The organism is Vibrio sp. GLN_1 (assembly GCF_043106015.1).
Taxonomy (GTDB): domain Bacteria; phylum Pseudomonadota; class Gammaproteobacteria; order Enterobacterales; family Vibrionaceae; genus Vibrio; species Vibrio parahaemolyticus.
On the sequence record NZ_JBICMD010000035.1, the window covers coordinates 401,251 to 588,037 of the forward strand.

The 186,787-nt window shown below is 45.3% G+C and carries 161 protein-coding genes, 4 tRNA genes and 1 other annotated feature (1 of these 166 cut by a window edge); of the genes, 99 read left to right on the forward strand and 66 right to left on the reverse strand.

The features are described 5' to 3' along the window. Nucleotides 1-439, forward strand: the 3' portion of a protein-coding gene (locus ACF8OV_RS17005; protein WP_005494578.1) for an ROK family protein. Its footprint begins 779 nt before the window's first position; 439 of the gene's 1,218 nt are visible here — the last part of the coding sequence; the start codon falls outside the window, past its left edge; its stop codon occupies nt 437-439. Nucleotides 440-727: 288 nt separating this feature from the next. Next, nucleotides 728-1,681, forward strand: coding sequence for a chemotaxis protein CheV (locus ACF8OV_RS17010; protein ID WP_005494587.1), 954 nt, complete (start codon nt 728-730; stop codon nt 1,679-1,681). 58 nt (nt 1,682-1,739) lie between these two features. On the opposite strand, the gene ACF8OV_RS17015 is transcribed toward ACF8OV_RS17010, so the two are convergent. The 4 genes from ACF8OV_RS17015 to ACF8OV_RS17030 all read right to left on the reverse strand — a co-directional run bounded on the left by ACF8OV_RS17015 (nt 1,740) and on the right by ACF8OV_RS17030 (nt 7,802). Further along, the gene (locus ACF8OV_RS17015) at nt 1,740-4,817 is read right to left on the reverse strand and encodes an error-prone DNA polymerase (protein WP_203504749.1); all 3,078 of its coding nucleotides are present in this window, start codon (nt 4,815-4,817) and stop codon (nt 1,740-1,742) included. Nucleotides 4,818-4,823: 6 nt separating this feature from the next. Further along, entirely contained in the window at nt 4,824-6,227 is a 1,404-nt protein-coding gene (locus tag ACF8OV_RS17020; RefSeq protein WP_043045305.1) for a DNA polymerase Y family protein, read from the reverse strand. Between the two features lie 4 nt (nt 6,228-6,231). After that, nucleotides 6,232-6,924, reverse strand: coding sequence for a translesion DNA synthesis-associated protein ImuA (gene imuA, locus ACF8OV_RS17025; RefSeq protein WP_015297025.1), 693 nt, complete (start codon nt 6,922-6,924; stop codon nt 6,232-6,234). A gap of 131 nt (nt 6,925-7,055) precedes the next feature. Further along, complete coding sequence (locus ACF8OV_RS17030; RefSeq protein ID WP_005453938.1) at nt 7,056-7,802, reverse strand: YciK family oxidoreductase; 747 nt, start codon at nt 7,800-7,802, stop codon at nt 7,056-7,058. Nucleotides 7,803-8,057: 255 nt separating this feature from the next. Between ACF8OV_RS17030 and sohB the strand changes: the two genes are divergently transcribed. From sohB to ACF8OV_RS17070, 8 genes are all read left to right on the forward strand, one after another. Further along, nucleotides 8,058-9,119 (forward strand): protease SohB, encoded by a 1,062-nt coding sequence (sohB, locus tag ACF8OV_RS17035; protein ID WP_015297023.1) that lies wholly within the window; start codon nt 8,058-8,060, stop codon nt 9,117-9,119. A 247-nt stretch (nt 9,120-9,366) separates the two neighbouring features. Beyond that, complete coding sequence (cmk, locus tag ACF8OV_RS17040; RefSeq protein WP_005494601.1) at nt 9,367-10,047, forward strand: (d)CMP kinase; 681 nt, start codon at nt 9,367-9,369, stop codon at nt 10,045-10,047. A 110-nt stretch (nt 10,048-10,157) separates the two neighbouring features. Next, nucleotides 10,158-11,828, forward strand: coding sequence for a 30S ribosomal protein S1 (rpsA, locus tag ACF8OV_RS17045; protein WP_005494602.1), 1,671 nt, complete (start codon nt 10,158-10,160; stop codon nt 11,826-11,828). Nucleotides 11,829-12,032: 204 nt separating this feature from the next. Beyond that, nucleotides 12,033-12,314, forward strand: a complete 282-nt coding sequence (gene ihfB, locus ACF8OV_RS17050; protein ID WP_005491075.1) for an integration host factor subunit beta — start codon at nt 12,033-12,035, stop codon at nt 12,312-12,314. A gap of 250 nt (nt 12,315-12,564) precedes the next feature. After that, on the forward strand, nt 12,565-12,858 hold the full coding sequence (locus ACF8OV_RS17055; protein WP_025634541.1) for a lipopolysaccharide assembly protein LapA domain-containing protein: 294 nt from the start codon (nt 12,565-12,567) through the stop codon (nt 12,856-12,858). Between the two features lie 18 nt (nt 12,859-12,876). After that, nucleotides 12,877-14,052, forward strand: coding sequence for a lipopolysaccharide assembly protein LapB (lapB, locus tag ACF8OV_RS17060; RefSeq protein ID WP_005481625.1), 1,176 nt, complete (start codon nt 12,877-12,879; stop codon nt 14,050-14,052). Nucleotides 14,053-14,142: 90 nt separating this feature from the next. Continuing rightward, entirely contained in the window at nt 14,143-14,844 is a 702-nt protein-coding gene (gene pyrF, locus ACF8OV_RS17065; RefSeq protein WP_025502055.1) for an orotidine-5'-phosphate decarboxylase, read from the forward strand. A gap of 434 nt (nt 14,845-15,278) precedes the next feature. After that, entirely contained in the window at nt 15,279-17,117 is a 1,839-nt protein-coding gene (locus tag ACF8OV_RS17070) for an extracellular solute-binding protein (protein WP_015297021.1), read from the forward strand. Nucleotides 17,118-17,188: 71 nt separating this feature from the next. Here ACF8OV_RS17070 and ACF8OV_RS17075 read toward each other — a convergent pair whose 3' ends face one another. Further along, nucleotides 17,189-17,428, reverse strand: coding sequence for a hypothetical protein (locus ACF8OV_RS17075; protein ID WP_015297020.1), 240 nt, complete (start codon nt 17,426-17,428; stop codon nt 17,189-17,191). A 490-nt stretch (nt 17,429-17,918) separates the two neighbouring features. Here ACF8OV_RS17075 and ACF8OV_RS17080 point away from each other — a divergent pair, with 490 nt between their 5' ends. The 4 genes from ACF8OV_RS17080 to ACF8OV_RS17095 are packed head-to-tail and all read left to right on the forward strand — an operon-like array spanning nt 17,919 to nt 22,112. Then, complete coding sequence (locus tag ACF8OV_RS17080) at nt 17,919-18,923, forward strand: NAD-dependent epimerase (RefSeq protein ID WP_015297019.1); 1,005 nt, start codon at nt 17,919-17,921, stop codon at nt 18,921-18,923. Between the two features lie 53 nt (nt 18,924-18,976). Beyond that, nucleotides 18,977-19,726 (forward strand): glycosyltransferase family 2 protein, encoded by a 750-nt coding sequence (locus ACF8OV_RS17085; RefSeq protein WP_015297018.1) that lies wholly within the window; start codon nt 18,977-18,979, stop codon nt 19,724-19,726. Then, complete coding sequence (locus ACF8OV_RS17090; protein ID WP_005494615.1) at nt 19,723-20,391, forward strand: TVP38/TMEM64 family protein; 669 nt, start codon at nt 19,723-19,725, stop codon at nt 20,389-20,391. The genes ACF8OV_RS17085 and ACF8OV_RS17090 overlap by 4 nt, the downstream gene beginning before the upstream one ends. Further along, complete coding sequence (locus ACF8OV_RS17095) at nt 20,388-22,112, forward strand: glycosyltransferase family 39 protein (protein ID WP_015297017.1); 1,725 nt, start codon at nt 20,388-20,390, stop codon at nt 22,110-22,112. The genes ACF8OV_RS17090 and ACF8OV_RS17095 overlap by 4 nt, the downstream gene beginning before the upstream one ends. Before the next feature lie 91 nt (nt 22,113-22,203). Here the strand turns inward: ACF8OV_RS17095 and ACF8OV_RS17100 are convergent, their stop codons facing one another. The 8 genes from ACF8OV_RS17100 to dsrO all read right to left on the reverse strand — a co-directional run bounded on the left by ACF8OV_RS17100 (nt 22,204) and on the right by dsrO (nt 32,906). Next, entirely contained in the window at nt 22,204-22,782 is a 579-nt protein-coding gene (locus tag ACF8OV_RS17100) for a membrane integrity-associated transporter subunit PqiC (RefSeq protein ID WP_005494618.1), read from the reverse strand. After that, entirely contained in the window at nt 22,782-24,428 is a 1,647-nt protein-coding gene (pqiB, locus tag ACF8OV_RS17105; RefSeq protein ID WP_005457973.1) for an intermembrane transport protein PqiB, read from the reverse strand. The genes ACF8OV_RS17100 and pqiB overlap by 1 nt, the downstream gene beginning before the upstream one ends. Continuing rightward, nucleotides 24,421-25,752, reverse strand: coding sequence for a paraquat-inducible protein A (locus ACF8OV_RS17110; protein ID WP_015297014.1), 1,332 nt, complete (start codon nt 25,750-25,752; stop codon nt 24,421-24,423). Before ACF8OV_RS17110 ends, pqiB begins: the two co-directional genes overlap by 8 nt. A 304-nt stretch (nt 25,753-26,056) precedes the next feature. Continuing rightward, a complete protein-coding gene (locus tag ACF8OV_RS17115; RefSeq protein WP_203504747.1) occupies nt 26,057-27,118 on the reverse strand; it encodes a c-type cytochrome in 1,062 nt (353 codons plus the stop codon). An 8-nt stretch (nt 27,119-27,126) separates the two neighbouring features. Continuing rightward, entirely contained in the window at nt 27,127-27,690 is a 564-nt protein-coding gene (locus ACF8OV_RS17120) for a cytochrome c (RefSeq protein ID WP_180766580.1), read from the reverse strand. A gap of 212 nt (nt 27,691-27,902) precedes the next feature. Continuing rightward, entirely contained in the window at nt 27,903-30,995 is a 3,093-nt protein-coding gene (locus tag ACF8OV_RS17125; RefSeq protein ID WP_203504745.1) for a tetrathionate reductase subunit A, read from the reverse strand. Nucleotides 30,996-31,011: 16 nt separating this feature from the next. Further along, nucleotides 31,012-32,142 (reverse strand): NrfD/PsrC family molybdoenzyme membrane anchor subunit, encoded by a 1,131-nt coding sequence (gene nrfD / locus ACF8OV_RS17130; RefSeq protein WP_203504737.1) that lies wholly within the window; start codon nt 32,140-32,142, stop codon nt 31,012-31,014. Then, entirely contained in the window at nt 32,139-32,906 is a 768-nt protein-coding gene (gene dsrO / locus ACF8OV_RS17135) for a sulfate reduction electron transfer complex DsrMKJOP subunit DsrO (protein ID WP_025793114.1), read from the reverse strand. Before dsrO ends, nrfD (ACF8OV_RS17130) begins: the two co-directional genes overlap by 4 nt. A gap of 178 nt (nt 32,907-33,084) precedes the next feature. On the opposite strand from dsrO, the gene ACF8OV_RS17140 reads away from it, so the two are divergent. Further along, nucleotides 33,085-34,920, forward strand: coding sequence for a sensor histidine kinase (locus ACF8OV_RS17140; RefSeq protein WP_203504729.1), 1,836 nt, complete (start codon nt 33,085-33,087; stop codon nt 34,918-34,920). 20 nt (nt 34,921-34,940) lie between these two features. Then, nucleotides 34,941-35,552 carry a response regulator transcription factor gene (locus tag ACF8OV_RS17145; protein WP_005457930.1) on the forward strand — a complete coding sequence of 204 codons (612 nt, stop codon included), beginning with the start codon at nt 34,941-34,943 and terminating at the stop codon, nt 35,550-35,552. 19 nt (nt 35,553-35,571) lie between these two features. On the opposite strand, the gene ACF8OV_RS17150 is transcribed toward ACF8OV_RS17145, so the two are convergent. Next, nucleotides 35,572-36,468, reverse strand: coding sequence for a LysR family transcriptional regulator (locus ACF8OV_RS17150; protein ID WP_203504727.1), 897 nt, complete (start codon nt 36,466-36,468; stop codon nt 35,572-35,574). Nucleotides 36,469-36,608: 140 nt separating this feature from the next. Between ACF8OV_RS17150 and ACF8OV_RS17155 the strand changes: the two genes are divergently transcribed. The 3 genes from ACF8OV_RS17155 (at nt 36,609) to ACF8OV_RS17165 (ending at nt 39,692) form a co-directional block, all read left to right on the forward strand. Continuing rightward, complete coding sequence (locus ACF8OV_RS17155; protein ID WP_203504716.1) at nt 36,609-37,007, forward strand: hypothetical protein; 399 nt, start codon at nt 36,609-36,611, stop codon at nt 37,005-37,007. Nucleotides 37,008-37,068: 61 nt separating this feature from the next. Then, a complete protein-coding gene (locus tag ACF8OV_RS17160; protein WP_317675835.1) occupies nt 37,069-39,180 on the forward strand; it encodes a protein-disulfide reductase DsbD in 2,112 nt (703 codons plus the stop codon). After that, on the forward strand, nt 39,177-39,692 hold the full coding sequence (locus ACF8OV_RS17165) for a protein disulfide oxidoreductase (RefSeq protein ID WP_203504712.1): 516 nt from the start codon (nt 39,177-39,179) through the stop codon (nt 39,690-39,692). Before ACF8OV_RS17160 ends, ACF8OV_RS17165 begins: the two co-directional genes overlap by 4 nt. 49 nt (nt 39,693-39,741) lie before the next feature. On the opposite strand, the gene ACF8OV_RS17170 is transcribed toward ACF8OV_RS17165, so the two are convergent. Further along, nucleotides 39,742-40,275, reverse strand: a complete 534-nt coding sequence (locus ACF8OV_RS17170; RefSeq protein WP_317675834.1) for a hypothetical protein — start codon at nt 40,273-40,275, stop codon at nt 39,742-39,744. A gap of 392 nt (nt 40,276-40,667) precedes the next feature. Here ACF8OV_RS17170 and ACF8OV_RS17175 point away from each other — a divergent pair, with 392 nt between their 5' ends. The 9 genes from ACF8OV_RS17175 to ACF8OV_RS17215 all read left to right on the forward strand — a co-directional run bounded on the left by ACF8OV_RS17175 (nt 40,668) and on the right by ACF8OV_RS17215 (nt 48,954). Beyond that, nucleotides 40,668-41,300, forward strand: a complete 633-nt coding sequence (locus ACF8OV_RS17175; RefSeq protein WP_045603725.1) for a class I SAM-dependent methyltransferase — start codon at nt 40,668-40,670, stop codon at nt 41,298-41,300. 25 nt (nt 41,301-41,325) lie between these two features. Next, complete coding sequence (locus ACF8OV_RS17180) at nt 41,326-42,081, forward strand: class I SAM-dependent methyltransferase (RefSeq protein ID WP_017448386.1); 756 nt, start codon at nt 41,326-41,328, stop codon at nt 42,079-42,081. Between the two features lie 19 nt (nt 42,082-42,100). After that, nucleotides 42,101-42,526: a GNAT family N-acetyltransferase gene (locus ACF8OV_RS17185; protein WP_005481688.1), complete on the forward strand. Its 426-nt coding sequence runs from the start codon at nt 42,101-42,103 to the stop codon at nt 42,524-42,526. A 3-nt stretch (nt 42,527-42,529) separates the two neighbouring features. Next, entirely contained in the window at nt 42,530-43,090 is a 561-nt protein-coding gene (locus tag ACF8OV_RS17190) for a GNAT family N-acetyltransferase (RefSeq protein WP_203504710.1), read from the forward strand. 227 nt (nt 43,091-43,317) lie between these two features. Further along, nucleotides 43,318-44,451: an efflux RND transporter periplasmic adaptor subunit gene (locus tag ACF8OV_RS17195; protein WP_203504709.1), complete on the forward strand. Its 1,134-nt coding sequence runs from the start codon at nt 43,318-43,320 to the stop codon at nt 44,449-44,451. Then, nucleotides 44,444-45,715, forward strand: a complete 1,272-nt coding sequence (locus ACF8OV_RS17200) for a TolC family protein (RefSeq protein WP_017448389.1) — start codon at nt 44,444-44,446, stop codon at nt 45,713-45,715. Before ACF8OV_RS17195 ends, ACF8OV_RS17200 begins: the two co-directional genes overlap by 8 nt. After that, the gene (locus tag ACF8OV_RS17205) at nt 45,712-46,926 is read left to right on the forward strand and encodes an ABC transporter permease (RefSeq protein ID WP_203504707.1); all 1,215 of its coding nucleotides are present in this window, start codon (nt 45,712-45,714) and stop codon (nt 46,924-46,926) included. Before ACF8OV_RS17200 ends, ACF8OV_RS17205 begins: the two co-directional genes overlap by 4 nt. A 2-nt stretch (nt 46,927-46,928) precedes the next feature. Continuing rightward, the gene (locus ACF8OV_RS17210) at nt 46,929-48,212 is read left to right on the forward strand and encodes an ABC transporter permease (protein ID WP_017633888.1); all 1,284 of its coding nucleotides are present in this window, start codon (nt 46,929-46,931) and stop codon (nt 48,210-48,212) included. A gap of 22 nt (nt 48,213-48,234) precedes the next feature. Continuing rightward, the gene (locus tag ACF8OV_RS17215) at nt 48,235-48,954 is read left to right on the forward strand and encodes an ABC transporter ATP-binding protein (protein WP_025442069.1); all 720 of its coding nucleotides are present in this window, start codon (nt 48,235-48,237) and stop codon (nt 48,952-48,954) included. Between the two features lie 121 nt (nt 48,955-49,075). On the opposite strand, the gene ACF8OV_RS17220 is transcribed toward ACF8OV_RS17215, so the two are convergent. Next, complete coding sequence (locus tag ACF8OV_RS17220; RefSeq protein WP_025579318.1) at nt 49,076-49,600, reverse strand: cysteine hydrolase family protein; 525 nt, start codon at nt 49,598-49,600, stop codon at nt 49,076-49,078. 110 nt (nt 49,601-49,710) lie between these two features. Here ACF8OV_RS17220 and ACF8OV_RS17225 point away from each other — a divergent pair, with 110 nt between their 5' ends. From ACF8OV_RS17225 to ACF8OV_RS17240, 4 genes are all read left to right on the forward strand, one after another. Then, the gene (locus tag ACF8OV_RS17225) at nt 49,711-50,625 is read left to right on the forward strand and encodes a GlxA family transcriptional regulator (RefSeq protein WP_203504698.1); all 915 of its coding nucleotides are present in this window, start codon (nt 49,711-49,713) and stop codon (nt 50,623-50,625) included. A gap of 152 nt (nt 50,626-50,777) precedes the next feature. After that, entirely contained in the window at nt 50,778-51,701 is a 924-nt protein-coding gene (locus ACF8OV_RS17230) for a hypothetical protein (protein ID WP_049877356.1), read from the forward strand. A 296-nt stretch (nt 51,702-51,997) separates the two neighbouring features. Continuing rightward, a complete protein-coding gene (locus ACF8OV_RS17235; RefSeq protein ID WP_053343163.1) occupies nt 51,998-52,972 on the forward strand; it encodes a DUF1852 domain-containing protein in 975 nt (324 codons plus the stop codon). Nucleotides 52,973-53,002: 30 nt separating this feature from the next. After that, the gene (locus tag ACF8OV_RS17240) at nt 53,003-54,031 is read left to right on the forward strand and encodes a methionine synthase (RefSeq protein ID WP_005481684.1); all 1,029 of its coding nucleotides are present in this window, start codon (nt 53,003-53,005) and stop codon (nt 54,029-54,031) included. Between the two features lie 92 nt (nt 54,032-54,123). Here ACF8OV_RS17240 and ACF8OV_RS17245 read toward each other — a convergent pair whose 3' ends face one another. Beyond that, the gene (locus tag ACF8OV_RS17245) at nt 54,124-55,143 is read right to left on the reverse strand and encodes a DUF2955 domain-containing protein (RefSeq protein WP_029833990.1); all 1,020 of its coding nucleotides are present in this window, start codon (nt 55,141-55,143) and stop codon (nt 54,124-54,126) included. Nucleotides 55,144-55,152: 9 nt separating this feature from the next. Beyond that, nucleotides 55,153-56,217: an HlyD family secretion protein gene (locus ACF8OV_RS17250; protein WP_029795555.1), complete on the reverse strand. Its 1,065-nt coding sequence runs from the start codon at nt 56,215-56,217 to the stop codon at nt 55,153-55,155. A 99-nt stretch (nt 56,218-56,316) separates the two neighbouring features. Here ACF8OV_RS17250 and ACF8OV_RS17255 point away from each other — a divergent pair, with 99 nt between their 5' ends. Further along, complete coding sequence (locus ACF8OV_RS17255; protein WP_025574414.1) at nt 56,317-57,177, forward strand: LysR family transcriptional regulator; 861 nt, start codon at nt 56,317-56,319, stop codon at nt 57,175-57,177. A gap of 150 nt (nt 57,178-57,327) precedes the next feature. Beyond that, nucleotides 57,328-57,870 carry a hydrolase gene (locus ACF8OV_RS17260; protein WP_029808663.1) on the forward strand — a complete coding sequence of 181 codons (543 nt, stop codon included), beginning with the start codon at nt 57,328-57,330 and terminating at the stop codon, nt 57,868-57,870. Nucleotides 57,871-57,909: 39 nt separating this feature from the next. Here the strand turns inward: ACF8OV_RS17260 and ACF8OV_RS17265 are convergent, their stop codons facing one another. After that, on the reverse strand, nt 57,910-58,806 hold the full coding sequence (locus ACF8OV_RS17265; protein ID WP_031791465.1) for a 1-aminocyclopropane-1-carboxylate deaminase/D-cysteine desulfhydrase: 897 nt from the start codon (nt 58,804-58,806) through the stop codon (nt 57,910-57,912). A 280-nt stretch (nt 58,807-59,086) separates the two neighbouring features. On the opposite strand from ACF8OV_RS17265, the gene ACF8OV_RS17270 reads away from it, so the two are divergent. Continuing rightward, nucleotides 59,087-60,325: a leucine-rich repeat-containing protein kinase family protein gene (locus ACF8OV_RS17270; protein WP_317675833.1), complete on the forward strand. Its 1,239-nt coding sequence runs from the start codon at nt 59,087-59,089 to the stop codon at nt 60,323-60,325. 80 nt (nt 60,326-60,405) lie between these two features. Here ACF8OV_RS17270 and ACF8OV_RS17275 read toward each other — a convergent pair whose 3' ends face one another. After that, on the reverse strand, nt 60,406-61,710 hold the full coding sequence (locus ACF8OV_RS17275; protein WP_317675832.1) for a HAMP domain-containing sensor histidine kinase: 1,305 nt from the start codon (nt 61,708-61,710) through the stop codon (nt 60,406-60,408). After that, complete coding sequence (locus tag ACF8OV_RS17280) at nt 61,707-62,384, reverse strand: response regulator transcription factor (protein ID WP_005457963.1); 678 nt, start codon at nt 62,382-62,384, stop codon at nt 61,707-61,709. Before ACF8OV_RS17280 ends, ACF8OV_RS17275 begins: the two co-directional genes overlap by 4 nt. A gap of 561 nt (nt 62,385-62,945) precedes the next feature. On the opposite strand from ACF8OV_RS17280, the gene ACF8OV_RS17285 reads away from it, so the two are divergent. Then, entirely contained in the window at nt 62,946-65,042 is a 2,097-nt protein-coding gene (locus ACF8OV_RS17285; protein WP_023623855.1) for a methyl-accepting chemotaxis protein, read from the forward strand. 134 nt (nt 65,043-65,176) lie between these two features. On the opposite strand, the gene ACF8OV_RS17290 is transcribed toward ACF8OV_RS17285, so the two are convergent. Continuing rightward, complete coding sequence (locus ACF8OV_RS17290) at nt 65,177-67,510, reverse strand: YgiQ family radical SAM protein (protein ID WP_020840987.1); 2,334 nt, start codon at nt 67,508-67,510, stop codon at nt 65,177-65,179. Between the two features lie 432 nt (nt 67,511-67,942). On the opposite strand from ACF8OV_RS17290, the gene ACF8OV_RS17295 reads away from it, so the two are divergent. The 3 genes from ACF8OV_RS17295 (at nt 67,943) to ACF8OV_RS17305 (ending at nt 71,824) form a co-directional block, all read left to right on the forward strand. Then, nucleotides 67,943-70,399, forward strand: a complete 2,457-nt coding sequence (locus ACF8OV_RS17295) for an EAL domain-containing protein (protein ID WP_317675831.1) — start codon at nt 67,943-67,945, stop codon at nt 70,397-70,399. 164 nt (nt 70,400-70,563) lie between these two features. Further along, nucleotides 70,564-71,250 (forward strand): hypothetical protein, encoded by a 687-nt coding sequence (locus ACF8OV_RS17300; RefSeq protein ID WP_021453098.1) that lies wholly within the window; start codon nt 70,564-70,566, stop codon nt 71,248-71,250. Nucleotides 71,251-71,623: 373 nt separating this feature from the next. Then, nucleotides 71,624-71,824, forward strand: a complete 201-nt coding sequence (locus tag ACF8OV_RS17305) for a DUF4250 domain-containing protein (protein WP_005457961.1) — start codon at nt 71,624-71,626, stop codon at nt 71,822-71,824. A 20-nt stretch (nt 71,825-71,844) separates the two neighbouring features. On the opposite strand, the gene metR is transcribed toward ACF8OV_RS17305, so the two are convergent. Beyond that, nucleotides 71,845-72,756, reverse strand: a complete 912-nt coding sequence (gene metR, locus ACF8OV_RS17310; protein ID WP_005481610.1) for an HTH-type transcriptional regulator MetR — start codon at nt 72,754-72,756, stop codon at nt 71,845-71,847. A gap of 445 nt (nt 72,757-73,201) precedes the next feature. Here metR and metE point away from each other — a divergent pair, with 445 nt between their 5' ends. Beyond that, entirely contained in the window at nt 73,202-75,484 is a 2,283-nt protein-coding gene (gene metE / locus ACF8OV_RS17315) for a 5-methyltetrahydropteroyltriglutamate--homocysteine S-methyltransferase (RefSeq protein ID WP_029999961.1), read from the forward strand. Nucleotides 75,485-75,628: 144 nt separating this feature from the next. Here the strand turns inward: metE and ACF8OV_RS17320 are convergent, their stop codons facing one another. The 8 genes from ACF8OV_RS17320 to ACF8OV_RS17355 all read right to left on the reverse strand — a co-directional run bounded on the left by ACF8OV_RS17320 (nt 75,629) and on the right by ACF8OV_RS17355 (nt 83,254). Then, complete coding sequence (locus ACF8OV_RS17320) at nt 75,629-76,021, reverse strand: GspS/AspS pilotin family protein (protein ID WP_015296982.1); 393 nt, start codon at nt 76,019-76,021, stop codon at nt 75,629-75,631. 3 nt (nt 76,022-76,024) lie between these two features. After that, nucleotides 76,025-76,321, reverse strand: a complete 297-nt coding sequence (locus ACF8OV_RS17325; RefSeq protein WP_021453642.1) for a YciI family protein — start codon at nt 76,319-76,321, stop codon at nt 76,025-76,027. Between the two features lie 115 nt (nt 76,322-76,436). Further along, nucleotides 76,437-76,832: an acyl-CoA thioester hydrolase YciA gene (gene yciA, locus ACF8OV_RS17330; RefSeq protein WP_005459205.1), complete on the reverse strand. Its 396-nt coding sequence runs from the start codon at nt 76,830-76,832 to the stop codon at nt 76,437-76,439. A gap of 157 nt (nt 76,833-76,989) precedes the next feature. Further along, nucleotides 76,990-77,553 (reverse strand): septation protein A, encoded by a 564-nt coding sequence (locus ACF8OV_RS17335; RefSeq protein ID WP_005481614.1) that lies wholly within the window; start codon nt 77,551-77,553, stop codon nt 76,990-76,992. A gap of 221 nt (nt 77,554-77,774) precedes the next feature. After that, nucleotides 77,775-78,017, reverse strand: a complete 243-nt coding sequence (locus ACF8OV_RS17340) for a hypothetical protein (RefSeq protein WP_005481662.1) — start codon at nt 78,015-78,017, stop codon at nt 77,775-77,777. A 95-nt stretch (nt 78,018-78,112) separates the two neighbouring features. After that, a complete protein-coding gene (locus ACF8OV_RS17345; RefSeq protein ID WP_203504678.1) occupies nt 78,113-80,665 on the reverse strand; it encodes a hybrid sensor histidine kinase/response regulator in 2,553 nt (850 codons plus the stop codon). Further along, complete coding sequence (gene opaM / locus ACF8OV_RS17350; RefSeq protein WP_203504676.1) at nt 80,658-81,839, reverse strand: acyl-homoserine-lactone synthase; 1,182 nt, start codon at nt 81,837-81,839, stop codon at nt 80,658-80,660. Before opaM ends, ACF8OV_RS17345 begins: the two co-directional genes overlap by 8 nt. A 155-nt stretch (nt 81,840-81,994) precedes the next feature. Further along, nucleotides 81,995-83,254, reverse strand: a complete 1,260-nt coding sequence (locus ACF8OV_RS17355) for a dicarboxylate/amino acid:cation symporter (protein WP_021484952.1) — start codon at nt 83,252-83,254, stop codon at nt 81,995-81,997. A 541-nt stretch (nt 83,255-83,795) separates the two neighbouring features. On the opposite strand from ACF8OV_RS17355, the gene ACF8OV_RS17360 reads away from it, so the two are divergent. Further along, complete coding sequence (locus ACF8OV_RS17360) at nt 83,796-85,337, forward strand: long-chain fatty acid--CoA ligase (protein WP_203504674.1); 1,542 nt, start codon at nt 83,796-83,798, stop codon at nt 85,335-85,337. A 118-nt stretch (nt 85,338-85,455) separates the two neighbouring features. Here the strand turns inward: ACF8OV_RS17360 and ACF8OV_RS17365 are convergent, their stop codons facing one another. The 8 genes from ACF8OV_RS17365 to ACF8OV_RS17400 all read right to left on the reverse strand — a co-directional run bounded on the left by ACF8OV_RS17365 (nt 85,456) and on the right by ACF8OV_RS17400 (nt 93,302). Beyond that, nucleotides 85,456-86,148, reverse strand: a complete 693-nt coding sequence (locus ACF8OV_RS17365; protein ID WP_203504672.1) for a Crp/Fnr family transcriptional regulator — start codon at nt 86,146-86,148, stop codon at nt 85,456-85,458. A gap of 171 nt (nt 86,149-86,319) precedes the next feature. Continuing rightward, nucleotides 86,320-87,126 (reverse strand): tryptophan synthase subunit alpha, encoded by an 807-nt coding sequence (trpA, locus tag ACF8OV_RS17370; protein WP_029833649.1) that lies wholly within the window; start codon nt 87,124-87,126, stop codon nt 86,320-86,322. Then, entirely contained in the window at nt 87,126-88,316 is a 1,191-nt protein-coding gene (trpB, locus tag ACF8OV_RS17375) for a tryptophan synthase subunit beta (protein ID WP_203504670.1), read from the reverse strand. The genes trpA and trpB overlap by 1 nt, the downstream gene beginning before the upstream one ends. Before the next feature lie 40 nt (nt 88,317-88,356). Next, nucleotides 88,357-89,796 (reverse strand): bifunctional indole-3-glycerol-phosphate synthase TrpC/phosphoribosylanthranilate isomerase TrpF, encoded by a 1,440-nt coding sequence (gene trpCF, locus ACF8OV_RS17380; RefSeq protein WP_031852165.1) that lies wholly within the window; start codon nt 89,794-89,796, stop codon nt 88,357-88,359. A 13-nt stretch (nt 89,797-89,809) separates the two neighbouring features. After that, nucleotides 89,810-90,808: an anthranilate phosphoribosyltransferase gene (gene trpD, locus ACF8OV_RS17385; protein WP_021453300.1), complete on the reverse strand. Its 999-nt coding sequence runs from the start codon at nt 90,806-90,808 to the stop codon at nt 89,810-89,812. Between the two features lie 19 nt (nt 90,809-90,827). After that, nucleotides 90,828-91,418 carry an aminodeoxychorismate/anthranilate synthase component II gene (locus ACF8OV_RS17390; protein ID WP_140295270.1) on the reverse strand — a complete coding sequence of 197 codons (591 nt, stop codon included), beginning with the start codon at nt 91,416-91,418 and terminating at the stop codon, nt 90,828-90,830. A 5-nt stretch (nt 91,419-91,423) separates the two neighbouring features. Next, nucleotides 91,424-93,001 (reverse strand): anthranilate synthase component 1, encoded by a 1,578-nt coding sequence (locus ACF8OV_RS17395; protein WP_025501334.1) that lies wholly within the window; start codon nt 92,999-93,001, stop codon nt 91,424-91,426. A 125-nt stretch (nt 93,002-93,126) separates the two neighbouring features. Next, nucleotides 93,127-93,230: a sequence feature (Trp leader region), on the reverse strand. Further along, on the reverse strand, nt 93,177-93,302 hold the full coding sequence (locus tag ACF8OV_RS17400) for a trp operon leader peptide (RefSeq protein ID WP_005465085.1): 126 nt from the start codon (nt 93,300-93,302) through the stop codon (nt 93,177-93,179). It overlaps the preceding feature by 54 nt. Nucleotides 93,303-93,397: 95 nt before the next feature. On the opposite strand from ACF8OV_RS17400, the gene ACF8OV_RS17405 reads away from it, so the two are divergent. Continuing rightward, on the forward strand, nt 93,398-94,255 hold the full coding sequence (locus ACF8OV_RS17405) for a PHP domain-containing protein (protein ID WP_005465084.1): 858 nt from the start codon (nt 93,398-93,400) through the stop codon (nt 94,253-94,255). Between the two features lie 110 nt (nt 94,256-94,365). Continuing rightward, a complete protein-coding gene (locus ACF8OV_RS17410; protein WP_005465083.1) occupies nt 94,366-94,986 on the forward strand; it encodes an L-threonylcarbamoyladenylate synthase in 621 nt (206 codons plus the stop codon). 89 nt (nt 94,987-95,075) lie between these two features. Here ACF8OV_RS17410 and ACF8OV_RS17415 read toward each other — a convergent pair whose 3' ends face one another. Further along, a complete protein-coding gene (locus ACF8OV_RS17415) occupies nt 95,076-95,786 on the reverse strand; it encodes a calcium-binding protein (RefSeq protein WP_023585313.1) in 711 nt (236 codons plus the stop codon). Between the two features lie 343 nt (nt 95,787-96,129). On the opposite strand from ACF8OV_RS17415, the gene rluB reads away from it, so the two are divergent. Beyond that, entirely contained in the window at nt 96,130-97,068 is a 939-nt protein-coding gene (gene rluB, locus ACF8OV_RS17420) for a 23S rRNA pseudouridine(2605) synthase RluB (RefSeq protein ID WP_005465081.1), read from the forward strand. Nucleotides 97,069-97,218: 150 nt separating this feature from the next. On the opposite strand, the gene ACF8OV_RS17425 is transcribed toward rluB, so the two are convergent. Both ACF8OV_RS17425 and yeiP read right to left on the reverse strand, forming a co-directional pair. Beyond that, nucleotides 97,219-97,539: an HI1450 family dsDNA-mimic protein gene (locus ACF8OV_RS17425; protein ID WP_005465080.1), complete on the reverse strand. Its 321-nt coding sequence runs from the start codon at nt 97,537-97,539 to the stop codon at nt 97,219-97,221. A 2-nt stretch (nt 97,540-97,541) separates the two neighbouring features. Beyond that, nucleotides 97,542-98,108 carry an elongation factor P-like protein YeiP gene (gene yeiP, locus ACF8OV_RS17430; protein ID WP_005465079.1) on the reverse strand — a complete coding sequence of 189 codons (567 nt, stop codon included), beginning with the start codon at nt 98,106-98,108 and terminating at the stop codon, nt 97,542-97,544. Between the two features lie 186 nt (nt 98,109-98,294). On the opposite strand from yeiP, the gene ACF8OV_RS17435 reads away from it, so the two are divergent. Continuing rightward, entirely contained in the window at nt 98,295-99,062 is a 768-nt protein-coding gene (locus ACF8OV_RS17435; protein WP_203504668.1) for a nucleotidyltransferase domain-containing protein, read from the forward strand. Here ACF8OV_RS17435 and ACF8OV_RS17440 read toward each other — a convergent pair. Beyond that, nucleotides 99,059-101,422, reverse strand: coding sequence for a DNA polymerase II (locus ACF8OV_RS17440; RefSeq protein WP_317675830.1), 2,364 nt, complete (start codon nt 101,420-101,422; stop codon nt 99,059-99,061). The genes ACF8OV_RS17435 and ACF8OV_RS17440 overlap by 4 nt on opposite strands. 499 nt (nt 101,423-101,921) lie before the next feature. Here ACF8OV_RS17440 and uvrY point away from each other — a divergent pair, with 499 nt between their 5' ends. The 10 genes from uvrY (at nt 101,922) to nspC (ending at nt 112,044) form a co-directional block, all read left to right on the forward strand. After that, nucleotides 101,922-102,566, forward strand: a complete 645-nt coding sequence (gene uvrY, locus ACF8OV_RS17445; protein ID WP_005386783.1) for a UvrY/SirA/GacA family response regulator transcription factor — start codon at nt 101,922-101,924, stop codon at nt 102,564-102,566. 1 nt (nt 102,567) lies between these two features. Next, the gene (uvrC, locus tag ACF8OV_RS17450) at nt 102,568-104,400 is read left to right on the forward strand and encodes an excinuclease ABC subunit UvrC (protein WP_005494715.1); all 1,833 of its coding nucleotides are present in this window, start codon (nt 102,568-102,570) and stop codon (nt 104,398-104,400) included. Nucleotides 104,401-104,446: 46 nt separating this feature from the next. Beyond that, the gene (gene pgsA, locus ACF8OV_RS17455; protein ID WP_005494716.1) at nt 104,447-105,004 is read left to right on the forward strand and encodes a CDP-diacylglycerol--glycerol-3-phosphate 3-phosphatidyltransferase; all 558 of its coding nucleotides are present in this window, start codon (nt 104,447-104,449) and stop codon (nt 105,002-105,004) included. 389 nt (nt 105,005-105,393) lie between these two features. Beyond that, nucleotides 105,394-105,467, forward strand: a tRNA-Cys gene (locus tag ACF8OV_RS17460). A 37-nt stretch (nt 105,468-105,504) separates the two neighbouring features. Further along, a tRNA-Gly gene (locus tag ACF8OV_RS17465) sits at nt 105,505-105,580 on the forward strand. A 76-nt stretch (nt 105,581-105,656) separates the two neighbouring features. Beyond that, nucleotides 105,657-105,743, forward strand: a tRNA-Leu gene (locus ACF8OV_RS17470). A 10-nt stretch (nt 105,744-105,753) separates the two neighbouring features. Further along, a tRNA-Gly gene (locus tag ACF8OV_RS17475) sits at nt 105,754-105,829 on the forward strand. Between the two features lie 736 nt (nt 105,830-106,565). Next, entirely contained in the window at nt 106,566-109,442 is a 2,877-nt protein-coding gene (locus ACF8OV_RS17480; protein WP_203504664.1) for a pyridoxal phosphate-dependent class III aminotransferase, read from the forward strand. 18 nt (nt 109,443-109,460) lie between these two features. Next, a complete protein-coding gene (locus tag ACF8OV_RS17485; RefSeq protein WP_020838767.1) occupies nt 109,461-110,711 on the forward strand; it encodes a carboxynorspermidine synthase in 1,251 nt (416 codons plus the stop codon). Between the two features lie 199 nt (nt 110,712-110,910). Further along, entirely contained in the window at nt 110,911-112,044 is a 1,134-nt protein-coding gene (nspC, locus tag ACF8OV_RS17490) for a carboxynorspermidine decarboxylase (RefSeq protein WP_025536455.1), read from the forward strand. 77 nt (nt 112,045-112,121) lie between these two features. Here nspC and ACF8OV_RS17495 read toward each other — a convergent pair whose 3' ends face one another. Beyond that, a complete protein-coding gene (locus tag ACF8OV_RS17495) occupies nt 112,122-112,634 on the reverse strand; it encodes a glycine cleavage system protein R (RefSeq protein ID WP_203504662.1) in 513 nt (170 codons plus the stop codon). 224 nt (nt 112,635-112,858) lie between these two features. After that, nucleotides 112,859-113,761 (reverse strand): DUF3943 domain-containing protein, encoded by a 903-nt coding sequence (locus tag ACF8OV_RS17500; RefSeq protein ID WP_021448933.1) that lies wholly within the window; start codon nt 113,759-113,761, stop codon nt 112,859-112,861. Nucleotides 113,762-113,958: 197 nt separating this feature from the next. Between ACF8OV_RS17500 and ACF8OV_RS17505 the strand changes: the two genes are divergently transcribed. Then, nucleotides 113,959-115,191 carry a CinA family nicotinamide mononucleotide deamidase-related protein gene (locus ACF8OV_RS17505; protein WP_140282751.1) on the forward strand — a complete coding sequence of 411 codons (1,233 nt, stop codon included), beginning with the start codon at nt 113,959-113,961 and terminating at the stop codon, nt 115,189-115,191. Between the two features lie 72 nt (nt 115,192-115,263). Here ACF8OV_RS17505 and yfaE read toward each other — a convergent pair whose 3' ends face one another. The 4 genes from yfaE to ubiG all read right to left on the reverse strand — a co-directional run bounded on the left by yfaE (nt 115,264) and on the right by ubiG (nt 120,214). Further along, a complete protein-coding gene (gene yfaE, locus ACF8OV_RS17510) occupies nt 115,264-115,542 on the reverse strand; it encodes a class I ribonucleotide reductase maintenance protein YfaE (protein WP_005457859.1) in 279 nt (92 codons plus the stop codon). Continuing rightward, a complete protein-coding gene (gene nrdB, locus ACF8OV_RS17515) occupies nt 115,542-116,675 on the reverse strand; it encodes a class Ia ribonucleoside-diphosphate reductase subunit beta (protein ID WP_005494727.1) in 1,134 nt (377 codons plus the stop codon). The genes yfaE and nrdB overlap by 1 nt, the downstream gene beginning before the upstream one ends. Before the next feature lie 81 nt (nt 116,676-116,756). Next, a complete protein-coding gene (gene nrdA, locus ACF8OV_RS17520; RefSeq protein ID WP_140268206.1) occupies nt 116,757-119,039 on the reverse strand; it encodes a class 1a ribonucleoside-diphosphate reductase subunit alpha in 2,283 nt (760 codons plus the stop codon). Nucleotides 119,040-119,506: 467 nt separating this feature from the next. Then, nucleotides 119,507-120,214 (reverse strand): bifunctional 2-polyprenyl-6-hydroxyphenol methylase/3-demethylubiquinol 3-O-methyltransferase UbiG, encoded by a 708-nt coding sequence (gene ubiG, locus ACF8OV_RS17525; protein ID WP_005483291.1) that lies wholly within the window; start codon nt 120,212-120,214, stop codon nt 119,507-119,509. Between the two features lie 309 nt (nt 120,215-120,523). Between ubiG and gyrA the strand changes: the two genes are divergently transcribed. From gyrA to ACF8OV_RS17540, 3 genes are all read left to right on the forward strand, one after another. Further along, a complete protein-coding gene (gene gyrA / locus ACF8OV_RS17530; protein ID WP_203504660.1) occupies nt 120,524-123,160 on the forward strand; it encodes a DNA topoisomerase (ATP-hydrolyzing) subunit A in 2,637 nt (878 codons plus the stop codon). A gap of 121 nt (nt 123,161-123,281) precedes the next feature. After that, complete coding sequence (locus tag ACF8OV_RS17535; protein WP_203504658.1) at nt 123,282-123,905, forward strand: hypothetical protein; 624 nt, start codon at nt 123,282-123,284, stop codon at nt 123,903-123,905. 32 nt (nt 123,906-123,937) lie between these two features. Then, nucleotides 123,938-124,489 carry a hypothetical protein gene (locus tag ACF8OV_RS17540; RefSeq protein ID WP_203504656.1) on the forward strand — a complete coding sequence of 184 codons (552 nt, stop codon included), beginning with the start codon at nt 123,938-123,940 and terminating at the stop codon, nt 124,487-124,489. A 116-nt stretch (nt 124,490-124,605) separates the two neighbouring features. Here the strand turns inward: ACF8OV_RS17540 and nrfA are convergent, their stop codons facing one another. Beyond that, nucleotides 124,606-126,015, reverse strand: coding sequence for an ammonia-forming nitrite reductase cytochrome c552 subunit (nrfA, locus tag ACF8OV_RS17545; protein WP_202986956.1), 1,410 nt, complete (start codon nt 126,013-126,015; stop codon nt 124,606-124,608). A 468-nt stretch (nt 126,016-126,483) separates the two neighbouring features. Here nrfA and nrfB point away from each other — a divergent pair, with 468 nt between their 5' ends. The 15 genes from nrfB to ACF8OV_RS17620 all read left to right on the forward strand — a co-directional run bounded on the left by nrfB (nt 126,484) and on the right by ACF8OV_RS17620 (nt 140,964). After that, nucleotides 126,484-127,086, forward strand: coding sequence for a cytochrome c nitrite reductase pentaheme subunit (gene nrfB, locus ACF8OV_RS17550; protein WP_017448428.1), 603 nt, complete (start codon nt 126,484-126,486; stop codon nt 127,084-127,086). Between the two features lies 1 nt (nt 127,087). After that, nucleotides 127,088-127,774 carry a cytochrome c nitrite reductase Fe-S protein gene (gene nrfC, locus ACF8OV_RS17555; RefSeq protein WP_017448429.1) on the forward strand — a complete coding sequence of 229 codons (687 nt, stop codon included), beginning with the start codon at nt 127,088-127,090 and terminating at the stop codon, nt 127,772-127,774. Continuing rightward, nucleotides 127,771-128,742, forward strand: a complete 972-nt coding sequence (gene nrfD / locus ACF8OV_RS17560) for a cytochrome c nitrite reductase subunit NrfD (protein WP_025507705.1) — start codon at nt 127,771-127,773, stop codon at nt 128,740-128,742. Before nrfC ends, nrfD (ACF8OV_RS17560) begins: the two co-directional genes overlap by 4 nt. Nucleotides 128,743-128,751: 9 nt before the next feature. Next, the gene (locus tag ACF8OV_RS17565) at nt 128,752-130,659 is read left to right on the forward strand and encodes a heme lyase CcmF/NrfE family subunit (protein ID WP_203504654.1); all 1,908 of its coding nucleotides are present in this window, start codon (nt 128,752-128,754) and stop codon (nt 130,657-130,659) included. Beyond that, a complete protein-coding gene (locus tag ACF8OV_RS17570) occupies nt 130,637-131,170 on the forward strand; it encodes a DsbE family thiol:disulfide interchange protein (RefSeq protein WP_025524427.1) in 534 nt (177 codons plus the stop codon). Before ACF8OV_RS17565 ends, ACF8OV_RS17570 begins: the two co-directional genes overlap by 23 nt. Continuing rightward, on the forward strand, nt 131,157-131,567 hold the full coding sequence (nrfF, locus tag ACF8OV_RS17575) for a heme lyase NrfEFG subunit NrfF (protein WP_005483203.1): 411 nt from the start codon (nt 131,157-131,159) through the stop codon (nt 131,565-131,567). Before ACF8OV_RS17570 ends, nrfF begins: the two co-directional genes overlap by 14 nt. A 148-nt stretch (nt 131,568-131,715) precedes the next feature. Further along, nucleotides 131,716-131,892, forward strand: a complete 177-nt coding sequence (locus ACF8OV_RS17580; protein ID WP_005483239.1) for a hypothetical protein — start codon at nt 131,716-131,718, stop codon at nt 131,890-131,892. Nucleotides 131,893-132,113: 221 nt separating this feature from the next. Next, nucleotides 132,114-132,770, forward strand: a complete 657-nt coding sequence (gene ribA / locus ACF8OV_RS17585; RefSeq protein WP_005457833.1) for a GTP cyclohydrolase II — start codon at nt 132,114-132,116, stop codon at nt 132,768-132,770. 176 nt (nt 132,771-132,946) lie between these two features. Continuing rightward, nucleotides 132,947-134,209 carry an imelysin family protein gene (locus ACF8OV_RS17590; protein ID WP_025636141.1) on the forward strand — a complete coding sequence of 421 codons (1,263 nt, stop codon included), beginning with the start codon at nt 132,947-132,949 and terminating at the stop codon, nt 134,207-134,209. Between the two features lie 84 nt (nt 134,210-134,293). Further along, on the forward strand, nt 134,294-135,676 hold the full coding sequence (locus ACF8OV_RS17595) for a di-heme oxidoredictase family protein (protein ID WP_203504652.1): 1,383 nt from the start codon (nt 134,294-134,296) through the stop codon (nt 135,674-135,676). 10 nt (nt 135,677-135,686) lie between these two features. Next, nucleotides 135,687-136,724 carry an imelysin family protein gene (locus tag ACF8OV_RS17600; RefSeq protein ID WP_140262672.1) on the forward strand — a complete coding sequence of 346 codons (1,038 nt, stop codon included), beginning with the start codon at nt 135,687-135,689 and terminating at the stop codon, nt 136,722-136,724. After that, on the forward strand, nt 136,705-137,787 hold the full coding sequence (locus ACF8OV_RS17605; RefSeq protein ID WP_025541046.1) for a DUF1513 domain-containing protein: 1,083 nt from the start codon (nt 136,705-136,707) through the stop codon (nt 137,785-137,787). Before ACF8OV_RS17600 ends, ACF8OV_RS17605 begins: the two co-directional genes overlap by 20 nt. A 152-nt stretch (nt 137,788-137,939) precedes the next feature. Beyond that, entirely contained in the window at nt 137,940-139,481 is a 1,542-nt protein-coding gene (locus ACF8OV_RS17610) for a murein L,D-transpeptidase (protein WP_023585332.1), read from the forward strand. A gap of 181 nt (nt 139,482-139,662) precedes the next feature. After that, complete coding sequence (locus ACF8OV_RS17615) at nt 139,663-140,211, forward strand: DUF882 domain-containing protein (RefSeq protein ID WP_005457820.1); 549 nt, start codon at nt 139,663-139,665, stop codon at nt 140,209-140,211. A 96-nt stretch (nt 140,212-140,307) separates the two neighbouring features. After that, on the forward strand, nt 140,308-140,964 hold the full coding sequence (locus tag ACF8OV_RS17620) for an MBL fold metallo-hydrolase (protein WP_005457830.1): 657 nt from the start codon (nt 140,308-140,310) through the stop codon (nt 140,962-140,964). Nucleotides 140,965-140,984: 20 nt separating this feature from the next. On the opposite strand, the gene ACF8OV_RS17625 is transcribed toward ACF8OV_RS17620, so the two are convergent. Beyond that, nucleotides 140,985-141,650, reverse strand: coding sequence for a DUF2982 domain-containing protein (locus ACF8OV_RS17625; RefSeq protein WP_005457834.1), 666 nt, complete (start codon nt 141,648-141,650; stop codon nt 140,985-140,987). 270 nt (nt 141,651-141,920) lie between these two features. On the opposite strand from ACF8OV_RS17625, the gene ACF8OV_RS17630 reads away from it, so the two are divergent. The 6 genes from ACF8OV_RS17630 to ACF8OV_RS17655 all read left to right on the forward strand — a co-directional run bounded on the left by ACF8OV_RS17630 (nt 141,921) and on the right by ACF8OV_RS17655 (nt 147,951). Beyond that, nucleotides 141,921-142,310 (forward strand): hypothetical protein, encoded by a 390-nt coding sequence (locus ACF8OV_RS17630; RefSeq protein WP_005490722.1) that lies wholly within the window; start codon nt 141,921-141,923, stop codon nt 142,308-142,310. 487 nt (nt 142,311-142,797) lie between these two features. Then, on the forward strand, nt 142,798-143,886 hold the full coding sequence (locus ACF8OV_RS17635; RefSeq protein WP_005483136.1) for a TRAP transporter substrate-binding protein: 1,089 nt from the start codon (nt 142,798-142,800) through the stop codon (nt 143,884-143,886). Between the two features lie 125 nt (nt 143,887-144,011). Beyond that, nucleotides 144,012-144,551, forward strand: coding sequence for a TRAP transporter small permease subunit (locus ACF8OV_RS17640; protein ID WP_020838784.1), 540 nt, complete (start codon nt 144,012-144,014; stop codon nt 144,549-144,551). Between the two features lie 12 nt (nt 144,552-144,563). Further along, nucleotides 144,564-145,850 (forward strand): TRAP transporter large permease subunit, encoded by a 1,287-nt coding sequence (locus ACF8OV_RS17645; protein ID WP_005483284.1) that lies wholly within the window; start codon nt 144,564-144,566, stop codon nt 145,848-145,850. A gap of 114 nt (nt 145,851-145,964) precedes the next feature. Beyond that, nucleotides 145,965-147,329, forward strand: coding sequence for a cache domain-containing protein (locus ACF8OV_RS17650; RefSeq protein WP_005458065.1), 1,365 nt, complete (start codon nt 145,965-145,967; stop codon nt 147,327-147,329). After that, nucleotides 147,313-147,951, forward strand: a complete 639-nt coding sequence (locus ACF8OV_RS17655; RefSeq protein WP_005458063.1) for a response regulator transcription factor — start codon at nt 147,313-147,315, stop codon at nt 147,949-147,951. The genes ACF8OV_RS17650 and ACF8OV_RS17655 overlap by 17 nt, the downstream gene beginning before the upstream one ends. A 37-nt stretch (nt 147,952-147,988) precedes the next feature. Here the strand turns inward: ACF8OV_RS17655 and cosR are convergent, their stop codons facing one another. Continuing rightward, nucleotides 147,989-148,465 carry a MarR family transcriptional regulator CosR gene (gene cosR / locus ACF8OV_RS17660; protein ID WP_005494763.1) on the reverse strand — a complete coding sequence of 159 codons (477 nt, stop codon included), beginning with the start codon at nt 148,463-148,465 and terminating at the stop codon, nt 147,989-147,991. Between the two features lie 395 nt (nt 148,466-148,860). Here cosR and ACF8OV_RS17665 point away from each other — a divergent pair, with 395 nt between their 5' ends. Both ACF8OV_RS17665 and ACF8OV_RS17670 read left to right on the forward strand, forming a co-directional pair. Then, a complete protein-coding gene (locus ACF8OV_RS17665; protein ID WP_005458059.1) occupies nt 148,861-150,432 on the forward strand; it encodes a BCCT family transporter in 1,572 nt (523 codons plus the stop codon). A gap of 226 nt (nt 150,433-150,658) precedes the next feature. After that, nucleotides 150,659-152,542, forward strand: coding sequence for a methyl-accepting chemotaxis protein (locus ACF8OV_RS17670; protein WP_258496266.1), 1,884 nt, complete (start codon nt 150,659-150,661; stop codon nt 152,540-152,542). Nucleotides 152,543-152,643: 101 nt separating this feature from the next. On the opposite strand, the gene ACF8OV_RS17675 is transcribed toward ACF8OV_RS17670, so the two are convergent. Together ACF8OV_RS17675 and ACF8OV_RS17680 are read right to left on the reverse strand one after the other, a co-directional pair. Then, nucleotides 152,644-153,363, reverse strand: a complete 720-nt coding sequence (locus ACF8OV_RS17675; RefSeq protein ID WP_005494764.1) for a 3'-5' exonuclease — start codon at nt 153,361-153,363, stop codon at nt 152,644-152,646. Nucleotides 153,364-153,371: 8 nt separating this feature from the next. Continuing rightward, nucleotides 153,372-155,261, reverse strand: a complete 1,890-nt coding sequence (locus ACF8OV_RS17680) for a putative nucleotidyltransferase substrate binding domain-containing protein (protein ID WP_140090479.1) — start codon at nt 155,259-155,261, stop codon at nt 153,372-153,374. 194 nt (nt 155,262-155,455) lie between these two features. On the opposite strand from ACF8OV_RS17680, the gene ACF8OV_RS17685 reads away from it, so the two are divergent. Further along, nucleotides 155,456-156,097 (forward strand): outer membrane beta-barrel protein, encoded by a 642-nt coding sequence (locus tag ACF8OV_RS17685; protein ID WP_005494765.1) that lies wholly within the window; start codon nt 155,456-155,458, stop codon nt 156,095-156,097. Between the two features lie 99 nt (nt 156,098-156,196). Here ACF8OV_RS17685 and ACF8OV_RS17690 read toward each other — a convergent pair whose 3' ends face one another. The 3 genes from ACF8OV_RS17690 to ACF8OV_RS17700 all read right to left on the reverse strand — a co-directional run bounded on the left by ACF8OV_RS17690 (nt 156,197) and on the right by ACF8OV_RS17700 (nt 158,489). Continuing rightward, nucleotides 156,197-157,387 carry an amino acid aminotransferase gene (locus tag ACF8OV_RS17690; RefSeq protein ID WP_025525741.1) on the reverse strand — a complete coding sequence of 397 codons (1,191 nt, stop codon included), beginning with the start codon at nt 157,385-157,387 and terminating at the stop codon, nt 156,197-156,199. Nucleotides 157,388-157,760: 373 nt separating this feature from the next. Then, on the reverse strand, nt 157,761-158,060 hold the full coding sequence (locus tag ACF8OV_RS17695; RefSeq protein WP_005458048.1) for a hypothetical protein: 300 nt from the start codon (nt 158,058-158,060) through the stop codon (nt 157,761-157,763). Nucleotides 158,061-158,258: 198 nt separating this feature from the next. Next, entirely contained in the window at nt 158,259-158,489 is a 231-nt protein-coding gene (locus tag ACF8OV_RS17700; RefSeq protein WP_005483298.1) for a hypothetical protein, read from the reverse strand. 178 nt (nt 158,490-158,667) lie between these two features. Between ACF8OV_RS17700 and ACF8OV_RS17705 the strand changes: the two genes are divergently transcribed. After that, nucleotides 158,668-160,059 (forward strand): PLP-dependent aminotransferase family protein, encoded by a 1,392-nt coding sequence (locus tag ACF8OV_RS17705; protein ID WP_203504646.1) that lies wholly within the window; start codon nt 158,668-158,670, stop codon nt 160,057-160,059. A 99-nt stretch (nt 160,060-160,158) separates the two neighbouring features. Beyond that, on the forward strand, nt 160,159-160,383 hold the full coding sequence (locus ACF8OV_RS17710) for a hypothetical protein (RefSeq protein ID WP_020838788.1): 225 nt from the start codon (nt 160,159-160,161) through the stop codon (nt 160,381-160,383). 91 nt (nt 160,384-160,474) lie between these two features. Here the strand turns inward: ACF8OV_RS17710 and asnS are convergent, their stop codons facing one another. Continuing rightward, nucleotides 160,475-161,875, reverse strand: a complete 1,401-nt coding sequence (asnS, locus tag ACF8OV_RS17715) for an asparagine--tRNA ligase (protein WP_005458036.1) — start codon at nt 161,873-161,875, stop codon at nt 160,475-160,477. A gap of 188 nt (nt 161,876-162,063) precedes the next feature. Next, a complete protein-coding gene (locus ACF8OV_RS17720; protein ID WP_063517632.1) occupies nt 162,064-163,689 on the reverse strand; it encodes a methyl-accepting chemotaxis protein in 1,626 nt (541 codons plus the stop codon). Between the two features lie 294 nt (nt 163,690-163,983). Here ACF8OV_RS17720 and queD point away from each other — a divergent pair, with 294 nt between their 5' ends. After that, nucleotides 163,984-164,346, forward strand: a complete 363-nt coding sequence (gene queD, locus ACF8OV_RS17725) for a 6-carboxytetrahydropterin synthase QueD (RefSeq protein ID WP_005494779.1) — start codon at nt 163,984-163,986, stop codon at nt 164,344-164,346. 82 nt (nt 164,347-164,428) lie between these two features. On the opposite strand, the gene ACF8OV_RS17730 is transcribed toward queD, so the two are convergent. From ACF8OV_RS17730 to ACF8OV_RS17750, 5 genes are all read right to left on the reverse strand, one after another. Beyond that, the gene (locus ACF8OV_RS17730; RefSeq protein WP_021447722.1) at nt 164,429-164,896 is read right to left on the reverse strand and encodes an N-acetyltransferase; all 468 of its coding nucleotides are present in this window, start codon (nt 164,894-164,896) and stop codon (nt 164,429-164,431) included. Nucleotides 164,897-165,078: 182 nt separating this feature from the next. Then, on the reverse strand, nt 165,079-166,794 hold the full coding sequence (locus tag ACF8OV_RS17735; RefSeq protein ID WP_123767662.1) for an EAL domain-containing protein: 1,716 nt from the start codon (nt 166,792-166,794) through the stop codon (nt 165,079-165,081). A 303-nt stretch (nt 166,795-167,097) separates the two neighbouring features. Further along, nucleotides 167,098-168,459: an L-serine ammonia-lyase gene (locus tag ACF8OV_RS17740; RefSeq protein WP_005483216.1), complete on the reverse strand. Its 1,362-nt coding sequence runs from the start codon at nt 168,457-168,459 to the stop codon at nt 167,098-167,100. Nucleotides 168,460-168,557: 98 nt separating this feature from the next. After that, nucleotides 168,558-169,811 carry a serine transporter gene (locus ACF8OV_RS17745; RefSeq protein ID WP_005458812.1) on the reverse strand — a complete coding sequence of 418 codons (1,254 nt, stop codon included), beginning with the start codon at nt 169,809-169,811 and terminating at the stop codon, nt 168,558-168,560. A gap of 354 nt (nt 169,812-170,165) precedes the next feature. Beyond that, on the reverse strand, nt 170,166-170,765 hold the full coding sequence (locus ACF8OV_RS17750; RefSeq protein WP_203504643.1) for a CoA pyrophosphatase: 600 nt from the start codon (nt 170,763-170,765) through the stop codon (nt 170,166-170,168). Between the two features lie 284 nt (nt 170,766-171,049). On the opposite strand from ACF8OV_RS17750, the gene ACF8OV_RS17755 reads away from it, so the two are divergent. After that, nucleotides 171,050-171,589, forward strand: coding sequence for a heme NO-binding domain-containing protein (locus tag ACF8OV_RS17755; RefSeq protein ID WP_258496268.1), 540 nt, complete (start codon nt 171,050-171,052; stop codon nt 171,587-171,589). A 7-nt stretch (nt 171,590-171,596) separates the two neighbouring features. Beyond that, nucleotides 171,597-173,297: an ATP-binding protein gene (locus ACF8OV_RS17760; protein ID WP_258496269.1), complete on the forward strand. Its 1,701-nt coding sequence runs from the start codon at nt 171,597-171,599 to the stop codon at nt 173,295-173,297. A 134-nt stretch (nt 173,298-173,431) separates the two neighbouring features. Here the strand turns inward: ACF8OV_RS17760 and pabB are convergent, their stop codons facing one another. Beyond that, nucleotides 173,432-174,796, reverse strand: a complete 1,365-nt coding sequence (gene pabB, locus ACF8OV_RS17765; RefSeq protein ID WP_258496271.1) for an aminodeoxychorismate synthase component I — start codon at nt 174,794-174,796, stop codon at nt 173,432-173,434. A 271-nt stretch (nt 174,797-175,067) separates the two neighbouring features. Between pabB and ACF8OV_RS17770 the strand changes: the two genes are divergently transcribed. The 8 genes from ACF8OV_RS17770 (at nt 175,068) to ACF8OV_RS17805 (ending at nt 182,911) form a co-directional block, all read left to right on the forward strand. After that, on the forward strand, nt 175,068-176,585 hold the full coding sequence (locus tag ACF8OV_RS17770) for a fumarate hydratase (RefSeq protein ID WP_005376905.1): 1,518 nt from the start codon (nt 175,068-175,070) through the stop codon (nt 176,583-176,585). Between the two features lie 173 nt (nt 176,586-176,758). Beyond that, complete coding sequence (locus tag ACF8OV_RS17775; RefSeq protein WP_005458825.1) at nt 176,759-176,944, forward strand: hypothetical protein; 186 nt, start codon at nt 176,759-176,761, stop codon at nt 176,942-176,944. A gap of 211 nt (nt 176,945-177,155) precedes the next feature. Then, nucleotides 177,156-178,532 (forward strand): YcjX family protein, encoded by a 1,377-nt coding sequence (locus tag ACF8OV_RS17780; protein WP_025636846.1) that lies wholly within the window; start codon nt 177,156-177,158, stop codon nt 178,530-178,532. Then, complete coding sequence (locus tag ACF8OV_RS17785) at nt 178,529-179,569, forward strand: YcjF family protein (protein ID WP_025795033.1); 1,041 nt, start codon at nt 178,529-178,531, stop codon at nt 179,567-179,569. The genes ACF8OV_RS17780 and ACF8OV_RS17785 overlap by 4 nt, the downstream gene beginning before the upstream one ends. A 100-nt stretch (nt 179,570-179,669) precedes the next feature. Next, on the forward strand, nt 179,670-181,214 hold the full coding sequence (gene tyrR / locus ACF8OV_RS17790; protein ID WP_025626649.1) for a transcriptional regulator TyrR: 1,545 nt from the start codon (nt 179,670-179,672) through the stop codon (nt 181,212-181,214). Nucleotides 181,215-181,250: 36 nt separating this feature from the next. Then, nucleotides 181,251-181,835 carry a ribosomal protein S5-alanine N-acetyltransferase gene (rimJ, locus tag ACF8OV_RS17795; protein WP_005458831.1) on the forward strand — a complete coding sequence of 195 codons (585 nt, stop codon included), beginning with the start codon at nt 181,251-181,253 and terminating at the stop codon, nt 181,833-181,835. A 1-nt stretch (nt 181,836) separates the two neighbouring features. Further along, on the forward strand, nt 181,837-182,424 hold the full coding sequence (locus ACF8OV_RS17800; protein ID WP_015296938.1) for an HD domain-containing protein: 588 nt from the start codon (nt 181,837-181,839) through the stop codon (nt 182,422-182,424). Nucleotides 182,425-182,437: 13 nt separating this feature from the next. Further along, entirely contained in the window at nt 182,438-182,911 is a 474-nt protein-coding gene (locus ACF8OV_RS17805; protein ID WP_005458833.1) for a DUF2947 domain-containing protein, read from the forward strand. Between the two features lie 50 nt (nt 182,912-182,961). Here the strand turns inward: ACF8OV_RS17805 and ACF8OV_RS17810 are convergent, their stop codons facing one another. Then, the gene (locus ACF8OV_RS17810; RefSeq protein ID WP_203504633.1) at nt 182,962-183,924 is read right to left on the reverse strand and encodes an integron integrase; all 963 of its coding nucleotides are present in this window, start codon (nt 183,922-183,924) and stop codon (nt 182,962-182,964) included. A gap of 234 nt (nt 183,925-184,158) precedes the next feature. Here ACF8OV_RS17810 and ACF8OV_RS17815 point away from each other — a divergent pair, with 234 nt between their 5' ends. From ACF8OV_RS17815 to ACF8OV_RS17825, 3 genes are all read left to right on the forward strand, one after another. Continuing rightward, nucleotides 184,159-184,566, forward strand: coding sequence for a hypothetical protein (locus ACF8OV_RS17815; RefSeq protein WP_050937337.1), 408 nt, complete (start codon nt 184,159-184,161; stop codon nt 184,564-184,566). 146 nt (nt 184,567-184,712) lie between these two features. After that, nucleotides 184,713-185,699 (forward strand): DUF4238 domain-containing protein, encoded by a 987-nt coding sequence (locus ACF8OV_RS17820; protein WP_317675828.1) that lies wholly within the window; start codon nt 184,713-184,715, stop codon nt 185,697-185,699. A gap of 624 nt (nt 185,700-186,323) precedes the next feature. Next, nucleotides 186,324-186,653, forward strand: a complete 330-nt coding sequence (locus tag ACF8OV_RS17825; RefSeq protein ID WP_317675827.1) for a hypothetical protein — start codon at nt 186,324-186,326, stop codon at nt 186,651-186,653. Nucleotides 186,654-186,787: the final 134 nt, after the last annotated feature.

Genomic DNA, 186,787 nt, shown 5'->3' on the forward strand with positions numbered 1-186,787 from the left:
TGGTTGCTTAGAAACGGTTGCCAGCTCGCAAGCGATTCGTGAAGAAGTGGTAAGACGCATCTCTGAAGGTGAAGCTTCTATTCTCGCGGCTCAAGAAGAGATGAGTATCGAAAGTATCTGTGAAGCCGCGGCAAATGGCGATCCTCTCGCGGTTGATGTGATTGAAAAATTGGGACGCTATTTAGGTTCTGCAATTGCTATCGTGATCAACTTGTTTAACCCAGAAAAGATTTTGATTGGTGGGGTAATTAACCAAGCGAAAGAGGTGCTTTATCCAGCCGTTCGCCGTTGTATTGAAGAACAAAGCTTGCCTGTTTATCACCAAGATCTTGAGCTGGTGGAATCTCGCTTTTATAAACAAGCGACGATGCCGGGCGCTGCGCTGATAAAACAAGCTCTGTATGATGGGCAGTTGTTAATGAAGGTGGTGGAAGGTTAATCACTTCTTTCTATCTTTAATTTGATTTAGGGTGTGGCTCAAGAGCGCACCCTTTTTTGATCTTAAAAAGCCATCAAATGACGAATCTGAGCAGCAGTGCATTGCTATGTGCACGTCATTGATGTAATTTGCACTTATATCTAATTTGGCTCATGATGTTAAACGTATCAAGCTAACGTATTGAGTTTACTTAGATATCTATACACTCATTAAAAAACGTCGCCTTGTATTCTCAGCAAGGTTTCCAATAAAGAGTGAAAAATAATCGTTCAGAATTTAGGTAGTAGTATGTCCGGAGTTTTAAATACGGTTGATCAGCGTACGAACTTAGTGGGTGAAAACCGACTGGAACTTTTGCTGTTCACGTTAAACAGTCGTCAGTTATTTGCGATTAATGTGTTCAAAGTGAAAGAGGTGATAAAGCTTCCGCCGTTGACTAAGCTGCCTGGCTCACACTACAACATCCGTGGTGTTGCTTCTCTTCGAGGTGAAGCTGTACCTGTGATTGATTTACGTTGTTCGATTGGTTTTCCTCCTCTTCGTGGAGAAGCGGAAGAAGAAAACTTGATCGTGACGGAATATAACCGTTCGGTGCAGGGTTTCCTTGTTGGTCCGGTACGTAACATCATCAATACCGCATGGACTGAAATTCAGCCGCCGCCATCGACTTCTGGACGCTCTAACTACCTCACAGCTATCACCCAAGTGAAAGATGGTGATACTTCTCAAATCGTTGAGATTATTGACGTTGAGAAAGTGTTGGCGGAAATCGTTCATTATGATGTCACTATCTCAGAAGATATCTTAGATCACGACTTATCACAGTCGATGGTTGGACGTAACGTTCTTATCGTAGACGACTCTTCGACAGCAAGAAACCAAGTACGTGACACCCTTTCTCAATTGGGTATGAACATCATCGAGTGCCGAGATGGTTTAGAGGCATTAACGGTGCTCAAACGTTGGTGTGATGAAGGTCGTGATGTTGAAAAAGAGCTGTTAATGATGATCACGGACGCTGAAATGCCAGAGATGGATGGTTACAAATTGACTCACGAAGTCCGTAGCGATCCTCGTATGTCGAAGTTGTTCATCACATTGAACACGTCACTCAGCGGTAGCTTTAACGAGGCGATGGTGCAAAAGGTAGGCTGTGATCGTTTTATCTCAAAATTCCAGCCAGATTTGTTAGTTGAAGTAGCACAAGATCGTTTGCGTCAGGTGCTTTCTACAAACGCCTAACTCATCAATGAATGTAAACAAAGGGAGGGTAACCTCCCTTTGTTGTATCTACTCATTCTTAATGGAAGTCACGAGACTTACTCTGCAAGTTGGATAAGTAATGAGTACAGTCAATCAATTTACCCGCAATGACGTGGATGACTTCTCCCTCTCGTTCCAAAATACCTTTTACCATCAATATTTTTGAGGTGAGGTAAGCTTGCTTTTGCGCTCTTGCCGTCGCACTCCATACCACAACGTTAATGTTGCCAGTGTCATCTTCTAAGGTGAAAAATGTAACGCCTGCTGCAGTGCCTGGGGACTGCCTTCCGGTGACGACACCTGCCACAGTCACAAGCGATTTATGCTCTTTATCAACCAATTGCTTCATACGCGTAAAGCGAGGAAGTATTCCCGCTTCTTCTAGCAGAGTAATTGGGTGTCGATTCAGCGAAAGACCTGTACTGGCATAGTCTTCAATAAGGCTTTCATATTCAGATGGCTGTGCTTGATAGCCAACGCTTGGCTCTTCGATATGATGAAACAAAGGCAAATCAGACAGTGAATCCATTGCTGCCCAACGTGCGTTATAACGGTTACCCGATAAGATCTGAAAGGCATTTGCAGAAGCTAATAATTCGATATCACGACGACTTCTCAAGATTTGTTTGACCTCTTGTATTGAGTGATAGCCCGTTTTTGGTCGTCGTTCGACTAAGCGAGTCGCGCCTTCCTCATTAAAGCCCTTAACCAATCGAAAGCCCAGTTGCACACCAAGTCGGCCATTGGGGCGTTGAATCAAATGATGTTGGTAATAGGAATGATTGACACAGATAGGCAGAACTTCGACGCCGTGACGACGAGCGTCTTGCACCAATTGAGAAGGGCTGTAAAACCCCATTGGTTGGCTGTTTAACAGTGCCGTATAAAACTCTGCGGGATAGTAGTATTTTAGCCATGCCGAGCAATACGCCAAAACGGCGAAAGACGCTGAATGACTTTCTGGAAATCCGTATTCACCAAAGCCACAAATTTGTTCAAAAATGCGCTCCGCAAATGCTAAGTCGTAACCTCGCTCTTGCATGCCATTGAGCAGCTTAGGCTTAAACTTGGCTAAATCACCATTCTTTTTCCATGACGCCATGGCTCGACGAAGTTGATCAGCCTCGCCACCACTAAACCCCGCAGCGACCATGGCAAGTTTGATGACTTGTTCTTGGAATATAGGCACGCCCATGGTTCTTTCTAAAACGCTTTTCACTGCTTCTGATGGATAGCTGACAGGCTCTTCGCCGTTGCGCCTTTTCAAAAACGGGTGAACCATGTCGCCTTGAATCGGCCCTGGGCGTACGATCGCGATTTGAATAACTAAGTCGTAATAACAAGCTGGTTTTAAGCGAGGCAGCATGCTCATTTGCGCGCGAGATTCGATTTGAAAAACGCCAACGGTGTCTGCTTTTTGGAGCATGCGATATACATGAGGATCATCTTGTCGGCGAGTGATCTCAGCAATTGAAAGTGATCGCTGATGGTGTTTCTCAATTAATTGAAAGCATTTACGGATAGCATTGAGCATCCCGAGCGCCAATACATCGACTTTCAGAAGCTCTAAGCTTTCGAGATCGTCCTTATCCCATTGAATGATAGTTCGATCTTCCATTGCTGCATTTTCAACGGGCACCAATTCATATAATGGACCAGATGAAATCACGAAGCCGCCGACATGCTGAGAAAGATGACGAGGAAAACCAATGATCTCATTCACCAGTTGGATAAACTGCTGACCTTTGAGCGATTCTGGTTGCAAACCAAGCTCAATAATTTGTGCTTGCCAACCTTGGCTACGGTCTCGGCGGTTAACATTTTTGATGAAAAAATCCAATTGGGTCTCTTCAATACCTAACGCTTTTCCGACCTCACGTACCGCACTTTTGAAGCGATAACTGATCACTGTTGCGGCAAGAGCGGCACGTTCACGTCCGTATTTTTTATAAATGTATTGAATGACTTCTTCACGGCGCTCGTGTTCGAAGTCAACGTCGATATCTGGTGGCTCTTTGCGTTCCTTACTGATAAATCGTTCGAACAAGACGGAGATTTGTCTTGGATCGACGGCGGTGATTTCTAAGCAGTAACACACGACGGAATTCGCCGCTGATCCTCGGCCTTGATAAAGAATGCCTTGCTGTTTAGCAAACATGACGATGTCATGAATGGTTAAAAAGTAATAATGGTACTTGAGGTCTTCTATCAACCTCAGTTCGTTTTCGATGGTTTGGTTGATGTCCTCCGGCACGCCTTCAGGAAAGCGACGCTCTTTACCTTGTTCCACCAACAGTCGTAAGTAAGAATTTGGTGTATAGCCATTAGGAATCAGTTCTGTAGGGTATTCGTATTTCAGATCAGACAATTTGAATTCGCACAAATCCGCGATGTACTTACTTTCCTCTAGCCACTCTGGTTTGTAGATACGAACCAACTTATTCAGTGGTCGTAATGCGCGTTCAGCATTAGACAGACGTTCAAAGCCCAGCTTATCAACACTGCAACCATGCTTAATGGCGGTGAGTATATGTTGTAAAGGCAGGCGCTCAGCCGTGTGCATGAGTACGCCGCCACAAGCTGTAATAGGCAGTTGCAATTCGTGAGCTAGCTTCTCGCAGTGATTTGTGTAGGCATCATCGTCGCCACCAAGATGACGTTGAATCGCAACCCATAGTCGATTGTTATGGTGTTGATTGAGCCAGCGCCCCCAGTAATGGTCACTCGCTTGATGGGTAGGAAGCCACAATACTAAGCAGTGACGAATCGACATCAGATCCCACTCAGAAAGCTGATAACTGCCTTTTTCGCTGCGTCGTCTCGCGTTAGTGATGATACGGCACATCTCAGCATAAGCTTTACGGCAGGGGCAAAGTAGGACTATTTGGCACTCTTCTTCGTTGAGCCAGAACATACTGCCGACGATCTGTTTGATATCAAGTTTATGCTGTTCAATCGTTGCATGGGCTTTGACCACGCCAGCGACCGAGCACTCGTCAGTAATCGCGATGGCATGGTAGCGATAAAAAGCCGCTTGCAACACAAGCTCTTCTGCATGAGAAGCGCCAGTGAGGAAAGAGAAATTAGACTGACAAAATAATTCTGCGTAACTCATAACGACTTAACAAAAATAGCCATGAAGAAACCAATGTTTATGTTGATCGCGAAATACCCATAACCAGCGACCTTGCTTGGTATGAGCAATGTAGTAATCGCGCATAATTTCGTCGCCATCCCACCATCCGGATACGATTCGTTCTGGTCCATGCACCAGCGATACTTGTTCTTGCAGAGCAATTGGGGCAGGCAGTTGCATTGCTGGTCGCAGCAAATCTGGGATGCTATGAGTGGGTACGTCTGGCTCATCGGCTAGTCGGTATTGGCTGGCTTTCTCCGGTCTTGGGTCGCAGGCAATATCTGGTTTGAGCACTGCACTTTTCCCAAGTTTAGCTTGGAGTAAAGAGAGCAGTTCTAACGCATTCATCTGTCCTTTGGGCCCAGAAAAAAGATCTCGCGCAGCACTTAAAGGCTCACCCTGACGAACAACTTTGAGTGTCAAACCGATCACCGCTCCATTAAGCGTGAGCGACTCTAAGCTCAAACTCGCCAGTTGTTGCCAGCGATGGCATAGATAATCGCCTTGAGCAGAGGTGAGTTGAAGATGCTGCTCGTGTTTATCGCGTTGATGGAGCGTTAAGCGAAGTTCAAAGGCGACTTTGTCTCGCAATTTTAGAAAGGTTTCGAGTTGGCGAAGGAGCTTTGCTAACGGTTTTTCAATCCACTGAACATTTTCGATCTCAAACAGTAACTCCAAATACACTTGGAACGATTCGGTTGGATGGTAAAAGTCGACAGGGTGTTTGAACTGACCAGTAAGGCGTCCGACGTAGTTGACTAAATCAATATCAAAACGGCGAGCGATGTCTTGCAATGGCAATTCCAGTAACCCTTGCAGCGTTGTTACGCCCACTCGTTGGAGTTTTTCAACATTGGAGGGCGATAAATCGGTTAGGGTTAATGGCAACGGAAATAAAGCTTTTTGGGTAGAAGTTTTATCTTCGCTAAGCACATTCGCACCAGATAACGCCATCAATTTAGCGGAAAAAGGTGAGAAGCCACAACCAAACTGAAAGCTCAATTTTAGTTCATCTAAATGAGTTCGGATTTTATTCCAATAGTTTTGTAATCCTTCATAGAGATTAAGCATTGGCGTCGCACGCAGCAAAATACCTTGGTTTGGCATCAATACGACATCAGAAGTGACCAAATACATCCATTGAGCCACCTCTTGCAACTTATTCCACTCCGTTTGTGGGTGGTAAGGATGCACTTGCAAGTCATGGCACAAAGACGCAGCACTGCCTAAGCCCATATTTGGCTTAATGCCTTGCTGCTCGGCCGTCTCGTTGTATTGAATAATCCGGCAGCGTTGACTTTCGACAATGACGACCGGGTGCTCTTGGTTGTTGCCAAACAGCGCATCCAACTGTAGGTGAGGGAAGTGCAAGTAGATCCACAAAACCATGTGATTATCCTTGATTCGCCAATGGGAAGTTCACCACAGTCGATGGGATATGAGTCATCACTGGCATCACCAACTGCGGGTAATCATGTTGAAAGTCGATATTGATACTGCCTTTGTTCCAGCCCCCTTTGCGTTTCAATACTTCCACATTTACGCCCTGTTCATGACCTTGCAGCTTTAAGCTCAATGACACAGGTAGGGACAAGCGATTTGCCATGCTTGGTTTGAGCATAAAAAGCGGACAAGCGCCTTGTTCACTGGCAACCTGTAAGCGTTTTACTTGGTGGATTTCTAGTTCGTCTTGCCATAGCAATACGTTGGCACAAACACCACTTTTCAGACACTGTTCTGCGGCCCACAAAGCATCTCGATGATGTGTAGGACTTACGATCCAAACTTGGTTTATATCTAAGCCAATATTGTGTAGAAAAAGCGAATTCATTAACGCTGGAGGTTGAATGAATGCGGTTACCCCTCTCGAAAGAGACGCTTTTAGATATGGAGCGAGTAAACGCAGTTCACCAATACTGCCTACGGATTCCATCTCTACCACACCGTGAGAAGGAAAGCCGCCACCAAGCAATTCGTCTAGCTCAGCAAAACCGGAGCTGCTTAGGAATTGATGGTCGTCCGCTTTTGTTAAATTGGCCTGCCAAACAAGATGCTGGCTTTTTAAGTGTTGTAAGATGTCTTGCATAAATAAAATACCTGTATATATATACAGTATATTTCTATGGTGAAAACACGCAAGATTTTTGTCAGTGAGAAAATGAAAAAAGGCAGCGTTTGCTGCCTTTTTAATCGATTATGTGAGGTTGTGATAATGTATTACTTACGCTTAGGTTGGGCGTCAATACACTGGCCGTGTATGTCTGTCATCGCAGGATCCATCAAATGCAGATACAGCGGCATAATGTCTAGCGGTGTTTTCAGCGTGTTCGCGTCTTCACCTGGGTACGCTTTCTCACGCATGCGAGTTCGAGTCGCACCAGGGTTAATTGCGTTAACGCGCATTGGCGTGTCACTCAACTCGTCCGCCAATACTTGCATCATACCTTCCACTGCGAACTTAGATATCGCATATGGACCCCAAAAAGCACGGCCAGAATGGCCAACGGTAGAAGAGGTAAAGATAATGCGACCTGCTTCAGATTTACGCATAACAGGCAGTAGCGCTTGAGTCATCAGCACCTCGGCTTTTACGTTAATCTGCATGATGTCATCGAAGTCCTCTTCGTTGATCTGCTCGAACGGACATAACGCGCTAAGAACACCAGCATTGTGTAATAAACCATCTAGTTGACCAAATTGACCTTCAATGGTTTCGGCCATATCAATGTAGTTTTGCTTGGTCGCGCCTTTTAAATCGAGAGGGATGATCGCGGCTTGTGGGTAACCTGCGGCTTCAATTTCGTCGTAGATGGATTCAAGATTCTTAACGTTTCGGCCTAATAGAATCACAGTCGCACCGTGCTTGGCGTAAGAAAGCGCCGCTTGGCGGCCAATGCCATTACCGGCACCAGTAACAAGAATGACTTTACCTTCTAGGGCATCTTTTGAAACGGAGTAGTTCACGGTATTTAATCCTTATTATTGTAAGAGGGTCCATGTAGTGGGTTAGCGCTAAAATACGCCTGTTTCTCAATGGAAAATCTTGGTAATCGTGACAAGTTGGTTACAATACACCAATTCATGTGTTATACCAATTCCAGAACTTTCGTTAGGTATGCTATCAATCAGAACAAGTGGTTACAAACCACGTTGCCTTCTCTCTGATTTATCGGTGTAGCATAGCGACATATTCGCTGGAATGAGATAAAGGAGCTCTCATTGGAATTTTTATTAGATTACGGCTTATTCTTGGCCAAGATTGTGACAGTTGTTGCTGCGATCATTGTCATTCTCATCCTTGTTAAATCGGTTGGTAGCAAATCGGGCGCTGCAAAAGGCGAACTCGAAGTGACGAATCTTTCTGAACAGCACAAGCAATCTATCGAGCAGCTTGAACACTATTTGCATGACGATGCTTTTATCAAAGCTCGTGACAAAGCGGTGAAGAAAGAAGAAAAAGAGAAGAACAAATCTCGCGAGAAAGAAATCAAACAAGCGAGCAAAGAGGGTTCGCTAGACAGCAAACGCGAACCACACCTGTTTGTTCTTGATTTCAACGGTAGCATCGATGCAAAAGAAGTCGCGTCTCTACGTGAAGAAATCACTGCCATTTTGGCTGTTGCTCGTGAAGGCGATGAAGTATTGCTTCGTCTAGAGTCTGGTGGTGGTATGGTTCATGGTTACGGCTTAGCCTCCTCTCAACTTGATCGCATCAAAGCGGCCGGACTTCCTCTGACCATCTCGGTTGATAAAGTAGCAGCAAGTGGCGGTTACATGATGGCTTGTGTAGCAGACAAAATTGTTTCTGCACCATTTGCGATTGTGGGTTCGATTGGTGTCATCGCACAAATTCCAAACTTCAATAAGCTGCTGAAAAAGCACGACATCGAGTACGAGCAGTTAACGGCTGGTGAATACAAACGCACGCTAACCATGTTTGGTGAAAACACCGACAAAGCACGTGATAAATTCAAGCAAGAGCTAGAAGAAACGCACGTATTGTTCAAAGACTTCATCCGTGAGCGTCGTCCAAGTTTAGAATTGGAAAAAGTGGCGACGGGTGAGCACTGGTTTGGTACTCAAGCTAAAGAGTTGGGATTAGTGGATGAAATCAGCACCTCTGACGATCTTGTTGTTGCTGCGTGCAAAGAAAAAACAGTGTTAGCCGTTCATTACGTGCAGAAGAAAAAATTGGCAGACAAGCTTGCTGGTGTAGCAAGTAAAGTCGCTGACAGTGTTGTGCTTAAACTTGCAGAGCGTGGTCAAAAACCAATTGTCTAATCAATGAGATAATTCGGTCATTCAACATGGCGAGAGTGAAAGCTCTCGCCATTTTTATTGGAACTAATTTGTCTACAAACGACTCAATATCCAGAACTTATTTTTATGTGTCCTGATGAACCCAAGTGAGCATTGGGTGTAATGCTTTACACGACATTTTTCCTCGCTCCAGAAGGCGATTACCCGTATAATACGCGCCTCGAAAACCGAGCAAATTGCTAAAAAGAAACTATAGGTGGAGAAGAACATGTCCTCTCAAACTCCGGTTGTAACCGTAGATGGACCTAGTGGTGCAGGTAAAGGCACTTTATGTATGTTGCTGGCGAAAAAGTTGGGTTTCCAACTCTTAGACTCTGGCGCAATTTATCGTGTACTTGCACTCGCTGCTATTCACCACGGTGTTGATACTGAGTCTGAAGATGCTCTTGTCCCGCTAGCGACACACCTAGACGTCCAATTTATCGCCGAAGGTGACCTAGTGAAGGTTATCTTAGAAGGTGAAGATGTCTCAGGTGAGCTTCGTAAAGAAGAAACGGGTATGGCAGCGTCTAAAGTGGCTGCATTACCACGCGTTCGCGAAGCATTATTGCGCCGTCAGCGTGCGTTTGAAGCCGCTCCTGGTCTTGTTGCTGATGGTCGTGATATGGGTACGGTTGTATTCCCAAGTGCTCAAGCAAAAATTTTCCTTGATGCAAGCGCGGAAGAGCGTGCAAATCGACGCCTTAAACAGTTGCAAGATAAAGGGTTAGATGTTAAATTTGCTGACCTTTTAAGCGAGATCCAAGAGCGTGACGACCGAGATCGTAACCGCCCAGTGGCGCCACTGCGCCCTGCAGAGGATGCGCTTGTGCTAGATTCTACGTCGATGACTATCGACGAAGTAGTAGAAAAGGCACTACAATATATCGAATCGAAGCTAGCTGAGTAATGATACTCGGCTAAGCTAAGAGCGTTGGTCGCAAGGATGATGACCGGCGAATTTAATAACCCCATGAGGTAGGATACCCGTGGACGTTTAATTTATTGAAGATTAAATAAATGACTGAATCTTTTGCTCAACTCTTTGAAGAGTTTCTAAACGAAACAGAATTCCAACAAGGCAGCATCGTTAAAGGTACTGTAGTAGCTATCGAGAACGGTTTCGTTCTTGTTGACGCTGGTCTTAAGTCTGAATCTGCTATCCCTGCTGAACAGTTCAAGAACGCTGCTGGCGAACTTGAAGTTGAAGTTGGCGCTGAAGTAGACGTAGCTCTAGACGCTGTTGAAGATGGTTTCGGTGAAACTCAACTTTCTCGTGAGAAAGCTAAGCGTCACGAAGCTTGGATCGTTCTTGAGAAAGCTTACGAAGAAGCTGAAACTGTTGTTGGTATCATCAACGGTAAAGTTAAAGGCGGTTTCACTGTTGAACTAAACGGTATCCGTGCTTTCCTTCCTGGCTCTCTAGTAGACGTACGTCCAATCCGCGACACTGCTCACCTAGAAAACAAAGAGCTAGAGTTCAAAGTTATCAAACTTGACCAAAAACGTAACAACGTAGTTGTTTCACGTCGTGCTGTTATCGAATCTGAAAACAGCGTTGAGCGTGACGAGCTTCTAGAAACTCTACAAGAAGGTTCTGAAGTTAAAGGTATCGTTAAGAACCTTACTGACTACGGTGCGTTCGTTGACCTAGGTGGCGTTGACGGTCTTCTACATATCACAGATATGGCTTGGAAGCGCGTTAAGCACCCATCTGAAATCGTTAACGTTGGTGACGAGATCCAAGTTAAAGTTCTTAAGTTCGATCGTGAGCGTACTCGCGTATCACTAGGTCTTAAGCAACTAGGCGAAGATCCATGGGTAGCAATCGCTAAGCGTTACCCAGAAGGTCACAAACTAACTGGTCGCGTAACTAACCTAACTGACTACGGCTGCTTCGTTGAAATCGAAGAAGGCGTTGAAGGTCTAGTACACGTTTCTGAAATGGATTGGACTAACAAGAACATCCACCCTTCTAAAGTTGTTAATGTTGGCGACGAAGTTGAGGTTATGGTTCTTGAAATCGACGAAGAACGTCGTCGTATCTCTCTAGGTCTGAAACAGTGTAAAGCTAACCCATGGCAGTCATTCGCTGAAGCACAAGCTAAAGGCGACAAAGTTACTGGTAAGATCAAGTCAATCACTGACTTCGGTATCTTCATCGGTCTAGAAGGCGGCATCGATGGTCTAGTTCACCTATCTGACATTTCTTGGAATGTTGCTGGCGAAGAAGCTGTACGTGAGTACAAGAAAGGCGACGAGATCTCTGCAGTTGTTCTAGCAGTAGACGCTGAGCGTGAGCGTATCTCTCTAGGCATCAAGCAAATGGAAAACGACCCATTCAATGCTTACGTTGCTGACAACAAGAAAGGTACTCTAGTTAACGCTACTGTAACTGCAGTTGACGCTAAAGGTGCTACTGTTGAAATCGCAGAAGGCGTTGAAGGTTACATCCGTGCTTCTGAAGTATCTCGCGATCGCGTAGAAGATGCTTCTCTAATCCTAAGCGCTGGTGATGTTGTTGAAGCTAAGTTCACAGGTGTAGACCGTAAGAACCGCGTAATCAACCTATCTATCAAAGCTAAAGACGAAGCTGAAGAGCAAGAAGCAATGGCATCTATCAACAAGCAAGACGAAGCTGCTTTTGGTAATGCAATGGCTGACGCTTTCAAAGCTGCTAAAGGCGAATAATATACTCGCTTAAGCTAAAAAGGAGCCGCAAGGCTCCTTTTTTATGTTCAAAGTAGTAATACTAATGCTGGTAAACTATCTTAATAAAAGGCATTTCATCATTACGCAATTTGCGTAAATTTTGTCTAGAATTGTTAGCAAGTGTTTGTTGGAATTAGTATTACTTACTATAATGAGTGATAAAGATACTCAAAGAGGGCAACTATGACTAAGTCTGAACTGATTGAAAGACTCTGCGCTGAGCAAACACATTTATCAGCGAAAGAGGTAGAGGATGCTGTAAAAGATATTTTAGAGCACATGGCCTCTACACTAGAGAGCGGTGATCGTATCGAGATCCGTGGCTTTGGTAGTTTTTCTCTTCATTACCGTGAGCCTCGCGTCGGTCGTAACCCTAAAACGGGCGACAAAGTGGAATTGGAAGGTAAATACGTTCCACATTTCAAACCTGGTAAAGAGCTTCGTGAGCGTGTGAATCTAGGCTAACGCACTCTTATTGGATTAAAAAAGCGGCATACTTTTGTGTATGCCGCTTTTTTGTAATATCGCTTACGAAAATTCAATTAGGTTATTTCATACGCAAGTTGTGATACCCAAATAACTTTAACTTCTAGGGTGTGTCTACAAACCCAGCATCTTGAGGTTACTTGGGTATAGATTATTGCTAATATACGTAGTCTGAAGAAGCATTTTCCTGCATAATCTTATCTACTTACTCCTCGAAGGGTGATGTAAAATGAAAATTATAAAAATCGTTGCTGTTTTAGTTCTCTTTTTAGTTGCACTGGCTTTAGGCTCACAAAACCAAGAACTTGTGACCTTTAATTACCTTGTAGCGAAAGGAGAATTCCATTTATCAACGCTATTGGGCGTGGTATTTGTGGTTGGTTTTGCTGTAGCTTGGGTTATCTTCGCTAGCATTCAACTAAAAACTCAGCTTCAAGTTCGACGTCTTAAAAAGAAACTGAAAAAGTACGAGCCGGCTGAAGCAGAAAAAACTGCAAAGCCAGCCATTGAAAAACAGGCATAAGGATAAGGCTTAACTTTAATGCTTGAACTACTCTTCTTGTTGTTGCCGATAGCGGCTGCGTATGGCTGGTACATGGGGCATCGCAGCGCTCAGCAAGACAAGCAGAAGCAATCTCATCAAATTTCCCGTCAGTATATGGCGGGTCTGAACTTACTGCTCTCTGATCAATCAGATAAAGCCGTAGACCACTTTATTGAATTGCTCCAAGTTGATAACGAAACGATTGATACTCACTTAGCGCTGGGTAATCTTTTCCGTTCTCGTGGTGAAGTCGACCGTGCTATTCGTATCCACCAAAATCTCATTTCTCGTTCTGGTTTGACTCTAGATCAGAAAAACCTAGCCCTGCAGCAGTTAGCGAAAGACTATATGGTGTCGGGCTTTTTAGACCGAGCTGAAAAAATCTTCGAACAACTAGTTGAAGAGCCTGATTACAAAGAGGCGGCGCTCCAACAGTTAGTCACTATTTACCAGCAAACGCGTGAATGGGAAAAAGCGATTCATTACGCCAATCAGCTAGCTAAAATGGGTAATCAGCGTAGTCGTATGCGTACAAATATTGCGCATTTTTGGTGTGAAATTGCCATGCTAGACCAAGCTGATGGCAATTCGAATAAAGCTATCCAGCATTTCAAAAAAGCACTTTCCGAAGATCCAAAATGTGTTCGAGCAAGTATTTCGCTCGGCCGGATTTACTTGGAGTCAGAAGACTACAAACAAACCATTAAGTATCTAACGGGTGTATTGGAGCAAGACAAAGACTTTGTGAGCGATGTTTTGCCGACAATTGCTGAGTGCTATCACCATCTCGGGCAAGAAGATGAACTGGTCGAGTTTTTACGCGCCTGCATTGATAAAAAGGCAGGGGTGTCAGCGGAGTTGATGCTGGCTCAGTTAGTCGCTCACCATGAAAGCGTCGGCGCTGCCCAAGAATTGCTGACGAAACAGCTACTGAAAAATCCAACCATGAAGGGCTTTTATCGCCTGATTGACTACCACATTGCAGAGGCTGAAGACGGTCGCGCAAAAGACAGTTTATCTACATTACAAGCGATGGTTGGAGAACAATTAAAAGTAAAACCGCACTACCGATGCAGGAAGTGTGGCTTCTCTACTCATTCCCTTTATTGGCATTGCCCTTCCTGTAAAGGGTGGGGGACGATCAAGCCAATCCGCGGATTGGATGGTGAATAGTTTTAATGCAGCTGGCAGAGTTTCTGTCCGCTGCTTTTTTTTAACCTTATGTCTAACAAGTAAAAGAACCAAAAATAATTAGGAGATGAAATGATCGACCAAAAAGTTATTGTCGCACTGGATTATGATAACCAAGCTGATGCGCTAGCGTTTGTAGATAGAATTGATCCTGCGTCATGTCGCCTAAAAGTCGGCAAGGAAATGTTTACGCTATTTGGTCCTGATTTCGTACGTGAACTCCACAAACGTGGTTTTTCTGTATTCCTGGATTTGAAATTTCATGATATCCCGAACACCTGTTCAAAAGCGGTACGCGCTGCTGCTGAGTTAGGTGTATGGATGGTGAACGTTCATGCAAGCGGTGGTGAACGTATGATGACAGCATCACGTGAGATTCTTGAGCCATATGGTAAAGACCGTCCACTTCTGATTGGTGTAACGGTACTGACTAGCATGGAACAAAGTGACTTGGCAGGTATTGGTCTGAATGTCGAACCGCAAGAGCAAGTGATTCGTCTAGCGACATTGACTAAGAACTCAGGTCTCGATGGTGTAGTGTGCTCTGCGCAAGAATCTTCACTACTTAAAAATGAGCTAGGTAAAGAGTTTAAACTTATCACTCCAGGAATTCGTCCTGCTGGTTCTGAGCAAGGCGACCAACGTCGTATTATGACGCCAGTTGATGCTATTCAAGCGGGTTCTGACTACCTTGTTATTGGTCGTCCGATCACTCAGGCGACGGACCCTGCTGCCGTATTGAAATCTATCAACGACAGTTTAGCTAGCAAGTAATAACATTCGAGCATTAAATGGATAAAGGTGAGGCTAGGATGCCTCACCTTTTTTCTTTCTCAGAACAACGAATTACCCGATGAGAACAAAGGTTCTACGGATTATTCTTAGTCCTGCAGGGGAATGCACTATATCGATCACACTTTAATAACATAATTGATAATGATAAGCCGAAAATGCAACCATGTGCTGTAGATGGCTTGCGTTACAAATAGGTAACGAATACTATGTCGAAGATGCATTCACTGCGTTGTAAGGTCTAGGATGATCTGGTGAAACTCTTTGAAATCAATATAGAAGTCGGCAGGATGTCGCTTTCATATTATGCTCCTACTATTTCCTATCTGCGTACTGTCGCGTCCGCAGCCTATCGTGAGCTTCACACTCGTCTTCCTTGTACTGACCTTAGTGCGCAAACACAACAAGGAAGAAATATGACCAAAAAAATGCCATTTTCAGTTTTGGCTGCACTGACTGCTGTCAGTTTTCAACTGCATGCAGCTGAGTTGCCTGCTGATATCGAGTGGGTTTCAAATAATAATGAGCCGTTATTTGCTTCGGAAGAAGCCGTTTATGGTGGAACTTACCGCACTTACATCGAAAGTTTTCCGCAGACATTACGCAGTGTTGGTCCGGATGCTAACTCTGGATTGCGTCAATATTTGATGGATGGCACGCCCAAAATGGCTCAACGTCACCCAAATACGGGTAAGTGGATTCCTCAATTGGCTAAGTCATGGGCATTTGGTGAAGATAATAAAACGGTTTATTTTAAGCTTGATGACACCGCTAAATGGTCTGATGGTGAGAAGATCACGGCCGATGATTATGTCTTCATGATGCAGTACTACACCTCAAAAGACATTATTGACCCTTGGTACAATGACTTTTTTACCAACAGCATTGTTAGCGTGGAAAAAATTGATGATTACACCATCCGTGTTAATTTAGCGGTTGCACAGAGTCATGATTCTCTGATGGTCATGATTAATATGCCAAGCAATGGCTTCCAACCTCGTCCAAAACACTTTTTCAAAGGTGAGAAGGATGAAAACAACGATGGCATGCCGGATAACTTTGTACGTAAATTCAACTTCAAAGCTGAACCAACGGCAGCACCATACTACCTAGATAAGGTTAAAAAAGGGAAAAGTGTTACCTTTAAGCATGTTGGTGAAGATTGGTGGGGCTACAACAATCGTTACTACAAGAACCGTTATAACGTAGAGAAAGTCCGTATCACAGTTATTCGCGATCCTGACATTGCGATGAAGCACTTCGAAAAAGGTAATCTCGATTACTTTGAAATGGTGCTACCAAGCTTTTGGCACGATAAAACGAACACTGATGTTTACAAAAAAGGTTATATCCAAAAGTATTGGGGATTCAACCAATCACCACAAGGCGCTGGTGGCGTATGGATGAATACGGCAATGCCTTTGTTGGATAATCTTGAAGTGCGCAAAGGCATCATGGCTGCAACAGATTTTGATGGCATGATAGAGAACATCATGCGTGGTGACTACTCACGTAAGCCACATGGTTTGGGCTTTGGTCATGGTGAGTATGACGATCCAAACAACACACCGCCAAAGTTTGATGTCGATGCTGCGGTTAAGCATTTCGAAAAAGCAGGTTTTGATACTTTAGGTTCAGATGGTATTCGCGTAAACGACAAAGGCCAACGTTTAAGCTTTGCGATTACGTACGGTTACAACTCATGGACACCTCGTATTGCATACTTAAAAGAGCAAGCGAAGCTGGCAGGTCTAGAGTTCACATTGAACTTGGTCGATGGTTCATCTGCGTTTAAGTACATTCTAGAGAAGAAGCACCAGCTGGCATTCCTGAACATGGGATCTGGTGAGATTCCAGCTTACTGGGAGTACTTGCATTCTGACAATGCGAACAAGCCGCAAACCAATGCTCACACCAACTACAGTAGCCCAGAACTCGATAAGTTGATCGAAGCGTATGATGCTGAGTTTGATCAGAATAAACGTTATGAGCTGTCGCACCAGATTCAAGAATACGTAAAAGAAGCAAATATTATTGTTCCTGGGTACATGGTGCCTTACTCACGTGTAGCACATTGGCGTTGGGTTAAAATTCCAAAAGATGGCATGACTAAAGCAACGGAATGGGTTCTGCACCCAATGGATATCGGTAACTTCTGGATTGATGAATCCGTTAAGAAAGAGACTGAAAAAGCCATGAAGAGCGGTAAAGCCTTCCCAGAAGTCACCGTGATTGATGATCGCTACAAGCTGTAATCGTTACTGACTAAGATAGAAAGAAAGCCCCACCATATGAGTGGGGCTTTTTGTTTGTGGATTATGCTGCGTTAGCTAACTAAGTAAGACGCCTCTAATAGGTAAGTTTTTACATCACCTAGGGGCGAAAACGCTTTGTCGATCGTTTTAAATCGTTCATCAATAGAATCACAGGCGATGATTTGACTGAATGTTTCGATTGATAACGCTTCATTTGTTTTGAAAAACTGATGGACATTTTCCAACTGAACTTTATGAACGTTTTCGACTTTAGTTAGTGCATTCGTTAGATCTGAAATATTAATCGACATTGCTACTTAATGACCTTATCTACAGGCTTTGCTGAGCCATAGGACGTGGGCTTTATATTTGGCGGTAGAGTATCACTAACCTGTGGAGCACAGACTGATGGAGATCAATTTGTGCAGTTCGTACCAGTGTCAAACGCTTTGAGGTAGAGGTGAGCTAGCAGAAAGTCTAAGCATCTAATGCTTGGATGGCGATATTATGCTTAATGTAAAACCGAAGTAAGTATTTTTATTCTTTATCAAATGTAGATTATGAATGGAAATAATTGAGTTTTCATTAAATAAATATGAAATATAAATAACGTAATAAAAATACTCTTTCTAATTAACTTCACTATTAAGATGGATGTTTTTCTTCGTTTTTCATAATAATCTAGATCAAAATCACAGCATCATTAAATTCAATATAACCAAGAAGTGGCGCTAGTTAATTAGCTTTACATATCAATAAATTACTACTATTTTTGTTGTATGCGTCTTATGGTGTTAATTTATGAAGTACTTAGTTACAGGTGCGGCAGGTTTTATTGGTAGTGCAACTATTAGAAAACTAAACTCATTAGGATATGAGGTTATAGGTATTGATAATATCAATGACTATTATGATGTTGAGTTAAAGTATGCAAGATTAAATTTTATAAAAAATCCATTATTTCGATTCTTTAATATGGATGTATCAAATAAAAATGAAATAGAACGTTTATTTGAGAAAGAAAAGTTTGACAGAGTTATCCATCTTGCCGCACAGGCTGGTGTTAGATATTCACTTGTAAACCCACATTGTTACGCTGAATCGAATTTAAGTGGATTTTTAAACGTCTTAGAAGCTTGTCGTAAAAGCCATATCAAGCATTTCATATATGCATCTTCCAGCTCCGTTTACGGCTTAAACAAGAAAGTGCCTTTCTCTACATCGGATAATGTTGATCACCCCGTTTCTTTATATGCAGCGACTAAAAAATCTAATGAATTGATGGCGCATAGTTATTCTCATCTCTATCAACTTCCTACAACAGGCTTGCGTTTTTTTACTGTGTATGGTTCTTGGGGACGTCCAGATATGGCGCCTTTTATCTTTACTGAGAAAATAATTAACGGTCAGTCTATTGATATTAATAATAATGGCGATATGTGGAGGGACTTTACCCATATTAATGACATTGTCGAAGGGATAGTCAGAATTTCTGATGTCATACCAAGAATTAATCAGCGATGGCAGTTTGAAAATAGTACTCCAGCGGATAGTTCTGCTCCTTATTCTATTTACAATATTGGTTATGGTTCACCGATTTGTTTGATGGATTTTATCAAAGCAATAGAAAATGAACTCGGAATAGAAGCAAAGAAAAATTATCGAGAGATGCAGCCAGGAGATGTATACCAAACCTATGCTGATACAACAGCTTTCTATCAAGCCACTGGTTATCGGCCGTCAGTTTCCGTAGAAGAAGGTATTGCCGAGTTTGTCGCTTGGTACCGGAATTTTTATAACAAGTAAAAGATTTGTCATTCAGAACTTTCAAGGTCGAGAGTTCACATAAGGTTAGAGCTATGTTACCGAGTATATCAGTCGTTATTCCTGCAAAAAATGAACAAGGAAATATCGGGAAGTTAGTGAAAGAAATTCATGCCAGTTTAGAAGCATACCCTAACGTCGAAATTGTCATTACGGACGACGGTAGTACCGATGATACGGTGCAAGAGGCACTTGAAGCTGCTAAAGAATGTGGGTGTGACCTGCAAGTGGTTAGCCACGAACAGAGTTGCGGTCAAAGCACAGCAGTGTTAACTGCCGTCAAACATGCAAAAGGCGAGTGGATTGTTACCTCCGATGCTGATGGGCAGAACGATCCGTCGGATATGCCTAAGATGCTTGAGCTTGCTGCTAAAGTCAGCAATCCGAATTTTTGCATCGCGGGTTATCGAGCAAAAAGGTTAGATACAGCTTGGGTTAGGTTTCAATCGAAGGTGGCGAACAAAGTGCGCCATGCATTACTAGGTGATGGTGTTCCAGATTCTGGTTGTGGACTTAAAGTCATCCCTAAATCGACTTATCTGCGCTTGCCGTATTTTGATCATATGCATCGGTTTTTGCCTGCACTCATCAAAGCGATGGGCGGGGAAATCGTCGTTCACCCAGTCGCGCACCGAGACAGAGAAGCAGGTACTTCCAATTACAATGCATGGAACCGTGCTTGGGTAGGGATTGTTGATATGTTTGGTGTGATCTGGTTACAAAAGCGCACGAAAAATCCGATGATCAAAGCTGTCAGCATTGCCAATGAAAATGCTAAACAATGAAATGGTTAAAGCTTGCACTTCTTATACTTGCTGGGGTTTTGTTAGCAAATCAGCTCGATAATCCCGTTTTATCTCACCTCACAGATAAGAACTGGCTGGTTGGCTACATTCAAAAAAACGGGGCTTTAGGGCATGTGGTCATCTTCACATTCAGTGTGGTGTTTTTGTCGTTGAGTGGGCCAAAGCAAGCCATCGCATTGGTATTCGGCTATTTATACCACGTCCAATTAGGCGTGCTTATCACCTTATTTGCTTGTGTTTTTGGGGCGACATTTAACTACGCCTGCGCGCGCTTTCTCATCGGAAATTGGCTATATCGACGGTTCCCGAAAAAAATGACGCGTTTTAATTCATTTGCGAGTCGTAAGCCGTTTTACAAAATCCTTTTGCTACGTTTGTTTCCGATTGGGAATAACGTCGTGACCAACGTTTTATCGGGTAGTGTCCGAGTGCCGTTCTTTGCCTTTATCTCCGCCAGTCTGTTGGGATACTTGCCTCAAATTATCATCTTCGCATTGATGGGCGCTGGTATTCATTCATCGAGTAATACAATGATATATCTCAGTATTTTCTTTGGTATCGTTAGCGCGGTACTCACAGGGTTTCTCTATCGAGATCATATTAAAAGTCGTGTTGAATTATTGAATATGGAAGAGGAAGTATGAGCTTAGTGACGTCCAAGTGTCGACAAGTTTGGCAAAGTGATGACTATTATCAAACCCTATGGTTTTTGTTGTTCCTCGCCTTCATCATTATTTTTTCGGGGATAGGGTTACGCGACCCGTGGCCTGCCGATGAACCACGCTTTGTCGAAGTTGCTCGAGAGATGGTGCAATCGGGAAACTGGTTTTTTCCTACCAGAGGGGGAGAGCTCTATCCCGATAAACCGCCAGTATTTATGTGGTCAATGGCGGCTTTTTATTGGTTGACCGGCAGCCTAAAAGCAACGTTCATGTTACCTAATGCGATTGTCAGCCTAATTGCTTTGGTGTGCTGTTACGATATTTCCGCAAAGCTGTGGAATGTCAAAACTGCTCGAAATGTGGGCTTTCTACTATTGCTTGCTCCACAATTTATTATTCAAGCAAAAGCGGCGCAAATTGATGCGATGGTAGCCGCGTGGATCACCATCTCCATGTATGGGCTGTTGCGACACTTCTATATTAAGACCAACTGGGTTTGGTATTGCTTGGCTTGGGTGTTTATGGGGCTTGGCATTATTACAAAAGGTGTTGGATTTCTTCCCGCGTTGTTTTTGATACCCGTTTTGTTTTTGCATTTTTCTGGCAGACACCGTTTTGAAGATGCGGTTTCGTGGAAGCTATTACTGGGCCCAGTGTTCATGCTTTTGACCATTGCATGTTGGTTTGTGCCTATGGTTTCGATTGTAGAGATCAGTCATAACCCTGATTTTGCTGCTTACAGAGACAACATCTTGTTTAAACAAACGGGTGAGCGTTATGCGAACTCTTGGGGACACATTCAGCCATGGTATTACTTTATTGTCAGTGTGATTCCCGTTATGTGGTTCCCGCTGTACTTGGTGTTTTTCAATAAGAAGTGTTGGCAACAACTACGATTATCACCTGCGTTATTAAGTTTGTTCGCTTGGGTTGTGCTTGTTATCGCTTTCTTTAGTCTGAGCCCGGGTAAGCGAGGTGTTTACATATTGCCAGCGCTTCCAATGCTTGCTGTTATTGCGGGTTATGCGTTAACGAACCAAGCTTGGCCTAAATGGACCGACAAATTACTTAAAGCTATCGTGTTGATTTTGAGCGTAGTTTTGTTTTCTGCCGCTGTTGTTGCAGGTCTAGAGGTTAAATCCGTCACGAAGCATTTAGGTGAGTACGATTCTATATTCCCTTACGTCGTATTCTTTCTTGTTGCCGCAGCGATTTGGGTTGGCGCATTTTTTAAAACGCGCACGGTACAGGCTCGATATACCTTTTGGGTGGCTCTTGCGCTGACTTGGGTCTGGTATAGCGTTGCGGGATATACATTGCTTAACCCAGTTCGCACGCCGGCTAAAGAGATCATGTCAGAAGCACAAAAAGCAATCGGTAAAGATGGTGAGTTAGGACTGACGCTATTTAAAGAGCAACTTTTGCTGTTTTCACCTGTGTCGGTAACACATTTTAGCTATTTATCAGATCACAAAGAGCAAGAGCGCAATGCTTGGTTGTGGCTACAAGAAAAGCCGAATCGGTATATCTTGACCCAAGGTGGGAATGAGATGGAATGTTTCGATGCCAACAAAGCGAAAAAACTAGGGGAAGCCCACCGCCGAGATTGGATTTTATTTGATGCCGAGAGTGCACTTGAATCCTGTCAGCCGCCAAGAAGCATCAAACGATATGAGCTACATATCGATAAGCCATATTCTTAATCTCTTGAGCCGCTAAACATACATAAACAAGAAAGGGGAGCGTGATGCTCCCCTCTATTATCTGATGACTTTCGTATCTGATGTCTATTTACTATAGCTGCGCAGCTATATCGTCGGTTAGTTGGTTCAAACCTGCCGACAGTGCATCAACCAGAGCGTCGTAGCCTTCATCTTGCAATGGCATCAATATTTTTATTTGCGAGCTGCGAACGACGTTGCCGCTTGCATCGATGAGTAACCATTCACCTTCAATCTCTGCATTACCTTGGTAGCTACCATTAAACTTGTTCAAACTAAGTTGAAGCTTGGATTCTCCACTTTGATCCAGAAGATTATTCATTTCAACTGGCCAATAGTCGCTTTGTTTTTGGCGTAGCTCAGCCACAATACGTTGGGTAATTTGCTCAGAAATACTTTGAGCCCACTGGTGGCGTTTGGCTTGAACAATCTGAGTATTTGATGTGCGATACACAATACTATTGTCATTCAGGTAGCTAGCGAGTTGAGCCGGACGAATCACCAGTAAAGGGCGTTCTGCAACGCTCATCTGGTTAGACGTTTTTGTCTCAGCTTTAGGTAGGAGATACAGCGCCCCCGTTGCTTCTGGTGCGCTGCTGCATCCTGTCAATCCGGTTATAAGTGCTGTCGCTAATAAAAATACACGTTTCATTATTGTTGCCCTCTAACAGGAATTGGATCCTTCACTTCATCTTCTCCAAATACTAATGAGTTTGGTTTTTCATTTAGCTGTTTTAAAACAGGTTTGAATTCCGTCATCACCTTCTCTAGCTCTTTCAATGTCGATTCCATCTCACTGTACATTGTCGAGTTAGGGCCGTATCCATCCAGCGTTTTTTGCAGTTGCTGCAAGCTTTGGCGAATATCTGCAGGGATCTCTTGTGTGTCTTTTTGGCTTAAGAGCTTATCAATGCTATTCGCCACTTTTTCTGCGGACGCCAAGGTGCGCTCAGACGTTTTCAACGTTGCATTCAGAGACGTTAATGTATCTTCCATTGGCAAGTTATTGAGTTTGTTTAAGAAGTCATTTACTTGGCGTTGAACCTGTGCAAAGCCACCTCGCATTGTAGGGAAGACGTCTAGCCCTTCATACGTGTTTGCTTCATATGGTGTATCGTCTGGATAAAAATCCGCGTCAATGTACAGTGCACCAGTCAACAAATTCCCGGTTTTTAGTGTGCCGCGAAGCCCTTTTGCAAACTCGTCTTTTAGTTTCTCTTTGAACATTTCCATCGAGTGGGACTCAACATCACCGTATACACGGCCAAGCTCAATACGGACTAACACCGGAATTCTCTTAGCCGAGAAATGCTCTTCTGGAGTTGGAAGACGCATAGGCACTCTCATTACTGTACCAATGCGTAGGCCTCGGTATTCAACCGGAGCTTTGCGTTTTAGGCCACGAACGGACTCTTCGAATAGCATTACGAATTCGATGTATTCGTCGTACATGCCTTCGCGTACTTGTTTAACATCATCGTACAAACGGAAGTTCGTCATGTCTTTGGTAAGAGCTTCGCCTGACTCCATTCCAGGAATGCTATCAAAGGTGACGCCACCAGTAAGAAGGCTTTCAAGCGAGCCAAATTTCACTTCAAATCCTTCCGCATTCAATTGTAGATCGAGGCCTGAATTGAGCCAGAATTTGGTGCGAGTGCGCACTAAACTGTCGTAAGGCTTAAAGATGAAAAGTTGGTAAAGAGCACGGCGTGTATCTACGTCAAAGCTGGTTTTCTCTACTCGCCCAACCGTAAAGCCTTTATAAATAACCGGGTCACCCACACCAAGCTTACCTGCTTCACGGTGAGTCAAGACAATGCGCAGACCTTCTGCGTCAGGCGAAGCGACAGGTGGCACATCCAGAACTGCGAAATGATCTTTTTCGACCTCAGAACTGCCCGGTTGCAATTGAATGTAAGCACCGGAGAGAAGGGTTTCCAAACCAGAGACGCCATCACGGCCAATGCGCGGCTTCACCACCCAAAACATGGTGTCATCTCGCAGCATGCGCTCTGCGTCCTTATTCATCTGCGCTTTGGCGATGATATGATCGTAGTTCTCACTGAGTGTGACTTCAGTGATCAGTCCCACTTTTACATTCAGTGCGCGGATTTCTGTCTTGCCGACTTCAATCCCATCCGCAGTTGGCAGCTGTAAAGTAATTTGTGGGCCAGTACTGTTGATGTATTGGAACAGCATCCACGCTCCCATGGCTAGCGCAAGGATCGGAACAATCCAAATAGCAGAAATCTGCTTTTGCGGTTTTATTTGAGCGGTTGCGTTGTTCTCATCACTCATATTTGGCTTTCTCAGTTAGGTTATTAGTCATCGGCTCTTGCACTTCGCTCTGTGGTAGTTGCCACAACAAACGGGAGTCAAAAATCATCGCAGAGAGCATGGTGAAAATGACCACTGCGGCAAAAGATAATGCAGCAGGGCCGGGGTAAATTGCCATTAAGTTTTGCAACTGAACCAGTGCAACCAAAATGGCGACAACAAAAATATCGATCATTGACCAACGGCCAATGAATTCGGTTAATCGGTATATCTTTAAGCGCGAAATGCTCTCTTCAGGAGGAAGGTATTGAGCCTTTTGCGCATTGTAATACAACCACGCCAACGCCAACATTTTCGCCATCGGGATAAACACACTCGCGAAGAAAATCACCATGGCGATAGGGTAGGAGCCTAAATGCCACAGCAAGATGACGCCTTCCATTATGGTTGAACCTTCTGAGTGCCCAAGACTGACGGTGTACATCATAGGGTAGAGGTTTGCTGGGATATAAAAAATCACCGAGGCAAACAACAATGCCCACGCTTTTTGTAGGTTCTCGCTAGGGTTGTATTCGTGAAGTCGACTGTAACAGCGAATACAGCGCTGATGTTTTTTATCCTCGATGGGATTGAGTTGGTGGCAAGTGTGGCAACCGATGTGATTGTGGTTGTGGTGAGTGTCACCTTCTTTGACGCTTGGTAACTCGATTGCCGGAATAAAGTGCCCCCACAGCCAGCTTTTATCGACCATCGAAATGCATTTCACTACCAATATCGTGTATACACAAAACGCCCAAAACGAGCTGCCCATACCGATGTCGGCCAGAGACGCAATTTTAATTAAGCTCACCAATACGCCAATTAAAAACACATCGACCATTAACCACGGTTCAACTCGAAACAGAATTCGGCAAAGTATTTTGGCCAAACGCTGCTGCTTTTTAGACGGCGGATGGTTGCGAACTTTTAACGCCTCAAGGTGCAGAAAAAGGATCAAACCCACATAGATAGCTGGCAAAACGACGACCGTCGCGAGCAGAAGCGCACCAAGAAGAGCGTTTTGAAATTCAGCCAGCATTTTGGCTGCGTGAAGTAGAGTGATCTCTTGCGACAACCCTTGCACGCTGAATGACATGAATGGGAAAGAGATACTGAGCACCAGCATGATCAAACACGCAGACGATACCGCAATCACGCTTTGATAAGGCTTGGCGTTAATTTTTGTTAGTGAATGCGAACATCGAGGGCATTGAGCTTTTTGCCCTTGATCGATCTCCGGAATGCGGACGACAAGGCCACATTCTTCGCAAGAAATTAACTGACGTGAATTAGGTTGAATACTCATTGGGTAGGTTTTGAATTCATTTGTCCTAAGAATACTCTGTTTTCACTAGACACGCTTGTGTTGATTCAGGAGTTTACGAGTTTCTTACTTTTGCAATCGCCGTCCCCGTGCTGCTAAAACATGCCAAGCGACGCTGAAAAGTATGCAACATTTTACTGCTAGGGTTTGAGATTGGGAAGTCGTTACCGTATAGAAGTGGTTTGAGTGAAGCAAATGAAATGGTGATTTTTGGGATGAGGGAGGGAAAGAACCTGCCCAAGCATAGGGCAGGAATGTATATAAGGATGTAGCTATACGGAAAGCTCTAACGTTGCGACTCAACAGTTCCGCTTGCAAATGCGTTTTCACCTATTTGCTTACCGTTTAGTGTTTTGCCGTAGTAACCTTGGTGCTGGTGGTATTTTTCAGAATTTGCGGTGACGCTGCCTTTAAATCGAGGATCTTGTGGGCGTTCGTGACTATTGATGTACGCAGCAACGTCCCACGCTTCTTGCTCAGTCAGTTGCACACTTTTTCCAAGTGGCATGTTCTCATAAATAAAATAGGCCGCAGTGTTAATGCGGTGCATACCCGCGCCCCAGTTATACGCAAATTCGCCCCAAAGCGGAGGAATGTATGAATGGCCGTCGGTGCCTTTGATACCCGAGCCGTCGGCGCGATGACAAGTCTCGCAGTTCTTTTCATAGACTAAAGCCCCTCGCTCTGGTGATGGTTCTTGCTTCGGTGCGGCGATTTTTGGGTAGCCACGTCCTGCTAGGTTGCCGCGCTCTTTAACCGGTAATGCTTGAGCGATAGCATCTGGCAAAGGGAAGTCTTGCGTTTTACCACCCACTTGGAGAGCTTTAATGTCTAGCTCTGGCACCGCTTCATCGCTCATACCATAACTATCGAGTAATCCACCCATTGCCAACCAATAAGCGTAAGCGCTGAGGGCAACAATTTCGGGTGAGTCGTAAGCGGGGGCTTTGCCGTTCATGGAGTATTCGAAGCAACCTTGAATACGGTCTGCGTAGCTGTTTACGCGATCGTTTTTCTTGCGATAAGCCGGATAGGCCATGTACGCCGCCCACAGCGGTGCTGCATTGGCTTTTCGTCCTGCTTCCATATGGCAGTTCACACAGTTTTGCTCATTGCCAACGTATTTGCCGCGCATCTGTTGCGAGTTAACAAAGAGCGAGTAACCACGTTTTACTTGATCACCAAATGCGGTGTTTGGAATTTTACTCAGATCGCGAGGCTGCAAATATTCACTGTTATTCTCTTTTTTCACAGCTGGCAGTTCAGTTTGACGATCCGGCAGTGGCTCGTTGGCCAAAGTAGCAGCAGAGATGAGAGGTAATGCGAACAAAGAATAGAAACGTTTCATGTCTGCTCCTAGTAACGTAATGAGGCAAAGTAGTAGGAAAGGTTTTCAATCTCTTCGTCAGTGAGATTTTTCGCGATAGTGCCCATCATATTGAGCGGGTCACCACTGCGAGTGCCGTTTTTCCATGCCATCAATTGCGTTTTTAAGTAATCAGCATGTTGGCTTGCGAGGCGAGGGAATTTGTCGACGCCCATTCCGCTGGCTCCATGACAAGTCGCGCAAGCTGGAATGTTTCTATCCCAATCACCTTGGAAGATCAATTTACGATACGGGTTACGAATGTCGGCTTGGTCGCCGCGTTGCTCTGGGTTAGTGAACTCGTAGCTTGGAAGATTAGCAAAGTAATCCATGACTTCTTTACGAACGGCAGGATCGCTAAGCTCTTTCGCCATGCCTTGCATGACTACGTTTTGTCGTTCGCCACTAAGGAAGAGCTCTATTTGGGTGTTGAGATAATTCGCGTTCAGACCAGCAATCATAGGCGCAATGTTTGGTTGACCCATGCCATCTTGGCCGTGACAACCGCTGCACACGCTGGCTTTTTCAGGAATAGACGAGGCGCTTGCGCCCATTGTGGTTGCCAGCAAACAGGCCGTCACCACAGGTAGTATTTTTGACATGCTGACTCACTTTAATTGTTATTAATATCTCCAAGTGTCTACTGTGATAGTGACTTGGATGCTGTATTGTCGGCTTTGTCAATAACTAAAGGTATTGTGGATTTCCACATATTTAGAGGATGTGAAGAGCTGCTAAATGGCAGCTCTTCAGGTTTGGTTGTCTACTAAGCTTTGCGGATTTTGGCTGGTAATGCTTGGCGAGCAGCGGCTCCTACCACCCAATCTAACAACACGCCTTTCCCTTCTCGGGTTGGGTCAATTAATCCGATGTCGTTAATGTTGACTCCATCTTGGCTGCGAGTTTTTACTGGTTGCTGTTTATCGCCGATCCAGTGCGAGCGTTGTCCTAGCTCGGTATGACCAAACCCATGTTCAAATCCGAGTGTGCCAGGGCGAATTCCGCTGACTATCATCGCAAGTGCTTTGGTGCTTGCAGATGGAGTCTCGATAACAAACTCATCACCCGTTTTAATGCCTGCGCGTTCGGCATCGATTGGATGGATGTACACTGGGTTTACGCCTTTTATCGAGTTCAACCTTGGCGATAGGTTGGACACCGCACTGTGAATGTTGGATTTAAAGTTAGTCAGGCTGAAAGGCCATTCTGAGCTTGGGAACTGTTCTTCCATTGGTGTGCCATCGGCCAGCTTTTGTGGATACCATGTTGGGCAACCGGTGTAGAAATCACCGGTCATGGTGTTTCTTGCGCTGCCGACACGTTCATTCCATATCGCAACTGGTCGTGTCCATTTGTGCTTCATTTGCTCACCTTGATACGCTTCGGTTGCATTTTCAAAGCGTCCACCGCGAGCAAAAATAAACGCCACACGTTTCATCTCATCCGCTGTCAGCGTCTTCTGCATGGCTGGCATTAAACGCTCTAGGCCTGACCACGCAATGTCTTCTGCCGAAACTTCAGGCACGCCGCCTTTCACATACGCCAAGTTTGCCGCGGAACGTAAGTAGAAATCTTCAGCGCTGTGGAGAGCGTGCCAATTCCCTTGCGCATCTTGAATCGCGTTGTCACCAAAGCCGCCTAGTTGCATTTTCTTGGCGACATCAATCAAAAAGTTTTCTAAGCAAATCGAACGACCATCGGCGGTTTTCTCTGTTCGCGCTTCCACAATCGGCCAACGAGCGGTGACGGTTTTCACCGGAACATCGTGCCAAGGCGTTGCCATGCCCCAGCTTTCGTAAGTAACGGTGTCCGGCACAATGTAATCCGACAACGCGGTGGTTTCGTTAATGAATGCATCAACAGACACAATCAAACCGAGCTGCTTTGGATCTTTAAGCTTGTCTTCCAGCAGTGTTTTCAAACCGGGTACACCATACATCGGGTTCGCCATGTGGTTGATCCACGCTTTAACGCGATATGGATAACCATCAATAGCCGCAGATAGGTGTTCTGTCAGCAGTGGCGCTGCAAACGGATACCAAGGTGCGCGAGTTGGGTAAGGGGATTTTCCTGCCTCAACGCGACGTTTGTATTCGCTGGTTTTGTGGTATGGGAATTTACTGCGCGATAAAAAGACGCCTTTCGGGCCGACTTTGCCAGCAAATTTGGTGAAGTCGTAACGAGGACCCGCGGCGGAAGTTGGGTAGCCACCCGCTTTGGCCATCGCGCCGCCTTTCATATTGATATTACCAATCAACGCATTGAGCATCATGATGGTAAACGAGTTATAGAACCCATTGGTGTGCATGTTGCCACCGTGGGTATCGACCACCGCTTTTGTGCCGTAGCTGGTGAAGCGTTTCGCTAGTTCTGCGATTTGCTCAACAGGGATCTCACATTGTTGGCTGTAGAACGCAAGGCTGTATTTAAACGCCTCTTCTTTGAGCCTTTGTAGAGACGATTTTACTCGTACTTCGCCTGATGCAAGCGAAACCGTTTTATCGACAAACAGTGCCGCTGCTCCTGTCTGGGTATGCACACCAAATTCGCCGCTTTGATCATCCACGATGACGTACGGGTCGGAATCAGACAACGCTTCGCCCTCGAATGGCAGAGTCAGATCCGATGCGCGTAAAAACGTGCCGTTTCTCGGGTGCTGCTCATCGCTTATCACGAGATGTGTAGCATTACACCAGTGCGCGGTGCCTGCTCGTTTCATCGCGTTTGCCCCCGGCTGCGCCAAGAAGGTTTTGTTGTAGCGTTGATTTTCGATAATCCATTGGATCATGCCAAGCACGAGGGCAGAGTCGGTGCCCGGTTTGATTGGTATCCAGCGGTTATTGTCACCTGCTGCCAAGCTCGATGAACCCGCCGGCAAACTTGGTGTGATGATGGTGTATTCCAAGCTGCCTTCTGTTCGCGCATTGGCGAGTTGGCGCGCCTGACGCTTAAAAGGGTTACCCGCTTGAGCTGGCGACATACCGATGAAGATGATGTATTCCGCATTATCAAAGTCTGGCTTTAAGTGTGCGTTCTTATCTAAATCGTTCATAAATGCGCCGCTGCCAGCACGAAATGCATAGCCGCAGTAAGAGCCATGATGCCCAAAGTTACGCGTACCATAGCTGTTGAACGCGAAGCGTTTGAATATGTCGTCTCGGCCTTCGTTACCTGCGTTGGTCATTAACAATTGGTTGGCTTTCGGTCCATATTCTGGGTTTTCAGGATCAACGGGCGTTGTTAAATCGCGAATATCGCGTAAGCCATCAACATGGCCTTCACCAAATAAATCACCACCTTCAACGACTTCTTTTATCAATTGCTCGTAGCTGATCGGAATCCATTTTCCTTCGCCGCGTTTGCCAACTCGTTTCAGCGGCTGAGTAATGCGGTACGGGCTGTTGCGAATTTCTAGCATCCCGTTTCCTCTTGCACAGGCGGTCGAACGGCCGTCAAGGCCCGCTTCTCCTGCCAAACTCAAATAAGCATCTTTGAGTGGCGTTTCGAAAGGAATGTGTTGCTGATGAGACAGCGGGTGATATGGGTTGCCACTGATACGCAAGATCTCGTCATTGCGGTTATCAATGCGTACACGCAATCCGCACAGTGACCAGCAACCAAAACACATCGATGGTGCAACACGCTGGTTTGGATTTGGGATCAGATTACCTTGGTCATTAACGGCGTATTCTGGTTCGAGGGAATTGCCGTGGTGAATATCGCGGGTCTTTTGCCCAGCAGTGCCTTCCAGCGCACCTTCTACCATGTGCTTGGTTGTGGTGGCGTAACCTGCAGCAAATGCGCCAAGCCCACCGACTGCAAGGCCTGATTTCAAAAACTGACGGCGTTTGTTATCCATAATGAAATCCTCTTGATTAGCGTTCAGTTAAGGTGAGTGATGATGCGTTTGCTTCGATACTTTGTTTTGGCTGAACCAGCTCTGAGCCGAGCAGTGCCAGTGCAAGCCATAATCCGAGCATGCCGATAATGCCTATCCAGCCATTTCCATCCATAGTGAGTTGGTATGGATACAGCCCTGCGTCGAACTTGGCGATGGTTTGCACTTCCATGATGGTGAACCAGCGAATCAGCCACGCGCTTGCCAGTGCGGCAGCAGACACAAAACCGAGCCCTATGACGTGACGAAACCTGGCGGATGCGGACTTTTGGGTATCGCGTAAGAAGATGAAGGCGAGCAAAACACAACCTAAAACGACAAAAGTGAGCAAGGCAATGTTGTGCATCCATTGTTCGCTAGAATAGAGCGAAAATGCGGAATTGTTGGATGCCCAAATGGGTAGGAGAATCAGCGTCAGAACGCCGCTCGTTACCAGTGACTTTTTGAGTAAATTGTTATCACCAGAAGTGAGAGTTTTCGATTGGCTAGGCAGCAGTAACCAAATCAGCAGAGAAAATCCGACAGCGCCCATAAATGCAGTGACAAACCAAAGAATTGGTGACGCGGGTTGGTGCCATAACGAGCGCGATTGAACGACTGCAATTTCAGCTCCAGTATAAAGGGCGATGGTTAAGCCTGATAACACGGTGATTGCAGATATTGTGAGCATCACTTTGCGAGAAATAGCCCATTCACCAAGCGACAACTTAGATAACAGAGGTAGTACTTTTCCCGGTTGATTTCGCAGTGCGATAAGATCCTGACGCAGATACAGCCATGCTGTCGCAACCGCCAGCGCAGAAAAAACAGGCAGGAACAGCGAGCCTAGAGACATCCATGACCACGGCGTGATGTGCGCGTAAAAATGCCAAGCTCGTCCCGGCTGGTGAAGGTCGCCAGTTAACGCCAACGGGCCTACGATAGCGCCGATGGCCATCGTTAGCACCAGCGCGGCGCGTAACCGATGACTGGTGTGTTGCTCAAATAACAGTGCGATTAGGAACAAAATAGCGGCAGCGTAAGCAGAACCGATGTAAAAGAAGTACTGCACCGCCCACGGGAGCCAAGCCATTGCTTGAGGTTGGACTAACACTTCGGTGATGTTCATGCGCGCTCTCCTTGTGGGTCGTAAATAGCTGGCTGCCCGTCGATGTGGCTGGTGAAGCGTTCATCCATGCCGATGTAAAACACGTGAGGCTTGGTACCTTCATTGGGTTTCAGCACTTTGATGTCGTCCTGATGTTCTGTGATTAAGCGGCGAATCTCGCTTGTTGGATCATTCAAATCACCAATCACGCGAGCGCCGCCCACGCAAGTTTCCACACAAGCGGGTAACAAACCTTGTTCTAAGCGGTGTGCACAGAAGGTGCATTTGTCAGCGGTGAGCGTGTCTTCATTGATAAAACGCGCATCGTAAGGGCAGGCTTGTACACAGTACGCACACGCTACGCAGCGACTGTTATCCACCATGACGATGCCATCTTCTCGCTGAAAGGTTGCTTGAACGGGACAAACGGCTACGCACGGCGGGTTATCGCAATGATTACAAAGTCGAGGCAGCATAAAAGCCTTCGCTTCTTGTGTGGTTGTGGAACCGTCATCGAGCGTGACTTCGTATTGTTTCACTGTGGTTCGAAACTGACCGATTGGCGCTTGGTTTTCAATGCTGCAACCTACGGTGCACGCTTGGCAGCCGACGCATTTACGTAAATCGATCACCATGGCGTAACGTTTTCCGACTTGTCCTTTTCGGTCGGCGGATTGGTTATTGCGAATAACATTGCCCGCGGTTGCGGTGCCAATACCTGCAATGGGGATCAACGCGGCACCCGCTGTAATGGCGCTAAGAAAGCGACGTTTGGTGGAATCCATAACTCACCTGCTGTTAGTTGAATTTGAACTGACTGATTCCATTGTGAGAAATGCGCTGCGACGTCGATATAGTGGATTTCCACATACCCAGATCAAAGTTGATCTAAAACAAATGTGGTTTACGGAAGGTAGCTGTTATTCTTGCTTCATTATTTTCGAAGGAACGATTCGACTCATCATGAACAAAACGCCACGGTTGCTTCAGTTTTGGATTCTGTGCTTGGCTGTCTTTGCATCTTTAGCTCAGGGCGCTGTTTCTGAACAAGAATATCTGCAAGGAATGCAACAGCAAAAGACGGTGCAGCCAGAAGCCAAGCAGAAAGTCGAAGTGGGCGTGTTAGCGATACGTGGTCACCTTTATGCCGAGCAGAGATGGCAACCGACCATCGATTGGCTCAACCAGCAAATCTCGGATGTGCACTTTGAACTGCATCCGCTCAATTTGGACGAAATGGGGGAGGCGGTGAAGTTTCAGACCATGGACTTCATCTTAACCAACCCAGGTCAGGCTGTGCGCTTGGGCAGACAATATGCGTTGTCATGGATGGCAACATTGACGGGGCGCGCACCGCAAAACTCGAACTATAGCATTGGTTCTGCGCTGGTGGTTCGGGCAAATTCGCCATACCAAACATTAAAAGATGTTTCTGGATTTCCTGTCGCGGCAGTGTCCGAAAAAGCGTTTGGTGGTTATCTGACCCTGCGCTATCAAATCGTGGAAATGGGACTCGATCCGAATGACTTTTTTGCGGATGTTCGCTATCTCGGTTTCCCAATTGATGCCAATCTCTACCAATTACGTGACGGCAATGTTGAAGCCGCTGTCGTGCCTGCTTGTCTACTAGAACAGATGCAAAATGAAGGTCTGTTACAGCACGGTGATTTTCGAGTCTTAAACCAACAGCCAAATGAACATTCTTCGTGCGCTGTTTCTACGCCGTTATATCCAAACTGGTCGTTTGCCAAAACAGAACGCGGCTCGTCTCTTCTGGCGAAAAAAATCGCGCAAGTCTTGCTTGCTATGCCACCAGAGCACCCCGCCATTATTGCCGCTGGCGCGTCAGGCTGGACATCGCCCGTTAGCTTGTTGAGCATCGATAAACTCTATCAGGCGTTGGATCTACATCCATTGCAGCAACCTTGGTGGAGTGAGGCGCTGCGCTGGTTGCGCAGTCATCAAGAATGGGCATGGGCACTGTTCATGTTTGTGATTGTATTGAACGCGTACCATTTTTGGCTTGAGTATCGTTTTAGCAAAAGCAAACAAGCATTAGAGCTGACATCGCTAAGGCTGAAAGAGAAAAGCGAGCAGTTAGAACATTCACAAAGAGTGGCGATTGTCGGGGAAATTGGCAGCAGTCTGGCTCATGAATTAAATCAACCGCTGGCAGCCATTCGTAATTACAGTGAAGGTGGGTTGCTGCGTCTTGCAAAGAAGCGTCCGCATGAAGATATTGTGCCTGTGCTAGAGAAAATACAGGGGCAAGTGGAACGAGCCGATGCCATCATTCAACGTTTAAGAACGTTGATACGCAAACGCAGTGTTGATAAGACACCATGCGATATTCAAGCCTTGATTGCAGACACCATTGAGCTGCTTCATTTTCGAATGCAAAAGCAGAACGTCGCCATTGTGACCAGCGTTGAAGGAGATATGCGTCCACTATTGGCAGACTCCGTGGGCGTTCAGCAGGTTTTGGTTAATGTGATCAACAACGCCATTGATGCGTGTGCTTTGTTTCAGGAGAAATACCACTCGTCGGGCTACCAAGGTAAAATTGCCCTGCATTGTGACTACCAAGCTAACCAGCTTTCTATTCGCATATTGGATAACGGTACTGGGTTACAGCAAGATAATCCGACCCAAGCTTTTGTGAGCTCTAAAGCCGAAGGACTTGGGCTGGGGCTTGCGATTTGTCGTGACGTAATGGAAATGCACGGCGGCGAGTTTCTCATTGCTTCGACCACGCCGCACGGCTGTTTGGTTGAGCTTGTGTTTCCTTATCAAAACTAATCGGTATTTAGGAGCAGTTAATGATCAGCAGTGAAAAGCAGCTGCCTGTTTATGTGGTTGACGATGACGAATCGGTACGTGATTCGCTGGCTTTTATGCTGGAGGAGCATGACTTTAACGTGACGACTTTTGCTGATGGGCAATCTTTTCTCGACGAAGTGAACATTCATCAGGCCGGATGCGTGATTCTTGATAGCCGAATGCCTAACCTTCGTGGTCAGCAAGTTCATCAATTTTTGAATGAGGCGCACAGCCCATTAGCGGTGATTTATCTGACCGGTCATGGTGATGTACCGATGGCGGTCGATGCGTTGCAAGCTGGGGCGGTCAACTTTTTCCAAAAACCAGTTAAAGGCGATGAACTGGCTCAAGCAATATTACATGGTCAGATGCAGTCCGCGGCGAGCCTCGATATGGTGGCGGCAAGAGCGGCGTATGAATCACTAACGCCGCGCGAAAAAGATATCTTACGTTTGATCATTGCTGGTAAGCGCAATATTCGAATTGCGGATGAGCTGTGCATTGCAATGAGAACAGTGGAAGTTCATCGAGCCAGCTTACTGAAAAAGTTCTCAGCCAAAACCGTCGCAGAATTGGCCTATATTTATGGCAAGTTGGAGAATCCCATCTAGCGAGAGCTGAGCTGTAAGATTAGGAGCCTTCAAACTTCTGTTTGATGAAATCGATAAAAGTTCGCAGTCGTTTCGGTTGATAGCGATCTCGATGGAATATGGCGGAAAAGGGCACCGACGGAATTTCCCAATCTGGCATCACTTTTATCAGTTGGCCTAGCTCCACTTCTTCTGCACAGTAACTCAGTGGAACACGAATAATGCCGTTGCCGTGCAGCGCGCCCATTACTAACGCTCGTCCATTTTTACAGCGCAAGTTGCCTTTTACGACCACATCGGCGTGGTCATTTGGGTTCTCTGCTTTACGATAGCTCCAACGCGTAACCGAACCAGTCAGAGTTCGATGTTCGGCCAGCTCTTTTGGGTGTTTTGGCATGCCATATTGCTGCACATAGCTCGGGCTTGCGATCGTCACCATGTCAACCGTCATCAGCTTGCGCGCGACAAACCCTGCATCATCCAATTCCCCCATACGAAATGCGACATCAAACTGATCTTCAATCAAGTCAATACGAGGCGAAGAAAAGTCCAAATCAATGCTGACGTTCGGGTACTGTTGCATAAACTCACACACGTATTTGGCGATGATGTCTTCGCCGATGTAGCCACCTACACAGTTCACTCGAATCACGCCGCGAATCTCTTGAGTATCATCGACGGCGGCAATTAACGCTTGGTCGATGTCTCGCAAAGCTTTTTCACAGTCGTGATAAAAGCGCTCGCCGGCATTAGTCAAACGCAGCGTGCGTGTGGTTCGGTTGAGTAGTGTTACGCCCATTTGCGCTTCAAGTCCGCTGATCTGGCGAGAAACGTGAGATCGAGAAACGGACAGAGCTTCCGCCGCTTTGGTGAAGTTGCCAAGTTGGGCGATCAAAACAAACGAGCGAATGTCGGCGAGATTAACTTTATTGAGCATAATGAGCGTGTTGCAAAAAGCGATGGGTTTAAGGTTATCACAATTATTTACCAATCATATCGGCAAGCAAGGTCGAACGACTTGAGCTTTACGACAACTTGCGTATTATTTTCTGCGTTTCCATCTTTATCTGACTTTTTATGAGCTTATTGATTTCACGACAAGGCATGCCTCAAAAGCGCGCGAAATGGCTGCTAGCAATGATTGGCTGGGTCATCGTTGTGTGTCTGATGCAAAATTCTGGTTTGGTTTCGGCATGCTCGATGAGTGATGACCAAACCTTGGTTTCTGCTTTATCTAGCGATGATGCTCATGTTGTGAAAGCTGATAAAGTCAAAGAGCCGAGTAAGTGTGAACTGTCTGAAAAGTTGATTCAGTTTACCCAGCATCAGCTCGAAGCCTTCATTGTCGTTTTGTTCATTGGCATTGTTTTAGCCGCAGTTTGGCGATGCAGTGCCTTTGTTAACGCGAGGCAATGGACTGAGCCCATCTACGACAAGCATCGAATTCATCTTACCTTTTGTGTGTTCCGAGAATGACAAGTGATTCTGGCCGAAAACGTCAGCCATTTTCTACACTAGTTATTAATTAGGAATCACTATGAATCACATTACTAAAGCGACTCAACTCGCGTCCATATTCTTTATGGCGTTGGTGTTGGGTTTGTTCTCTCTTAATCTCTCGGCACAAACTACTGACACGGGATGGATGGCCAATCCACAGCATCCGCCTGTGCAAACGCGTTTTGTTTTGACTGGTCAGCAAGATCCGCAAGCAAACACACTCACTGGTTATTTGGATGTTAAGTTGAGCGGAGACTGGAAAACTTATTGGCGATCGCCGGGCGAGGGTGGTGTCGCGCCATCGATAGATTGGCAAAACTCGCAAAACCTGAGCAAGGTTGATTGGCAATGGCCATATCCGCAAAAGTTCGAGTTATTGGGCATTGAGACTCTCGGTTACAAAGGCGACACTTTGTTCCCAATGACACTGCATATCGACAATATGTCGAAACCCGTCACGATTGATGCAGTGCTCACGCTTTCTTCCTGCACCACCATTTGTGTGTTGACGGACTATCAAATTCAACTGACCTTCCTCCCATCTGAGCTGAAAATCGACGAACAGGTGATGTTCAGTTACGCCCAAGCGGTGAGTAATGTGCCCCAGCCATCGCCGTTTATTGATGTCACTCAAGCAAGTTGGGATGCAAACCAATCGAAGTTGCAAATCAAGCTCACGAACACTCAAGGTTGGAACCAACCACAAGTGTTGGTGGACGGTGTCGATGAGGCAACGCGAGACTATAGCTTCAAGCTTGAAGGTATACATCAAGAGGGAAATACCGTTACCGCGAGCTATTTGGTGGATACTTGGTTAGGCGATGTGGAGTTAAGTGATCAGTCGCTGTTTGTGACCATCAAAGACGCCAACTTGTTGGCAGAAGAAACCACTCAAGCAATAGCCGAGGCGATAGTAGACCCACTGCCGAGCACGTCTGTAGTGAGTATTTTTCTGTTCGCTTTGCTCGGTGGTTTGATTCTCAACATCATGCCTTGCGTTCTTCCGGTTTTGGGGATGAAGCTCAGTAGTATTGTTGCCGCTCAAGGTATCGAGCGTCGTCAAATCCGCGCTCAGTTTGTTGCTTCCTCACTTGGCATCTTAACGTCGTTCTGGATTCTCGCTGGCTTTATTTTGGCGCTCAAACTGACAGGTAATGCCATTGGCTGGGGCGTTCAGTTCCAAAGCCCTTGGTTTTTAGGATTGATGGTTCTGGTGACAGGTTTGTTTGGCGCCAACATGCTAGGACTGTTTCAAATCCGTCTTTCGTCTGGCACCAGTACATGGCTCGCGTCGAAAGGCGACAACTCGTTAGCTGGACACTATGTGCAAGGGATGTTTGCAACCTTGCTTGCTACGCCGTGTTCTGCGCCTTTCCTAGGAACAGCCGTGGCGTTTGCTTTGGGTGCCGATGTAGTTACGCTGTTTGCAATTTTCACCGCCTTAGCTTTGGGGATGGCGTTGCCTTGGATTATGGTGGTAATTTTCCCAAGCATTGCGCTTAAATTGCCGAAGCCGGGTCAGTGGATGAATGTGGTCAAAGACGTATTTGGTGTGATGATGTTGGCCACCAGCGTTTGGCTACTGTCTTTGATGGCCAATCACTTACCAGTGTTTTGGGTCATTCTCGTCGGTTTAGTCGCGTTTATTGTTCTGATGATTCGCGTTAAACGCGTTCATGGCGATAAAGCACTCGTGGTATCCGGTTCTGCATCGCTTATCTTAATTGCTGGCGGGCTGCTACTTGGCAGTGTCACCGCAAATCAATGGGCGACACCGCTTCCTAAGGACTTATCATGGCAGAAGCTTTCCAACTCGGCGATCAAACAGCACGTCAATAATGGGCGAGTGGTGTTTGTGGATGTGACTGCGGATTGGTGTGTCACGTGTAAAGCGAACAAGATCGGCGTGATCTGGCAAGATCCTGTCTACTCATTGCTGCAAAGCCCTAATGTGGCGACATTAAAAGGGGATTGGACGCATCCGGACGGCTCGGTAACGGACTTTTTACGAGCTCATGGGCGTTACGGTGTGCCGTTTAACATCGTTTATGGCCCGGCGGCGCCACAAGGTATCCCGTTACCTGTGATTCTGACTGATGATGTTGTTTTAAGCGCGGTGAAACAAGCGAGTGGGGGAGCCATTCAATGAGTTCGACAAAGCAGCGTAGAACAGTCCGATATTGGCTCGTTCAAATCGTACAGATGGTGCTCATTGTCACCGTTATTTCTATCGCGATGGATTGGTATCGCACCAAAGATATTCCCAAACAGGAGGCACCACCATTGAGCTCCATATTGAGCGATGGTGAATACTTCGATGCAATCGCACAAAGTCATGAACAACCTGTCGTTGTTTATTTTTGGGCGACTTGGTGTCCCGCTTGTAAATTTGTAAGCCCAAGCGTGAGCTGGCTGAGTGATGACTATGCCGTAGTTGGTGTTTCTGGCTCATCAGGGCCAAATGAGCGTGTGGCGCAGTTTATGCAGGCAAAAGAATATCGTTTTGAAAACATAAACGATCCTTCAAGCGATATTATGCGTGAATGGAAAATTAGCGTGACTCCAACCATTTATATTTTAAGAAATGGTGAAGTGACCTCTATTACGACAGGCATCACAACGCCGATAGGAATATTGGCGAGAATTTGGTTGGCTCGATAACGAAATAAAAATCCGATATTCAAAATACTGAATATCGGATTTTTTATTTTTATTTTCTCGCTCCAACGGGAATCATAATGTGTGCGTATGGCGTGCCTTTCCACATCACGTATGGGCCACCATAACTTGGATCGGTTGGTTGAGAGTCGAGCAACGCTTGGTCTGGGGTAATAATCATCAAGTGTGGTCCTTCCACAATCCATTGATTATCGTCCGTCATCCCTTCTGCAAATGGGTCGGTGTTACTGGCACCGCCATCACCCGCTAACATGTAAGAAATGCCTAATGCTTTGGCTTGGAAAGGTTTTTTGTTCATCCAGGCGTCTGCCCATTCCATCCAAGGACCATCCATACACATTGGAGCAATGCCTTCCAATTGAGGTGGCGTTGGGAAGCAAGTGTATTGGCTAGAACCTTCTTGAAGAACGTTATTGTTCCAGTCCATCACCGTTACTTTATCGCGAATAGTCGGTGGCGCTGCACTCAGTGCATCTTCTAAAAGTGCTTTTGAATCATCGGCTGCGAACGCGCCAAAAGTGCAACTGACCGAAACAACAGCAGTTAAATAAGGAGTTAGTTTCATAAATTAAACCTCAAGTTAATACAACATGAGAATTTGAGCACTTTAATTATAGAGTGATATTAAAAATAAGAATCATTATTTAAATGAAAAATAATAAGCAATAGGTTTGTTATGTTAATTTAAATATTGTTTTTATATACAGCGAATAGAATGATGGAAATAAGATTAGATGAATAATCTAAGACAGATTATCAGGACATATTTTCTCTTTATGCACTTAAAAATCCCATCGGAATCACAGGCCAATACTTTTCAAAATTTCATCTATTTCTACTGGTTAGCGCTGAATAACCAGTCGGTTACGTTTCATAAAAAATTAGCCATTTAATAAGTGCTTAGGTGCGTATTGCGTGTTACATTCGAGCATCGTTCTGGTTATCAAGGAGGAAACGATGAACGTAGCAAAAATGTATGATGATGTGTCGGAGCGCTATCAAAAGTTGGTGGATGACAGCCATTACGTCGGCCCACGTTGGATTTCTGGGAAGTTAAAAACCTTTCCCATCGAGCAAGGCTCGGCACTCGACCTAGCCTGTGCGACAGGCAGTATCGGCCATGTCGTAAAAAATCACTATCCAGATCTCACCATCCATGGCTTAGACATCTCGTCCCAAATGGTTGATAAAGCGCGCCAAACTAACCTCTATCAAAGCGTCGCGGTTCATAACCTCGATGAGCCATTTTCCCCTTTGTTTGAGCAAACCTTCGACCTTATCACCGCACTTGGTTTTACTGAGTTTCTAGCAGAGCCTCAACAACTGCTGGAGTGCATTTCGCGTAAGCTAAGTGCGAATGGACGATGTTTTATCAGCTTTCAATACTACGATCCGGATGGACAAGATTTGCCTCGAAATACTTATAGTGGATCGGTCGTGCATACGGCATATACCGAAAGTGAAGTTGAACAACTCTGTCAGCAGGCGGGGTTGGAAGTGGTTTCCTTAGAAAATGTGATTGGTTACGTATCTGGTGTTGGTTATGTGTGTCGATACTTGATGCTAGAGCTGAAAAAGTCACACCGCTGAAATAAGTAACAAACAAGGACTGTTTTTGAAAACACAAGATTTAACCGAGTTCGGGTCGGGCATTGAATACGATGCCCAATACGAGCAGCATTACCATTACGACATTGCTTTCATCACAAGGTTAATCGAAGAAACCAATGCTCGAAGTGTACTGGATGTCTGTTGTGGTTCCGGCATTGTCACGATTCCAGTCTCTGAGCAACTCAACGAAGCCATTGGCATTGATATTTCTGAAGGGATGCTCAAACACGCAAAGGACAAAGCCAAAAGTAGGAGTAACTTACGTTTTCTTCATCTCGACGCAACCCAGTTTTCGTTAGGTAAGAAGTTTGACCTAGCCATAATGACAGGGAATGCATTCCAAGCCTTTTTAAGTGACGACATGCTGGCAGGCGCATTGAGCTCAATATCAAAGCACCTAGAAAAAGGTGGGCGATTTGTCTTCGATACGCGGTTACCAACGCCAGAGAATCTAGAATTGGATCATGAGATGGCGCTGTGGCAAACCTATGTTTCTCCAACCTATGGTGAAGTGAATTATTTCGGTATGAAGGCCGAGTATGACTTGCAAACGTCCATCATGTATTTGAACAAAGAGCGCCATTTTGAAAGTGGAACGATTGAGCATTCCAGCATTGATTTAAAATATCGCCCGCTGGAAGACATAGAGGTTTTCCTTGAACAAGCGGGATTCAGAATTATAGAGAAGTACCAATCTTGGTCAGCGCAAGTATTTGAGGCGAATGCCAACTCGCTTGTCTGTGTGGCTGAGAAAATATAAACCAATGTTGAGGGATACAATGCAAGGGTTTCGAATTACTACATTGTTAGATGACATGGATTTAGGCGTTATCTACGAGTTCATTTCAAACAGTTATTGGGGAAAGGGCATTCCAAGAGAACGCCTTGAGAAGTCATTGCGCCATTCGTTCTGTTTCGCGGTTTTGGATGACGAAAATCAACTCGTCGCTTTTGCTCGGTTAATTACCGATCGCACCACGTTTGCGTATCTTGCCGATGTGTTTGTAGTGGAGGCACACCGTGGTAAAGGCATCAGTAAGTGGTTGATCTCAGAAATTGTTGCTCATCCAGAACTACAAGGCTTACGCCGTATGATGCTTGCAACCCGCGATGCTCATGGGTTGTACGAACAGTTTGGGTTCACTCCTATTGCTCCAGTAGAAAACTTCATGCAAATCTGGAAACCGAATGTTTATCAGAGCTAAATCATGATGAGAGTTGAAGCTCAACAAGTGGCAATCAGATACCTCAAAACAACAGACGCTGCTCCCCTGTTTGAAAACTATTTAGGCGATGAGCAAGCATGTCGCTTCCTCAATCGCCAAGCCCACCAAAATTCAAATCAAACCCTTGAAGCTATCGAAAGATGGCGCGCTCAATATGATCAAAAGTCTCCCAATCTATTAGTCTTCACCATTGAAGAACTTACTTCTCAAACTCCTATAGGCTGTCTGGTGCTGATACCTGAGCAAGACAGCAGTGAAATCCATTTTGGTATTTCTGCTCGCTATCAGGGAAAAGGCTATGCAACCCAAGCCTGCAAACTTGGCGTTGTTTACCTGCAAAGCTTGGGTATAACGCGCATTCGCACTACCCCGCATATTGGCAACCACGCGAGTATTCGTGTGTTGGAGAAATGTGGCTTTATCAGCCGAGGCATTTTAAAAGAGCATGCGGTTTTTCCTGCTTTAGGACGTGAGGCGCAAGACTGTATGGATATGCGATTGGAGGATATAGAACAGCACCATTTTGCACATTGTTCAGAATGAAAAGGGTGGCGGTTGAAACGAGCGGTTACAGAGCATGTTAGTCGCCATCGTAGACAGCGTCCTTGCTGAATGATTCGTCGAGATTTTTTAGTCTTTGATTGTCAGAGGCGACTGACAAAGCCTTACCAACTGTGACAACCAAACCGCTATTAAAGCAGGATATTATTCCTTCAACTTTGTGTTTTAGGAGTAGTCATTAGACTACCCAATAATTGTTGGAATAAATAATGACGAAACGTTGGCTTGTCTCCGCTGTGAGCATCGCGCTGCTCGGCGGTGGTACGTATTTCTATCTCCAATCTGCTGCTCAACCAGAATTGCTGCCTACATTGATTGTGGAAAAAGGCACGATTGAAAAACAAGCTGTGGCTGTTGGTAAAATTGTCCCTGCACACTCTGTGTCTATCAAGTCACAAATCGACGGTATCGTCGGTGAAATTTACGCGAAAGTTGGTGAAAAGGTGAGGCAAGGCCAGTCGCTGATCAAAGTGCGTCCAAACCCAACTCCCCAAGCATTAACGGATGCATCGGCAGAACTCATGCGTAGCGAAGCCGATCTGGAATCCGCCAAACAAAAACTGTCCAACTTAGAAAGCTTGGTCAAGCAGGACATTATTCCAAGTAACTACGACGAATACGTAAGTGCGCGCTCGGCAGTCAAATCTGCGCAAGCGGACGTATTGCAAAAGCGCCAGAATCTCGAACTCATCCGCAGTGGTGAGGCGTCTATCGGCGATGCGCGTTTAACGTCGACGATCTACGCGCCAATTGATGGCACAGTACTCAACCAGAAAGTAGAGGTCGGAGAGCCGATCATCTCGACTCAATCAAGCCAAGCCGCGACTGAAATGATGTCATTGGCCGACATGAACAGTCTGATTTTTAAAGGTAGCGTCAGTGAGCATGATGCTGCGCAGTTGTCTCCGGGAATGCCCGTTATGTTGACGGTTGCGCCTTATCCTGATGTGGCGATTTCTGGTGTGCTAACCAAAGTGGCGATTCAATCTGAGAACCTTAACTCACCAGAGGGCAATGCTTCGGCAAAAAGTTTTGATAACGGTTTTGAGGTTGAAGTGGGAGAACTCAAGATCCCACAAGATGTGTTGCTTCGTTCTGGTTTTTCATCGACGGCTCAAATCATTCTGAAGAAGTCTGAAAACGTGCTCACTCTACCGGAGCGCGCTCTGCAATTTGATGGTGACGCACCGAATGTTCTGATCCCCGACAGCTCAGAACAAGGGTTTCATAAACAACCTGTGAAACTCGGTCTGTCAGATGGCATCAATGTCGAAGTGCTTGACGGCGTGGAGCTTGATGAAGAGGTTATCGACAACAGCATGATGGGAGCGGCGCATGGTTAAGCTGCAACGATCAACAATCGCCTTTGCATTGTTGGCTGCCACGCTCAGTTTGCCGACCTACGCAATTTCTATTGAACAAGCTTGGCAACAAGCAAAGCAGAACGATCCAAATTACGAAAAAGCGAAAATCGGCGTCCAGCTTGGCGAGGTTGGCGTACAGAGTAGCCGCAGTGCGTTACTGCCGGGTTTAAGCGCCAGTGCGTCAGCGGATTGGAATGAGTCCTCAAGCCATTCCAACAGTTACGGCGCTACCTTATCTCAAACTATTTGGGATAGCAGTTTGTGGTCGGAACTGGATCAAGCGAATGCCAATTATCTCAAAGCACAGTTAGAGCTATCTCAATCGCATAACGAGCTTGCGCAGAAGTTGCTCACCGCTTACCTAGATGTGGCAAGCGCACAGGGCGACCTCAAATTGGCGCAGTCCAAGCTGGAGGAGGGGAAAGAACTTCTCAACATCATTGAGAAACGCTATCGAGCAGGCAAAGTGAAGTCGGTTGATGTCGAAGAGATGCGAGCGAATCAAGTCTCTGAGCAAGCAAGTATCCTCAATGCAAAAGCCGATCTCGAAGTGAAAAAAGCAGAGCTTGCGGCGTTAATCAATCAAATGCCGGAGAGTGTCGACCAAATTCGAACGGATTCTCTAATTCAGCCGCCGATGCTGGTGGACTCTCAGGAGCAATGGCTAAAGCTGGCGAAAGACAGCAGTCCAGAGCTGTTGGTGGCGGCGCAGATGGTGAAAGCGAGCGAGTTCGCGAAAGATTCAGCTAAAGGTGGATACTACCCGACCGTCAAAGGCAGTGTGGGCTACAGCGATGGTGACAATCGTTCAAACGGCGAGTTTAACGCTGGGATTAGTTTGAGTTTGCCGATTGACCTCAATGGTGCAGTGCGAGCGAAAGTGGACGAAGCATCGTTGAACATTTTAAGCGCCAAGCAAGATATGCGTAGAGTGGAAATTGATATTCAGAAACGAGTTATTCAGCAGTTTACGCAGGTCGATATCAACTGGAATCAAGTTTTGATAGCGAACGAGCTGGTTGAGTCGCGCGCCAGAGTGTTGCAAAGCAAAGAGAAACTTTACGACGCTGGCCTGCTTGAAGTGTCGGAAGTTATCAGCGCACACAACAGCTTGTTTGAGGCGAAAAACAGTCTGCAAACCAACTTGTACAGCTACTGGCGTAAGAGAATCGGCTTACTGCAAACCGCAGGGAAACTCGATGACGATACCATGGCGTTGATCTCTCGGGCTTTTCATTCATGAGCAGCCTGTTGCAGCAAACTTGGCAAACGTTGATGGCGCACCGCATGAAGAGCGTGCTAGCCATTATCGCGATTGCTTGGGGCGTGATCTCTGTGGTGGTGTTAATCGCACTTGGCGAAGGCTTTTATCGCCATCAGACCCAGTCGTTTTCATTTATGATCAACAATGTGCAAGTGGTGTTTCCGTCGAGTACCAGTAAACCGTGGCAAGGGTTAGCTTCAAGACGACAAATTGATATTCCACAGGAAAAAGTCGACATGATCAAACAGTCAGGCTTCGGGCAACAGGCGTCAAGCGTTTACGCCAAATGGGATGCGAATATCACCAATCTCAAAGGACAGAACTTATCGAGTACGGTCAGCGGTATTGATACGTCTTACTTTCCTTTAATGCAACGCAAGCTGCAATCCGGTTCGAGAAACCTGTCACCAAGTGATATGGACAACCATACTCGCGTGGCGGTGTTAGGCGATCAAATTGCGCAAATGGGCGGAATCCAAATCGGGGATAGGCTCAAAGTCAACGGCATTCCGTTTTTGGTGATTGGGATAACCGTTGGTGAGGACACTGGCATTTCATTCGGCGATAGCCGCACTGTTTTCATTCCTCAAACAACGTACCGCGATTTGTGGGATGCGAAACCTTGGATGGTATTGATGAAGCCGAGAGATGGGATGGATGCACCGTCGTTTCGACAAAATATCGTGAACTTTTTCGCCAAGCAGCTTCATTTTGACCCAAGTGATAAAGATGCGATCGAATTACCCGATTTTAGTGAAGGTGCGGCGGTCATCAGTGGAATTTTACGTGGCATTCAGATTTTTCTCGGAGCGAGCGGTGCGATGACCATGGCGGTCGGTGCGCTTGGCGTTGCCAACATCATGTTTTTATCTGTCACGGAGCGCACGCGTGAAATCGGTGTGCGTTTAGCGATCGGGGCGACTCAAAAATCCATACTCAGTCAGTTTATTCTTGAAGGGCTTATTTTGGTAGCCGTGGGCACGGCATTAGGTCTGATGTTTTCGTATGCAGTGGTATCTGTCCTAAGCAGCATGGCATTACCGGAATGGATGGGTTTACCTGTGATCACGCCAGATTCCATTGCTTGGTCTTTACTTGTGACGCTTATCTTGGCATTGATGGCATCGTATTTCCCAGCAAGGCGAGCATCGCGTCTCACGCCAGTCATTGCTTTGAGTGCGAGGGCCTAGTCATGCTGTTACCGATGAGACAAATTTTCCAAGAAATGGCTGCAGAAAAGCTGAGATTGGGTTTGACCATTCTGGCAGTAGCGTGGGCGACCCTCTGTATCGCTGCTATGTTGGCGGTAGGTGAGGGTATTCGTCAGGGCGTATTGAAAACCGCACAAAATGGTAACGGCAACTTGATCTATTTGACCGGAGGGATGGCCACCGTCGACCACGGTGCTTTTCACCAAGGTAAATTTCTGACGTTAAAAATGGACGATTCAGAGATCGTTCGAGCATTACCCGATGTAAAAAGCGTTGCGCCAACTGCGAAGTGGAAAGAGCGCATCACCGTTGGTGACAGAAGCTCATGGCAAGAACCGTTAGCGGTCACGAGCGAGTTTCAATCCATGACCAATTTGGTGCCTATGGCGGGGGGGCGATGGTTAAATCCACTCGATCAAAAAGAGACGCGCAAAGTCGTTGTACTGGGTTATGAACTGGCAGCCGACTTATTCAACCCGAATGAGGACTTTAGTTGGTTTGCGACAGTCACATTGCAAGTCAACCCTGTGGGGAAAAAGGTAAAAATCGGCAATGAGGAGTTCACCGTTGTGGGCGTATTGGAGAAAAACAGCGCTCAAATAGAGCTGGGGGATCTTATCAACTATTCCAGCTTTGTGCCGTTAGCGACGTGGAAGCGATTTCATGTCAACGGTGAAATTGGTGGCATCAATGTGCAACCACAAGCCGATGTAGACCGAGAAGCCTTAGCAAAGACGATCAGGCAAGTGATTGCCCGTAAGCACGGGGCAAGTGTCAGTGATGAACAGGTCGTCCAAGTCGATGATATGTTCCTTAAGCAAAAGAGTATGCAGCAGTTTCTGATAGGTTTGCAGAGTTTTCTTGGCATTATCGGCTTCGTGACGTTAGCTGTTGCTGGCGTTGGCATCGCCAATGTGATGTATGCCACCGTAAAGCGATCTACGCGTGATATCGGCGTGCGCATGGCAGTCGGTGCAACCCCAACGGCCATTCGCATGCACTATTTAGTGCAGTCTTTATTGACAATGATGATGGGGGGCGCGCTTGGATTAGCCGTGACATACGCGCTGGTGTCTGCCATCAGTTCCATTCCTTTAGAGGGTAATGCCTTTTATGAACAACTGGGTAAACCTGTCCCTGAGTTGTCGTGGGTCGTTGTCGCGATTGTCATCCTCACCTTAGTGATCATTGGTGTGGCATCTGCATGGTTACCTGCAAACCGAGCCGCAAAAGTCAGCCCGTTGGAGGCGCTACAAAGTGAATAACAACAATAACTCTGGAGAGAACATGTCGAACAAGTCGCTTGTTGAGCTGACCAACATCTGTAAATACTACTCAAGCGGGGAGGCGGAAGTTCGCGCGTTAGACGGCGTTGACTTAACCATCAATCAAGGCGAGTTTCTTTCGATTCTTGGCCCGTCCGGTTCGGGTAAATCAACGTTGATGAACATGCTCGGCTGTTTAGATAAGCCCACTGATGGCGAGTACCAACTTGGCGGCCAAAACGTCGCAAGTTTAAGTGCGAATGAGCTGGCTGGCATTCGTAACCAAAAGATTGGATTTGTCTTCCAAAGCTTTAACTTATTGGAATACGCGACGGCGCTCGATAACGTGGCGCTGCCATTGGTGTATTCCGGTATTAAGGCCAAAGAACGCCGCCAGCGCGCTGCCAAATTGCTAGAGCAAGTCGGGCTAGGGGATCGTTTAGACCATAAACCAAACCAGCTTTCTGGTGGTCAAAAGCAGAGAGTTGCGATTGCAAGAGCCTTGGTCAACGATCCGCAAATCATCTTAGCGGATGAACCAACGGGTGCATTGGATTCAAAATCCGGCGCAGAGATTGAAGCCTTGTTCAACCAACTCCACGCCGAAGGCAGAACATTGATCATCGTGACGCACGATAACGCTCTGGCAGAGCGCACTAAACGCATCATCACCATCAAAGATGGTAAGGTGATTTCGGATAGAGCGCCGATAGGGAAGGAGAACGCAATTTCTCACTGCTAAGCTAAATAATATCGATGATTTGAATTTGGGCAGCTATGGATACTGACACCATAACTGCCTAAGTTCGATTGGTATGAGAGCTAACGGGCAAATAATACTGGTTAACTTTTCTATTGGGAGTTTATTTTAAAAGCACGTCGGAAGAAGCCAATAGAGGTACTCGAATAGATACCGCACTTAAAGCAATGTTATGAATCATTTGATCGGTCGTCGCACAACAATCTTCAATGATGGAAACGTTGTATTTTTCCGCTGCTTTTGAAATTGCCGTATGTGTCACGCAATTTTGCGTCATCATTCCGCAGATCAACAATTCATCTACGCCGCTCCGTTCTAGTGCTTGTTCGAGGTTCGTTTGATAAAAACTGTCAGCGTGCTGTTTTTGAATAATCTCGGCGTCAGGACATATTGAGATGACGTCGGGATGAATCTCCACACCAACACTGCCTTCCTCAAAGAAAGGCGCTTTCCCTTTAGGGGCCGAAGATACATGTTGAACAAGGAATATCGGGATATCCTGTGCTTTGGCTCTCGCCATCAACTGCTTAATGTTGTCCAGAGTGGCATCGGTATTCCACAAAGGAAATCGGCCATTCGGAAAATAGTCGTTTTGTATATCGATTACAAGTAATGCGCTGTTTCTCATGTTCAATTCCTGCTGATTTTGGTTCTCGTCTTGCCAAATTATGAGTAACTTGCTGCATTATTTTTAGAGTCTAAAATGACATAAAAGAGGTCAAAAGCGACAAATTAAAGATGATCAAAATAACGATTGGAATCTGCGAGTATCCCTCAGTATTGAAGTCGGCAGTTTATGGCTTTGAAGAGATGTTTTTGCTGGCCAACAGAATATGTAAGGAACAGAACATTGAGGTTGTGTTTGAGCCGATTTTGATTCCGCATACAGACCTAACCGCAGAACGACTAACGGTTGTTTTGTTGCCACCTGCGTCACTTGATAATTACTACTTAGCTCCTGATGAAGCGTTGATTAGATGGCTTAAAGCGCACTACTCACAAGGGGCGGTGTTATCTTCTGCATGTGCAGGAGTATTCATTCTTGCCGCAACCAATTTGATCGATTCGAGAGAGGTCACGACCCACTGGGCATTGGCGGAAACATTCTCCCAAGCCTTTCCTAGTATTGTGTTAGATAGCAATAAGATATTGATCAATCACGGTGACATAGTAACGGCGGGTGGGATGATGTCATGGCTAGACCTTGGCTTTGAGCTGATCGCGAAATACGCTTCGCCGGGTGTTGTGCGTCAGCTTGGAAAAACGCTAGTTATTGATACCGCTCAGCGAGCGCAGAGCTACTACCAACAGTTTCATCCATCGTTTTCTCACGGTGATTATGCGATTGTTTCCATTCAACAAATCATGCATCAGCGCTATGCAGAGCCTTTGTCCATAAAGCAGTTAGCAAAGCAAGCCAACCTTACTGAACGCACGATGCAACGACGATTTTTGAAAGCGACAGGATACAACCCTAATCAATACTTGCAGCGTCTTAGAATTCAGAGCGCATGTAATTTGTTAGAAAGCACACAACATTCCTTTGATTCTATAAGCCATCAAGTTGGTTACGAGGATACGAGTGCCTGTAGGAAGGTTTTCATAAACGTTATTGGTTTAACTCCGCGAGAGTTTAGAAAACGATTTGCTTGAGTCTTGTTTTCAAAGAACATGTTTCATGAGAGTCAGACAACTACATGCAATATTTTTCCATGTTCTACTTTGTCTTAATTTGAATAAGTCATTTAGTATTAAATTAGCTACCTATATCGTCAGTGATGACTCAATGATAACAAGGATAGAATATGGCCAACTCTTTAAATGAAATTGGTAAATTAATCGATGTTTCTCCGCGAGATGCATGGCAACACGAGGCGCATGACTTCACTCCTTGGCTATCTGAAAACTTAGATCAACTTGGCGAAGCTATCGGGTTGCAATTGGAATCAGAGGGAACGGAAGTATCAGTAGGACCGTTTTCTGCAGACATTCTTGCGCGAGATATCCTTGGGCGTTTTGTACTGATTGAAAACCAACTTGCCGCTACGGATCACTCTCATTTGGGGCAAATTCTTACTTATTTATCAGGTTTGAATGCCGATATTGTAATTTGGATTGCAACTGATTTTAGAGAGCCTCATCTGTCCGCTATTAACTGGCTCAATGAACATACTTCTGAGCAATTTTCCTTCTTCGCTATACGTCTTCGTGTGGTTAGGATAAGCGATAGCTTGCCTGCACCTGTTTTCGATGTTTTGGCTCGTCCAAATCAATGGGAGAGAAACATGCAAAAAAACATTCGACAAAAGACAGGGGAGTCCTCTCAGTTTTCTATTGAACGAAGAGAGTTTTGGCAAAATTATTTGAGACGTTATCCTCAGGATGAGAACTTAGGGCTTCAAATTAACAGCACTTCATCAAACTGGCTTTCGACAGCGAAAGGAATAGATCTGTTTATCTCTTTATATAAATCTCGTAATAGTGTCGGTGTGTTTTTGCGAGGGCCACGAGGAACGACGTGTGAAGAAATACAATCGCGTCTAGCGCCTCATGTTGATGAATTTATCCAATTAGTCGGGGACTGTGACAACATAGGAGAACATCGAAGTTTTCCTTCAGATGATTTAAAAATTGATACCAGTGAACCGTCAAACTGGGATATATCTGCTGATTGGCTTCATGAAAGATCGCACGTGTTTCGCAATGCGATTAATAAAATATTTGGGTAAAGACTTTTAATATCAATATCAGTATGCAATTAAAAGCTAGAACTCTATCCATTTCTCCAACCATGAATTTCTTTCATGTTCAATGTGAAACAATACCAATATTATTCAACTCGTGAAGCAAGTATAAAAAACGGACTGCTCTGGTGTTAGGCACTGCGACCACCGTTTTTAGTACGAACTGTTCGTTGTGAACGCTGCGCAACCTAACGATTGGGAAAACCAAAAAACAAAAATATCCCCATGCACAGAGTTAGGAAAAGTCTGCTTTATCTAAGGAAATAGGATACCAACTCACGATGAATAACGATTTCACATTTGCTATCAAAAGCATTCGCTTTGATGAGAATTACCAACCATCAGACAACACGCGAATTACTACCAACTTTGCTAATCTGGCTCGTGGAAACTACCGCCGAGAGAATCTGTGCAACGCACTCCGAATGATCGACAATCGTTTTAATGCGTTGGCACATTGGGATAATGCGCAAGGTGACCGCTACTCAGTAGAGCTTGAAATCATCTCTGTTGATATGGATATCCAAGGCAGTGGCGAAGCCTTCCCTTCGATTGAAGTGCTCAAAACTAACATTGTTGACCACAACACTAATGAGCGCATCGAAGGTATTGTGGGTAACAACTTCTCTTCATACGTTCGTGATTACGACTTTAGCGTTTTGCTGTTGGACCACAACAAAAACCAGCCCCGTTTCAGCATCCCAGCTAACTTCGGTGATTTGCATGGCAAACTGTTCAAAGCTTTCGTTAATTCTGAGTCTTACAAACAGCATTTCAAAAAGCTGCCGGTGATTTGTCTGAGCGTATCGGACAACAAGGTATACCGACGCACCGAAAATCAACATCCTGTTTTGGGCTTTGAATATCAGCCGAACGAATCTTCGTTGACGGAGCAGTACTTCAAAAAGATGGGCTTACAGGTACGCTACTTTATGCCACCAAACAGTGTCGCACCATTAGCATTCTATTTCTTCGGTGACTTGCTGAACGACTACTCAAACCTAGAGCTTATCAGCACGATAAGCACGATGGAGACATTCCAGAAGATTTACCGACCTGAGATTTACAATGCCAACGCGGTTGCCGGTAATTGCTACCAGCCAAACCTAAAAAACCTAGACCACTCGTTAACTCAAATCGTTTACGACCGAGAAGAGCGCAGCCAACTGGCGATTGAACAAGGGAAATTTGCCGAGGAGCATTTCATCAAACCTTATCAATCTGTGCTTGAACAATGGTCTGCAAACTACGCGTAATCGACAACGAGAATCTAGAAAGGAATGACGATGAAAACACTATTACCGACTTCAACGGCTGGCAGCTTGCCGAAACCTTCTTGGCTAGCGGAACCAGAAAAACTTTGGTCACCGTGGAAACTGCAAGGTGAAGAACTGATTGATGGCAAGCGCGATGCGTTACGTGTCGCTTTGCAAGAACAAGAACTGGCAGGCGTTGATATCGTCAGTGATGGCGAGCAAACTCGCCAACATTTTGTGACGACCTTTATTGAGCATTTAAGCGGCGTAGATTTTGAAAACCGCAAAACGGTGACCATTCGCAACCGTTATGAAGCAAGTGTTCCGACTGTGGTTGGCCCAGTAAGCCGCACAAAGCCCGTGTTTGTCGAAGATGCCAAGTTCTTGCGTCAGCAAACTAAGCAACCTATCAAGTGGGCGCTGCCAGGCCCTATGACGATGATCGACACGCTTTATGATGATCATTACGGTAGCCGTGAAAAGCTGGCTTGGGAATTTGCAAAGATCCTCAATCAAGAAGCGAAAGAGCTTGAAGCGGCAGGTGTCGACATCATTCAGTTTGATGAGCCTGCGTTCAATGTGTTCTTCGATGATGTGAACGAGTGGGGCATTGCATGTTTAGAGCGTGCGATTGAAGGGCTGAAATGTGAAACGGCGGTGCACATCTGCTATGGCTACGGCATCAAAGCGAACACGGATTGGAAGCAAACGCTAGGCACTGAATGGCGACAATACGAAGAAGTATTCCCTAAATTGCAGCAGTCGAATATCGATATTATCTCGCTCGAATGTCATAACTCACGAGTGCCTATTGAGTTACTTGAGTTGATTCGCGGTAAGAAAGTGATGGTTGGTGCGATTGACGTTGCAACCAACGAAATTGAAACGCCAGAAGAAGTGGCGAATACACTGCGAGAGGCATTGAAATACGTTGATGCCGACAAGCTTTACCCATGTACCAACTGTGGTATGGCGCCTTTGTCTCGTGAAGTATCAACCGCTAAGCTCAATGCGCTAAGTGCGGGAGCGGAGATTGTTCGTAGAGAGCTGTCTGCTTAAGTTATTCAAAATATTTTCCCCTTAGATAAACAAAAAAAAACCAAGAGCTCGGTTCTTGGTTTTTTTCTTAAAACAGAGGTTGTAACTTCGCGCTAGTTCATTTCTAGCTGTCGAACTTCAGGATGCTTTAGCAACATCACACGAATCCAGTGATGCACCACCCACATCACCATCGCGGTGAGCAGAACCGCAACGAAAATCGAGCTGAAACGGTACAAGATCGAAAAGAACGCGTCTTTTTGTTCTGGCACCAACGAGGTCGTCAGCGGAACCGATAGGGCAGACATGGCAGAAAACGCGATAGCCGCTTTAATTTGCCCCTTGGTGAGCCACAAGCAGAATGGCCCCATCGCAATAGTAAAGGCGAGCCAAAAGAGTAGCCCATGCCCATACCAACTGCCCAATATGAGCTGAACAGCCATCCCTGCGATGCAGCCTAGTGCGGTGCCGATGATGCGAATTTTTGCCATGGCGAGCGAGCCCGCTAAAGTCATTGGGGTTAGGATGATCAAAATGGAAGCTTGTGCGGATAGCGAGTCATATAAGTCCGCTACTTGGAATACGATAAACGCAGCCATCGCCACTACCCAACCCATAGCAACTTGGCTGATGTAGTCAATATCGCTTTTTACTGGGGTCGACATCTCAAGGTGCTCGGCGGGGGATTTTGGCTCCGGGAACAACCAATACGCGAATGCGCAAACAAAAATATTGCTGAACGCCATCACCCACATGTTGACGTTGAACTCTTCAATATCCATGAAGTTATAGCTGGCAAAATTCAACACAATTGAACCCACCAACAGCCCCATGTAACCAAACAAATAGGTTTTCTGGTTCATCATTGCAATGCACTTGAACAGCATCATGATTCCGACGGCAACGGTCATTAATGTTGGATGAAACTGCAAGTATTCCAGCAAAAATGTGGCTTGTATGGTTGTCCACACCGCAGAGAAAAACACGATCAATAAAGCCGCTAGGTTAAAGTGGTCCATTCTGCCCAATATAAACAGCGGCATCATGATGGCAAAAAATCCGTAAGACCAACCGAAGATCATGCTTAGAGCGAGCCCTAAAGAGCAGCCGAACCAAATTCGTAAGGTTTTCATTGTCGCCGCCTAGTAAATGAAGTGGAACCAGCTTGCGAGGTGAATCTGTGCTTGCGCCATCAACTGCCAGAAAATGCTGTTGTCTGGGTACAAAACAATGGTAGCGCGAGAGCCGACAAACAGTGCTGGTGGTAACTCTTCGCTGCTGGTTAGGTTCACTCGTGTACGCTGCGCATCACGTACCCAGCGGTTGTTCACTTCCACTTTGGTTAGTGCGCCATTAGGCGTTTGTTGTGCGGCTGCTACACCGTAATCGCGGCTAGCTAAATCAAAGTCGTACACCGAACCTGGGTTGGCATCAAATGTGACCAAGGCGTGGAAAGTCTTGTCTACGTTCGCGACGGATTTTTCACGAAAATCAGCGGCTACCCAGAGTGATCCTGTTGGTACAAATGTCAGCAATGGCATGTTGGTGTTTGCCATCGTGCCAACTTCTAGTTGCAGGTTGGTCACGACACCATCACTGGGAGCGAGTACTGCGGTATTTGCCAAATCAAGTTGCGCCTTTTCGATGCCGTTTTTGGCAATTCGAACGGCGGTGCTTTGACCTTTTTGATCGCCTAATTGCGCCTCAATGACTTTTAAGTTTTGTCGTTCCGCTTTAAGCGCTGCACGTGATACCTGATTTTGGGCAAAGGCATTATCGAGTGTCGATTGAGAGATGACTTTCTGCTTCGATAACGTCAGTAAGCGGTTGTACTCGCGGTGTGCATTATCAAATGTCGCTTGTGCGCGGGCAATATTGGCAAGAGCGGCTTCGCGTTGAGAATACAGCGTTGCTTCTTTTTCATAAGCGGATTGCAGAGACAGCTCCGCCTGTTCAAGCGCTATATTGTATTTACGATCATCAATCGTAAACAACACATCGCCTTTTTGAACGGACTGGTTATTCTCGATGAGAACGTCGGTCACTTTACCAGATACCTCGGGCGCGACTTGGACAACGTATCCTTGCACTCGTCCTTCGGTCGTTAAGGGGGCGTGGCGGTCAGCAATGATAATGTACAAAAATAGTACGATGAACAGGACAATCAAAGTTCGCATCCAGTGTTTGAATTTTTGGTCAGCCGTCATTACAAGTTCCGTTAAACATATTGGATAGCGGATTATAGAGAAGTCACTCACAATTCAGTAGAATGATAATACGAACATAAATGACCTAAAAATAGGACAATGAACGTTAGTTTTGATGATATTTACCTATTCACTCAGACGGTGATTCACGGCGGTATAAGTGCAGCGGCAGAGGCGAATCAACTACAACGCTCAAAAGTGAGTCGTCGCCTGCAAGAATTAGAGAAATCGCTCGGGGTACAGCTTTTGATCCGCACAACACGCAGCATTGAGTTGACGGAGCACGGGAAACGCTTGTTTGAGTTGGTGGGGCAGCCTATTGACCATATTCAGCAAGGTTTAAATGCCATGCATGAATATCAACAAGAGCTGACGGGCAAGGTGCGTTTAGCCATTCCTTCCGCATTGATGAGCTCTGCCGCGTTTAACGCGATCATCACCGAGTACACAACGCGGTATCCGGAGATTTCGGTCGAGATTGAAAACCATCAAGAGAGTGTCGATCTCAAGCGTCAATCGTTTGATTTGCAGCTTCTTCCTAGCGTGGTCAAAGTCACTGATGACAGCTATGTGCAGTTCAGTCTTTTGCCTTATCGTAGTCACTTTGTTGCGTCAAAAGCCTATCTAGAATCGCATCCGCCAGTAAAAACGGTGGAAGATCTTAAGCAGCATCGCCTTTTAACTAATCGTTACAATGCCGATTTGCTCGATTCAGATCTGCATGTGGCGTTGCGCTCGGATGACCTCAACTTGCTGCGCTCGATGGCGATAGCAGGAAACGGCATCGCGTTTATTCCTCAAATTCATTCCAAGCCTGCATTGCGAGATGGTTTGTTGGTCGAGGTGCTGCCTCAATTTGCACATCCGAAGCAGCATCTTACTCTGATTTATCCCTCAGCCTTATTTCTGCCCAATAAAGTCAAAGCCTTGATTGAACTAATTCGAGAGAAATTTAAATAGTCAGTTCAAACCACCCTTACCTAAGGGCAAATGTGTGAGCGAAGGTCATCTTTCTAGGTTTTATTGCTCTAACATGAAAGGGTTCTGATACATTAACTGTTACTCAACTTGTTGGGTATGATTTGTGGTCGCACAAGATAGGAGATGGAAATGTTATCGAAAGGAAACACGGGCCTGATTGTGGTGGATGTTCAGGGCAAACTCGCTACATTAATGCATGAAAGCGACGCACTGATTGAAAATATCACGAAACTGGTAAAGGGTGCCAAAGCACTAGATTTGCCTATTCTGTGGCTAGAACAGAATCCAGAAAGGTTGGGCCCAACCGCGGAGCCGATTCGTGAAGTGCTTGAAAGCACGCATTTACCTATTACCAAGTACACGTTTGATGGTTGCAAAGAGGCGACGTTTAAGGTCGCGGTGGAGAACGCGAAAGTTGATACCTGGTTGGTTTGCGGTATTGAATCCCACATTTGTGTCTATCAAACCGCGGTTTCTCTGCGCCAGTCCGGTTATCGCGTTGAATTAGTCACGGATTGTGTATCTTCCCGAACCGCTGCCAATAAAGCGCTCGCTCTTGCGAAGTTAACCGCTAACGGTGTGGTGCTCACTGGGCTAGAAATGTGTTTGTATGAAATCGTCGAAGATTGCCGAGCACCTGAATTCAAAGAAATTCTGGCGCTCATCAAATAGTGTAATCACTGGAATCAACAACAACTTTATCTGAACACGCTATTCAAATTCTCGTTGATATCTTGGCAACATCGACTCGTTGCCAAGTAACCCGCCTTGGTGAATATAAATCACCGTTTTATCTGTGTTCTCTTCCAACCAAGGGGTGAGGCATTGCCACATATACGGGTCGTATAACAGGTCAAATTCGAGGTCGGTTTGCTCAAAGAGCGCTTTCCATGTGATGTAATCTTCTTCGTACAAGCGACCAAAATGGTGTTTGTTGCGCACGGTTAAAATGGTTGGGTGGCTGTTTTCACCGAGCTGGTTGAACTGCTCAGTTAAGTAATCTGCATTGCCTACGCAAGGGCAAGTTAGCACTTCTATGCCGTGTGGGCTTAAATGTTTATGAAGATATAAAGCGGTCGTGCCAGTGCCTGATGGCAGGGCGACGGTAAACTGTTCTTTACCTCTCAATCGCGTCCAATCAAGAATTTCTCGTGCTAACTGTTTGATGCCAGCTTCAGCGAGGTGGGAACGTCCACCCTCAGGAATAAGCAATGTCGACTCATCTAATCTTCGTACCTGGTGGATGTATTCACTAGGGTGGAGTTCGCTACCGATGTCTTGCATGGCAGTGATTTTCATACCCAAATCGAGAGCGCCGCGATAGTTTCCGATGGGGGAGCTTTTTAGCCAAGATGGAATGTGATGAACATAAAACTCAAATGCCCAACCTTTAATCTGGGCGAGAGCCGCTAGCGAGTACATGGCATTAGATTGAGCGGAGCCAAAGCTTATTAACGCGGTGATGTCGGGATTTTGCTCTTCCATTAACGTCATAAACTTACGTGCTTTGTTCCCAGAAAAGTGGGAGTGGAGCATGTCGTCACGTTTAAGGAAAAATTTGCGCCCATTAAAGCTATGTTGGGTGATAGGACTTTCTGAGAGTTTCATGTCGATGCTGACGGAATAAACCGTGTCACCTTTGCCATTTAAAAAGGGCGCGTAGTGTAACGCCATTAAACCCAGATAAAAAGTCTGTGTTTCAGTACAACCATTTCTGTTATTCCTGATGTTTTGACTCGCACTCACTGCTGCTGTAATACCATTTCAATGGTTTCACTTCTATCCTTTGGTTGTTTTGATTCCATGGTATTCCATCCCATGACTCGCCTTTCTACCTCAAGCCACGTACACTACGTCGCTTATTTCCATTCGATCAGAAGGCTTGGTTTTGCAGACTCTAGAACAATTAAAAACAGGACAATTAGTAGGACTTAAACAACTGAAGTTGGCGGAAGGGCTAACTGAGTTCCCTATGGAAATTTTAGAGCTTGCAGACTCGCTTGAAGTGTTAGATTTATCCGGCAACGTACTGTCAGATTTGCCACAAGAACTGGAACAGCTGACCAAACTAAAAATCATTTTTGCTTCCAATAATCAGTTCACCCATTTACCAGAGGTATTGGGCAAGCTGCCAAACCTTGAGATGGTTGGGTTTAAAACCAACAAGATCAAAGTGGTGAGTGAAGCCTCACTACCAAGTCAGTTACGTTGGCTGATCCTGACTGACAATGAGATTGAAACGCTACCAAACAGTCTGGGTGAAAGACCGCGCTTAAGAAAGCTTGCGCTGGCGGGGAATCGCATCAAACGACTGCCATGTAGCATGGAAAACTTAGTTAATTTGGAACTGATTCGTCTCTCGGCGAACCAGCTAGAGCACTTTCCGGATTTGTTGATGAAGCTACCTAAATTGGCATGGTTTGCTTTTGCAGGTAATCCATTCTGCAAACACCCATCTTCGCTAAACAGTGTGCCGAAAGTGACCACAAACAGTTACTCGCTTAACCATGTTCTCGGCCAAGGGGCAAGTGGCGTGATTTCTCATGCTAACTGGATTGACGCTCAATACGACTTCCCGAGTGAAGTTGCGGTAAAAGTGTTCAAGGGCGAGGTCACCAGTGACGGTTACCCTCATGATGAACTTGAAGCGTGTTTGCAAGCTGGGCATCACAACAACTTAGTAAAATCCATCGCGCAAGTGGATGACGGTAAAGAGCTTGCGTTGGTGATGGAGCTGATTCCAAACAGTTACTACAACTTGGGTTTACCGCCAACGTTGGAAACCTGCACCCGAGATACGTTCCCACAAGGGTTTACGCTGACAGTCGAGCAAGTGAACTCTATTGTTGAGCAGATGGTGGACGTATTTAATCACCTACACGACAACAAGGTGTGTCATGGTGATTTGTATGCGCACAATACGTTGGTGAACGAGCAAGGGAAGATGATCTTCGGTGACTTTGGCGCGGCGAGCATTTACGGCTATTTATCGGACGAGCAGCAAGCTGCAATCAGAGCCATTGAATCCAGAGCGTTGAAGTACTTTATCGAAGATGTGTTTTCTGTGTGCGAAGCGTCGGAATCGGCATCGCAAGCATTCGAACGACTAGTTGCGCTTGTGGCATAAGATTTCATTCAATCAAATCAGAAAGAGGTGTCGAACCGCCCGTTTTGATACTGAGCAAATGAGATACCTCTTGATTGAATCTAGTGCTGAGGAAGTTGCTCTGAGCATGCCTCATGATGCTCTGATGAAAGGTCAATCACTGCCTCACATCCACCCTCAGGATGTGTATCAATAGTGAATTGCCAGCCATAGCGTCGGCATAAATCATCCACAATCATGAGCCCCAAACCATGACCTTCGGCATCAGGCACGGAAGAGAAGCCTTCGCCTTCATCTCTCACCGACAGTGTGGTATCGGTCATGGTGATATGAATCGTTCCCGCTGACGTGGCTGCAATGCCGTTGCGAATTAAGTTACTCAACGTAATGTTAAGCACTGCAGTGGTCGCTTTGGTTTGCGGATGGCCCAATATCTGAACATTAAATTCCAACGACTTTTCATCGGCTTGTGCTTGGCTAAGAGCAACGATGTTGTGAAGCTCTTGCGCTGAGATGGTTCGAACGGGGCTGTCGTCGGTGTTGCGTTCATATCGAACCAAACCCAACAAAGCATCAACCATGGTCGACATCTGCTGAGTAGCATCTTGAATACGGCCAATCTGACGCTCTTGAAACGGCGTGCTTGGGCTTCTGGCTAGCAGGCTGCTCGAGCCTTTCATTACCGTTAGTGGCGTTCTCAGTTCATGGCTGGCATATCGCGCAAAAGCTTGCTCACGTTTGATCACCTGATTGATTTGGCTGCGATATTCATTGAGCTGAGAGGCTAACGTTTGGAACTCTTTAGCCGAACCTTCAGGCACGATGAATTTTTGGGATGTATCGCCTTGGTGTTGGTCTAGTTGCACCTTGAGTGCGCTGACTGGCTCAATCAAACGTTGCGATAGGCGCAGTAAAAGGCTGCCAAAAATTAGGATAAGCGCCGTTACCACCGCCAGTACCATTACGATGACATAAACAAACTCGGTTGAGGTGATTTCGATTTCATCAATGAGTGAAATCAGAATGATAGGGTGCTCTTCGCCATTTTGGTTAAAAGTGCTCATGTAAATCATTCTGGTGTTCGGCTCTTGACCGACTTCACCGAGAAAGTACTGCTTGTCTTGCAAAAAAGGCTGGTAGATAGGCGGGATCAGATTGATGTCGTTGTACGCCGTTGTCAGCAGATCGAGCTTTATCATTCCGTCGCCAGGATGACGCCTAAAATGCTCAATCGCTTCTTTCTTGTCGATCATAATACGTCGTTCACCGACGCGATCTTCCGACCACAACAACGCGCCACTAACAAGTGCGAAGCACAGCAGACCAATCACAATCGACACCAACAGGAAGAAGAGTTCGAGGCGTCCAGTTAAGCTTTGTGTGTTGTTAAATAAGCGGCGAATCATGCACCCGGCTCCAAGCGGAAGCCGACTTTAGGGATGGTTTTCAATAAATGTTCTTCAAAGGGTTTATCGAGTTGACCGCGCAGTTGATAAATGTGGCTGCGCAAAACGTCATTGTTTGGCTCATTTTCTTGCCATAGGCGGAATGCGATTTCTTCACGCGTCACAACTTCGGGGGCATTTTTGACCAGCATTTCTAGAATAGTGTACGTGGTTGGATTCAATGCCAACAGCTTATCTTGACGGTAGGCTTGATGCGTTTTTTGATCGATAGACACTTCGCCATACTGGAGTTTGGTTGATGCAACCGTACCGCGGTAGCGCTTAATCAATGCAGTCATGCGTGCTTCAAGAATATCGAGATCAAACGGTTTGGTGAGGTAGTCGTCGGCGCCGTGTTGGAAGCCTTTGAGCATATCGTCTCGGCTATCAAGTGCTGTCAACATCAACACCGGAGTGTTATTACCCGCATCGCGCAGCTTGTTGCACAGTGTTAGGCCATCCATGCGCGGCAGCATGAGGTCGAGCAAAATGATGTCAAACGCATTATCCATCGCCAGTTTTAAGCCTAGCTCACCGTTGTCGGCGTAATCCAGCTGCATGCCAGCACATTCAAAATAATCGAACAACATTCCCGCTATTTCACGATTATCTTCTACCAAAAGTACACGTTTCATTTATTCTTATCCAATCTCGATAAATTCGAATGTTGATCTTAACGAACATTATTCACTATAGGTGTGAAAAAGTTGTCGACAATGATTTTCTCACCTTTGTGTCGGTTTTCAATGTCTAACCTTAAATACAGTGGTACCTGTTTATTTATATTTATCAATACTGATTGAAATATAAATGGTATAGATTGGTTGGTTCTGTTAACTCCATATAAAACATGAAGATACTAAATTATTTATGTGACACTGAGCACATTATTAATAATTGCCAATCTTCACAAGTGCACTCGATAGGAAAGGTTCTTACTTTTTATAAAACCATTTTTTAGATATGGTTATTGCGTTTAAATACAAACGCTTAGATTCTCTTTTTTGAGATAATTCAATCAAATCAATGGTTTCATGCATAAGCGAAACGCTGCATTATTTTATTTTTATTAATAAAACTACATTTTCTGTTCTTGAACTGTTCATAAACGAAAGTCTCCCATTAACTTTACTTGTTTAAAATCCATGATCCTTCCAATGCTTAATGCCAGATAAAAATCAATTTGTGAGGCTATCATGTTTAACAGTATACGCACTCGAATTGCTGTCAGTGCGGGTGGGGCAATGGCCTTCACTCTATTGATTGCAATGGGTATGACAACCAATGCGTTCACGCAAGTGAATGAACAAATCACTACAAAAGTAAAATCTCAACTGAACGAAGCCACCACGACCGACCTGAGCAATACGGCGATTCAGCAAGGGCTGAATATTTCCAACCAGTTAGAGCCAGTGTTGGCGAACCTAAAGCAAGCGCGTTCAATTATCGAATTAAGCGCAGAGACGGCCGCGACGCCAGACATTATTGTTAAACAGTTTATTGCGTCGCTAGAAGCTCAGAACAAAGCTGTGTTTGCTGGTTACATGGTATGGGAAAAGCCATCGTGGGTTGAGCCAACGATTCAAGACAAAAGCCTTGGCTTTAATAGCGAAGGCTACTTAGCGCCATTCTTTTCGCCAAATTCGCACAACAGTTTTGATGTTGTGGCGATGGATAGCTTTAGCAATACTGAATTAAACAACAATGGTGAGCGTAAAGACGATTGGCACTTGATGCCTTACGAAACGGGTAAAACGTTCGTGATGGAACCGTACATGTATCCGGTTCGCGGCAAACAAGAACTGATCACGACCATCAGCCAACCAATCAAGTTACGTGGCGAGATCATCGGCTCTCTTGGTTTTGATTTGTCATTGAACGAGTTACAAAGCCAAAGTGAAGATTACGCGAGCGACTTGTTTGATGGACAAGGCCGTATTCTTATTTCTTCGTGGAAAGGCATCACACTGGCAAACAGCAGCCAAGCAGATCAAGTGGGCAAGAAAGTCTCTCATGAATTGGCGTCTCAATGGGCTCGTATTCAATCCATTGCGAAACAAAAAGGCGCAGGCCTTGTGACGTTTGGTGGGGATGAGTATGCGATTACTGCAATTGAAACCAGCGATGCGCCTTGGATCGTTATGGTGTCGGTTCCCAGTAGCTTCCTTAAAAAGAACGTGGATGACTACGAGCGATGGAGTGAAGAACAAAGTGCAGAAGCTCTTGAAAAGGGAGTGTGGGCAGGGATTATTGCGGCTCTGATTGGTATTGTTGCGATGACGATGATCGCGACCTCGTTGGGTAAAGTGTTAACTAACTTAGTAGAGCGTTTTAAAGACGCAGCGCAAGGCGAGGGCGACCTAACTTACCGCATTGAGGTGAAAGGTAAGGACGAAACCGCACAACTGGCGCACTGGTTTAATACCTTCCTCGCTCGCATTCAGGAAATGCTTTTAACCGTAATGGCGACGGCAGACCAAGTTGATAAAAACGCAAGTGAAGGCCAAGCTCGCGCGGCGGCTTCGAGAGATCAACTGAACGTTCAAGTGAACGAAGTCAACTCGCTAGCAACGGCGATTAATGAGATGAGCGCAACCGCACAAGAAGTGGCAAATTCTGCGGTACAAGCAGCAGCGGCGGCAAGCCAAGTTCAAAGCAATAGTGCGAATGGCATGTCGCGTATGGACAATGCTGCAAGCGCGGTGGATAACCTCGCTTCGCAAGTGAATGATGCACAGCACCAGACGCAGAATTTGGTGGCTTCAAGCACAGCGATTCAGGGGATTCTGAGTGAGATTGGTGGCATTGCCGATCAAACCAACTTGTTGGCGCTGAACGCTGCGATTGAAGCTGCGCGTGCTGGTGAAGCGGGTCGTGGTTTTGCTGTGGTAGCCGATGAAGTCCGCAACCTTGCAACGCGCACACAAGGCTCGACAGAAGAAATTCGTGCAATGTTGGCTCGTTTGGAGCAAGAAACGCAATCAATCGTCGTGTTGATGGAGCAAAGCCAGAAACAAGCGGTGGATACTAAAGAAGAAACACAAGCAGCGCAATTGGCATTGGCCGAAATCAACCAAGCTATTGAAGTGATTAATGATATGAATAATCAGATCGCTTCAGCGGCAGAAGAGCAAAGCTCGGTGTCGGAAGAGATCAACCGTAATGTGGTTGTGATTAATGATACGGCGATGGAAGTGATGGATACCATGTCATCTTCTGTAGCGATCAGCAATGAACTGACGGCAAAAGCGAGTGATCTTCACGGTGAGTTGAGTAAGTTCAAGTTGTCTTAATCAAGCGAGTGAGAAGGTTCAAACCAACTCACTCGGTTCATTTCTGGCAAAACGATTGGCGAGAAATATCGAACAAAACAAAAGGGCTCCAGAGTTACTTCTGGAGCCCTTTTTAGTATTCAAGTTCCAATGAACTAACGACGTTTTGGCTTACGTTGACCGGCTGGTTTGCCTTGGCCTTGTGGACGACCTTGGCCTTGCGGCTTGCTACCTGCTGGGCGGTTTGCACCGTTGCCGCTAGGGCGCTGGCCGTTGCTAGCAGGGCGTTGACCACCTTGTACTTTACCAGAACCGTTACGGTTGCCAGATGGTTTACCATCTTTTGAACCGCCTTCAGCGCGTTTGTTCAAGTGGCCACCGAAACCCGGTTGGTTTTTGGTGTGCTTGGTTGCAAAGCGGTTTGCACCGTGACGGCCAGACTTACGACGTTGCGCTGGAGTTTGAGCATCAATATCTTCTGCAGGAACCAAACACGTTGGTTTGTCACCAATCAAATGCTTCTTGCCCATGTTGATCAGTGCTTCACGAATCAATGGCCAGTTAGCAGGATCGTGGTAACGCAGTAGTGCTTTATGCAAACGACGTTGACGTTCACCTTTCGCGACTGGAATGTCTTCGCGCTGTTTGTACTTCACGCGTTTCAGAGGGTTAGTCTCTGAGTAGTACATTGACGTTGCGTTACACATCGGCGATGGGTAGAAGTTTTGTACTTGGTCACACTCGAAGTTGTTTTTCTTCAGCCACAGAGCAAGGTTCAGCATGTCTTCGTCTTCTGTGCCTGGGTGCGCAGAGATAAAGTAAGGGATTAAGTACTGCTTTTTGCCTGCTTCAGCACTGTACTTCTCGAACATTTCTTTAAAGCGATCGTACGTGCCCATGCCCGGTTTCATCATCAGATCAAGAGGGCCTTTCTCTGTATGTTCCGGTGCAATCTTCAAGTAACCACCTACGTGGTGAGTTACGAGCTCTTTTACGTATTCTGGTGATTCAATCGCAAGGTCGTAACGTACGCCAGATGCGACCATCACTTTCTTCACGCCTTCAACTTTACGCGCTTCGCGGTATAGATCGATGGTGTGTTTGTGGTCTGTATTTAGCTTGTTACAGATGCCCGGGAATACACAAGAAGGACGACGACAGTTCGCTTCTGCTTTTGGATCTTTACAACCTAGGCGGTACATGTTTGCAGTCGGGCCACCAAGATCGGAAATTGTGCCGGTAAAGCCCGGAACTTTGTCGCGAATTTCTTCAATCTCATTGATGATCGATTCTTTCGAGCGGTTTTGAATAATTCGACCTTCATGCTCGGTAATTGAACAGAAAGAACAGCCACCAAAACAACCACGCATGATGTTCACAGACGTTTTGATCATGTCATACGCTGGAATTTTTGCTTTGCCGTACATAGGATGAGGAACACGCGCGTAAGGCAGGCCAAACACAAAGTCCATCTCTTCGGTCGTCAATGGGATTGGGGCTTGGTTTACCCAAAGTTCACGATCACCATGGCTTTGAAGTAACGCTCGGCCTGAGTACGGGTTCGTTTCTAAATGCAATACACGACTTGCATGAGCATAAAGAATGCGATCGTTTCTTAGCTTTTCAAACGAAGGCAGGCGAACCGCAGTTGTCGCAGCATCGTGGCGTGATGGGCGAATCGTGATTGGTTGTGCAACTGGCTCATCTTTTTTAGTTTCACACTGAGTTTCTACTTCGTATGGGTTCTTTGGTACGAACGCTTCCTTACGAGGTTTTTCAATGCGAGAAGAATCGATAACCGTGTAGCCTTCTGGCGCGGCTGGCAAGTTCACGGCAGTACCTCGAATATTGGTCATGGTGCTGATGTCTTCGCCATTTGCAATGCGATGCGCTACTTCTACAAGTGCGCGTTCTGCGTTACCGAAAAGTAGGATGTCTGCTTTTGCATCAAATAGTACCGAACGGCGAACTTTATCTGACCAGTAATCGTAGTGCGCAACACGGCGTAGGCTGGCTTCGATACCACCTAAAACAATAGGTACTTCTTTGTAAGCTTCACGACAACGCTGAGAGTAAACCAAAGTCGCGCGGTCTGGGCGTTTGCCACCTTCGTTATTTGGTGTGTACGCGTCATCGTGACGAAGTTTTTTATCCGCAGTGTAACGGTTGATCATGGAGTCCATGTTACCCGCAGTGATCCCGAAGAACAGATTTGGCTTACCAAGCTGCATGAACGCATCTTTGTTTTGCCATTCTGGTTGAGCAATGATACCGACACGGAAACCCTGCGCTTCTAGCAGACGGCCAATGATAGCCATACCAAAGCTCGGGTGATCTACGTAAGCATCACCGGTTACGATGATAATGTCACAGCTATCCCATCCTAGGGCATCCATTTCTTTGCGACTGGTCGGCAAGAAAGGTGCCGTACCAAAACACTCTGCCCAGTATTTTTTGTACTCATGAATAGGAGTGATGTTATTGGTCATATTTTGCTCTCTGTTCCAGGGAGCGCGAATTATAGCGATTTGATGATCAGGTATCTATAACAAACTCATCTATTCAAGCCCAGTTCAGCGAGTTTTATTTGGTTTGCAGAAATATCATTGTTATATCGACGATTTTTTATCTGATATCCCCTTTGAAGCCTTATGGTTATTAGCCTGCTTAGATTTGTTTGTCGCAATTTTAATACATTTGATAAGCAATGAAATGCTTATTTGAAACTCGCCTATAATCAAATTAGTGCATAGTTAAAAGTGCATGTGCCGAGCATGCTCGAAGCAACATTCAAAACCGCAAGGCTTAACCTGTTAACTTTCGAGTCATAACAGAGAACTTAAAGGTTCCTCAAACATCGACTGTGACATTGGGTTTTGAATGGAGAGCAAAAAGGCCGACCAAAATAAGGGGGCTAGGAAATGAGCGAATCACTAACGATTGCACAAGGACAAGTGCAGCACGCAGCCAATCATACTCAGGTCGTGGAATGGTCTTATGACATCTATACTCGTGAGTTTGAATGCGACCAACCAAGCATGGCCAATGCTTTTGGCTTTAAACGTCCGATTAACAGTTTAGATGAGCTACTTCAATATATGTTGATGGGGCAGCAAGAGGCTTGTCGTCAACGCATTGCGGACATCGAATTTATGGGTGGGCAAGGGCATTTTTCTTGCTGCTTAATGCCTAATGACGCCAAGCTCATTCATGTCACCATGAGTTTTGAAAAGCTCAACGAGCGGATTGTTCAAGGCACAATCATTCCTCAGCTGACCATCACTGGGTGTGAAGAGCTGGCGAAGATTCTTGAAACCATCTTCGATTTGCCAAACGTCGGTGTACTCGTTGCCGATGAAGACACGCGTATTCTTGGTTGCAATCGTGCCTTTGAGCTTCAGATGGGGTATCAAAATCGCGATCTCGTTGGGTTAAAAACCTACATCTTCAGCACTTCTCACCATAGCCAAGCGTTTTACGATCAGCTTTGGAAACACATTGATGAAGAAGGGTATTGGAGCGGCAATCTTCTTAGCCGCACAGCCAATGGCAGCAACCAAGCGCATCATTTGTGTATCTATCGCCTCACATTCAATTCAGGGCGTGTGCTTTTTCTCGGTTTTTCAACGGATATCTCGGCTTCCCTTTTGTGGATGAAAAATCGTTGTGAGCAAGTGCAAGACTGGTCGGCATTTTTGCCAACCAGAGATGAATTCGAACTTCAATTGGATAACCTTGCAAACGAAAGTGGTCACAAAGACCTCAATATCGTGATGACGCTAAGACCGAACTTTGCCCAGAAATGCATGTTGGAACAACAGCTAGGTTTTGCGGACTTTATCATGCGTAGTCGCTACACCAGCATTGCGGGGCAGTTATCGCGAGACGTCTTTGTGGTCTGTTTACAAACGCCACATTGTCAGTGGTTGAGCCCCTTGCGCTTGATTCAAATAGCCATGAAAGGCTTCTTTTCTGAGCTGAGAAGTGAAATGGGAAACAAAATGCACGCTACGATTGTGGAAGGGCAAACCGGGGTTTCTGTCCTTGGGTATGACACCAATAATCCAAAACAGGCACTTGCTCATGCGGCGCAAGCGATGGTGTCTTCGAAAGCTGGAGAAAACGGCTACTTCAACTTTTACAACAGTGAACTTCACGCCGAGTTGGTGAAACGTCAGCATTTGGAAACGTTCCTGAAAACCCAAATTGAAAGTGAGCTGGTGGATGTGTATTTTCAGCCAATTATCGAAACGCGAACCGGCAATGTGGTGAAGTTTGAGGCATTAGCGCGCTTTTATCACGAAAACAGCGAGTACAGCACGCAAGAGATGATTTCCATCATTGAAGACCTGGAGTTGATCGCTGCGCTGTATGACGTTGTTTGTCAAACCGCACTGAAGCAGTGGCCACATTTGCAAAAAATCTATGGCGAAAATATCGGACTTTCTATTAATCGCTCGTTGAATACCAAGCTGGATTCATTGCAAGTTCTCCAGCGATCGCTCGATTTGATTAAAGCCAGCGATGTAAACCCAAAACTGGTGACTATTGAGTTAACAGAAACTGCGTATTTCGAGCAGGATGAAGAACACGCGTTTGCGTTAGAGCAGATTCGCCAAGAGGGCATTCAAATTGCGATTGACGACTTTGGTACGGGTTACTCTTCGTTTTCTTATTTGGAAGAAGGGCAATTTGATGTACTAAAAATCGACCGCAAGTTCGTCAAGAATATTCATGAGGGCAGTACAAGTTATAACATCGTCAAAACCATTACCGATTTGGCACACAAGCTGAGCGTCGAGGTGGTTGCCGAAGGTGTCGAGTCACAACGCGAGCTCGAAGTGTTGGCTGGTATTGGTGTTGATTACATGCAGGGCTTCCTCTTTTCTCAGGCGTTGCCAGTGGTACTACTCGATACGGCTCAAGCACATGACACACTTTTTAATGGTGTGATGGTTAAACCGACTCAAGATGCGATGTTACAGTCGTTATGTCATCACGATGTGCGCCGACTCGACCCAGGTGAACCGCTGTCTTTGGCGGTGGAATACATGAATCTGAGCCCAAGCGCACCTTTGGTGGTCATCAATGAAAACCGCTGCGTTGGGTTGATCACCAAAGAGCAAGTCAACTTGCACATGACGCCAGCGATGGGGACAGATTTAGAAACTGAGCGCGAACATCGACTTTGGAAACGGCCAGTCAATCAGGTGATGAGCACCGCATTTGAGCAAGTTGACGCCTGTTTGCCAGTAGCGGCCATTCGAGACTTGATCAAAGCTGGTATAGGCTTCCCTTGGATCTTGTGCGACGCCAAAGAAGAATATCGTGGTCTACTCACTCAAGATGATGCCTTGCAGTATCTGGCTTCTTGCTAATGACTAGGTCAAGTATTGCTGCACAGGCTTAATATTGAACGCATGAGCATTAAGCCTGTTTGATGCAATTTGGATCGCAAGTTAGGCGGAGAGTTTAGGTGGTTTGGCGATAGGTGATTTGCTATTATCGCCACCCCAAAACGACTTTTGAGCTTGCATTCAACATGATTCAACAATTGCTGGTTACTTTCCCTCCAATGTTATTTGGCGCACAAGCGCTGCTGACTTTGCTTTTGATCAAGGGCGATATTTGTCCGGGTCAGCGAGGTCGTCTCCACAAAATGTTGCCTGCGATAGGGGTACTTTGGCTTGCGGTGGCATCACTTCGTATTGAAGCGTTTATGGTGGTGTTCGCGATTTTCTATTTCTACTCTCAAGTTCAGACTAAGAAAACGCGTGAAAAGGGCCCATTGTGGGCGCTGCATTTGGCGAATGGTTTGGCCTTTGCATACGTGAGCATTCAAGTGTTTGAACAGCCGAATTGGCCTGCTTCAGCAGCGATGGCTGTGATGATCTTCTTCTTAGGTGCGTCGTTCTCTCAATTGTTGCTTACGATTGCCCGTAGCCGACTACAGGCGTTCCACCGTATTTTACCTGTAACGGGTATTGTTTCTGGCATGTTATTGGTGCTTGCGATTTTATTTTCATCGTACCAATTGGATGAAGCTACGCTTGCGAGCGCAACGCAGCCGATTTTGATCTCTTTAGCGCTGCTTATCTCTACCATTGTGGTTTGGTGTTGGCATATCTTCACACACAAGGCGCCAGAAAAAGTGCAACTGAGCATTGCTTTGCTGCTTGCTCTTGCTTCCATGACAAGCCTACAAGGTTTGTTTGCTCTGGCTGTTTAACAGTCTGATAGTGAGTTCACGATCTCGAGTGAGCTCACTTTAAATTCTCCAGATCCTGTCTACGCTGTATGTATATACCCAAGTAACCTCGAGATGCTTGGTTCAGCGAGAATGACTTGGTTTGAAGGCGAGGCAACAATTTGAAGATCTAGTGGTTATAAATCAAAAATTGTTAACAAAGCATGCGAACCAAGACAACTCGCCCTTTGGGAGCGTGTCACTAAAGCAATTTCATCGTCAAAAAACTTGGAAATAGCTGGCTATTCCGCAGCGTTGTTTTCCTTGAACTTGAATTAGTGACAACGCTCTGAACTCTACATCTTGAAGTCACTTGGGTATATACCTTGATACGTTGTCGAAGAGGAGTGTCGCGATGGATTTAAGCAATGTAGGCAATCTGGATAGCATCATTTTGTTGGGTATCGTCAACGAAAAACTACGCTTAGAGTGCGACAGTTTTGACGAGTTGGCTTCGGTGTACGAAATGGATGTTGAGTCGGTGGTGGGCAAACTTGATATGCTTGGTTATCAGTACGACCCACTCACCAATCAATTCAAAGCGTACGAACGCTAGTCTCAATCGATTCCTTGTTGCTAAGCCATCTTGATGCCGTCAAGATGGCTTTTGCATTGTTGTCTCGCCGTCGCAAAGAAGGCTTGCAGATAACGCTTATCTTTTTCAGAGTTACGCGTTGCTGCGAACAGACGACGCCACAAACCTTTGCCAAATGGTTTACTGGTGATTAACCCCTGACGAGAAAACTCGGATATCGCCCAGTTTGGCAGCGCCGCAACGCCCAACCCTGCCGAAACCATTTGCACCAGCATTAAGGTATTGTCCGCTTGCTTCCATCTGGCAGGCTCGACGCCGGCTGGCTGCAAGAAGTGCTTAACAACGTCCAATCTTTGTTTTTGAACCGGATAAGAGAGCATAGTTTGATCGGCAAGATCTTGTGGTTCGATAATTTCTTTGTCCGCTAATGGATGATTGGTTGCAGTAATTAGGCGCATTTCGAAGTCAAACAACGGTTCATAATGTACCTCAGAACGAGGTTGAATATCCGACGTGATAACGAGATCTAACTCGCCAGCCAACAATGCGGGTAGGGGCTCAAACCCGAAGCCGGACGAAAAATCCAACGTGACGCTTGGCCACGCCAATTGATATTCCCTTAGAGCAGGCATGAGCCATTGGAAGCATGAGTGACATTCGATCGCCATGTGTAATCGACCGTTGACGTCCTCTTTCAAACTTGCCAGTTCGTTTTCTGCTCTTGCCAGCTTTGGCAAAATATCTTCAGCGAGGCGCAAGAGAATTTCACCCTCAGAGGTAAATTTTACTGGGCGAGTTTTGCGTAAAAATAACTGACCGCCAATACGAGATTCGAGATCTTTGATTTGGTGAGAAAGAGCGGATTGCGTTAAGTGCAAGGCAGTAGCCGTAGCTGTTAACGAGCCGGTGTCTCGAAGCGAAGTTAATGTTCGCAAATGTTTTAGCTCTATCATGAATCCCTTTCATCCTTTGTGGTTCACCGTGAACGAATTCCTATCCCAGTCAATAACGGCTCAATATGGTTTCTTAATGCTCTGTCTTGTTGAAAGACTCAATAGCTACTTTGAATTTTTGATTTAAGAATAAACACTTATCAAACAAATCCACTTAACTCGCAAGCAATTTTTTATTGCTGTTAAAACGTATTGATTGACTGCGACAGACATAACTAACTTAACGACAAAAAATGGATATGTAAACGTCTAGACGTCTATTGTTGTAATTTATTTGCGAATGAAATCGACCCATGATGAATTTTTTTAATAAACAAGTTGAATAAATGGACGTTGTCCAAATGACAGAGGAGAGAGATAGTTTAGCCATCCAGACATCTTGTGAATTTAGAGAAAGATGCTCTGACCTAAACAAATTGAACAAGATTGAAAAAGGAATAGGGACATGGCTACAACAACGCACATACTCGGTTACCCACGCATCGGTGAAAAACGAGAATTAAAATTCGCTCAGGAAAAATACTGGCGCGGTGACATCGATCAAACAGAGCTTAAGAAAGTCGGTGCAGATCTGCGCGCTAAAAACTGGCAAACACAAACAGAGGCTGGTTTAAGTTTTACTACCGCTGGCGACTTCGCTTGGTACGATCATGTATTGACGACGACGTTGCTATTGGGTCACGTGCCAAAACGTCACGCAGGTGGTTTTCCTAATCTCGATACGCTATTCAAAGTGGGTCGTGGTCAATCTCAAGCGGGTTGTGGTTGTGCGGGTGCAGCAGCATCGGATATGACTAAATGGTTCAACACAAACTACCACTACATCGTACCTGAATTCAGCAAGGACGATACGTTTGAAGTGAGCTGGCCGCAACTGTTTGAAGAAATCAACGAAGCAGTCCACGCTGGGCATAAAGTGAAGCCGGTATTGCTCGGCCCAGTTAGTTATCTTTACTTAGGTAAAGAGGTAGAAGAAGGGTTTGATCGCCTGACGCTACTGCCACGATTGCTTACGGCTTACCAAGCTATTTTGGCTAAGCTGGCGAGCCAAGGTGTTGAGTGGGTTCAGATTGATGAGCCGATTTTGTCGCTTGAGCTAGAAAAACAGTGGGCTGACGCGTTCAAGCTGGCATACCAAGTGATTCGTAGCGATGTGAAAGTGCTGCTAACGACGTACTTCGATTCTGTCACCGATACGTTAGACAAAATTGTTGAGCTGTCAGTGGACGGTTTGCACGTTGATTTGTCTGCCGCGCCTCAGCAGCTTGACGACGTGGTTGCCAAACTACCAGAAGGTTGGGTGCTTTCTGCCGGCGTTGTAAATGGTCGTAACGTGTGGCGCTCGGATTTGAGTGCGCAACTTGAACGTCTACAGCCAGTCAAAGAGAAATTGGGCGACAAGCTTTGGGTGGCGAGTTCATGCTCTCTATTACATAGCCCAGTTGATCTGGAACTGGAAACAGAGCTAAGTGAAGAAGTGAAAAGCTGGTTTGCATTCGCAAAACAAAAAGTGACAGAAGTCGCTTTGCTTGGCCGAGCACTCGACGGTGATCAAAATGCGATTCTCGCTTGTGATACCTATAGCCAGCCAATCAAAGCACGTAAAACGGCAACACATGTGAATAAGCCCCAAGTGCAAGCTCGTTTAAACAGTATTACAGCGTCACTTGCCGAGCGCAGCGCACCTTACGCGGAGCGTGCTGCGCATCAAGCTGAAGTGTTGGGTTTACCTTTGCTGCCAACCACGACCATAGGCTCTTTCCCTCAAACGGGTGAAATCCGTGTTCAGCGCAGTGCTTATCGTACTGGTCAGTTATCTGAGTCCGACTATATCCAGGCACTTAAAGGACACATTGCGGATGCCGTAAAACGCCAAGAAGCGCTCGACCTAGATGTACTTGTGCATGGTGAAGCAGAACGTAACGACATGGTGGAATACTTCGCGGAGAATTTGGCGGGCTTCCAAACGACGAAGTTTGGTTGGGTACAGAGTTATGGTTCGCGCTGTGTGAAACCAGCCATTGTGGTTGCTGACATTGAACGTGAAAAGCCGATTACGGTTGAATGGTCGACGTACGCACAATCGCTAACCAGCAAGCAGATGAAAGGCATGTTAACTGGCCCAGTGACGATTCTATGTTGGACGTTCCCGCGTGAAGACATCACACGTCAGGAAATCGCGCAACAACTGGCATTAGCACTGCGTGATGAGGTTTCTGATTTACAAGATGCAGGCATCAATATCATTCAAATCGATGAGCCTGCGATTCGTGAAGGTTTGCCGTTGAAAAAGCGCGATCACAAAGCGTATTTAGAATGGGCGGTGGATGCATTTAAGATCTCAGCAGCGAGTGCAAAACCAGAAACTCAGATTCACACTCACATGTGTTACAGCGAGTTCAATGAAATCATCGATTCTGTTGCAGCGCTCGATGCGGATGTGATTACCATTGAAACGTCACGCTCAAATATGGAACTGCTTAAAGCGTTTGAAGAGTTCAATTACCCGAACGAAATCGGCCCAGGTGTTTATGACATTCACTCTCCAAACATTCCGACGGAAGAGTGGATTGAAGGCTTAATCAAGAAAGCGGCAGAAAAGATTCCGGTACAACGTTTGTGGGTAAACCCAGACTGTGGTTTGAAAACACGTAACTGGGCAGAGACGGAAGCTGCACTTGCCAACCTAGTGTCTGCTGCGAAGAAGCTTCGCGCAGAGCTTGCATAACGTAGCTCGTCGCCAATTTAAAGTGGCCAATAAAAAAGCGGAGACCATCGTCTCCGCTTTTGCGTCTTTTATTTAATGTCCGCCTAGCTCACTAACGACAGCTCTCGTTGTCGTCGGGCTTGAGCGACAAGCAAATTACTGTGACTATTTGATTTTGCTACAGGTTTGCTCTGAAACCAATTCATCAGCAATTAACTGGCCGCGTGAGTTACGCACTTTCAATCGGTACATCAAACCCATATCAATTTGCTCTCTTACCGACGGCGTATTGCAGTATGTATAAATACTGGTATTCAGTACTTGGTTTAATGGTTTCGCACCTAAAGCATCGTCGTTGTAAATCATCATCATTTCTACCACGTTCTTGTTAGAAGAAACACGCATGATTTGCAGCGGACCGTATTCCAACGGCAGTCCGGCAGACAAGACACCAGCACGGTTAGACGCCATTAATTCAAGTTGGCGTTGGTTGTCATTGTTTGATGAACAACCCGCCAATGCACCAAAGGCGAGGAAGAGACACAGTAATTTTTTCATAACTTAAAACACTTTTTTGAACGGTTTTACGATCACGTTTTCGTAAACGCCCGCCGCCACATAAGGATCGGCGTCAGCCCATGTTTTGGCATCTTCCAAAGAGGCAAATTCAGCAATGACTGTCGAACCAGTAAAGCCGGCTTCTCCTGGGTTATCAGAGTCGATCGCTGGCATTGGACCTGCAGTAAGTAAACGACCTTCATCTTGAAGCTGTTGCAAGCGTTCTAAATGTTGAGGACGAACGCCCATACGTTTTTCCAATGAGTTCTCGACGTCCTGAGAAAAGATGACGTACCACATAGCATAGTTCCTTAATTGGTGGGGTAAAGTGTTAATTTAACGTCTTTTTTGAACCTCTCACAAGTGAACAATAGAAAATGTGAGATTCTTCCTAGCAATTCGATTTTATGACGACTTAGCTTTGCACTGGACGTGGTTTGCCTTCACTGTCGATGGCTACATAGTTAAAGGTTGCTTCACAAACCATGAAACGATCTTCTATGCCGTCTACTTTCACTGGTTTCACCCAAACTTCTAGGTCAACGCTCATAGATGTACGGCCGATTTTCTTACACACGCCGTAACAACAAACCACGTCACCTACGCTGACTGGTTTTTTAAATGTAATGCTTGAAACAGAAACGGTAACGACGCGACCAGAACAGATCTCTTTCGCCAGAATCGCACCCGCCAAGTCAAGTTGAGACATTATCCAACCACCAAAGATATCGCCGTTTGCATTTGTATCAGCGGGCATTGCAAGGGTGCGAAGCAGAAGCTGGCCTTTCGGAGAGTTAAATTCTTGGCTCATAGTGACATCCTAAATCTTCAAGGGCGCTCAAAAAAAGCGCAAATATGGTGTGCCAATAAGAATACTAATGCAGTAATTATTGGTCCGTTGAACAAAACAGCGACCCGAAGGTCGCTGTGAATAATACATTTGCGCGGATTATAGCAAAATTGAGTTTTTAATCATCAACCGAGACATCGGAGGAGTTATTTTTCTCTTCCTTTGGCATGTGCTTGTAAATGTAGACACCAGTAGCAATCATGTAGGCGAAGGTGGCGATCAGCATTCCAAATACTTTGAAGTTAACCCAAACATCCAGAGGTAGCTCGTAAGCGATGTAAATGTTTAGGCCTGCAAAAAATGAGAAGAAGCCTACCCATGCCCAGTTTATCTTCGCCCAAATCGCGTCAGGTAGCGTGATCTCTTTACCCAACATGCCTTTGACGACCGATTTTCCCATTAAGTGGCTGGCGGTTAAACCAACTGCAAGCACCACGTAAATGATAGTGACTTTCCATTTTATGAAGTTGTCGTCGTGGAAGAAAATGGTCATGCTGCCGAATATCGTGACGATGACAAACGTGATCAGTTGCATCTTCTCTACTTTCTTATACAGCGCGTAGGTCACGATAAGTTGAACTGCTGTTGCAACGATGAGTGCTCCAGTCGCTACATAGATGTCGTACATCTTGTATAGAGCGAAGAAGATAATGAGAGGAATAAAATCAAGGATTTGCTTCATGTTGCCAAAAACTACCGAGTTGTTGAGTTGCTGACAGTCTAGCGGAATCTGGCGTAATGTGAATAGCTCAGGGGATTTGGATAAAAAATTGCCGCTCAATGAGCGGCAATGTATTGATATGTTTAAGGCATCTAAAAAGGCGAAATCTTGCTCGTTAGTACAGATAGCTTGGTGAGCTTCTGTAGGCTTGACTCATGGCTCGAGTGCTAAACGATTTTTTCCTACGCCACACGTTGGTATTGAGAAATCAGAGACTTTACGTCTTCCAAATAGCCTTCTCTCAACAAGTTATCGACGGTGGCTTCTAGCTCTTCATGCGTCATGGTGAAGCAAGTTGATTTGCCTGTCATTAGGCTCAAATATTGGTGATACTCTTCCTCGGTGTAGCGTCCGATTCTGTCTAACAATAGTGCTTTTATTCCGTGATGAATCAAGCCGTAATATGTGTGTCGGTGAAGTAACATAGCCATCTCCTTATCAAGCTTCCTGACTGCATAACAGCAAGCTCAACGCTCTGGATAATTCGGTTTGTACTTCAGTTAAGCAGTTTTAATGCCAACTATTCATTCGCAATTTGATAACTGTTCGTTACGCTGATTTTATCTAAATGAAGCCATCTCACCAGTACATCACGCAATGCGTTGAGTGTGGTCGGCTTTTCCAGACGACCATCCATCAACTTAGCAATCATCTCGAGCTCTTTCTCTCCAGATTCACCAGACAGGGCGATGATTGGCGTAGTTGGGGAGCTCTGCTTGATTTTTTCGCTGGCATCAAACCCATTCATTACCGGCATTTGAACATCCATCAACACCAAATCGACCTGATGTGATTGAAACAGTTCCACCGCATTTGCGCCGTTATTGGCTTGTAAACTATTGACGCCAAGTCGGTTTAGGTACATTTGAACCAAAGTACGTTGCACCTCTTTATCATCGACAATGAGCACAGTTGGTGCATCTTTGTTGATTTGTACGACAGGTTCTGGACTTGGTTTGGTTTTGACTTTCTGATTCCAGTTGTAAAAGTTTGGCGTTCGAAGCGTTTCTACTTTCGGTGCATTTGGCACAACCGGAAAATGCAGATAAAACTCAGTGAACTCATTAGTTACCGATTTACACTCAATTCGACCACCAAAAGAACGCATCACACGCTGACAGTAACCCAAGCCAAGTCCGCTACCGCCGCTTTTCTGGAATGAGAAAAAGTCATCAAAGATTTTGTGTACGATGCTGTCATCAATCCCAGGCCCTGTATCGCGGAAAACAAGCGTGTTTTCATAAGGGCCGACGAGGGTTCTGATTTCAATTTGACTATCGGGATAGGAGTCAAAATAGTAAATCGCATTGCGAATCAAATTGAAAATGACAAAGTTAAACAGAGTTTCGTTGATTTTGGCGACAAAGTCGTTTTGAGTCGGAAGTTTCACCCTTTCGATGATGTGTTCGTTTTCAAAACCGTATCGACTCACCGCAAGATCCACCGCTTTATGAATCGAGGTGAGCGAAAGGGGCTCATGCACAGCAGAAGTATCGCTGACTTCGCGCAAGATGATGTCGATGAGTTGGCGTCCGCGCTGAATTGCTGATTGGCCTTTTTCGATATCGCTTCTGATCTTGTCATCGGATGCATTGCTATCAATGTGTTGTTTCAGCGCTTCAAATTGAAGCTGAACTTGCGCCAGTGGGTTGCGCATTTCATGGGCGATCGAGTTGGCTAACGCGCGGCTTTGACGAATCTTCCTATCAGACTCAATCGTATTTTGTACGCGGATCAACAATGTTTGTAGTGCTGAAATCTCTTCGTTCGAAAACAGTTTGTTATCGCTTTTGTGTGAAGAAATCAGCAAATGTGAAACTGACTTTTCACGGCCAAACAGTGGCATAACAAGTGCCGTGTTACTCGATCTCATGCGTTCATACAGAGCTTTGATTGAGCCTTTTGAAGACGGTTTTTCGTCGAGCCTTTCAGAGAGTTCGTCGAGCACCAAAACCGAATCATTGCTGTGTAAATAATCTTCGTAGAAGGTTTCGGTGTAGTTACTGGTTACGAGCTGAAGTTTGTCATTGGGTATGTTGAGTAATGTGCTCAACTGATGCACGGCATCGTCGATTGAGCGCTTAAACTCTTCTTCTAACGCTAAGATCTGCTGTACTGGTGTTTGTCGATTGCCGTAGATAAAGAACGATGCGACTCGGCTAACGCGTTTGTAGACCAAGTGCCAAGTGATGCCAATCAAGGCGCAAATCGGAATTGAGATGAGCCATTGATTGTCTTCAGACATTGGAATAAATACCGCACCTAATGGCAGGACGAAAATGGTGCACACAAAAAGCACACTGATCGTCAGATAAGCAAGGTATTTGGCGCTGTAGAATCTCGATGTAAGCAGCGCGTAACCAACAAACAGCATTTCACTGATGGATAACGCTGGTGGCAGCCACGTTAGTGAGAAATCCCCAAGGAAGTAGGTCATGCCTAGGTGTATGACAGCCGTAGACAGCATGAATACTAAGATCCCTGCGATCATGTAATTGTTCTTCGCTATAGAGAGCTTACTGCTGTTTGCGCGCATGCTAATGAGGTTGGTGAGTGTCATAACGACAAAGGTCACTAATCCCATGAAGAAATAAGAAGTGTGAGGGCCAAACTCAATCACAAATTGGCTAGGGCCATCAATCAGCACATTCTCAACGGTTAGGTTCGGGCGTAAATTGATGACCAGAGAATAAACCGTCAGCGCAACAAAAATGCCTTGTTGCCACAGTTTTACTTTGCCTTTTTTCTGCTCTGCGGCGAGCTGGCAAGAAAAGTAGAAAGCAAAAGCAAATGCGAAGAAGGAAGCTACGTTGGCTAATTTCGCCATGAAAATGCCGCCCTCTGACCCAAGCAGAGGTAGCAAATCGGTATGGAAGTAGGCGTTACTGCTAATCCAAATAATAATGCATGTCGAATAGGCGATATAAGGCGCGTGGTACGAACCTAAGATCACTTCGTTCTTTTGTTTAAGGCGATAGCAGTAGTACAGCAGCCACACGAGAACTACGGCCACTGTAGCAAACAGTGTGATGGCTTTCGGGTAGAGTAGGCCACTAAGACCTATATCAAGCATGTTCATTCACCTGCGTATTTTGTCTGATTACTCGAATACGGCGTTTATAATCGCGAAAGTCTGTGCGTTTAAAGGTGTCTACCATCGATTCAAAATTCCAGAAGCCCCGGTACGTATTAATACCGTCACCGTTAATGTCGCAGTATCCTGAATGAAAGTAGGCTTTAGAATCAATAGATTGATAAAAATTTAACATGAACGCTTGTTCTATAATGGTGAACCCAACCTTGTAGCCTGACTGAAACAGCACATTCATCAGCTCTTTTTGTGCAAGATATAAGAAGTAGAGCTTGTGTTGAACGCTGCCGCTCACAGTAAGACGCAGCACTTCGCATACCGTCTCTGTTTTAGTTATGTGTGTTTGGAATGCCTGATCAAACACTGTTAAAGAACCATAGTCTGTAACGAGGTCACTTGCCAAGATATCAAGACGATTAAGCTCTTGATAGCCGTGCAGAGGTAGACAGAATCGCCATTTTTCACTGTTAAACTGCGGCGCATAACTTAGCCAAGTGTTACGTTGGTTCCAGTCTTGGATTAGCGCTGATGCGACCAACACCGGAGTTGTCTGAGTTTGGAGCAGAATAAAGTGCTTACCTTTCTGAGAAAGTGACAACAAGGGCAAAATCTCATACCACTTTTCTCCTTGAACGAAGAGCTCCAAATTACTCAGCGCAACTGCGTCACTCAAGGTCATTGCCACTGGGTAGCTGGGCAGTTGAACGCGCATTGAAGACTCTGAAATATCATCAATGAGCATTGCTGAGTAAGAGGCGTCTTCGAAGGAGAGTTCAGTCGCTGGCTCGCGGTTTTCAAGCGAGTATTTCTGTTTGATGGCTTCGATTTCGCAAGCGCACCAAAAGTTTAACCAATGAGGGAAGCACTCTGCTACGGTTAATTCAAGTAGATAGACGTCGTCATGTAGGTTGTTCGGATGCAGTCGAACCAAATCTCGATAATCCATTAACTCAAACAAGACAGAAAGACTTTTGGACTGGTACTCAGGATAGCGTGCCAGCAAGTTCGTTTCTCGTTGATGAGTGATGGACTCAAAGAGAGAGGCTCTCTCTTGTGGTGTGAGGAAGCGAAGAACAATATCGATCAGTGCCTGTTGTTTTGTTTCAATAGGCAAATCTGTATTGGAAAGCGAAACCAAAGACAGCTTAAGACTCATGATACAACCTAGATCTGACGTTTTTTATAGTTAGTACGGGCGTTATATCACTTCAGAAAAATTATGCTATTAGTTTCTATTTGTATGGTTACGTAATGCAAAGAATCAAAAAAAAAGCCGCTCTTTTGAGCGGCTTTTAAGTATTTGTTAGGAAACTAAGCTTCTTGCTTCTGTAACTCCGCGTCAGCGGCAGTTTCTTCTACTAAAGCATCAACAATGACCGCACATGCTGCATCACCAGTAATGTTTAGAGCCGTACGAATCATGTCGAAGATACGGTCAAGAGCGAAGAGTAGAGGCAGACCTTCAATTGGGATACCCGCCGCTAGTAGTACTGCTACCACTAGGAAAGAAGGGCCTGGAACACCAGCTTGACCAACCGCACCTAGTGTTGAAGTCACGATGATCGCGATGTAAGCGCCCATGCCTAGGTCGATGTTGAACAGCTGTGCAAAGAAGATAGCCACCAAGCCGTAGTAAATCGCATTACCAGACATGTTGATGGTCGCGCCCAGAGGCAGAACGAATGACGCAGTTGAGTTTTTCACGCCAAGTTCTTTTTCACACGTATCCATAGTGACAGGCAGTGTCGCCATTGACGACGCTGTTGATAGTGCAACTGCTTGTGGTTTTTTCATTGCAGACACGAATTTCTTCGCTGATGTCTTAGTGAAAACATGCACCATTGCAGGGTATACGATAAAGCCAAATACAAGGATTGCCGCAACGTAAACAACGAACAGTTTGAATACAACCATGAGTGCGCCAAAACCGAACGTACCTACGGCTTCTGCCATCAGACCAAAAACACCAATAGGTGCAATGATCATCACTTTATTGATCATCCAAACCATTGCATCAACAATGCAGTTCACGCCATTGATGATTGGTTCACGACGCTCTTTCGCTTGCTTAGAAATCGCAATACCAAAGAACATACAAAATACTAGGATCTGTAGGATGTTCGCTTCATTCAGTGATTGGAAAACGTTGGTTGGGATCATACCAGTGATGGTTGCCCAGAAAGTAGGTAGTTCACCTTTTGAAGCGTACTCTGCCGAGAACATGCCTTCTACGCCAGAAACGTCGATGCCCATGCCCGGTTGGAATACTTCACCCATAAACAGAGCCAATGCAACTGCTAGAGCCGAAGTTAAACCGAAGTAACCCAATGTTACCAAGCCAACTTTACCCGCAGACTGGCTGTTACCAAGACCAGCAGCACCAGAAATCAAAGCAACAGCAACCAATGGGATTACCAGCATCTTGATTAGGTTGATAAAGATAGCACCTAATGGCGCGAATACAGTCGCATCATGACCCATTAGAGCACCAACGGCAGTACCCACGATCATTGCAATGACGACTTGCACGCCAATGTTGTTTAGCAAACTCTTTTGTTTTAACACTTCCATAACCTCTGTGCTAATAAAATGTAAAATCCTAAAATTACCCACCAGCCTGTAATTGTTTTATGGATAATTATCTCGCCTTGCTTTTTACACGTATCGTTCACAATTGGCAATATGCAGCAGAAGCTTATTGATGAAATAATCGATATTTCATTGACGGGTGCTAATTTTTTGCACGATAGCAAACGATTGCCATCTGCTTAATGTATGAATTCTGTATCTCGATGTGTTCTTGAGTTATAAATCACATTTGTTGAAATTAGGTTAATGTTAATGGCTTGTTCAACGGCGGAGTTGAGGAAGGGCTTTGGTTTTTTGGTTTGATATTTATAACAATAATTAGCTAACACGCTCACATTTTGGTTCGTGCGGGTATCTGAATGTTAAATTTTTTACATTCTTGCGTTTTTAAATCTTGTAAATGTAATGTTAACAAAAGGCGGTGTGGCTTTTCCAAGCCTCCTAGTCGCCCATGATGCGTGACTCTCTTAAAGGAATTCACGAACAACAATGAAAATGACAAAGTTTTAGAGGGTAAGCCATTATGATGAACCTTGCTGCTGCCTTGCAGAGAAATGCTGCAAGTAAACCGAATAAAACGGCTTTGATATGTGGTGATAAAAAATTCACATACGCAGAATTTGACGCGATTGCGGGTAAGATCGCGACTTCGATGATTAAAGCGGGCATCAAACCGGGAGACCGAGTGGCGTTATCGTGCCCGAATTTGCCTTTCTTTCCTTTCGTTTATTTTGCGGTTCAGAAGGCGGGTGCCGTTACCGTTCCGCTGAACGTGTTGCTCAAATCTAGAGAAATCAAATACCACCTAGAAGATTCGAAAGCGAAGTTTTACTTCTGTTTTGAAGGAACGCCCGAACTGCCAATGGCGAAAGAAGGCATGAAAGCGTTTAAAGAGGTGGATGCGTGTGAAACGATGATCGTAATGACGCAAGATCAAACGCAAAAAGAGTACCAAGGTTTACCGACACTGACGTCTTTTATAGAAGATATTGAACCTTTGGCGGATTACGTTGCTCGCGATGCGGATGACACTTGTGTGATTTTGTATACATCAGGCACAACGGGACTGCCCAAAGGAGCAGAGCTCACGCAGCAAAACATTGTAATGAATGCGCTTGTGGCTCAGAACATCATGGCGAGTCAGGCTGATGATGTTCATCTAGTAACGTTGCCACTGTTTCATACATTCGGTCAAACCGTGCATCTCAATGCTAGCGTGCAAAGCGGTGCAACTTTGGTTTTAGTACCTCGATTTGATCCGAAACATGTGTTGGAGCTGATCGAAAAGCACCGAGTGACGCTCTTTGCCGGTGTGCCTACGATGTACATTGGTTTGCTGCATGTTGAACATAATTGCGATATTTCGTCGCTACGAGTAGCCATTAGTGGAGGCTCGTCACTACCGACAGAAGTATTTAAAACCTTTGAAGCACGATTAAATGTACCAATTCTAGAAGGTTACGGCTTGTCCGAAACCAGTCCGATAGCGTGTTTTAATCACCTTGATCAAGAGCGAGTGCCGGGCTCTGTCGGGCAACCGATTCAAGGTGTTGAGGTGAAAGTCGTTGATCTTGACGGTCATGCTCTCCCTGTCGGTGAGGAAGGCGAAATTATTGTGCGCGGGCACAACGTCATGAAAGGTTATCTTGATCGCCCAGAAGTGACGGAATCGGTGTTGCAAAGTGGTTGGTTCCATACTGGTGACGTCGGGCGATTTGATGAGTCGGGTAATCTGTTTATTGTCGACAGGATGAAAGACCTGATCATTCGAGGTGGCTTCAATGTGTATCCTCGTGAGATTGAAGAAGTATTCATGACGCATCCTGCGGTAGCGATGGTGGCCGTGATAGGTATTCCGCATCAAGAATATGGCGAAGAGATCAAAGCCTACGTGGTACTAAAACCAAATCAATTTGTCGAAGCCGATGAGCTGCAATTATGGGGGCGAGAGCAGTTAGCCAATTTCAAATACCCAAGGTTTGTCGAAATTCGTGAACAGTTACCGATGAGTGCTACGGGCAAGATCTTAAAGAGAGAGCTAAAATCGGAACTCGAAGTCGCATAAGTATGATGTCAAAGCCAGCGAAGCTCTCGCTGGCTTTTTGTTTGATCTACATGGTATTGGCTGGTGGTCGTTTTGGCTGAGTACGCCGGTTAGACCAAAGACGTGTTTGCATCTACAACTATTCCAACTGTTTGAGATACGCTTCCATTTTCAGCGGATTCAATATGGTAATACTGCCGTATTGCAGCCTAAGAATGTTCGAGTTTTCCAATTTCTTTAGTACCTTATGAACACTTTGTCGTGTTAGCCCCATCATGTTGGCGATGTGCTCACGAGTCACTTTCACTACACAAGACTGGGCACTTATAGGACGGTTATGTTGATATTCTGCCAGAAGTAATAACCGTCTGCCGATCCTCTCTTCTATACCGCGAATGGCGTCGTCTTCGATAACGGAAATAGCTGACCATAATCTGCGGCTGAGCAAATCCAGAATCACAGGGTAGCTTTGTGGATATTTGGCTAACAACTGCCGAAATTTATCGCCAGGTAGCTCTAATAGGGTTACGTCGGTATGAGCTGTTGCTCCGAAAATGCGTGGCATGCCGGGTGAAAATACATTGTCGCCAAACCATCCTCCGGTTTCGAAAATCATCAAGGTGACTTCTTTTCCTTTGGAACTTATCGAGTTAACGCGTACAGATCCATTGGCGATCACCATCAATGAAGAGTGCTGCGCGCCTTTGCTGCAAATGAGTGCTTTCTCGTCGAAGTGTCGTGCGCGAACGATTTGTACTGCTTCGTTTATTCCTTCCACTGGCAAACCGGCTAAAACAGGGCATTGCAGCAACAACGATTTGATATCTTCCATGTCAGTACCTTACAAAACAGGTTTGAACAATGGCATGTTATCACTTTATGGATTCGCTTCTTTAAAAGACGGTTGGAAGTGAGAGCATTGCGAGGTTTGCAATCAAGTTGATAAAAAACGCCCATTAACGAGAATCAATGAGCGTTTGCAGTGTTTAGCTTGTGGTGTCGATTACTTTTGAGTTGCCGCTTTCATTGCTGAGACAAATTCACCAAGCTTATCGAGCATGATTTGCGGTTGCTCTACGTGTGCTTCGATGATTTTTACGACTGCTGAACCCGAAATTGCACCTGCAGCACCCGCTTCAATGGCTTGTTTTACTTGTGCTGGTTCAGAAATGCCGAAACCTAGTAACGCTGGTGGTGCATCAAACTGGTTTAGCTTTTCAAGCATGTGGTCAACTGGCATGTTAGCTTTGGTTTCTGCACCCGTCACACCCGCGCGCGAAAGCAGGTAAGTGTAGCCGCCGCCTAATTCAGAAACTTGTTTTAGTGTCTCGTCACTTGCCGTTGGTGGTGCGATAAAGATTGGGTGGATTCCAAATTTCTCTGCCGCGGTTACGAACTCTGTGCTTTCGTTAGTCGGAACGTCTGCAATGAGAACGGAGTCGATGCCCGCTTTTGCACAGCGCTCGTAGAAGCTTTCAATACCGCGTGAGTATACAAGGTTGGCGTACATCAATAGACCAATTGGTAGGTCTGGGTACTTTGCTCGAATTTTTCCGATTTGCTCAAAACAGATATCCGGAGTTGCACCCGAATCTAACGCTCGAATGTTGGCACCTTGAATTGTTGGGCCGTCCGCCAATGGGTCTGAGAACGGAATACCAAGTTCAAGCGCATCAGCGCCAGATTCAACCAGTGTTTCCATGATCTTGTACGATTGCTCGGCGTTTGGATCACAAACCGTCACGAATGGTACAAATGCGCCTTGGTTTTTCTCGTTTAGGCGTGTAAACATCTTCTCATAACGGCTCATTAGATTACTCCTTTTTCTTCTAAGATGGCGTGTACGGTGAAGATGTCTTTGTCACCACGACCAGATAGGTTAACAACCAGTAATTGCTCTTTTTCAGGATTCTCACGAGCCATGCGCAGTGCATGTGCCAGAGCATGAGAAGATTCAAGTGCAGGAATGATGCCTTCGCTGCGAGCTAGTTCTTGGAATGCTTCTAATGCTTCATCATCCGTTACGTTGTCGTATTCAGCGCGACCGATAGCGTTAAGGTGTGCGTGCTGTGGACCAACAGAAGGGAAGTCTAGACCTGCTGAAACAGAGTAAGACTCTTCAACCTGACCATTCTCATCTTGCATTAATGGTGCCTTCATACCAAAGAAGATACCTGTTTTACCATGCTTAAGTGGCGCACCGTGTTGATCCGTATCGATGCCTTTACCTGCTGGCTCCACGCCAATCAGGCGAACGCTTTCTTCTTCGATAAAATCTGCAAACATACCAATCGCGTTTGAGCCACCACCCACACAGGCGATAACAGCATCAGGTAGGCGACCTTCACGCGCCAGAATTTGGTTTTTAGTCTCTTCACCAATCATGCGTTGGAACTCACGCACAATAGTTGGAAATGGGTGAGGGCCTGCTGCTGTACCGAGAAGGTAGTGTGCGTCTTCGTAGCTGCCTGACCAATCACGCAGCGCTTCATTACAAGCATCTTTAAGTGTTGCTGAGCCTGAATGGATAGGAATTACTTCTGCACCCATTAGTTTCATGCGGAACACGTTCGGGCTTTGACGTTCAACGTCTTTTGCACCCATGTAAACTCGACACTTGAGGCCAAGTAGTGCACACGCAAGTGCAGTTGCTACACCGTGTTGACCTGCGCCTGTTTCTGCGATGATTTCGTGTTTACCCATGCGCTTCGCAAGTAGCGCCTGACCAAGTACTTGGTTGGTTTTGTGTGCGCCGCCGTGAAGCAGATCTTCACGTTTTAGGTACAATTTTGTTTTTGTGCCTTTGGTTAGGTTACGAGTCAGAGTCAGTGCCGTTGGGCGACCAGCGTACTCTTGAAGGAGCGTCATGAACTCGCTGCGGAATTCTGGATCTTCTTGCGCGTCAATAAACGCTTGCTCTAGTTGCTCAAGTGCTGGAACTAGAATTTGCGGAACGTATTGACCGCCATATTCGCCAAAGTAGGCATTCAGTTTTGCCATTTTGATAATCCTTCTCGTATTTTTATAACTGCGAATAACTTTAGTAGTTGCGAATAGCGTGAAATGCGGCTTGCAACTTCTGTGAATCTTTTTTCCCCGGTGCGCTTTCTACTCCAGAGTTTAAATCTAATCCCAAGCAGCCTAATTTTGCTGCTTGCTGTGCATTTTCAGGCGACAGTCCACCTGCCAGCATGATTTGACTTGGATCGCCGATCAAAGACCAGTCGAACACGTGGCCTGTGCCGCCAGTTTGAGTACCAACTTGAGCATCCAGTAGGTGACGGTCAATGTTGTCTGCGAGCAAGGATGGCTTTGTATCCGCCACGCCGTAGGCTTTCCAAATCTCGACGCCAACGGGTAGTTCTGTTTTGAGCTGGTTGACGTACTCTTGATCTTCTAGCCCATGTAACTGCACGGCTTTTAAACCCAACGACGTTACGATTGAGGCGACATAATCAACGTCGTGATTTTGGAACACGCCAACATAATTAAGTGGCGCGCCGCTCATGGTTAGGCGAGCACTTTCAAAATCGACCGCTCGTTTTGATTTCTCAACGAAAATCAGACCACCAAATACTGCGCCTGCTTGATACGCTTTTGCCGCATCATCTGGGTGAGTCAGACCGCAAACCTTATTTTCACCTAGCGTTACTTTACGAACCGCAAGTTCTAAGTTGTCTTCCGCCATCAGCGAGCTGCCAATCAAAAAGCCGTCTGCATATTCTGCTAAGTCACGAACTTGTTGATGAGTGTAAATGCCAGACTCTGAAATAACCGTTGCGTTTGGTGCAAGCTTACGAATGGTTGGCGCAAGCTCTTTAGTTCGGTTTAAATCCGTTGTTAAGTCGCGCAAGTTGCGGTTGTTTATACCGATAACTTTAGCGCCAAGCTGAACTGCGCGGTGAAGCTCTTCTTCGTTGCTGACTTCCGTTAAAATGCCCATGTTTAGGCTGTGCGCAGCTTCTTCTAACGCTTTGTACTCTTCGTCATTCAGTACCGAAAGCATGAGCAATACCGCATCCGCGCCATAATGACGAGCAAGGTAAACTTGGTAGGTATCGATCATGAAGTCCTTACACAACACTGGCTGTTTCACTTGTCGGCGAACTTGAGGCAGAAAATCGAAGCTACCCTGGAAGTATTTTTCATCGGTCAGAACCGAGATCGCGTCTGCGTAGTTGTTGTAAACCGACGCGATGTAGTCCAAATCGAAGTCGTTGCGAATAAGGCCTTTTGATGGCGATGCCTTTTTGCATTCTGTAATGAATACGGTTTTATCGCCACTCAATGCATCATAAAAACTGCGATCTGACGGCAATAGATCCGACTGAAAAGTGCTCAGATGCTGTGATGCTTTTCGCTCTGCTACCCATTGGTATTTATCGCGAACAATTTTGGCAAGCACTTCCGCCATTTCTGCTTCTTTTTTTGAGACGTGCTCTGATAAGTTGTTTGCTTGCTGGGTGTTGAAGTCAGTCATCTTCATCTGCTCCTTAAGCGTGCGCGGCAAGTTGCTGTACCAATTGGAAAGCTTTGCCTGAGTTCATAGCCTCGATCGCTTGCTGCGTGTTGGCTTTTAAATCTTCGTGGCCGAATAAACGCATTAGAAGTGCGACGTTAACCGCGACTGCGCCTAATTGTGCGTCTGTACCTTTACCCGTCAGAATGTTGGTGATGATCGCTTTGTTTTCTTCCGGGTCGCCGCCTTTAATGGCTTCTAACGGGTGAGACTCTAGACCAAAATCTTCTGGCGTTAGGGTGTATTCAGTGATCTTGCCATCTTTGATTTCGGCAACCGTTGTTGTACCGTGAATGGCCACTTCATCCAATCCGCTACCATGTACGACAGCGGCGCGCTTCATACCCATTTGTAGCATGGTTTCTGCGATAGGACGAACCAGTTCTTCACTGTAGACGCCCATTAGTTCGATGTTTGGACGTGCAGGGTTAATCAACGGGCCAAGAATGTTGAAAATGGTGCGCGTTTTCATGGTTTGGCGCACAGGCATCGCGTGGCGAACGCCTCCGTGATATTGAGGCGCGAACAAGAAGGCAACGCCAATGTCGTCAACCGCTTTGCGGGTGTCTTCAGCACTCATTGCTAGGTTGATGCCAAACGAGTCCAGTAAGTCAGAAGAGCCGGATTTACTTGATACGCTGCGGTTGCCGTGTTTCGCGACCTTTAGGCCACATGCTGCTGCAACAAAGGCGGCCGTCGTCGAGATATTGATAGTATTGTGACCATCGCCCCCTGTTCCTACGATGTCTGCAAAGTCGTAATCAGGGCGAGGGAACGGGTTCGCATTCGCCAGTAGGGCTTTTGCTGCACCGGCAATTTCATCAGGCGTTTCGCCTTTGATCTTTAATGCTGTTAATGCCGATGCCATTAAAATTGGATCAAGCTCGCCGCGAATAATAATGTCGAATAGCTGTTGGCTTTCTTCTTGAGTCAGTGACTGCTGTTCGTACAGTTTGTTGATGATTGCTTCCATAGTTTCTCTCCCCATTTCCTTATGCGTTATTTTTCTCAAGCGCCCATTCAATAGCGTTGCCCAACAAGGTTGCGCCGTAAGTCGTCATAATTGACTCTGGGTGGAACTGAAATCCGCAAACTTTATCTTGTTCCTGTACAACAGACATGACCAAATTGTCGACTTCGGCAGTGATGGTCAGGCTGTCTGGTACTCTTGTCGCAACCAAAGAGTGGTAACGCGCGATCGCCAGTGGCGATGGCAGGTTTTGATAAATTGCGTGGTCTTGGTGTTCCATCATCGACACTTTGCCGTGGATGATTTCACCCGCGCCAGTGACAGTACCGCCGTACGCTTCAACAATCGCTTGATGACCAAGACAAATACCAATCATTGGCACTTTGCCTTTCATTCGTTGAATCAGCTCTGGCATCGAACCAGCTTCTGATGGCGCGCCTGGCCCCGGTGATAGCAGAACGACAGGGTTTTCGAGCTCGTTTATTGCTTGTTCGATGGTTTCTGCCGGAATGTGGTTACGATAAATTTTGACTGAGTGACCTAATGAGCGGAATTGGTCCACAAGGTTATAGGTGAACGAGTCAAAGTTATCGATAAATACGATGTTCGCCATGTCTGCTACTCCTTGTTCGCAGGTTGAGAATGCGCTGCTTGAATAGCAGAGATAACCGCTTGAGCTTTTCCGCGTGTTTCATCGGCTTCCGCTTGAGGGTCAGAATCGAATACCACGCCTGCACCTGCTTGTACTTGAGCAATGCCGTTTTCCACGTAAGCCGAGCGAATCACGATACAAGTGTCGAGCGTGCCTTCTCCTGTCAGGTAGCCTACCGCTCCGCCATAGCTGCCACGACGAGCACCTTCAACATCGCGAATCAGTTGCATTGCACGAATTTTTGGCGCCCCAGTTAACGTGCCCATGTTCATACAAGCTTGGTAAGCGTGCAAAGCATCAAGGTCATCGCGCAACTGGCCAACCACGCGAGACACCAAGTGCATAACATGGCTATAGCGGTCGACTTTAAGGAGATCGGCAACATGACGAGTACCAGCTTGCGAGATGCGCGCTACATCATTACGAGCTAGGTCTACCAACATCATATGTTCAGCGTTCTCTTTTTTGTCGCTACGCAGTTCAAGTTCAATACGGCTATCTAAATCAAAATCGATTTCGCCATTTGGACGTTTACCGCGACGGCGAGTCCCTGCAATTGGGTAGATCTCTATTTGGTTGGTGTCGGTTTCATACTTCAACGCACTTTCTGGAGACGCACCAAACAAAGTGAACAGCTCGTCTTGCATGTAGAACATGTAAGGGCTTGGGTTGCTTTGCTTTAGCTCTTTGTAAGCTGCCAACGGAGAAGGGCAAGGCAATGTGAATCGACGAGAAGGAACCACTTGGAAAATATCGCCTTTTACCACGAATTCTTTTAGATCACGGACGATTTGACAGAAGTCTGGATCCGAAACGCTTGGTTGAGCTGTGATATTGGCCACTTGCGTTGCGTCTGGAAGACGCTTTGGCGATGTGCATTGAGCTCGGATATCTTCGATTCGGCTTTCTAGCGCTGCTTTTTGCGAGCCGTCAACGAACAATGTTGCTTGCAGTTGGCAGGATTCTGTTTGGTGATCTACAACCAGCAATGTTTCCGCGACATAGAAGACGTAATCCGGACACTGGTTTGTTGCTACCGCGTCTCCTAATGGTTCGAAGTTCGCCACCAAGTCATACGCAAATAGGCCACCAAGGAAAATGGCATGTTTGTCTTGCGAAGAAAGATCAAAACTGTGCTGTACCAAACGAAGCGCATCAAAAGAAGAGGCTTCTCGTAGACGAGAATCTTCATCAATCGTATCGCATGGTTGGATGAATTCTAAAGTCAGTGTTTCGCCGTCAAATTGGCTTGCGACTTCGCCACGTACGTTTTGATTCAAATGCGTCAGTAGGTTTTTGCCGTTCTCCGTTAGAGCATGAAAGCTGACGGTATGTCCATAACAAACGATGCGGACCGCAGAATCGACGATTAACAGCGATTTGAGATTCTGTTTAGAATCAATTTCAGCCGATTCTAAAAGCAAGCTATCCGTTTTATTCTCACAAATAGTATGGAACAGACGGGTTGGGTCTTGAGTGTAAGGAACAGAAGCTTTTAATACTTCCAGTTGTCCAAGTTTCTTAATTTCAATGGCCTTGTTCACAAGACCTCCTTGTAGCTGTTTTAATCGTCCTGCAGTACATAGTCGCATAAAGCAAACGTTCTCCCAATCAAGAGTTGGTCATATCCGATTAATGTTTAGGCAGTTGAATGTGAGTTGGGCGACAAAATAAAAAGCCCGCTTGAGTAGCGGGCTTTATGACGTTTGTTTTTCTAAACTAGAAGTACACGTTAGCCCACCAAGAACTTGTCCAAGTGCGCCACCAAGCAAGATCTGCTGAGTTTGTCTTATTAAGACAAACAGCAACTTTCGCTTTTTGGTTCTGGTTAAATTCTTGTAACATAGTGAGCCTTAAATTACGTGCTTTGTATTTATGTACTAGTTAACTAGTGCGAGAGTAAAAAGTCAACCCCAAAACAGCATTAAAACGACAAAAATATGAGAATTGATTTACATAGTCACACCACGGCGTCCGATGGTCGATTAGAACCGAAAGATTTAGTGGATAGGGCACTGGGTTTTGATATCGAGGTTTTGGCGATTACAGATCACGACACGGTTGACGGTTTAGCGCGTGCCAAACAATACGTTGAAGAGAACGACTTGCCGATAAAAATCATTAACGGTATTGAAATATCAACCGTTTGGCAGAATAAAGATATCCATATCGTTGGTTTGAATATTGATCCTGAAAATCCTGCATTAGCGGCATTGATTGAGCAACAAAAGCAACATCGTGTGGCTCGTTCTGAGCTGATCGCTTCTCGTCTGCAAAAGGCCACTCGTGAAGGGGTGTTAGAAGAAGTTCAGCAACTGGCTGGTGACGCGCCGATTACCCGAGCTCACTTTGCTAAGTGGTTAGTTGATAATGGTTATGCGAAAACCATGCAAATGGTGTTCAAAAAGTATCTCACTCGCAATAACCCAGGTTATGTACCGCCAAATTGGTGTTCAATGAAAGAGGCTGTCGATGCTATCCATGCTGCTGGTGGTAAAGCGGTATTGGCGCATCCGGGCAGATATCAGTTGACAGCAAAGTGGATTAAGCGTCTTCTAGCTGCGTTTGTTGAGGCTAACGGAGATGCAATGGAAGTTGCTCAACCGCAGCAAGCACAACAAGAAAGACGCAACTTGGCTGATTATGCTATACAATACAAACTATTAGCCTCTCAAGGCAGCGATTTTCACTATCCATCTCCTTGGATGGAATTAGGCAGAAACCTGTGGTTACCTGCAGGTGTTGAACCCGTTTGGAAAGATTGGGGCATCGATCCTTCGTTGGATGTATCCAAGTAACGTCAAGACGTTAGTTTCAGCGAGAATGACTTGGGTATAATGCTCAACAAGACGGCATTCAAGCTCCACAAAAAATATAGAGCCGAGAGGCTCGATAATGAGGAATTACAATGAGCCAGTTTTTTTACGTTCATCCAGAAAACCCACAGGCTCGCTTGATCAATCAAGCAGTAGCAATCATTCGTAATGGCGGTGTCGTGGTTTACCCGACAGATTCAGGGTATGCACTTGGTTGCCAATTGGAGAACAAACAAGCGCTAGAGCGCATTTGTCAGATTCGTCGCTTAGATGATAAGCACAACTTCACGTTGTTGTGTCGCGATTTGTCAGAAATTTCTCTGTATGCGCGCGTGGACAACGGAGCATTCCGACTACTGAAAAACAACACTCCTGGTCCTTACACGTTCATCTTCAAAGGTACGAAGGAAGTTCCTCGTCGCTTGATGAATGCGAAACGTAAGACTATCGGTATTCGTGTGCCAAATAACCAAATCGCATTGGATCTTCTCGAAGCACTGGGTGAGCCATTGATGTCAACGTCATTGATTCTACCTGGTAGCGATGTGACAGAGTCTGATCCGGAAGATATCCGCGACAAACTTGAACATGCAGTTGATGTGATCCTGAATGGTGGTTACTTAGGTGAGCAACCTACTACAGTGATTGACTTCAGCGAAGGTGAGCCAGAAGTGGTGCGAATTGGTTCTGGCGATCCATCACCATTCGAATAAGTTGAAATACCAACATAAACAAAAGGAGGCTATCAGCCTCCTTTTTCATTATTTATACTTGAGCAGTTTTTACGCCGAGTAAAGATAGCTTATGCGAATTCGAAAATGTCGATACCGTGGTGTTCAGCATAGTTTATGTAAGCTGAATTAACGCCATTTAGCGTGACTTCTACGTTGTATTCTTCGTTAGAGAATACTGCCCAACCACATTCGTTGTAGCTAAGGGTCAGATCATCCGCCGAATCTAGGAAAGTATCGCGAATGCCATCACCATCTGTATCTTTACCCAAATCAAAGACCAGTTTGTCGTGGAAGATATTAAAGTCGAGAACATCGGCTTCTATCTCAATGTCATTGGAGGATACCGGTTGATCAGGAACGCCAATCGCCAGACGGTTGGTAAAGACAAATGTGTCGTCACCACAGCCCCCGCTCAACACTGACTCGCCATCGCCGATCACAAGCGTATCGTTACCCCAGCCCCCACTGAGGAAGTTGTTGCCTGAATAGTCGAAAATAACATCATCACCGCATCCACCGAACAATGAATCATTACCTAGACCACCTGAGATGAAGTCATTCCCAAAACCGCCAGAAATAAAATCGTTGCCACGACCGCCTAGCAGAGTGTCGTCTCCCCAGCCGCCAAAAATATAATCATTGCCGCCGTAGCCTACAAACTTATCATTACCGCCAAATCCGAAAAAGATGTCGGTGGTTTCAGAGCCTTTTGTTCCTGTTAAATCGTCATCTCCGGATGTGCCAAAAATCCAATTTAGGTCAAGATTTGTCTTAGACATTTTTTATTCCTTTTATCTGATTACCATAGCCAGCAAGCTAAATGGGTTATTGTTGTTATAACCCTGACAATTTTATCAGCTGAGACCGTTTGAAAGAGGATAGGAACGACCCATAATAGTTCGATTCTGCATGGGAATATCTCATACTTAGTAGGACAAAAGTTGGGCCGAGAGTTTGTCTTGAACGGTAAATTGTGGGCGGAGAATTAGCAGGATTTCACTTACATTAAATGCAAGAATCGCGTATAATGACCGACCGAAAAATCCCATCTACATGGGTAACTTGCACAATGAAGGCCAATTCTGGTCTCGACGTCTGTGAAGACGACACATAGGTAGATAAATGAGCGAAAAGTTACAAAAAGTATTAGCACGTGCTGGACACGGTTCTCGTCGTGAGATCGAATCGTTAATTAAATCCGGACGCGTAAGCGTGAACGGTGTGGTCGCTAAACTTGGTGAAAGACTGGAAGATGAGAGCAGTGTAGTTCGTATCGATGGTCACATTGTATCTGCAAAGGTTCAAGAAGAAGTGATCTGTCGTGTACTTGCGTACTACAAGCCTGAGGGTGAGCTGTGTACTCGTCATGACCCAGAAGGCCGTCGCACGGTTTTCGACCGTCTGCCAAAAATTCGTGGCTCTCGTTGGATCTCTGTTGGTCGTTTGGATGCAAACACGTCTGGTCTGCTACTTTTCACTACTGATGGTGAATTAGCAAACCGTCTAATGCACCCAAGTCGCCAAGTTGAGCGTGAATACCTAGTGCGTGTGTTTGGTGAAGTAACCGAACAAAAAGTTCGTAATCTAGTAAAAGGGGTTGAACTGGAAGACGGTTTAGCTCGCTTTGAAGACGTTGTCTACGCAGGTGGTGAAGGTATGAACCACACTTTCTACGTAGTGATCAACGAAGGTCGTAACCGTGAAGTTCGTCGTCTATGGGAATCTCAAGAGTGTACCGTTAGCCGTCTGAAACGTGTTCGTTACGGTGATATCTTCCTAGACAAAAAACTGCCTCGTGGCGGTTGGATGGAACTGGATCTGAAAGAAGTAAACTATCTGCGTGAGCTTGTAGAACTTCGCCCAGAGAAAGAAACCATGCTAGATTTGAGCAAGGATAATACGTCACGTAAGCGTGAACGTGCTCGCAGCCAAAAAATCCGCCGCGCGGTTAAGCGCCATGAAGAACGTGTAAGCACGTCTAAAGGTCGCAGCAACAATCCTGCTCGTCGTAAGCCAAAGAAAAATGCTGGCGAACAAGGTGCACGCAATAAGCATCGTTAATCGAGAGCGAAAAACGAAAATCAGAAAGGCTTGCCAATTGGCAGGCCTTTTTCTTATACGCAAAAAGGCCAGTTTTCTATCTTCGGTGATGTTTGAAGATAAAAAAACACCAGCACTAGGCTGGTGTTTTTATTCATAAGAGAAGGAGCGTTAGTCGCGCTTCCAAAGCATATGGCAGAACTTATGTTCTGGGTCTCGGCTGATTAGCATACGAGCGAATACGTCATCAAGTACGTCATTTTCTTCGTTTACTAGGCCGATTCTAACTTCTGCATACACTTCTTTGTCGACCTCAAAGCCCACATGTTCAACCCAGTCTTCACCAGTTTCAACAAGTTCTGCGGCACCGCGATCTTCAAATTGAGCAGTAAACAGAATTACATCAGCTGGCTCTAGATTGTCTGGAGCCATTTCAAGGAAGATGTCGTACGCTGCGTCGATAACGTCGTCGTAAGAAATCAAATCAGACATGCTTATGCTCGGCTCATGTATTTACGTTCAGCAGTGTTGATAACTACACGGTCACCAGTTGCGATGTATTCTGGAACTTGAACCACTAGACCTGAAGCAAAACGCGCAGGTTTAGTACGAGCAGAAGCTGAAGCGCCTTTGATTGAAGGGTCAGTTTCTTCGATGACTAGTTCAACAGAAGAAGGCAGTTCAAGACCTACAGCAGAACCGTCCACAAGGATAATGTGAATACCTTGAGTGTCTTCGTTGATGAACAACATGTCGTCTTCAACTTCATTGTGTTTGAATGTGTACTGTGAGTAGTCTTCGTTATCCATAAAGATATGCTCATCGCCGTCAGCGTATGAGTACACAACTGCACGTTTGTTCATCTCGACTGTTTCTACAACGTCATCAGACTTGTAACGCTCGTCTACGCGTGCGCCAGTTGTTAGATCTGTACAACGCATTTTGTAGATTTTAGCGCCGCCACGACCGCCAGGAGTCGTTACTTCGATGTCTTTAACTAGAAGAGTTTTACCATTAGACTCGATTGCGAAGCCTTTTTTGATTTCACTTGCCTTTGGCATTGTATATTCCTATTCATACTTATTAAGCAAAACTCGCTGATTATAGCGCTAAGTTTGTTGTGTGGCACCAAAATTAATCGTGATTGTTGAATCAAGATTAAACGTTTGATTAGGCTTGATTCCGAATAGGGGCTAGGGGATCATAAGCCAATCTTACTGACAAACTTTGAGCGCGCTTTTTAATCCATGTCTCTTCCAGTTATCGATCCTAAACAACCTTTTCAACCAGAGTTTGCTCCTTTAATCAAAGAAGTGTTGATGTGCCTAACAGGCGGTCTAGGGCAAAATCTTCACAGCGTTTATGTGTACGGAAGTGTTGCGCGAAAAACGGCAATAGCAGGAAAGTCCAACCTGGATTTAGTTGTGGTGACAAAGTCGACGTTTGAGAACAACCGAGCGACGCTGCTCAATACTATAAAGTGGCGAGCTCAGCAAGATCACCCGCAAGTCAAGGGAGTGGCGATAAGAACGGCACTTGTTAGCGAAGTTGTCAATCTTGATAGCATTTTTACTTGGGGCTTTATGCTCAAGCACTGCTGTGTTTGTGTGCATGGCGATGACTTGGCAGATTGTTTTGGCGACTATGTGCCGAGTTGGGAAATTGCTAAGCACTGGAATATGGATGTTGAAGAATGGCTAGCGGTGTATCGAGCTAAGATTGTTCAGGCGACAAGCCTTGAGGAGCAAGTTCGTGCGCAGGTAGTCATCGCTAAAAAGTTATTAAGAGCTTCTTACTCTTTGGTGATGTATCGCGATAAGCGCTGGTTTGATGATCCAATAGAATGTGGTGAAGTGTTTTTGCAATATCATCCCGAGAAAAAACTGGAGATTGAACGCCTCTGCATATTGTTATCTGGAAGGCCAATTCCCAAGCGTTCGGTCATTGGCCTAATTGATGCTTTCGGTGGCTGGCTCGTGAAGCAGTACCAAAAGACTGAGTTTCGTATTGGTTAGAACAGTCCCATCTGTGGTGCTGAGAGGGTTTCAAAGTCTGTGCCGATAAATGGCAGAATCGCATCTGCAACAGGCCTTAGCTGTTTGTCGATGTAGTGCTGGTAGTCGATAGGACTGTTACGGTATTCATGAGGCTCAGGGCCATTTAGGGTAATCAAATACTCTATGCGCCCACGATTTTGATACTGTAAAGGTCGACCAAGCTTGGCATTAATGTTGTCGGCTAAACGTGCTGCACGCACTTGAGGTGGAATGTTTTTTTGGTACTCATGCAGCTTTCGGCGTAGTCGCTTTTGATAAACCAATTGGTCATCAAACTCCCCATTATTGGTTTTTTCTACTACTTCACGCACATAGTCACTCGGGTCTTCGCCGTGAAATACCATTCGATAGAGCGTGTTTTGGAATTTTTGCGCTAATGGCGTCCAGTCGGTACGCGCACTTTCTAGCCCTTTGAATACAATGCGCTCTTGTTCTCCTTCACCAATTAAACCCGCATAACGTTTTTTCGAGCCCGTTTCCGCGCCACGAATAGTTGGCATCAGAAACTTGCGGTAGTGAGTTTCATATTCAATTTCAAGCATTGAAGTGAGGTTGTACTCAGCGCGAAGATGCTCTTGCCACCAAGAGTTTATGTATTCAACCAAGTGATTGCTGACTTCATCCGCTTCCGCTTGGCTGTATGAACCATTCAAAGAGACAAATGTTGAGTCTGTATCTCCATAAATCACTTGATAGCCTTTGTTTTCAATCAGCACTTTAGTTTGCTTCATGATTTCATGCCCACGCATGGTGATGCTGGAAGCTAATCGAGTATCAAAGAAACGACATCCCGATGAGCCCAATACGCCATAAAACGAGTTCATGATGATTTTGATTGCTTGAGAAAAGGCTTTCTCGTTGTTTTTCTTCGCAACATCTCGTGCCGCCCAAAGCTTTTCGATCATCTCTGGCAAAAAGTGTTTCGAACGATGAAACTGACCACCACGAAAACCAGGCACGGCTTGATCGTCATCCTTACCAATGTCCAGTAATAAACCCTCGACCAAACCCATAGGGTCGATCAAGAAAGAGCGAATAATAGAGGGATATAGACTCTTAAAATCCAGCACTAAAACTGAGTCATAAAGGTTAGGGATTGAGTCCATTACGTAACCGCCGGGACTCGCAATCCAGTTTTCAGGGTGCAAATTGGGTGCGACGTAACCTGCTCGATGAATTTGTGGCAAATAAAGATTGGTGAACGCCGCGACTGAGCCTCCGACGCGATCCAACTCAACTCCCGTCAACCTCGATCGTTCAATAGCAAACGCGAGGAGATGAGTGTGTTCGAAGATTTTGTTTACTAGCACGCAATCTTGAAGGTTGTATTTGGCAAGTGAAGGCTTATCGGAGCGATACATGCGATTGATTTCGTCCATACGGTCATGCACGTTATGGATCTCTTTGCCTTCACCGAGTAGTTCTTGTGAAACCGATTCTAATGACCAAGACCGAAAGTGATAAGTCGCGGTTTTTAGTGTATCGATGCCATCGAGTACTACACGTCCGGGAATTGAGATAAACCCCTGTTGGCTTTGGGATGAGCTACGAAAGAAGCTTGGCTGATCGGCGCGACCCAACATCAACTTCATGTTGTGCCGTTCCGCACGTTTATGAAGGAGACGAAAATCGAAGTCGATAACGTTCCAACCAACAATAGCATCAGGATCGAACGACTTAAACCAAGCAATCAATGCTTCGAGTAGTGCTTTTTCATTTTGAACCCATTGAATATTTGTTTCAGCTGGTTCTGGTTCTCCAATCATAATGACTCGAGAGTCATGAGGGCTATCCAAACCGATGGAGTATAGAATGCCTTTTTCTGAACACTCCAAGTCTAGCGAAACGACATGCAACTTAGGCTCATAGTCACCACTTCGACACTTTGCATTCTGGATACGATGAAAGCCATTTCGCGATTGCTGATGACCTGTAAACTCCACACTCCCTTTAATAAAGCGCTCCATTAGATAGCGGTCAGCGAGTCGTATATCGCCTTCGTAAGTCACGATATCTTGCTGTGAGAGCAGATCTTGTAATACGAGTGCTTCTTTGGTTACTTTCGTATAGCAAGCTGCGAGAGGGGTATGCTCGAACGTTTTCAGTTCAAGAGTTCGAATTTCAACTTGAATACTTTTCGATAGCGCCAGGTTTTGGGTTTGCTCAATGTACTCTTGAGCGATGAAGAACACGGGTTTCTCACCATTGATCAATAGTTGAGTCGGACCTGCTTCTGTCGCGAGCCACAACTCTATCTGAGTTTGGCCTTTGATGTCTCGTGCTTGGCGAGTAAGTAGGAAACCTTGTTGGATGTTCAAAAGAGAGAAACCTTATAAATTTTTCAAGTCGCCATTCTAACATTATGGACTGTAAAAATAACCAGTAATAGAAAATGGAATTAGATACTTCTGCATAGTTACTTCTGGCTTGTTTAATCGGAGGTTTTTAGCAATTACAAATGGCTTAAAAAAGGATTTCTAGTTAACGATTTCTGTATATTAAACCACCAGATCTGCCAGTTGTTTTCTCGTTTGCAAGTTAAGTGATTCTCATATATCGAGGTTATATGGATATAGATACTTGATTTGTTGGGGGTAATGTTGTTAATTAGTTTTTCCTAGATTTCGGCTCTGCACATCACGCTCTGAAATAATAGAGTGGTTTATGAATAAGTTCTTGCTAAAGTTTGCGTTTCAGCACATATTCATAGAAAGCAATTTATTGCCAAATACGTTAGTATATAGGCAGTCATACTGATATCCACATTTAGTAAAGTTATGTGGGTGCAGAGCCAATAAAAAGTGTGGAGATACAAGTTTGATTAATGTTTTCCTTGTAGATGATCACGAGCTGGTTCGCACAGGGATACGACGTATTATTGAAGACGTCCGTGGAATGAACGTAGCAGGAGAAGCTGACAGCGGTGAAGATGCAGTAAAATGGTGTCGCAGTAATCATGCTGACGTCGTTTTAATGGACATGAACATGCCTGGGATTGGCGGCTTGGAAGCCACCAAGAAAATTCTTCGCGTGAATCCAGATGTGAAAATCATCGTACTAACCGTTCATACGGAAAATCCGTTTCCAACCAAAGTGATGCAGGCTGGTGCTTCTGGTTATTTAACCAAAGGTGCAGGGCCGGATGAAATGGTAAATGCAATTCGTGTGGTCAATAGTGGGCAGCGTTACATCTCTCCAGAGATAGCGCAGCAAATGGCATTGAGCCAGTTCTCACCAGCCTCTGAAAATCCATTTAAAGATTTGTCCGAACGTGAACTGCAAATCATGCTTATGATCACGAAAGGTCAGAAAGTAACGGATATTTCTGAGCAACTTAACTTAAGTCCAAAGACAGTCAACAGCTACCGCTATCGACTGTTTAGCAAGCTGGACATTAATGGTGACGTTGAGTTAACACACTTAGCGATTCGCCACGGAATGCTGGACACCGAGACCCTTTAGTGTGAATCCTCCTTTCGATTCGGCTTCCTTTCTCAAGACAGTAACTCATCAGCCCGGCGTGTACCGCATGTACAACGCCGATGCTGTTGTTATATACGTCGGTAAAGCCAAAGATCTTCAAAAACGCCTTTCTAGTTACTTTCGCAAAAAAGTCGACAGTGAAAAAACACGCGCTTTGGTGAGCAATATTGCCAAAATAGATGTCACGGTGACGCATACCGAGACAGAAGCGCTGATTCTTGAACACAATTACATCAAGCAGTATTTGCCGAAATACAACGTGCTTCTGCGTGATGATAAATCGTACCCTTATATATTCATTAGCGGTCATAAACATCCGAGATTGTCGATGCACCGTGGGGCCAAGAAGCGCAAAGGCGAGTATTTTGGTCCTTACCCTGACTCAGGGGCGGTACGGGAAACGCTGCACTTGCTGCAAAAAATATTTCCTGTTAGACAGTGCGAAGATACGGTTTACTCCAATCGAACGCGCCCTTGCTTGATGTATCAAATTGGTCGCTGCGCTGGCCCGTGTGTGAGCTCGATTATCTCAGATGAAGAGTATGCAGAGCTGGTGGGTTTCGTCCGTCTATTTCTGCAAGGTAAAGATCAGCAAGTACTGAAGCAGTTGATAGAGAAAATGGAGGTTGCTAGTCAGCAACTTCGGTTTGAAGACGCGGCAAAGTTTCGTGATCAGATACAAGCGATAAGACGAGTCCAAGAACAGCAATATGTATCGGAAGACAGCATGGACGATATGGATGTGCTGGGTTTTGCGCAAGAGAACGGCATTGCTTGCATCCACATATTGATGATTCGTCAGGGTAAAGTGTTAGGCAGTCGCAGTCATTTCCCTAAGATTCCTCAAAACACGAGCCAACAAGAGGTATTCGATAGCTTTTTGACTCAGTACTACCTGAGTCACAATGAGGCGCGGACAATCCCATCTCGAATAATACTGAACCAAGAGTTGGCCGACGATCTCGAACCCATTCAAAAAGCACTGAGTGAAGTCGCAGGGCGTAAGGTTCATTTCCATACTTCTCCGACTGGTGCGAGAGGGAGATATCTTAAGCTGTCTAATACCAATGCACTTACTGCCATCACGACAAAAATCAACCATAAGATGACGATCAACCAACGTTTCAAAGCACTTCGCGAGACGCTGGGAATGGAGTCTATTATGAGGATGGAGTGTTTTGATATTTCCCATACGATGGGCGAGAGCACTATCGCATCATGTGTGGTCTTCAACAACGAAGGTCCGGTAAAGCAAGAATACCGACGCTATAACATTACTGGAATCACGGGTGGCGATGATTATGCAGCGATGGGGCAGGCGTTAGAGCGGCGCTACTCAAAGCAGTTGGACGTAGAAAAAATCCCTGACATCATCTTTATTGATGGTGGTAAAGGTCAGTTAAATCGTGCGCATGAAATCATAGCCCAGTATTGGGGAGATTGGCCTAAGCGACCAATCATGATTGGTATTGCCAAAGGTGTAACACGTAAACCTGGCCTTGAAACCTTAATTACGGTTGATGGCGAAGAGTTCAACTTACCAAGTGATGCTCCAGCCTTACACTTGATTCAACATATTCGCGATGAGAGTCATAATCATGCGATTGCGGGTCACAGAGCGAAACGTGGTAAAACTCGACGTACAAGCGCGTTGGAGGGGATTGAAGGTGTTGGGCCAAAACGACGCCAAGCTTTATTGAAATACATGGGTGGATTGCAGGAACTTAAGCGTGCAAGTGTTGAAGAAATCGCCAAAGTACCGGGAATTAGTCACTCTTTAGCAGAAATTATTTTCCAAGCATTGAAACAATAAGGAAAATCCAGCAACATAAACACGCAATGTGTAAGAGAATAATAAAATGCGTTTGAATATCCCGAACATTCTGTCCCTTCTTAGACTGTTCTTAATCCCTGTATTCGTGGTTGTCTTCTATCTGCCTTATTCTTGGGCTCCCTTTGCGGCAGCAATGGTGTTCTGGGTTGCAGGTTTTACCGACTGGTTAGATGGCATGCTAGCTCGTAAACTTGGCCAAACTTCAAGGTTTGGTGCGTTTATCGATCCTGTCGCTGATAAAGTACTGGTTGCGACAGCGTTGATTTTGATTACAGAGCACTACCACACCATTTGGGTAACTATCCCTGCTGTAACCATGATTGCGCGAGAGATTATCATCTCTGCATTGCGTGAATGGATGGCTGAAATCGGTAAACGCGCAAGTGTCGCTGTATCCTGGGTTGGTAAAGTAAAAACAGTTTCTCAGATGTTTGCATTATGGGTTCTGATTTGGCGCTATGACGAATGGATGGTTTGGCTAGGCTTTGCCGCTCTGTACGTCGCTACATTCCTAACATATTGGTCGATGGTTCAGTATCTTGCAGCAGCAAAAGATGATTTGCTGAACGAAGAACATCACTAAACGAGATTAAGAAAGCAGGTCGCTATGCCTGCTTTTTTTGTGCATTTCGAATGACTTTCTAAAAATAGAAATGTGATCTTAATCTTGTTTTTTATTCAGTCGGTGTTTGTTAGATTTGTAATTGTCCAATTATCTCTACTTGAAATGGCGAGAACCTACCCTAGCAGCGGGTGCTGAGTAGCCATAAACTCAAGATAAACAAGTGTAATTGGTCATGTTTTCGTATTAAAACTAATCAATCCACAGTCTTTCGCACAAAATCTGGTCAAACGATTTAAAAAAATAAAAATAGTGTTGACTCGATCGCTCGAATCCGTAGAATGCATCCCGTACCCAAGAGAGCGCGGCTTGAAAGGGTGGTGAAAAAGCGATGCTTACTTCACAAATGAGGCGCCTTGGCAGAGTGGCTATGCAGCGGATTGCAAATCCGTGGACCTCGGTTCGACTCCGGGAGGCGCCTCCATTATTCTTTTGAGAGTGAATTACTTTCGAGAATAAATGCGACACTAGCTCAGTTGGTAGAGCGCAACCTTGCCAAGGTTGAGGTCACGAGTTCGAACCTCGTGTGTCGCTCCAAATTATAGATATGGCGTTATGCGGTATCAGATGGTGTTTTACTTTTCTGTAAAGGCATCACAAAGAATATTTGTGTGCCCTGGTGGTGGAATTGGTAGACACAAGGGATTTAAAATCCCTCGACGTTCGCGTTGTGCCGGTTCAAGTCCGGCCCGGGGCACCATCTTAAATCTGCGACACTAGCTCAGTTGGTAGAGCGCAACCTTGCCAAGGTTGAGGTCACGAGTTCGAACCTCGTGTGTCGCTCCAGATTGATAAGCCCAGCTTTTTAGCTGGGCTTTTTCGTATTTGTTGTTTCTCAACAACTTCAAAAAGTAAGTCCGACTCTCGCCAAACAAATAAATGCAAATTCTAGGCTATCTGGGAAACCAGTTCTTTTAAATGCACATCCACACTATTCAACCGGTACTATTGATGACTTCGTTAGATGCATATCGACAGAACAAGATAAATTCACCTCTATCAGGTAAGTTATTGAGATCAGAATAAGAATGGTTTTGTTGTGATCGCTGTCAACTTATGGATTGTGAAAAGTCGTTGCCAGAAGATTTTATTTTGTGATAAATTCGCGCGCAATCTCGGAGCGTAATTTATGACGCTAGTTCTCTGGGGGATACGCGTAGTGACCATTCAAGCTGATTGTGACACTACGTAGGGTAGGTATCGGTAAAGCCATTTGTCGATAGACGGGATACTAATGCTGTAAATGCAGCATGTTAATGGGAAACCCAACATTGAAACCTTTGAATAAACACACACTAATCAGCTTCATACTGCCGAAATGTCCTGTTTTACAAAACGGTTGCATTACGGAACCTTGATTAATTCCCAGCACAAATAAAAGTCACCGATGTTGTGACTGACTATCTGTATTTGTCTTTTACGTAGCGACAAATGCGGAGGTTTACCTATATCTCCTGTAATTAAATTCAAACGAAAATAAATACAGGTTCGAGAATTATTACAATTCAAGGGATTAAGTAGTATGAGCACTGCCTTTGAAGTCGATAACACTATCGCAAACATTTTTTCTTCTCAGGTTCCTTTAGTTGAGGGAACGTATGACTTAACGCCGGATCAAGTTCTATTAGAACAGGCGGAGCATGAATCTGAGGTTCGTTCTTATCCACGTCGTCTACCGATTGCGATTAAGCAAGCATATGGCTGTTTGGTAGAAGATACTCGTGGTCAAGTCTTCCTAGATTGTCTAGCTGGTGCTGGTACTTTAGCGTTGGGTTACAACCATCCTGAAATTAACCAAGCGTTAAAAGAGCAGTTAGACTCTGGTCTGCCTTATCAAACTCTTGATATTGCCACTTCTGCTAAAACTCACTTTATTAAGTCTGTTAAGTCTTTTCTTCCTCAAGAGCTGGGCGATAACTGTGTTATTCAGTTCTGTGGACCATCGGGTGCAGATGCGGTTGAAGCTGCGATCAAGCTAGCGAAACAAACGACAGGTCGTAATACCATGTTTGCTTTCCGTGGTGCATATCACGGTATGACAAACGGTACGATGGGCATGATGGGTAATTTAGGAACAAAAGCGCGTCGTACTGGCTTAATGTCAGATGTGCACTTTATGCCTTTCCCATACAACCTACGCTGTCCATTTGGTCTTGGCGGTGACGAAGGTGCGAAAGCAAGCATTCGTTATATCGAGCGTTTATTGAACGATGATGAAGCGGGTATCATGAAACCTGCTGCGATCATCGTAGAGCCAGTTCAAGGTGAGGGCGGTGTAATTCCTGCTCCAGCATTCTGGTTGCGCGAACTACGTCGTATTTGTGATGAGCACGGTATCCTGCTGATTTTTGATGAAATCCAGTGTGGTGTGGGTAAATCTGGTTACAACTTCGCTTTCGAAGAAGCGGGTATCGTGCCTGATGTATTGTGTCTTTCTAAAGCGATTGGCGGCGGCTTGCCAATGTCACTGCTTGTGATCAATAAGCAACACGATACGTGGAAGCCAGGCGAGCACACGGGCACATTCCGTGGTAACCAACTTGCAATGGTTTCAGGTGCTAAAGCGCTTGAAATTATCCAACGTGACAACCTTGTTGAGCATGCGAACGTTGCTGGCCAATACCTACGTTTTGGTCTTGAAAACATCCAAAAACGTGTTAACTGTATTGCTGAAGTTCGTGGCAAAGGCTTGATGCTAGGCGTTGAAATCAAGAATCCTAACGGCGAGCTTAACAAGTTTGGTGAACCTCTTGCGGACGGTCAGTTGACCCTAGCGATTCAACGTGCTGCGCTTGAGCGTGGTTTGATGGTTGAGAAAGGCGGCCGCGAAGGTTCTGTTATTCGCTTCCTTCCACCACTTATCATTTCATTCGAACAGATTGACTTCGCATTACGTGTGCTTGAAGAAGCGATCATCGCCGCAGGCGGTAGCCACGTTGAAGCTGCACCACAAGAAGAGTGGAAAAAGCACTTCATCCATACCGGTGAACTAGGCAGTGCTGAGTTTGCATCAGTAATGAGTCACACAACTTCTGCAATGAAGTCAGTGTTTGAACAAGTTAACGCACCATACTCAGGTATGGATCCTAAAGCGTTAGAAGATGCGATCAACGCGGTTGACCTAGACAACAAAAATGCGCCACTTAAATCCGTAATCGATGATGTGGCAGAGCTGGTGGCAAAGAACGCTATCTTCACTCAACACCCTGATTGTATCGCGCATTTGCATACGCCTCCTTTAATGCCGGCTGTTGCAGCAGAGGCGATGATTGCAGCACTGAACCAATCAATGGATTCATGGGACCAAGCATCTTCTGCAACTTACGTTGAGCAAAAAGTGGTCAACTGGCTGTGCGACAAGTACGACCTAAGCGAAAAAGCCGATGGTATTTTCACGAGCGGTGGCACGCAAAGTAACCAAATGGGTTTGATACTGGCACGTGATTGGATCGCAGATAAGCTCAGTGGTCATTCAATCCAGAAGTTAGGTCTGCCTGACTACGCTGACAAACTTCGCATTGTATGTTCTAAGAAATCACACTTCACAGTTCAAAAGTCTGCATCTTGGATGGGGCTTGGTGAGAAAGCGGTGATGACTGTGGATGCAAACGCTGATGGCACCATGGATATCACGAAGCTAGATGAAGTGATTGCGCAAGCGAAAGCTGAAGGGCTAATTCCATTTGCGATTGTTGGTACTGCGGGTACGACGGATCACGGTGCAATTGATGACCTAGACTTCATCGCCGACATGGCAGTCAAGCACGACATGTGGATGCATGTGGATGGTGCTTACGGTGGTGCGCTGATCCTTAGCAGTCATAAGTCTCGCCTGAAAGGCGTTGAGCGCGCTCACTCTATCAGTGTCGATTTCCACAAATTGTTCTACCAAACAATCAGCTGTGGCGCACTTTTGGTGAACGACAAGTCGAACTTTAAGTTCTTGCTTCATCACGCAGATTACTTGAATCGTGAGCACGATGAGCTACCAAACTTGGTCGATAAATCTATCGCGACAACCAAACGTTTCGATGCATTGAAAGTCTTTATGACCATGCAAAACGTGGGTCCGAAGGCACTGGGTGACATGTACGATCATCTACTCGCTCAAACGCTTGAAGTGGCTGACATGATCCGTACAAACGATCAATTTGAACTACTAGCTGAGCCTTCACTGTCGACGGTATTGTTCCGTGCAACACACGAAACAGCAGATCTTGATGAACTGAACAAAGCGCTACGTTTAGAAGCGTTGACTCGCGGTATCGCGGTATTGGGTGAAACCATTGTCGACGGTAAAACCGCGCTTAAATTTACGATTTTGAACCCGTGTCTAACGACTGCGGACTTTGAATCTTTGCTCTCTAAAATCAATATGCTAGCAGTTGAGCTAGTTTAACAAAGGTAACGGAAAACTATGGCAATTCTACAGATTGGTGCAGGCGGCGTTGGCTGGGTAGTTGCACACAAAGCAGCACAAAACAACGACGTTCTGGGTGATATCACAATCGCATCACGTACCGTAGGTAAGTGTGAGAAAATCATCGAATCGATTCAGAAGAAAAACAATCTGAAAGATTCAACTAAGAAACTAGAAGCTCGTGCAGTAAATGCTGACGACGTAGATTCTCTTGTTGCTTTGATTGAAGAAGTGAAACCGGACCTAGTTATCAACGCGGGTCCTCCTTGGGTAAACATGCCAATCATGGAAGCGTGTTACCGAGCAAAAGTTTCATACCTAGATACATCAGTTGCGGTTGACCTATGTTCAGAAGGTCAACAAGTCCCTGAAGCTTACGATTGGCAATGGGGCTACCGTGAGAAGTTCGAAGAAGCGGGCATCACTGGCATCTTAGGCGCTGGTTTCGATCCAGGCGTAGTTTCTGTGTTTGCAGCATACGCAGTAAAACACCTGTTCGATGAGATCGACACAATAGACGTGATGGATGTAAACGCGGGTGATCACGGTAAGAAGTTTGCGACGAACTTTGACCCAGAAACCAATATGCTAGAGATCCAAGGTGACTCTTTCTACTGGGAAAATGGCGAGTGGAAGCAAGTACCTTGTCACTCACGTATGCTTGAGTTCGAATTCCCGAACTGTGGCTCACACAAAGTGTACTCAATGGCGCACGACGAAGTGCGTTCAATGAAAGAGTTCATCCCTGCGAAGCGTATTGAGTTCTGGATGGGTTTTGGTGATCGTTACCTTAACTACTTCAACGTAATGCGCGACATCGGCCTACTAAGTCCAGATCCACTAACGCTGCACGATGGCACAGTAGTACAGCCTCTTCATGTATTGAAAGCGCTACTACCAGATCCAACATCTTTAGCACCGGGTTACACAGGCCTAACGTGTATCGGTACTTGGGTTCAAGGTAAGAAAGACGGTAAAGAGCGTAGCGTATTCATCTACAACAACGCTGACCACGAAGTGGCATACGAAGATGTAGAGCATCAAGCGATTTCTTACACAACAGGTGTACCAGCGATCACAGCCGCACTTCAATTCTTCCGTGGCAAGTGGGCTGACAAAGGCGTGTTCAACATGGAGCAGCTAGACCCAGATCCGTTCCTAGAAACAATGCCAGAAATCGGTCTAGATTGGCATGTTCAGGAGTTGGAACCAGCTCAAGGGCTACCAGTTATCCACGCTTTGAAGTAATTCTTGTTATTTGCCTCTGAGGCTTTGTCGAACGTGCTCATTTACATTCGTAAACTCCACGCGTTCTCCTCGCTACAGAGACAAATTTTGGCGAATTACAAACAAAGTTAAATAATTAAAATCTAAGCCGATGCAACAGCGTCGGCTTTGTTCGATTTTATAGTGCCTTCGTTCAGGCGAAAGCACTCAAGGTATTAACATGCAACACAATGAACTAAAAACTCCGTACTTCATGATCAATGAAGACAAACTGATTGCGAACCTAGAGAAAGCAAAACAGTTAAAAGAAATCTCAGGTGTAAAGCTTGTACTTGCACTGAAGTGTTTCTCTACTTGGGGTGTGTTTGACATCATCAAGCCTTACTTAGACGGCACAACCAGCTCCGGCCCATTCGAAGTAAAACTTGGATACGAAACGTTTGGTGGCGAAACGCACGCCTACAGTGTGGGTTACAGCGAAGATGACGTACGTGAAGTCGCAGACATCTGTGACAAAATGATTTTCAACTCGCAATCTCAACTTGCAGCTTACCGCCACATTGTTGAAGGCAAAGCGTCGATTGGTTTACGTTTAAATCCGGGCGTGAGCTACGCGGGTCAAGACCTCGCAAACCCTGCGCGCAAATTCTCTCGCTTAGGTGTACAAGCCGATCACATCAAACCTGAAGTATTTGAAGGTATTGATGGCGTGATGTTCCATATGAATTGTGAGAACAAAGATGTGGATGCATTTATCGGCCTATTAGATGCGATTTCAGAGCAGTTTGGCGAATACCTAAACAAGCTGGATTGGGTGAGCATGGGTGGCGGCGTATTCTTCACGTGGCCGGGTTACGATATTGAGAAGCTAGGTCTAGCGCTAAAAGCATTCTCTGAGAAGCACGGCGTGCAAATGTACCTAGAGCCGGGTGAAGCCATCATCACTAAGACGACAGACTTAGTGGTTACTGTGGTCGATATCGTTGAGAACGTGAAGAAGACAGCAATTGTTGACTCTGCAACTGAAGCACACCGTCTTGATACGCTGATTTACAATGAACCGGCCTCCATTCTAGAAGCATCTGACAACGGCGAGCACGAGTACGTGATTGGTTCGTGTTCATGTCTTGCCGGTGATCAGTTCTGTGTGGCAAATTTTGGTCAGCCACTAGAGATCGGTCAACGTCTACACATTCTAGACAGCGCGGGTTACACGATGGTGAAACTAAACTGGTTTAATGGTCTACGTATGCCTTCTGTTTACTGTGAGCGTTCAAGCGGCGAGATTCAAAAGCTGAATGAGTTTGACTACTCAGACTTCAAACGCTCACTGTCACAGTGGTCTGTGAAGTAACGTTTTTCTCATGCTTACAATGACAAAGAGCAGCTATTTATAGCTGCTCTTTTTCTATGAATAAAAGGCTAAATCGACTAGCTTTCAATTATTACTCTGGTGTCTTCGCTGAGTGCTTCTAACTCGTTCGCCACATCTTCGATTTCCAATTCGCTTGGCAGCTTGATAGCCATTTTTGCGCTGAACAAGCTAGAACTCACACCGCCACCCCCGGCAATAAATACGCGTTGGCAATCCATATCTAAAATAGAGATGCGTTGTGCATCCAGAACGTGAGTGATTTCATTGACGATACCTGCACGGTCATTGGAATCGAGACGAAGTTGGAAAATGGTATCTTCTTTGTGTGAGTGAGGCTCTGAATCCACAAATTTAACTACTAGAGTCTGGCAGGCTGAAAACGCTTCTTTCACCGTGTCCGCGTTTTCTTCAGGTAACTCAACTTTTATCACCCCAGCGACTTGGTCTTCAATAAAGTTTACTTTACTGATTAACCATTTGCCTCCGTTTTCATGAGTAACAGCAGCCAGTTGTTTGATAGTCGCCGGTGATGCTTGACCGACAAAGTTAACGATAAACACAGTGTTCATGATGTCCCCTCCTGGAATAAGGTTTGGACGCAGTGCGGTGGAACGCATCGCTTAAGTTATTGGAATAAGTCCTTTTCTTCAGTGTAGGTCCTAGGAAGGGGTTATGTTTGATAGAAGTCAATTTTTCACACTAATTCGCGAAGCAAATAATCAAAACAGTGCACTAGATACAAAAAGAGCAGCCGTTTGGCTGCTCTTCATTAATGTCGTTCAATATGGTTGGCTTAGAACGTTACTTTCAGCTCTACGCCGTAAAACTGACTGTCGTAGCTTGCACCTGCGTCCATGGCAAACTTCGCAACATCTTGATTGCCGAACCAAGGTGAGGAGTTGAATTTCAATTCAGCGCTGCCGCCCCATGCGTCAGTCACCCAGTGGTGGATATGACCAACAGGGTTTAGGAAGAAGAGAGAAACGTCGCCTGCAGTTTCTGAACCTAACACTTCGCCGCCATTTGCTACGATGTCTTGCTCTGCTGTTAGCATCATTTCACCCACGACCGCACCAAAGAATGGCGTGATAAAGATGTCCTGCCAAGAAGGGACTTCTGCAAACGCTTCAACACCGTATTCCCAGAAGAAAGTAGACATGGTGGCAGAGTACAAGAATGATTCAAATTCGTTGTAACCTGCATGTCTTGCCGCCGTGTAGTAAACACCGCCAAAGTATGGGTGCATGATGTAGTTTAGGAAGTGTTCGTCACGGTCCCATACCGGGCCATCAGAAACGTTATCTTTCCATTTGCTACCTAGCTTGCTCATGTCGCGGTCTTCTTCGTCCCACTTAGTAATGCTTTCAGGAAGAAACGTCATCAAACCAACAGTAGCCACACTCAGGCCAAGAATGGTGTACGTCTGGCCCATTAGGTAATCCCAGTCCTTATCTTGAGGAACGATAAGGTGTCTAGGCTGAAGGCCTGCGTCAAGATTTAAAGAATCATCGTTATTCTGTTCAAAAGCAAGACTGCGATTTTGAGATTCGAAGGTGTACAGATTGGTTGTTTCGCAGTAACCTGACATACAATCAGGCGTGTAAGAAAACTCTGAGTGGCGGCTCATATCGTACTGGCTCGCGTTAGCAACGGCCGACGTCGTCAGTAAGAGTCCTGCGAGAGTCTTCTTGAACATGGATGATTTTGACACAAAGGTCTCCGAGTTAATGGTTTGATGATCGGGCTCACAATTATCCCTTAAAAGAAAACCCATTTAAATACTTGACCTTAATTTAATCCCAACAAATTGACTAAGCGATTAGTCTGATAAAAAGAAAACGATATAAGTGCTCCGTATAGAAATAGAATTGTGCTTATGTTCAGGAGTCAGTTGTGAAAATTGCAATGCTAAGTACTGGTGAGGAAGTGCTTCACGGAGATATTGTTGATACTAACGCGGCGTGGCTGTCGAGTTTGTTTTATCAGCATGGGTTTGGCTTAACCAAACGATCCACTGTGGGAGACAAGCAATCGAGCTTAATCGAAGAGTTTTTAATGCTGAGCTTCAACAATGACGTAGTCATTGTTAACGGTGGATTGGGGCCAACGACCGACGACATGAGCGCCGCAGCGGCAGCGAAAGCGGCTGAGTGCAAACTGGTATTGTTTAAAGAATGGCTAGAGCAACTGGAGAGCATGTATGCTCGGCGTGGCATTCCTATGCCTGATAGCAATTTAAAACAAGCCATGCTACCTGAAACCGCAGAAATTTTAGACAATCCTATTGGCACGGCATGTGGCTTTAAAATGCTGATCAATGACGCGATTTTTTATTTTACTCCTGGTGTACCAAGCGAATTCAAATTGATGGCAGAAACACAAATTTTGCCTGATCTTCGAAGAGTATTTCCTGACGTAAAAGGTTCATGCTGTAGTCGAATCTACACTTTTGGTCTTTCTGAATCTGGGATCTCGGATAAGTTGGATCAGTTAAAACTGCCACAAGGATATGAGCTTGGGTATCGCTCTTATCTTCCTTTTATTGAAGTGAAGCTGTTTGGTCCGGCAGATCAGCTTGAACAACGTTTGAAGCTGATGCAGTTGATCAACAAGCACCTCGAAAGCAATACGGTTAGCATCGACCTTCCGATGGTTGAGCATGTAGGACAACTGCTGGCGGATAAAGATCTCACGCTTTCTGTGTCTGAAAAAAGCAGTGCTGGATATTTAACCTACTGGTTAAACAGTGATGAAAATGCAGAAAAGCAATTGGGTCACGGTTGGGTGCTGGCAGGGCGTAACCAAACTGTAAACCATGAGGGGGATCCATTGGCTGCAACATTTGCGTTAGCGGGAGCGACTCGCGAAAAGTGCGCTACCGATTTAGCATTAGTGACCGGACAGGTTGAAGGTTGGGTATTTTCTGTCGCCTTGTCTACACCATCAGGTGAATGGGGCGCGTCTTATAAGTTAGCGAAAAAGTATCAACGTGACGACCAAGTGAAAGTGATCAGCACCGCAGCGCTGGATTTATTACGCCGTTACTTAGAGCGAAAACCTATGTTTGCCCACTATGCGTTTTTAGAGAAAGTGAAAGAGATGCATATTCCTAACAGCGCACTTTAGGCTATTCACCATCTACAGATAACAAAAAGCCAAGGCGATCGCCTTGGCTTTTTCGTGTTTCTTCGTCTGGAACTATGCGCGCTTTTCTTTCATCGCGTAGTTCACACCAGTCAGCGAAACGCTTGATTTGGCTTTACAGATACAAGGGAGAATCTCATCACCTTGCGTGTAAGCCATGGCAAAACCAACATACTCCACTTCACCAGATTCCAACTTACAACGACATGCACCGCAGTGACCGTCGCGACAGTTGTATTCTGGAAGTAAGCCCGCCTGTTCCATGGTCTCCAAAATGGTATTGGATGGGTTGGACTCAATGCTAACAAGTTTGTTGATTTTGATGGTTGGCATTACAGCTCGAACCCTTCAAAGTCGTCTGCGCGAACTTCGTTGTCAATCTGACCGACTAGGTAAGACGAAATTTCCGCTTCTTGAGGCGCTACTTGAACGTTATCTGAAGACAACCAAGCGTTAATCCATGGGATTGGGTTGGTTGTTGCTTCTGGGTACGCTGCTGGTAGGCCTACCGCTTGCATACGGATGTTGGTGATGTACTCAACGTATTGGCTCAGGATGTCTTTGTTCAAGCCGATCATTGAACCGTCTTTGAACAAGTACTCTGCCCATTCCTTCTCTTGCTCTGCCGCTTCTTTGAATAGGTCAAAACAGTCTTGTTTTGCTTCTTCTGCGATTTGCATGAATGAGAAGTCATCTTGACCGTTACGTAGCAGGTTGATCATGTGCTGCGTGCCATTCAAGTGAAGCGCTTCATCACGAGCGATCAGCTTGATGATTTTCGCGTTACCTTCCATTAGCTCACGCTCTGCGAAAGCGAATGAACACGCGAAACTTACGTAGAAACGGATTGCTTCTAGCGCGTTTACAGACATCAGACAGATGTACAGTTTCTTCTTAAGATCGTACAGGCTGATTTTAACCGTTTCACCGTTGATAACGTGCTCACCCTCACCGTAGCGGTGGTAGTCGTTAGTCGTTTGGATTAGATCATCGTAGTAGTGTGCGATGTCTTTAGCACGTTTTAGAATGTGCTCGTTCTCTACGATGTCGTCAAATACAACACTTGGATCATTCACGATATTACGGATGATGTGTGTGTATGAACGAGAGTGAATCGTTTCAGAGAAAGACCAAGTTTCAATCCATGTTTCTAGCTCAGGAAGAGAAACAAGTGGAAGTAGTGCCACGTTTGGGCTACGACCTTGGATTGAGTCTAAAAGCGTTTGGTACTTCAAGTTAGAGATGAAGATGTGCTTCTCGTGGTCTGGCAGCTTGTTGTAGTCGATACGATCGCTAGATACGTCAACTTCTTCTGGACGCCAGAAGAAAGACAGTTGCTTTTCGATAAGCTTTTCGAAAATTTCGAATTTTTGTTGGTCGTAACGAGCAACGTTTACTGATTGACCAAGGAACATAGGTTCTTTTAGTTGGTCATTTTTGTTCTGGTTAAAAGTACTGTAAGCCATAATGCCTCAATTCCTTTTAGACCTCCCCATAAGGGGAGGTGTTCGATATTCTGTTACTGCGGATTGTTAGGGTAGGGAAGATTAAATCTTACAACCGCCGCCTGCACAATCGTCATCTTGTGGTTGAACCGCGTCTTTCTGGTCGTCTTTCGCACCATCACGAGTGTTATGGTAGTAAAGCGTCTTAACACCAAACTTATACGCTGTAAGTAGGTCTTGAAGAAGTTTCTTCATTGGAACCTTGCCCGTCTCGTAACGCGATGGGTCGTAGTTTGTGTTTGCAGAGATCGCTTGGTCTACGAATTTCTGCATGATGCCAACAAGGTGAAGGTAACCGTCGTTAGAACCGATATTCCAAAGCAGTTCGTAGTTGTTTTTCAGTTCTGTGAACTCAGGAACAACTTGCTTCAAGATACCATCTTTCGATGCTTTTACAGATACGTAACCGCGTGGTGGCTCAATACCGTTTGTTGCGTTCGAGATCTGAGAAGAGGTCTCAGAAGGCATTAGCGCTGTCAGTGTTGAGTTACGAAGACCGTGTTCCATGATTTCTTGACGTAAGCTGTCCCAATCGTAGTGCAGCTCTTCATCACAAATTAGGTCGATATCTTTCTTGTAAGTGTCGATTGGCAGTAAGCCTTTCGCGTAGTTTGTTTCGTGGAACGAAGGACACTTGCCTTGTTCTTTTGCTAGCGCTACTGATGCTTTTAGCAAGTAGTATTGCATTGCTTCAAATGTGCGGTGAGTCAGGCCATTTGCGCTGCCATCAGAGTATTTCACTCCGTGCTTCGCTAGGTAGTAAGCGAAGTTGATAACACCAACACCTAGCGTACGACGGTTCATTGTTGACTTGTACGCCGCTGGTAGTGGGTAATCTTGGTAATCCAATAATGCATCTAGAGCGCGAACAACAAGATCAGAAAGCTCTTCGAAATCATCCAGAGATTTGATTGCGCCAAGGTTGAACGCGGAAAGCGTACATAGTGCAATCTCACCTGAATCATCTTCAACGTTAGTCAGTGGTTTAGTTGGAAGTGCGATTTCCAGACATAGGTTAGACTGACGAACTGGCGCAACTTCAGAGTCGAATGGGCTGTGAGTGTTACAGTGGTCTACGTTCTGAATGTAGATACGACCTGTTGATGCACGCTCTTGCATGAGTAGTGAGAACATTTCGATGGCTTTTACCGTTTCCTTCTTAACTGAAGGATCGTTCTCGTATTTCACGTATAGACGTTCAAATTCTTTTTGGTTCTCGAAGAATGCGTCGTATAGACCCGGTACGTCTGAAGGTGAGAATAGAGTGATGTTGCCACCCTCAACCAGACGTTGATACATCAGTTTGTTTAGCTGTACGCCGTAATCCATGTGACGAACGCGGTTCTCTTCAACACCACGGTTGTTTTTAAGCACCATTAGTGAACGTGCTTCGCCGTGCCACATTGGGTAGAACACCGTTGCTGCACCACCACGTACACCACCTTGAGAACAACATTTTACGGCTGTTTGGAAGTACTTGTAGAACGGGATACAACCTGTGTGGAATGCTTCACCGCCACGGATTTCAGAACCTAGCGCACGAATGCGACCCGCGTTGATACCGATACCAGCACGTTGAGATACGTAACGAACAATAGAACTTGCAGTTGCGTTGATAGAATCTAGGCTGTCACCACACTCAATCAGTACGCATGAGCTGAACTGACGAGTAGGGGTACGTACACCAGACATAATTGGTGTAGGTAGAGAGATTTTAAATGTAGACGTCGCATCGTAGAAACGCTTGATGTAGTCAAGACGTGTTTCTTTCGGGTAGTTAGCGAACAGGCAAGCCGACACTAGAATGTAAAGGAACTGAGCACTTTCGTAGATCTCGCCAGACACACGGTTTTGCACGAAGTACTTACCTTCAAGCTGTTTTACCGCAGCATAAGAGAAGTTAAGGTCGCGTTTGTGGTCGATGTAAGAATCTAGTTCGTCCAGTTCAGCTTTTGAGTAGTCTTCAAGGATATGTTGGTCGTACTTACCCATATCTACAAGACGAGACACGTGATCAAACAGCGTTGGTGGCTCATATTGGCCGTACGCTTTTTTACGCAGATGGAATACCGCTAGGCGAGCAGCTAGGTATTGGTAATCCGGGGTCTCTTCAGAGATCAGATCTGCCGCTGACTTGATGATAGTCTCGTGGATATCTGTCGTTGTGATACCGTCGTAAAACTGGATGTGAGCGCGAAGTTCTACTTGAGAGACTGAAACGTTATTTAGACCTTCTGCAGCCCAAGTGATAACGCGATGGATTTTATCCAGATCAATACTTTCTTTACGGCCATCACGCTTAGTGACGGTAAGTTGTTGGTTCATTCTGCTTTATTTCCCTAAGAAAACTGATAAAAGCCGTATTTTTGTTTGTTTATGTGCAAAGTTTGTAAAGCTTGCGGCGGCTTTGTGATCAAAGTCTATCTATACATTGTAGCTTAAACACAACATATAGGGGTTCATTTGTTTGCGGGTTACAAGATAGTGCTATTGCACTGATTTATCAAGGTACAGATTTGGGATGACTTGTGGATAAGTAATAAAATAAAAAAATCAGTAAGTGAACACTAACCGATGAGAAAAGGGCTGACTTGAATGGGGAAAACTAAGCTTTGAAGATCGGTTTATAAATAACCGCCCTCAAAAAAAAACTCCTTGATCTTTGCCTCTTTTTATATGCGAAAAATGGGTTGGTTAAAATGGAATCTATAGCACGAATTTTATACATAAAAAGACAAAAAAAGCGGCAACTTTGTGCTACCGCTTTTGATTCATTTTTAATGTAACGCCGTTCAGTATTTTTTAGTGTGGACAATGTAGTTTACATCTACATTACGACCTAGCTTATAGCTGTCATTTAGCGGGTTGTAATGAAGGCCTGTGATGCCCATTTCAGTCAAATCTGTTTGGTCGATCATCTTCATCATTTCAGCAGGTTTGATGAACTTCTCATGATCGTGCGTGCCTTCTGGCACAATTTTCAATAGTTTTTCTGCGCCTACAATCGCAAACAAGTACGACTTGATATTGCGGTTTAACGTCGAGAAGAACACATGTCCTCCAGGCTTAACCAACGCAGCACATGAACGAATTACAGAGAGTGGGTCAGGCACGTGTTCTAGCATTTCCATGCAGGTCACGACATCGTAAGTCCCAGCATTTTCCGCAGCGTGGTCTTCGATGGTGCTTTGGATGTAGGTCAGCTTAGTCCCTGTCTCCAATGCATGTAGGCGAGCAACTTCTAGTGGCTCTTTACCCATATCTAGACCAGTCACGGTGGCGCCTTCCTTTGCCATGCTTTCTGCTAAGATGCCGCCGCCACAACCAACATCGAGAACTTTCTTGCCGAAAAGGCCATCGGCTTTTTCTAGGACATAGTTCAAGCGAAGCGGATTAATTTGATGAAGAGGTTTGAACTCGCCTTCTAAATCCCACCAACGAGAAGCCATCTCTTCGAATTTCTTAATTTCACTAGGGTCGACGTTTTGTGCTTTAGTCATGATAGTTATTTTGCTTCGCTAATAGTCCTTTGGAAGGCGAGATTATACTCTAATGGTACGATACGTTTAAACTGCTTCTTTTCTCACAATCGTTACAGGAGACTTTTTGGGCGACAGTTGGTGGAAATATAGTCAGTTTTCAGAAAGATATGGGATGAATGTGCAATTTCTCTTCATTTAACTCATAACGAAGCTCACAACCTGATAAAACGAGCGGGAAAGTGATGCCCCAGTGATGAATTGTGTGTTATATTTTTGCACCTTACACGTATCGTAATTACGATCAGAAAATAGAGGGATAATGGCTCTATGAGCGATTTAGCTAAAGAGATCACGCCCGTAAACATTGAAGATGAGCTTAGAGGTTCATACCTAGACTACGCGATGTCAGTTATCGTGGGTCGTGCTCTTCCAGATGTGCGTGATGGCCTAAAACCAGTACACCGCCGCGTTTTATTCGCGATGAACGTACTAGGCAACGATTGGAACAAACCATATAAAAAATCAGCCCGTGTTGTCGGCGACGTAATCGGTAAATATCACCCACACGGTGATAGTGCTGTGTACGACACAATCGTACGTATGGCTCAGCCGTTCTCACTTCGTTACATGCTGGTCGATGGTCAAGGTAACTTTGGCTCAATCGATGGCGACTCTGCTGCGGCAATGCGTTACACCGAAGTACGTATGGCAAAAATTGCCCACGAACTTTTGGCTGACCTAGACAAAGAAACCGTAGACTACGTACCTAACTATGATGGTACAGAACAGATTCCAGCGGTTCTTCCAACCAAAATTCCAAACCTATTGGTCAACGGTGCTTCTGGTATCGCGGTAGGTATGGCAACCAACATCCCGCCACATAACCTTGGCGAAGTGATCGATGGCTGTCTTGCATACATCAATAATGAAGAAATCACTATTGATGAACTAATGGATTACATCCCTGGTCCAGATTTCCCAACTGCGGCGCTTATCAGCGGTCGTAAAGGCATTGTAGACGCGTACAAAACAGGTCGCGGTAAGATCTACATGCGTTCAAAAGCGGAAATCGAAACAGAGAAAAACGGTAAAGAAACCATCATCGTTACCGAAATTCCTTACCAAGTGAACAAAGCTCGTCTGATCGAGAAGATTGCTGAACTTGTTAAAGATAAGAAAGTTGAAGGCATCAGTGCGCTACGTGACGAATCTGACAAAGATGGTATGCGTATCGTTATTGAATGTAAGCGTGATGCAGTAGGCGAAGTGGTTCTTAACAACCTTTACGCTCAAACTCAGCTACAAACGACTTTCGGTATCAACATGGTTGCGTTGAACAATGGTCAGCCACAGCTATTCAACCTGAAAGATATGTTGAAGTGCTTTGTGGATCACCGTCGTGAAGTCGTGACTCGCCGTACTATCTTCGAATTGCGTAAAGCTCGTGAGCGTGCGCACATTCTTGAAGGTCTTGCACTTGCTCTAGCGAACATCGATGAAATCATCGACCTAATTCGTAAAGCGCCGACTCCTGCTGAAGCAAAAGCTGGTCTTATTGCTCGTGGTTGGGATCTAGGTAACGTAGCAGCAATGCTTGAGCGTGCTGGTACTGATGCGGCTCGCCCAGAATGGCTAGAGCCTCAATACGGTATCCGCGACGGCCAATACTTCCTGACTGAACAACAAGCGCAAGCAATTCTAGATCTACGTCTACATAAATTGACCGGTCTGGAACACGAGAAGATTCTTGCTGAATACAAAGAGCTTCTAGAAGAAATCGCTGAGTTAATGCACATTCTTGCAAGCACTGAGCGTTTGATGGAAGTGATCCGTGAAGAACTAGAAGCAGTTCGTGACGGATTTGCTGATGCACGCCGTACTGAAATCACAGCAGCTAGCCATGACATTGACATGGAAGAGCTGATTGCTCGTGAAGACGTAGTCGTAACTCTATCTCACGAAGGTTACGTTAAGTACCAAATCCTAAGCGACTACGAAGCACAGCGCCGTGGTGGTAAAGGTAAGAGTGCAACTCGAATGAAAGATGAAGACTACATTGAACGTCTTCTAGTGGCGAATACCCACGACAACATTCTATGTTTCTCTACTCGCGGTAAGACTTACCGTCTGAAAGTTTACCAATTGCCACTAGCGAGCCGTACTGCACGTGGTAAACCGATCGTGAACATCCTTCCATTGGAAGATGGTGAGCGTATCACTGCAATTCTTCCGGTTGATGAGTTCTCAGCAGACAAGTTCATCTTCATGGCAACTGGCGACGGTACCGTTAAGAAGACTTCTCTAGACCAGTTTGCGAACGTACGTTCAAACGGTCTAATTGCGGTGAACCTACGTGATGACGATTCTCTAATCGGCGTTGATATCACAACGGGTTCAAGCGACATCATGCTGTTCTCTAAAGCAGGTAAAGTTGTTCGCTTTAGCGAGGACAAAGTACGTGCAATGGGTCGTACAGCGGCAGGTGTCCGTGGTATGAAGCTGGCTGACGACGACCAAGTGGTTTCACTAATCGTTCCGTCTAACGAAGGCGACATCCTAACGGTTACTCAAAACGGTTACGGTAAACGTACTGAATTGGCTGAATACCCAACGAAAGGTCGTGCAACTCAGGGCGTTGTGTCTATCAAGGTTTCTGAGCGTAACGGTCCAGTAGTTGGTGCAGTGCAAGTAGAAGAAGGCGACGAGATGATGATGATCACCGACGCTGGTACTCTGGTTCGTACACGTGTAGCAGAAGTTAGCCAAGTAGGCCGTAACACTCAAGGTGTAACGCTGATCCGTACAGCAGAAGACGAGTCAGTTGTTGGTCTACAACGTATCGATGAAGTTGAAGATGTGGAATTGCCAGAAGGCGAAGAAGCAGAAACAACAGAAGCGAATGCAGAACAGCAAGCTCCTGAAGCGCCAGCAGCAGACGACGCGGAAGAGGGCACAGAAGAGTAATCTTTTCCTTCATCGCTAAATATGAAAGCCGAGCAAGATGCTCGGCTTTTTTGTATCTTCATCAACGCAATCTTTCAACCAAACCAGTACACTAAACTTATGTTTACTCACGGGTATCGCTATGTCTTTATGGTTCTTCATTGCCATCACTTTGATGGGGCTTTTTATCGTCGTTTTGTCACTTAGCGCTTCTAAAGTTAAGCCTACGCAGTGGTTTGGCTTTTGTTTGATGGTGTTAGCACTCACTAGCGCTGGCTACTTGTTGTTGAAGCAAACCCCACCGAAACCTATCCAAGCGGAGATAGCTCGAATGATGACCTCGCGAGACATCATGGATGAAATACAGCAGCAGTTAAAACAAGAGCCTAATAACGATGAGCTTTGGTTTCAGTTAGGTCAAGGTTATCTGTTGGAGGGAGAATTTGATGCCGCGTTGATTTGTTTCGACTACACACTCCAACTCACTGACAACGTAACCGCGACGCAACTTGCCGCTAAGGCGACAACATTATACTACCTGTATAAACAAGCGATGACTGATGAAGTCAGTTTACTATTAGAACAGGCGTTGCAACTTGAACCTTATAATGAAGCCGCATTGTCGTTGATAGCGAACGATCACTTCATTTCTTTCCGCTTTCAAGAAGCCATCGATACTTGGGTGCTACTCCTAGATTCCAATGACCCTAATTTAGACAGAGTGACGATCATCGAGTCCATCAACAAAGCGAAAAAGCTGATGTAAGCATACAATGTAGAGTAAAGAGGAGAGTAGGTATGCAGAAGCTAGAAGCGGGTTTGTTGGTATTGTTGTGCGGTACAGTGCTGGTGGGATGCTCGTCTCCTTCAACTGGTTCTTCATCTGTCTATTATTCGAGTGGGTATTACGACCCTTGGTGGTATGGTCACAATGACTATTGGATTTACTATTATCCTGGTTGCTGTGACATCGGACATGACCATCGAGAAAAGCTCGAGGTATGGTGGAATAGTCTCGACGACGATCAACAACAGTCAATTAAAGACAAAGTTGAAGATTGGAAAGATGGTGATATGAACGCCAACTTCGATAACATGAAGCGACAACTGGATAACCACTGGCAGACGTTGCCGGATGAACAAAAACAAGCGATTCAAGCAAAATGGCACGAGCGTCCCCAGCGTGTAGAAACAAAAACGTTACCAAAACAAACGACGTTGCCAGAATCGACATTGAAGACACAGCCATTACCCGCGCATAACGTGCCGCGTCAGATTACCAAGCCAAATATTCAGAGACTTCAGACTCGACCAAACATCCAACCGGTGCCAAGAATTCGTCGACGTTAATGGTTTACTTGCATTTTGATGATGTACTTCGACTAGAATGAACTGATGAAAACAAAGGGCGCAGAACGCGCCCTTTGTTGTTGCATCATAGGTCTCGAATCCTATTTTCGGTTTGACTAATAGGTTGCTTCTCGTTCGGCCGCTGCTTTATCCCAATCTGGCACGACGGTGTCTAAGAAGTGCTTTTTATCCGCGTTCATTTTTTCCATATCCATTCCTAAAGCTTCTTGGGCTTTTGCTTTGGTCGAGATATCTGGAATTTGAACAGGTTCAGTAACGCCTTTTGTTGCCAGTAAGCGTACCAATTTAGTACGAGCATCGGCGGCGCGATCAACTGCGGTACCGAGAACTTCCAGCGCCACTTCTGGTGCGTGCATGTGAACACCGTGAGAGGCGATCGCATAATCCCAACGCCATTGCGCATGGCGAATATCTTGGAGAATCGGCTTCATTTCTTCTTCCGTTGCTCCTGCTTTCCATGCTTCTCCAGCTTCAAAATGCGCCGCGACAATTTGCTTCTCGGCGGTTAATTTCATGTTCAACACCTGCGCTTTACGTGACGACACGATGTTACGTAGCTGCTCTTTGGTTTGAGTATGGCACTGCGCACATGTGTCTTCGAAGCGGTCGAAAGGATTGCCTACTTTATGATCGGTATAAACGGTACCATCTTCTTTTGTTACCTTCGGCATATGGCAGTCGACGCAAACCACTTTGTTTTTGCCGTGAATTCCTTCACGCCAAGTCTCGAAGCCAGGGTGCTGTGCTTTTAGCATCGGTGCTTTAGAAACGGCGTGAGTCCAATCTTTAAAGTCCAACGCATCGTAATACTTCTCCATGTCACCGACAGTCGTACCCATATCCCAAGGGAATTTCACCGCTTTCGTTGGTCCTGTAAAGTAGTATTCGACATGGCACTGAGCACACACAGACGCTTGTTTATCAAGGCGCGACTGCTCATCAAAGTTTTTTCCAATTACATCGAATGCTCGCTCAACATAAGGTCTGGTTAGTGCTAGTTCTGGCTCGCCTTGGTTGAATTTTTCTGAGCGAGTATCGTGACAATCAGAACATCCGATAGGATTGACGATTTCTGAGCCTAGACGTGCCCATTTACCAGAGAAATAGCCATCCTCGCCACGTTCTTCTATCACGCGAGCGACATCAGGACTTTTACAACTCCAACACGCCATTGGCATTGGCCCGGAGTTTTCATCTGCCGGTGCGCCTGTCCTTAGGGTCTGCCTTACATCGTCGAGCGCATAAAAGTGACCTCTAGCCTTGTTGTAATCTTTAGCAAATCCGTAGCCAGCCCAAAGAATCACCATATTTGGGTCTTCACTTAGGGCGTCTTCAATATGTTTACTTTCTGATGTTGCCTTCCAAGAATGATATTGGTCAGGATGGTTTTGTTCGAAGGCGTCATTACGAGGATCAAGTCGATCGTTGTTTTCTGCCGCCAACACAGAGCCGGCCAACAATAATTGGCTAGCGAATAAGGTCGCAACCGCGATAGGTGCGCTCATCCAGTGTTTTATGCTCACGGTGTTATCTCCATATTCGTTTTTATTAGCAGCGTTGTGAGAAGCTATTCCAAATAAGAATCGGAGATCTACAAATAATATTATTGTGTAAATAAAGAGATGAAATAGTGAGCGGAATGAGTCTTGCTTTAGATCAATTTACACTAGTGATCTTAATCATGTTTAATTTCATATACCTCTAAAGTGGTAGGGTTTAATCCCCTTTATTGACAGTAGGTTAGAGGTGTAACCATTTTATAAATAAGGTGATTAAGTTCGCTTTTTGAACAGTACCTTATACCTCTTAGGAATAATAGGGGTATTATGAATATAGGTTTAGCGTTGTGGCTTTCCAAAATAAGAATTGATGTCATTTGAAGATATAAAAATATCTTCAGAAGAAATTAATTGTCGCTCTATTAAATAGTTGAGAACAGTTATCAATTATTTTAGAGCTAAGGAAAGAAAAATATGGGCAATATAAAATTGACCATAGTGACAATGCTGAAATTTCTCTTCGCCTTTGCCATCTATGGTTTTTCTATCTCCGCCCATGCGATTTCATCAGAGCCTGTTGAGGGTGCACAAACCACTCGCCATCAAGTTGAGCTGATTCGTGACCGAGACTACAAATGTCTTCAATGTCATAAGGATGCCAAAGAAACTCTGAATTTGTCGCATGAGCCAGAAGCGCTGCTTAGCCAAGGTAAAACACTTAACTGCACAAACTGTCACAGCAATATCGGGCCTGATCACCGTGAAGGGGCTCCTGATGTGATCAAGTTTGCTGCTGCGCAATCAAAAGCAGTGCATGACAAGGTTTTTCTTGATCCAAGCACCATTCTCAAAGCGAATAGCCAGTGTGTAGATTGCCACGCTCCAACTCAGTTGAGAGAAAGTAATTGGACACATGATGTTCATGCTAAAAATTTGACCTGTTCAAATTGTCACGATGTTCACGCCGCCAAAACGAAAGCACTTTCTTACGACGGAAAACAGCTCATCAAACAATGTGTCGATTGCCACTCTCAGTTTGCTGCTGAACCTGAACTTGCAAAAGAAGAGGAGAGATAGCATGAAGTGTTCAAGACGAAATTTTTTAGCCAGTAGCGGCGCATTGATTTTGACCACTGGCGTTGCTGGTACTTCTGTTGTTAGTGCTTCTCTTTATGCCAGTGATAGTGAGCAAACCAAACGTTTTGGCATGGTGCATGATGAAAATGCGTGTATAGGATGTACTGCGTGTACCGAAGCATGTCGCGAAGTGAATGAAGTGCCAGAAGGGGTGACCCGCCTAAAAATTCATCGCAGTGAACCCATTGGGGAATTTCCTGATGTTGAGTACCAGTTTACGCGTGAATCTTGTCAGCACTGTGATAATCCACCATGTGTGTATGTTTGCCCTACGGGTGCTGCGTACAAAGATGAAGCTACAGGCATAGTAGATGTGCACAAAGAGCGATGTGTCGGCTGTGGCTATTGTTTGGCGGCTTGTCCTTATCAAGTGCGCTTTTTCAACCCTGTTGACCATTCTGCAGACAAATGTAACTTTTGCCGTGATACCAACCTAGCACAAGGTAAGCAGCCAGCTTGCGTGGAATCTTGCCCAACAAAAGCACTCATCTTTGGTGATTTGAATGACCCAACTAGCGAGGTCAGCAAAGTCATTGATAACCATCTTGTGTATCGCGATAAGTCACATTTAGGAACGCAACCTAAGTTGTTTAAAATTCCGCACAACAAAGGGGAGGTGTCATCATGAACGGTTTTGAAAGTGCTTTCCACTTTGATTCATTAGTGTGGGATTGGATCATCGCGATTTACCTATTTTTAGCTGGGATGTCTGCTGGCGCAGTGATGATTTCTATCTACCTTAAACGCAAAGTCATTGAGGGTGATCCGGCGAACAATGGCATTATGAAAGCGATGGCTTGGCTCGCGCCATTTGGCATCATTTCCGGTTTGGTGATATTGATTTTCCATTTAACTAAGCCACTCCAGTTTTGGAAAATCATGATTTACTACAACCCGACGTCGGTGATGTCGATGGGCGTTGTCTTGTTTCAAGTCTACATGGTTGTGTTGTTTGTTTGGATTGGCGTGATCTTTCGCCATCAAATCATCAGCTTTTGTGAAGGCAAATTACCGAGCGGATTACTCGACTTTGTGGATGGCTTTTTGATCAAGGCTGGAAAGGTGAGTAATGCCATCGAGTTGTTCTTGGGTTTCTTGGCGTTAGTACTGGCGGCATATACTGGCTTCCTACTATCGGCACTTAAAACCTACCCGATGCTCAACAATCCGGTGTTGCCGATTTTGTTCCTATTCTCAAGCCTTTCTTCGGGCGCAGCGGCATGTTTGATGTTCGGAATCTTAGTGTTTAAAGAGCCGACATCCAGTCCTAGTGTGTCATGGGTGCATGGCTTTGAACGTCCGGTTGTATTATTCGAGTTGTTCGTTTTAGTAACGTTCTTTACTGGCCTGATTTTCAGCGGGGGTCAAAACGAAGTCGCAGCTTGGAATGCAATATCCAACGGCTTTTGGGCGCAGTGGTTCTGGGTTGGTGTTGTGTTGATTGGTATGTTGATGCCTCTAACATTGAACTGGTTAATGCCTTCTGAAGTTCGCCATAAAGGTAGTTACGTCTTTGTCGTGACGACATTGAGTTTGGTCGGCGTGCTGATGCTGCGTACATTCATACTCTATGCTGGTCAAATGACCGTTGTCTAAGGAGGAACAATGGAGGCTGAACTGGGTTTCTTCTTACTGATTTTCGTCGCAATGGGGGCGAGTTGTTCCGCTGCACTGCATTGGTATCGCCGTGCAGCGGCTAAGCCCATTATGTTAGAACACCAACTTGCGACCTCACATCTCATCAGTTTGGCCTCTGTTGTTTGTCTATTACTGCTGATTGTCTGTTTTATCCAAGACAATTTTGCTCTTGAATATGTGGTCACTCATTCCAACAGCCAATTGCCAACCGCTTACAAGGTTGCAGCAGCATGGGGTGGGCACCAAGGCTCCATGCTGTTTTGGGTCGTGACGCTCAGTTTATGGGCATCATACATTGCTCTTAGTTCTCCGATTAACCAATGCTACACCGCAGATTGCCTTGGCATTATGAATGTTCTGATTGCCGTTTTTGCTTGGTTTACGTTAACAACGTCTAACCCTTTTGAGTTCGCAAAAACATTGGCGGTAGAAGGACGTGATTTGAATCCAATGCTGCAGGACATCGGATTGATCATTCATCCGCCACTTTTATATTTAGGTTACGTTGGTTATTCCGCCATTTTGGCGTTTGCACTTGCGGCGTTATTAAGCAAACGGCCTGTCAATGAATGGTACCGTTGTACGCGAAAGGCCGCGTATTTTGCCTGGGGAACCCTGACTGTTGGTATCCTTGTCGGCTCTTGGTGGGCATACAATGAACTTGGCTGGGGAGGCTGGTGGTTTTGGGACCCAGTAGAAAATGCCTCTTTATTGCCGTGGTTAACAGGCACTGCACTCCTGCACAGCGGAGTATTAGCAAAGAAAAATCAGGGAGCGTTGTGGAGCACATACGCGTTGGCGTTTGCAACCTTTAGTTTAAGTATTCTCGGGACATTTATCGTACGCTCTGGCGTATTGACATCGGTGCATGCTTTTGCTGTGGATCCTACCAAAGGTTTAGCCCTGCTTGCTGTGCTTAGTGCGTTAGTATTGATGACGTTTGGCGTACTGATTGTGCGTGGAGATGCCATCAAACCATTTAGATTACGTTCCTTGATCAGTCGAGCTTATATGGTATATGTGGCCATTGGACTTTTGGTCATATCCACGGCGATCGTCTTTTTAGGTACGTTCTACCCGATGATTTATCAATTGCTAGGGTTGGGAAACATCTCTGTTGGTGCGCCGTATTTTAATAGCTTGATATTTCCTCTTAGTATTTTCGCTTTGTTGGCGTTAGCCATGACGCCAATTTTGCGGTGGACAAAAGGAGTGTGTGCGAACTGGAAAAGGCAATTCGTCTTTGCAAGTACAATCGCATTAGGTGCCGTAGCCGTCTTTATCTTGTCGGTTGATACCGTGCGTATTGGGACAATCACGAGTGTATTTTTAGCAGCTTGGGTTATTACTACGCACACTATGTTATGGCTGAATGCCGAAAACAAAGGGCCACTAATCAAGATGGTATTAGCACACGTCGGTTTTTCTTTAGCCGTTGTAGGAGCTGTCTTCAACAGTGAATACTCGTTCCAATACAACTTGCGAGTAGAGCCAGGTGTTTCACATCAAAGAGCAAACATTGGTATCGATTATCAAGGTATGGATTGGGTAATAGGGCCAAATTACACCGCAGAACAAGCAAGGATCATTTTGCGCCTTGATGATCAGACTCGCTATGTATTACAACCTGAAAAACGCCATTATCCCGTGCGAGTAATGAACATGACTGAGCCCGCGATTCTGAGTTTATGGTACGGAGACTATTATCTGACGTTGGGGGATAAAGTTGGCACAAACGCTTATGCGATAAAAGTTCAGTACCGGGCGGGGATTTGGTGGATATGGTCAGGCGGTTTGATAGCGGTGTTTGGCGCACTGACGACTGTGTATCGCAAAAGAAAGAGGGCCGTGAATGTCACCGAAAACTATGCCTAAACTATTCGGGTTATTTATTGTTGTTGCCGTCTTTTCAGTCGTGGTCGTTGCGGCGTTATCTGACCGTCCCCACGTTGACCAAGCAAAGGAAAGCACGCTAATGGTTCCAAATTTTAGCGCTGTATCGGTTATCTCTGGAAAAGAGGTCACTCAGGTGTTGTTTCAAGACAATGGCTATAAGTTGCTGAATGTGTGGGCGTCATGGTGTGGGATCTGTAAGAAAGAACATGAAACACTTTTGCAGATAGCAGATGCGGGAGTGCCGATCATTGGTTTGAATTATCGAGATAATAACTCTGCCGCTCAAAACTACTTGAGCTCTAAAAACAATCCTTATCAAGACGTGATTAGTGACCCAAATGGCGAATTGGCGGTTGAGCTGGGAGTGATAGGTACACCAGAAACTTATCTTATTGATCAAAATGGCAAGGTTTTGATCAAATATCGGGGAGCAATCACGATCGACAAATGGAACTCAATATTTTCTAGGTATTTTAATGGCGCTATTTAAATATATATTTATTACCGTTTTTGCACTTGCATTATATTCTCCTGCGAGCAATGGGAGTGAAATTAAGCAGAACGTTGATCTTTTTGAATTTCAATCTGTAGAAGTGCAACAACGAGCAACGTCGCTCGCTAAGACATTGCGCTGCCCACAATGCCAAAACCAGAACTTGATTGAGTCCAATGCGCCAGCGGCTAAAGATCTTCGGTTAAAGGTCTATACCATGGTCAATGAAGGTAGCTCCGATCAGCAGGTAAAAGATTATTTGGTTGAACGATATGGAAATATTGTTCTGTATCAACCTCCATTTAATTACTCAACTGCGCTATTGTGGATCTTTCCTATTATATTTTTGATCTTTTTTGCTCTATTTTCGATCCGACTAATCAAGCGAAATTAATGTGACCATTATTCCAGTATGGAAAATAAATTGTGCATATAACAAGCAGAGTGTTATCATTTTTTGGAATTTATGAAGCCTCCAGTATAAAGCTAACGATAAAATTTGAGCTGGAGAAGTAATAAAAGAACAACAGTAGGTGTACGCAGTGGATTCAGTTATATTGCAGTTAAAGAAGGACTTTTATTCGCAGATTCGTGCGTTTCAAACACCGAAGCTGCCACAAGTGACTTCAACTCTCGCCGTCCTAACAGACGAAGAAATTCAAGAACTCGAAGCGGTATGGATAGAATTAGCGGTTTGGAAACGTAGCCAAACTCATTAAGATTCCTTTTCATGCTCTAACCTTTACCAACCCCAGGCAAAAATTTGTCTGGGGTTTTTTATTGTAGTTTTATAAAATTGTTATACTATAACAATTCATCAGCGCAGCAAGATAAGTGATCGTCTTTGTTTGCGGAAAGGGATAAGATCAACCCAATTGTGATCTCAACATTGAAAAATGCGGTATCAATCCCCATAGTTGAAGAGCAATAAGTGAATCCCATGAATGCAATAACAAAAACGCATCAAGCGCATCAAGCAATAAATCGAGTGAGTATAGATATGGCGGAAGTACGTGCCAGAGTAGATTTTAAAGTCGGGGCTAAAAGTAATATCGATGCTGAGATCCTGTCTTTCCGTGGCCTTAAGACAGATAAAGAGCATGTGGCAGTTATTTTTAAACAAGCGGATCAAACGCAAGACACGCCGCTAGTGCGTATGCATTCCGAGTGTCTGACTGGCGATGTTTTCCACTCATCTCGCTGTGACTGCGGTGAGCAGTTAGAAGAAACGATCCAACGTATGGGCGAATCTGGCGGCGTGATCCTTTACCTTCGCCAAGAGGGTCGTGGTATCGGTTTGTACAACAAGATTGATGCGTATCGTCTGCAAAGCCAGGGGATGAACACTTACGAAGCAAACAACCATTTAGGCTTTGATGATGATTTAAGAGACTTCACCGAAGCGGCACAAATGTTAGAAGCGTTAGGTATCAAGAAAATTCGTCTTGTGACCAATAACCCTAAGAAAATCCGTGAATTAGCAGAATACGGAATTGAGATTGTCGAAGTTGTCAATACTTCGGCGCACATTAAAGATGGTAATGAAAACTATCTTAGAGCGAAAGTTTCTCACGGAAAACATAACCTAAAGGTCTAATCCTAAAGAGAAAACTGTCAATTATGAATGTTAAAAGCCTCACAGTGATGAGGCTTTTTTTGTATCTGGAGTTGCAAATAAATTGTAAATTTGTATTATCTCGTGACTAAAAGTGCAAATAAGAATAATTAGCACTACGAATATAACAAATGAATTGCTCAACAAGGATGCTTCAGATGAATGCAAAAACAGTATTAGTCCAATCTATTGCTGCTTCACTCCTCATTGCCAGTGGTACTACCGTTGCTGCTCAAGTAACAAAACAACAAGTTGTTGAACATTATGCAGATGTGGCTCACGCCGTATTTGCTGACTCACTGACGACGGCAAAAACGTTGGAAGTGAAAATCGATGAATTTTTAAAAGCACCATCTGAGGCAAAGCTTGAAGACGTTAAGCAAGCTTGGCTAGAGTCCCGCGTGCCATACCAACAGTCTGAAGTTTTCCGTTTTGGCAACGCAGTAGTCGACGATTGGGAAGGTCAACTTAATGCCTGGCCACTTGACGAAGGTCTTATCGATTATGTAGCTGCTGACTACCAATATGAGCTTGGTAACGAAGGTGCAGCGGCAAATATCATTGCCAACACAAGCCTAACGATCGGCCCGTCTAAGCTTGACGTGGCAAAAATTACTCCAGAATTACTTGCTAGCTTGAACGAAGTAGGTGGCTCAGAAGCAAACGTAGCAACGGGTTATCACGCGATCGAATTTCTTCTATGGGGACAAGATCTGAACGGCACAAATGCAGGTGCAGGTCAGCGTGCTTACACGGACTTTGTTGTTGGTTCTGGTTGTACAAATGGTCACTGCGATCGTCGCGGTGAGTACTTAAAAGCCGCGGCCGATCTACTGGTTCAAGATCTTGAATGGATGGAAAAACAGTGGTCTGCTGATGAAAAAGGCAACTACCGTCAAGAGCTACTAAAAGGTTCTGCAGATAATGGTCTACGTAAAATGCTGTTTGGTATGGGCTCTTTGTCTTTGGGTGAGTTAGCTGGTGAGCGTATGAAAGTTGCGCTAGAAGCGAACTCTACGGAAGACGAGCACGATTGCTTCTCGGATAACACGCACAACTCGCATTACTACAACGAGCAAGGTATCTACAACGTTTATACGGGTACATACAGCCGCCAAGATGGCACGGTTCTTACTGGTCCAAGTATCGCAAACCTAGTTGCTCAGGAAGATAAGAAAGCCGCTGAAGAAATCCAGAAGCAATTTGACGTAACACGCAGTCAAGTTGGCGAGTTGGTGACTTCTGCTGAAAAACACAATCAGCATTTCGACCAACTTATTGCTGCGGGTAATGCTCAAGGCAATGCTCTGGTTAACGACACTATCATGGCGTTGGTTGCACAAACCGGTGCTATTGAGCGTGCAGCGGGTATTGTCGGCATCGATAGCCTAAGCCCAGACACCGCAGACCACGAGTTTTAAGAACACATAATAATAAACAAGGGCTCATCGTGAGCCCTTTTGCCGTTAGAGCTCGTTGTTATCCATTCATATAAGAGCAGTGATATGAAGCCATACCTACTTTCCGCCTTTGCCGCGATCCTTTCGACTTCTGCCATGGCTTACGATGTTAAGTCTGGTGGCAACACCAGTGTCAAAAAAGACGGTGCTAATGCCTATTCATTACCCGCGACGAACTTGCCAATGAGTAAGCGACTTGATTTTAGTGTGGGCAATAGTTTTTTCCGTAACCCATGGGTGCAAGCGCCAGCGACTACAGATGCAAGAGACGGCCTTGGCCCCCTTTTCAACACCAATGGTTGTCAGAATTGCCACATAAAAGATGGCCGTGGGCATCCTCCTGAAAAAGACGACATTCATGCCGTGTCTATGTTGGTGCGTTTGAGTATCCCGGCGATGACGCCAGAGCAGAAGAAAGCTTACATCATGGATGGCGGTATTCCGGAGCCTACGTATGGCGGGCAACTGCAAGATTTTGCTCTGCAAGACCAAACGCCAGAGGGCAAAATTGCTATTACTTATACGGACGTTCCCGTTGAGTTTAAAGATGGCACCAAAGTGACGTTGAGAAAGCCTACGCTGAAAATTACCGATTTAGGTTATGGGGACATGCACCCAGAGACGCAGTTTTCCGCTCGTGTCGCACCACCTATGATTGGTTTAGGTTTGCTAGAAAGTATTCCTGATGAAACGTTGCTTAAGTGGGCAGACGAAAATGACCGTGATAGCGATGGCATCTCAGGCAAGGTGAATAAAGTTTGGGACATCGAAAAAGGCGACTTTTCGATTGGCCGTTTTGGATGGAAAGCAGGACAACCAACGTTGATGCAGCAAAATGCGGCCGCGTTTAATGGTGATGTCGGTCTAACAAGTCACTTGTTCCCGAATGAAAATTGCACGGCGAAGCAATCCCTTTGTGAGGAGTTGCCAAATGGCGGCAAGCCAGAAGTAAGCCAAAACATACTCGACTTCGTAGAGTTTTACAGCCAACACTTAGCCGTGCCGATTCGTCGAAATGTGAATGATCCTGATGTTCAGCTTGGCCAAAAGATCTTTGCTGCTTCGGGGTGCGAAAGCTGCCATAAAACCAGTGTAAAAACGACAAAACGAGCAGACCGGCCTGCGCTTTCAGAGCAACTTATCCACCCGTATACCGATCTGCTGTTGCATGACATGGGAGAGGGCCTTGCTGATCATCGACCTGAATATCTTGCCAATGGCCGTGAATGGCGTACGCCACCACTTTGGGGGATTGGTTACACAGAAGAAGTGAACGGTCACACGTATTTCTTACATGATGGTCGAGCACGTAACTTGATGGAAGCGGTGCTTTGGCATGGTGGTGAAGCGGAACAAGCGAAACAAAACGTGCTATCGCTTAACCAAAAAGAACGTGACGCATTGATCGCGTTTCTGAACTCTCTGTAAGGATGCAACCATGAAGAAAACAACATTAATGAGCGCTGTTGTTGCAACGCTAAGCTTAGTTGGTTGCCAATCGACAACGGGCTCGTCGGATGCACAACCAGAGCAAACTAGCCATATTTCTCAAGCTGTTTACGAAGTGGAGTTTCATGCCGCACAGTCATTTTTAAGCCAAGCTTCGCAGTTAGAACAGAGCTTTGCTGATTTTTGTTCGGCGCCGAAAAATGACGTGGAACCAGTACAACAACAATGGCACAGCACCATGCTGGCTTGGATGGCGCTTCAAGGGCAAGAGCGTGGCCCCGCGACCGCGCTGGAGCAAAGCTGGAACGTACAATTCTGGCCCGATAAAAAAAATACCACCGGGCGTAAAATGTCGGCGCTGACTAAAGCCGATAAAGTTTGGACAGTGGAAGAGATATCGACACAAAGCGTGACTGTGCAAGGTCTGGGGGCGTTGGAATGGTTACTTTATGATGATGCATCCACGCTTAACACCAATAGCAATGTGTGTGAATCAGGTGTTGCGATTGCCGAAAATTTGCACGATAAAGCACAGATCATCGCGAATTCTTGGGCTGAAAACCCGTGGAAGTCTTTGCAAAAGACAGAGTGGGAATCGGAGTACATTTCGCTGCTTTCTAACCAGCTAGAATACAGCATGAAAAAGCTCAGCCGTCCGCTAGCCAAGATAGGGCATCCTCGTCCTTACTTCTCGGAGTCTTGGCGCTCAGAAACCTCGCTCTCTAACTTAAAAGCTAACTTAGAAAGCTTGCATCAGTTGTATTTTGCGAACGGTAAAGGTTTAGATGCGCTGTTAAGGGCGCAAGGTAAAACGCAATTGGCGGATCGCGTCGCGTATCAGTTTGACATGGCTTTAGAGACTTGGCCTGAAGATAAAAGCCTGTTCTCTGCACTACAAAGTGTGGACGGATATCGTTTGGTTCTCGCGCAATACAACAAGCTAGAACAACTTAAATACCTCATCCATGAAGAGGTGGCTATCGAGCTTGGTGTCGTTATAGGGTTTAATGCAACCGATGGTGACTGATCAAACCCGCCGAACGCTTCTAAAAGCGGCACTATTTGGAGCGGCAACTCCCGTGTTGCCGTTTGGTTGTGCGGCGACAACAAAGCGAGAGCCCGCATTGATTGGTTGTTCCATTGTCGGGCGAGATAAGTTTGCTGCCGTGGTGGCTGATGAACATGGTATGCCTATTTCGACGTTACCTATCCCTGAACGTGGACATGGCGTGGCGACCAATCAGCATGGCCACGCGGTTGTTTTTGGTCGACGTCCTGGCACTTTCTTTATGGTGTTCGACTATCGAACAGAACAAATGCTCAAGTTGGAACTGGCAAAACCGGAGCGCCATTTTTACGGCCACGGCGTTTATTCTCACGATGGTCTTTATCTCTTCGCTACGGAAGGCGAAAGAGGCACTAGCCGAGGTATCATCGGTGTTTACGATGTTAAAAACCAATACCGAAAAATCGCTGAGTTATCGGGATTCGGCATTGGGCCTCATGAAGTGATCATGATGCCCGATGGCACGTTAGCGATTGGTGTGGGTGGGGTGCATACTAATGGTCGTGAGCCTTTGAATTTGGACAGCATGACGCCGAGCTTGAGCTACCTTTCGCAAAACGGCGAGTTGCTTGATCAAGTTGCGTTGCCGGATCATAAGCTGAGCATTCGTCACCTTGCGCATGATGGTTCAGAAACGGTGTTGTGCGGCCAGCAATATCGCGGAGAACCTGACGAATATCCTGCTTTGCTCGCCATGCATACGCGTGGAGGCGAGATGCAAACACTGCAAGCAGAACCTGAAGAATGGGCACGCTTTAATCACTATATAGCCAGTATTGCTGCAACCAATGATTGGATTTTAGCAACATCACCTCCGGGCAGTTGTTATGGCATTTGGTCTAAAGAAACGGGCAAGCTGGTGGAGCTGAATGCACTGCCAGATGCGTCTGGTGTGGTGATTTACGGCGATGAGTTTCGCGTCAGTTCTGGAGCGGGAAAAGTCGTTGAACAGAAACCTTCGCAATTCAAAAACGCATACTCAAGCGGTGTTCAATGGGACAATCATTGGTCACGAATTATTTAAAAAGTTCAATAAATAATCTCTTATTGAGAGATTTGTTGTCGATTTCGTCATCAGATTCTTAATTTTAAACCTGCAAGCTGTGAGATATTTGCCATACTTTTTTTATGGCAAGTAGCGCAAGGATCGTTTCAGTGTTTGCTAGGGTTTTAATAATGACGGCACTTATGGTGCCGTTTTGCAGCTTTTCTACCGTGGTTTCTCTCGATGTTTCTGCCCAAACGGAGCAAGAAGGGGCCGTAGAGCAGTTGTCTGTCGAAAAAATGATCCATTATCCAACGGTGATTGATCAACTTTATCAAAGTACGAATTACCGTTTGAATTGGGAAAATGAGAGCGATGTTGAACAGTTCATTTTTCAGATGAAGCTGGTCGCGCTTGCTGACGTCTCCAAAGAGTTTGACAACCAATTGCATCGTATTAACCAAGTAAGATGGAAAGGAGACAACCTTGACTTCGATTTGGTGATGACCGATTCCCTCCTTATGTACCTCAGCTATCTTGAGCAGGTTCCTCAAGAAGGCGTTAACTGGTTGTTTGCAAATAAAGCCCATGTGAGCTTTCCTGCGCCTAGTGTGGATACGCTATCGGTACTGAGCAATGAGATCACGGTAGGGAAGCTGGATCAGTTTTTAGCCAGCTTGCGCTCGCCTTTGCAAATGGATGCCTCATTTAATACGGTATTTGCTTCGCTTTCTGAATTCTCGCAATATCAATATCCTTTCTATGAGCAAAAAGGTCTGTTGCGCGTCGGTGATCCGATAGAAAACAAATCAACCCTTGTTGAACGCATGGCGATCGTCGGAGTGGATGTCAGTTACATCGATTCAGAAATACCGCAATACGATGAAAATTTGGAGCTGGCGGTGAAAGAGTTCCAGCGTATTCATGGCTTGAACCAAGATGGCGTAATTGGTCCGAACACCATTCGTTGGATCAACTTCTCTCCTCAACAACGTTTACACTTGCTGGCATTGAATGCGGAGCGTTCTCGTATTTGGGCGAAAGAACGAGACAATGTCGTGTTTGTGAATGTGCCGGGTTATGAAGTCACTTACTGGCATGATGGTCAGCCACTGTTTGAATCAAAAGTTGTGGTTGGTCGAGCTTCAAGAAAAACCCCAATCATGACGGGAACGCTAGATTCGGTGATCTTAAATCCAACTTGGAATGTGCCTTGGAAAATCATGGTGAAAGACATTATTCCAAAAGTGAAACGCAATCCGATGTATTTAATGGAACATAACATTCAAATCATCCGTTCTTGGACGTCGCGTGAAATCATCGATCCAACCACGATCAACTGGGCAACAGTTAATCCAAGAACCTTCCCGTACCGCATGCGTCAGGCTTCTGGTTCGCACAATGCGTTGGGTTTGTACAAATTCAACATGCCGAACCCACAAGCCATATATCTACACGACACTCCAAGTAAAAACTTGTTCCAACAAGATAGAAGGGCGTTTAGCTCGGGTTGTGTTCGAGTAGAAAACGCCGATCAACTTGCAGAGCTTCTGTTCAAAACTCAAGGTTTGGAAGAGCGTTTAGAGAAAAAGCGGGAAAGCGCTCGTTCATCAACGACTTCGGTGCCACTAGGGGAGCGTATTCCGGTACACATCATCTACCAAACAGCTTGGTTGGAAGAAGGTACGCTGTATTACCGAGATGACATCTACAAATACGACCATCAAGGCTAAGCCTGCATGGCTCGTAAATTTAAGAAAATTTACAATTCTAAAAAATCGTTTTCTGTTCAATAAGTAAACAAAAATTTTAGCGCGACTTCGATATTCCGGACCAATTTATGCATTTGACGAGATAAATTGGTTTCGGTATCGTCCGCTTTCTTTGTTTAGTAATTGAGCAGTGTTTTTGTTTATGGTAAGTCGTAATTTTTCTCGCCGTGATTTCCTTAAAATGACCGCTGGTGGTGTCGTACTGGCGTCTGCAATGCCTACACTTTCATGGGCTTCACTTCCGGATGAACCACGCGTGTTAGCCATGAATAACTTGAATACGGGTGAGCTTCTCGAGACGTGCTACTTCGATGGCAATCGCTACGTCGGCAAAGAATTGCAGCGTTTGAATGAGTTCTGCCGTGATCATCGCCGTAATGAAGTGCATCCAATGGATAAACGTCTGTTCGATCAAATCAGCCAAATTCAAAAGCTCATCGGTACTGAATCCGAAGTTATCGTGATTTCTGGCTACCGTTCTCCTGTGACCAATGCGTCCCTGCGCAGCGGTTCTACTGGTGTTGCTAAGAAGAGTCTACACATGGAAGGGAAGGCGATTGATTTTCGTCTCGATGGTGTAAAGCTGTCTACGGTGCGTGATGCGGCAATCAGTTTGAAGGCTGGTGGTGTTGGATACTATCCGGGCAGTAACTTTGTCCACATTGATACGGGTGCAGTACGCAGTTGGTAAGCCTATTTTAGGGCTGGCGTAAGTCTTGAAGTCGCCTAGGGTTAGTGTCATAGTTGCGGCAGTTTTCACGCAAATTTATTCGGTAATAGGTTATCTATGGCTCTGAAATACCAAGTTGTCCCAGTGACTTCTTTTTCTCAAAACTGTTCTATCGTGTGGTGTGACGAAACGATGAAAGGCATCGTTGTTGACCCAGGCGGTGACGAAAAACAGCTTGCAATGCTCATCAAAGAGCTAGGTGTTGATGTGGTGAAATTGGTATTGACCCATGGTCACTTAGATCACGTTGGCGGTACTGAGCCATTATCAGCGCTGTTAGGCGGAACAGAAATCGTTGGTCCGCACAAAGCGGATAACTTCTGGCTACAAGGTTTGGAAGGGCAAAGCAAAATGTTCGGTTTCCCTCTAACTGAGGCATTTGAGCCGAATCAATGGTTGAATGAAGGTGACGTTGTCACTTTTGGTAATCAAAAACTGAATGTTATCCATACCCCCGGCCATACGCCAGGTCACGTAGTGCTTTATAGTGAAGAAGCGCGTTTAGCGTTTGTTGGTGATGTTCTGTTTAACGGTAGCATTGGTCGTACTGACTTCCCTCAAGGCGACTTCAATACGTTGATTAGTTCAATTAAAGAGAAACTTTGGCCTCTAGGTAACGATGTTACATTTGTACCAGGTCATGGTCCTCAATCTACCTTCGGTCACGAGCGCAAAACCAACCCGTTTGTTGCTGACGAGATGCCACTGTACTAGCGCCTTGTCTGTACTCGTTATTATTCTGGCTCGGCGGCCGCTAAGTATCGCCGAGTCAGCCCTACAAATTCGTCGGCTTCCCTGTCTAAATCACTGGCAGAAATAAACACATCATAGCCGTAAAATTCTCTCTGATACTTCATTCTATTCGCCAACATGGCTTGCAAACCGTCGTATTGTTTTCCCGCTTTGCTAGTGTACGGTTGTGGGTCGAGCACCATGTCTTCAAATTTCTCTTCACAATGGTTCTGCCTTGCGCCCAGATACAACAAAGCGCGTTGGCTAAGTAAAATCTCCGTCGCGATACGCGGGCAAATTGCATCAAGGTAAGGGGAATAGTGCTTCAAGCGGATGCCTATCCACGGGAGCGGTTGATGCCAACCGTCTTGTTGATAACTGCATATACCAATGGACTCAATATTTCGCCAACGGACAACCCAACCGCCTTTAAACAGGTGTTGCTGAAAGTGCGAGGCGGTCAATGTGAAAGTGACTTGGCTTTTCTTAATCATCAGGACGGCGAAACCGACGATGATTGCCATCAAAATGACGGAAAGCATTGCTTGTTTCCAACCCGGAGAAATCACGACAAGAAATAGCGTAATGAGCGCAACGAGCAACAAAATCAATCTGTTGATTGGCGAATCAGACTTGAAGTGTGAATTTGTTAGATGCAGCGTTTCCATGCTCATACCTCAATGAATACTCTAAATAAAATCGAGATTTCTTGATATGCAGCTTGATGCTTTTAATCAAAACGAAACCTCTGTTTTTATACCCAGTATTCAATAAATCCGTTCACAAATGATCTGTTTAAATAGTAGACGTTCTAAGCTTTGAGCGCATTTTTCGTAGCGTTTCGCCGCTAAAACCTACAAATCGATTGTAAATTTTGGTATAAAACGCGCTTCAAATTTTCATCCCTGCTGAGATGCAGTGAACTGGAGAAATATTCAATGAGACTTGCTCATAAGCGTAAAGTGCAGATGAAACTGCAAAAACGCATTAAAGCGACAGTAGCAAACCTAGCTGCAGCACCAAAAACAGCAAAGCCTGTTGCGGAAAAAGCAGCAGTAAAACCTGTTGTGGAGAAAGCAGTAGCTGAGAAGAAAGTAGCTGCAGCGAAAACTGTTGATGTTGCACTTACTCCTAAGCAACAACAAGTACTAGACATCGTTGTAGCGAATGCTGAAGGTATCAACCCTAAAGGCATCGGTTTAGCAGCGGGTCAAGAAGACGCTAAAGCAGCATCATGGGCTACTGGCGCACTGAAGAAGCTTCTTGAAGAAAACCTAGTTCAAAAAGAGCAGTTGGCAGGTAACAAAGTTATCTACAAAGCAGTTTAATTACCGCTATTGTTCTGTTTTTATACAATGCCTCGGTGATCGCCGAGGTATTTTTTTGCCCTAATTTCTTAACTTTCCCTTCTAAACAAGCGTGTATTTTAGCGATACAAAAATGGCGTTTGTCACATTTTTTTAAATACTGTGTAAATTTTTTGGCAAGTTAATACGTAAGTAGCTTTCCAAATAATGCCTTTCATGCCTGATTCATAACTTAATGATTTAAGGCGTTATAACATTACCACCATCTAATCTCCTACGTATAAATACGTAATACTAAGGGCTAATCAGGTTATTGATACTAAGATAACTTGCGTGTTCACGCCCATTTCGAATTAGACAACATTGTTACATCTTTATACCCAAGTTACTTCAAGCGTCGCTACTCGGCTCGTGTTTTGACATGAGAATGGTGCTGGTCAGCTTGTCGTACTTCAAATCCGCATGAAATGGATGACAACAATAACCTTGGTGACAAAGGACGTGAACGATGAGTCTTATCCAAAAATCTTTGAAACGAGTGCTCAAAATGACTGCCGTAGTGGCAGCGATGACATTCGTGGCAACTTCTGCAAGTGCTGCTGAAAAAGTATATCGCCTAAAGCTGGCTGAAACGTGGGGGCCTAACTTCCCAATCTTTGGCGACACGACGAAAAATATGGCGAAAATGGCAGAGGAAATGTCAAATGGTCGTCTACAAATTCGTATTGACTCTGCGAACAAACACAAAGCACCATTTGGCGTATTTGACATGGTGAAATCCGGCCAATACGACATGGGACACTCTGCGTCTTATTACTGGAAAGGCAAAGTGCCAAATACGCTTTACTTCACTTCTATGCCTTTCGGAATGTTGCCGACAGAACAATACGCATGGTTCTACTACGGTGGCGGGATGGAGTTGATGGAGAAGGTTTACTCTCCGCACAACTTGATGTCTTTCCCTGGTGGTAACACCGATGTTCAGATGGGCGGCTGGTTCCAAAAAGAAATTAAGTCGGTCGATGACCTGCAAGGGTTGAAGATGCGTATTCCGGGTTTTGCGGGTGAAATCTTGGCAGAATTAGGCGCGAAGCCAACCAACATTGCACCGGGTGAGCTTTATACCTCACTTGAGCGTCGTACTATCGATGCGTTGGAGTGGGTAGGTCCGTCTTTGGACTTACGTATGGGCTTTCACAAAATTGCGCCTTACTACTACACAGGTTGGCATGAGCCTGCGACTGAGCTTCAGTTCCTCGTCAATAAGCGAACTTGGGAGCGTCTACCGGATGATCTGAAAGCAATTCTCCAAGTCGCGATGAAAACCGCTGCGTACGACATGTACACGCAATCGAAGCATGAAAGCGGCAAAAACTGGGCATCTATTCAGTCTGAGTACCCAAATGTGGAAGTAAAAGATTTCCCACCTGAGGTGATGGATGCGCTGCGTGCTGCCAATGACAAGCTGCTTAAACAGCATGCTGAGGAAGATGCGTTGGCAAAAGAGATTCAAGAATCTCAAGCGAACTACATTAAGCAAGTTCGTCCATGGTCGAACATCTCGCACCGAGCGTACTTGAATAGCCAAGCGCAATAAAAACTCGGTCTGGCCAAATCGTATGATTTGGCCGACGAGGAAGCCCAAGAAAAATTTCAAATAAAAATCATAAAAACGCTCCGTAGATACTGCGGAGCCAACCCACACGTTCCATGGAGTTCGGAATGAGAAGCCTTATCTATATTGAGCGAATCTTCAACCGCTTTGGTGATTTTCTGGGGTGGTTATCCAGCATCCTCTTCATTTTGTTGTTGTTGAACGTGGTGTATGACGTTGTGATGCGTTACGTGTTTAACGATGTGTCTATCGCGTTTCAAGAAATGGAGTGGCACTTATTCTCTGCTGTCTTTTTGCTTGGCGTGCCTTATGCCATCAAATCCGGCGGTCACGTCCGAGTCGACATTTTTTATGAGCGACTGTCATATAAAGCGCAATCCATCATCGACATCATCGGCACCCTGTTTTTCCTCTTTCCTTTTTGTTTGCTGGTCGCATGGTTTGGTATTGATTTCGCGAAAGAGAGTTATGCCTTGGGCGAGACGTCTGGTGATCCAGGTGGTTTGCCGTATCGATGGATAATCAAAGGCATGATCCCGGTGTCTTTCTTATTTATGGCGGTGAGTGGCGTTGGTTTGCTGCTGCACTCAGTCAATAAAATCGTTAACCCTCATCTTATCTATGCCGGTAGCAACGGTAAGTCGTAAAAGGAAGTCATTATGATCGGTATAGTGATGTTTTTTGTGGCGCTCTTTGCGTTACTGCTCGGGTTTCCCGTCGCGTTCACATTCGGCGGTATTGCTCTTATTTTTGGTGTTTGGGCAGAGGGCATGGACATGTTTGCCTTCATGCCATATCGAATTCAATCCATCATGGAAAACACGGTGCTGATGGCTGTACCGCTGTTTGTTTTCATGGGGCTCGTGCTGCAAAAAACGAAGCTAGCAGAGCAGCTGCTGGAATCGATGGGGCGTCTGTTTGGTGGCGTCCGTGGCGGCATCGCAATTTCGACGGTGCTGGTGGGCGCGCTACTTGCGGCATCGACTGGCGTAGTGGGAGCATCGGTGGTGGCCATGGGGTTGATCTCTCTGCCTGTGATGCTCAAATACAACTATGACAAAGGCCTCGCGTGCGGAACCATTTGTGCTTCAGGTACGTTGGGGCAAATTATTCCACCTTCCATCGTACTCATTTTGCTCGGCGATGTGCTTGGCGTGCCAGTGGGAGATTTGTTCCAAGCGGCCGTGTGGCCGGGTATCGCGCTAGTGGGTGCATACGTTGTTTACATCCTTATTTACGCCAAGCTTAACCCTGAAGCAGCGCAGCCGATTGAACGTGATGAGTCTCTCAGCCGCAGGGAAGAAGTGATCAAGGCGCTGAAAGCTGTATTACCACCATTGGCGTTGATCATTGTTGTGTTGGGCTCCATCTTTGCCGGTGTTGCAACGCCAACGGAATCGGCAGCACTGGGCGGGGCGGGGGCGATTGTTCTCGCCGTACTGTACAAGCAATTTAGTTGGTCAATGGTCTACGATGCGTCAAAAGAGACAGTTAAAGTGACCGCGATGGTGTTCGCGATTTTGCTGGGTGCGACGGCGTTCTCGATGGCGTTTACGTATACAGGCGGTGACTATCTGGTCGAAGAATGGATGTTGCAGATCCCGGGTGAGAAATGGGGCTTCTTGATCATTACGATGATTGTGATTTTGATTCTGGGCTTCTTTATCGACTTCGTTGAAATCTGTTTCATCATCGTTCCTATTATCGCACCGGTTGCTGAGCTGCTCGGCATCAACATGACATGGTTTGCTATTCTCATCGCGATGAACTTACAAACCTCCTTCTTAACACCGCCATTTGGCTTCAGCTTGTTCTATTTGAAAGGGGTTGCGCCTGCAGGCGTGACTACACGGGATATTTATCGTGGCGTGATGCCATTCATTGCGATTCAAATTCTCGTCCTTGCCTCCTTACTGTTTTTCCCAAGTTTCTACGGCATGGGTTAATGGCTAAGGAATAAAAGAGATTTTGTGAGCTGAGAGTCTTCACCTTTTGAGACAAGTTGTTAAGCTGCTCTTGGGGCATATTGACCCTTTGGGCAGCGTTTCATGGAGGGAAGGATGCCTCTCAAAGCCAAGTTAATTTTGCTGACACTGATTCCGGTGGTTTTAGTGTCGGCAAGCATCAGTTGGATTTCCATTTATCAGGCCAAAACATTGGGTCAACGAGAGGTGGAGATCTTCCATCAAAACCTCATTCAATCCAAAGAAGCTGCGCTCAAAGATACCGTTGATGTCGCATTTGATGCCATTTCCCACATTTACAACGATTCGACGATTGAAGAACGTGTCGCTAAAGCGCGAGTGAAGGCCATTCTCAATCGCCTAACTTACGGCTCTGATGGGTACTTCTTTGCTTACGATAAACACGGCACTAACCTCGTACATCCCGTTCTCCCTGAATTGGTTGGGGAGAACTTACTTCACCTAGAAGACGAAAATGGCGACAGGCTTATAGAAGCGTTGCTTTACCAAGCGCAATCCGGAGGCGGCTTTCACCAATACTTGTGGCAGAAACCCTCGACTGGCGACATTGTACCCAAGCTGAGTTACGCCGCATGGTTGGATAAATGGGAGTGGATGATTGGCACTGGTCTTTACATTGAAGATGTCAGCCAAGAAGTCGCGAACATGCGTGCTGCGGTGAACAAAAACATCGAGACCACGTTTTTTTCCGTGGTGGTGATTTTGGTGGTCACAGTGGCGGTGATCATTGTGCTGACTTTAGCCATCAATTTACATGAGCATCGACTTGCCGATAAAAACCTCAAAGAACTTGCCCACAAAACGGTAATGTTTCAAGAAGATGAGAAGAAGCATTTAGCGCGCGAGTTGCACGATGGGATCAATCAGCTTCTGGTATCGAGTAAATGTCATTTGGATTTAATGAGCCATCGATTGCAAGATGAAAAGCTCAAGTCGCATCTCGACAAATCACAACGCTCTTTGGTGACGGCAATTAATGAAGTGCGGCACATTTCCCATCAACTTCGCCCAAGCGCATTGGATGATATCGGTTTGGAAGCTGCGTTGACGACATTGCTGCAAGATTTTCATTCACACTCTGGGATTGATATCGACAGCCATTTTGACACTCAACAGCACAAGTTGACCTCCGAAGTCGCAACAACGTTGTACCGAGTTGCGCAAGAGTCGCTAAATAACATTGAAAAGCATGCAAAAGCGAAAAAAGTGACGGTGATTTTGCAAAAAATGGGCAATATGCTGCAATTACTCATAAGAGACGATGGCGTAGGGTTTGTCGTCAACCAAGCTGTGCATCGCCAAGGGATTGGTTTGCGCAACATGCAAGAACGTGTGGAGTTTATTGGTGGCGAGTTCGAACTCATGAGTGAGCTTGGTTTAGGCACGGAAATTACCGTGCTTTTGAATTTGGATGAATTAGTTTATGGACAAACCGATTAGTGTGGTGATCGTCGATGATCACCAAGTGGTGTTAGATGGATTTATCGCGCGTTTAGAGCTGGAGCCGGACATTGATGTGATTGGCACGGCAAGCAACGGCTTGGAAGCGATTGAGGTCGTTAAGCATTTGCGTCCGGATGTTGTGCTTATGGACATCAGCATGCCAATCATGAATGGCATCGAAGCAACGGGTGTGATTAAAGAGGAATTACCAGAGAGTAAAATTCTCATGCTTACGATGCATGATAACCGCGAATACATCATGAAAGTGATGCAGGCAGGGGCGGTGGGGTACATGCTCAAGGAAATTTCAGCCGAGAAAATGGTGCAAGCCATCAAAACCGTGAACCAAGGTTCAACCTATTTTTGCGAGTCCGTAACTCAGACGCTCTTTACGCAAGAAATCAAACCCGCTCATCATAAACCCAATCCGCTTAGTCGACGAGAAGAGGCGGTCTTGAGGTTGGTAGCACAAGGCAATAGCAGTAAGAAAATCGCGACGTTACTCAATATCAGCTATCGAACAGTAGAAACGCATCGTCACAACATCAAACATAAATTAGATCTGCATTCGACAGCGGAATTAGCCAAATACGCATTTGAAACGGGGCTGACGGAATAAAAAAGTGCCCGTTTAATACGAGCACTTAAAGAGGTGATTATTCTGGTTTGGTGATGCTGCCGATTTCTAGAAGAGGCGCTACATCGATGTCTTCTGCGTTCATCATGGTGGAGATGCGCTGGACAGAAGAAAGCAGCAATGTTTGTTCCCACTCTTCCAATTTTTGGAATCGATTGATGAAGTGTTCTTGCAGCGGAGTTGGCGCCTGTCTCAGAGCTTCTTCACCCTTCTCGGTAAGTACCGCATGTACCTTACGTTTATCTTCAACGCTACGACGACGCTCAACGAGCTGATTGCGTTCTAATCTGTCCAAAATCGTGGTCGCAGTTGCTTGACTCATATTGGTGTGGTTAGACAACTGTTTGATAGTCACGTTATCTAACTCATTGATAGCACGCATCAAAATCAATTGCGGAGCGGTCAATCCCGACTCTTTGCTCAGCTTTTTAGAATGTAAATCAATAGCGCGGATGATCTGACGAATCGAGACCAATACTTCTTCGTACTTTTCCAATTTTTTCATCCAGTCTGTAGGGAACATGTAACGACGCGACACTAACTCAAATGCGCTGTTATTTAAAGGGCTGCAGTCAAAATTTAGGTCGACATTTTTCAACTATTTATTCGTCTTTGGCGATTTCTTTTTATTCGTTCGTGCAACTGAAACAGAAAGACCTAAAATTATTATAGCAATAATTGTTTGTGGTCTAATTAATGGTGTGGGGATTTGCGCTTTTTGTAATGCAAATTACCGACTGAAAAGTAAGTTATTGGATTTTTTAACAGCAAAAGATAGACAAAAACGCCTCAAATGATAGGATCTTCCGCTTTCACGGAATGTAAAACGTATCGTGTTCGAACGATTTTTTGTTTGGTACGGAAAAAATAATACAAAAATAGAGAGGAACGATGACAAAGGGTATAGATAAGTACAGTATTGACAGTACCGACTATACGGTAGGTCAAGACAACGTTCAAAAGTGGGGCTTTGATGTTCATAACCCAGTTTTTGGTATTAGTGCAGGCTTTATTGCACTGTTTCTTGTCGCAGCATTAGTTCTAGATGCTCATACCGCGAAGACGGCATTGGATGGGCTTAAGTGGAAGATCATTGGTTCATTCGACTGGCTGTTTATTATCGCTGGTAACATTTTCGTTATTTTCTGCTTAGCGTTGATTGTGTCGCCGCTCGGGAAAATACGCTTAGGCGGTAAAGATGCCGTCGCTGATTATTCATTCATGTCTTGGCTCGCGATGTTGTTCGCAGCCGGTATGGGTATTGGTTTGATGTTCTGGAGTGTGGCAGAACCAGTGGCTTACTTCACTGGTTGGTACGAAACGCCACTTGGCGTAGAAGCAAACTCACCAGAAGCCGCACGTTTGGCGCTAGGCGCGACGATGTTCCACTGGGGTCTTCACCCTTGGGCAATTTACGGCGTTGTGGCACTTTCACTTGCATTTTTCACCTACAACAAAGGTTTGCCTCTATCAATGCGTTCGATCTTTTACCCATTATTGGGCGATCGCGCTTGGGGTTGGGCTGGCCATATCGTTGATATTCTTGCAGTACTTGCCACGCTATTTGGTTTAGCGACATCACTTGGTTTAGGCGCTCAGCAGGCGGCAAGTGGTATTCACCATGTATTTGGTGTTGAACCTGGTTTAGGTTTGCAAATTGTCGTTATCACTGTGGTTACTCTGCTCGCAGTGGTTTCTGTTGTTCGCGGTATCGACGGCGGCGTAAAAGTGATCAGTAACATCAACATGGTTGTAGCGTTTTTGCTGCTTATCCTTGTTGGTTTGATTGGCTGGGCGGCGAGTTTAGGCTCGATCCCAACAACGTTAATGGCGTACGTAGAAAACATCATTCCATTGAGTAACCCGTTTGGTCGTACCGACGAAGCTTGGTTCCAAGGCTGGACGGTATTCTACTGGGCTTGGTGGATCTCTTGGTCACCATTTGTTGGTATGTTCATCGCTCGCGTTTCACGCGGCCGTACAGTACGTGAGTTCATCACAGCGGTACTGATTGTTCCGACGGTAGTCACCGTGGTTTGGATGTCGGTATTTGGTGGTCTGGCGATTGATCAAGTCGTCAACAAAGTAGGCGAGTTAGGCGCAAACGGTCTGACCGACGTATCACTGGCAATGTTCCAAATGTTTGATGTGCTGCCATTTGGCAACATATTGTCAATCATTGCTGTAGTTCTGGTATTGGTATTCTTTATCACCTCTTCAGACTCTGGCTCGCTAGTTATCGACAGCATTACGGCGGGTGGTAAAGTCGATGCGCCTGTATTGCAACGTGTTTTCTGGGCATTTATGGAAGGTGCGATTGCGGTTGCATTGCTTTGGATTGGTGGCTCAGAAGCGGTACAAGCGTTACAAGCGGGCGCCATTTCTACAGCACTGCCATTTACCTTTATATTGCTAGCAATGTGTGTAAGTTTATTGATGGGGATGAAGACAGAGCGTCAATAATCGATCAATTTTATAAATTTGCTTAAATAACAAGTAATTAAGAAGCCAGCACCCTGCTGGCTTTTTTTGTGCGGTTTTTCTGACGCTAGACAAAAAAATGACACGCAAAAGTCCATATTTTACAAAGAGTTAATGCGCTATTTTGTTTTTTAAAAATTAGTGAATAGTCGTGAAAAAGTGTGTAATATTCACCCACCTTAACTGTTCTCCCAACTCAATTATAATTATGAAAATATCATTAAAACAAAAGCTAATAGGCGCAAGCCTTTCTGCTGTTGTTGTGATGGCAACAGCACTTACTTGGTTGTCGGCTGGTCAATTATTTGATCAGACTCGTTCAGGTGTCTATTCACGAGCACAAAGTCTAAGTACCACAGCGTCAGAAGGTATTTCGGACTGGGTTAATATCCGTAAGGATATTGCAAGCGCATTCAACGACTACTCGACAGAGCAAGACGTTGTTCCTTTCCTACAGCAAGCACGCAAAGCTGGTGGCTTTGACGACATCTTCTTGGGTACACCAAACGGAGATATGTACCGTTCTCACCCAGAGCGTAACCGTGCTGACTACGATCCGCGTACTCGCCCTTGGTATAAAGATGCCAATGCAGCAGGTAAGCAGATCATCACAGAAGCATACCAAGACGCTATCACTAACGCATTGCTAGTGACCATTGCTGAACCAGTAATGAAAAACGGCAAGTTTATCGGTGTAGTGGGTGCTGACGTACTTATCGATCAGCTGATCGATGACGTAATCAATCTTGATGCGGGTGAAAATGCGCACGCAATGTTGATTGATATGAACGAAGGTACGTTCCTTGCTCACCCAGATAAAAGCCTAACGCTTAAGCCTATCACCAGTTTTCTAAAAGACTTTTCAGAAGAGGCTATTGAGCGTGCGGCAGCAGAAGGCAAGATTGAAAGCACGATGCTGAAAGGTCAAGAGAAGCTTTACTACTTCAAGAATGTACCTGGCACGCATTGGATGTTCGCGATTGAAATGGATCGCGCAACAGAAGAAGCAGGCCATGCAGTACTGCTTCGTGACCTGCTGATCACCGCTGTGATGATCACTATCGTTGTGATTCTTGCGGTATCTTGGTTGGTTGGCTTCTTGTTCCGTGACCTAGGCCGCGTGTCTGATGCGTTGGAAGAAATTGCATCTGGTGAGGGCGACCTTACTCAACGTCTAGAACCTCGCAGTGACGATGAAGTAGGCAAATTGGCTGAAAACTTCAACCGCTTTGTGGGTAACATGCACACGATGGTTACCAAGCTAAGCCAAGTTTCTGCCTCACTTTCTGAGCAAGCACGTACAACAGCACAACAAGCAGAAGAACGTAGCCAGCGTATTTCTTACCAGCAAGACGAAATCAACATGGTTGCGACTGCGGTTAATGAAATGGCAGCAGCAACGCAAGAGATTGCGGGTAACGCAGACAGCACAGCGCATAGCTCTGAAGAAGCGGTGCAAGCATGTGCTCACGGTTCTAGCCAAGTGAATCAAACGCAAGGCTCTATCCAGAATCTGGCGCAAGAAGTTCAAGTCGCGACAAATGTTATCCAAGAACTTGAAGCGCACGGTAATAGCATCAACACGATTCTATCAACGATTCAAGACATTGCAGAGCAAACTAACTTATTGGCACTGAACGCGGCGATCGAAGCGGCGCGTGCAGGCGATCAAGGTCGTGGTTTTGCGGTTGTTGCTGACGAAGTTCGCGTATTGAGCCAACGTACTCACGCATCGACGAAAGAAATCCAAGAAACGATCGAAATGCTTCAAGGTACAACCAAGAAAGCGGTTGATATCATGGGAGATGGTCGTCGTTTGGCTGATACCAGTGTGGATGACGCGAATTCTGCAGCAGCGAGCCTGACGCAAATCCACAGTGCGGTAGAGCGCATCAGCGACATGGCAACGCAAATTGCGTCTGCGGCGGAAGAGCAAGCATCTGTAACAACAGAAATCACTCGTAACACAGAAGGCATCCGCGACGTATCGAACGAGCTTTCTGTAGAAGCTCACTCAGCAGCGGAGCAAGCAGCGCACCTATCTGAGCTGTCTCACGAGCTTGAGCAAGAGATCAAACGTTTTAAACTGTAATCCTCAGTTTGACGAAAAAACAAAAGGAGCCGATAGGCTCCTTTTTAATGCATGTTTTTCGGTGAATGATTGTTGGTAAATAGCTACAACAAAAAATCTATCTACAACCAAAAATCACTGATTGGTTGGTCATCATTGTAGTGATGCGCCATCTGCGCCTGAAGCAACTCGGCCGTAGCAATCGCATCAGTTAACGCGTGATGTGGAGAGTAGTCTGGTAACCCATAGCGGCGTCGAGACTGCGCCAAACGCAGAGACTCTGGTCTCTTTCCTTTCAGGCGATTCCAAATGCCGCCAGCGCTTCTCTTTTGGATGTTCTCTTCGATTTGTAGCGTGTCTAACACGGGAAATTCAATCCCTTCCCCTATGCGCGCTTTCAACGCTTGATCCAAGAATTCTCTCTCGATTCGACGGTAATGCACAACGATGATTTTGCCGCTTAAGCAAGGCAGCAACTCACCCAAAATATCGCTCAGATCTGGCGCATCAATCAATTCGCTGTGAGTGATACCGTGGATGATAACGGAATCTTCATCCAACTTTTTCTGAGGCCTTACTTTCCAATGTCGAGCATCGCGCAGAAAAATACGTCTTAGATTGAAAGGTACTAAACCGATAGTAATAATGTCGTGTTTTTCGGGATTGAGCCCCGTCGTTTCGAAATCCAACGCGACAAATTCAACCTCTGAAATGGGGGTATTGGGCGCTGGTAATTCGCTGCCGTAAAAGGCGACAAGATTTTCATCACTGACGAGCTCCAACTTTTGCTGAAACTTGGTTGGCCATTGAATCGCAGGCTTTTGAAATAGCTTTTTGATCATGCCAAACCTCACTTAAAGCTCTTATTTGCTTGATAACGGAACTTAAGGAAGTTCTGCCCATTGCTGAGAATTTGGAAGGCATCTTTCAAATTACGGCGTTCAAAATCGGAGAGGTTTTCTGGCTCGATGTTGTTATCTGGCTCAATTCCGAGCTCAACATCGGTCGCTTGATGTCGAATTCGTACCATAGAGATGAACTCTAACGCGTCTTTTAAATCCTGTGCTCGACCTTTTGGCAAGATGCCTGCGTCAATAATATCGTCGAGACGTTCAAACGAGTTTTGTGCACGAGAGCCCACTGCCAAGGCATGCACACGAATCAGATCAACCAGCGGCGCGGTGCCACGACGTTTTAGGTTGATCGAGTTTTTGTGCTGGCCGTCTTTTTCCATCACAAAATCTTTGAAGAAGCCTAATGGCGGCGTGCGGTTTAGCGCATTTCGAGCCAAACATGCTAAGAAGCGATTATTTTTACGCGCTCGACGCACAATGAAGCTGGTGAGCTGTTCTGCCCATTTTAAGCGGCCATACACGCCATCTAAATCGAAAAATATTGATGCATTCAGTAACGCTTTCGGGTTGGGATCGTCAATCCAGTCAGCGAAACAATCTTCCCATTCGGATCGAGTCATTCGCCACATCGGGTTTGTGGCCATGATGTCACCGGTACAATATTTGTAACCACAAGCGTCAAGGCCGTCACTGACAAACTTGGCGAGATCTTCAAAGTACTTGCCATGTTTCTCTTCTTGATAGGATTCGTCCAGAATAATGGCGTTGTCTTGGTCAGTAACCAGCAACTGTTCGTCGCGTCCCATTGAACCTAATGCGAGGAAGCAATAAGGAATCGGAGGCGCACCAAGTTCTTCTTCGGCCAACTCCAACAAACGCTGTTTGAAACTTCGGCCAATTACTGACATCGCGCTGCCAACCATGTGTGAATTGGCGTCTTCGTTAACCAGACGTACGAAGCTGCTTTTGACTTCTTCTGCGACTGTCGCTAAATCTTCGATGCTTTGCTGCTGAAAAATGCTGCTTACAAGAAGCAGTGAGTTTTGCGATTCATAACGAACAATATCGGTAGTTTCGATGATGCCTATCGGTAGTTGATTTTTGACCACCGGCAGATGATGCACGTTGTAGCGTAACATCGTTAGCATGGCTTCATAGATGTAAGCATTATGGTCGAGAGAGATCACTTCCGTCGTCATGACCGTTGAAACATCATCTTGAGGAGACAAGCCTTCTGCAAGCACTCGAGTACATAAATCTCGGTCAGTAATGATGCCTAAAACGGGCGATTGCGGATCATCTTCGTCACGGACAAAATCGGGGTCGACAATCAAGAGTGATGAAATGTTGTCCTGAGCCATTAACTGCGCTGCTTGTTGGATTGTTTGGCCGCGGTTTATGGTCGGGGCATCGCCAGTAAGTAGGGTCTTGACTTTAGAGGTGGTTAAGTCGTTTGCGTCTTTGTTTTCTGAAATGGTTTGGCGCAAGCGGGCGCTGTTTTCTACTTCAACAAAATCGGCGAAAGAGTCGAAGTTGTCGTAGATCTCTTGAAACACCTCGACCGGAATGCAGTAGAGTAGGGTGTCTTCAATAGCTTTTACCGGGAAACGAACTTTGTTGTTGGTAAGCAGCCCCATTTGACCGAATAAGTCGCCTTCATCGAGACGGTTATAAAGCTCACCCTTGCGGCGATAAACTTCCACCACGCCACTTCTTACCACGAAGAGATCTTGAATATGGTCACCGAAGTGAATGATTGGGGTATCTTGTCGGTAGTAAGAGATTTCAACGCTTTCTGTCACTTTGGTCAGAGTTTCTTCTGGAAGTTCGTTGAAAGGGGGGTACTTGGCGAGAAAGTTATATATCTCGAGAAGTTCTGCATCCATTCGGGTGCCTTTTGTTTCGCAAATAATAAAGTAATCTTAACGCAGTTTTAAGACAGAATCTTATTGGATCACGCTTTTTCGTGCTGAGTCATAAGATTCGGACATCTCCCGCGACAAGGTTTTGTTAATTCGGCTAATATGGAAATTGCCAATTGTAGTTAAGTTTTTAGGTGACTCTCATGAAAGGAAGTAAGATGGTGAGACAGTTATTGCTTGTGCCTCTTGTAGTTTTGCCCGCAATCAGTATCGCTTCGGAAGCGGAACAAGCTGCAAAATTTGGGTATGAGCACATTTATTTGGATGTGGGGTCGGGTACGACCAATAAAGATTGGCTAGACAACTCGAATGCGACCACGCTGGGATTGGGTGGCAATTATCTCATCACCGATAATTGGTTGCTTAATGTTGATTACTCAGCGCAGTTTTTCCATCCTGACGATCTAACACTACGTGTGGATCGATTGTTGTTTGGTGGTGGTTATCGTTATGGTATTAACGACCAACTGGACGTTTATGGTACTTATGGGCTTGGTGCGCTGAAAGCGAAAGCGACGGATGAAAAAACGGATAGCACCATTTCCTCTGACACCGAGTTTCTTCAAGCGGTGACCATTGGTGCAAACTATCTTTTGAATGAACAATGGATGGTGTCAGCACAGATTCAGGCCAACCGAAGTGATGTGGTTGACGAGAATAAGTACAGAATCGGCTTCAATTACCAATGGCATGATGTGATTGGCACGGGCTTGTATTACCAATACCGTGATACAGATTACAGTGGTGAAAGTTCGGATTACATCAACGAAGTCGGCTTAAGTTTGAAGTTCGTATTTTAATCCCATTTAGTAACATCAACCGTAATCAACAGATTTAAGAACAACAAAAAAGGTCAGCATACGCTGACCTTTTCGTTTATTTTGTCTGTTTTCGACAGATTATAGAACCGCTGCGATACCTTTACATAGCGGGCCCATGTTTGATTTTGTCATACCAGCTACGCTGATACGGCCAGAACCAACGATGTAAATTGCGAACTCATCTTTCAGACGATTAACTTGCTCTTTAGATAGACCAGAGAACGAGAACATGCCGTTTTGACGTTCGATAAAGCTGAAATCTGCATCCACACCTTCTTCTTTCAGAGTTGCTACGAACAGCTCGCGCATCTCTTGAATACGGTCACGCATTTCTTGTACTTCCGCTTCCCATTCGGCACGCAGTTCTTCGTTGTTTAGAATATGAGTAACAACAGCACTGCCGTGAGCTGGTGGGTTAGAGTAGATAGAGCGGATGATCGCTTTTACTTGAGAGAATGCTGTTGTTGCCACTTCTTCAGATTCAGCGACAAGCGTGAATGCGCCTACACGTTCATTGTATAGGCCGAAGTTTTTCGAGAACGAGCTCGCAACGAGAATTTCTTTGTTGTATTTCGCGAAAGTACGTAGGCCAGCTGCGTCTTCTTCTACACCCTTGGCAAAGCCTTGGTATGCAAAGTCGAACAGAGGAAGCAGTTTCTTCTCAGCAATCAGCTTCGCTAGTGTTTCCCATTCTTCAGCAGTTGGATCGATGCCGGTTGGGTTGTGGCAGCAGCCGTGTAGAAGAACGATGTCACCTTCAGATGCAGCTTGAAGATCGTTTAGCATTGCATCGAAGTCTTTGTCTTTAGTTTCTGCGTTGTAGTAAGTGTATTGAGCCGTTTCTAGACCTGCAGCGGTAAACACGCCGTTGTGGTTTGCCCAAGTTGGGTTGCTGATCCAGATTTTTACGTCACCAAGTTGGCGTTTGATGAATTCACCCGCCACGCGTAATGCACCTGTACCACCAGGCGCTTGAGCTGTTTTCGCGCGTTTTTCCGCTACGATTTCAGCGTCTGCACCGAAAAGTAGTTTTTGTACCGCCAGACCGTACTCAGCAGTCCCTTCGATGGTTAGGTATGATTTGGTTTTTTCCGTTTCAATCAGTGCTGCTTCGGCTTTCTTTACGGTAGCAAGAACAGGTGTTTCGCCTTGTTCGTTTTTGTAAATACCAACGCCAAGGTTAATCTTTTCAGCGCGAGGATCTTTTTTAAATTCTTCAGTAAGGCCAAGGATAGGGTCGGCCGGAGCGGCAACTACTTTTTCAAACATAATCTTCATCCATGTTAATCGAAGGGGTCTGCTCGTATTTATACCTTTCAGCAATATTCGTTACAACACTTACTGATAAGAAAACGTAAAAAAATTTCGATTTGAAACAGGATGCTAACATAACCGATGCTTTTGCTATGAAAACCTTGGTTAAATCCGGATGTAAAGGGGAGTTTTGTAGCAATTCGGTGCTAATTTATTCAATCGAACAATTCATGAATCTGATGGCTACTGAGGAGCGATTTTAGGCGGTTTAAAACGTGAATCCTGCGAGGTAAGCAGAGCCTGTTGCGAAGGAAAAAGTAGGGAAGGAAAAGAAACGCCCCTACGGCGAGGGGCGCTTGCATATTCAATTTACATCGAACGTTGAGGTCTATTTCTTTAGCTCAATTTCTGACTCTACCGCATTGGTTTCGATGTCAGGATTTGAAGACAACTTATCTGTCGCCCAATCGTTCATGTGTTTTAGGATTGCTTTAAGCGCATGCTTTTGCGTTGGGGTGTCACCAGCTTGAACATCTAGTTTTTCTTTTGGGTGTGACCCTGTCGCATCTTCGGCAACGTGTAGCCAATCTGGATGCCAGTAGTAAGGCTGTCCTGATGGCACACTCCACGTATGTACGCCATTGGTCTCGCCTTTATATTTGATGTCATTCTCGTTGTATTTCGTCATTATAATCGTCTCTCATAGTCTATGAGTTGAGGTGTGCATCACCATTAGCCTCTAAATGTAACAGATGGCATGAAAATTAATGTGATAGCAATCTATTTATCCTGTCGATAGATTGCTCACGATGATGCACAGTTCTCATTCAGACATGTTTTGTTCCAAAAGGCTCTCAACCTTGCATAACAGAAGGTTCGCTTCTGGCTATTCACCATTAATGTGCTTAACAATCGCCTCTTTTGCGTGCTCTTCTGTTGGTGTCTCGCCTTCTGGAACGACTAGATCCGCTGTTTTGTGCACACCTAGCGCGTCTTCTGCAATATGTAACCAGTCAGGGTGCCAGTAGTAAGGCGTTGTGCTGGCTGGGTGATCCCAACTGTGTACGCCTTTATGAGCACCTCGGTATGAGAGGTCATCCATAGTAAATACTTTCATCATTTTCTCCCGAAATAAAAGTCATACCTTTGAAAGTATGGAACATAAATTCTCACTTCGTATCGCGAATTGATATCACTAAGATTGATTAATTACGTTTCGAGATTGATAGTCGCGTTATCAGAATACGGGCGCGAAGTATGCTAAGGTTCGCTCGGTCGTGATAAATGAGGGAAACATGAACCGATACCGCCAACTGGCTGAACTGTTCAAAACGCAGATTCAGCAAAACACATGGAGAGCAGGAGAAAAGCTGCCGTCAGTGCGTGTCACCAGCCGAAATCATTCCGTCAGCGCCGGAACGGTGTTACAAGCTTATCAGTTGCTCGAAGCGCAAGGCTGGGTCGCGGCAAAACCTCAGTCTGGCTACTTTGTTACCGCAGAGCTGGACCGTTTGGAACCGAGCCCTCCTGCGACCTCTGTTTATCGCTCTAACATCAATGATGAGCTTTACGACTACCTCAAAAATCAAGCGTCACCGGATGCGATGAAGTTCGGATCTGCCTTTCCAGATCCTGCGTTGTTTCCATTGGATGCGCTGAACCGAAATCTGGCCAGCTCTGGTAGGAAGATGGGGCCAGAGACGTTATTGGATAACTTACCGCCAGGCTCTGAATCACTGCGTCGTTTGATTGCTCAACGTTACATTCAACAAGGTATGGTGTTAACCCATGATGACATTGTCATTACTTCAGGGGCGTTAGAAGCGTTGAATTTGAGCCTTCAGGCCGTGACACAACCGGGAGATACTATCGTGGTTGAATCGCCAACATTTTACGGAGCGCTTCAAGCGATAGAACGTTTGGGCTTAAAGGCGATAGAAATCTCAGTAGACCCGCGCACCGGGCACTCATTGCAACAAATTGAAGCGGCTTTTACTGACCATGATGTTCGCGCGTGTTGGTTGATGACGAACTTTCACAACCCAACCGGAACATCATTAAATGATGAGCAGAAGCAGCGCATCGTCGAGCTTGCTGATAAACACGATGTGTATTTGATTGAAGACGATGTGTATTCAGAGCTCTATTTTTCTAATAAGAAACCAAGTTCGCTTAAAACTTTTGATACCCAAGATCGCGTGTTGCATTGCGGATCATTTTCAAAAAGTCTTTGCCCGGGTTATCGGCTGGGGTGGGTGGTCAACAAGCGCTTTAATGAACATCTGCAAAAACTGCAACTTATCTCGACTTTGTCAGGTAGTGCGCCTATCCAACAAGGTATCGCGCATTATTTGCAAAATGACAGCTATGATAATCACCTTAGAAAACTTCGAAAGAATCTTGAGCAGCGACAATCCACGTTCATTGAACTGATCGATAAGTACTTTCCTAAATCGATTCATTACACACAGCCAGAAGGCGGCTATTTTTTATGGGTTGAACTGCCGGAATCAAAATGCGGAAAATCGATTTATCAGAAGTTATTGGAAGACAACATCACCGTTGCATTCGGTAAGTTGTTTTCTGTCGGCCCAGATTATGAGAACTGCCTAAGGCTTAATACTTCGTTACCCTGCAACGATGAACTAGAAGAAGCCGTGAAGAAGATCGGAGAATTACTTCACTAGCCAACTGTTTACCTATTTTTTGCTCAAACTGTATCAGTGAACGAATCCGAAGCTGTGTTTCAATCATTAGCAGACAACCATTTTAGGTTAGGAGCAATAATGAAAAAGCAGTTGGTAAAGCATGAACTTAGGCTAATGGGTGTTGCTATCTTTAGCGCATTTTTGTTGGTGTTTGCGCACCTGATATTGGCAAAGTCTTTTTCTCATATGGTTTGGACGGAATACACCGCCGCTGTGATTCCATTCGTCATGTTTGGTTTGTGTGTTGTTGGATTGAAATACGCCGCGCGAGCAGATAAGGATGAAGACGAAAGCAACAGCTAAATTGTACACGCAGATTACGAGAAAATTATTCGTACAAAATAAAAGACCTCCACTTGGGAGGTCTTTTTAATTCTGAGTCACTAAAAAGTGATTAGAAGTTCGCAGAGCGAGGTGTACGTGGGAATGGGATCACATCACGAACGTTGCCCATGCCTGTTACGTAAGAGACTAGACGCTCAAAGCCCAGACCAAAGCCAGCGTGTGGCACTGTGCCGTAACGACGTAGGTCACGGTACCAGCTCATGTGTTCAGGGTCGATGCCCATTTCACGCATACGTGCATCTAGAACGTCTAGACGCTCTTCACGCTGAGAACCACCGATGATTTCACCGATGCCAGGTGCTAGAACGTCCATCGCAGCTACAGTCTTGCCATCGTCGTTCATACGCATGTAGAACGCTTTGATGTCTTTCGGGTAGTTCTTCACGATTACTGGCGCTTTAAAGTGCTCTTCAGCTAGGAAACGCTCGTGCTCAGAAGACATATCGATACCCCATTCAACTGGGAATTCGAACTCGCGACCAGAGTCCAGAAGGATTTGGATCGCGTCAGTGTAGTCAACTTGTGCAAAGTCAGAAGAAACGAATTGCTCTAGACGAGTGATCGCTTGCTTGTCGATACGCTGAGCGAAGAACTCAAGGTCATCGCGACGCTCTTCAAGTACTGCTTTGAACACGTACTTAAGCATGTCTTCAGCCAGTTTCGCTACATCGTCTAGTTCTGCGAACGCAACTTCAGGCTCAACCATCCAGAATTCTGCTAGGTGGCGGCTTGTGTTTGAGTTTTCAGCACGGAAAGTAGGACCGAAAGTGTAAACCTTGCTTAGTGCACAAGCATAAGCTTCCGCGTTTAGCTGACCAGATACGGTTAGGAAAGTTTCTTTACCGAAGAAGTCTTCGTTGTAGTCCACTTTGCCAGCGTCTGTGCGAGGTAGGTTTTCCATGTCTAGCGTAGAAACGCGGAACATTTCACCAGCACCTTCTGCATCAGAAGCCGTGATTAGTGGCGCAGAGACCCAAAAGTAGCCTTGCTCGTGGTAGAAACGGTGAATTGCTTGAGATAGGCAGTTACGTACACGTGCTACCGCACCGATTACGTTAGTGCGCGGACGTAGGTGCGCAACTTCACGTAGGTACTCGATAGAGTGACGAGTTTTTGCCATTGGGTAAGTTTCGGCATCTTCAACCCAACCTACAACTTTAACGTCAGTTGCAGCCAGTTCGAAGTCCTGACCTTGCGCAGGAGACTCAACAATCTTACCAGTTACTTCAACAGAGCAGCCAGTCGTTAGCTTAAGCACTTCATTGTCGTAATTATTAAGATTATTAGGGACCACGGCCTGAATCGGGTCGAAACAAGAGCCGTCATATATGGCAAGGAAAGAGATTCCAGCTTTGGAATCACGACGTGAACGGATCCAGCCGCGAACAGTTACTTCACTGTCTACTGCTAGCTTACCGCTTAGTACGTCTGATACAGGCGCGTAAGTCATGTTTTAAATATTCTCCATTGAGGTAAAAATTCAACTCAACGCTTATCAAAGTGCTTGTCTCAAAACATTTTTGTTTAAAAAACAAGCGAAGCATTGAGTTGGATAGAATTTTACAGATTCAATGGGACATATTACCCGTCAATTCGTCAGCTTCAACCTTTATATTCAATTTGGACGCGAGAAATTTCCTATTTATTCGCCCTTTGTTGCTCAGAAAGGGTGAATTGGTTAAGTAATTGCTCTAAACGGTCAGAAAGTTCTTCCAAATCGACACTGATATCCCGTGTATGAGAGGCAGATTGAGACGTGTCGTTCGCGTGCAAAGTAATCACGTCGATTTTCGATTGAATGTGCTTGCTGACATCCGAGGTGGTTTGAGTTTGCAGTTGGATGTTTTCTGCGTGTTTCAGCACTTGATGCATCTCATCTACGACATTGTGCATGGTTTCAGACAGCGCTTCGACATCCAGTGAACGTTGATGAGCAAATTGACAAACATGATCGACCGACGACAGAGACTCTTCGCTGCCTTGCTGAAATTGGGAAATGATGCTTTCAATGTTGCTGGTGGCTTCGGCGGTACGTGAAGCCAGATTTCTCACTTCATCGGCAACGACCGCAAAGCCACGACCTTGCTCTCCGGCGCGTGCCGCTTCGATTGCTGCGTTTAGAGCGAGTAGGTTAGTTTGTTCGGCGATGCCTTTAATTACACCGAGTATTGAGGAAACTTCTTCGGTTCTCTGATTCAGAGACGTAATCTTCTCACGCACTTGTTCAATGTCGCTGACTAAGTTCTTGATGTCTTCGCTGACATTGTGCGCTTGGCTGGCGCTGTTTGTGGCTACGTCAACGGTGTGGTTTACCAACGTCGTTGCGTTGATTGTTGCCTCTTCTACCACGACTTGCTGCTGCAACATATCAATAATGTTGTTTTGCACTTCATTGGTTTCTAATTGCTGATTGTTTGCTGCTTCATCAGTGGATTGAGCAACGTCGGTGAGACGACCTGCAGACCCTGCTAACGAGTGGGAGGTGTCTTGCACGCGCTCAAGACTTTCCGAAACGGTATCCATAAAGGAATTAATAGACTGGGAAAGCTGGCCAACTTCGTCATTTTGTTTATGGACAAGTCTCTGGGAGAGATCTTTGCTGGCACTAACGTTCGACATAAAGTGCGAGGTTTTTTGAATTGGTCGCACGATGATCTTACGAATCAAGCCCATGGTGATGAGAAAACCAACCAACGCAATGGCAGACATGATGCCCATCGCGTACATCGCTTGTTTATTGATCATCGAACTCACGTGGTTCATGTTGTATTCCAAGCGAATCGCGCCCAATACTTCACCTTCTGGCGCGACATGGCAAGAAACACAATTGGTGCCGCGATAGTTTTGGCTCGATTTCATTGGCAGCGCCACAACAATGCCTTTGCCCCAGTCTGCAGTAATTGGTTCTATCACTAGCTCGCCCGCTAGTGCACGCTGATCAATCTCATCAATAGGTTGCTGATTGGATTGCCCTGCACCGTACAGTTTTGTAACGGCATCGGCACGTAGCACTCGAACTTGCTCAATACCTTCTTGAGCGAGTGCTTTTTGTCGCAGCGTTTCCTTTTGAGACATGGTGCCAGTGAGCATCATCATGTTCAGACTATCGAAGTAGTTGCTGGCTTTGTCGTGCAGTTGTTCACTAAGAACATCATTTATCAGCGTTTTTTGTTGATAGTGTTGGTATGCCGTCGACGCGGCGAGAACACAGCTAAAAACGACAATTAACGCAAGCAGGAGCTTAAAGGTAATAGTTGAGCGCATATTTTTATAAGTGTAATTGGAACGAACTGCACAATATTAGTCTTCTCGCATAGGTTGCGCGATGAGCGAAATGAATGATTGTGACCCTACACATGTTGGGGATATGTAATTGTGATGTGAGTACTGTGTAATCAAATGTTTGGCGTATGACAAAAATGCGACGCTTTGGTGTGCGTGATGGCAAAGAGGTCAGGAATAAGCGGCAGTTTTTGCTACGCCTGTATGGGGTAACGCTTGTCTCTTGGCAGCGAATTCCTTAGTATTGCCTGTCTTTTTTAAAGCCTGAGAATCAAGATGAAAACAGAATTGTACAAAGAGTTTATGTTCGAAGCGGCACACCATTTGCCACACGTACCAGAAGGTCACAAGTGTGGTCGTTTGCACGGACACTCTTTCCTTGTTCGTCTTTATGTAGAAGGTGAAGTTGATCCACATACAGGTTGGGTTGTGGATTTTGCAGAGATAAAAGCTGCATTTAAACCAATTTACAATCGCTTAGACCACTACTACCTAAACGACATCGAAGGTCTGGAAAACCCGACCAGCGAAGTGTTAGCAAAATGGATTTGGCAACAGCTAAAACCAAACCTACCGCTACTAAGCAAAGTAGAGATCAAAGAAACTTGTACAGCAGGTTGTATCTACAAGGGTGAATAACCTTCGTAGTAATCCCATGTTCAATAACAAAGGCAAGCCTATCGCTTGCCTTTGTTTTATCTAGTGTTTGGTTATTGAGCGTTTAACCAAGCGGGTGACGCATCAACCATTCTTTTTCTTGCTCGCCATAAATGGCTTTTTCTGTGTTGGTAAAGCCACAAGCCAAGAAAAAGTCGAGTGCGCCTTGATGGCTATTTGGCACCGTCACGCAAAGCGAGGTGCTCTCTGGGTCGATGGTGTAGGCGTACACAAACAGTTTTTTCAGCGCCTCTGCACCAATACCTTGGCGTTGAAAGCGGCGATCAATCATCAAATAATTAAGGCCCAACTCATGCCGCATTGCAAAAGGAGCATGCTGAGCAAACCCTTTATCGATGATCAGATAGCCAACGGTTAGGTAGTCCGAATAAATAGTAAAAAATACTTCTGACTTGTTTCGCTTTTGGTAAGCCTGTTCAAACGGCTTGGCAAATCCTATTTGCTCTTCCTGCACGTCCAATTGCATCAAACTCGAAAAATCTTTCAGTTTGGTTGGTTTAATAGCAATCATGGTTTCAATCACGAGTGGGTGGTGGATGGTCTCACCACCTAACAAAAATGTACGAACGTCTTTAACTTTCATCCAGTTATAGACGCTAGTGATACCCAAATCACTTCGCACACTTTGCGCGAATGAATTATGAAGTCATTTGGGTATCAGCTAGTTTAAGTAACTCGCGGCATTAAGAAAAGCTAGAAATGCAGAGGATAGAAGTAACCTTGATGAATGTAGGCTCCTAACGTTGTGAGTAAGTGAGCACTATCTGCGGTTTCGACGCCTTCGACGATGACTGTGCAGCGGTAAGTGTTTCCCATCGCAATCAACTGACGCAGCGTTTCCACTTTCTTATCATCCGACTTTAAACCAATCACAAACTCCCGATCTATTTTCAAATAATCTGGATTGATTTTGCTGATAAGTGACACGTTGTTGTTGCCAGTACCAAAGTCATCAATGCTGATTTTGCAGTTCAGTAATTTTAGTTTCGCGACGTTGTCGTAGATCTCGGAGGTGTAGTACATGGACGCGTTCTCCGTGATTTCGATGGTCAGTAAACGGCAGTCTCTGCTCGCGAGTTCTTGATAAAGAGTTGAGAAGTTTCTACCTCGTAGAAGAGAAGGGCACACATTGATGCTGATGGGTACCAACAAAGTCGGCTGTTTGGCGTAAATTGCTCGGATCACCAAGATCGTGTGGATCAAAAGCAGTCCATTGCTGATGAGTGTTTCGATGAACCTTTGGGTGTTCTTCACTTTGAATCGAGAAAGGGCTTCGTAGTGAATATTTTGCTGCGTTGAGGTGTTGTAGATCGGTTCGAGCTTGATATGAAATTCTCGAATAGCAAACAGATACGTGATGAACGCTTGTAGCGACCGATGCCTTAGTATCACTAAAAAGAACAGGCTCAACAAAATGATGCTCTTAAAAGGTCCTGAGATGTAATACACCTCTTTATAGCCTGTATCTTTAATTTGATAGTGAAAGTATCGCCCGTTGGTGTTGCCAATTTCGAACGACGTACCTGTGTTGGTGTAAAGCTTCATCCCGGAAAGGAAAAAGCGCGAGATGTGGCTCTCCACGTTATTCTGTAAGTTGATGTTTTTCACACGAACTAAAATGGTGGCGTTGTTGATGTCGAAGGATTGAGTCGTGTAATTGCTGTTATCGCTCCACTCGTTGAACGCTTTTTGGCTGACGGGAACCACCGCCTCTGGCGTGACCAAGCAGCGGATATTAAAGCGATCCAACATCATGCTGGATTCAACGAGCTTTACGTTATCAAACAACCCTTTTAGTTGGTCTTCATCAGCATAGCAACTCATCTGAGACAGGCTGTCGGCAATGTCCAATGCGCTATCTAAATAGTTGTGTTTCACAATACTGTTGATGGCGTAATAGCAGACCAAGAAAAAGATAGCTGTAGTAACCAGCAACACCCAAGCGATGTCGGTGTATATCCTTTTATTCCGCAAGCAAATACGAAAGGCTTTTCTGACGCTGTTTTTCGTGTGTTGGTTGATTCTCTTTTGTTGATAGATGCCGCTTTGGTGAGTATGTAGCATGGTAAAAGGGATGAAATATCCCGTCCTGTGAATGTTTTCTATGATGTTTCTCGTGGGAGAAACGTGATCTTCCGTGAGCTTGCGAAACTTCTTTCTCAATGCTGCCACCGCGTTTTTAAATCCATTTTCTGGCAAAGCCATCTTGTAGTGTTGAGTGATTTTTCTCTCAATAACGCGCTGACTGATCGGCGCATTTAAACTGCCGTAAGTAGCAATAGTTGAAAGAATGGCATACTCATTTGAACTAACAGGGATGGCGTGGTGGAGTGTGTTGTTGATCTCTAAAGAAATGTCGTTTTCGGACAAGCAAACGCAGATTTGGTTTCCAAGTTCAAACCTAATCATGTGTTGATAAGCTCCAATTTAAATTTTGGCTACGTTATCAATAATGAGAAGTGAAGGGTGTGATTTTGTACGGGGATATCCTAAACATTTGGATATAGTAACAGTTTTAGTTTTTTTTATGAGCTACAGCGAGAGTAGGCTCTGACTGGTTTTTAGCCGGGACAAACAGAAATATCGGCAGGAATAAGGCAATGACGGGTGATGCTTCAAATACGTCTGCATGTGCGTACCTCATCGTATTTTAGATAAAAAAAGCCCGAGTATTCACTCGGGCTTATCGATATCTTTTTTATAACGAGACGATTAGCAAATCACTTTGATCGCTAGACCGCCTTGAGAAGTTTCGCGGTATTTCGCGTTCATGTCTTTACCAGTCTCTAGCATTGTTTCGATAACTTTATCTAGAGATACAGTAGGAGCAGAAGAACGACGTAGTGCCATACGAGTTGAGTTGATCGCTTTTACAGCTGCGATACCGTTACGCTCGATACATGGAACTTGAACCTGACCTGCAACTGGGTCACAAGTTAGACCTAGGTTGTGCTCCATCGCGATTTCTGCTGCCATACATACTTGCTCTGGGCTACCACCCATAAGCTCCGCAAGGCCAGCCGCCGCCATAGAACATGCCACGCCAACTTCACCCTGACAGCCAACCTCTGCACCAGAGATTGACGCGTTGCGCTTGTAAAGACCACCGATTGCGCCAGAAGCGGCAAAGTAACGGATGTAATCTTTTTCAGTCACAGTTTGGATGAACTTATCGTAGTAAGCCAATACAGCTGGGATGATGCCACAAGCGCCGTTAGTCGGTGCGGTAACAACACGGCCACCGGCTGCATTCTCTTCGTTTACTGCGAAAGCGAACATGTTTACCCAGTCAACAACAGACATTGGGTCGTTCGTTGTTTTCTCAGAAGTAAGCAGTTGCTGACGAAGTGCTGCAGCACGACGAGGTACACGTAGTGGACCAGGCAGAATGCCTTCTTCGTTCATACCGCGATCCATACATTCGCGCATCGTGCGCCAGATGTTCGCGAAGTAAGTACGAGTTTCTTCGTCTGAGTGAAGTGCTTGTTCGTTCTTCATCACTAGCGCGCTGATAGAAAGACCGCTTTCTTTACACTGGTTAACCAGCTCTTCAGCTGTTGTGAACTCGTAAGGAACCTTGATTGGGTTCTCAGCTTCTTTACCGAAGTTCTCTTCATCAACGATGAAGCCACCACCGATAGAGTAGTAAGTTTTTGAGTACACTTTTTCGTCATCAATCCAAGCGTGGATTTGCATGCCGTTTTCGTGTAGCTCAAGGTTCGTTTTGTGGAAGTTCATTCCACCTTCACGTGGGAACGATACTGTATGACAGTGCATGCCAACAGGAAGGCGCTCAGTTTCTTCTACGCGAGCGATGAAGCCCGGAATAGAATCGATATCAACTTTCTCAGGGGAGTTGCCCGCAAGACCCATGATGATAGCAATATCTGTGTGGTGACCTTTCCCTGTCAGTGATAGTGATCCATAAACGTCAACGGTGATTTTAGTGATGTCGCGCAGTTTTCCCATTGCACGAAGATCATCAATAAACTCTTTACCCGCTTTCATTGGGCCTACAGTGTGTGAGCTTGAAGGACCAACACCGATTTTATAGATATCAAAAACACTAATCATATCGATTACCTCAGAAGAAAGCCTCCCAAGGGGAGTTGGGAGGCTTAATTTTATCGTTATATTTTTGGATTAATCATTCTGTTAAAAAACAGGGATGATTAAAGAGCGCCGTAGATTACAGAAGTAATTGCTGCAAGACCACAGATTGCTGTGAAAATTTGCACAGGTGCTGAAGTTTTGTACTTCGCCATTGCTGGAACTTTTTGCATCGCGAATACCGGCATCAAGAATAGGATTGCCGCAATCATTGGCGCGCCCATTGTTTCGATCATGCCTAGGATGCTTGGGTTAACGATAGCCACAATCCAAGTAGTGATAACGATGAACAGTAGAGAACCTTTTTCGATCTTGCTTACTGGAGATTGTGAGCGAGATTTGATTAGACCTACTAGACCTTCGTGTGCACCTAGGAAGTGACCGAAGTAGCTAGAAGTGATCGCCGCGAATGCAACCAATGGACCCATGTAAGAGATCAGTGGAGATTCGTGGATGTTCGCTAGGTAAGAAAGTACAGAGATGTTTTGTTCTTTCGCAGATGCTAGTTGCTCTGGAGATAGAGAAAGTACTACAGAGAATACGAAGAACATAACAAAGCCCATTAGCATCATCGCTGCACCGCCAGTGATCATGTCTGTTTTCTTGTAAGCTTCGTCGCCGTATTGCATGCGTTGCTCTTTAGAGAACTGAGAAATGATTGGGCTGTGGTTGAATGAGAATACGATGATAGGAATTGCTAACCAAACGATAGTTGGCATTGCAGCCCAGTCTGGAGCCACTTCAATCATAGACGTGTTCCACTCAGGGATTAGGTAGAAAGACAACGCCAATAGGATGAACACTAGAGGGTAAACCATTGCTGAAGTTGCTTTCAGCATCAGTTCTTTACCGAATACTACGCCTGCTGTCATTGCTGCGATAAGCGCACCAGAAAGTAGCCAGCGAGGAATCGATTCCATGCCCATTTGGTTAACTAGGAAAGAGTCAACCGTGTTTGTGATACCAACACCGTAGATAAGTACGATTGGGTAAATAGCGAAGAAGTATGCGAACGTAATAAGGTTTGCGCCAGTTTTACCGAAGTGTTCTTCTACTGTGTCAGTGATGTCTGCTTCTGGGTTCTTAGCTGAAAGAACGAAGCGAGCTAGAGATTTGTGTGCGAACCAAGTCATTGGTGCCGCGATTAGAGCTAGGATTACTAATGGCCAAAAACCACCCGCACCAGCTTTAATAGGAAGGAAAAGTACACCTGCACCTACTGCCGTGCCGAACAGAGACAGACACCAGGTGAAGTCTTTGTAAGTAAACTTACTAGACGATTGTGCGGTAGAAACCGCAGAAGTAGTTGTATTCATTTTTGAGTTACTCATTTTGGGAACAGGAAATAAGTCGCGGGCAATTTTGCAAGATTTTACACTAGGAAAATTAGATCTAAATCATGTATTGCTCGTGCTTATTGAATGATATGTCAAAAACCTGCTTTTTATCACGAAAATGATGTGCTACTCGTGATTATTGCTAATGAGTAAAATTAGAAAAACTTATCAATAGGGCGATTTGTATAAATTTATTTCACCGCAAGCGTTTGCGGTGAAAATGGCAAATTAATCTAATGTGAATGAATGTTTATGAAGTAACGTTTTATTAATATTGATGCACATAATGATCGCATTGGTCGTATGATCATTATCGAATGAAAGAGGAGAGATTTAGCCGGAAATGATGTGCTTTTGCATCGACTCAATGATCTGTGCCGTCATGCCCCAGATGAAATGTTGACGATATGGGATAGCAAATACACGATGACTGCTTCTTTTTAACTCAAACTTACTGCTGTAGAGCTTATTTGGGTTCAAAATATGGTTGGCTGGTACCTCAAAAACCGACTCGACCTCATTTGGGTCAATATGCGTTTTGTAATCTGGAGAAATAAAGGCCAAAAATGGTGTCACATTAAATTGACTAATCGTTGGCAGTTTTGGCAACTGACCGAACACATGAATGTGTTTATCTTCTATACCGACCTCTTCATTAGTCTCACGAAGCGCCGTATTCACCAGATGGATATCTTCGGGTTCAAACTTACCGCCAGGAAAGCTGATTTGCCCTGGATGATGCCGAAGATGTTCGGCTCGCTTGGTCAAAATCACTTGTAGGCCTTCAGGTCTATCTACGAAACCAATCAGCACCGCGGCGTCTCGAAGCGGTTTACCTTTCATAAAATTCAGGCGGGTAAGAGACTCCTTGTGATAACCCGTCGGAAGATGAAATTGAAAGTTTTGCAGCAATTTTGTTTTGTCGATAACCAAACCGAACCCCTAATTTTCGTGCCTACTCATTATTATACACCCAAGATAATAACCCTAAACTCCGGAATCGAGCGTGCTTGAGTGAGAAAATGAGTGGTGAGTGCGCTCCGCCTCATTGTTGATAAAACAGGAAGCTCAAATGTTAAAGGAAAATCGCTTCACATCTAGGCAACCTTTTGCTTTGTGCTTTGTGTCTCATTCTGCCGAAGCATATTGATTTGAAACTTATAGGGTTATACACCATTCTTATTTTTAAGGCGTTGCAATGAGGTTGGTGTTTGCCAATGAAAGGGATAATCTTTACCGAGTTCATGGAGTTAGTGGAAAGCAAATTTGGACTTGAAGTGCTTGACCAAGTGCTCGAACTTTCCGATGACGAAGGGGTATATACCTCTGTCGGTAGTTATGACCACCGAGACTTAGTCAAACTGATCGTCAATCTCAGCAAAGTTTCTAATATTCCCCCAGAGCAGTTACAAGAAGTGTTTGGTGAAAGCGTATTTTTGAACCTGCTACGCTCCATTCCCAGTCATGCAAGCTTGCAGCAGTGCGACAGTACTTTTCAATTTGTTCGACATGTAGAAAGCTTTATTCATGTAGAAGTTAAAAAACTTTACCCAGACGCCAATCCGCCTAAGTTCGATTTTATCAGCGAAACACAGTCAGAACTGGTGTTCGACTACCACAGTGCAAGGTGTATGGCGCATGTTTGTTTGGGGTTGCTCAAAGGCTGTGCTGCGCACTTTGGGCAGGTCATTCGTATTACGCACCAAAACCAAACCGAAGACGGAAGCCAAGTTCGATTTTGGCTGGAGGCACAATAAGAAGAGTATGACGGGTAACTCCTCATTAGAAAGGAAACTCAAACGAGAAATCGCCTCAAGAAAGGCGGCAGAACTGCTTTTAGAGCAAAAAAGTTATGAGCTCTACGAATCGACGCAAAAATTGAGCGTCGCGTTAAAGAAGCTAGAGCTTCGATCGGAAAGCGATCTGCGCAAGTTTGAGTTTGAAGAAAAAATTGATGCCACGCTTATTCGGTTTGGACGGACATTCCTTTCCAGCACTTTCGACGAGACAATGATTGCCAGTTTTCTTGAGCAACTGACGTCCAATTCCGTTATTACCGCTTCGTATTTATACCTTGATCCTGTCCAACTCACTTCTTTACGTCGTCATCATTTCGGGCATTTGGATCTAAAAAGTGACAAACCTATCGCTCGAGCACCCAATTGGCAGAATGAGGCGCTACATTTACCCATCATCATTGATGAGCGAGTCGTTGGCGAACTGATATTTTCTGTGTCGCTGGAACAAATTGAGCAAGCTTTTATCTCCAAACAAATGGAACTGGTTTCTGATTTGGTTCACGGCGTGATCAGCCGTCACCTCAGCCTTGAACGTGAAGTCGAGTTAAGAAAGCGAGCGGAAGAGTCAGAAAAAGCGACGAAAGAGTTTGTCGCAATGATTAATCACGAGTTAAGAACGCCACTTAATGGCGTACTCGGCAGCGCAGAGCTGTTAAGCAAAACTCAGTTGGGAGAAGATCAGCGGCAATATCTCGGTAATTTGATTCAGTCGGGCGATTTACTTCGCGTCATCATCAACGACTTGCTCGATTTCAGCAAGATGAATGCTGGCATGATGGAAATTATCGACAAGGTTTTTGCGTGGGATGATCTCGAAAAAGCCATTACGGGCGTATTTGCGGCGAAAGCGGCAGAGAAGCGCATTCATTTTTCTATCGATAAGAAGTTAGGCATTCCGGAGTTTCTGATTGGCGATTTAGAACGAATCACCCAAATTTTAGTTAATTTGATTGGGAACGCGATCAAATTTACCCATTTGGGCGGCGTGGTCTTGCGAGTCGAGTGGGTAAACGGCACTGCGTTTTTTGAGGTGGAAGATACCGGGATTGGGATACCGTTAGCGGCGCAAAGTTCGTTGTTTGACCCTTTTGTACAAGTTGACCGCTCGGCAAAACGCAGTTTTGAAGGCTCAGGTTTGGGCTTAGCGATTTGTAAGAACCTCGTGGATTTAATGCAAGGTGAGATCAGTTTCGAAAGTGAAGAGCGCAAAGGTACAACCTTTAAAGTCTCCATCCCTTTAAAAGAGGGGCAAGCTCAAGGTGCAGCGTCGGGTGAGTTGGCTGTTGTCGAACGAAGCGACTTAGCGGGGCGCTCGATATTGGTAGTGGATGATATCCGAATGAACCAAGTCATTGTGACGCAGATGCTGAAAAAGCTCGACATTACTCCTGATTTAAAAGCCAATGGTTTGGAAGCGCTAGAAGCGGTTAAAAACAAAGATTACGAATTGATATTTATGGATTGTCGAATGCCGGAAATGGATGGCTACGAAGCAACGGCTCACTTGCGACAAAAAGGCTTCGACCGTCCTATCATCGCCTTAACAGCAGGCACAACGATTGAAGAACGTCAAAAGTGCATTGACTCAGGCATGGACGACATCCTCACTAAGCCGTACACCGCAACCGATATTGAGCAGATCATGTGTAAGTGGCTTGAGCAGTAGACGCTGCCTCTTAAAAAACGGATGCTTATTGGCTAACGGCTAACGGCTAACGGCTAACCGCTAAAGGGCATACAAACAACGCTCACAAAAACGCCTCCGTACTGGAGGCGTTTTGACTTGTTTTCGTCCGAAACCTACGATTGCAGCGCTGGCAAAATCTTTGAAAGCTTATCCAACGTTTCTTGATATTCAGAGGCACAATCGCTATCTGCAACGACGCCGCCGCCAGCCCAAGCGTACAGTTTGTGATTTTCCGCGACGAGAGTACGGATGGTGATGCTGGTATCCATACGACCATGGCGAGAAATGTAGCCAATACTGCCGCAATACGCGCTGCGTCGATGTGGCTCTAACTCTTCAATGATCTGCATTGCGCGAACTTTAGGTGCGCCCGTAATTGAACCGCCCGGGAAGCAGGCTCGTAGCAAATCTGCAGGAGAATATTGCTCGTCCAAATTCGCACGAATGGTGCTCACCAAATGATGCACGGCAGGGAAGCTTTCAATATCAAACAGCTTTGGCACGTGAACGCTACCCGGTGATGCAACTCGACCAATGTCATTACGCAGCAAATCGACAATCATCAGGTTTTCTGCCTGATCTTTTTCCGCTGTCTGCAAGTCATGGGCATTAGCGTTATCTTGCTTTGGATCTTCGCTGCGTGGGCGAGTACCTTTGATTGGTTTCGTTTCAATGACGCGATCTTTGAGTTCTAAAAATCGCTCTGGAGAGATACTCAAAATCGAAGACTCAGGCATACGGATAAACGCTGAGAATGGCGCTTGGTTGGCGGACTCCAATTTCAGATACGCTTGCCACTCGCTGCCTTGATACGGTGCGTTAAAGCGTTGCGCCAAATTGATCTGATAGCAGTCACCGCTCAACAAGTATTCTTGCACCTTGTCAAAGCGAGTGGCGTAGCTCTCTTTCGTCATGTTTGACTGCCAATCGCCGGACAGAGCGAAGTCTATGCTTTGCTCCGCTTCTTGCTTGTCTAACCATTGCCAAGCTTGCTCGATGTTCTGACCGACTAAGCATGCTTTTTTAAGTTTGTGGTCAACAACGACGGCCCATTCATACAGACCTACCGCCATATCAGGCGTGTTGAGATCCTTTTCGGCCTGTTCTGGCATTGTTTCTACGCGTCGACCTAAATCGTAACTGAAGTAACCGAGCGCTCCGCCGACAAAAGGTAAATCCAATTCTTTATTTAACTCAACGTGAGGAAGCCACTGTTCTTGCAACTGATGAAGCAGCGTGAATGGGTCATCTTGAGTTGAATAGGCATTCGATGGCGTTTCAATTTGTGTGCTGTCGGCAATGGTTTCTAAGGTTGCAATTGGGTTGGCAACCAACACATCAAAGCGACTATCGATATGCGTTTTTGATGCAGAACGCAGCAACATCGCCCAAGGCTGGTGTTGAATGCGAGAAAAGAGGTGAAGAGCAAACTCTGGTGCGTATTCCAGCGCTTTAAAATCAATGAATTGATTGTCCATGTTGTTCATTTGTGTAATTTGTGACAAAGAGATCGTTCACTGCATGGCATGTCATGGGCAGCAAGAGTATCATATTCCTCTGTATAGCCAAACTCCCTCTATTCATAGGGTTTTGAGATGGTTTACAAGTAGGCGACTTCAGCGTTTCGTGTGTCGATATCAGCCGTTCGACAATTGTTTATAAAAAAACGAAGCTCAAAAGAGCAATAAGCTCAACAAACACGATTGAAGCCAAGCCAATAATGGAAGCATAACTATAACGAGGCATGTAATGACGGTAATACGCAAGCAGGATGTAATCAGCAGTGTCGCTGATGCGCTACAGTATATTTCTTACTACCACCCGCTAGACTTTGTTCAAGCTCTTGAAAAAGCCTATCACCGCGAAGAGAGTCAAGCCGCGAAAGACGCGATTGCTCAGATCCTAATTAACTCCCGAATGTCAGCAGAAGGTCACCGACCAATTTGTCAGGATACTGGCATCGTGACGTGTTTCGTCAACATCGGTATGGGCGTGCAATGGGACTCAACCGACATGACGGTTCAGCAGATGGTAGATGAAGGTGTCCGACAAGCGTATACGAACCCAGATAACCCGTTGCGTGCGTCAGTACTTATGGATCCTGCCGGTAAACGTATTAATACCAAAGACAACACGCCTGCTGTCGTACACATCAACATGGTACCGGGCGATAAAGTTGAAATTCAGATCGCAGCGAAGGGCGGCGGTAGTGAAAACAAAACTAAGATGGTGATGCTAAACCCATCTGACGATATTGCTGAGTGGGTAGAGAAAACGCTACCAACAATGGGCGCGGGCTGGTGTCCACCAGGCATGCTTGGCATTGGTATTGGCGGTACGGCTGAAAAAGCAGCGGTATTGGCAAAAGAATCTCTAATGGAACACATCGATATTCAAGAGCTTATCGACCGTGGTCCACAAAACGCAGAAGAAGAGCTTCGTCTTGATATCTTCAATCGCGTGAACAAACTTGGTATCGGCGCGCAAGGCCTTGGCGGTTTGACGACTGTTGTCGACGTTAAGATCAAAACGGCGCCAACGCACGCGGCTTCTAAGCCTGTTTGTTTGATCCCGAACTGTGCGGCGACTCGTCACGTACACTTCACGCTTGATGGCAGCGGCCCAGCAGAGCTAACGCCACCTAAACTAGAAGATTGGCCAGACATTACTTGGGAAGCGGGCGAAAATACGCGTCGCGTAAACTTAGACACGATCACTAAAGAAGAAGTACAAGAGTGGAAGACAGGCGAAACCGTTCTTCTATCAGGTAAAATTCTGACTGGTCGTGATGCGGCGCATAAACGTATTCAAGGCATGCTAGATAACGGTGAAGGTCTACCAGAAGGCGTAGATCTAAACGGTAAGTTCATTTACTACGTAGGCCCTGTCGATGCAGTTGGTGATGAAGTCGTCGGTCCTGCTGGCCCAACAACATCAACGCGTATGGATAAATTCACCGATATGATGCTAGAAAAAACCGGTATCATGGGCATGATCGGCAAAGCTGAGCGTGGCCCTGCAACGGTTGAATCTATTAAGAATCACAAAGCGGTTTACCTAATGGCTGTCGGTGGCGCTGCGTACTTGGTGGCGAAAGCGATCAAGAAAGCTCGCGTTGTTGCATTTGAAGATTTAGGTATGGAAGCGATTTACGAATTTGAAGTTGAAGATATGCCAGTAACAGTGGCTGTCGACTCAAATGGTGTTAACGCGCACCAAATCGGTCCAGACACTTGGAAAGTGAAAATTCAAGAGATGGAAGCGTAAGGCAAAAGGCAATCTTACATTGTCTCAGTAGAGAGAATGTGACAAGGTGCTGATTTACCTAGCAAACATTTGACAAAAGTGCAGCGAAAACTGCACTTTTTGTCTATATAATGTAGATATAAACCTTAGGGCATAGCAATCAAACGTTATGCGAACAATAATTAGGAGACGGCATGCCTCGTTTTATTCAGATTCTACAAATTATTCTTGCTGTAGTGGTTGGTGGCTTTGTTGGCTACGACTTGATTCTTCACGGTATCAGTATTTTTGATGAAAAATACGTCACCATCACTTGTGTGCTTTGGTTTGTTCTTGAAATCGCACTCTTTGTTATCTACAAGCTGATTGAAGAAGATTAGAACATTAAGCCTCTAGTTAGAATATATAAGCCTCTGAAGTGATTCAGAGGCTTTTCCGTTTATAGGCAGCAATATTTTACACTTATCGAGGTCAGCACTAGATTGCAGATTTTGTTCATCTTTGATTAAGGTTGGTAAACTTAGACTCGTGATACTCAAGTTACTTCTATTGAAGCGTTGGGTATAAAAACTGGTGAGATAAATAAAAACTATGAAAAGAATAAAGCAAGAAGTGAACGACTTTATCAGCCGTGGTATGGATTCTAATGTAAGAATTGCGGTAACTGGGTTATCCCGAGCGGGTAAAACGGCCTTTATCACGTCTTTGGTTAATCAGTTGCTTCACACCGCCACTCACGACAATCTACCTTTATTGACCGCCGCGAGAGACAAACGTCTTATTGGTGCAAAGCGTGAACCTCAAACTAATATGATGGTGCCTCGCTTTGCTTACGACGAGGCGATGAGCCAGATTCATGCGAACCCACCACAATGGCCTGTGCCAACGCGTGATGTGAGCGAAATTCGCCTAGCTTTAAAATACAAACCAAAGAAAACGACCAAGAAGCTGCTCAGTAAAACGGCGGTTCTCAATGTTGACATCATCGACTATCCGGGGGAATGGCTATTGGACTTGCCTTTGCTCGATATGAATTTTTCGAGTTGGTCTCAAACGCAGTTTGACGCGCTGAACGGCAAACGCAAAGAGTTAGCTCAAGCATGGCTAGCTGAACTCGAACAGATTGAGCTCAATGCGGATGCAGACGAAAAACAGCTAGAGAAAGTGGCTCACGCTTACACGGATTATCTCCATGCTTGTAAAGATGCTGGGCTGCACTGGGTTCAGCCAGGACGATTTGTGTTACCAGGGGAGCTTGCTGGTGCACCGGTGTTGCAGTTCTTTCCTTGTCGATTTGAATCGGAAAGCAAAGCGCCTAAAGGCAGCAACTTAGCCATGTTGGAAGCGCGTTTTCATGAATATCAGCAAAAAGTCGTGAAAGCGTTTTATAAGCACCATTTTGCAACATTTGACCGCCAAATTGTGCTGGTGGATTGTTTACAGCCACTTAATGCTGGCGACGAGGCGTTTTATGATATGCGTCAGGCTCTTGAGCAGATCATGCACAGCTTTCGTTATGGTCGCAGTAGCTTTTTGCGTCGTTTGTTCTCGCCAAAAATAGACAAAGTGCTATTTGCCGCCACCAAGGCCGATCACGTGACACCAGATCAGCATCCGCATCTTGTCTCTCTACTGCAACAAATGGTGCACCCAGCATGGCAAACCGCTGCTTATGAGAACATTGAAATGAGTTGTATGAGCATTGCCTCCATCCAAGCGACCACTTCAGGGTTTATTACCTCAGGCGACAAAACCATTTCTGCGTTACAGGGGACGACCTTAATCGGTGAGGCAATGACGATGTTCCCAGGAGAGGTGCCGAAGAAGCTACCTAATGCCGCCTATTGGCAAAACAGTGGTTTCGACTTTACTTCCTTCCGTCCTATGCCGTCAGCAAGTGATGAACCGATGAAACACATACGTCTAGATAAAGCACTGGATTATCTGCTAGGAGACAAATTGAAATGAGCGAATTGAAGCAGAAACAAATTTTCTCTGAAAAAGCACTAGAGAAAGAGCAGCAATCGGATTCACCAGAGTTAACAGCGCAAAAGACATTCAGTGAAAAAGAAACTTTTGTACCAGTGAAGATAGAAGAAGATCGAATTGAAACCGAACAAGAACTGCAACTTGAACACGTGATTCGCCCTAGGCCGGGCAGAAAGTGGCTCGCAACCGGCGTGTTTGCTACTTTTGCCGGATTGGTCGGGTGGCAGGCTGTGGACTCAGTTGTCACTGCGGTGCAAACAGCTGACTGGCTAGCATTAGGCTGGGCGGGTTTCATTACTGCTGTGTCATCATTGGGCCTAGGTGCTATCGGTAAAGAACTCTGGAAACTACGTAAATTAAGAAATCATTTCAGCATTCAAGAAGAAGCCGAACTGCTCGTTCACAGTGACAGTGTGGGTAAAGGCAAGGTGTTTTGCGAAAAGGTGGCGGAACAGAGTGGTGTATTAGCAGAGAACCCAGGCTTTGATCGCTGGCAGAACAGCATTAACCCAGCACACAGTGATGCGGAAATCCTTGATATGTACGATTCTATGGTCGTTAGTCAACAAGACAAGCTCGCTACAAAAGTGGTTTCTCAGCACGCGACTGAGTCTGCTGCGTTAGTTGCGGTAAGTCCACTTGCCGCCGCTGATATGCTGCTGGTGGCGTGGCGAAACTTCAAAATGATCGATAACTTATCCAAGGTGTATGGCGTTGAATTAGGTTATGCTTCGCGCATCAAGCTATTGAGAGCGGTATTCGTCAATATGGCAGCGGCAGGCGCAAGTGAGTTAGCCATTGACGCCGGTATGGATTTGATGTCGATGGATCTTGCTGGCAAAGTATCTGCTCGTGCAGGGCAGGGGCTCGGCGTGGGGATTCTTACTGCGCGTTTAGGATTGAAAGCGATGGCCTTACTGCGTCCGCTTCCTTGGTATCCTGATCGCCAAGTCAAACTCGGGACTATCCGCAAAGCCGTGGTGGCGAAAGTTGCATCAATCACGATGAAACCGTAACGAATATCACCTTTGACCGATAGGATTGCTTGACGCCATTACAAGCTTGATAGAAACTACTGTCAACTTTTCCTGACAGTTGTGAATTGGGATATTTTCAGTGCGTCTTGAAGTCTTATGTGAAGATAGACTCGGTCTTACCCGAGAACTGCTCGATATTTTAGCGTCTAAAAGTATCGACTTACGTGGTATTGAAATCGATATCAGTGGCATCATCTATTTAAATTGCCCAGATATTGATTTTGATACTTTTAGTGAGTTGATGGCTGAAATCCGCCGTATCCCGGGGGTTAAAGACGTACGTAAAATCCAATTTATGCCAATGGAGCGCCACAACACTGAGCTGCTTTCGTTGGTTGATAATTTGCCGGACCCGGTTTTTGCAATCGACCTCAAAGGTGCTGTCGATATGGCGAACATGTCTGCTTTGTCGCTACTCGGCCTGCATAAACAAGAAGTCATTGGCACTCAGATTGGTGCGTTATTACCAAGCGTCCGTTTCTCTCGTTGGTCTGAAGGAGTGAACGCTCGTACTCGTGAAAACCTAGTCATTGATGGGTTGGATTACATCTTAGAGCTCATGCCTGTCTATATCAGAGACGAAGCGCAGAATTCTACGCTTGCAAGCACTTTGATGACGATTCGAACAAGCCAGCACGGCACGCAAATCGAAGAAAGACTACCGTTGCATAATCCATTGGGTTTTGAGCACTTCGTAGGAATATCAAACCGACATAAAGCCTTGATTAATCAGGCTAAGAAGCTTTCTGTTCTGGATCAACCGCTACTAATCGAAGGTGAAACAGGTACTGGCAAAGAAATGCTCGCAAAAGCCTGTCATAGTCGTTCAAGCCGTGCGAGTAAACCATTCCTTGTGTTGAGCTGTGCATCCATGCCAGATGACGTTGCAGAAACCGAGCTGTTTGGTCATGCGCCGGGTTCATTCAATCACGAACAAGGCCACAAAGGTATTTTTGAACAGGCAAATGGCGGTACGGTATTTCTTGATGAAATTGGTGAGATGAGTGCTCATCTGCAAATCAAACTTCTTCGTTTTCTACAAGATGGTAACTTCCGTCGTGTTGGTGCAGAAGATGAAATGCATGTAGACGTTCGCATTATTGCTTCGACAAAACATAACCTTGCTGAGCTTTCTGAAGCGGGTATGTTCCGTGAAGATTTGTATTATCGCCTCAATGTACTCACGCTAAGCATTCCTCCACTGCGTAAGCGCTCGAATGATGTGGCACCTTTGCTGGATTTGTTCGTGACAAAACACGCGCAGCAGCTGGGTATCGATAAGCCGGAGCTGGATGAAGGTCTGGTTGATGATCTGGGCAGCTACCAATGGCCGGGTAACATGCGTCAGCTAGATAATATGGTGTTGCGAGCGCTAACAGAAATGGATGGTCATTTACTGAAAGCCGAACATTTTAATTTGCCACAGCCGCAGTCAGTTGGCGGGGGCAGTGCAACGCTTAATATTGATGGTTCTTTGGACGAGATAATGCGCGATTATGAATCCCAGGTGTTGGAGCGTTTGTACCAGTCGTTCCCGTCAAGTCGTAAGTTAGCGAAGCGTTTGAACGTATCGCATACGTCTATTGCGAATAAGTTACGTGACTATGGGATTCGTAAGAATTAACGCGGGTAATCAAGAAAATGGAAGTTGTCGTTTGTAATGGAAGATCATAGTTCATCAATCGCCGTTCACAAGTTGGACGGCGACTTGCTTCTACGAACCGCTGAAATCGGTGATGCCGATATGATCGCGGCGTATTTTCAATCTAATCGCGATTATTTGAAGCCATTTGAACCAAAGCGAGAAGAGGCGTTTTTCTCTGTTAATGGTTGGCTCCAAAAACTGATTAAGTTGAACGAGCTCCATCGCATGGGGCTTGGCTACTATTGCTTGCTAATTCATGTTGATACAGGGCGCATGCTAGGAACGATTTCTTTCAGCAGTATGAGTCGTTTTCCATTTTATAGCTGTAACGTTGGCTATTCCTTGGCGGAAGAGGCACAAGGTCACGGCTATATGCGTCGTGGGTTAAAAATGGCATGCGACTACATGTTTAACGTGCAAAAAATGCATCGTATCCAAGCCGGCTATATGCCTCATAACAAACGCAGTGAAGCCGTGCTAGAGTTTGTCGGGTTTAGCAAAGAAGGTTACGCAAAAGATTACCTTTTGATCAATGGTGAATGGCAAGACCATGTGCTGACATCATTAACTAACCCTCATTGGCAGCAAGAAGGGCGCTAATATGGATCGATTAGAAAAGCAGTTAGCATTACTCATTGAACTTGATAAGCTCAAAAGCGTATTGCGTCGTACTCGGGTGAAAAGTGCCGAAGGTCGTCTTGAAAACAGTGGTGAGCACAGTTGGCATGTCGCATTGATGGCAGTCTTAATGGAAGAGCACGCAAATGCACCAGTCGATATCTGTCGAGTGATGAAAATGCTATTGATACATGACGTTGTTGAGATCGACGCAGGCGACACGTTTGTTTATGATACTGCCGCTACAAAAGAGCAAGCAGAAAAAGAAATAAAAGCCGCTGAACGCTTATTTGGTATGCTACCAACAGATCAAGGGCAAGAATTATTAGCGCTTTGGCAAGAATTTGAAGCCGCGCAGAGTGATGATGCAAAATATGCAAAAGCGCTTGATCGTTTAATTCCCATGCTCTTGAACTACCATAACAATGGTCAAAGTTGGAAAGAGAATAGTGTAACGCGTGAACAGGCGCTTACAATTAATAAACGAATTGAATTTGGCTCTGTTACCTTGTGGGACAAAGCGAAAGAGTTGATTGAAGAAGCCACAGAGAAAGGTTGGCTGAAATCGTAATAAAGGAGACTGAATGTCTTATTTGCCTTTGGATGAATACCAAAGAAAATGGATTTTTACGCATCAGTCGATGCCAGTGCCAGAAGAAGATTTGGCATTTATCAAGCCGATGAGCCAAGCTCGTTCTGCGCAATTTTGGAAAGAGAACATTAGCGCGCAAAGCCCTGATATGGACCGCCTAAGCTCACAAGATTGGCCGATGAGTGAATCAAATTGGTTAGAATCTGTAGATTGGATGGCTGCATGGGAATCGGATGAGCCTGAAATGCCACAAGAAGTTGATGCACATATCGATTGGCAAGATGATGTGACCGTGTATTTCTGTTACGAAAAGTACAATGTCATAGAAACAAAATGGTCGATTTTTAAAAAGCATTGGAAGAACTTTTTGTTCTATGATGATGGTCCAATTCTTATTGGTCGTCGCCGCTCGCAAGCATTGTGGTTTGACTCAAAAGGAATGGTTAAACTTGGTGAGCGTCACTAACACATCACCTGCTCATGATACTAGCCACCAACCAGGTGGCTTTTGTTTTTTTAAAGACTTGATAAAGGGCTTAGGACTCCGCCTGCACCTCTCTCAATCACGTGGGTATATATTTGTGTGGTCTTTACATCGGTGTGGCCAAGCTGCTCTTGTACTGTTCTAATATCGGCACCAGATTCCAATAAATGCGTTGCAAAGCTATGTCTTAACGTGTGACAGGTAACCGTTTTTTCTATGCTTGCATCGAGCGCGGAGCGCTTTACCGCTCTTTGAATTGCGCTTTCATTTATATGATGTCTTCGCAGTTGCCCTGTCTCTTTGTCGACACTTAACTTGTTAGACGGAAACAAAAAGTGCCAATTGAAATCTAATTCTGCATTCGGATATTTACGGCGTAAACCTTCAGAGATGTAAACACCTGCGTATCCGGGTACATGCCGGTCCTTGAAGTAGTAGTTTCTTGCTAAGTTCATCTGCGATTTTAGCGGCTCATGGAGCTCTTTCGCCAATGTGACCGTACGGTTTTTTCCACCTTTCCCTTGCCAGACTCTCACTGCACCATAGTCATAATCTATGTCTTGGATTCTTAGTCTAAGGCATTCCATAATTCGAAGCCCAGAACCGTATAGGAGTTGGATGTGAAGCTTATATCTCGGATCGATATGTTGCACAAACCTGCGGACTTCATCGCGAGTCAAAACAACAGGGAGCTTCTTTTCCGTCAGTGATTTTTGGAACATCATATCCAGGGAAAGCGGGGTTTTAAAAAAGTCTCGATATAAAAACGAAATAGCATTCAGCGCCAATGCTTGAGTTTTGACTGCAACTTTTTCATCGATAGCGAGGTGGCTGAGAAATCGAATAACGTCGTCTTCAGATAACTTCGATGGATGAGCAAGCTGGTGGAATACAATAAAGCGCTTTATCCAGAATAGGTAACTCTCGATAGTTTTGTTGGCATAATGGCGAGTAAGCATATGCTCTTTTACACTTAGCAGAAATTGACTTTTCATAACATTATGAGACTGTTTATTTATACAGGTATTGTAATTTATCAATACTGGCCCAGTTATCATGCTTTTTGCCGTCTAATTGCGTGTTCAAACACACATATTCATACTACTTTTCTATTTGTTTCATGAAGATAAGTGCTAGGATTTGCTTTTCTTTTGTCAGGAAAGAAGGCGGTAGCGTGCGAGAAAGGCCGCTATTTGCGGTATAGAAAGCGTTAGCTGTTTGAGAAACAAATGAAAATAATCGATAAGCCGTTATTTTGGCTATATGTTAAAACGCGAGACTCAGTCTTTTCATCATTTAAAGGTTTTTCCTCTCTACTCTTAGTCATCATTATTGCGGCTATAGTTTCAGGTAATAAATCTCCCGAAAACACCTTCATGTCTTACATGTTGTATCTGTTGATGCTTAGTGTACCTACCTCAATGGGTCTTATGCTTTTGAAGCTAAAGTTTCGAAAAGTTGCAGGCTCCATTCCTAGGGCAGAGTTAGCGTACTTTTTACAGAACAATAAAGGTATCGAGCTGGAAAATTCTGTAAAAGGGATATTTTCGCTCTACCTATCATTGATGATTTATCTCTGGTTTTTGATGATGGTTGTCGCAGCTTTGGGACCTTTGATTTTAATGCTAGTGTTGTAGTACACAGCTAACAATCTGTTCAAGAGGGATTCGCAACGCGTGGCATTTTCACTATGCGTTGGTTTTAGTGTTTAAGGTGGTATGCGGGAGCTTTGGTATTGCGTTGCTCACCCCTTAACAGGGCGTTAGAAAGCAAAAGGAAATAAATGAGTAAGAACGAACCCAAAAAACATCATTATGTACCTCAGTTTATTCTGAAAAAGTTTGCTCAAGGTAAGAAAAAACGTATTTATGTTTTCGATAAAAGAAAACTACGCTTTTTCGCATCACATGTACGTGATACTGGGCATGAGAATAACTTTTACCAAGACGATCATTTAGGTTATGGCTCTAGTACCGAGCTCAAGTTATCTAGCCTTGAGAGTAGTTGTGCGCCAATTCTAGATAAAATTGTACAAGCCGAGTCAATATCAGATATTAGCAATGAAGAGCACCAACTAATTTGCTTGTTTGTTGCTGTTCAGATTATTAGAACGAATCATACTCGTGAATTTCTAGCTGAATTCAATAGATCTATGTCCCATCTTATAAGGTCACAAGGTGTTGATCCAAATAAGGATGTGAGCAATTTTTCCGAAATGTCTCAAAGCGAAGTTAAAAGCGCATCGATAGACATTCTGAACTCTTTGCCAGGTGAACTGGCGAAAGATGTATTGAACAAAGAAGTTGTACTTCTAAAGGCTCCGAAAGGGCATTCGTTCTATATTTCAGATAACCCAATAGTAAAGCATAACAACCAGCCAAGGGAGGGAAGAGGAAATCTCGGAATTGGCTTAAAGGGAATTGAGTTTTACTTCCCGATTTCATCAAAATTTTGCTTACACTTTATGTGCTCAGAGTTGATCCAAGAACTTAGGGAAAGTTTAAGAGCGTACGAGGTGTCGCTAATGTTGGGACAAGCTGAGTTAATTGATTTGTCGGAGAGCATCTCGTTATTAAAGCAAATCGACAATAAATTGACTACGACGTTAAACCCTGAAAACTTAGAGTTTCATAACTCACTACAAGTAATTCAGTCTTCTAGGTTTGTGTACTCAAACACTTCTAGTTTTGAGTTAGCTAAAGATATGATGAAAACGAATCCTGAGATACAAACTCAAAGTAATTTCGTGTCAAATCAACCAGCTTTCTAACAAAGCATTTAAGAGTGATTCTCAACGCTTGGCATTTTTCATTCCATCGTTGAGTTCAGTGTTTACGGTGGTAAGGTTAGGTTTCGTGGTAGCGTTGTTCACACCTTAATGCGGCGTTATGCTTAATCGCGCAAAATCAGTGGTTTATGGTTTTTCTTTGTTCCCTCGGCTGGTTGGTTTCGAGTTTGTCGGCAAGTTAGCTTCATTGGACGCTGTTTTTCGGACACTTATTCTTTGGCGCTGAAAATTCAGAGAGTTGCCTCTATCAATTTTCAGGTAATCGCGAGGTTAGGGTAGCTGGCTCAATCAGCAATTTGATCTTCGGTTTTTGAGTTTTAGCGGCCGAATTTCAAAGCCCGATTTTCAAAACTATGAGTCATTTAGGTTTTCTACGTTTTGGCTTTTGTTTGTTAATCAAAGCCGAGTTAATCTTGTTTCCAGAAAAACGTAACCCATTGAAGCTTAAGCATAACAAAGCGTTAAAGTGGGATTTGGCACGCGTGGCATTTTTAGTTTGCGTTGAGTTCGGTGGTTACGGCACTGTGCGGTAGCTTTTGTATTGCGTGCCTGCACCCCTTAACGCGGCGTTAGCACACAAACTTATATTGAAATTAAGGAGAAATAATGAAAAAGGTATTTATAGATCATCTGTTTAGCAAGATAGTTGAAGGCAGATATGAGAAAGCTCTGTCAGCTGCGGCTACTAAAGCAAAACTAGAGCAACTTGAAGATGTTCGCAACGCTATTCAATCAACTTACGGTGAAGAAGCCGTTCAAAATGTTCTTTGGTATAGAGAAGTTAAGCGCTCCCTAGAACAATGTTTAGAGTTTATCGAAAACCCTCTCTCACCAGTCACCGATGCGGATTTTGTTATCTACTTAGGGTATGCAGAAACGCAACTAAAAGAGGCAGAAAAAATCATTGACTCAGAACTAAATGAATTAGGCCTGTAATTGTCTTAAGCAACTGTGTGCTAACAAACTGTTTAAGAGGGATTCGCAACGCGTGGCATTTTTACTATGCGTTGATTTTAGTGATTAAGGTGGAATGCGGCGGCTACGGTGTTGCGTTGCTCACCCCTTAACAG

Bases quoted from the DNA above. Each gene is read 5' to 3' on its own strand.
- ACF8OV_RS17760 (WP_258496269.1), top strand. From the start codon at position 171,597: ATGACGGGTAACTCCTCATTAGAAAGGAAACTCAAACGAGAAATCGCC.
- ACF8OV_RS17815 (WP_050937337.1), top strand. From the start codon at position 184,159: ATGAAAATAATCGATAAGCCGTTATTTTGGCTATATGTTAAAACGCGA.
- ACF8OV_RS17650 (WP_005458065.1), top strand. From the start codon at position 145,965: ATGCCTCTCAAAGCCAAGTTAATTTTGCTGACACTGATTCCGGTGGTT.
- nrfD (WP_203504737.1), bottom strand. From the start codon at position 32,142: ATGAACATCACCGAAGTGTTAGTCCAACCTCAAGCAATGGCTTGGCTC.
- nrfF (WP_005483203.1), top strand. From the start codon at position 131,157: ATGGCGCTATTTAAATATATATTTATTACCGTTTTTGCACTTGCATTA.
- ACF8OV_RS17360 (WP_203504674.1), top strand. From the start codon at position 83,796: ATGATGAACCTTGCTGCTGCCTTGCAGAGAAATGCTGCAAGTAAACCG.
- ACF8OV_RS17700 (WP_005483298.1), bottom strand. From the start codon at position 158,489: ATGAAAGTATTTACTATGGATGACCTCTCATACCGAGGTGCTCATAAA.
- ACF8OV_RS17140 (WP_203504729.1), top strand. From the start codon at position 33,085: ATGAACAAAACGCCACGGTTGCTTCAGTTTTGGATTCTGTGCTTGGCT.
- ACF8OV_RS17120 (WP_180766580.1), bottom strand. From the start codon at position 27,690: ATGGGCGCAAGCGCCTCGTCTATTCCTGAAAAAGCCAGCGTGTGCAGC.
- trpB (WP_203504670.1), bottom strand. From the start codon at position 88,316: ATGGCAAAACTGAATGCCTACTTTGGCGAATATGGCGGTCAATACGTT.
- ACF8OV_RS17160 (WP_317675835.1), top strand. From the start codon at position 37,069: ATGAATCACATTACTAAAGCGACTCAACTCGCGTCCATATTCTTTATG.
- ACF8OV_RS17495 (WP_203504662.1), bottom strand. From the start codon at position 112,634: ATGAACACTGTGTTTATCGTTAACTTTGTCGGTCAAGCATCACCGGCG.
- ACF8OV_RS17570 (WP_025524427.1), top strand. From the start codon at position 130,637: ATGTCACCGAAAACTATGCCTAAACTATTCGGGTTATTTATTGTTGTT.
- ACF8OV_RS17110 (WP_015297014.1), bottom strand. From the start codon at position 25,752: ATGAGTATTCAACCTAATTCACGTCAGTTAATTTCTTGCGAAGAATGT.
- ACF8OV_RS17275 (WP_317675832.1), bottom strand. From the start codon at position 61,710: ATGATTCGCCGCTTATTTAACAACACACAAAGCTTAACTGGACGCCTC.
- ACF8OV_RS17675 (WP_005494764.1), bottom strand. From the start codon at position 153,363: ATGATCAAAAAGCTATTTCAAAAGCCTGCGATTCAATGGCCAACCAAG.
- ACF8OV_RS17535 (WP_203504658.1), top strand. From the start codon at position 123,282: ATGTCTTTATGGTTCTTCATTGCCATCACTTTGATGGGGCTTTTTATC.
- ACF8OV_RS17355 (WP_021484952.1), bottom strand. From the start codon at position 83,254: ATGGAAGTGTTAAAACAAAAGAGTTTGCTAAACAACATTGGCGTGCAA.
- ACF8OV_RS17125 (WP_203504745.1), bottom strand. From the start codon at position 30,995: ATGGATAACAAACGCCGTCAGTTTTTGAAATCAGGCCTTGCAGTCGGT.
- cmk (WP_005494601.1), top strand. From the start codon at position 9,367: ATGTCCTCTCAAACTCCGGTTGTAACCGTAGATGGACCTAGTGGTGCA.
- imuA (WP_015297025.1), bottom strand. From the start codon at position 6,924: ATGCAAGACATCTTACAACACTTAAAAAGCCAGCATCTTGTTTGGCAG.
- ACF8OV_RS17345 (WP_203504678.1), bottom strand. From the start codon at position 80,665: ATGCTTGATATAGGTCTTAGTGGCCTACTCTACCCGAAAGCCATCACA.
- pqiB (WP_005457973.1), bottom strand. From the start codon at position 24,428: ATGAGTGATGAGAACAACGCAACCGCTCAAATAAAACCGCAAAAGCAG.
- ACF8OV_RS17250 (WP_029795555.1), bottom strand. From the start codon at position 56,217: ATGACGGCTGACCAAAAATTCAAACACTGGATGCGAACTTTGATTGTC.
- nspC (WP_025536455.1), top strand. From the start codon at position 110,911: ATGCAACACAATGAACTAAAAACTCCGTACTTCATGATCAATGAAGAC.
- ACF8OV_RS17685 (WP_005494765.1), top strand. From the start codon at position 155,456: ATGGTGAGACAGTTATTGCTTGTGCCTCTTGTAGTTTTGCCCGCAATC.
- ACF8OV_RS17820 (WP_317675828.1), top strand. From the start codon at position 184,713: ATGAGTAAGAACGAACCCAAAAAACATCATTATGTACCTCAGTTTATT.
- ACF8OV_RS17170 (WP_317675834.1), bottom strand. From the start codon at position 40,275: ATGAAACTAACTCCTTATTTAACTGCTGTTGTTTCGGTCAGTTGCACT.
- ACF8OV_RS17425 (WP_005465080.1), bottom strand. From the start codon at position 97,539: ATGTCTGATTTGATTTCTTACGACGACGTTATCGACGCAGCGTACGAC.
- ACF8OV_RS17730 (WP_021447722.1), bottom strand. From the start codon at position 164,896: ATGATTGCTATTAAACCAACCAAACTGAAAGATTTTTCGAGTTTGATG.
- metE (WP_029999961.1), top strand. From the start codon at position 73,202: ATGGCTACAACAACGCACATACTCGGTTACCCACGCATCGGTGAAAAA.
- ACF8OV_RS17145 (WP_005457930.1), top strand. From the start codon at position 34,941: ATGATCAGCAGTGAAAAGCAGCTGCCTGTTTATGTGGTTGACGATGAC.
- ACF8OV_RS17590 (WP_025636141.1), top strand. From the start codon at position 132,947: ATGAATGCAAAAACAGTATTAGTCCAATCTATTGCTGCTTCACTCCTC.
- ACF8OV_RS17775 (WP_005458825.1), top strand. From the start codon at position 176,759: ATGCCTCGTTTTATTCAGATTCTACAAATTATTCTTGCTGTAGTGGTT.
- ACF8OV_RS17335 (WP_005481614.1), bottom strand. From the start codon at position 77,553: ATGAAGCAAATCCTTGATTTTATTCCTCTCATTATCTTCTTCGCTCTA.
- ACF8OV_RS17220 (WP_025579318.1), bottom strand. From the start codon at position 49,600: ATGAGAAACAGCGCATTACTTGTAATCGATATACAAAACGACTATTTT.
- ACF8OV_RS17680 (WP_140090479.1), bottom strand. From the start codon at position 155,261: ATGGATGCAGAACTTCTCGAGATATATAACTTTCTCGCCAAGTACCCC.
- ACF8OV_RS17205 (WP_203504707.1), top strand. From the start codon at position 45,712: ATGAGCAGCCTGTTGCAGCAAACTTGGCAAACGTTGATGGCGCACCGC.
- ACF8OV_RS17240 (WP_005481684.1), top strand. From the start codon at position 53,003: ATGAAAACACTATTACCGACTTCAACGGCTGGCAGCTTGCCGAAACCT.
- ACF8OV_RS17695 (WP_005458048.1), bottom strand. From the start codon at position 158,060: ATGACGAAATACAACGAGAATGACATCAAATATAAAGGCGAGACCAAT.
- ACF8OV_RS17770 (WP_005376905.1), top strand. From the start codon at position 175,068: ATGACGGTAATACGCAAGCAGGATGTAATCAGCAGTGTCGCTGATGCG.
- ACF8OV_RS17665 (WP_005458059.1), top strand. From the start codon at position 148,861: ATGACAAAGGGTATAGATAAGTACAGTATTGACAGTACCGACTATACG.
- ACF8OV_RS17670 (WP_258496266.1), top strand. From the start codon at position 150,659: ATGAAAATATCATTAAAACAAAAGCTAATAGGCGCAAGCCTTTCTGCT.
- ACF8OV_RS17010 (WP_005494587.1), top strand. From the start codon at position 728: ATGTCCGGAGTTTTAAATACGGTTGATCAGCGTACGAACTTAGTGGGT.
- yeiP (WP_005465079.1), bottom strand. From the start codon at position 98,108: ATGCCAAAGGCAAGTGAAATCAAAAAAGGCTTCGCAATCGAGTCTAAT.
- ACF8OV_RS17610 (WP_023585332.1), top strand. From the start codon at position 137,940: ATGACGGCACTTATGGTGCCGTTTTGCAGCTTTTCTACCGTGGTTTCT.
- ACF8OV_RS17190 (WP_203504710.1), top strand. From the start codon at position 42,530: ATGATGAGAGTTGAAGCTCAACAAGTGGCAATCAGATACCTCAAAACA.
- ACF8OV_RS17390 (WP_140295270.1), bottom strand. From the start codon at position 91,418: ATGGCGAACATCGTATTTATCGATAACTTTGACTCGTTCACCTATAAC.
- ACF8OV_RS17645 (WP_005483284.1), top strand. From the start codon at position 144,564: ATGATCGGTATAGTGATGTTTTTTGTGGCGCTCTTTGCGTTACTGCTC.
- ACF8OV_RS17280 (WP_005457963.1), bottom strand. From the start codon at position 62,384: ATGAAACGTGTACTTTTGGTAGAAGATAATCGTGAAATAGCGGGAATG.
- ACF8OV_RS17810 (WP_203504633.1), bottom strand. From the start codon at position 183,924: ATGAAAAGTCAATTTCTGCTAAGTGTAAAAGAGCATATGCTTACTCGC.
- ACF8OV_RS17365 (WP_203504672.1), bottom strand. From the start codon at position 86,148: ATGGAAGATATCAAATCGTTGTTGCTGCAATGCCCTGTTTTAGCCGGT.
- ACF8OV_RS17625 (WP_005457834.1), bottom strand. From the start codon at position 141,650: ATGGAAACGCTGCATCTAACAAATTCACACTTCAAGTCTGATTCGCCA.
- ACF8OV_RS17540 (WP_203504656.1), top strand. From the start codon at position 123,938: ATGCAGAAGCTAGAAGCGGGTTTGTTGGTATTGTTGTGCGGTACAGTG.
- ACF8OV_RS17605 (WP_025541046.1), top strand. From the start codon at position 136,705: ATGCAACCGATGGTGACTGATCAAACCCGCCGAACGCTTCTAAAAGCG.
- ACF8OV_RS17825 (WP_317675827.1), top strand. From the start codon at position 186,324: ATGAAAAAGGTATTTATAGATCATCTGTTTAGCAAGATAGTTGAAGGC.
- lapB (WP_005481625.1), top strand. From the start codon at position 12,877: ATGCTTGAACTACTCTTCTTGTTGTTGCCGATAGCGGCTGCGTATGGC.
- ACF8OV_RS17200 (WP_017448389.1), top strand. From the start codon at position 44,444: ATGGTTAAGCTGCAACGATCAACAATCGCCTTTGCATTGTTGGCTGCC.
- pgsA (WP_005494716.1), top strand. From the start codon at position 104,447: ATGCGTTTGAATATCCCGAACATTCTGTCCCTTCTTAGACTGTTCTTA.
- ACF8OV_RS17265 (WP_031791465.1), bottom strand. From the start codon at position 58,806: ATGAAACTCTCAGAAAGTCCTATCACCCAACATAGCTTTAATGGGCGC.
- yciA (WP_005459205.1), bottom strand. From the start codon at position 76,832: ATGAGCCAAGAATTTAACTCTCCGAAAGGCCAGCTTCTGCTTCGCACC.
- metR (WP_005481610.1), bottom strand. From the start codon at position 72,756: ATGATAGAGCTAAAACATTTGCGAACATTAACTTCGCTTCGAGACACC.
- nrfB (WP_017448428.1), top strand. From the start codon at position 126,484: ATGGGCAATATAAAATTGACCATAGTGACAATGCTGAAATTTCTCTTC.
- ACF8OV_RS17075 (WP_015297020.1), bottom strand. From the start codon at position 17,428: ATGTCGATTAATATTTCAGATCTAACGAATGCACTAACTAAAGTCGAA.
- ACF8OV_RS17630 (WP_005490722.1), top strand. From the start codon at position 141,921: ATGAGACTTGCTCATAAGCGTAAAGTGCAGATGAAACTGCAAAAACGC.
- ACF8OV_RS17290 (WP_020840987.1), bottom strand. From the start codon at position 67,510: ATGACCAATAACATCACTCCTATTCATGAGTACAAAAAATACTGGGCA.
- ACF8OV_RS17225 (WP_203504698.1), top strand. From the start codon at position 49,711: ATGATCAAAATAACGATTGGAATCTGCGAGTATCCCTCAGTATTGAAG.
- ubiG (WP_005483291.1), bottom strand. From the start codon at position 120,214: ATGACTAAAGCACAAAACGTCGACCCTAGTGAAATTAAGAAATTCGAA.
- ACF8OV_RS17340 (WP_005481662.1), bottom strand. From the start codon at position 78,017: ATGTTACTTCACCGACACACATATTACGGCTTGATTCATCACGGAATA.
- ACF8OV_RS17655 (WP_005458063.1), top strand. From the start codon at position 147,313: ATGGACAAACCGATTAGTGTGGTGATCGTCGATGATCACCAAGTGGTG.
- rluB (WP_005465081.1), top strand. From the start codon at position 96,130: ATGAGCGAAAAGTTACAAAAAGTATTAGCACGTGCTGGACACGGTTCT.
- ACF8OV_RS17600 (WP_140262672.1), top strand. From the start codon at position 135,687: ATGAAGAAAACAACATTAATGAGCGCTGTTGTTGCAACGCTAAGCTTA.
- ACF8OV_RS17155 (WP_203504716.1), top strand. From the start codon at position 36,609: ATGAGCTTATTGATTTCACGACAAGGCATGCCTCAAAAGCGCGCGAAA.
- ACF8OV_RS17620 (WP_005457830.1), top strand. From the start codon at position 140,308: ATGGCTCTGAAATACCAAGTTGTCCCAGTGACTTCTTTTTCTCAAAAC.
- ACF8OV_RS17615 (WP_005457820.1), top strand. From the start codon at position 139,663: ATGGTAAGTCGTAATTTTTCTCGCCGTGATTTCCTTAAAATGACCGCT.
- ACF8OV_RS17015 (WP_203504749.1), bottom strand. From the start codon at position 4,817: ATGAGTTACGCAGAATTATTTTGTCAGTCTAATTTCTCTTTCCTCACT.
- ACF8OV_RS17235 (WP_053343163.1), top strand. From the start codon at position 51,998: ATGAATAACGATTTCACATTTGCTATCAAAAGCATTCGCTTTGATGAG.
- ACF8OV_RS17085 (WP_015297018.1), top strand. From the start codon at position 18,977: ATGTTACCGAGTATATCAGTCGTTATTCCTGCAAAAAATGAACAAGGA.
- ACF8OV_RS17435 (WP_203504668.1), top strand. From the start codon at position 98,295: ATGTCTCTTCCAGTTATCGATCCTAAACAACCTTTTCAACCAGAGTTT.
- ACF8OV_RS17410 (WP_005465083.1), top strand. From the start codon at position 94,366: ATGAGCCAGTTTTTTTACGTTCATCCAGAAAACCCACAGGCTCGCTTG.
- ACF8OV_RS17800 (WP_015296938.1), top strand. From the start codon at position 181,837: ATGGATCGATTAGAAAAGCAGTTAGCATTACTCATTGAACTTGATAAG.
- rimJ (WP_005458831.1), top strand. From the start codon at position 181,251: ATGGAAGATCATAGTTCATCAATCGCCGTTCACAAGTTGGACGGCGAC.
- ACF8OV_RS17115 (WP_203504747.1), bottom strand. From the start codon at position 27,118: ATGAAACGTTTCTATTCTTTGTTCGCATTACCTCTCATCTCTGCTGCT.
- ACF8OV_RS17175 (WP_045603725.1), top strand. From the start codon at position 40,668: ATGAACGTAGCAAAAATGTATGATGATGTGTCGGAGCGCTATCAAAAG.
- ACF8OV_RS17635 (WP_005483136.1), top strand. From the start codon at position 142,798: ATGAGTCTTATCCAAAAATCTTTGAAACGAGTGCTCAAAATGACTGCC.
- rpsA (WP_005494602.1), top strand. From the start codon at position 10,158: ATGACTGAATCTTTTGCTCAACTCTTTGAAGAGTTTCTAAACGAAACA.
- ACF8OV_RS17215 (WP_025442069.1), top strand. From the start codon at position 48,235: ATGTCGAACAAGTCGCTTGTTGAGCTGACCAACATCTGTAAATACTAC.
- ACF8OV_RS17710 (WP_020838788.1), top strand. From the start codon at position 160,159: ATGAAAAAGCAGTTGGTAAAGCATGAACTTAGGCTAATGGGTGTTGCT.
- ACF8OV_RS17320 (WP_015296982.1), bottom strand. From the start codon at position 76,021: ATGAAAAAATTACTGTGTCTCTTCCTCGCCTTTGGTGCATTGGCGGGT.
- ACF8OV_RS17735 (WP_123767662.1), bottom strand. From the start codon at position 166,794: ATGATTAGGTTTGAACTTGGAAACCAAATCTGCGTTTGCTTGTCCGAA.
- ACF8OV_RS17755 (WP_258496268.1), top strand. From the start codon at position 171,050: ATGAAAGGGATAATCTTTACCGAGTTCATGGAGTTAGTGGAAAGCAAA.
- ribA (WP_005457833.1), top strand. From the start codon at position 132,114: ATGAATGCAATAACAAAAACGCATCAAGCGCATCAAGCAATAAATCGA.
- ACF8OV_RS17165 (WP_203504712.1), top strand. From the start codon at position 39,177: ATGAGTTCGACAAAGCAGCGTAGAACAGTCCGATATTGGCTCGTTCAA.
- ACF8OV_RS17720 (WP_063517632.1), bottom strand. From the start codon at position 163,689: ATGCGCTCAACTATTACCTTTAAGCTCCTGCTTGCGTTAATTGTCGTT.
- ACF8OV_RS17020 (WP_043045305.1), bottom strand. From the start codon at position 6,227: ATGGTTTTGTGGATCTACTTGCACTTCCCTCACCTACAGTTGGATGCG.
- dsrO (WP_025793114.1), bottom strand. From the start codon at position 32,906: ATGGATTCCACCAAACGTCGCTTTCTTAGCGCCATTACAGCGGGTGCC.
- ACF8OV_RS17090 (WP_005494615.1), top strand. From the start codon at position 19,723: ATGAAATGGTTAAAGCTTGCACTTCTTATACTTGCTGGGGTTTTGTTA.
- asnS (WP_005458036.1), bottom strand. From the start codon at position 161,875: ATGACTTACGCGCCTGTATCAGACGTACTAAGCGGTAAGCTAGCAGTA.
- ACF8OV_RS17285 (WP_023623855.1), top strand. From the start codon at position 62,946: ATGTTTAACAGTATACGCACTCGAATTGCTGTCAGTGCGGGTGGGGCA.
- ACF8OV_RS17195 (WP_203504709.1), top strand. From the start codon at position 43,318: ATGACGAAACGTTGGCTTGTCTCCGCTGTGAGCATCGCGCTGCTCGGC.
- ACF8OV_RS17260 (WP_029808663.1), top strand. From the start codon at position 57,328: ATGTTATCGAAAGGAAACACGGGCCTGATTGTGGTGGATGTTCAGGGC.
- ACF8OV_RS17295 (WP_317675831.1), top strand. From the start codon at position 67,943: ATGAGCGAATCACTAACGATTGCACAAGGACAAGTGCAGCACGCAGCC.
- ACF8OV_RS17690 (WP_025525741.1), bottom strand. From the start codon at position 157,387: ATGTTTGAAAAAGTAGTTGCCGCTCCGGCCGACCCTATCCTTGGCCTT.
- yfaE (WP_005457859.1), bottom strand. From the start codon at position 115,542: ATGCCAACCATCAAAATCAACAAACTTGTTAGCATTGAGTCCAACCCA.
- ACF8OV_RS17245 (WP_029833990.1), bottom strand. From the start codon at position 55,143: ATGAAAACCTTACGAATTTGGTTCGGCTGCTCTTTAGGGCTCGCTCTA.
- ACF8OV_RS17480 (WP_203504664.1), top strand. From the start codon at position 106,566: ATGAGCACTGCCTTTGAAGTCGATAACACTATCGCAAACATTTTTTCT.
- trpCF (WP_031852165.1), bottom strand. From the start codon at position 89,796: ATGACTGACTTCAACACCCAGCAAGCAAACAACTTATCAGAGCACGTC.
- ACF8OV_RS17805 (WP_005458833.1), top strand. From the start codon at position 182,438: ATGTCTTATTTGCCTTTGGATGAATACCAAAGAAAATGGATTTTTACG.
- ACF8OV_RS17255 (WP_025574414.1), top strand. From the start codon at position 56,317: ATGAACGTTAGTTTTGATGATATTTACCTATTCACTCAGACGGTGATT.
- queD (WP_005494779.1), top strand. From the start codon at position 163,984: ATGAAAACAGAATTGTACAAAGAGTTTATGTTCGAAGCGGCACACCAT.
- ACF8OV_RS17080 (WP_015297019.1), top strand. From the start codon at position 17,919: ATGAAGTACTTAGTTACAGGTGCGGCAGGTTTTATTGGTAGTGCAACT.
- trpD (WP_021453300.1), bottom strand. From the start codon at position 90,808: ATGGAAGCAATCATCAACAAACTGTACGAACAGCAGTCACTGACTCAA.
- opaM (WP_203504676.1), bottom strand. From the start codon at position 81,839: ATGAGTCTTAAGCTGTCTTTGGTTTCGCTTTCCAATACAGATTTGCCT.
- ACF8OV_RS17100 (WP_005494618.1), bottom strand. From the start codon at position 22,782: ATGAAACGTGTATTTTTATTAGCGACAGCACTTATAACCGGATTGACA.
- ACF8OV_RS17780 (WP_025636846.1), top strand. From the start codon at position 177,156: ATGAAAAGAATAAAGCAAGAAGTGAACGACTTTATCAGCCGTGGTATG.
- ACF8OV_RS17705 (WP_203504646.1), top strand. From the start codon at position 158,668: ATGAACCGATACCGCCAACTGGCTGAACTGTTCAAAACGCAGATTCAG.
- nrdA (WP_140268206.1), bottom strand. From the start codon at position 119,039: ATGAACCAACAACTTACCGTCACTAAGCGTGATGGCCGTAAAGAAAGT.
- ACF8OV_RS17210 (WP_017633888.1), top strand. From the start codon at position 46,929: ATGCTGTTACCGATGAGACAAATTTTCCAAGAAATGGCTGCAGAAAAG.
- ACF8OV_RS17325 (WP_021453642.1), bottom strand. From the start codon at position 76,321: ATGTGGTACGTCATCTTTTCTCAGGACGTCGAGAACTCATTGGAAAAA.
- ACF8OV_RS17485 (WP_020838767.1), top strand. From the start codon at position 109,461: ATGGCAATTCTACAGATTGGTGCAGGCGGCGTTGGCTGGGTAGTTGCA.
- ACF8OV_RS17150 (WP_203504727.1), bottom strand. From the start codon at position 36,468: ATGCTCAATAAAGTTAATCTCGCCGACATTCGCTCGTTTGTTTTGATC.
- ACF8OV_RS17745 (WP_005458812.1), bottom strand. From the start codon at position 169,811: ATGAATACAACTACTTCTGCGGTTTCTACCGCACAATCGTCTAGTAAG.
- nrfC (WP_017448429.1), top strand. From the start codon at position 127,088: ATGAAGTGTTCAAGACGAAATTTTTTAGCCAGTAGCGGCGCATTGATT.
- ACF8OV_RS17500 (WP_021448933.1), bottom strand. From the start codon at position 113,761: ATGTTCAAGAAGACTCTCGCAGGACTCTTACTGACGACGTCGGCCGTT.
- ACF8OV_RS17400 (WP_005465085.1), bottom strand. From the start codon at position 93,302: ATGTTACAAGAATTTAACCAGAACCAAAAAGCGAAAGTTGCTGTTTGT.
- ihfB (WP_005491075.1), top strand. From the start codon at position 12,033: ATGACTAAGTCTGAACTGATTGAAAGACTCTGCGCTGAGCAAACACAT.
- nrfD (WP_025507705.1), top strand. From the start codon at position 127,771: ATGAACGGTTTTGAAAGTGCTTTCCACTTTGATTCATTAGTGTGGGAT.
- ACF8OV_RS17565 (WP_203504654.1), top strand. From the start codon at position 128,752: ATGGAGGCTGAACTGGGTTTCTTCTTACTGATTTTCGTCGCAATGGGG.
- pabB (WP_258496271.1), bottom strand. From the start codon at position 174,796: ATGGACAATCAATTCATTGATTTTAAAGCGCTGGAATACGCACCAGAG.
- ACF8OV_RS17405 (WP_005465084.1), top strand. From the start codon at position 93,398: ATGAGAATTGATTTACATAGTCACACCACGGCGTCCGATGGTCGATTA.
- gyrA (WP_203504660.1), top strand. From the start codon at position 120,524: ATGAGCGATTTAGCTAAAGAGATCACGCCCGTAAACATTGAAGATGAG.
- ACF8OV_RS17305 (WP_005457961.1), top strand. From the start codon at position 71,624: ATGGATTTAAGCAATGTAGGCAATCTGGATAGCATCATTTTGTTGGGT.
- ACF8OV_RS17740 (WP_005483216.1), bottom strand. From the start codon at position 168,459: ATGATTAGTGTTTTTGATATCTATAAAATCGGTGTTGGTCCTTCAAGC.
- ACF8OV_RS17185 (WP_005481688.1), top strand. From the start codon at position 42,101: ATGCAAGGGTTTCGAATTACTACATTGTTAGATGACATGGATTTAGGC.
- nrfA (WP_202986956.1), bottom strand. From the start codon at position 126,015: ATGAGCGCACCTATCGCGGTTGCGACCTTATTCGCTAGCCAATTATTG.
- pyrF (WP_025502055.1), top strand. From the start codon at position 14,143: ATGATCGACCAAAAAGTTATTGTCGCACTGGATTATGATAACCAAGCT.
- ACF8OV_RS17095 (WP_015297017.1), top strand. From the start codon at position 20,388: ATGAGCTTAGTGACGTCCAAGTGTCGACAAGTTTGGCAAAGTGATGAC.
- ACF8OV_RS17070 (WP_015297021.1), top strand. From the start codon at position 15,279: ATGACCAAAAAAATGCCATTTTCAGTTTTGGCTGCACTGACTGCTGTC.
- ACF8OV_RS17785 (WP_025795033.1), top strand. From the start codon at position 178,529: ATGAGCGAATTGAAGCAGAAACAAATTTTCTCTGAAAAAGCACTAGAG.
- ACF8OV_RS17595 (WP_203504652.1), top strand. From the start codon at position 134,294: ATGAAGCCATACCTACTTTCCGCCTTTGCCGCGATCCTTTCGACTTCT.
- ACF8OV_RS17300 (WP_021453098.1), top strand. From the start codon at position 70,564: ATGATTCAACAATTGCTGGTTACTTTCCCTCCAATGTTATTTGGCGCA.
- nrdB (WP_005494727.1), bottom strand. From the start codon at position 116,675: ATGGCTTACAGTACTTTTAACCAGAACAAAAATGACCAACTAAAAGAA.
- ACF8OV_RS17640 (WP_020838784.1), top strand. From the start codon at position 144,012: ATGAGAAGCCTTATCTATATTGAGCGAATCTTCAACCGCTTTGGTGAT.
- ACF8OV_RS17055 (WP_025634541.1), top strand. From the start codon at position 12,565: ATGAAAATTATAAAAATCGTTGCTGTTTTAGTTCTCTTTTTAGTTGCA.
- trpA (WP_029833649.1), bottom strand. From the start codon at position 87,126: ATGAGCCGTTATGAGAAGATGTTTACACGCCTAAACGAGAAAAACCAA.
- ACF8OV_RS17415 (WP_023585313.1), bottom strand. From the start codon at position 95,786: ATGTCTAAGACAAATCTTGACCTAAATTGGATTTTTGGCACATCCGGA.
- ACF8OV_RS17230 (WP_049877356.1), top strand. From the start codon at position 50,778: ATGGCCAACTCTTTAAATGAAATTGGTAAATTAATCGATGTTTCTCCG.